A 223,759-nucleotide genomic window follows, 5' to 3' on the forward strand; every position below is an offset into this window, starting at 1 on the left:
GGACAGCTATCTGCGCGGTGCGGAAATTATCCGCGTGGCCAAGGCGACCGGCGCCCAGGCGATCCACCCCGGTTATGGCTTCCTGTCGGAAAATCCGGACTTTGTTGAGGCGGTGGAGGCCGCGGGCCTCACCTTCATCGGCCCGTCCGCAGACGCGATCCGCAAGATGGGCCTCAAGGACGCCGCCAAGGTGCTGATGGAAGAGGCCGGCGTGCCAGTGGTGCCGGGCTATCACGGTGCCAATCAGGATGCGGGCTTCCTGCAGGAAGAAGCGGGCAAGATCGGGTATCCGGTGCTGATCAAGGCCGTGGCCGGCGGCGGCGGCAAGGGCATGCGGCTGGTCGAGAACCCGGCGGAGTTTGCAGATGCCCTGAACAGCGCCCAGGGTGAGGCCACCACGGCCTTCGGCAATCCGGATGTGCTGATCGAGAAATACATTCAGCAGCCGCGTCATATTGAGGTGCAGGTCTTTGGCGACGGCACCCATGCGGTGCATCTGTTTGAACGCGACTGTTCGCTGCAGCGCCGCCACCAGAAAGTGATCGAGGAGGCCCCCGCACCGGGCATGACGGCTGAGATGCGCGAGGCAATGGGGCGGGCCGGCGTGCGCGCGGCTGAGGCGATCGGCTACAGGGGGGCAGGCACCGTCGAATTCATCGTCGATGGCTCGGACGGCCTGCGCACCGACGGCTTCTGGTTCATGGAAATGAACACCCGCCTGCAGGTGGAGCATCCGGTGACCGAACTGATCACCGGTGTCGATCTGGTGGAGTGGCAGTTGCGGGTCGCCTCAGGTGAGCGCCTGCCTGCCCGGCAGGAGGATCTGACGATCAGCGGCCACGCGTTTGAAGCGCGGCTTTATGCGGAAGATGTGCCAAAGGGCTTTCTGCCTGCAACCGGCACGCTGACGCATTTGTCTTTCCCGGCGGAGGCCCGTGCTGACAGCGGCGTGCGGGCAGGCGACGCCATCAGCCCCTGGTATGATCCGATGATTGCCAAGGTGATCGTGCATGGCTCCACCCGTAAGGTGGCGCTGTCCCGTTTGGCCCGTGCGTTGGAAGAAACCCAGGTGGGCGGCACCGTCACCAACCTTGCTTTTCTCGGCGCGCTGGCAGCGCACGAAGGGTTTGCGCAGGGCGACGTCGACACCGGCCTGATCGCCCGCGATCTGGAGGCATTGGTGGCTGCGCCGAAGACTGAGCTGCGCCACAAAGCGGCCGCTGGTATGGTGGCACTTGGTCTGGTGGAAGCCGTGCAGGAAACCGGTTTCACGCTTTGGGCGCCGCTGCACCGCGCCATCACGCTCAGCCATTTGGAGGAGGAGTTCACAGCTGACGTGCAGGTGGACGGGCCGGACCGGCAGCTGTGGACGGTGAATGGCGAAACCGTGCTGGCCGAGCGCAGCCAGGGCCATTGGCGCATTGAGGGGCGCCGGATGCCCGTAACCTCGCAGGCCGGCCCGCTGATCACGGTGTTTGACGCTTACGGCCTGGAATTTGCCGTTGTGGATCCGCTGGATCGTGATGCGGCTGCAGGCGGCGACAGCAACGTGGTTGAGGCGCCGATGCCGGGGCTGGTCAAAGCCGTATTTGCCAAAGCCGGCCAGCCGGTGGCGGAAGGTGACAGGCTTGCCATTCTGGAGGCGATGAAGATGGAGCATTCGCTGCTGGCCGCCCGCGACGGTGTGGTGGCTGAGGTGCTTGCCGACGCTGGCGACCAGGTCGAGGCCGGCGCGGCGCTGGTGCGGCTGGAAGAGGAAGGCGGCTGACCGTGCGCCTGCGGCGGCTGTCCGGAATTGGGTATTTGAGACCAGAAAGAAGCAGGAGGCCCGGCGATGGCTGAGCGTGTCGAAATTTTCGAAGTCGGTCCGCGCGACGGGCTGCAGAATGAAAAGCGTGAAATCCCCGTGGCGGAGAAGGTCGCGTTGACAAACTGCCTGAGCCGGGCCGGGTTTTCGCGGATTGAGGTGGCGAGCTTTGTGTCGCCCAAATGGGTGCCGCAAATGGCGGGCAGCGCCGAGGTGCTGGCTGGCATCACCCGCGCGCCTGGCGTGCGGTATGCGGCACTGACACCCAATATGCGCGGTTACGAGGATGCCGTAGCTGCCAAGGCGGATGAAATCGCGGTCTTTGCCTCCGCCTCCGAAGGGTTCTCCAAGGCCAATATCAACGCCACAATCGAGGAAAGCATCACACGCTTTCTGCCCGTTTTGGAGGCTGCCAAGGAGAACGGGCTGCCGGTGCGGGGCTATGTCTCCTGCGTGACCGACTGTCCTTTTGACGGAGCAACACCGCCGGAGAAAGTGGCGGAGGTGGCCGAACGGCTGTACGCCCTCGGTTGCTATGAGGTCTCGCTGGGCGACACCATCGGGCAGGGTACTCCGGAGGCGATCACCGCGATGCTGAGCGCCGTCACCGCACGGGTGCCTGCGGCCAGGCTTGCGGGGCATTACCACGACACCGCGGGCCGGGCGCTGGACAATATCGAGGTCTCGCTGGCGCAGGGCGTGCGGGTGTTTGATGCTGCCGTGGGCGGTCTGGGCGGCTGTCCTTACGCGCCGGGGGCTGCGGGCAACGTGGCGACGGAAGCGGTGCACAAGCGCCTGACTGAGTTGGGCTATGACACGGGGCTGGACGGTAACGTGCTGGAAAAGGCTGCGGCACTGGCCCGTTCGATGCGCGGCCTGCAATAGAATTCAGCGGAGAAGCAAGATGTTTGAGACAATCACCCTGGACACTGACGCCCGTGGCGTCTGCACCCTTACTCTGAACCGTCCGGACAAACACAACGCCATGTCCGGCCAGATGCTGCAGGAGTTGATTCTGGCGGCCCGGCGGCTGAACGAAGATGAGACCGTCCGTGTTGTGGTGCTGACCGGTGCAGGCAAGAGTTTTTGCGCCGGCGGCGATCTGGGCTGGATGCGGGATCAGATGGATGCGGACGCCGAAACCCGTGGCCGCGAGGCGCGGGTGCTGGCAGAGATGCTGATGGCGCTTAACACCCTGGCTAAGCCGGTGATCGGCGCGGTGCAAGGCAATGCCTTTGGCGGCGGTGTTGGTATGGCCTCGGTCTGTGACGTTGCCATCGGCGCGGACCATCTGAAGATGGGGCTGACCGAGACCAGACTGGGACTGATTCCCGCCACCATCGGCCCTTATGTCATTGCCCGCATGGGCGAAGCCAAAGCAAGGCGTGTCTTCATGTCGGCCCGTCTGTTCGGCGCGGCAGAGGCAGTGGAGCTGGGGCTGCTGGCCAAAACCGTGCCCGCAGATCAGCTGGCAGAGGCGATCGAGGCGGAGGTCGCACCTTATCTGAACTGTGCGCCGGGCGCCGTCGCTGCCGCCAAGAAGCTGGCCCGCGACTTGGGGCCGCAACTTGATGACGCTGTGATTGACCATACAATCAAGGCGCTGGTGGCGCGTTGGGAAGGCGACGAGGCGCAGGAGGGCATCAGCGCATTTTTTGAAAAGCGCAAACCTGCCTGGCAGGGCTGAAATACCGGTAAAAATGAGTCATGTTTTGATGGCGGCCGCGGTTTCCCCTGCGGCCGCTTTCCTTATGAAATAACTAAGGAATTACGCGCATGTTGCGGCTGTGCTTTTTCCTGTCACAAACCCTTGTAGATTAACCTTGCTTTAGTTGACGCTGTGGGGGCGGGGGGTATGCACAGGGCAAATCAACACGCCAATTGACGTCGCGCGGGAAACCGCCGGGAAAAGGAGCTGCTCTTGGAAGAGATGTTGAGGGAATACCTGCCGATCCTGGTTTTCCTGGCCGTTGCGGCAGGATTGGGCATTGTCCTTATCCTGGCAGCCGTTGTGCTGGCGGTCCGCAACCCGGACCCGGAAAAGGTCAGCGCTTATGAGTGCGGCTTCAATGCCTTTGATGATGCCCGTATGAAATTCGACGTCCGGTTCTATCTGGTGTCGATTCTCTTCATCATTTTTGACCTGGAAATCGCATTCCTGTTTCCCTGGGCCGTCGGTTTTAAGGACATCAGCGACACTGGGTTCTGGTCGATGATGGTGTTCCTGGGCGTGCTGACCATCGGCTTTGCCTATGAATGGAAGAAAGGGGCGCTGGAATGGCAGTGATGACCGGAGCCAACACCGCGGGTGTGGACAAGGAAGTTGTCACCCAGGCCCTGAATGCTGAATTGCAAGACAAGGGTTTCCTGCTGACGTCGGCAGAAGACATCATCAATTGGGCGCGCACCGGCTCGCTGCACTGGATGACCTTCGGTCTGGCCTGCTGTGCTGTGGAAATGATGCACACCTCGATGCCGCGCTATGATGCCGAGCGTTTTGGTATCGCACCGCGCGCCTCGCCGCGCCAGTCGGACGTGATGATCGTTGCGGGCACCCTCACCAACAAGATGGCGCCGGCCCTGCGCAAGGTCTATGACCAGATGCCTGAGCCGCGCTATGTGATTTCGATGGGATCCTGCGCCAATGGCGGCGGCTATTATCATTACAGCTATTCCGTCGTGCGCGGCTGCGACCGGGTTGTGCCGGTTGACGTTTATGTGCCCGGCTGCCCGCCGACGGCTGAAGCGCTGCTGTATGGGCTGATGCAGCTGCAGCGCAAAATCCGCCGCACCGGCACCCTTGTTCGCTAAGGCGGGAGAGAGCAGATGACTGAAGCACTGAATGAACTCGGCGCCCAGATCGAAGCCAAGCGCCCTGATTGCGTGGTGGCCTGGGACGTGTCCTTTGGCGAGCTGAACATTGACGTGACGCCCTCGAATATCGCCGGTCTGGTGGAGTTCCTGAAATCGGACCAGAACTGTAAGTTCTCCTCGCTGGTGGATATTACAGCGGTGGACTACCCGGAACGGGGCAAGAGGTTCGATGTCGTCTATCACTTCCTGTCGATGTACCGGAACCAGCGGATCCGCCTGCGCACTGCGGTGCGCGAAGATGAAATGGTGCCCTCGATCGTCGATGTGCACCCTTCGGCAAACTGGTTCGAGCGGGAAGTCTACGACATGTTCGGCATCCTGTTCTCCGGCCACCCGGACCTGCGCCGGATCCTGACCGACTATGGCTTCCGCGGCTATCCGCTGCGCAAGGATTTCCCGACCACCGGCTATACCGAAGTGCGCTATGACGAGGCGCAAAAACGCGTGGTCTACGAGCCGGTGAAGCTGGTGCAGGAATACCGCCAGTTTGATTTCATGTCGCCCTGGGAAGGTGCCGAATACATCCTGCCCGGCGACGAGAAGAAGGAGGGTGCAAACTGATGTGGTTTGAACCTCTGGCCGAAGTGGGAACCTTGCTGGCGGGCTGTGCGGCCATGCTGGGCGTGGCGATGCCCTTTTTTAAAAAATCCTCAGATTACTCAAATTGCGTAGTTTCGGTGCACAAGGCGGATAGGAGGCTGAAATGATGGACGGCTCCAAATTTGACGACGGCAGCGTTGATGCGCTGAGCGGCGAGCAGAAGATCCGCAACTTCAACATCAACTTCGGCCCGCAGCACCCTGCGGCGCATGGGGTTTTGCGCCTGGTGCTTGAACTCGACGGCGAAATTGTCGAGCGTTGCGATCCGCATATCGGCCTCTTGCACCGCGGTACTGAGAAGCTGATGGAAAGCCGCACCTACCTGCAGAACCTGCCGTATTTCGACCGCCTCGATTATGTGGCGCCGATGAACCAGGAACATGCCTGGTGCCTGGCCATCGAAAAACTGACCGGTGTCGAGGTTCCCCGCCGCGGCCAGCTGATCCGGGTGCTCTATTCGGAAATCGGCCGCGTTCTGAACCACCTTCTGAATGTCACCACACAGGCAATGGACGTTGGCGCGCTGACCCCGCCGCTGTGGGGCTTTGAAGAACGCGAAAAGCTGATGGTCTTCTACGAGCGCGCCTGCGGTGCGCGCCTGCACGCGGCCTATTTCCGCCCTGGCGGCGTGCATCAGGACATTCCGGACGATCTGCTGGACGATATCGACCTCTGGGCGCTGGAATTCCCTAAGGTGCTGGACGACATCGACGGTCTTCTGACCGAAAACCGCATCTTCAAGCAGCGCAACTGCGACATTGGTGTGGTGACCGAGGAAGAGATCCAGCAATACGGTTTCTCGGGTGTCATGGTGCGCGGTTCCGGCCTCGCCTGGGACCTGCGCCGCGCGCAGCCCTATGAGTGCTATGACGAGTTTGAGTTCCAGATCCCCGTTGGCAAGAACGGCGACTGCTACGACCGCTACCTCTGCCGGATGGAAGAGATGCGCCAATCGACCTCGATCATCCGCCAGGCAATTGTCAAACTGCGCGAAGCCACTGGCGACGTGATAGCCCGCGGCAAGCTGTCCCCGCCCAAGCGCGGCGACATGAAGACCTCGATGGAAAGCCTGATCCACCATTTCAAGCTCTACACCGAAGGCTTCCACGTCCCCGCAGGCGAGGTTTATGCCGCTGTCGAGGCACCCAAAGGCGAGTTCGGCGTCTATCTGGTGGCGGACGGGTCCAACAAACCCTACCGCTCCAAGATCCGCGCGCCGGGTTTCCTGCACCTGCAGGCGATGGACCACGTGGCCGGCGGCCACCAGCTGGCCGATGTCGCGGCCATCATCGGCACCATGGACGTCGTGTTCGGGGAGATCGACCGTTGAGCCTGCCCGCCCTGTTTCATCTTTCTAAAAATACTCCCGCCGGAGGCATCCGTGCGGGCAACACCCACCAAAAGGTGATCTGATGCTGCGCCGTCTCCACCACGAACAACCCGACAGCTTTGCCTTCACTCCGGCCAATCAGGCCTGGGCTGAAGCGCAGATCACCAAATATCCCGAAGGCCGCCAAGCCTCGGCGGTCATTCCGCTCTTGTGGCGTGCGCAAGAACAGGAAGGCTGGGTCACCAAACCCGCTATTGAGGCCATCGCCGATATGCTGGGCATGGCTTATATCCGGGTGCTGGAAGTCACCTCTTTCTACTTCATGTTCCAGATGCAACCCACAGGGTCTGTTGCCAATATTCAGATCTGCGGCACCACGTCCTGCATGATTTGCGGGGCTGAGGACCTGGTTGCGGTCTGCAAGGAAAAAATCGCCGCAAAGCCGCACACCCTGTCGGCGGACGGCAAGTTTTCCTGGGAAGAGGTTGAGTGCCTGGGCGCTTGCACCAACGCTCCGATGGCGCAGATCGGCAAGGACTATTACGAGGACCTGACGGTTGAGACCTTTACTATGCTGCTGGACAATCTGGCCGCAGGCAAAATGGTGACGCCGGGCCCTCAGAACGGGCGGTACGCAGCTGAACCTGAATCGGGCCTCACCTCGCTGACTGACTTTGACAGCGGCAAGACCCAGTACAATGCAAGCGCGCAGCTGGCGATGGACATCAAGGACGGCGTCAAGCGTATCCAGGGTGATGAAGTGCCGCTGCTGACCCCTTGGGTCGGCAAGGACGGCGTTGTTGCCGGCCGGGCCGCGGCAGATGCGCCGCCCAAAGCACCGGAAACGCCCAAACCTGCCGCGAAACAGGCGGAAGAGGCTGCCAAGGCGGCCCCAAAAAGTCGGACGCGGCTGAGCCTTCCTCTCCGGAAGGGGCGGCGGCAAAACCTGCGGCGGACAGCCAGCCCGAGGAAGCCCAGCCGGAAATCCTGAAGGAAGCCCGCGGCGGCCTGGCAGATGATCTGAAACTGCTCAAAGGGGTTGGCCCCAAGCTGGAGCAGACCCTGAACGAGCTGGGGTTCTTCCATTTCGACCAGATTGCCGACTGGACTGAGGCCGAGGTGTCTTGGGTCGATGCGCGGCTCAAATTCAAGGGCCGGATCGAGCGGGACGGCTGGATCGAACAGGCTAAGCGGCTGCAGGTGGGCGACGAGACCGAATTCGCCAGACGTGCCAAGGAAGAGCACATTTACGACGACGGCAAAGACGACTGATCGGGATGCGGCTCTGCAAGGCCGCGCTTGGGTGATAGGGAACAGATGAGCAAGGAACAGGACCAGGCTATCGCTGCAAAGGGCCGGCATATTGCGCTTGTGATTGCCGGGACCATTTTGCTGTGGATCGCCGTGTCGCTGTTCGTCGGCCCCATGCTGGAGCTGCCGGGGCGCTATGCCTTGCTGTTCGACTTCGCCGCGCTGGCAGGCATGATCTATGCCCTGGTCAACATATTTCAACTCTGGCGCATGCGCCGGGCCAACGAACAAGAAAACCAAAGGTAGGCACACATGCTGAAGGATCAGGACCGGATCTTTACCAACCTTTACGGGATGCACGAACGTAACCTGGCGGGCGCCAAGGCGCGCGGCCATTGGGATGGCACCGCCGGCATCGTTGAAAAGGGCCGTGACTGGATCATTCAGACCATGAAAGACAGCGGCCTGCGCGGCCGCGGCGGTGCGGGTTTCCCGACCGGTCTGAAGTGGTCCTTCATGCCCAAGGAAAGCGATGGCCGCCCGGCCTTTCTGGTGATCAACGCGGATGAGTCCGAGCCTGGTACCTGCAAAGACCGCGAAATCATGCGCCATGATCCGCATACGCTGATCGAGGGCGCACTGATCGCGTCCTTCGCGATGAACGCGCATACCTGCTACATCTACCTACGCGGCGAATACATTCGCGAGCGCGAGGCGCTGCAGGCCGCGATCGACGAATGCTATGATCAGGGCCTGCTGGGCAGGAACGCGGCCGGCTCTGGCTGGGACTTCGACGTCTTCCTGCACCACGGGGCAGGGGCCTACATCTGCGGCGAGGAAACTGCCCTGATTGAAAGCCTTGAGGGCAAGAAGGGCATGCCCCGGATGAAGCCGCCGTTCCCGGCGGGTGCGGGTCTTTATGGCTGTCCGACCACGGTGAACAACGTCGAATCCATTGCTGTTGTGCCGACTATCCTGCGCCGCGGTGCCGATTGGTTCGCAGGCTTCGGCCGCCAGAACAACGCAGGCACCAAGCTGTTTGCGATCTCCGGTCATGTGAAAAACCCCTGTGTGGTTGAAGAGGCGATGTCGATTGGATTCGAGGAACTGATCGAAAAGCACTGCGGCGGCATCCGCGGCGGCTGGGACAACCTCTTGGCAGTGATCCCCGGCGGCTCCTCGGTGCCTTGCGTGCGCGGCGAGAACATGCGCGACGCAATCATGGACTTCGACTACCTGCGCGGCGAGCTGGGCTCGGGCCTTGGCACCGCGGCGGTCATTGTGATGGACAAGCAGACCGACATCATCAAGGCGATCTGGCGCCTGGCCAAGTTCTACAAGCACGAGTCTTGCGGCCAATGCACCCCGTGCCGCGAAGGCACCGGCTGGATGATGCGCGTCATGGACCGCCTGGTAAAGGGCGAGGCCGAGCTGGAAGAGATCGACATGCTGTGGGACGTGACCAAACAGGTCGAAGGCCACACCATCTGCGCCCTTGGCGACGCGGCGGCCTGGCCGATCCAGGGCCTGATCAAGAACTTCCGCGAGGAAATCGAAGACCGCATCAAGGCCCAAAAGACCGGCCGTATGGGCGCGATGGCGGCGGAGTAACTTGATGGAAGCCTTTGACGCATATTCCCACGCTCTGGCCGCGCTGGTGGTCTTTACCCTGATCATCCTGGTGCTGTCGCCGTTTTCGGCGTTGGCCAAGCAGAAGGCAGGCCTTGCGCCCGGTGCCACGCCGCAAGAGGACTATGCCGAGAAGGCCTACCGTCTGAACCGGTGCTACCTCAATGGCTGCGAAACCCTGCCTGCCTTCCTGACAGTGACATTGGCGGCGATCCTGGCGGGCGCGGCGCCGTTCTGGGTGAACTTCCTGGCCTCGCTGGTGCTGGTGTCGCGGGTGATCATGATCCTTATCCACCTGCGCGGCAGCGGCAAACCGCATGGCGGGTTGCGCTCGATTTTCTACGTGATTGGCTGGTCCTGTATGGGCGGCCTGGCAATTTTGACTTTGGTGGCAGTATTTTGAGCATTCTAACGACATACCGGATGGCCCTGCCGGTGGCCTGTTTGGCAGTTGCGGCGCTGGTCACGGCCTGCGGTTCCTCAACCACCAACAAAAACCGAGAGCTGTATGACGGCATCCCGTTCAAGGCTAAGGCCAAGCCGGTGGACAAGAAGGTGAACCGCGCTGATTTCTCCATTGAAATCAAGGGCGCCGACCGCTCTGTCACCGGTGCGCGCGCGGCTGCGGCCCACGCCGGGACCACCTATTGCGTTGTGAACTATGGTTCTTCCAAAATCAATTGGGCGGTGGACCCTGCCGATCAGGATACGCAACTGACACTGACCGACGGCAAGGCCGTTTTCCAGGGAACCTGCACACCGTGAGCGGATTTCCGGCATATCAGGGCTGGCCGGTCCGGCTGCTATTGAATAGCAGCGCCGCGCGCTTGAGCAGTGGGAGCTTCAAACTGAAGGAGTTCTTTGCCATGCGTGCCCTGATTGCTGTTGCCCTGTCTGCCTTTGTTGCCCTGCCGGTTTCGGCACTGGCCAAACCGTCGCTGCGCGATGTTGCCGAAATCGAAGACCCCCTGTTTGCGGTGGCCATGGCCAAGGAGGTCTCGGACCACTGCGACCGCCTTGCGCCGCGCTACTTCAAGGGGCTGGGCGAGTTGCGCAGGCTCAAAGCGCGGGCGAATGAGCTGGGATACACGGACACGGAAATCCGGGCCTACATCGACTCGGATGCTGAAAAGGCCCGTATGCGTGCCAAGGGCGAGCGTCTGCTGGCGCAAAACGGCGTCTTTTACGAACAACCGGAAACCTTCTGCGCCTATGGCCGCGCGGAAATCGAAAAGAACAGCGCGATCGGCGTGTTACTGAGGGCGAAATAGACCATGTCTGACCTCCGCAAGATCAACATTGACGGAACCGAGATCGAGGTGGACGGGGCGATGACCCTGATCCAGGCTTGTGAGGAGGCCGGTGTCGAGATCCCGCGCTTCTGCTACCACGAGCGCCTGTCGATTGCGGGCAACTGCCGCATGTGCCTTGTTGAAGTTGTCGGCGGCCCGCCGAAGCCGGCCGCGTCCTGCGCGATGCAGGTGCGCGATCTGCGCCCCGGGCCGGAAGGACAGGCGCCGCAGGTGAAAACCAACTCGCCGATGGTCAAGAAGGCCCGCGAAGGCGTGATGGAATTCATGCTGATCAACCACCCGCTGGACTGCCCGATCTGCGATCAGGGCGGCGAATGCGACCTGCAGGACCAGGCGATGGCCTATGGCATCTCTGCCAGTCGCTTCAAGGAAGCCAAGCGCGCGGTGGATGATCTGGACCTTGGCCCGCTGGTCGGCACCGCTATGACCCGCTGCATCAGCTGCACCCGTTGCGTGCGTTTTACATCTGAAGTGGCCGGCATCACCCAGATGGGCCAGACCGGGCGCGGCGAGGATGCAGAGATAACCTCCTACCTTAACCAGACGCTGCAATCGAACCTGCAGGGCAATATCATCGACCTTTGCCCGGTCGGCGCGCTGACGTCGAAACCTTATGCCTTCACCGCTCGTCCGTGGGAGCTGACCAAGACCGAAACCGTCGACGTGATGGACGCGCTGGGATCGAACATCCGCGTGGACACCAAGGGCCGTGAAGTGATGCGTATCCTGCCGCGCAACCACGACGGTGTGAACGAGGAGTGGATCAGCGACAAGACGCGTTTTGTCTGGGACGGGTTGCGCCGCCAGCGCCTTGACCGCCCTTATGTGCGTGTGGACGGCAAGCTTAAACCTGCCTCCTGGCCGGAAGCGCTTGCTGCCGCAGCCAAAGCCATGAAGGGCAAGAATGTTGCAGGTCTGATCGGCGATTTGGCACCGGTTGAAGCCGCCTTTGCTCTGAAACAGCTGGTCGAAGGCCTGGGCGGCAAAGTGGAATGCCGCACGGACAACGCCCGCCTGCCCATAGGCAACCGGGCGGGTTATGCCGGCACCGCGGCCATCGAAGACATCGACAGCGCCGAATACATTCTGTTGGTCGGCACCAACCCGCGTGATGAGGCCCCGGTGCTGAATGCGCGCATCCGCAAGGCCTGGCTGAACGGCGCGAAGATCGGCAATATCGGCCAGCCGGCGGATCTGACCTATGACGTGTTCCAGATGGGGGCAGGGCGCGACGCGCTTGCCGGTCTGGAAAAGCACGAATTCACTGACATCCTGGAAAAGCCGTCGGTAATTGTCGTGGGCGCCGGCGCTTTGCGTGAAGCAGACGGGCTTGCCGTTCTGGCTCATGCCATGCATGCGGCCGAACGCACCAACGGCAAGCTGCTGATCCTGCACACCGCTGCGTCCCGTGTGGGGGCAATGGATGTGGGGGCCGTCACCGAAGGCGGCATGGAAGCAGCCATCGACGGCGCCGAGGTGATCTATAACCTGGGTGCGGATGAGGTCGAAATCGACAGGTCTGAAAGCGGGGGCGCCTTTGTGATCTACCAGGGCTCCCATGGCGACCGCGGCGCACATCGCGCTGACGTGATCCTGCCGGGCGCTGCCTATACCGAAGAAAACGGGTTGTTCGTAAACACTGAAGGCCGTCCGCAGCTTGCGATGCGGGCAGCATTCGCACCGGGTGAAGCCAAGGAAAACTGGGCCATCCTGCGCGCCCTCAGCGCCGAAGTTGATGCCACGCTGGGCTATGACTCTCTGGCGCAGCTGCGCCAAGCGCTGGTGGCCGAGGTGCCGCATCTGGCCAGGATCGACGAAGTGGCTGAGAAAACAGGCGACGCGCTGGAGCTGGACAAGCTTGGCAAGGCTGACTTTCTGCCTGCGGTCAAGGACTTCTACCTGACCAACCCGATTGCCCGCGCCTCGCAGCTGATGGCGGAACTGTCGGCGGGTGTGAAAGCCCGCGAAACCGGGAAACTGGCTGCCGAATGATCCGCTTTGCCCTCATAACGCCCTTTCTGCTGGCCGCCTGTGCAATGGCGCCCGGCAGCGAAGGCGGGCGGCCCGCCCCGATCTATGAAGGGGTGGAAACCAGTCTGCTGGAGGGCGATCTGGTGCAATTTCACGTCTCCATGCGCGGCGCAACCGTGCAGGAAGACCTCGACAACTATGCGGAATGTGCCGCCGCGCAATATGCGCTGATCCGGGACTACGGGTTTGCACGCCATGTGCGCACAACAATGAAACAGGCAGGGGGCAGCCGGACCGCTGATGCGGTCTATCTGATTTCGCCCTCTCTGCCGCGCGGGCTGCGCACCATCGACGCTGAAGTCGTGGTTGCGGATTGCGCGGCAAACGGAATACCGACGGTGTGAGGACCTATGGCTGATTTCTTTAACACTCCAGGCGGCATCGCTGTTCTGATCCTGGCGCAAGTGCTTGCAGTTGTTGCCTTTGTGATGATCTCGCTCCTGTTCCTTGTATACGGGGACCGCAAGATCTGGGCCGCGGTCCAGATGCGCCGGGGACCGAACGTGGTGGGCGTCTTCGGCCTGCTGCAATCGGTAGCCGACGCGCTGAAATATGTGGTCAAGGAAGTGGTGATCCCGGCCGGCGCCGACCGCCCGGTCTTTATCCTGGCACCGCTGACGTCTTTTGTGCTGGCGATGATCGCCTGGGCGGTGATCCCGTTCAACGACGGCTGGGTGCTCAGCGACATCAACGTCGCCATTCTTTATGTCTTTGCGGTCTCCAGCCTTGAGGTCTACGGCGTGATCATGGGCGGCTGGGCCTCGAACTCGAAATACCCGTTCCTAGGCAGCCTTCGCTCTGCCGCACAGATGATTTCTTACGAAGTATCGCTGGGGCTGATCATCATCGGCATCATCATCTCCACCGGTTCGATGAACTTTGGCGACATCGTGCGGGCGCAGGACGGCGATCTGGGCCTCTTGAACTGGTACTGGATCCCGCATTTCCCGATGGTCTTCCTGTTCTTCATCTCGGCGCTGGCAGAAACTAACCGCCCGCCGTTCGACCTGCCGGAAGCGGAATCGGAACTGGTTGCGGGTTACCAAGTGGAATACTCGGCAACGCCTTTCCTTCTGTTCATGGCCGGTGAATACATCGCCATCTTCCTGATGTGCGCACTGACGTCGCTCTTGTTCTTCGGCGGCTGGCTGTCGCCGATCCCCGGCTTGCCCGACGGCGTGCTGTGGATGGTTGCCAAGATGGCATTCTTCTTCTTCCTCTTCGCGATGGTCAAGGCGATCACCCCGCGCTACCGCTACGACCAGCTGATGCGCCTGGGCTGGAAAGTGTTCCTGCCGTTCTCGCTGGCCTGGGTGGTCTTCGTGTCCTTTGCCGCAAAATTCGACTGGTTCTGGGGCATCTTCGCCCGCTGGACCGTGGGGGGCTAAACAGCGATGGGCGTCGATATCGAGCTCTTCGAACGGCTGGCCGACTTGTCGGCCCGCTTCCAGCCGGAAGGCCGGACGCTCATGCTTGGGCGCCATTCCTTCCAGGTGGAGGATCATATCAAACACAAGTTTGACCGGATCCTGCGCAAGAAGGGGCTCGATCTGACCCATACGGAACTGCTGCAGGAGGACGGTTATTGCGAAACCCTGATGCGGAAGCTGGGGTTTGGCGACATGGAGACGATGGACTTTTCGGATTATGAGGGTGCGACGATCCTCCATGACCTGAACCGCCCGGTGGCTGCCGAGCTGGAAGGGCAGTTCGATCTGATCTTTGACGGCGGTACGATTGAGCATGTCTTTAATGTGCCGATGGCGCTGGAAACCGTATTCCGGATGCTGAAACCGGGCGGGCGGTTTATTTCCGCCAACGGGTTCAACGGCTGGCCCGCGCATGGCATCTACCAGTTCAATCCGGAACTGGTCTGGACGTTTTGGGGACGCAACTGCGGCTGCACGGTGCATGATTGCCGCGGCATCCACAAACGGCCGCGCGGCGGCGACTACCATATCGAATTCCAGGACCCCGCAGAGACCGGCAAACGGATGCGGCTTAAGGGCAAGATACCGGAGGGGCGCATGTACCTCTACTACGAGATCGAAAAGACCAAGGATTCAGTGATGAAAGACCTGGTTCTGCAAAGCGACTATGAAACCAAGTGGCACAGCCACGGAAACGCCGGCGCAACCCGGCTTGATGACGAAATGGCTCCGCAATGACCCAAATCGACTACACCCGCGCCGCCAAATACTTCCTGCTGCAGGATTTCTGGGTCGGCTTCAAACTGGGGATGAAGTATTTCTTCGCCCCCAAGGCCACCCTGAACTACCCGCATGAGAAGGGCCCGCTGTCACCCCGCTTCCGCGGCGAGCACGCGCTGCGCCGCTATCCGAACGGCGAAGAGCGCTGTATTGCCTGCAAGCTGTGCGAGGCGGTCTGCCCCGCGCAGGCGATCACCATCGACGCGGAACCGCGCGAGGATGGCAGCCGCCGCACCACGCGGTACGACATCGACATGACCAAATGCATCTACTGCGGCTTCTGCCAGGAAGCCTGCCCGGTGGATGCCATCGTCGAAGGCCCGAACTTTGAGTTCGCCACCGAAACCCGCGAGGAGCTGTTCTACGATAAGGACAAGCTGCTGGCCAACGGTGAACGCTGGGAAGCCGAGATTGCCCGCAACCTGGAAATCGACGCGCCGTACCGATGAGAGAGCAGCGCAAAAGTTTTCAAAAACTTTTGCCAAGAATTTTTGAAAATTCTTGGACGGAGGACAGGACATGACCAAACAGCCGCCCAATCCGTTTGAGGCCATGATGGCCCAGATGCAGACCCAGGCGCAGGAGATGGCCAAGGCCTTCAATCCGGCGCTGGAGAACTTCTCGCCCTCGGAGGCTTTCAAGGAGTTCGAAAGCTTATGGCCCACCATGCCCAAAGAGGTCATGGAAATGATGTTCGGCAACACCGTCAATAAAGACGGGCTGGATGCCAAAACCCGGCTGCTGCTGACACTGGCCGGGCTGACAATGCAAGGCGCGCAGGCTGATTCAGCGGTGCGCCAGACCGTGCGCCACGCCCTCGCGGCAGGCGCGAAGAAACAAGAGATCGTGGAAACGATCGGACAGATGTCGGTGTTCGCCGGCATTCCGGCCATGAACCGGGCGCTGGATCTGGCGCAGACGGTCCTGGACGACAACAAGGACGATGAGACATGAGCGTTTTTGCCTTCTACCTCTTCGCCGTCAGCGCCATCACCGGCGGGCTGTTCACCGTGATCAGCCGCCAGCCGGTGCATTCGGTGCTGTGGCTGATCCTGGCCTTTATTTCTTCGGCCGGGCTGTTTGTGCTCTTGGGGGCGGAGTTTGTCGCCATGCTGCTGATCATCGTCTATGTAGGCGCGGTCGCGGTGCTGTTCCTGTTTGTCGTGATGATGCTCGACGTGGATTTTGCCGCGCTGAAGGCCGAGATGGCGCGGTACCTGCCGCTGGCGCTGCTGATCGGCCTGGTAATCCTGATGCAGTTCGTGATGGCCTTTGGCGTCTGGGAAACCGCGCATAAGGCGCCGGAACTGCTGGCCAATCCAGTACCCGCCGACCGCCACAACACCGAGGCCCTGGGCCTCATCATTTATGACCAATATTTCCTTCTGTTCCAATTGTCAGGCCTGATCCTGCTGGTGGCGATGATCGGCGCGATTGTGCTGACCCTGCGCCACCGCACCGACGTCAAGCGCCAGGACGTGGTTGCCCAGATGATGCGCGACCCGGCCGTGGCAATGGAACTCAAGGACGTGAAACCGGGGCAGGGGCTGTGAGCACATGATCGGACTTGAACATTATCTGACCGTCGCGGCGACGCTGTTCGTCATCGGCATCTTCGGGCTCTTCCTGAACCGCAAGAACGTGATCATCCTGCTTATGAGCATCGAACTGATGCTGCTGGCGGTGAACATCAATCTGGTGGCCTTCTCGTCGTTCCTGGGCGATCTGGTGGGGCAGGTCTTTACCCTGTTCGTGCTGACCGTTGCCGCCGCCGAGGCGGCCATCGGCCTGGCGATCCTGGTCTGCTTCTTCCGCAACCGCGGCACCATTGCCGTCGAAGACGTCAACGTGATGAAGGGCTGAAGAAACATGGAAACCATCCTTCTCTTTGCCCCGCTGGCGGGCGCCCTGATCTGCGGCTTCGGCTGGAAATTCATCGGCGAGAAAGCCGCCACAGTCACGGCCACATCGCTGCTTTTCCTGGCGGCGCTGCTCAGCTGGATCACCTTCCTGTCGTTTGACGGGGTGACCGAAAACATCGAAATCTTCCGCTGGATCGAAAGCGGCTCGCTGTCGACCTCCTGGGCTATCCGGCTGGACCGGCTGACCGCGATCATGCTGATCGTAATCACCACGGTGTCGTCGCTCGTGCATCTGTACAGCTTCGGCTACATGTCGCATGACCCGCAGTGGAAAGACGGTGAAAGCTACAAGCCGCGCTTCTTTGCCTATCTGTCGTTTTTCACCTTTGCGATGCTGATGCTGGTGACCTCTGACAATCTGGTGCAGATGTTCTTTGGCTGGGAAGGCGTCGGCGTTGCCTCTTACCTTCTGATCGGCTTTTACTACCGCAAGCCCACCGCCAACGCGGCGGCGATGAAAGCCTTCATCGTGAACCGCGTCGGCGACTTTGGCTTTGCGCTGGGGATCTTCGGGCTGTTCTTCCTGACCGACAGCATCAACCTTGCGGACATCTTTGCCGCTGCCCCGGCGCTGGCGGAAACCCAAGTGTCGTTCCTGTGGAGCGAGTGGAATGCTGCCAACCTGATTGCTTTCCTGCTGTTTGTCGGCGCGATGGGCAAGTCGGCGCAGCTGATCCTGCACACTTGGCTGCCGGACGCGATGGAAGGCCCGACCCCGGTGTCGGCACTGATCCACGCGGCAACCATGGTGACCGCGGGCGTGTTCCTGGTCTGCCGGATGTCGCCGCTGATGGAGTTTGCGCCTGAAGCCACTGCATTCATCACCGTGATGGGCGCAGCCACGGCCTTCTTTGCGGCCACCGTCGGGCTGGTGCAGAACGACATCAAGCGGGTGATCGCCTATTCGACCTGCTCGCAGCTGGGCTATATGTTCGTGGCCGCTGGCGTCGGCATGTACTCCGCTGCCATGTTCCACCTGTTCACCCACGCCTTCTTCAAGGCGATGCTGTTCCTGGGCGCCGGTTCGGTGATCCACGCGATGCATCACGAGCAGGACATGCGCCACTATGGCAACCTGCGCAAAAAGATCCCGTGGACCTTCCGGGCGATGATGATCGGCACTCTGGCCATCACCGGTGTCGGCATCCCGCTTAGCGGCTGGATCGGCTTTGCCGGCTTTGTCTCCAAGGATGCGATTATCGAAAGCGCTTATGCGGGCGGATCGATGTTCGGTTTCTGGGCGCTGGTGATTGCGGCCTTCATGACCTCTTTCTACTCCTGGCGCCTGATGTTCATGACCTTCTACGGCGAGGCACGCGGCGACAAACACACCCACGATCACGCGCACGAAAGCCCCTGGACCATGCTGGTGCCGCTGGGCGTGCTGGCGGTGGGGTCGGTTACTGCAGGCATGATCTGGTACAGCAGCTTCTTCGGCCACGCTGATCAGGTCGGCAAATTCTACGGCATTCCGGTTGCGGAAGCCGCAGCCGCGGCACATGGCGAAGACGCCAGCCACGGCGCGGACACTGCACATGGTGTCTCTGACGGCCACGGTGAAGAAGCTGCGCAGGGTGAAACCACGGCTGAAGGCGCGCACCACTATGTGTTTGCAGGCAAGCCGGGCGAGGGCGGTATCTACATCGGCAAGGACAACCACATCCTGGAGGACGCCCACGCGGCCCCGAAATGGGTGAAGCTGTCCCCGTTCATGGCAATGGTTGCAGGTCTGGTCCTGGCGCTGTGGTTCTACATCTGGAACCCGTCGCTGCCGGCACGTCTGGCCGCACAGCAACGCCCGCTCTACCTGTTTCTGTTGAACAAGTGGTACTTTGACGAGATCTACAACGTGATCTTCGTCAAACCTGCCCTGGCCATTGGCCGCTTCCTGTGGAAACGCGGCGATGGGGGCACCATCGACGGCTTCCTCAATGGTCTGGCCATGGGCGTTGTGCCCTTCTTCACCCGTCTCGCCGGACGCGCACAGTCCGGGTACATCTTCACTTATGCCTTCTGGATGGTGCTGGGCATCGCAGCCCTGGTCACCTGGATGTCGATCGGCGGAGGAACGCACTGATGGACAATCTCCTTTCTATTGTCACCTTTATCCCGGCGCTGGCTGCAGGAATTCTGGCCTTGTTCCTGCGCGGCGAGGATAAGGCGGCGCAGCGCAACGCCAAGTATGTCGCGCTCTTTGCCACCACGATCACCTTCCTGGTGAGCCTTGGCATCTATTTCGAGTTCGACCCTGCCAACACCGGCTTTCAGTTTGTGGAAGACCGGGCCTGGATCCTGGGGCTGAAGTACAAGATGGGCGTCGACGGCATCTCGGTGTTGTTTGTGATGCTGACCACCTTCATCATGCCGCTGACCATTCTGGCCAGCTGGTCGGTCACGACCCGTGTGAAGGAATACATGATCGCCTTCCTGCTGCTGGAAACCCTGATGCTGGGTGTCTTCATGGCGCTGGACCTGGTGCTGTTCTACCTGTTCTTTGAGGCGGGCCTCATCCCGATGTTCCTGATCATCGGCATCTGGGGCGGCAAGGAGCGGATCTACGCCTCCTTCAAGTTCTTCCTCTACACCTTCTTCGGCTCGGTGCTGATGCTGGTGGCGATGGTCTTCATGTATGTGGATGCGGGCACCACTGATATCGAAACCCTGCTGACCCACAGCTTCTCGGCGGCGTCGTTTGATGTGCTGGGCATTCACGTCGTGGGCGGCGCCCAGACGCTGATGTTCCTGGCGTTTTTTGCCTCCTTTGCGGTGAAGATGCCGATGTGGCCGGTGCACACCTGGCTGCCGGACGCGCACGTGCAGGCACCGACTGCGGGCTCCGTGGTGCTGGCTGCGATCCTGCTGAAAATGGGTGGCTACGGCTTCCTCCGGTTCTCGCTGCCGATGTTCCCGGTGGGCGCGGATGTGATGACCGATATGGTCCTGTGGATGTCGGCCATCGCGGTGGTCTACACCTCGCTGGTGGCACTGGTGCAGGAGGACATGAAAAAGCTTATTGCCTATTCCTCGGTTGCACACATGGGCTTTGTCACCATGGGCATCTTTGCCGCCAACCAGCAGGGCATCGACGGCGCCATCTTCCAGATGCTGTCGCACGGCTTCATCTCTGCCGCGCTCTTTCTTTGTGTCGGGGTGATCTATGACCGGATGCACACCCGCGACATCGACGCCTATGGCGGACTGGTGATCCGGATGCCGGCATACGCTTTGGTGTTTATGTTCTTCACCATGGGCAACGTCGGCCTGCCGGGCACCTCCGGCTTTGTCGGTGAATTCCTGACCTTGATGGGCGCCTTCCAGAAAAACACCTGGGTGACGGCCGTGGCCGCAACCGGGGTGATCTTCTCGGCCGGATATGCGCTGTGGCTCTACCGCAGGGTGGTGTTCGGCGACATGATCAAGGGCAGCCTGGCCGGCATCCGTGACATGACCGCACGCGAGCGCTTTGTCTTTGCGCCGCTGGTGGTCATGACCCTGCTGCTGGGCGTCTATCCGTCTCTGGTCACCGACATCATCGCGCCCTCGACCGAGGCGCTGATTGCAAACTTCAACCAGTCTCTGGCGGCTGCCGACATCTCGGCAGCCACCCGGATTGCTTCGCATTAAGGGAGCATCAGGCAGATGATCCAAGCTGATCTTACTGTAATCCTGCCAGAGATCGTTCTGGCGCTTTACGCGATGGGCGCGCTGCTTGGCGCGGTCTACACCACCAAGGACAAGCTGGCAGTGCCGCTGGTCTGGGCAACCGCCGCGCTGTTGGCGGCGGTAGCCTTCTGGATCGCGGCCAGCCCGGCCACCACCCAGACGGCCTTCAACGGCATGTTCATCAACGACGGCTTTGCCCGCTTTGCCAAGGTGGCGCTGCTGCTGGGCGCGGCGGCGGTGCTGCTGATCGGCCAGGACTATATGGCGCGCCGCGGCATGCTGCGGTTTGAATACCCGATCCTGGTGGCGCTCAGCGCTGTGGGGATGATGATGATGGTCTCCGCAGGCGACCTGATGTCCCTTTACATGGGGCTGGAGCTGCAGTCGCTGTCGCTTTATGTCGTCGCTGCAATGCGCCGCGACAGTGTGAAGTCGACCGAGGCGGGCCTCAAGTACTTCGTGCTGGGCGCGCTTTCTTCCGGCCTGCTGCTGTACGGTGCCTCGCTTGTCTACGGCTTTGCCGGCACCACCCAGTTTGCGGGCATCATCCAGGTTGCCGAACAGGGCCATATGTCCATCGGAATGCTGTTCGGGCTTGTCTTCATGATCTCGGGTCTGGCGTTCAAGGTCTCGGCGGTGCCTTTCCACATGTGGACCCCCGACGTCTACGAGGGCGCGCCGACCCCGGTCACCGCTTTCTTTGCCACCGCGCCCAAGGTTGCGGCGATGGGCCTGTTTGCCCGCGTCCTGCATGATGCCTTTGGCGGTGCAATCTCCGACTGGCAGCAGATCATCGTGGTGCTGTCGGTGCTGTCGATGTTCCTCGGCGCCATTGCCGCCATCGGCCAGCGCGACATCAAACGCCTGATGGCCTTCTCGTCGATTGCCCATATGGGCTATGCGATGATCGGTCTGGCAGCAGGCACCGAACAGGGCGTCACTGCGATGCTGGTGTATCTGGCGATCTACGTCACCATGAACATCGGTACATTCTCCTTTATCATGATGCTGGAGAAAGACGGCAAGCCCGTGACCGATATCATGGCGCTGAACCAGTTCGCCGCGCGCGAGCCGGGCAAGGCGCTGGCGGTGCTGATCCTGATGTTCTCGCTGGCCGGCGTGCCGCCGATGCTGGGCTTCTTTGCCAAGCTGGGCGTCTGGCAGGCGGGTGTTGATGCTGGGCTGATCGGGCTGGTCATTGCCTCTGCCGTGGCTTCGGTGATCGGTGCGTTTTACTACATCCGCATCGTCTTCTACATGTACTTCGGCACGGGCGATGACGATGTAGAAGCAAAGGGCTCGCCGATCCTGGGCGTGGCACTGATGGCCTCTGCAGCGCTGATGCTGGTGGGCGTGGTCTACCAGTTTGGCATCGACGGCGCCGCAGCTGCTGCCGCAGCAACGCTTGTAAATTGATCTGCTTTTCAGGCAGGCTGACAAGGCCCGGTCTTGTGACCGGGCCTTTCCGCATTTAAGGAGCGCGTATGAGCTGGCCAGCAGGATATGGAAAACGGGTGCTTGCCGAGGTCGACAGCACCCTGAACGAGGCCGCCCGCATCGCAGGCGAGCTGGCAGGCCCGGAGTGGATCCTGGCGCTGCGGCAGACCATGGGGCGGGGCCGCCGCGGGCGCGACTGGAAGGACCCCAAGGGCAATTTCGCCGCCACGCTGGTGATGCGGCCCCAAGGCGCGCCGGATCAGGCAGCGCTGCGCAGCTTTGTCGCGGCACTTGCGGTCTATGACGCCTGTGTTGCGGTTACCGGGCGCACCGAAGGCCTGTCGCTGAAATGGCCCAACGACGTGCTGCTGAAAGGCGGCAAGCTGGCGGGAATCCTGCTGGAAAGTGCCGGCAACGGGCAGGGGGTCACCCATCTGTTTGTCGGCATCGGTGTCAATCTGGTGGAAACCCCGATGAAGGAATGGCTGGAACCCGGTGCGGTCTGGCCGGTTTCGCTGTTGTCGGAAACCGGCGTTCAGGTCTCGCCTGAGGAGTTTCTGGATGCCGTGGCAGAGGCCTTTGCGCGCTATGAGCAGCAATTCAGCACCTATGGTTTTGAACCGATTCGCACCGCATGGCTGGCGCGCGCCGCCAAGCTGGGCGAAGTGATCACCGCCCGCACCGCCAGTTCCGAGACCGAAGGCACTTTTGAAACAGTGGACGCCGGCGGCAACCTTGTCCTAAACACTGCCAAGGGCCGCGTCAGCATTCCCGCGGCCGACATCTATTTCTAGGAAGGGGCAGCAATGCTTCTGGCAGTTGACTGCGGCAATACCAATACCGTCTTCTCGATCTACGACGGCGAAAAATTCGTTGGCATGTGGCGCACCGCCACCGACTGGCAGCGCACTGCCGACCAGTATTATGTCTGGCTGAACACGCTGATGCGGCTGCAGGGGATCGAGGCGGATATCACCGACATGATCATCTCCTCCACCGTGCCGCGGGTGGTATTCAATCTGCGGGTTTTGGCGGACCGCTATTTCAGCACGCGCCCCCTGGTGGTGGGTAAGCCCGGCTGCCTGCTGCCCGTCGCGGTGCGCGTGGACGAAGGCACCGCCGTTGGCCCCGACCGGCTGGTCAATACGGTGTCCGGCTTTGACCTTTATGGCGGCAATCTGATTGTGGTGGATTTTGGAACCGCAACAACTTTTGATGTGGTGGCCGAAGATGGCGCCTATGTCGGCGGGGTGATTGCGCCCGGCGTGAACCTGAGCCTGGAGGCCCTGCACCAAGCTGCCGCCGCCCTGCCGCATGTGGACATCACCAAACCTGAAAATGTCATCGGCACCAACACCGTCGCCTGTATGCAGTCCGGCGTGTTCTGGGGCTATGTCGGCCTCGTCCGCGAGATTTGCACCCAAATCAAGGCGGAACGCGGCGTGGCGATGAAAGTAATCTCGACAGGCGGGCTGGCGCCTTTGTTCCAGCAATCCGCTGATCTGTTCGACGCATTTGAGGATGACCTCACCATGCATGGCCTGCAGATCATTCATAAATACAACAAGGATAATGGTACTGACGCATGAGCAGTGAAAGATTGATCTATCTGCCCCTCGGCGGGGCGGGTGAAATTGGCATGAATGCCTATGTCTACGGCTACGGGCCGAAGAACAAGGAACGCCTGATCCTGGTCGACCTGGGCGTGACCTTCCCCGATATGGACACCACCCCCGGCGTTGATCTGATCATGCCGGACATGACCTGGCTGAAAGAGCGGGTAGACCGGCTGGAGGGGATTTTCGTCACCCACGGGCACGAGGACCACATCGGCGCCATCGCGCATATGTATTCCAGCCTGAATGTGCCGGTCTACGCCCGTGCTTTCACCGCCAATCTGGCGCGGCGTAAGATGGAGGAGGCGGGTCACGATCCGGCCAATGTGCACACGGTCGAAGCCTGGCCGGAAGTGACCAAACTGGGTCCCTTCACCATTGGCGTCGCCCCGATGAGCCACTCAATCCCCGAAAGCGGCGCGCTGGTGATTGACAGCCCGGCAGGGCGGGTGGTGCACACCGGCGACTTCAAGCTGGATTCCAATCCGCTGGTCGGCGAACCGTTTGATCCGGAGATGTGGGCAGAGATCGCCAAGGACGGCATCCAGGCGCTGGTCTGTGATTCCACCAATGTGTTCTCCACCCATCCGGGCCGCTCGGAATCGGAGCTGCCGGATGAGATCACCCGGCTGATTTCCGAAGCCAAGGGCCTGGTTGCCGCCACCACATTTGCCTCCAACGTGGCCCGTGTGAAAACCCTGGCCGAAGCCGGGGTGCGGGCCGGGCGGTCCATTGTGCTGCTGGGCCGGGCGATGCGCCGGATGATCGAGGCGGCAACGGAAACCGGCGTTCTGACGGACTTCCCCAAGGTGATCAGCCCCGAAGACGCCAACAATGTGCCGCGCGACAATCTGATGCTGATCACAACCGGCAGCCAGGGCGAGCGCCGTGCGGCTTCCGCGCAGCTGGCGCGCGGCAAATACCGCGGGCTGGAGCTGAAGGAGGGCGACACCTTCCTGTTCTCCTCCAAGACCATCCCGGGCAATGAAAAGGGCGTGATCCGCATTATCAACCAGTTCTCTGAAATGGGTGTGGATGTGGTTGATGACAGTTCCGGTCTTTACCATGTGTCGGGGCACGCCAATGGGCCGGATCTGGAAACCATGCATACCCTGCTGAAGCCCAGAATGCTGGTGCCGATGCATGGCGAGCACCGCCATCTGCGCCAGCACGCCCGTCTGGGCGAGGCAAAGGGCATTGCCAGCGCTGTTGTGGTCAACGGAATGATGATGGACCTCAGCGGCGACGCGCCCAAGTCCGCCGGCTATGTCGATACCGGCCGCACCTATCTGGACGGATCTGTCAAATACGGTGCGATGGACGGTGTTGTCCGCGACCGTATCCGCATGGCGCTGAACGGCCATGTGGTGGTGACGGTGCTGCTGGACGAGCAGGACGAACCGCTGGGCGAGCCCTGGTGCGACGTCAAGGGCCTGCCTGAGACCGGCAGTTCCAACGCCGCTCTGGTCGAGGTGATGGAAGCGGATCTGAACCAGTTCCTGATGCGCGCCGGTGCCAAGACGCTGCGCGATGAGGAGAAGCTGGAACAGGAGCTGCGCCGTATTGCCCGCCAAAGCGCCCATAGCGAGATCGGCAAAAAACCCGAGGTGACGGTGGTCGTCAGCCGCATGCGCTGAGCCTGCGTGGGCCGGGCGGTTCTCCCGCCCGGCCCTAGCCGCATTAAAATGCAGCAGGCCCCGTTGGGCCAGGCGCCGCGCACCCTGACGGGTCCGCGGCGCTGCCGCAGAACAACAGTGCAAGAAACAACAACGCCGCGGCCTTCTTAGGCACGCGGCGTTGTCAATTCGGGTACTTGTCCGGTAGAGCCGCGAGACGTCTCAGCCGTGCAGCGGACGGGCGCAGCTGGGGCAGGAAACTACCTTGCGCGGGGCGCTGAACATAGCGCGGAACAGGCGGCGCATCACGTTGGCAAACGCCTCGGCGCGCAGCTCATGGGCGCGGGCTTCAATGGCCTGGAATTGTGCAATGGTCAGGGTGTTGGTGTCGGTGGTGTTCATGGCGAAGCCCATCTTCAATCGCGTTACAGTGTTGCCGAAGCAATACGCCTGTCTGCACGGATTGACGCCACCCAAGATCGAAGACCCGTTATGCTGCAAATGCAAAGGTCGTTATACTGCAGTTGCGTGGCGGGTCGCCCTTCTTCAGCCGCAATGAAAAAAGGCCGCCCCGAGGAGGAGCGGCCTGCAAAAAATGTCTGGCGGTGCCGGTCAGCCGGCCCGGCGCTCTGCAAAGCTGAGGGCGATGAAGCTGGGCAGATGGTCACCCATGCCGACCACGGATTTGTCGTCGCGTTTACCGTATTTACCGCGGCCCGAAGAGCGTTCGGGCTTTTGCGCAGGCGTTTCGTCCTTGCGGGGGCTGCGGGGTGCCTCCTTGCGGGGCTCGCGGGCTTCCGCCTCCGGCTTGGCCGTGCGGGTGTCCGCTGCCGGCTTGGCGGCGCGCGCGGGTTTTTCCGCCTTGGGTTCCGGCTTCACCGGGTTGTCCAGACGCGGGATCTCTTTCTGAAGCAGCTTTTCCACCGCATCCAACGCCTTGTCATCGCGCGGAATACAGATGGTGATGGCCTTGCCCTCGCGGCCGGCGCGCCCTGTGCGGCCGATCCGGTGGACGTAGTCCTCGGCATGGCCGGGCACATCGAAATTGAACACATGGCTGACGCTGGGCACATCAAGGCCGCGCGCGGCCACATCGGACGCCACCAGGATGCGCAAGGCCCCTTCGCGGAAACCGTCCAAAGTCTTGGTCCGCTGGCTTTGATCCAGATCGCCATGGATCGGCGCTGCGTCATAACCATATTTCTTGAGCGATTTGGCGACGATATCCACATCCGTTTTACGGTTGCAGAAGATGATGCCATTGGTGAGCTTGTCACCCTCGCCATCAATCAGCGCGCGCAGTACCCGGCGTTTTTCCGTTGCTTCGCGGTCGCGGCGGGACGCTTTGAACTGCACGACGGTCTGTTCGATGGTTTCCGACGCAGTGGCCTGGCGGGCCACTTCAATCCGGGCCGGGCCTGACAGGAATGTGTTAGTGATCCGCTCGATCTCCGGCGCCATGGTGGCCGAAAAGAACAGCGTCTGGCGGGTGAACGGCGTCAGCGAGAAGATCCGCTCGATATCCGGGATAAAGCCCATGTCGAGCATCCGGTCGGCCTCGTCCACCACCATGATCTGCACGCCGGTGAGCAGCAGCTTGCCGCGCTCAAAATGGTCCAGCAGGCGGCCGGGGGTAGCGATCAGGACATCGACGCCTTTGTCAATCAACGCGTCCTGTTCCTTGAACGAAACCCCGCCGATCAGCAGTGCCTTGGTGAGCTTTACATGCTTGGCATAGGTGTCGAAGTTCTCCGCTACCTGGGCCGCCAGCTCGCGGGTGGGGCAAAGGACCAGGCTGCGCGGCATCCGGGCGCGGGCGCGGCCGCGCGCCAGAAGGGTGATCATCGGCAGCGTGAAAGACGCAGTCTTGCCGGTGCCGGTCTGGGCGATTCCCAGAACGTCGCGTCCCTCCAGTGCGGATGGAATCGCCCCGGCCTGGATTGGAGTGGGGGTTTCATATCCAGCTTCCTCAACAGCTTTGAGGACCTTGGGATTAAGGTTCAGATCGGAGAATTTTGTCATATGTATCCGTCATTGCGGACACTGACCTGGCCCGCGCGTGTGTGTTGCAACCGGCTCCGCAAAGGTCATGCGGGATGGCAGCTACCGGCTCGTGTGGCGGCATAGCAAAATCCCGCGTGATCGTCAATTATTGCCGGGTTTTGCTGTTCTTTTGTCCCGCCCATTTGCATCAGAGAGACAATTCAGCCGAATTCGGGAAAGTGTTTCCGCCGTTTTGTGTCCAAATCCAGTTTTCGGATCTTTAGCAGCCCCTCAGCCTGCAGGCGGTTCCGCAGGTCAGGGCTATCGGCGCAAACTTCGTCAAAAAAGACGCGCAGGCCGGCCTCTCCGTGATCCGCTTCAATCGTGCTGAGCAGCTCGTGCGCAGTGATTCCCCCGGTGTCCCGTGACCGGGAGGGGGCAAGCCCGGCCCGGTAAGAGCCTTTTTGCAGCCGGTACCGGTAATGGCTGATCCAGCTTTGCCAGTCCGCGGCATGGAAATGGCACAGATCCATGCCGTCCAGTTCGGCCTGGCCGGGATTCATGCCGCCGTCCAGCAAAACATTGTGAATCCGAATCTCCAGGCCGTCGATGCCGGTGCGGGTAAACAGTTTGCCTTGGACATGGCTCAGAAAACCGCCTTTGAGATGCTTGCCGAATTGCGGGTACAGCCGCGCGGCACGGGCGTTCTGGTCAGCGACCGGGAGATATCCTTTGAAAGCCGTGCCACCGCCGCCCGCCAGGGCTTCAACCGGGCGCACCCGGGCACAGCGGATGTCAGGTGGCAGCGCCGCTAGCCGGGCGGCAACAGACCCTGCAGACCACAGGAATTCGTCCACGTCGCAGTGCAGCAGCCAGTCCACATCCCCGGCCTGACGCTGGTAGGCGCGGCTGGCATTTGCGGATTGCCGCACCTGGTGCTTGACCGGCCGTCGGCCCATCCGCCGCCAGTAGGTCTCGTTGCACTCGGTGACCCGGATCTTCGGATGTGCTTTCAGATGCGGAAATGCGTCCGGGCAGGGGGCATCCAGATACAGAAACAGTCTGTGCGCCCCGGCCTCAAGGTAATGGGCCGCAAAGGTCAGGATATCGCCTGCGTGTGCCTTGATGGTGCTGACGACACCCCATTTGATCTGCTCACCGCTCATCAGAGGCGGGCCTGTTCTTATAGCGTTGGATCCGGGCGAAGATGCTGCGCGGATCATTCATGACCATCTGCAGCATGCGTGTTCCCAAAGGCCGAAGAACCGCGTCATTCTCGGCATAGCGCCACAGCCGGGCCAGCATGTTCTTGTCCAAATCCCCGTTTGGCAGCGAATAGGGCTCCAAGCCAAAGCCCAGATCATCCGGCTTTGAGCCGCCGCGGGTCCGGGGAAAGCCAACGCTGTTTTTCTGTCCGCTCTGACGGCGCTCACTGTCGTGAAGCTTGATCAGGTCGAACAGCAGCATCAGCCCCTGTCCTCCCAAGCGCTGGTCCATGGTTTCCCCATGATCGGCAAATGTAGCTGCTGCCGATATCATCCAGCGCACTGGCAGTTCGCGGGCCAGCGCGCCGCCCTGTTCCGACCATATCCGCAGAAACAACTGCCGCGCTTGCGGCGGGGCGGCGCGCCTGCGCAGAATGGCAATGCAAACTGCATGAAGCGCCCAAAGTTCAGACTGGCCAACAAACTCTGCGCGTATAATCGCCTGCTTGCGCAACGCATGCCTGCGGTTTTCCGGCATGCTGGTCATGTCAGGTGCGCAGGAGACCAACGCTGCCTTAAGTGCATTCAGATCAACGTCCGGGGGCGGCAGCACCGACAGCGGATCGTCGAAAGGCGCCTCGCGTGTCTCCAGCCGCCGCATCAGCGCAAAAAAACCGCCAGGGTAGTTCTGTTGATCCAGGTCCATGACGGGTTTCAATGCGCTGTTTTTCTAAATGCGGCGTTTCTGTCAGACCATCATTTCCTTGGTCGCGGTCAGTTTCAAGTCCGGATAGTCGCGCACCACCCGGTCGATGTCCCATTGCAGCCGCGTCAGATACACAACATCGCCGTCGTGATCATGGGCGATGTGCTGCTTGTTGGCGTTGGTGAACTTGTCCACGGCTGCCCGCTCCCCGCTGACCCAGCGGGCCGAGGTGAACTGGCTGGCCTCAAACCGCACCGGCAGGCCGTATTCCATCTCGATTCTCGAGGCCAGAACCTCGAACTGCAACTGGCCGACAACGCCGACGATGAAGCCGGAGCCGATCGAGGGCTTGAACACTTTGGCAGCCCCTTCTTCGGCAAACTGCATCAGCGCCTTTTCCAGATGCTTGGCCTTCATCGGATCGCCCGCCCGCACACCTTGCAGCAGTTCCGGTGCAAACGACGGGATGCCGGTGACCCTGATTGCCTCGCCCTCGGTCAGCGTATCGCCAATACGCAGCTGGCCGTGGTTTGGTATGCCGATGATATCGCCGGCCCAGGCCTCTTCCGCCAGCTCGCGGTCCGAGGCCAGGAACAGCACAGGGTTGGAAATCGCCATCGGCTTTTTGGTGCGCACATGGGTCAGTTTCATGCCGCGTTTGAAATGCCCCGACGCCATGCGGACAAAAGCCACCCGGTCGCGGTGCTTGGGGTCCATATTGGCCTGCACCTTGAAAACGAAACCCGCGACCTTTTTTTCTTCCGGCGCCACCTGGCGGGGCTGGGCGGATTGCGGCTGCGGTTCGGGGCCATAGGCGCCGATACCGTCCATCAGCTCTTTCACACCGAACGAGTTGATCGCCGAGCCGAACCAGATCGGGGTCATATGCCCCTCCAGCACCGATTGAGGGTCCAGTGCGGGCAGCAGTTCGCGGGCCATCTCGACCTCTTCCAACAGCTGTTCCAGCAGGTGTTCCGGCACATGTTCAGCCAGCTTTGGGTCATCCAAGCCGTTGATTTCAATGCTTTCTGCAACCTTGTTGCGGTCGGCGCGGTCCATCAGCTCCAGCCGGTCTCGCAGCATGTCATAACAGCCGATGAATTCGCGGCCGACGCCGATCGGCCAGCTGGCAGGTGTCACGTCAATTGCCAGATTCTGCTGGATCTCATCGATGATCTCAAAGGTGTCCCGGCTTTCCCGGTCCATTTTGTTACAGAAGGTCAGGATCGGCAGGTCGCGCAGGCGGCAGACTTCAAACAGTTTCTGGGTCTGGCTTTCCACACCCTTGGCGCCGTCGATCACCATCACTGCCGCATCCACCGCCGTCAGCGTGCGGTAAGTATCCTCGGAGAAGTCCGAGTGGCCGGGCGTATCCACCAGGTTAAAGCGGAAGCCGCTGAAATCAAACGACATCGCCGAGGCAGAGACCGAGATTCCGCGGTCTTTTTCCATCTGCATGAAGTCCGAACGCGTGCGCCGCGCCTCACCCTTGGCGCGCACCTGGCCGGCCATCTGAATCGCACCGCCGTAAAGCAGGAACTTTTCAGTCAGCGTGGTCTTGCCGGCGTCAGGGTGCGAAATGATCGCAAAGGTCCGGCGCCGAGCAATTTCGGGCGGCAGTTCGGGGTGGTTTGAAGCGGTGTCCAACATGGGGGTGGCTGTATCCAGAATCCGCAAGCGTGGCAAGGAAAACAGGGGCCGCCGCCGGGCAAGCTGCCGGCCATCAAGCGGCAACAAACAGATCCAAATTCCGGTTTGCCTATGTTTCGCTAACGAATATCTTGTAAGTCTATTTGAATGAATGCGGGCAACCGGATTTGAAAACTATGCCACTGCAGGAATAACTCGTGCAACAAGATGAATTTTCCGATCATTTTGAAGTTTTGGACTCAGTCGAAATTGCAGTGATCGTCCTGAAAGTGGGGGGCGACGGCCTGCCGCGCTATGTGGCAATGAATACAAAGGCGCGGGAATTCACCAAGCTCGGATTTGACGATTTCGCCGGCAAAACCGCGCTTGAGCTTTATGGCGGGGCGACTGGCCGCCGCGCCTTGAACCACCACCTTGACGTCATTGCTGCAGGCAGGGAAGCCACCTACGACATCGTCCTTCCGGCTGTTCAGAAAACAAAATACCTCAGCACGACGCTGCGGCCTGTCTTCAATGATAACGGCAGGCTGGTTTACCTTGTCGGCTCCTCCACCGATATCACGTCTGAGCGTGAGCGGGACGAGGCGCTGGAACTCACCCGGCTGGCTCTGGACAAGGCGGAGGAGGCAAGCCAGGCAAAAGAGCGGTTTCTGGCCAACATGAGCCACGAAATCAGAACCCCGATGAACGGCATTCTCGGGATGTGTGAATTGCTGAAAGAAACAGAACTTGACGACCAGCAGGCTTTGTTTGCGGACACGATTTTCAATTCGGCCACCGCCTTGCTGAGCGTGATCAACGACGTCCTGGATTTTTCCAAAATTCAGGCGGACAAAATCTCATTGCGGGATGCTCCCTTTTCCCTGTTGGACCTTGTCCAGGATGTGGGGACCCTGCTGTGGGCAAAGGCGGCGTACAAGGGGCTCGATCTTCGCACCGATTATCCCGCTGACGCCCCGCGGGCTTTTATCGGGGACGCCAGCAAGATCCGGCAAATCCTGATGAACCTGCTGGGTAATGCGATCAAATTCACCGGCACCGGCCATGTCACTGCCAGTGTTTCCTATGACCCTGGCGCAGCGAAACTGCCGCTGCGCATCTCTGTAAGCGACACCGGCCCGGGGATCGACCAATCGCAGATTGAACAGATTTTTTCTGCGTTCGAACAGGTCAACCGCCAGACCACAAGGGTGGTAGAGGGCACCGGCCTGGGACTGGCGATCACCCGGGCGCTGGTTGAGCGGATGGGCGGCAGGATCGACGTGGCATCGGTGCCGGGGCAGGGGGCGGTCTTTACGGTCCATCTGGATTTAAGGCAGGCGGATGCAGAGGATGGTGCCGCCAGCCCGGAAGACGGCGTTTCCTGCGTTCAGGATCAAAGACTGGCGTTGAATATTCAGGCGGCAAACACCCCGTCAGAGCTGCCGGCAGAGGCGTTGAAGGGGATGAAGATCCTTGTCGCCGAAGACAACAGGACCAACCAGCTGGTGGTCAGGAAGATGTTGAAACCTACTGGCGCAGACCTGCAGTTTGCGGCCAACGGGCAGCTCGCCTTTGAGGCATATATCTCTGCCGGCTGCGACCTGATCCTGATGGATCTGTCGATGCCGGTTCTGGGCGGGCTCGAGGCCACTCGGAAAATCCGGCAGTATGAGCAGGACGCCGCGCTGCCGGAATGCCCGATCATTGCGCTGACAGCCAATGCGCAGCCTAGCGACGTGGAGGCTTGCATGGCCGTGGGGATGAACGATTTTCTGTCCAAACCCTTCCGCAAGGCTGAGCTTTTGGCGCGTATCCTGCGGTAGACGGGGGCAATTGCGCAAAGTACCTGCTGCAGGTTTCCCAGGCCGGGGCTTGCCGGCCTGGTCTGCTGCACCAACGCAATCCCGCGCATCTCAAGCGCGGCACACCTGTGTGTCCGCATCCAGGATCATTAAGGATATGCCGCGCGCCCGCAGCTCGCTGTTGCCGTGTCAACAGCCGCTGCAGGCAGCAACGGGAAGGATAGGCCCAGAGACCGGGTGCCCGCTTCAGATGTTCAGCCGTTTTGCCCTGCGGCCGGTGAGTGCGTATTATGCGCTGCAGTAGATAGGAGGTGTGCAGATATCCCACAAATCCTGCAACGCGCCCAATACCTTCCGCGTGCCGGCTGAAGAGATCGGCTTCACAATGTAGCCGCTCACGTTCCGGGCGTAGGCCCGGGATATGTCTTTCGGATTTTCGGATGTCGTAAACATGAAAACGATGTGGCTGGAAATATCTTCCTTTGCCCTCATGGCGTCCAGGAATTCATGCCCGTTCATGCGCGGCATGTTGATGTCCAGCAGAATGAAAAAGGGGTGCGGAACGTCCTGCAGCTTGTCGGTGGTCAGGATTTCCAGCGCTTCCAGCCCATCGCATGCCCGGACAATTTGTGCAGCAGGGGAGAGTTTCTTCAGAGTGCGCTCCAGAATAAGCGCATCCAGGTCATTGTCCTCGACCAAAAGGATATTCATTTCGTGCTCTCCACGTCAGGCGGCTTTCTCTTGGTTTGCAGAGGAGTGTGCAGCCCCTTTGTTCGGCCAGCTAAACCTGAAATCAGCGCCGTGTCCAACCTCGGATTTCAACTCAACCCCAAACCCATGCTGTTCGACCGTTTTTTTCACAATAGCCAAGCCAATGCCAGTGCTTTCAGGCTGGTTCGGGCGCCGCAGAGTTTGAAAGACTTCGAAAATTTTAGTATGGAATTCCGGCGCAATACCGTCGCCATCGTCCCTTACAGATATGTCATACCGGTCGCCTGCGTCCACAATGCTGACGGATATCTTCGCGGTGTCCGGCGCGGGATGGTACTTGACCGCATTGCCAACAAGGTTTTCCAGGACACGGCGGAAGTTGAAGGTATCCGTGGCAATGGTTTCCACGTCTCCCAGCCGCTCAAGCTGGCCATCGGAAAGGCTGAAATCCGATTTCAGTGTTTCAATCACCTCGCCAAGGTTGAGTATCTGTTCAGCTTCCTCATGTTTTCCAATACGCGAAAATTCCATCACACCTTGGGTCAGATCGTTCATCCGGCCCACTCGTTCAGTGATCCGCGCCAGGTTGGCAGCAACCTCGGGGTCTGCATTTGCGGATTGAAAATAGTCTTCCAGATCTTCCAGGATCATCTCGGTAAGCGTGCTTATGCCGCGAACGGGCGTCTTTAAGTCATGTGAGGTGATGTAGACAAACTGTTCCAGTTCCGCGTTGGCCTTGGCCAGCTTCGCGGTCTCCTGCTGCAGATCGGCCGTAACCCTTTCCGCATAAGCCTGGGCGCGCTGGTTTGACCGGCTCATGAAAAACAACAGCGAAATGACCAAGGCTTCGATCACCAGGCCGGCAATCAGTATTAAAGTCGGCTGAGAATAGGAGTTTGCCTGGCGGAACCCAAGATTGGTGCGGATATCAATGGTCCATTTTCTGCCGTATATTTCCAGCAGCACCTTCTCTGCAAACTTGGGAGCGGGATCAAACTGGGGATCTGCCGGGTCATGTTCATTATAGATCCGCTCTCCTTGGTCGCTGATACTGAACCGCACATTCCTCAGCTCCTTGGACAGCAGGCCGGCCATCAGTTTCCGGACCACGAACGGCGCGTAGACCATGCCGTCAAAGCGCTGCTCGCGCTCTGATTGGCTGTCAGCGTCTCCTCCGGAATAAAAGGGGGCGTAAAACAGGAAACCCGGTGTGCTGCTTTCGTCCTGAACAAGTACAATGGGGCCGGTAATCCTGGCTTCGCCACTTGAGCGGCTGTCCAATGCGGCATTCCGCCGGTTGAGTTCGTGGGCAACGTCCAGTCCCACGGCCGCTGCATTCAGATCCTCTGGCTCAATGAACGAGATCGGCAAGTGAATGCTGTTGCCATGCGCGGGATAGACTGAAAAATCCGGCCGTTCCGTCCGCCGGGTCCGCAGGTAGCTGTCAAATTGGGACGGGTCAACATGGTGAATGACGCCGATCCCGTTGATCCCCGGGTACCTTTCGTCAACCCGCAGGGAATGCGCGAAGATTTTCCACTGCTCATAGCTCATGTCGCCATCATTGGATTGGATGGCTGATACACCGGCCCATAGGGCTTCTTCGTATTTCTCCATGCGGGCTGCAATCAAGCCGACGGCCTGATCGCGGGCTGCATTAAAGGCATTTTCGACACGGTTTTGCGTCTGCGTTTCGGCGTAGAGCCAGGCGCCGATGGTCATCATCAGCGACAGGCCAATGACCAGTGCATGGATCAGCGAGAGGTGACTGTTCCTGAAGAATAAGCGCCATTTCTGAATAGGGGAAATCGTCTTCATCGGTGTGCTCACAGCCCGCTATGCGTCCAGCGCATTCTACCTTTGCAGTCCTTAATGAACGATAAATTCGCATCTGGGTTGTGGTTCGTTTGTACGCGCAGCCCAATCCGGGATTATGTTGCCCGGAGAACACGCGGAAGCAGAAAATTAGCGCAGCGAGGCCCGCTTCAGCAGACCCACTGCATCGGGGCGGTCCAGCAGTGACCGGCTCACGTCCAGGCCATGGGCGCCGCGCTTGTGCTGCGCTGGCAGGGTGCCGGGGCGCAAAGTCCAGAAATCGTCCGGCAAAGCCGGGCTGGTCACCGGGTCAAGGAAGGTGCTCTCAGCCGCAATCCCCTCGGCATAGATGATGTGGTGACGGTCGAACAGAATCTGGAAATAGTCGGCAAAGCCGCCGTCCAGCACCACCACGGTGCCGCCATTCACCAGGTCGCGGGCGCGGACCAGGACCTCCGGCGCGCCGGCGCCGATTTCGTCGCTGCGCTGATAGACCATCAGCCGGTGGGCGGGGCTGACTATCAGGTCGTTTGCGTTGTTCAAGGCGCCCTGGCGGATCAGGATCGGGGCCAGATCCCCAACCGCGCGCAGGGTGGACTGGCCAACCCAGCGCACCTCCTGAATACCGTCGTCCCGGGTCAGGACACGGTCGCCTGCGCGCATGTCTTCGATCAGGCGCTGCGCGCCGGTGGCCAGCGTGATGCGGGTGCCGCGGGTAAAGGAGACGCAGGCGGATTGCGCCAGCTTGCGCCGGGCCGATTTGCGCCCGGCCTTGACCAGCGTATAGGGCATATGCGCCTGCAAAGGGGCCAGCGGCACCAGAAAAATACCGGCAATCAGCCCGTCACCGTCCACTTCGACCATTACCAGGATCTCGGTATTGGGGCCGCTATCGGGCATCAGCGTCAGCAGGCAGTCCAGATGCAGCGCCGCACCCGGGGTGCCCAGGGCGGTGTCGCCGGCGATGCGGAAACTGCCATCGTGATGGGTGGCGATGCTCAGCCGCTGCGGCGGCACCGGGTTGTTCAGCAGGTAGATGTCGTCCAGCACCAGGTCCTCGAGCACGCCTAGGGGATCGCCCATGTTGGCGCCGTATTCGACGCGGAAACGCTCGGCCGGGTAGGCCTGGACGGAGGAGAGGCTGGCGGTCAAAATCTGTCCCATGTGCGGCCGGTATTCGATTCCATATGCGGGCCCGCAGGCCGGGCCGTCAATTAGATTTGCTGTGAGAATGTGGCGGAAAGGGGGTGGGAAGGGGCAAATTTTCCGGCAGTTTCACGCTGTCGGCTGATTGCGGTCCGGCCGGCCGCGGGGCTGGCCATCCGGGTGCAGGCGGTGCAAGCTCCGCGAAACGGACAAGATTCCCGAGGGAGAACGACGATGGATCTGGGTATTTCGGGCAAGCGCGCGCTGGTCTGTGCCAGCAGCAAAGGGCTGGGTCTGGGCTGCGCCGAGGCGCTGGCAGAGGCTGGTGTGAACCTGGTGATGAACGCCCGCGGTGCGGAGGCGCTGGAGGTGTCAGCGCAGGCGGTCCGCGATCAGTACGGCGTGGATGTGGTCACCGTCGCGGCGGATGTGACCACCGAAGACGGTCGGAAACAGGTGCTGGATGCGGCTGGCGGCGTGGATATTCTGGTGACTAACGCGGGCGGCCCGCCGCCGGGCATGTGGACCGACTGGGACCGCGAGGATTTTCTCAGCGCGCTGGATGCCAACATGCTGACCCCGATTGCGCTGATCAAGGCGCTGGTGCCCGGCATGATCGACCGCGGCTGGGGCCGGGTGGTCAACATCACCTCGGTTTCGGTCAAATCGCCGATCCCGGTGCTGGGGCTGTCGAACGCGGCGCGCGCGGGCCTGACCGGCTATGTCGCGGGCACCGCGCGGCAGGTGGCCGGCCAGGGCGTCATCATCAACAACCTGCAGCCCGGCATCCACGCCACTGACCGTGCCGTTTCGCTGGATGACGGTGCGGCCAAGGCGCAGGGGATCACGGCTGAAGAAGCCAAGACACAGCGCTGCGCCACCATACCGGCGGGCCGCTATGGCACCCGGGCCGAGTTCGGCGCCACCTGCGCCTTCATGTGTTCGCAGCACGCCGGTTTCATGGTTGGTCAGAACATCCTTCTGGATGGCGGCGCCACCAACACCACGATGTAAGGAACGCAGAAATGGCCAGCGGTTTTTCCCTGAAGGACCAGCTGTTCAACCGCGACAAGGTCCGCTATCTGGCGGGCCTTTTTTCAGCGGCTGAGGCTGGATTTGATGCTGAGGCGTTTGAAGCCCAGGTGATGGCAAAACTGCCGGAGCTGGAGCTGAAACAGCGGATCGTTTTGATTGCGCAAGTGCTGGCGGATCATCTGCCACAGGCTTTGCCCGAGGCTGCACCGATCCTGTTGAAAGCACTGCCGCCGCCATTGGACCCTGGTAAGACCGACGATGATTTCGGTGATTTTATCTTTGCGCCTCTGGGGGAGTATGTGGCGGCCAAAGGCGCCGGGGCGCATCCCGGCCTGTCGCTTGACCTGCTGGAGGAGATCACCCAGCGGTTCTCCATGGAGTGGGCGATCCGCCCCTTTCTGAACCGCTGGCCGGATGTGGTTCTGGCGCGCTTGGGGAATGGTCCACCCATTCCAGCTATCATGTACGGCGACTTGTCAGCGAGGGCACCCGGCCGCGCCTGCCCTGGGGCGAGGCAGTGGGGCTGACCCTGTCGGATCCGCTGCCGCTGCTGGACCAGCTGCACGGCGACGGCACCCGCTATGTCACGCGGTCGGTCGCCAACCATCTGAACGACATTGCCAAAAAGGACCCGGATCTGGTGATGGACCGGCTGCAGAGCTGGCACGGCGCAGGGGTTCAGGACCGCAAGGAATTGGACTGGATGACCTCCCATGCCTTGCGCGGGCTGGTCAAGGCGGGCCATCCGCGGGCGATGGCGATGCTGGGCTATGACCCGGAACTGGCATTGGAAGCGCTGATTGAGGTGCCGGACAAGGTGCGTATCGGTGCGGCCTTGGATTTCACCTGCCGGCTGGAAGGCGCGGCTGGCGCGCCGGTTCTGGTGGATTATATCCTGCATTTCCAGCGCCCTGGCGGCAAGGCCTCGGCCAAGGTGTTCAAGCTGAAACAGGCAAAGATCACCAATGGCAGGCTGGAGCTGGCCAAGAAACACAGGCTGAAAGGCGATGCCACAACGTTCAAGCTGGTGCCCGGGCCGCACCGGATTGAGCTGATGGTGAACGGCAAAATACGGGCCGGAGCCGCGTTTGAGCTGCTGCCGGAAAGCTGAATCTTCTCCTTCCGCCCGGTCGATAGGCCGGGCAGCGCCGATCCCGCCGCCCACGCTCCATCACAGTTGCGTCAGGCCGCCCGCTGCCCGGATTGCCGCCTATCTTGCACGCCGCTATCCCAGTGGTCCGGAACCACAGGAAAGGCGTCCCCATGAAACATGAAAACGTGCAGACCTATTACGGCGAGGTGCTGCAGGGCAGCGACGACCTCCAGACCAACGCTTGCTGTACTCCGGATGACATGCCGGACCATGTGAAGGCGGTTCTGTCGAAAATCCATGACGAGGTGCTGACCCGCTATTACGGCTGCGGGCTGATCGCGCCGGAAGCGCTGGCGGGTGCGCGGATCCTCGATCTGGGCTGCGGCGCGGGCCGCGATGTTTACGCGCTGTCTGCACTGGTGGGGGAGGATGGCAAGGTTGTCGGTGTCGATATGACCCCGGCGCAGCTGGACGTCGCCCGCCGCCATCAGGACTACCACGCCGAGGCCTTTGGCTATGCCAAGTCGAACGTCGAATTTCATCACGGCTACATTGAACAGCTGGAGGATCTGGACCTGGAGCCGGGCTCGTTTGACATCATCGTCTCCAACTGTGTGATCAACCTGGCCACCGACAAGGGCGCGGTGCTGCGCGGCGCGCATCACCTGCTGAAAGAGGGCGGCGAGATGTATTTCTCGGACGTCTATGCCGACCGCCGGGTGCCGCAGGCGATGGCGGAGGATGAGGTGCTCTATGGCGAATGCCTGTCCGGCGCGCTCTATTGGAACGACTTCCTGAGCATTGCAAAGGATTCCGGATTCAAAGACCCGCGCATGGTGGCCTCGCGGCTGCTGACGATCGAGAACCCGGCGCTGGAGACACGTGTTCAGCCGCTGAAGTTTCTCTCGGCCACCTACCGGTTGTTCAAACTGTCAGCACTTGAACCGGCCTGCGAGGATTACGGCCAGGCGGTGATCTATAAAGGCACCATCGAACACGCGCCGCATGTCTTTGCGCTGGATGATCATCATGTGATCGAGGCGGGCAAGGTGTTTCCTGTCTGCGGCAATACCTGGATGATGCTGCAGGGCGGCCGTCTGGCGGCGCATTTCGACTTCATCGGCTCGTTTGAAACTCACTACGGGATCTTTGCGGGCTGCGGTGGCAATTCGCCTTTCAACGGGCTGGAACAGGACGGTGCCGCGCAGGGCTGCTGCTAGAGCGGCTTGCGGCCTTGCGGCAGGGTTGCTATCCCGGCGTGACCCCAGCGTTTCGCGCGGAAAACAGCCCCGAGGCCCCATGAACACTGCCCCCGCCGACCTGATCAGCACGCAAACGCCGCCGCGTCTGGAGATCCGCAGCATCAAGCGCTTCTTTGAGGGGCGCGCGGTGGTGGATGACGTTTCGCTGCAGATCCAGGCGGGGCAGGTGACCTGCCTGCTGGGGCCTTCGGGCTGCGGCAAATCCACCACGCTGCGGATGATCGCCGGGGTGGAGATGCAGGACAGCGGCGAGATTTACGTGGATGGCAGGCTGATCTGCGACACCGTGTTCCGGGTGCCGCCGGAGCGGCGCGAAATCGGGCTGATGTTCCAGGATTTCGCCCTGTTTCCGCACCTGAGCGTCGCTGATAACGTCGGTTTCGGCCTGAAGGGCAGCAAGGATGAGAAACGCGCCCGGGTTGAGGAACTCTTGAACCGGGTGGCGCTGAAACGTTTCATTGACGGCTACCCGCACCAGCTGTCGGGCGGCGAGCAGCAGCGGGTGGCATTGGCCCGCGCGATTGCGCCGCGGCCACGGATCATGCTGATGGATGAGCCGTTCTCGGGGCTTGATAACCGTCTGCGCGACGGCATCCGGGATGAGACGCTGAGCCTGCTGAAGGAAGAAGACACCGCCGTTCTGCTGGTAACGCATGAGCCGGAAGAGGCGATGCGCATGGCCGACGAGATCGCGCTGATGCGCGGCGGGAAAATCGTGCAGCAAGGCGCGCCCTACAACGTCTATACCCATCCGGTGGACAAGGCCGCGGTTGCGTTCTTCAGCGATGTGAATGTGCTGAAGGCCGAAGTGCGCGGAGCATTGGCCGAGACCGCATTCGGCCAGTTTCTGGCCCCCGGCGTGCCGGATGGAACCGCGGTCGAGATCGTGTTCCGCCCGCAGCATCTGCGGATTGATTTCGACCGGGCGGGCAAGGGCCGCTGCCGACCCCAGCGACGGGGTGCCTGCGCGCGCGGTGGTGGAACGGGCGCGGTTCCTGGGCAGCGAGAGCCTGGTTGAATTCCGGATGGAGTTCGACGGCTCAATCCTGAGGGCCACGGTGCCCAATGTGTTCTTGCCGGAAAAAGGCCGGGTGATGTGGCTGACGGTGCGCCGCAACCGCTGTTTTGTCTTTCCTGCGTGATAGTTGAAGGGCATTTTTGTCTCCAAATAGCCAGGAGGTGCAGTTGCAGGATAGCTATCGGATCAGGGCATTGAGCGGCGCGGAAATCCAGATTGCCGTTGACTGGGCCGCGCGTGAAGGCTGGAACCCCGGCCATCGGGACGCGGCCTGTTTCAGCTCCGCCGATCCAAAAGGGTTCTGGGGCGGTTTTCTGGACGGGCAGATGATTGCTTGCATCTCGGTGGTGAATTACGGGCAGGCGTTTGCCTTCCTCGGTTTCTACATCGTTGCATCACAGCATCGCGGGCAGGGGTATGGCTATGCCCTGTGGCAAAAGGCGCTGGAACACGCCGGGAGCCGGGTTGTTGGCCTGGACGGTGTGGTGGACCAGCAAGGGAACTACCGCCGCTCCGGCTTTGAACTGGCCTACCGCAATATCCGCTTTGGCGGGGTGCTGTCCGGCGGCTTGGCGGTTTCGCAGGATTATGAGGTGACACCGCTGACAGAACCAGGGGCAGAGCTGGAGGCGCTGGATGCCCGCGTCTTCCCAGCGCCGCGCCGGGGTTCTGGCAGCATTGGCTGGGGGCTGAGGGGCATGTGTCCTGCGCCGCGCATCAGCATGGCGGCCTTGCCGCTTTCGGCACCCTGCGGCGCTGTGCCAGCGGCTGCAAGATCGGGCCGCTTGTTGCCACGTCGCGCCCGGCGGCAGAAGTTGTGCTGGCTCGGCTGCTGCAAGAACTTCCGGAAGGGCAGGCGGTGTTTCTGGATGTGCCGGAACCTCATGCTGCTGCGGTGGATCTGGCGCGCTCCCTGGGATTGGCGCCGGTTTTTGAAACCGCCCGGATGTACCGCGGTGCGGCGCCGCAGCTGGAAACGGATCTGATCTACGGTGTCACCAGTTTCGAGCTGGGATAGGGGGCGCTGCCCCCGGCCCTGCGGGCCTCCCCCGGAGTATTTTTGCAAAGGTGAATACCGGGACTCAGGAGCCGTATGGGTCGTAGTCCTGCAGGCGTTTGCCGGGTTCGTCGACGAAGAGTTCCGGCAGGGCGGAGGCGTCCTCGATCAGGTCGACGCGGAACACCCTGAAGGCGCCGCGGGTCTCGCACCAGGCGGTAAGGGTCCAGACCCGGCCCCAGTATTCCATGTGCAGAGGGCGGATCCTGCGGTCTGTCAGGGTGCCGTCGATGCGGCGGTAGCTGAGCTGCAGTTTCTGACGGGCTTTGATCGCGGCGCGCAGGGCCGGCATATGGGCAAGGGCGCGCGCTGCGTCAGAGAAGGGGTAGACCGCGAATTTCCAGGCGTCGGCTTCGGCGATGGTCTGTTCCGGCAGCACTGCGTCCACCTTGGCCGCCAATGACTGGGCTGCGGATTTGAGGTCCGGGTCGGCGGCCTCGGCCACGATTGCCATGCCGAGATTCAGCGCTTCCAGTTCTTCCGGCGTCAGCGTCAGCGGCGGCAGGCTGATCTGCTCGCGCACCATATAGCCGACACCGCGCTCTCCTTCGACCGGCACGCCGGAAGCCGCCAGCGTATCCATGTCGCGGTAGATGGTGCGGGTCGAGACCTCCAGCCGTTCGGCAATGTCCAGGGCGCGGTGCAGCTTCCCGTCGCGCAGGATCTGGATGATTTCAAAAAGGCGGTCGGTGCGGCGCATGGGAACAACCCTTGGCGCGGGACAGGGTGCAAGGTCAAGAGCAGCGCCCGGCAGGGCTGCCGGACGCCGCCGGGTTCAGGTCAGGACGCCATGCCCCACAGTACGGTTTCATGGCGCATATTGGCCGTATCCGGCGCAATTGCTGCCATCAGATCGCCGCAAAAATCCTGATTGTGGAATTCCGCCGCGACCTTGCGGGCCGTTTCCATGTCCTTCCAGATCACATAGTCGGTCCAGCTGCCGTCCTCTCCCTGGCTCAGCTGCCGGTGGACAAACCCTGCCTGGGCACGGACAAAAGCCTCGGTTGCCTGACTGAGAGAGACAAATTTCTCGGGACTCACGCCTGCGGCCAGTTTGAAAGTCACGATTTCGGCGACATGTTTGCTCATCACGTTTCTCCTTTGGTGTTTGTGATGGGGTGGATTTACCGGGCTGCAACTGACATATAGCTGTCAGTTGACTGCGGGCTGCCTGCAAAAAACGCGGAATCCGGGGTTTGCGGGTGCATTGCGCGCGCAGAGTTGCTTTCGCTCAACGCGCAGCCCGCGCTAAACCCGTAGCGAATAATTCCACTGGCGCCGCTGATCCGCGCTGGAACAAGAAGGAGAGACTCTCATGCTCAACAACATCGGCCTGCCTGGCATTCTGCTTATCGCTGTCGTGGTTCTGGTCCTGTTCGGCCGCGGCAAGATTTCCTCGCTGATGGGCGAAGTCGGCAAAGGCATCACCTCGTTCAAGAAGGGCATCAGCGAAGGCAGCAAGGAGCTGGAAGAAGATACCGCCGCCGAAGCGAAAGACGTCACGCCCGAGACCGAAAAAGACAAGGCATAACCGTCTATGTTTGATCTTGGGTGGACCGAACTGCTGGTCATTGGCGTGGTCGCGCTGATCGTCGTCGGCCCCAAGGACCTGCCGGTGCTGTTCCGAAATGTGGGACGGTTCGTGGGCAAGGCCAAGGGGATGGCGCGCGAATTCAGCCGGGCGATGCATGACGCGGCGGATGAGGCCGGGGTCAACGATATGGCCAAGGGCCTCAAGGCTGCATCGAACCCCATGGGCTCTGCCATGGACGGGGTGAAACAGGCAGCGCAGGAAATGGCCAAATCGATCGACCCGACCAAATTCGACCCCGAAAGCGAAACCGGCAAGCTGGCTGCTGAGCGGGCTGAGGACGCCAAGAAGATTCAGGCGTCTACTGCGCGTGCCGCAGCTGAACGCAAGGCGCGCGAGGCCGAAGCGGCGCTGGCCAAGGCCGAGGAGGCCGAGGCGGCGCTGAAGCCTGCGGCGCCGAAAACGGAAGAAGAGGCCAAATCATGAGCAACACGGATGAGATCGATGACTCAACCGCGCCGCTGATCGAGCATCTGGCCGAACTGCGCAACCGGCTGATTCATTCGGTTGCGGCCTTTATCGTCGGTATGGTGATCTGTTTCACCGTTGCGACGCCGGTGTTCAACTTTCTCACTGCGCCCTTGTGCCAGGTACTGGCCGAGGGCGGACAGGACTGTGCGCTGATCTTCATCAGCCCGCAGGAGGGTTTCTTTGTCGCGATCAAGATCTCCTTCCTGGGCGGCTTTATCCTGGCATTTCCCTATATCGGCTTCCAGATGTGGCGCTTTGTGGCGCCGGGGCTCTACAAGAATGAAAAGGGCGCGTTCCTGCCCTTCATGATTGCCTCGCCCTTTATGTTCATCCTGGGCGCCAGCTTTGCCTTCTACGTGGTGACACCGCTGGCCTATGACTTTTTCCTTGGGTTCCAGCAGTTCGGCAACAGTGGCGAAGCTGTCACCGGCGAGGAAGTGAACCAGGGCCTTAGCGTGGTCTTCCAGGGCTCGGCGCAGGAATATCTGAACCTGACCATCAAGTTCATCGTGGCCTTTGGCCTGTGCTTCCAGCTGCCGGTGCTGCTGACGCTGATGGGCAAGGCCGGGCTGGTCAGCGCCGACGGCCTGGGCGCCGTCCGCAAATATGCGGTGGTGGCGATTCTGGTGCTGGCAGCATTGGTGACGCCGCCGGATGTGATCACGCAAGTGATCCTGTTTGTGGTGGTCTACGGCCTCTACGAGATCTCGATCTTCCTGGTCCGCCGGGTTGAGGTCAAGCGTGAAGCCAAGCTGCGCGCCGAGGGGTATTATGACGATGAGGATGACGGCGCGGACGAGATGGACGCCCATCCCGACGATCCGATGATGGCTGAATTCGAAGCTGAAGACGGCAAAGACAAGTAGGCCGGCGATGGCATGAAACAGAAAGGCGCGCTGGCAACGGCGCGCCTTTTTCCTTTCTGCGAGAATTGATCAATGGCAGTGAAATCAGGTCTCCGGCCTTGACGTCCGCAGTCAGCCCTTGTTCGCAGCGCTGATTATCTTGCGCATCAGCCCCTTGAACTGTTCTCTCTCCTCCTTTGACAAAGGGGCAAGGGACTGCTCGTTCTGTGCGTTGGCGGCCTGATATGCGCTGTCCCGCGGAGCCTGTCCTGCTGCAGTCAGCCAGATTTGCTGTGACCGCGCGTCCGACGGGTGTTTCTTCCTGACGATCAGCCCGTCTCTTTCCATGCGGTTCAGCGTGTTTGCAAGGGTCGCCTGTTCCAACGCCAGTTTTTCAAGCAGCTCGCGCTGAGTCACCCCGTCTTTGACCCAGAGTTCCAGCAGGATCGGGAATTGCCCAATGGTAATCCCAAGCGGGGTGATACGTTCCTGCAAACCGGCGGCAAACAGGCGGGCGGTGTGATTCACCAGATAACCGGCAGAGGTTTGTTTTTCGAATTTCATGTGCCAGATCTGCACTTGAATAGCATGCTATGCAATGATACATAGCATGCTATGTTAATGTGAAAGGAGCCAGCATGCCTGGAATTGCAGAACTTGACGCCGCCGTCACACTTGCCGAACAGATGGATGCCGAAGAAGGCCCGGTTGTTCTGATGAACCTGTTCACCATCGACCCGGCTGACGAGCAAGCCCTGTTGGATGCCTGGGCGCATGACGCTGATTTCATGAAGGCGCAGCCCGGGTACATTTCGACACAGATGCACAAGGGTATCGCTGGCAGCGCGACCTATGTGAACTATGCTGTCTGGCAGGACGTGCAAAGCTTTCGTGCGGCATTCATGCACCCCGAATTCCAACGCCGCATTGCACAGTACCCGGAAAGCGCAACCGCCAAGCCGCATCTCTTCAAAAAATTGGCTGTCGCCAATCATTGTGTCGCTTGATTGATCCCGGATCAGATTGAAATGAAACAGAAAATCCATGCAGCCGCTGGTGTTGCCGCCTTCCTGATCATCCTGACGTTCTGGACGTCCACAGTGCTCAGCGAGATTTTGGGAACACCGGAAACCATTGCTCTGGTCAAATCCAGAATCCTAATGGGAATGTTTGCGCTGATTCCGGCGATGGTCCTTGCCGGGGGCTCTGGCATGGCGATCGGACGCCGGCGCAAGGATGCCCCGGCCCGTGCAAAAATGAAGCGCATGCCCCTTATTGCCGCAAATGGAGTGCTGGTTCTCCTGCCGGCAGCTTTCTTTCTTGAGGCACGGGCAAGCGCCGGAAATTTTGACATTGCCTTCATCGTCGTGCAGGGCATTGAGTTATTGGCCGGTGCGCTGAACCTTGCAATGATGGGCTTGAACATCCGGGATGGCCGCAGAATGGCCGCACGCAGAAAAAGCATGGCCTAGGCTTGCGGCCATGCTCCCTGTCTCTCCGCTCTTGCCGCCCCGCCTGGAACATGCTTTGAAATCCGGCAACTGACGGACGGAGGCACCCCATGGACCAGATCGCATTGACCCGTATCGCCGAGGCGCTGGAGCGGATGGCGCCGGCACCTTTGGATACACCTGATTTCGACGCAGCCCGCGCCTTTGTCTGGCATGTTGGGCCGGAGCGTCTGGAAGCGGTGGAACAGGTCAACCGGGTTGATCTGGATCTGCTGGTCGGCATCAACCGCTCCCGCGATACGCTGCTGGAAAACACCCGCCGGTTTGCCCAAGGGTTTGCGGCCAACAACGCGTTGTTGTGGGGCGCGCGGGGGATGGGGAAATCCAGCCTTGTCAAAGCCGTGCATGGCGCGCTGGCGGCCGATCACCCGAAGCTGAAACTGGTGGAGCTCCAGCGCGAGGATCTGCCCTCGGTGGCGCGTCTGTTGAACCACCTGCGCGGCTCGGAGAACCGGTTTATCCTGTTTTGCGACGACCTGTCGTTCAGCCATGACGACCAGCATTACAAAAGCCTCAAGGCGGTGCTGGACGGCGGTATCGAGGGGCGGCCGGAAAATGTGGTGTTCTACGCCACCTCGAACCGGCGCCACCTGATGCCGCGGGACATGATTGAGAACGAACGCTCCAGCGCCATCAACCCGTCGGAATCGGTGGAGGAGAAGGTTTCGCTGTCGGACCGGTTCGGCCTGTGGCTGGGTTTCCATCCGTGTGATCAGGACGAATACCTGGCGATGATTGCGGGCTATTGCGCAGCTTATGGCGTCGAGGCGGATGCAGAGGAGCTGCGGGCGGCGGCGATTGAATGGCAGGCGACCCGCGGCGCGCGGTCGGGCCGGGTGGCCTGGCAGTTTTTTACTGACCTGGCCGGGCGGCACGGGGTGGCGCTGCGATAGGCCGCAACGGGCCCCGCAAAACCCGAAACAAGAAAAGCCCGGCGGTTTTGCCGGGCTTTCGTTTGTTCGCAGATCCTTACCGCCGTCAGTTCAAGTAGCTCAGCGGGTCGATACTCTCAAATCCGTCGCGCACTTCGAAATGCACATAGGCATCGTCGCCGCCGCGCAGCGACGCGATGCGCTGGCCGCGGACCACGCTTTCGCCCTTCTTCACGGTGATGTTGCCAACGTTCTGATAGACCGTCAGCAGTTTCTGGCTGTGGCGGATCACCACAATCGGCACATTATTGGAATCCTTAGTGATCGCAGCCACAGTTCCGGCCTCGGCGGCATTCACCGGCGCACCGGCAGCGGCAGCGATGTCGATACCGTCATTACGCCCCTTGGAGTAGGTTTTGACGATCTTGCCCTGCACCGGATAGGCCATGGCAGCACTGCTGGCGCGGGTGGGTTTGGGCAGCTCCGGCTTGGGCAGGGTTTCCGCCGCAGGTTTGACAGCGGCGGGCTCGACCTTTTCTTCCGGCAACGGCTGGCTGGCGCTTGGCGGCACCGGCGTTTCGGAACCGGCCCCCGGTTCGGTGACTGCCACGGCAGCAGCGGCCGGGGCCGGCCGGGGTGCGGGCTCTTCTTTCAAGGGGATCAGCAGGAACTGGCCTTCGCGCACCGCAAAATCGCTGCCCAGGCCGTTCCATTCCGCCAGCGATTTCACCGGCACCTGGTAAAGCCTTGAGATAGTATAGGCGGTCTCGCCGCGTTTCACCTTGTGGCGCACCGGCTCGGGGCCGGCCTGCACCTTGGGCGGCTGCGGCTTGGGCACCGGCTGGATTGCAGTAGGGGTGACGGAACCGGGGTTGGGCGAGGTCAGCGGCGCGGTGTCAATGGCCTGGCCCGCCAGCGTTGCAATATCGACGGATCCCGCAGTGGCGCTGCCAGGCAGGCTGTCCGGCGCGCGGCGCGGCAGCGCCAGCACTTCGCCCTGGCGCATCTTGTCACCGGTTTCCATGCCGTTGAACCGGGCCACTTCCGCAGGCGGCAGGCCGATGCGGGCCGCGACGTCCGAAACCGTATCGCCGCGCTGCGCCACCGCCACCTGATAAGAGGGGTAGGAGATCAGGCCGCGGGCATCCGGCGAAGGCCGGTTCGCGGTTGCAGACTGCGCCGCGCCTGCCGTGTTAAAGGCGCCCAATTGGCCGCGCAGATCGTAGTCCAGCGGGCCCTGGCAGGCGGCCAGCACCCCGGTTAGCATCCCGGCCAGCGGCAATGCGGCCAGCAGCCTTGCACGGGGCAGGCCGCGGAATGCGGTCCGGTTGGGGGGGTCCGGGTCATTTTGCTCTCCTCAAAACACGCTTCCCCTTTTTCGCGGGGGTTCGCTCGCGTCAATCACTATAGCCCATGCCGTCCGGGGGGCGGCTGAAATCCGCCGGTAGTTTACGTGTCCTTGCCCAATCCCTCAAGCAGCGGCACAAAGCGCACCGGGCGCAGCTCGTCATAGTCCAGCCCGTCTTCGGTTTTGCGCACCCGGATCAGGGTCTGCACATGGTCTGATTGCCCCACCGGCAGAACCATGATGCCGCCGGTCTTGAGCTGCGCCAGCAGGGGGCTTGGCGGATCTTCGGCGGCGGCGGTCACGATGATCCGGTCAAACGGCGCCTGTTCGCTCAGGCCGTGGCTGCCGTCGCCGACCAGCGAGGTCACATTGGCAAGCTGCAGCTGCTCGAACACGGCCCGCGCCTCGCGCACCAGCCTTGCGTGGCGGTCGATGGTATAGACCCGGCGTGCCAGCTTTGACAGGATCGCCGCCTGGTAGCCGGAGCCGGTGCCGACCTCCAGCACCGTGTCGCGCGGAGAGATCTGCAGCGCCTGGGTCATCATGCCCACGATAGAAGGCTGCGAGATGGTCTGGCCGCAGGCAATCGGCAGCGGCACGTCCTCATAGGCGCGTTCTGCAAAGATGCCGCGCACAAACATGCCGCGGTCGATCGCTTCGATGGCTTCCAGCACCCGCTGCTCCGTCACCCCGCGCGAACGCACAGAGAACAGGAATTGCATCTTGGTTTCGGGATCGGGGCCGCTCATTCAATTGCCTTCAGCGCGTTCAATGCATCGCGCGCGGTCAGGTCGGCACGCATCGGAGTGACAGAGATATAACCGTCGAGGTTGACCGCGGCGTCCGAACCGGCGGCGGTCTCGACCTGCTGGTTGCCGCCGCGGATCCACAGGCAGCGGCGCCCGGTGGGCGACAGCTGTTCTTCTGCGGAAAAATGGCTGCCGCGACGGAACCCTTGGGTGGCCACGCGGGCCCCCTTCACCTCTGCGGCCAGGACCGGCGGGAAGTTGATATTGTAAAACAGCCGGTAATCCTGCTGGTCCTGCGGCTGGGCGGCCAGGATCTTTTTCACCAGCGCAGCCCCATGCGCGGCGGCGGCCTCAAACGGATTGTCCGTCTCGCGGTTGGCAGGGCCGTAATACTGCGACAGCGCCATCGCCGGGATGCCCTGCAGCGCGGCCTCCATCGCGCCGCCCAGGGTGCCGGAATAAAGCGCATTTTCAGCCGAGTTGTTGCCGCGGTTCACGCCCGACAGCACCAGGTCCGGTTTTGCGCCATGCATTGCCACGTGAATGCCCGCCAGCACGCAGTCGGCGGGAGAGCCTTCGGCGGCAAAGCGGCGCGCGCCAAGCTGGCTGAGCATGGTGGGGCGGGTGTAGCTGATGCAATGGCCGACGCCGGATTGTTCAAACGCCGGGGCCACGGTCCAGACTTCGCCGTCCGGGCCTGCGACCTCATGGGCGATGGCGTCCAGGACCTTCAGCCCTTCGGCGCTGATGCCGTCGTCATTGGTGATCAGTATGCGCATGGGGTGTCTGCCTGCCGTGTTCAACCGGGTTTTCGATTGAATAGGACCTGTGCCGGAACGGGGCAAGGTTTTCGCGGAGTGAAGCAGGATCAGCCGCAAAGCGGGGCAGGGAGGCAACAGACCGGACAGGGCGCTCCCGCCCCCTGGGCCTGCATCAAAGATGCCGTCCCGGGCGTTGGGCCGGGCGCCGCGCTGGCGCGCGGCGCGGGCTGACAGTCAGCGTCAGTCTGCCAGGATCTGCGGCAGCAGGCGCGCGGCCTCGACCTGGATCGGGGTCAGTGCATCGCGGTTCTCACCCGGGTGGAAACGGGCGCGCAGGGCTGTGGCCATCGGCTGCGGCTCCAGGATCCGCACCTGCGGGCCGGTGCGGCCGGTTTCCGCCTGCCAGCTGCGGGCCAGCGCCATCTGCGCCGCCTTGGTGGCGCCATAGGTGCCATAAAACTTCTCGCCCGCGCGTGCGTCATCAAAGAACACTGCGCGGCCCGATTGGCCCAAAAGCGGCGCGACATAGGGGATCAGCACCGAGGTCGCAGTGGCGTTGACAGCCACGGCCTTGGTCCAGTCCTTGGCTGCCACAGAAGGCGCCGGGCAAAGCGCGGTTGCGTGGATCGCGGTGTGCAGCCACAGGTCCAGCTTGCCCCAGCGGTCGTGGATGCCACGGCAGAGCGTTGCCATCGCCTCGGGCACGGTGATATCCATCGGCGCCAGGGTGGCAGAGCCGCCTGCGGCCTTGATGCGGTCATCCAGCTCTTCCAGCGCGCCGGTGGTGCGGGCCACGGCAACAATGTGATGGGTGGGCGCAAGCGCCTCGGCCAGGGCGTTGCCAAGGCCGCGCGACGCGCCGGTGATGAGAGCGATTTTATCTGTCATGGCACGTCTTGTGGGCTGCGCGCACGGGCAGGTCAAGGGGCGGCGGCCCAGGCCAGGAATTTTGGAAAAATCCTGGCAAATTTCTTCGAAGAAATTTGTGCTGCGGAACCGGGCTGCTTCAGCCGCCAGGCATGGAAAGGCGTTGGCTTTCACCTTTGGAATTCAGGATCAGCCCCTTGGCGTCTATTGCCACCACCTGGCCCGATGACAGGCGGCTGCCGCGCGACACCTTGCGGGTGCGGCCCGACGGCAGCCGGATCAGTGCAGTCATACTGTCCTCTGGACCGAACAGCCCCAGCAGGCTCAGGTTGCCGCGGTTCATTGCATTGGTCTGAGTCGCAAGCCCTGCCACTTTGGCAGAGGTGCCGGCCTCAGTCTCTGTGTTCGACATACCGTCCGTTCCTCATTAATCCGGACGTATCTGGGCTGCCGCAGGCTGCGTATCAAGCCGCAACCGACCCGGCGGCATCCGCATCGGCGGGAAGCCGCGGACGGCTGCAACGGGACCGCGAGACCCGGTGCCGCAGTGCCCGCTCAGGCGTCATAAACCAGCGACGGCAGGTCGTGCCCATAGGCATAGAGCAGCTCCAGAAGCTCCTCCAGGTCGGCGCCGTCCTTTTGCAGCGGATAGAGCGGATGGTTCTGCTCGGTGACCCTTAGTTCAGGATATTCACCGCCTGGACGCATCTCCAGCATGCAGCCCGCAGGCACCGGCATGTCGGGCGGGATCGCATTGGCCAGCCAGGCCGGGCGGTCGCCCAGCTTTTCCGTCTCGCGCATCTCAAACAAGTCGAGATAGGCATCGAAATCATCGCGGCTGAGACTGGCCCAGGTGCCCAGGATGAACTCCTCGCCGCGGCTGTTTGCCAATGGCACTGCCAGCACCGCGCGGATAAAACGCAATTCGCCAAGGCGGCAGAAATCATCCGTCAGAATATCGCCGCGGGTGGCCAGCACAGCAGAGTTGTCCTCCACCTCCATATCCTCGGAACAGATGTCGGGCCGGTCGCAGCTGAGGCTCAGCAGTTGCGCAAAGGTAGCGCCGCAGCAGCGGCACTGGCGCGGAGAGGTCAGCATGCGGGCAAGATGCGCGTCCAAAAGGCGGCCTTTCATCTGGAAGCATAGGAAAAGGCGCGGGCCGTCACGGCCAGCGCCTCCCCATGCACTGTTGGCGGCCCTCATACGCGGATGAGGGCGGAAGTTCAAACCCCCATGGACCGCGGGGACGCCAGCCTCAGCCGGTCGCCAGTTTCGAGGCGTTCCAGGAGGCGCCGGGGGCCGGCATGTCCTGGATCTTGGCGCTGACCCGGCTGCTGCCTTCCAGCGCATCCAGGTATTCAGCCGTCACCCCGGTGATGTAGTTGCCGTCAAAGCAGGAGCAGTCAAAGCCCTGGATGTCCGGGTTGCCTTCCTGCGCCGCCCAGATCAGGTCGTCGAGCTTTTGGTAGAACAGCGCATCGGCGCCCAGCTCTTCGCGGATTTCGTCGATGCTGAGGCCGTTTGCGATCAGCTCGTGCTTGGTCGGCATGTCGATGCCATAGACGTTCGGGTATTTCACCGGCGGTGAGGCAGAGGCGATATAGACCTTCTTGGCGCCCGCATCGCGGCACATTTGCACGATCTTTTTAATCGTGTTGCCGCGCACAATGGAATCGTCGATCAGCAGCACGTTGCGGCCCTTGAACTCCAGCGGGATGGCATTCAGTTTGCGGCGCACCGACTTCTGGCGTTCTGCCTGGCCCGGCATGATAAAGGTTCGGCCCACATAGCGGTTCTTCACCAGCCCTTCGCGGTAGCGGATACCGGTGGAGTTGGCGACTTCCAGCGCCACGGGGCGCGCCGAATCAGGTACCGGGATGATGCTGTCGATTTCCAGCCCCGCGTCCTGGATCTGCTTGGCCAGCGCTTGGCCCATGCGCAGCTGGGTTTTGTAGACCGACACACCGTCCATCATCGAATCAGGCCGTGCCAGATAGACATATTCGAAAATACAGGGGGTCAGCTTGCCCTCGACCGCCTGGAAGCTGTGCATGTTGCCGTCCAGATCAACCAGAATGGCCTCGCCCGGCTTTACGTCACGGATCTTTTCAAACCCGTTGATGCCGAACGCCACGTCTTCAGAGGCAAAGCAGAAATCCTCGCCGCCGCTTTGTGCCGGGCGTCTGCCCACGGACAGCGGGCGGATGCCATTGGGGTCGCGGAACGCCAGCATGCCGACACCGGCGATCATGCACAGCACCGAATAGGCGCCCTGGATCCGCTCCATGGTCATCTTCACACCGGCAAAGATGTTGCGGACGGGTTCCGCATTGCCATTGACCTTGATCGCGTCAGCCACCTTGTCGGCCAGCACGTTCAGCATGATTTCGGAATCGGACGTGGTGCGCAGATGGCGGCTGTACTTACCGGTCACCTTTTCGCGCTGCTCGGCGGTATTGGTGATATTGCCGTTGTGAACCAGATAGATGCCATAAGGCGCGTTCACAAAGAACGGCTGCGCTTCGGCTGCACTCAGCGAGCCCGCGGTGGGATAGCGGACATGGCCGATGCCGGTCTTGCCGGTCAGGGTGTCGGCATCCTGCGGGCCGAACACATCCTTGACCAGGCCGTTTTCCTTGCGCTCGCGAAAGAATTCGCCGGTGTAGGTCACAATCCCCGAGGCGTCCTGGCCGCGGTGCTGCAGCATCAACAGCCCGTCATATATCTCCGCAAAGACATCCGTGTCCCGGCTTGCGATCCCCAAAATCCCGCACATTGGCTGGCTCCAATCCCACTTAGGCTTTGCTGTTCGGTTGCTGAAGGAAGCGGCTCGGATGGCAGTCTAGCGCATTTTGCGTCGCTTGCGCCAATCCGGCTGACCAAGCCGCGCCAAGCGGCCATACCGGCAAACCGGCCGGAGCCAAGGCGCCGAATGCGTCTCCAAAGCCCGGCGCCATGCGCGTCAGGTCAGATCCACAAGGGCAGGCGGGCAGCGTCTGCAGCAGCGGCAAGGCGGTGTGGCTCCGAATCCGTTTCCTGTTCCGGCCCTCACATAGTGCCTTTCTCCGCGGCTGTCATCAAAGGATCACAAATCCGATGCCGCACCGCGGCAACGGGGACGGGGGGATGTTGCCGGCGGCGGCATCAATGCAGCGTCAGCAATGAAACAGCCCCCACCAGAATAAGGCTCAGCGCCCAGACCAGATCCAGGTTGAACCAGCCCTTGGACAGGAATTTCAGCCCCAGCCAGTGGTAAACGCCAAGCGCCAGCGCGCCGCCGGCTGCGGTCATGGCAAGGGTATGGGCCAGGGCCACGGTCACGGCGATACCGGCATTGCGGCCCATCAGCGTAAATGCGGCGGCGTGGCCTGCACTTTCGTCCGGGCCGCATAGACCCAGATAGACCGGCACCAGCATCAGCCCGGCGCCATGCGCCATCGCTGCCAGAAACGACCACAGCGCCAGCCGCGACGGCGGCACCCGCGCCAGAAAGCGGGGATGTCGTCGGTTGATCAGCAGATACCCCCCCAGCGCAATCACCAGACAGGCCGCACCGATGCGGATTTGCACATGCCATTCCGTCAGCCACAGCAGCGCCGAAAACGGCAGCAGGATCACAGTCATTGCCAGAAGATGGCCAAAGGCCAGCGCCAGCAACGCTTTGAACAGGCTGGCTTTGCGGCGCTCCATCAACGCAGAAGAGACCGACAGCGGCCATCCCATCCCCGGGTTCACCCCGTGATAAAGCCCCGAGGCAACGACGGCCCACCACAGGGCCGCCGCTGATGAGAGTTCCGTCACCCGTCAGACGGAGGGATAGCAGAAACTGTCGGTAGAGCAGTCGCCCCCTCCAGCCGGATCTGATGACTGCGGTAGCCTTTGGGGAAGTCGATATAGAAATCTTTATCCAATTCCAGCCCGCCGCCGTCACCCACGTTGGCCATCACCATCTGACCGCCTTCGTCATCAGGATAGAACTGGTCGTCCCAGGTGGAATAAAGCGAATTGGTCCAATAGACCCGCTTGCCGTCGCGGCTGATCTCAACCATCTGCGGGCCATAGGCAAAGCCCTTGCCATTCGGATGCTTGGCGCCGCGGGCAATACCGCCCAATTCTACCTTGCCGGCCAGCTTGGGGTTCATCGGGTCAGAAACATCATACTGATGCATTTCCCCCAGCCCCCAGCAGGCCACATACAGGTATTTGTCATCCAGGCTCAGGTCGATATCGGTGACCAATGGCGGCACCGCCTCAAACCCCTGCAGCAGCGGCGGCAGGTTTTCGGGTTTTTCGGGCCGCGGGTCGATGGTGATGGTCTTCTTGGCCTCGAATGTGCCGTCATCCTTCTGCCACCAGGTGAAAATCGCGCCCTGCAGGTTGGTGGTATCCACCACCACGCCGCAAAAGCCATAATCTTTGGACGGATCATGCGCGGGCCGGATTTCCAGCGCCATCTGGTGGTTTTCACCCAGGTCGATGGTCTGCACGTTCTTGCGCTCACGCAGGTTCCAGAAATGGATCGAATGGCCGTATTTGTTGCTCAGCAGATCCTCGGCCACGATGCCGTTTTCAAACTGCGGCGGCAGGCCCCATTCGGAGCTCACCATGTAATCGCGCGGCAGGTTCCACCAGAAATCATAATGCTTGTCCTGCGCACCCCGGTCCATTTCATAACGGCCCAGAATGTCGAAAGTCTCGCAATCCATGATAAAGATGCCCGGCGGCCCGTCAGTGCCGTCTTCGCCGCCGCCGCCCAGGGTTGAGACATAGATGCCCTCAGGCCCGCAATGAATGGTGTGCGGGCGGGAATAGCCGGTTTTCGCAAACAGCTCTTCGGGTTCGATGATCTTGTGGATCTTCGCCTCTCGCGGCTCCTTCACGTCAATCACGTAAATACGGCTGGAGCGGATGCCGGGAACGATCAGATAGCGCCGCTCCAGAAACGCGTGTCCGGTCAGCGGCGACAGCGCCGAAGAACAGGCGTTCCAGCCGAAATGATGAAATTCGTCGCCCTTGTTGGGCATGATCAGCTGATGCACGATGTCGCCGTAGCTGTCCGATTTCGGATCCACATCGACAACCGCCAGCCCGTCAGGCTGCGAACCATCGGGGCTGAGCATAAGGGTAAAAGCCAGCGTCTCGGCCGGGGCTTCCATGGCTAGCCTGGGGGTGGCATGGAATGTGGGGTCGGGCCGCAAATTCATCGTCAAATCCTCCCTGAAACGGGCGCCATTTGTTCTGCTATGCGTCTCGGCGCCTGCGCTGATGCTGGCACACAATCAAATTCCGGGCAATTTTTTTTGAAATGACGCTGCTGCGCGAAACATTTTCCCGGTTATGTGCGGTATGCGGCCGGTTGCCAACCAGTTGCGTGCTGCGGTCAGGATACTGTTCTTCCCGCCCGGTGGCCGCGTCCTGCAAAGAAAAGGCCCGCACAAAGACGGGCCCGAGGGGGGGAGGAAAAGTCTTGGGGGGCTTGGCCCCGGTGATCAGGCTGCCAGAATACGGTCCAGCAGGTTGTCCAGCGGGGACGGCAGGCGGGCGTCAGTTTCACCCATACCGGTTGCTGAAAGGGCGCGGCCTTCGTCGCTGGCCAGCACCTGGCGGGTCTCGGAAAGCGACAGCTGGTGAAAGGCCGAGTCTTCAGCAACATCGCCTGCGGGCAGCAGCATGCCGCTTTCGGCCCAGACCAGCTCTTCTTCTTCAAACTCGAAATGGATGCGGCCCAGACGCTCGGGCGCAACTGCGGTGATGCCTTTGTAGCCGGTCAGAGCAATCAGCTTGGTGACCACCACCGGCAGGCCGAACAGGCGTTCGGCAGTGTCCATTTCCAGCGCCACTTTCTGGTCCGAGGGCAGCATCAGGTCGGTATCGTTGCCCAGGGCGCCGGCCGGGACATGCATGCAAGTGGTCAGGCGCGGCACTGCGTGGCGGACCGCCTTCACTTCCTGGGCGCCGCCGTCAAAGGTGAACACCTTGTCGCCGGGCTTCACGTCGCGGGCCTGCTTAAAGCCTTCTTCGGTCTCCACCAGCGTTGCGGGCAGAAAGCCGCCGCTGCGGATACGGTTGCGTTTCGGGGCAGGGGCCGCAGACAGCGTGTGCGGCAGCGGATTGGTCAGCAGCAGTACATCAACCGGCTGGTAGTCAGCAAAATCTGTGGTGTGGTCCAGCTGCATTGTGTCGTCCCTTCTGAGCGTCTTAGCCCGGCGTTTTGCCGTTGAAGCCATCAGGCCCCGGAATTGGGACCAAATTGGGGCGGGCGTGCGTCCCATTTCGGGATGGCGCGATTTTTCCGGGACAAAAGCGGCCATTTCAGGGGGATTGTTAACTGTTTGACGGGGCAGGCTGAGGATTTGTTAAGATTTACCGCAAGTTTGATGATCCGGATTTTGCTCGCTCTGCACGTGATTCCTTTTGGTTAACAAGGCGTTAATCATCATTTATCTCGTTAACCATCCAGCCCGGCTGCTTGTGGATAACTGTGTGAACGCTTTGAATTCAAAGCAAAACGGGCGCCCAAGGGGCGCCCACGTGCCTGTCTTAAGGTGGTAATCCTTAGGTATTACTGACCGCAGGACCCGATCAGCGCTTCATACTGCTCGGTGACCCAGCCCAATGCCTGCTCCGGGTTGCGGTCCTCAATCTTGCCGATCAAACGCTCAAACACCTCGGCCGAGCGGCTTTCGTCAACGATTGTGAAGCTCTGCCCGGTCATCACCACATTGTAGAGGAAGAAGGCTATCGCCACCAAAAGAATGCCGCGCAAGACGCCGAAGAAGAAACCCGCGCCCTGATCCAGCCCGCCAAGCGCAGAGCGCTGCACCAGGGTGGAAAACAGCGGCGTAAAGAAGGAGACCACGATCAGCGCCAATGCAAACACCGCGGCAAATGCCGCGATGATCGACAATTCGCAGCTGTCGGCAATGAATTCGCCGATCACCGGGATCTCGGCCATCAGGGGTTCCACCTGCGGCGCAAAGATAAAGGCGAGCACGCCCGCGGCGATCCAGCCTGCAATGGCCATCGCTTCGCGCACGAAGCCGCGTGAATAGGCCAGCAGCGCCGATACGACGATGACCAGGGCCACGACCCCGTCGATGATTGTGAAACCTTCCATGTCCCTCGCCCGTTTGCCTGCGATAAATTTTTTGCGACCTTAGCCGGCCCCGAAGAATTCGCCAACAAAACCGGCCAGATCGCTGGACTTTCGCAAGTTCAGACCGTTCACGGACACAGTTTTACTGCCGCCAGGGGCAATCGCCGCCGTGAAACCAAGTTTTTGCGCCTCTTTCAACCGGTTTTCGGTCTGCGGGGCCGGGCGCAGGGCTCCGGATAGCGAAATTTCTCCGAAAACCACCGTATCGGCGGGCAAAGCCACGTCTTCCCGCGCGCTCAGCAGCGCTGCGGCCACCGCAAGGTCTGCCGCAGGCTCCGAAATCTTCATGCCGCCCGCCACGTTCAGATAGACATCCAGACCTGCAAACGGGATGCCGCAGCGCGCTTCCAGGACGGCCAGTATCATCGCCAGCCGCGATGAATCCCAGCCGACAACAGCGCGGCGCGGCTGCGAATGGGGCGAGGGCGCAATCAGTGCCTGCATCTCGACCAGAACGGGCCTGGTGCCCTCGATCCCTGCAAACACCACTGAGCCGGGCGACGGTTCGCCGCGTTCGGACAGAAACAGGGCCGAGGGGTTGATGACCTCAGCCAGCCCGCCGCCGGTCATTTCAAACACGCCGATCTCATCCGCCGGGCCAAAGCGGTTTTTGACCGCCCGCAAGATGCGGAACTGATGGCCGCGCTCACCCTCGAAATAGAGCACCGTGTCGACCATATGCTCAACAACGCGGGGGCCGGCGATCTGGCCGTCCTTGGTGACATGGCCGACCATGATGATCGACACCCCGTTGCGTTTGGCAAAGGTGGTCAGCTCATGCGCAGCAGCCCGCACCTGGCTGACCGACCCCGGCGCGCTGTCCACGTGGTCGGACCACATGGTCTGGATGGAGTCGATGATAGCCAGTTGCGGCTTTTCCGCTTCCAGCGTCGTCAGAATATCACGCAGGTTGGTCTCGGCAGCCAGCTGCACCGGCGCATCCGTCAGCCCCAGCCGCTGCGCCCGCATCCGCACCTGGGCGCTGGCTTCCTCGCCGCTGACATAGATGGTCTTGACACCGGCCTTGGCAAACCGCGCCGCCGCTTGCAGCAAAAGGGTGGATTTGCCGATCCCCGGATCGCCACCGACCAGAATGGCCGAGGCCGCCACCAGGCCGCCGCCCAGCACCCGGTCCAGTTCCCCCACGCCGCAGCAGGCGCGCGGCGGCGGGGTTTCGCGGGTTGCAAGATCACTCAGCGGGATGGTGCGCCCGCGTTTGACGCCCAGCGACTTCTTCGAGGGGCCGGAGCTGAGCCCCTTGTCCTCGGAAATCGTGTTCCATTCGCCGCAGCCTTCGCAGCGGCCCGACCATTTGGAGAAGCTCGCACCGCAGGCCGAGCAGGAGAAAGATGTTTTTGCCATGCCGGATCAGTGGCAGATGTTTCTGTTTTGTTCAAGGGCCGTGACCCTTGACGCGCGGTTGGTGCGGGCTGTCACGGCAAAAGCGAGGCTCTGCCTCGCGCTCCGGGATATCTGGGGCCAGAAGAAGCGGGCTTCTTTTTGGTTAAAAATACCCCGGGGGAGGCCCCCAAGGGCCGGGGGCAGCGCCCCTTTGACGCGTCCTCCGCAAGGAGCGCAGAGCGCGTCAGTCCGCGCGGCGGGGCGGCTGGATCGGCACGACGCTGCCGGGATGCGGATCAGACCCGTCCGGCGGGCTTTGCAGTTGCGCCGACAGTTCCGGCAGCAATTCGAACAGCTCGCCGCGCAGCCGCCCCAAATGCGACTTGGCGATGCTTTCCTCGATCTCCACATCGCGGGACCACTGGCGCAGCTCATGCATGACGATCTGGGCATCCTCCAGCCGTGCCTTGAAGGTCTCCAGCTCCTCCTGGCGCTGCTGCAGGAACAACCGGGCGCGGGACACTTTGGCGTCGGAATAGGTTTCTGCCAGCTCGTGGCTGACCTGGCTCATCTGCGACGCCACCTCCAGCACCTGCGGTTCCAGCCCGGCCAGATCGGGGTGCGACCGCAGAAAGGCGAGCCGCTCCTTCACCGCGTCGAATTCAGACGCCAGGGTAAAGATCCCGGCGCGGTCGGCGGCATGGGCCAGCTGATAGGCCTGCAGCACGTCCTCCATCTGCAGCGAAAACCGCCGGTGCGAGGTTTCCAGCGCCAGGATACGCCCGTTGGCAGGCAGGAAAAAAGCCAGCATAACCGCCAGCGCCGTCAGGGTGATCTGTGCGGCAATCCCGGCCTGCGGGTAAATTTCAGCGCCAACCCCGGCCTGCAGGCTGAGCCAGGGCCAGATGCCCGTGGCCGACAGTCCGGTGGCCGCAAGTGCCGCCAGCGCGCCAAAGCAGATCAGCAGGAACGTCAGCCGCATGAATACGGTCTGGGCAGTGAACAGAATTGATTGAACGCCGGACATAGGTCCCCCTCCAGCAGCAATGCAACAGATGCAGGGCCGACGGGCTGCGGGGGACGCCCGTCAACCGGGCGCAGCGTGCCGGACCCCTGCGATACAGGTGTTCGGCCCTACGAAATGGAGCGGTTCAGCGCCGGATCAAGCTTTCAGCCCGGTGTTTTGCCAATCTTTGCAGTGCGTTCAGTCAGCATCCCCAGCCCCAGCGAAGACAGGATGCACGCCGTGAACAGGTGCAGGCCCCAGGCCGTTTCAATGGTAGCAAGGCCGATCCCTTTGGCCAGCGTGATGTAAAGCGCAATCAGAAAGACATCGGCCATCGCCAGCTTGCCCAGCACATGCAGCACAGGCTGCACCCGCGAATCCAGCAAGTCCCACTGCACCAGCGCCAGGCCGATGGTTTTGAGGTAGGGAGCAAAGATCGCAAAAAATGTCACGATCAGTGCCAGTGCCGCGTCGCTGCCCCATAAAGATTGCAGCCCCGTAAGCACCGATATTTCGCTGAGGCCGAAGATCGGCAGCAGCCCGGCCCGCATCAAGGGCGCAAACCAGGCGACGGGGTAGAGGATCAGCAGCGACAGGGTGAGGAGGCGGAGGGGCATGGCGGCTCGTTTTCTGCGGGTTGGTCAAGACTTGTGCCTTCTGCGCCGTGATTGAAAGGGGGAAAACGGCGGCAGCTTACACCGGGCGGGTTACGCAGTGGCCCGGCCAGCGCCCGTCCGCCCCATGGGCGGGCGCTACGCTTCCGCCCGCGGACAGGCACCGGCCTGCCGGAAGCCTCCGGCGGGAGTATTTTGGCAAAGAAGAAGGTTTGTGCCTTGTGATTGGCAAACGTCAAAGAAGGATCGCAATAATGATGGTATACAACGCCACCCCGCATAGTGCCGCAGCGCTGGCCGCGTGCAGGCGAAAGGAGCCTTTTATAAAGGCGCGCAGAAGAAGAAATTCGACAGCAAGAAAAATGCTGAGTGTCACGGAATGAACATGCCACGACATATGCCTTCGCAGAACGGTGTTGCTGGTAACTATGAAGATCAGAAAAGTGAGCCATAAAAATGCCGTCGGCGGCAGAATAGCCAGCCAAAATCCTGCTTTTTGAGTATCAGGATTACGTTGCAGCTTCATTCCCAGCCGGGTTGTCACGGCAGCAGCTACAAAGGGGGAAGCCAATAGAAGGAGCGCGCCAATCTCTATGAATGGTCCTCTCACCGAACCGCCTCAATCGGCCCCTCCGCGCGGCCGTGGATGAATTGCTCCATATAGGGATCGCCTGACTGGTCCATCTCGCTGACCGGCCCGGTCCATTGGATCACCCCGCCGTGCAACATCGCTACATTGTCGGCAATGGCGCGGACCGAGGTCATGTCGTGGGTGATCGTCATCGCCGTGGCGCCCATCTCCACCACGATCTCGCGGATCAAATCGTTGATCACGCCGGACATGATCGGGTCCAGACCGGTGGTCGGCTCGTCGAAAAAGATGATCTCGGGTTCGGCTGCAATGGCGCGGGCCAGGCCGACGCGTTTCTGCATGCCCCCTGACAGCTCGGCGGGCAGGCGGTCGGCGACGTCTGATTTCAGCCCCACCCGGCGCAGTTTTTCAATTGCAATCCCGCGGGCTTCCTCAGCCGGGCGTTTCAGCGCGCCGCGCAGCAGGCGGAAGGCCACATTCTGCCAGACCGGCAGCGAGTCAAACAGCGCACCGCCCTGAAACAGCATCCCGAACCGCGCCAGGAACTTGTCGCGGTCGCCGGATCCGGACGGCCTGCCATCGACATAGATCTCGCCTGAGTCCGGGGTGATCAGCCCCAGCACGCTTTTCAGCGCCACCGATTTTCCGGTGCCGGAGCCGCCGATGATCACCATCGAGGTGCCCTTGGGGATCTCCAGGTTCATGCCGTTCAGCACAGCATTGTCGCCAAAGGATTTGCGGACGTTTTCCATGCGGATCATAGCGAGAAGAACACCCCTGTCAGAACAAAGTTGGCGGCCAGTATCAGCACTGCAGCGGATTCAACAGACCCTTTGGTGGCGCGGCCCACGCCCTGGGCGCCGCGGCCCGACTGCATGCCGTAATAGCAGCCCATCATCGCCGCGATGGTGCCAAAGGCGGCACCCTTGACCAGAGAGGAGATGATGTCCAGCGGCTCCAGGAAGTCGACGGTGTTTTTCAGGTAGGCCGCCGAATTGAAACCGAGGTTCTGCACCGCCACCGTATAGCCGCCCATGATGCCGATAATGTCGCCGACTCCCACCAGCACCGGCACGGTGATCAGCGCCGCCAGCACGCGGGGTGCGACCAGGTATTTCATCGGATGGGTCGAAAGTGTGACCAGCGCGTCGATCTGCTCGGTCACCTTCATGGTGGCGATCTCCGCCGCGATGGATGAGGTCACGCGCGCCGCGATCATCAGCCCGACCAGCACCGGGCCCAGCTCGCGCACCATGCCGATGGCGACGATCTGCGGCACCACCGCCTCGGCATTAAAGCGCGCGCCGCCGGCATAGATCTGCAGCGCCAGCGCGCCGCCGGTGAAGATCGCGGTCAGGCCGACAACCGGCAGCGACAGCCAGCCGATGTTCAAAAGCGCCTGCAGCAGTTCGCGCGGGTAATAGGGCGGGCGGACCATATGGCTGAAGGCGCGCAGCGCAAACAGTGCGGCGCGGCCAACAGCAGACAGCCCGGCCAATGCGGTGCGGCCCAGCCGGGCCAGAAGGGCAATAGGGTTCATCCCTGATAAGTCCGTGCATAGCGGTGACCGGTAGAGGTCAGGATCTCATAGCCGATGGTGCCGGCCGCGTCGGCCAGGGTGTCCACGGTCTGCTGCTCATTGAGGATCGACAGCGCCTCAGGCACCTCAGCCAGATCGGTCACGTCCACGGTTATCAGATCCATTGAGACCCTGCCTACGACCGGGCAGGGGGTGCGGCCCGCAAAAACCTGGATGCCGCCATTGCCCATCGCCCGGTGCAGCCCGTCGGCATAGCCCGCGGCGACGGTGGCGATGCGGCTGGGGCGCTTGGCTGTCCAGCTGTTGCCGTAACCGGCAGTCTCACCCGGTTCCAGATCGCGCAGCTGAATGACCGGCAGGTCCAGCTGCACCACCGGCAGCGCGTCCTTGAACGGCAGCCCGCCATAAAGCCCGATACCGGGGCGGCAAAGGTCGAAATGGTATTCCGCCCCCAGCAGCATGCCGCCGGTGGCGGCCAGCGAGCGGGGGATCTCCAGCCCTTCGGTCATATCGCGGAAGGTTTGCAATTGCTGCGCGTTCATCGCGTGGCCGGGCTCATCGGCGCAGGCCAGATGCGACATCAGCAGAACCGGATTCTGGCCCAGGGCGATCTCGGCCACCGCTGCCCATTCGCTATACTCCATCCCCAGCCGGTTCATGCCGCTGTCCAGCTGCACCCCGAAGGCATGGCCCGGCAGGGCCTCGAAATGGCGCAGCATCTGGTCCAATGAGTTCAGCATCGGCGTCAGCTGGAAATCCTTCAACAGCTTGGCGTCACCCGCCATATGGCCGGAAAACACCGAAATACCGGGGCCGGGGCCAAGCGCACGGCGCAACGCGCCGCCTTCTTCCGCCGCCGCCACAAAGAAATTGCGCGCGCCCGCCTTGGCCAGCGCCTTGCCAACGCGGCCCGCATCCAGGCCATAGCCGTTCGCCTTGACCACGGCTGCGGTTTCGCAGGTGGTCAGCGCATCCAGATTCCGCCAGTTGGTGGCCAGCGCATCCAGGTTGATTGTCAATCTTGCCGTGCTCATGCGGTGTTCATGACATGGGGAGACCGCAGGTCAAGTGGGAAAAACCGGAATGGCGGCAGAGCTCCGCCGCCATCAAACAAATAAGCCCGGTCCAGCGGGGGGAGGCGGACCGGGCTGGTGCCGGGGCACTGACAATCCTGTTACCTGCCAGGCCCTGGCACAGGTAGACCGGACTCCGGTCTAAACCGGCCGGGATCAGTAGTCTTCCTGCCCCTGCTGCCAGGCTTTGGCCAGGTTGCCGAAGCGGGTGAATTGCGCCTCGAATGTCAGGGTCACGGTGCCGATGGGGCCGTGGCGCTGTTTGCCGACAATGACATCCGCCTTGCCATGCAGGCTCTCCATCGCCTGCTTCCACTCTTCCATCCTGTCCAGCTCGTGGTCGCCCGGCTTTTCCCGTTCCTTGTAGTATTCCTCTCGGAACACAAACATCACCACGTCGGCGTCCTGCTCGATCGAGCCGGATTCCCGCAGGTCCGACAGCTGCGGGCGTTTGTCTTCGCGGTTTTCCACCTGACGCGACAGCTGCGACAGCGCGATCACCGGGATGTTCAATTCCTTGGCAATCGCCTTCATCCCCATCGAGATTTCGGCAATCTCGTTCACCCGGTTTTCGGCCATGCCGCGGCACAGCTGCAGATAGTCGATCACCAGAAGGTCCAGCCCATGCGTCCGCTTCAGGCGGCGCGCCCGTGCGGCCAGCTGCGAAATCGGAATTGCAGGCGTGTCGTCAATGAACAGCGGGCAGCTTTCCAGATCCTTGGCCGCCTGCACAAAGCGGCGGAATTCGCCTTCGGTCATGTCGCCCTGGCGGATCTTGTGCGATGAAATCTCAGACGCTTCCGCCAGAATACGCCCGGCCAGCTGCTCGGCGCTCATCTCGAGGCTGAAGAAGCCAACCACGCCGCCGTCCAGTGCGCCCTCCGAACCGTCGGGTTTTATCCCGCGTTTATAGGCCTTGGCGACATTAAAGGCGATGTTGGTCGCCAGCGACGTCTTGCCCATAGAGGGGCGGCCCGCGAGGATCAGAAGGTCCGAGGGATGCAGGCCGCCAAGTTGTTTGTCGAGGTCCATCAGGCCCGTCGAGATGCCGGCCATGCCGCCACCCCGCTGATACGCCTCGTTGGTCACATTAACCGCTTCTGTGACGGCTTTCAGGAACGACTTGAAACCGCTTTCGGTCTGGCCCTGTTCGGCCAGCTGATACAGCGATTGTTCTGCCTCAACGATCTGCTCTTTAGGTTCTGATGCCACGTCAACGCGGCGCGCCTTTTCTGCAATGCTGTGGCCCAGGGCGATCAGCTCGCGCCGGATCGCCAGGTCGTAGATCATCTGTGCGTAATCCCGCACCGCAAAGGCCGAGATCGACGCGCCGGCCAGTTTGGCCAGATAGGCCGGACCGCCCAGCTCCTTCAGCCCCTCGTGGTCTTCCAGGAACGCCTTAAGCGTCACTGGCGAGGCCAGCGCGTTCTTGGAAATCCGCGCCGCGGCCACTTCATAGATCCGGGCATGCACCGGATCATAGAAATGCGACGAGTCGATGATCAGCGCGATCTTGTCATAGACCTCGTTGTTGGTCAGGATCGCACCCAAGAGCTGCTGTTCCGCCTCCACCGAATGCGGCAGTTCATTGTCCGGCATCGCAGATTGCGGTGCGGCAGGTTCCGGCATCGGGGCCGGAGGCGGCATATCGCCGTCGAAAGGGGTAATTTCGTTCATCACTGCTCTCGTCACTAAGCCCGCCTTATAGGGCGCCAAGGGCGTTTCTCCTATCTGGGAATCTCTGTGGATCCCTTGTGGATATCCGCACGGGGCCTGTGGGCTGTTTACCGGAAAGGCCAGTATGCCTGCCCTATGCAGACTATATGATGCGGCGCGATCTGGGAAGAAGTCTATATCTGCATCTCAATTGGCGCAGAATATGATTCGAGGCGGCTTTGTCCACAGGCCGCCCCGTAACACTTTCCCTGGCGTTAAGCGGATTTATGCGCGTCCTGCCAGGCGCGCGGATCCTTCAGGAAGGTTTCCACCTCATCCAGCGTCTCGGTGCTGAACGCGCCTTGCGCGCGGGCTTCGGCCAGCACATCCCACCAGGTGCACAGATAGTGCAGTTCCACCCCGTGATCGCCGAGGGTCTTGGTGGTTTCCGGGAAGATGTCGTAATAGAAAATCACTGCGGTGTGGCCGCAGCTGGCGCCGGTCTCGCGGATCGCATCGACAAACGACAGCTTCGATCCGCCATCGGTGGTCAGATCCTCGACCAGCAGCACCCGTTCGCCTTCGCTCATCGCACCTTCGATGCGGGCGTTCTTGCCATAGCCCTTGGGCTTCTTGCGCACATAGGTCATCGGCAGTGCCATGCGTTCGGCGACCAGGGCAGCAAAGGGAATGCCCGCAGTCTCACCGCCGGCGATATTGTCAAACGCCTCAAAGCCCGCGTTGCGCATCACGGTGACGGTCATGAAATCCATCAGCGTCGAGCGGATCCGCGGAAAGGAAATCAGCTTGCGGCAGTCGATATAGCTGGGCGAGGGCAGGCCGGAGGCCAGCGTATAAGGTGTCTCGGTGTTAAAGTTCACCGCACCGATTTCCAGCAGCATCCGGGCCGACAGGCGGGCGATTTCTTCTTGAGACGGATAGGACGAGGGGATCATGGCGGCAGGCATCCTTTGCGGCAGCGGTTTTGCTGTCCTTAAACCGGAACGCCGCCGGTTTGAACCCCCGGAAGGGCAGCAGGCCAATGCTGCCCTCTGATGTTCAGATCAGACCAAGTTCCATTCCTGAGGGGCTGGGTAGTCTTCGCAGGCCCAGAGTGTTTCAACAACGGGGGCAGGGGTGTCGATGCCGGCAGGCTGCTTGGCTGAAACGAGTACAGGCTACCATTCGGGCAATTCGAAATTGAAATCCGTTTCGTCCAGATCCGCCAGCTGCACATTTTCCAGCGTGATGGTGCTGCCGTGTACGTCCTCGATCACGACGTTTTCGCCGTCTTCCCGGATGTGGTTGTCCAGCAGATCGGTCATATCCGTGATGCTGGACACCGTGCTCAGGTCAATCTTTTCACCGCTGCTGGAGGCATCAAAGTCGGTAATGGTGTCGTCGCCAAACACGTCAAAAAACACAAAAGTGTCGTCGCCTGATCCGCCGGTCAAAAGGTCATCGCCATAGCCGCCATCGAGCTTGTCCCGCCCTTGCCCGCCATCGAGGGTATCCTTGCCGGAGTCTCTCTGGATCATCTCGCCAGAAGGTGCGGCGGCAAGGTATGAATATGGCCGCAAGAGCCATTCCTGAGTAATGGCACCGCCGCGCAGCACGTCATTGCCGTTGCCCCCGGCAAGGTGGTCGTCCCCGTGGCCGCCGCGCAGGGTGTCATGTCCTGCATTGCCGCCTATCCGGTCGTCCCCCTGCCACCATCCAGACTGTCCCTGCCTCTGCCGCCGTTCAGCCTGTCTTCGCCCCTTTGGCCGGACAACGTGTCATGGCCTGAATTTCCGGCCAGCTTGTCGCTGCCGGACCCGCCTTTCACAACGTCGTCGCCCGCGCCGCCTTTGATGGTGTCAGCCCCGGCACCGCCCTTCAGCGTATCATCCCGGTCGGTTCCGATGAGCCTGTCGCGTTGCGATACGTCCACCGTGCCCAGGGCCCACTCCAGGACTTGACCGGGTTGCAGGGAGGTGGTGACAGGGGATCGCTGGGTGATCGAGCCTTCAAAGGCCGCGTAGTCGCTGTAACTGCCAATCTCCGGCAGCGGATCGCCGCTCAGCGCGTAGACAGCCTGGTAAACACTCATGCTGTGCATTGTCAGAACCACGGTCTTGCCGCCGTCCCACGAAATTTCTGACAGCGAGTATCCAGCGTCCAGCGTGCCATACTGCGTTCCGTCAGCGGCCTCGCCTTGGGTCCGCGTCAGGCCGGAAACGTGATCACCGGGTTCGATATCAACCTTGTCTTCGTGAGCCCGGGTTGGCGAAAACGTAAACCCTTCGCCATCCGGAACCGTCAGTCTGAGTTTCAGACCGGTCTGCACCCATCCCCCCCCGGCAGGATCGAACAAAGAATATTTACCTACGCCGAAGCCTGAAAGCGTATAGGTCGTCATAGGTGTTCACCCCAAAAAGAACTTATTTAAATCAAAGTTGAAAATACACCTGCCGGCTCGTCTTTCAAGTGTAAAGCGCCGACTGTTTGAAATAGCAAACAAAAGGCCCGTGCCGGAGCACAGGCCTTTTTTTACTGTCTTTCGCCGCCGGCTTTTCAGGGCGGCACCTGCGGTTCGGGATCAGAACAGAAAGTCGTTGCCGGACAGGTCTGCCACCGCGATGTCTTCCAGGGTGATTGTATTGCCCCGGTTGTCGCGGATCACCGCATCGCCGTCATCGTTTTCGGACAGATGGTTGTTCTTCAGATCGCGGAAGTGCTTGATGGTTGCGACATCAGACAGGTCGATCTTTTCTTTACGCCCCGCCGTCGAGAAGTCGGATACAGTGTCGTCACCAAAAGTGCCTTTGAAAATGAACCGGTCTGCACCGCCTTCACCGGACAACAGATCGTTGCCGCCGTCACCATTGATCCTGTCCTTGCCGCCGCCGCCAAAAATCGTGTCACTTCCGCCCTTGCCGGACAGGGTGTCGTTGCCGGCCAGCCCCATAATGCGGTTGCCGGTGCTGCTGCCGGTAATCTTGTCGCCGCTGTCAGAACCGCGCGCGTTTTCGATGCTTTTCAGCGTGTCGCGGTCGCCAAAGCCGTCAATGGCAAAGCCTTTGGACAGGTTGACAGTTGCGCCGTCCTCGCCGCCATAGCGTTCGTCGCGGTCATAGCGGACCTCATCGCGGCCTTTGCCGCCTTTGATGGTGTCGTTGCCTTCGACCCCGCGGAAGGTGTTGTTTTTGCCGCTGCCGCTAAGACTGTCGTCAAAAGCCGATCCCCGCAGCACTTCGATGCTTTTCAGGGTGTCGGTTCTGCCCCAGCCGTCAGTTGCTTTGCCGGTGCCAAGATGCGCAGTCACGCCATTGGGGTCCCCGGTAAAGGAGACCTGGTCAAAACTGCCAGCGCCGCCGTTATAAGTATCGCGTCCGTCGGAGCTGGAGAAATAGTCGTCTCCCTTGCCGCCGTTAAAGATGTTGCGGCCGGGAGTGCCCCAGAATTCATCGTCCTGGCTTCTGGTTGCGCCGTCGATTGACGACCATGGAATGTTCTGCCCGGGTCCAAAGGCGCCGGTGGGGTCCGACAGGTCCGAGATCGAGGCATTGAAAGCAGTCCAATCGGACAGAGTGCTGACATCCGGTATCTGCGGCCCGTCGATAACAAAGTAAAACTCGGTGTCGCTGTTTCCACCGGTTTCAAAGGCAAGGATCAGCACCGTGCTGGTGCCGCCGGACCAAGTCACGCGGGTGATCTGGGTTTCTTCCGATACCACCGGAAAATTCGGTGCGTCCAGGTTCGTTCCGTCCGCGATGATCTGCTGGATATCGTCGGCTACATTGATGATTGCGACGCCGTCCTCATCATGGCCGGTGATCGAATAGGAAAATGCCGACGACGCAGAGGAAACGATGATTGATGCGTCGATCTCTTTGGCAGCTACAGCATCGCCGTTTTCGTAATCAACCCGAAGCCCGCTGAACGTAAATGTTGTCATACCCTTGCCCTTCACCGGAAAACAGCCAGCTGCAGCCGCTGGCGGAAATTAATGGCCAGGAAACTGAATGAAGACGCTGATTCCCGGCAAGGGCAAGGTTAAATGAAACCAAGGGATAATAAACAGGTGTTGCTATTCCGCACGCCAGTGAACATCAAATCCCGGATCGAACACGGTGACAGGCCCATCGCCGGTCTCAATCTTCTCTGGGAAGACCACCGGTGCATCGCTCTTGGCTAAGCTCAGTATCTCGCTGCTCACCGGCAGGCCGTAAAACGCCGGACCGTTTTCCGAGGCAAAGCCCGCAAGCTTGTCCAGCGCGCTCTCTTCCTGGAACACATGCGCCAGCAGGGACATGGTGTTGGTGGCGGTGAAACAGCCGGCACAGCCGCAGCCGCTTTCCTTGTTCGGATCGGTATGGGGCGCGGAATCGGTACCCAGAAAAAACCGCGCATCGCCCGAGGTGGCGGCAGCGCGCAACGCCAGACGGTGATCTTCGCGTTTGGCGACCGGCAGGCAATAGTAATGCGGCTTGATGCCGCCCACCAGGATGTGGTTGCGATTGATGATCAGATGGTGCGTGGTGATCGTCGCCCCCAGATCTGCGGCATTGGATTTCACATAATCGACGCCGTTTTTGGTGGTGATATGCTCCATCACCACGCGCAGGCCGGGGGTGGATTTGCGGATCGGGTCCAGGACCCGGTCGATGAACACCGCCTCGCGGTCGAAAATATCAATATCGGGGTCAGTCACTTCGCCATGCACGCACAGCGGCAGGCCGATCTCAGCCATCTTTTCCAGCACGCCGCGCACCTTGCTGAAATCGCTGACGCCCGAGGCCGAATTGGTGGTGGCCCCCGCCGGGTACAGTTTCACGGCCTTGACCAGCCCGCTGGCGTGCGCCGCGGCGACGTCCGCGGGGTCGGTGTCCTCGGTCAGGTACAGTGTCATCAGCGGTTCAAACGCCATGTCCGCGGGCAGCGCCGCCAGAATGCGGTCGCGGTAGGCCGCGGCCTGCGCCCCGGTCACCACTGGCGGCACCAGGTTCGGCATGATGATTGCGCGGCCGAAATGGCGGGCGGTTTCGGGCAGCACGGCCTCCAGCATCGCGCCATCGCGCAGATGCAGGTGCCAATCGTCGGGGCGGGGGATGGTCAGCGTCTGGGTCATGCTGCCCGCCTAGCACAGAGGCGGGCAGAAAAGAAGCGGATGAATGCGCCCGGGACAGGCGCCGCTCAGGGCTTTGCAGGAAAGGTGAACTCGCCTTCTTCGGCGCGGGTTTCCAGTTCCTGCAGGCGGCGGCGGAACCGCGGGGCCCGCATCCGCTCGGTCACATTGCGGCACAACAGCGCCATCAGGAACGGGCGGTCCTGCCGTTCCAGGTTTTTCAGCAGATTGCGCAGGAAGAAAGAATTGTTGCGGCGGCTGCGCAGCAGCTTGTGAAAGGCGCCGCCGGTCAGCTTGCGGCTGCCTGCCAGCGACAGAATGTGATACAGCATCTCCATTTCGATCAGCCGGGTCTGCACCGCATCGCCCAGATGCGGCACCCGCAGCCGCGTCACGTTCTTGCGTGCAAACAGCGAGGCATGCATGGCGTCCAGCTGTTCCTGCGGGTCATAGATCACATAGGCCTGATCAGCGGCGTCCAGCATGTCAGGCGCATAGCCGTACCGGTCGGTGAAGGACAGGCGCCGCATATCGGCAAACCGGTCATCCCATTCGGTCATCCGCGGGTCCAGCGTCGCCTGCGGCTGCACTGCAACCACCACCGCACCCGGCGAGGCCACCGAATAGGCTGCCGCCGCATAACCGCAGGGGCCCGCGCCATAAAAGATCACTTTGTCGAACTCGTCGAAAAACCCGTCGTCGATCAGCTGGTCGAAAAAACCATAGATACGGCCTTCGCGGAACCAGGTGTCGCCGTCCGAGACCACGCACATATGCGACCAGCCCAGGTTCTTCACCAGGTCAAACCCCAGCGGCTGCGCCTGATCCGACAGGTTATGAATGCCCTGCATGGTCTCAAACGTCACCAAAAGCGTATTGCCCTGGTCGATAAAAGTGGCGAAATGCTTGTCGCCAAGCGGCTGGTACATGCCATGTTCTTCGGCCAGGGCCGCCATCCGGGCCTTCCACTGGGCAGGCTTCAGCCCGGAAAGGTCTTCATCCAGATTTTCAAGTCCGTCCTGCATGCCTGCTGTCCTCTTTGCCCCAAAGGGTTCCTGCCTGCTGTTTGGATTTACATTTAGGTGACAATTAAGGCCAAAATTGGAAAAACCCATGCCTGAATGAGGCAGCGCGCGGTTCTTTCGGCGGCCTTTTGCCAGTGTCGGCAGCAATGCCTCAGCTGTTGTCCTTCGTGGGCTGCGGAGCGGCTTGATCCGGAATGGCAAAGCTGCGCAGCAGATCGGCGGCTGCCGGGCTTATCGGGCGGGCAGGGGGCGTCATCAGCAGCCGCGCGAACAGCGCCCGATAGGGTTCCTGTGTCATCAGCCCGGCAAACCGGGCATGGCGCCAGGCCACTGCTCCGCGGTGCAGCCGGGCCAGGTCCGGATCCTCCATCAGCCCGGCCTGAAGACCCGCGCAGTCTGTGCCGTAACGGGCGATAGAGGTATCCTCGGCGCTGCAGTAATTGCGCTCAACCCAGTAATCCATGCCCAGCTCCGCCTGCCGGTTGACCCTTCCGCGGTCGGCCTTCAGCACATAGCTTTCCATCGCCCCCAGCGGGTAATGATTCAGCTGCGCCAGCCGCCCGTTGGGCTGGCCGTAATTGGAAAACAGCCGCTTGGTCTTAAACGCCTTGCCCAGTTCGCGGCCTTCGCAGTCATACCAGCGGAAGCTGTCCAGCTGCGCCGCGCTGCGGATATCGCGGGGCCGGTGAACCCCGCATTTCCTGTAGGTGCCGTCATTGCGGTATAGCGTCTTGAACATCACCGCCCGCCATGGCCAGTGAATGACCTCCGGCGCGCAGCGGGTGAATTGCGCGGTCACCGGCGCATCCTTATACCGCACGGCGCCTGCGTTGCCGAACAGCCGCCAGGTCAGCGTCACCGCATCGGCCTCAGGCAGCGCCGCCAGCAGATCCGCCACTTTGCCATCGCCGGTCTTGATGCAGGCGAATTCGTCGATATCCAGCACCAGCACCCAATCGGCCTGCTTCATCAGCGGATGCCGGTCGGCCTGCTTCAATGCGGTGAACTGAATGCCGCCCTTGTCATACGGGCCTTCATTGCGGGCATGGACGAGCTGACCCATGTCCTGCAACCGGTCCAGCATGTGATCGGTGCCGTCCTGGCAATCGTTTGAGAACACCAGGAAATCGGTAAACCCTGCAGCCCGGTGATGGGCCAGCCATTCCAGCAGGAACGCGCCCTCATTGCGCACGCACAGAATTGCCAGAACCCGCATCGGCTTCAGTCCTGCCCGCTGACCAAGACGCCGCGCTGCGCTGCCGGGTGATACCGCTTCAGGGGTTGGTTTTTCATGGCTCGGCTTTCTTTCCGCTTCGCCGCCAGTCTTATCCAAAGGCCGCTGCAATACAAACCCTTCCCGCGGCCGCCGCAGCGTCTTCGCAGCGCACGGCTTGACCGATGGCGCGCTGCATGGCCTTTTGACCTTGGCAAAGGGAGGCACAACATGCAGCAGGCGCAATCCATCGGTCAGGTTCAGCAGATGCTGGCAGAGCAGGGCTATGTCTGCGGCAGGTCTCTGGCCACTGTGGTGTTCCTGTCGCTGAAACTGGGCCGCCCGCTGTTTCTGGAGGGCGAGGCCGGCACCGGCAAAACCGAGATCGCCAAGGCCATTGCCGCCGCACTGGGCCGCCGCCTGATCCGGCTGCAATGCTACGAGGGGTTGGATGCCGCCAGCGCCGTCTATGAATGGAATTTCGCCGCCCAAATGGTCGCCATCCGCACCGCCGAGGCCGCAGGCAGCGCCGAACGCGCCGCCCTGCAGGCGGAACTCTTCTCCGCCGATTACCTGATCGAACGCCCGCTGTTGCAGGCGATGCGCCCCGATGAGCACGGCGCCCCCGTCCTGCTGATCGACGAAATCGACCGCACCGATGAACCGTTCGAGGCTTTCCTCCTGGAGGCGCTCAGCGATTTCCAGGTGACGATCCCCGAGCTTGGCACCATCCACGCCCCGGAGCCGCCAATCGTCATCCTCACCTCCAACCGGACGCGGGAAGTGCATGACGCGCTGAAACGCCGCTGTCTCTATCATTGGGTCGACTACCCGGATTTCCCCCGCGAGGTCGAAATCCTCAACGCCCGCGCGCCCAAGGCCAGCCAGAAGCTCAGCCGCGAAATCGTCGCCTTCGTGCAATCCTTGCGCACCGAAGACCTGTTCAAGAAACCGGGGGTCGCCGAAACAATCGACTGGGCCAATTGCCTGCTGGCCCTCGACGTGATCGCCCTCAGCCCCGAGGTCATCGCAGACACCCTGGGCGCCATCCTCAAATACCAGGACGACATCGCCCGCCTGCACGGCTCCGAGGCCAAACGCATCCTGGATCAGGCCCGGGCAAGCCTGGATGCGGCCTGATGGTTCATCTTTCCAGAAATACTCCGGGGGTTTGGGGGCAGCGCCCCCATGAGCTGCCCTAGTGCCTGACACTCCGCCGTTCACCCTGCCGGACCACCCCAAGCTGGTCCAGAACCTCACCCATTTCGCCCGCGCCCTGCGCAAGGCGGGTCTGCCGATCGGTCCGGGCCGGGTGCTGGATGCGGTACAGGCGGTGGCCGCCGCAGGATTCACCAGCCGGACGGATTTCTACTGGGCCTTGCACGCCTGTTTCGTGACCAAGCCCGAGCAGCGGGCGGTCTTCGCCCAGGTCTTCCGCCTGTTCTGGCGCGACCCGCGCTATCTGGAACACATGATGGCCGCCATGCTGCCCGCTATCCGCGGCGTACAGGAGGACCGCGCCGCCAAACCGGCGGAAAAACGCGCGGCCGAGGCGCTGCTGGACGGTATGCAGGACCAGCCGGAGACACCGGACAATGATGAGGACGGCACCGAAGTTGAGGTGGACACCACCCTCACCATGTCAGCCGAAGAACGCCTCAGAACCCTTGATTTCGAACAGATGAGCACGTCAGAGATTGCCGCCGCCAAACGCATCCTTGCGCAGCTCACCCTGCCGGTAACACCGATCCAGTCGCGCCGCCTGATGGCCTCAGTGCAAGGGACACGTCCCGACTGGCGCCGCACTTTGCGCAATACAGCCCGCCAGGGCGGCGAATTGCAGCAGATCGCCCGCGCCAAGCGCCGCATCCGCTGGCCAAATCTGGTGGTGCTTTGCGATATCTCCGGCTCGATGAGCCAGTACAGCCGCATCATCCTGCATTTCCTGCACGCCGCCGCCAATGCAAATGGACAAGGCTGGGCCAGGGTGCATGGCTTCACTTTCGGCACCCGGCTGACAAACATCACCCGCCATTTGGCGCAGCGCGACGTGGACGCGGCCCTGGCCGCAGCAGGATCAGAGGCGCAGGACTGGGAGGGCGGTACCCGGATCGGCGACTGCCTGCACGCCTTCAACCGGGACTGGTCGCGCCGGGTGATGGGGCAGGGCGCGGTGGTGCTTTTGATCACCGACGGGCTGGACCGCGGCGACCCGGAGGCTTTGGCCCGCGAGATGCAGCGGTTGCAGCTGTCGTCGCGCCGCCTGATCTGGTTGAACCCGCTGTTGCGCTGGGACGGTTTTGCCCCAAGGGCGCAGGGCATCCGCGCCATGCTGCCCTATACCGACAGTTTCCGCGCCGGCCATTCCATCGCCTCGCTGCAGGATCTGGCACAGGTGATCTCCAGCCCCTCCGATGCGGGCGAGAAAGCCAGGCTGATGGCAATGCTCGATTAACGAATTCCAGAAACGGAATGTCAATTGATCTGGATCAACCCGCTCCCCGCGTCCACGTTATATTCTGAAATCAGAATGTAACGTGCGAAAGGAGCTGACATGACTCTCAACTGGAAAGCCGGAGGCCTCATGCTGGGGCTGGTGTTCTTTCTGGCGGTGCTGCTGGTCAAACCCATCGGGGTTTCAACGCAATTTGTGATCCTGGACGGCATTATCGCGGATGCGGTGTTCCCCGGACTGGTGACAGAAACCGCCGAAGGCACCACCTCCACCAACGCCTATCTGGCAAAATCCGGCGGCAAATATGCCAGGGCCGTCTCCAGCCCGCTGAACTACAGCTTTGTTTTTGTGCTGGCGATGGCGCTGGGCGGGTTGCTGTCGGCCAGGCTGCGCGGCGGCATCCCGCAGGCTGAGCGGACAATCCCCGCGCTCTGGCATGCCAACTTCGGCGGCTGCCGGATGAAACGCTACGCCGCGGCTTTCCTGGGCGGATTCATCGTGCTGTACGGCGCGCGCCTCGCTGGCGGCTGCACCTCGGGGCACATGATGTCCGGCATGATGCAAACCGCGCTCTCCGGCTATATCTTCGCCGCCGGTGCCTTTGCCGCCGCCATCCCCGTCTCGCTGCTGCTGTTCAAAAAGGAGGCCTGAGCCATGACAACCATCTTATTGGCAATTGTGACCGGCGCCGCCTTTGGTGCGGTGCTGGACCGGATCGGGGCGTCGAACCCCGGCTTTATCGGCAAGATGCTGAACCTTACCAATCTGAACCTCGCCAAAGCCATCCTGCTGGCAATCGGCACCGGATCGGTGCTGATGTTCGGCGGCCAGATGGCGGGGCTTGTCGATGTCGGCCATATGTCTGTGAAGACCGCCTATGCCGGCGTTTTCATCGGCGGGCTGATGCTGGGTGCCGGCTGGGCGTTGTCGGGCTATTGCCCTGGCACCGGCGTTGTCGCCGCCGCTTCGGGCCGCAAGGACGCGCTGTTCTTCATCGCGGGCGGGCTCTTGGGCGCGGCTGCGTATATGGCAACCTACCCGTCGTGGAAGGCCAGCGGCCTTTTGGACAGCATCGCGGGCGGCAAGGTCACCCTCGGCACCGTTCCAGGCGCCAAATACGAGGGGCTGACTGCGCTGCCCGGCGATCTGCTGGGCATCATTCTGGGCCTTGGTTTCATCGCACTGGCCTTTGCCCTGCCGCAGCGGCTGGTGCCGCAAAAGGCTGAACTGCAGCCGGCGGAATAACCACCGCACCCAAGCAAACCCCAAGCGCCCGCCTGGTCCGGCGGGCGTTTTCTGTTTGGACGCCGCAACTTCCCGCTTGAATCCAAGCCAACGAACCCCGACCTTTGAGGTTCAAAGCCGGGCAAACCGGCGGGGAGGACGCCGCATGCACACCGCAAACCCGTTTGAGAACGCGCCTGAGACAGCCCTGGAATGGCACCGTTCCGGTTCAGGCGCGGCGCTGGCCACCGTGGTGCAGACCTGGGGATCCGCCCCGCGCCGCACCGGTTCGCAGCTGGCGGTCTCAGGGGATGGCAAGATCGAAGGCTCCGTCTCCGGCGGCTGCGTCGAGGGCGCCGTGGTGGCCGAAGCACTTGATGCACTGCAGGACGGCCGCCACCGCTTGCTGGAATTCGGCGTCAGCGACGCGGACGCCTTTGCCGTCGGCCTGGCCTGCGGCGGCACCATCAAGGTGCTGGTGGAGCCGGTCGGCTCGGCGCTGCCCGCGGACCTGCTGCAAGAACTGGCAGAGGCCCGCGCCAACCGCACGCCCGTGGCCTATGAGGTGAACCTTGCCACCGGCGCCCGCCGCCTGGTCCGCGAGGGATACCCCGACCGGATGCGCCTGGACCGCTCAGGCCTGGAAGACGACGGCGAAACCTTTGTGGCCGTTCACAACCCGCCGCTGCGTCTGGTCTGCGTCGGCGCGGTCCACATCACCCAGGCGCTGGTGCCGATGGCGCGGATCGCGGGGTATGACGTGGTGATCATCGACCCGCGCGCCGCCTTTGCCTCGCCGGAACGCTTCCCCGGCGAGATGCTGATGGACGACTGGCCGGACGAGGCGGTGGCAAAGCTCGGTCTCGACAGCCGCACCGCGCTGGTGCTGCTTACCCATGATCCGAAACTGGACGATCCGGCGCTGCAAGCGGCCCTGAAGGCAGATGTGTTCTACATCGGCGCGCTGGGATCGAAGAAAACACAAGCCGCCCGGGTGGCGAGGATGCAGGGCGCCGGCTTCAGCGAAACCCAAATCAAACGTATCCACGGCCCTATCGGCCTTGATATCGGCGCCGCAGGCCCTGCGGAAATCGCCGTGTCCATCCTGGCCGAAATGACTGCCGTGCTGCGCGGCAAGCAGCCATGAGGTTCGGGCCCGTCCCGCTGCAACAGGCCAAGGGCGCCATCCTCGCGCATTCCTTGCAGGGCGCCAGCCGCAAGGTCGCCAAGGGTACGGTGCTGAGGGCCGATGACCTCCAGGACCTCGCCGCAGCGGGTCATGAAACCCTGACCGTCGCCCGGCTCGACCCAGCCGATCTGCACGAAGACGCCGCCGCAGCTGCGCTTGGACATGCGCTGGTACCGGACCCGTCGGCGCAGGGCGTTCGCATTTCCGGTGCAGGTACGGGCCGGGTGAACCTCTATGCTGACCGCTCTGGTCTGGTGCGGCTGGACCGGGCCAAGCTGGAAGCCGTCAATGCGGCGGACCCGATGATCACCGTTGCCACCGTGCCGGATTATCACCGCGCCGATGCGGACGGGATGCTGGCCACAATCAAGATCATCTCCTATGGCGTCGCCGCCGACGCCATCCGCCGCGCCAGCGAAGGCGCAGGGGATGCGATCCGGGTGCTGCCGCCGGTGTTCTCCTCCGCCACGCTGATTGAAACGCAGGTGAGTGACGAGACGCCGCCGGACAAAGGCCGCGCTGCGATGGCCGGGCGCCTGCACCGGATGGGCATCCCCCTGTCGCCGCGCATTGTGGTGCCGCACCGAGAGGACGCGCTGGCAGAGGCCATCACCCGGGCACCGGGGCAGCTGGTGCTGGTGCTGACCGGCTCGGCGACTTCAGACACCCACGATGTCGCACCTGAGGCTTTGCGCAAAGCAGGCGGCAGCGTCACCCGGTTCGGGATGCCGGTCGATCCCGGCAACCTGTTGTTTCTGGGCATCTTTCAGGACAGGCCTGTCATTGGCCTGCCGGGCTGCGCGCGCTCTCCGGCGCTCAACGGCGCCGATTGGGTGCTGGAGCGGGTGATTTGCGGCCTTCCGGTCACCTCTGCCGATATTGCCGCGATGGGCGTCGGCGGCCTGCTGAAGGAAATCCCCACCCGCCCGATGCCGCGCCGCGATGCAGAAGGTTGAATGCGGCGCTGCGGCACGTGATTTGTGACGCAAGGTCACAACCCTAGGCAGGCCCCTCTGACGCGAATTTTACCGCCGGCACCGCCCTGAAAACACTTCGCGGATCGCTGCCGCCGTGGTTAACTCCCCCCAGCCAGACAAAAACAAGCTAAAGGGAGGGTACTATGGCCAAGGTCTCAATGACCGTGAACGGCAAGGCTGCCAGCGGCGATGTGGAAGGGCGTACGCTGCTGTCCGCATTCCTGCGCGAGGAGCTGGGCCTGACCGGCACCCATGTGGGCTGCGACACCAGCCAGTGCGGCGCCTGCGTTGTGCATGTGGACGGCCAGGCGGTGAAAGCCTGCACCATGCTGGCGCTGGAGGCCGAGGGCGCGCAGGTCGCCACCATCGAAGGGCAGGCCAATGCCGACGGCTCGCTGAATACAATCCAGCAGGCGTTCCAGGACCACCACGGGCTGCAATGCGGCTTTTGCACGCCGGGCATGGTGATGTCGGCAGCAGCGCTGCTGAAGGACAACCCCAAACCCACCGAGGCGGAAATCCGCGACTACCTTGAGGGCAACCTGTGCCGCTGCACTGGCTACCACAATATCGTCAAGGCGATCCTGGCGGCCTCGGGCCAGGATGTATCGGCCATCGCGGCAGAGTGACAGATGACGACCCCAGGCCGACAGGGAGCGGCCTGAGTTGAACAAGGAGTGATTACCAAGAGGTGCGCCACGGCAGCACCCTCCAGGGAGGAAGATCCAGACATGCCCAAGGACAATGACAGCGGCATCGGCGCCAGCCCCAAGCGGCGCGAGGACGTGCGGTTCCTGACAGGAGCCGGAAACTATACCGACGACATCAACGTGCACGGTCAGGCCCATGTGCATTTCCTGCGCGCCGATGTGGCCCATGCGGCCATCAATTCGATCGACACCAGCGCCGCCGAGGCGATGCCCGGCGTGGTGAAAATCTTCACCGGCGCCGATTTCACCGAGGTCGGCGGCATCCCCTGCGGCTGGGGCGTGACCGACCGCCACGGCAACCCGCAGCAGGAGCCGCGCCACCCGATCATCGCTGACGGCACCATCCGCCACGTGGGCGAGATTGTCGCCGCGGTCGTGGCCGACACGCCGGAACAGGCCCGCGATGCGGCGGAAGCGATTGAGCTGGACCTCAGCGACAAGCCCGCGGTTGTGAATATGGCCGGTGCTTTGGCGGACGGCAGCACCAAGGTGCATGAGGATCTGACCTCAAATCTCTGTTATGACTGGGTGTTTGGCAATCCGGATGACGACGCTGTGCAGGCAGCCTTTGACAGCGCCGCGCATGTGACCACGCTGGAGCTGATCAACAACCGCCTGGTCGCCAACCCGATGGAGCCGCGTGTGGCAATCGGAGAATACGCCCGCGGCACCGATGAATACACGCTGCACACCACCAGTCAGAACCCGCATGTGATCCGGCTTTTGATGTGCGCCTTTGTGCTGGGCCTGCCGGAGCACAAGGTCCGCGTGGTGGCCCCGGATGTGGGCGGCGGCTTCGGCTCCAAGATTTTTCACTATGCCGAAGAGGCCTTTTGCACCCATGCGGCCAAGGCCTGCGGGCGGGCGGTGAAATGGACCTCGACCCGGTCCGAAGCGTTCATCTCGGACGCCCATGGCCGCGACCATGTGACCAAGATCGAATTGGCGCTGGATGCGGATAATAATTTTACCGCGCTGCGCACCAATACGATGGCCAATATGGGCGCCTACCTGTCGACCTTCTCAACCTCGGTGCCCAGCTACCTGCACGGCACCCTGATGGCGGGCAACTACAAGACGCCGGTGGTGCAGGTGAACGTGAAATCCGTCTTCACCAACACAGTGCCGGTGGATGCCTACCGCGGTGCCGGCCGGCCCGAGGCGACCTATCAGCTGGAGCGTGTCATCGACAAGGCCGCGCGGGAGCTGGGCGCCGATCCGATTGCCCTGCGGCGTCAGAACTTCATCACTGAGTTCCCCTATGAAACCCCGGTGGCGCTGACCTATGACACCGGCGACTACGTTGCGACTATGGATAAGCTGGAACAGGTCGCCGATGTGGCAGGCTTTGCTGCCCGCCGTGCGGCAAGCGAAGCCAAGGGCAAGCTGCGCGGCTTTGGTGTGAACTGCTACATTGAGGCCTGCGGCATCGCACCCTCGAACATCGTTGGCATGCTGGGCGCGCGGGCGGGTCTGTATGACGCCGCCACCGTGCGGGTGAATGCGACCGGGACCATCAGCGTCTTTGTCGGCGCGCATTCGCACGGGCAGGGGCATGAGACGTCCTTTCCGCAGGTGGTGGCCGAGATGATCGGCATCGATGAAAGCATGATCGACATCGTGCATGGCGACACTGGCAGGGTGCCGTTCGGCATGGGCACCTATGGCTCGCGCTCGATTGCGGTCTGCGGTTCGGCGATGGTGCGGGCGACCGAGAAGATCATCAGCAAGGCCAAGAAGATCGCTGCCCATCTGATGGAGGCATCTGATGCCGATATCGAGCTGAAGGACGGCCAGTTCACTGTTGCGGGCACTGATAAATCAGTGGCCTGGGGCGACGTGACCCTGACCGCTTACGTGCCGCACAACTACCCGTTAGAGGAACTGGAGCCAGGGCTGGAGGAGACCGCATTTTACGACCCCGCGAACTTCACCTATCCGGCCGGCGCCTATGCCTGCGAGGTGGAAGTGGATCCCGACACCGGCAAGGTGACGATCCAAAGCTTTGCGGCGGCGGATGATTTCGGCAATATTATCAACCCGATGATCGTTGACGGCCAAGTCCACGGCGGGCTGGGGCAGGGTATTGGCCAGGCCTTGCTGGAAAACGCTGCCTATGACGAAGACGGGCAGTTGCTGTCGGCGTCCTTTATGGATTACGCGATGCCCAGGGCTGATGACGTGCCGTTCTACCAGGTGGACCATTCCTGCCAGACGCCCTGCACCCACAATCCATTGGGCGTGAAGGGCTGCGGTGAGGCCGGTGCCATCGGCTCGCCGCCAGCGGTTGTCAACGCGGTGGTCGATGCACTGCAGTCGGCAGGCAAGAATGTCACCCATATCGACATGCCGCTGTCGCCCTCGCGGGTCTGGGCGGCGATGAACGGGTAAGGGTTCATGGGGCGCTGCCCCCATACCCCCGGAGTATTTTTCGGAAAGATGAAAGCCGGCGGGCCGGTTTTCAGAAAGGATACGAAATGTATGAATTCGAGTTCGAGAAACCTGCGACAGTGGCCGAGGCGGTGGCGGCGCTGGCGGATGAGGACGCGCAGGCGCTGGGCGGCGGGCAGACGCTGATCCCGACGCTGAAACAGCGGCTGGCGATGCCGTCGAAACTGGTGAGCCTGGCGGGCATAGAGGGGATGAAGGGTGTCAGCGGCGGTGACGGGATGCTGAGCATCGGTGGCGCCACCACCCATGCGGAGGTGTCCGAAGCTGCGGCAGATGCCTATCCGGCATTGGCGGCATTGGCGGGGCAAATCGGCGATCCGGCAGTCCGGAACCGCGGCACCATCGGCGGCTCATTGGCCAACAACGACCCCGCAGCCTGTTATCCGGCGGCGGCGCTGGGCAGCGGTGCAACGATTATGACCAACCGGCGCGAGATCACCGCGGATGACTATTTTCGCGGGCTGTTTGAGACCGCTTTGGAAGACGATGAGATCATCACCGCGGTACGCTTTCCGGTGCCGCAGAAGGCCAGTTATCAGAAGTTCCTGCAGCCGGCCTCGCGCTTTGCCTTGGTCGGGGTGTTTGCGGCGAAATATGCGGCGGGCGTACGGGTGGCGGTGACCGGCGCCTCAGAGGAGGGCGTGTTCCGCTGGAGTGAGGCCGAAGCCGCGCTGGATGCGGATTTTGCGCCGGAGGCGCTTGCTGGCCTCAGCGTGGATGCCGGCGGCATGATGGCGGATCTGCATGGCTCCAAAGCCTATCGCGCCCATTTGGTCGGGGTGATGGCCAAACGCGCCGTGGCGGCGGCTGCTTGATGGTTTGAACAAAGCAGGCACCGGGATGCCGGTGCCTGCCGAATGCGTCGGCTAGTGCCGCAGGTAGCCGGAGATTTCCTCCAGCAATGTCTGGGTCTTGCCTGACAATTCGCGGATTTCGGTTGCGATCACCGCAAACCCCTTGCCCATATCGCCGATCCGCGCCGCCTCGATCGAGGCGTTGAAGGAGATGAACTTGATGTTGCGGCCGACCCCTTCGGCATTGGCGATGGTTGTGCGCATGTTCTGCTCGCGCTCTTCTTCGCGCATCTTCTGGGCGTCGCATAAGGTCTGGACCATCTGGCTGAGAAAGCCGGAGACAGCTGGTTCCAGCCGGTAAAGGCAGAGGCCCGCAAGGTCCGGGATCCGGCGCACATTTTCCAGCGGGCCGCCTTCGGGCCGGGAGGTGGCGCTGTGCAGGGGGCCGAGCACGTCCAGGCAGGCTTGGCGTTTGGCTTCCAGATCCTTGGGTAGGCTGTAGCTGCACTCCTGCAACAGGCTGTCCAGGCCGCTGCTGAGCATCGCATGGGCCGCCGCAATGCGCTGTACCGACAAGGTCAGAACGTCCGTGGCGCTGCCGGCATCCGTGCCTTTCGGATCCTGGGCCAGGGCTAGCAGCGACAGCGCGGCGATCCGGCTGGGGCCGACGGCCATGAAAGCGGTGTTCTGTACGTCGGATAAACTTTTCATGCCTGCACCTTAGTGACCATGCAGACCCTTCTACCGGGCAGGCGTTAAGGCAGCGCTAACTGCGATGGCTTTGGCAAAAGAAAAGCCCCGCAGCGGCACTGCGGGGCTGGATACCTGTCTTGAAGGCGGCCGGATTACTTGTTCGGCAGCGGGCCGATCATCATGATCATCTGACGGCCTTCCATCTTGGGCATGTTCTCGACCTTGCCCAATTCCTTGATGTCTTCCGCAACCCGTTCCAAAAGCTCGCGGCCCAGGTTCTGGTGCGCCATCTCGCGGCCCCGGAAACGCAGAGTGACTTTCACCTTGTCGCCGTTTTCCAGGAACTTGTAGACGTTGCGCATTTTCACATCATAGTCGTGAGTGTCCGTGTTGGGACGGAACTTGACCTCTTTGACCTCGATGATCTTTTGCTTCTTGCGGGCTTCGCTCTCGCGTTTCTGCTGTTCATACTTGAACTTGCCAAAGTCCATGATCTTGCACACGGGCGGGTTGGCATTGGGCGAGATTTCCACCAGATCCAATCCGGCCTCGGCGGCCATTTCCATGGCTCTGGCGGGGGTCACAACCCCTGCGTTATCGCCATCGGCGCCAATCAGGCGGATTTCGGAGGCACGGATTTTTTCGTTGACGCGCGGGCCGGTGTCGCGTTGCGGCGGCGCGTTATGAGGTCTGCGGGCTATGACTGCGATCCTTCTGTCATTGCAAAAAGTGCGGGAACGCTACTGCCCCCGCGCATGTGATTCAAGGCTTATAGGCGGTATGGCGGCAGGAAAGCCGCATTTCAAGGCCGCATATTGCAAATGGCCCCGAAAACAGGCGCGAACCCTGGCCGGACGGCAGCGTGGCGCTGCGGGACAGCATCCTGAAAAGACCGGAATGCGGCGGGGTTCCGCCAGTTGCAGGACCGGCCGGCGGCAGCTGGCCGCCCGTGATGCAGGCTTGGCAAACTTCCCCCTTGAGTGCTGCGCTGCCGCGCGCCATCTGGCAGGCAGATGCTGCGGATGGCGCGGCCAGGCCGGCCAAGCCGGTAAACGGAAGGAGTGTATTATGAAACAGTTATTGATCCTGATTGCGCTGGGAGCTGCTGCCGTGGGCGGATATGTGCTGCTGAACGGCCAGGACGCGCAGGACCCGGCACCTGCTGAGGTGCCGGCCGTGCAAGAAGAACAGAGCAGCACAGCGCCGGAAGCGGCAGACGAGGACAGCACGGCGCCGGCCGAGCAGGCGGTGGAAGATGCGGCGGACGCCGTTGAGGGCGCCATCGAATCCGGTGCCGAAGCTGCCGGCGCAGCTGTTGATGCGGTGCAGGACACCGTAAGCGAGGCCGCAGAAGCGGCGGCAGAAACTGCAGGGGATGCGGTTGATGCGGCCCAGGGCACGGCGGGTGCTGCATCGGATGCCGTCCAGGACACCACAGACGCTGCCACCGATGCCGCCGCCGGCGTTGCGGATGACGCTGCGGATGCCGCAGGCTCTGCTGTGGATCAGGCGGGCGAGGCTGCCACCGGCGCGGCAGAGACCGCTGCCGGCGCGGCTGAGGCTGCCCAGGACGCCGCATCCGAGGCGCTGGACAATGCAGCCGGCACCGCACAGGAACTGCTGAACCAACCCGGTTCGGCGGAAACCGAAAGCACTGCAGGCAGCGAGTGAGCCAGGCCGTAAGCTAAGCCAGGCCGTAAGCCAAGTGTGGCCGCAAGGCACAAAACGCATCCGGCGGCAGGCATCATGCCTGCCGCCGGACGTCTGCGGCCTGAATTGACTGCCGCGGATCAGTGGGGGCGGGCCTGCGCTTGCTGCGCAACACGGGCCATATGGTCCAGCGGCGCCTGGCCGCCGGGCTGCGGCTGCGGCGCCAGGAAGGCCAGGAAGGTCTCCCAGCCGGCACTGTTGCCGCCTTGTTTGCGGGCGCGCTGGATTTGCAGCTGGGCCACCCCGATCAGATCCAGCGGCTTGACGCCGTCATAGGCGCTGCCGGTGATGCTTGCCAGATGGCTGCGGAACCGCTTGCCCATCGAATTCAGCAGCAGCATCGGCGAGGTCACCGGATGGCCGGCCTGCACCAGCGCGTCAAACATTTCGTCAATGTCGCCGGGGGCAATGGCGCGCGCATCATAGCGGGCCTTGACGCTGGCAATCCGCTCCGCGGCTGTCGGCTGCACCTGGCCGGGACGGGCCTGGAACCCTGCAACAGCTGCCTTGACGCGGGCTTTGCCAGCCTCTGTTCTGACGGACTGGAAAACAGGCGGCTGCCCCGAGGTCAATTCGTTCTGCATTTCTTGCTGCTCCGTTCTGGATCTCAGTAACCGGAATACAGAATCATCCCCAACAAAAGATAAACGGGAGGCGGCAGCCTCCCGTCAAAACAGTGTCAAAATCGGGGCAGCCGCAGCCGCTCTCCGGCGCAGGATCAGTCGAGAAAGGCTTTTTCGACCACGAAATGCGCTGGTTTCGAATTGGCACCTTCTTCCAGCCCGTAAGTATTCTCGAACAGGTCCTTGAGTTCCAGATTGAAGGCCAGGTTGCCGCAGATCATTGCGCGGTCGCTTTCCGGGTTCAGCGGCGGCACGCCAAGCTCGGCAAACGCCTCGCCCGAGCGCATCAGGTCGGTGATCCGTCCCATCTTGGGGCTCTCTTCGCGGGTGGTGGTCGGGTAGTATTTGATCTTCTTCCAGAAGCCTTCGCCGATCACCTCGTTCAGCAGCTCGTCTTGCTTCAGGCTTTCGATCAGTTCGCGGCCATAGGTCAGCTCACCCGCCGTGCGGCAGGTGTGGGTGATGATCACCTCGTCGTAATCCTCGTAGGTCTGCGGCTCGCGCAGAAGGCTCGCAAAGGGCGCAAAACCGGTGCCGGTGGCAAAGAACCAGATCCGCTTGCCGGGCAGCAGCGCGTCATGCACCAGGGTGCCGACGGGTTTGGGGCGCAGGATGATCTCATCGCCCGGCTGGATGTGCTGCAAGCGCGAGGTCAGCGGGCCGTCTTCCACCTTGATCGAGTAGAACTCCATTTCCTCGTCCCAGCTGGGCGAGGCGATGGAATAGGCGCGCAGCAAGGGTTTCACCTTGCCGGTCTTGGGATCGGGATCGTTCATCAGGCCGATCATCACAAATTCGCCCGAGCGGAACCGCAGCGAGGCCGGGCGGGTCACCTTGAAGGAGAACAGCTTGTCGGTCCAGTGCTTCACCTCAGTGACGGTCTGGGCATCGGGCAGGGCGGGCTTTGCCTTTTCGGGCGCGGCGTTGGTTGCAATGTCGGTCACGGGTGTCATCTCATTCATCGGGTCCACTGCCGGAGGAGTAGCCGGCACCTCTGATTAGTCTTTGATACAGGTCAGGAAAACCCCCTGTTTTGCGAAACCGGCCCCGCGCTGGACGCAACGGAACCGGTCTGGCAAGGGTTTTCCCAGGCTCGGGAGGGCTGGCTTAGCGGGCAGCAGTGCTGCCGCGCAGGCGGGCCTGATAGCTGTGGTCTTTCCAGTTGGCACGGGCGAGCCACTGGTCTTCGGGCTGGCGGGCGGCCAGATCGTCGGACAGCTCAACCTCGTCAAAGCCGGAGCGGCGGGCCATGGCATACTGGTCGGCAATCACATGGCCAAAGGCGCGCAGGCGGCCCTGATAGCCCCGCAGCCGCAGCTGGCGGGCCAGGGTAAAGCCGCGCCCGTCGGCAAAGCTGGGGAAGGCAACCCGCACCAGCTCGACGCCGTCCAGCGACACGTCGTTCAGATTGGCGTCGGAGGCCAGTTCAAGCACATCAGCGCCTTCAAAGCCGGTGGTCCAGTCGTCGGGGGCAAAACCCGTGTCGGTCACGATAACAGTCATCTCACTCACGCTCCTGTGCGTACCATTTGGCCGTCCACAACATGGATGCCGCATTCTTCTTTGTTTTCCCCGCGCCACCGGCCGGCGCGCGGGTCTTCGCCTTCTTTGACCGGGCTGGTGCAGGGCGCGCAGCCGATCGACGGATAGCCCTTGGCCACCAGCGGATGGCGGGGCAGGCGGTTTTCATCCATGTAGGCGCGCACGTCCTCGGGCGCCCAATGGGCCAGCGGGTTGATCTTGAGCCGTCCGGTGCCCTCTTCGACCTCGAAGAACTCCAGCGCTGCGCGGGTGCCGGCCTGGAACCGTTTGCGGCCCGTAATCCAGCCGTCATAGCCCGCCAGCGCCTTTTGCAGCGGGATCGTCTTGCGCAGGGCGCAGCAGGCGTCCTTGTCGCTGAACTTGAGGGCCCCATAGGGGTCCTTTTCGGCGATATCATCGGCGCGGATGATGCGCAGATTGCGCAGGCCCAGCCGCTCGCTCACTTCCTGCTGATAGATCAGCGTCTCGGTGAACAGCAGTTCGGTGTCGACAAACACGACAGGGGTCATCGGGTCGATGACCGCAGCCATATGCAGCAGCACCACAGATTCCGCACCGAAAGACGAGACCAGAGCGATATGCCCCGCGTCCTGCAATGCGCCCTGCATCACCGAGGTGGCCGAATGGTGGCGGAAGCGCGCATTCAGCGCCTCCGCCTTGGCGGCCAGCTCCCGGTCCCGGGGCTGACAGGCTCCCCGGCGGGTTTGTTTCCGGCTGTGTGAAACATGGGTCAGGCGACCTTTTTCTGGGCCTCGGGATAAAGTGCTGCCTTGAACGGCTCCATGCCGATCCGGCGGTAGGTCTCAAGGAAGGTTTCCTCAGACCCCTCACGCTGGGCCATGTAGACCTCGACAATGCGCTCTACTGCGGGCACGATCTCGTCATAGGCAAAGCCAGGACCGGTGCGGGTGCCGATGGCCGCCGTCTCGGTGGCGTCGCCGCCCAGGGTGATCTGGTAGTTCTCCACCCCCGCACGGTCCAGGCCCAGGATGCCGATGTGGGCAACATGGTGATGGCCGCAGGCGTTGATGCAGCCCGAGATCTTGATCTGCAGATGGCCGATGTCGTGCTCCATCTTCAGTTCGTCAAAGCGGGTTGCGATTTCCTGTGCGACCGGGATCGAGCGGGCGGTTGCCAGCGCGCAATAATCCATGCCGGGGCAGGCGATGATATCCGAGATCAGGCCGATATTGGCAGTGGCCAGACCGTTTGCCTTCAGCGTGGCGTGGATTGCGGGCAGGTCGTTCTTGTGGACATGCGGCAGTATCACGTTCTGCTGGTGGCTGATGCGCAGCTCGTTATAGGCGTATTGCTCACCCAGATCAGCCATCACCCGCATCTGCTCGGCAGTCGCGTCGCCCGGGGTTTGCCCATGCGCCTTGATCGAGATGGTCACGATGGCGTGGTCGCCCTTGCGGTGTTCGGCCAGATTGGTGTCGGCCCAGGCGCGGAACACCGGGTCGTTTGCGTAAGCCGCATCAAAGGCTTCGGTGGAACCGGAGCGGAACTCCGGCGCCTGGAAATGCGTCTTGATCTCGGCCAGCTGCTGCTGGTCGGTGCCGTCGTACTGGCCGCGGATCGCCATAAATGCTTCTTCGGTCATCGCGCGGTAGGTGTCGATGCCGTTTTCGGAGACGGTGATCTTGATGCGTGCCTTGTACTTGTTGTCGCGCCGTCCAAGCACGTTGTAGACGGTCAGAACCGACTCCAGATAGGGCAGCAGATCCGCCTGCGGCAGAAATTCGCGCAGCACCTGGCCGATCATCGGGGTGCGGCCCAGGCCGCCGCCGACGACAACCTTAAAGCCCACCTTGCCGCCCTGTTCCACCACCTGCAGACCCACGTCATGCGCCTTGATCACGGCGCGGTCGTTGCCGCTGCCGGTGATGGCGATCTTGAACTTGCGGCCCAGGAACTGGAATTCCGGGTGGTCGGTGGACCACTGGCGGATCAGCTCGGCATAGGGGCGGGGGTCGGTCAGCTCATCCGCGGCGGCACCAGCGAAATGGTCGGCGGTGGTGTTGCGGATGGTATTGCCCGAGGTCTGGATGGCGTGCAGGCCAGCCTCACCCAGCGCGTCCAGCATATCCGGAATGTCGCGCAGTTTCGGCCAGTTGTACTGGATGTTCTGACGGGTGGTGAAATGGCCATAGCCCTTGTCCCACTTTTCCGCCAGCAGCGCCAGGGTGCGCATCTGGGCGGAATTCAGGGTGCCGTAAGGCACCGCAACCCGCAGCATATAGGCGTGCAGCTGCAGGTAAACGCCGTTCATCAGGCGCAGCGGCTTGAACTCATCCTCGGTGAGGGAGCCGTCAATGCGGCGCTCGACCTGGGCACGGAACTGGGCGTTGCGTTCCGCCAGGAAGGCTTCGTCGAACTCGTTGTACTTATACATTGGCTTCAGCCTCCTGCTTGCCATGGAAGTAGTTCGAGGGCCGGTGCGGCGGAAATCCTCGCGGAAGTGGGTCGGCTCGGGGCCGTTCGGGCCTGCCTTGGCGTCGGCCAGATAGGCACCGACGATGCGGATGTTCTGCTTCTCCGCTTCCAGCAGGCGCAGCTGGGCGTCTGCCTCATCGGTGATCAGCTCGGCTTGCGCCAGGTCGCGGGTCCAGCTGTCGTCAGCGGTGAAATAGATCACGTCGCCCTCGAGCAGGTCGTTGGCGGTGATGACTTTGGGGTAAAGGCGCGGGCCATTATGCAAGCTCCGTTTTCAGGTCGTTCAGGGCGGCGGCCGCTTTGCGCGGCGCAAGACCCAGGAAGGTGAGGGCAGGGCCGTCAAGGCCAGCCGCATCAAGGTCGGCAGGCAGGCGGTCCAGATTGGTTTCCAGCACCCGCTGTTCAGCGCGCGAGGCGTTCTCGATAATGGTCACCGGCGTGGCGCGGTCAGCACCATGCATGATCAGGCGGCCCTGCACGAAACGGGCGGATTTCTTGCCCATGTAAATCGCGGCAACCTCGCCGGGGCGCGCAAGCGCAGCCCAGTCGTGATCGGCAAAACCGCTCATCGCGTGGCCGGTCAGAAACCGGACCGAGGTGTTGCGCCCGCGCTGCGTCAGGCTCTGGCCGATGCCGGCCGCGGCAGCCGAAGCGGCAGTGATGCCGGGAATGATCTGGGTTGCAATGCCGGCCGCTTCGCAGGCGGTCAGCTCTTCATCCAGCCGGGCAAAGACAGTGGGATCTCCGGCCTTCAGCCGCAGCACCTTGCGGCCGGCCTTGGCATGGGCGACCAGCCGCGTGTTGATCTCGTCCTGGCTGACCTGCGCACCAAAGCCTTCCTTGCCGACATTTTCCAGCAGCGCTTGCGGACCGGCCAGCGCCATGATTTCACCGCTGACCAGACGGTCATAGAGGATGACATCGGCCTCCTGCAGCGCACGCAGGGTTTTGACGGTCAACAGATCCGCGTCGCCGGGGCCGGAGCCTGCAAAAACAACCTGGCCTGCAACCATACAAGCCATGCTGCCGCGGGTGTAAGCGGTGGCGTTGGCAGCGTGTATATTATGTGCAGGCATCTTGGCGGCCTCTCCAGTGTGTTTGACTTGAGGTTAGATATAGGAAATATTCCCGGTATTACGCTATATACCTGCGGAAATAAGAACACTGGTTTTACCGCAGCTGAACACGGGGCCGATTGGTCCTCACAATAGGAGAAAACAGGAATGACGGTGCGGATCGACGCCACTGACCGGAAAATTCTGGCTGAACTGCAGCGCGACGCGGGCCAGTCGCTGGACGAAATCGCCCGTCAGGTGGGCTCCTCCAAGACCCCGGTGTGGAATCGCATCCGCAAGCTGAAAGAGGGCGGGGTGATCGGCCAGCAGACGGTGCTGCTGGATGCCGAGGCGCTGGGGTTTGAGGCCTGTTTCTTTGTCCTTATCCGGACCTCCGAGCATGAGGCGGAATGGCAGGCCAAATTCCTGCAGGCGCTGCGCGACCGCCCCGAAGTGCAGGAAGCGCACAGGCTGGCAGGCGACATCGACTATATCCTGAAAGTCCGGGTGCAGAATGCGCGCGCCTATGACGTCTTTTATCAGGCGCTGATTGCCGAAGTGCGGGTGCATAATGTGACGGCGCTATTGTCGATGGAGGAGATCAAGTCCACAACGATGCTGCCGCTGCAACCCTAAGGGTTCAGGTATTTAAGACCAGAAAGAAGCAGCAGAGGATGGTCTGCTTCTTTCTGGTCCGGAAGTACCCCGGGGTTTGGGGCAGAGCCCCATGTTAAATATGCGTTTGGGGCAGAACCGCATATTAATCATGCGTTTGGGCAGAGCTCCAAGTCAGGCCGTAACCAGCAGCCGGGTCAACCCGTGGAAGTGATAGGTATTTGAGTACTCCGGCGCTGCCGCCAGTTTCAAATCCGGGCAGCGGCCGAACAGGATCGGCAGGGCAATCTGCATCTCCAGCCGCGCCAGAGGGGCGCCGACGCAGAAATGCAAGCCGCCGCCAAAGCTTTTGTTCACTTTGGGCGGGCGGGCCGGGTCGAAGCGGTCCGCGCCGCCCAGTGCCGCCGGGTCGCGGTTGGCGGCGGCCAGCAGCAAGGCCACCTGATCGCCGCGCTGGAAGGTGTGGCCGAAGACCTCGGCCTCCTCATAGGCGTAGCGGGTGAACATATGCAGCGGCGGGTCATAACGCAGAATCTCCTCCACCAGCCCTTCGATGCCTGCGGGCGCCAGCCAGCCCGGCTGCCAGCCCTGCTGCAGCAGGGTATTAATACCATTGCCAAGGGAGTGCACGGTGGCCTCGTGGCCTGCATTCAGCAACAGGATGCAGGTGCCGATCAGCTCATCCGTTGACAGCTTGTCGCCTTCTTCCTCGGCGGCGATCAGCCGGGTGATCAGGTCGTCGCGGGGTCGTTGCGGCGCTCATTGATGTAGCTGCGCAGGAACTCTGTGAACTGATGCGCGGCATTGGCGGCGGCGTGTCCGGTCTCTTCGGTGCGCGACGCCTGATACATCGCCACCATCCTGTGCGACCAATCCAGCAACTGCGGCGCCATGTCCTCGGGCACCCCTAGCAGGCGGCAGATGGTGATCACCGGCACCTGGGTGCAATAGGCCTCCAGCAGGTCAAACGGCTGGTCCGGGAAAGCGTCGATCAGCTGGTGGCACAGATCCTTGATGCCTGGCTCCAGCGCCGCGATCTCGCGCGAGGTGAAGGCGCGCAGCACCAGGCGGCGCAGGCGGGTGTGGCGGGGCGGCTCGGCATCCAGCAATGAGTGCGCCTCCACTGCCAGGAAAGGGGCAAGATGGGCTGGGCCGTCCTTGCGCAGCTCTTCCGGCACCTCGCGGCCGAAGCGGCGGTCGCGCAGCAGCATATGCACCGCGGAATGGCCGAAGGCGGCGACGATGCCGTAATCCTGCCAGTGGTGCATCTGGCCCTTTGCCTGGGCCGCCGCATAGAAGGGATAGGGGTCCTGCACAAAGGCCGGATCGGTGGGGGATTGGATTAAAGTCTTCATACACCGGTTTTTGCCGCTGCGTCTGGTCAATGCAAGGGGCGCTTTGATAACGTGCCGCAATGAAAACACAGCAAATACTTCGCTGGAGCCTGCCTGCCGGGTTCCTGTTGGCCGTTGCGGCATTGGCGCTGATGGTCTGGTCTTATGGCTACCGTCAAGCGCTGGACAGCCTGGCAGAGCGCAGCGCGGCGGATCTGGCCTTGGCGTCGGACCGGGTCAGCACCCAGCTGCAGGTCTATCAGGAGCTGGCGGTTTTGACCGCCGGACACCCGGCGCTGGCGGATTTGTCCACGCCTGGCGCGCGCGAGGCGGCGGCGGAGCTGCTGCGCGCGGTTGCCGATAAAACCGCGGCGCTGGACGTGTTCTTTGCCGCCGCAGACGGCCGGGTGCTGGCGGCAGCCGAAGGGGTGTCCGGGCCGGATGTTGCGGATCAGGCCTATTTTATACGTGCCATGCAAGGGGCCATGGGAACCGGTCACGCGGTTTTGCAGCCGGGCGGGCGGCGGTCGTATTTCTATGCCGCGCCAGTGTTTCAGCCCGGCGGTGTGCGCGGGGCGCTGGTGGTTGCAGCGGATGTGAATGACGTGGAGCAGACCTGGCGCGGCTCGCTGCCGGCGGTGTTCTTTACCGGCATGAGCGGCGAGGTGTTCATTTCCAACCGGTCCGAATTGCTGTTCTGGCAGCGAGGCGCGGCGGGGGAAACCCCGAGTGTTACCGGCAGGGACCGTTATGCTGACCATGAAATCTGGAGTCTTGAGGGCAGCCCGTATCTGCCCGGCCGCGCATTGCATCTTTCAGTGGATTTGCCGCTGATCGGGATGACAGGCGAAATTCTGGTGGATGTGGCGCCGGCCCAGCGGATCGCAGCCTTGCAGGCGGCGGCGCTGGCGGCGGTGTGCCTGGCTCTGGGCGCCATGCTGTTCATCGTGATGGAGCGCCGCCGCACACTGGCCGAGGCCAATGCTGTGCTGGAAAGCCGGGTGGAAAAACGGACCAAGGCCTTGTCTCTGGCCAATGATCAGCTGCGCCGCGAGGTGGGCGAGCGCGAGGAAGCCGAAGCCGCCCTGAAACGCGCCCAGGAGGATCTGGTGCAGGCGGGCAAGCTGTCCGCTTTGGGGCAGATGTCGGCGGGCATCAGCCATGAATTGAACCAGCCCCTGATGGCGATCCAGCAATTTGCCGAAAACGGCGCCGCCTTTCTGGAGCGGGGCAAGGCAGGGCGCACGGCTGAGAACCTGGACCGGATTGCAGACATGGCGGTGCGGATGGCGCGGATCATCAAGAACCTGCGCGCCTTTGCCCGCAATGAAAGCGAGCCGATGGGGCAGGTCGATCTGGTGCAGGTGATCAAAGCGGCAGTGGAGCTGACCGCGCCGCGGCTGAAGGCGGATCAAATAGATCTGCGCTGGGACGAGGCGGCCTATGCAGCGCCGGTGCCTGCCTGGGGCGGCGAGGTGCGGCTGACGCAGGTGTTTGTGAACCTGATCAACAACGCGGCGGATGCGATGCAAGGGCAATCGGAGAAGGTGATCTCAATCTCTGTCGAAAGCGGCCCGCGGCTGCAGGTGCGGGTGCAGGACAGCGGCCCTGGCATCAAGGAGCCGGAAAAGATGTTCGACCCGTTTTACTCCACCAAGGCGGTGGGCAGTTCCGAAGGCATGGGGCTGGGGCTGTCGATCTCTTACGGATTGGTGCAAAGCTTTGGCGGCAACATCCGCGGTGCCAATACCGGCGGCGGTGCGGTGTTCACAGTGGAACTGGAACCATGGCGCGAAGGTGCCAGGAAGGGGAATGCCGCATGACCCGCAAAGTGCTGCTGGTGGATGACGACGCGGCGGTGCGCGAGGCGCTGGCGCAGACGCTGGAGCTGAATGATCTGGAGGTGGTCGCCTGCGGCTCGTTTGTGGCGGCAAAGGATCATATCACGCCGGCGTTCGGCGGCATCATCGTGTCGGACATCCGGATGCCGGGGCGGGACGGGTTTCACCTGCTCGAGTATGCCCGTGGCGCCGACGAGGAGCTGCCGGTGGTGCTGCTGACCGGCGAGGGCGACATTCCGATGGCGGTCAAAGCGATGTCGCAGGGGGCGTTTGATTTTCTGGAAAAACCCTGCGCCGCAGCAGATTTCCTGCCGGTGCTGGAGCGCGCCTTGAAGACTCGGGCGCTGGTGCTGGAGAACCGGCGGCTGAAGCATCAGCTGGAGACCGGCGATCCGGCGGCGCGGCTGTTGTTCGGCACCTCGCCCCAGGCCATGGAAATGCGCCAGCGGGTGCGCGCAGTGGCGCCGACGGGGGCGGAGGTGCTGGTTACCGGCGCGCCGGGCAGCGGTATTTCCAAAGTGGCGGAGGTCATTCACCTGATGTCGCCTGCGGGGCAGGGGCCGTTTGTGAAGCGCCCCGCCGCAGGGCTGGCCGCAGAGACGGTGGCGGAGCTGTGCCAGGAGGCGGCGGGCGGCTCGCTGTTTCTGGACGAGCTGCAGGCGCTGCCGGAAGCGGCGCAATTTGCGCTGCTGGCGCAATTGGAACAGGGCAGCGGGGTGCGGATCATTGCGGGCTCCAGTGCGGGTCTGGCGGATAAGGTACAGGCGGGCGGGTTCAGTCCGGACCTGTTTTACCGGCTGGATGTGATGCGGGTGCGGATCCCCTCGCTGGCCGAACGCCCCGGCGATATTCCGGTATTGTTCCGTCATTACGTGGCGCAGGCGGCAGAGCAGGCGGGGATCGAGGTGCCGGAGATTTCGCAGGACCATCTGGCAGCCCTGATGGCGCAGGACTGGCCGGGCAATGCGCGATCCTTGATGTCGGCGGCAATGCGGTTTGTGCTGGGCATGCCGGAAGAGGCCGCCGCAGCGGCAGGGCTGGGTCTGGCGGAGCAGATGGCGCAGGTCGAACGCTCGCTGCTGATTGCGGCGCTGGGCCGGGCCAACGGGCGCGCGGCTGCGGCCGCGGAAGCGTTGAGGCTGCCGCGCAAGACGTTTTATGACAAGCTGGCCCGCTATGGCATCCGGCCCGAAGACTACCGCCGCTGAGTGCGCTGGCAGCCGGGGCCTTACGATTGGTCAGGTCCGGCACTGCTGCCGGAGTATTAGGGAGGCGGCGCCGCCGGAAACCCCGGAATGGGGCATGGGGCGGAGGGAGGACGGGGGTAAGCCCATGTCCGCATGAAGCCTTCGTTCGGGACGCCCCTGCACCCGTTGAAGAGGTGGTCTTGGGGACCCTGTGATCTCCTGATGGTGCGGGGTGTCAGACCGCTCCGGTGTCGCGACAGGTCAGAGTATCGCAGGGCCGGGTTAAGGCCGGGCAAGCGGGGCGTACGCAGGGGGGGCAACATCCCGGCGGGCGGCGCACGGCGGATAGTGAGGATGCCTCCGGCGGGAGTATTTTTGAAAAGATGAAGGGGCGGCGATTCTCCCGGCAGAATTGTCTTGCGCTAACATTTGTGCGAAATTCCGCACAAAGCCGGAAGCACCCTGTGCGGGATTCCGCACAGCCTTTGACGGTCTCCACCTGGATGCGCTTGGAATTGCCGGTAAGTCATTGCCGGAATGCGGAAAAAACTGACGGCTGATGAGTCCCGAATCAATTCTTGAGCGGATTCTTGCAACTTGGGATGCTCTGGGCGGGCTTCAGCCATGCGCTGAATGCAACATCGGATTTAGAGATGATTTTTCTGGGAGGAAAAGACCATGAAATTCCTGACCACTGCCGCCACCGCACTGGCACTGACCGTCACCGCAGGCGCTGCAAGTGCTGCTTGCGACGACGGCGAGATCGTGGTGAAGTTCAGCCATGTCACCAACACCGACAAGCACCCCAAGGGGATTGCCGCGTCGCTGCTGGAGAGCCGCGTGAACGAAGAGATGAACGGCACCATGTGCATCGAGGTCTATCCGAACTCGACACTGTACAATGACAACAAGGTGCTGGAAGCGATGCTGCAGGGCGACGTGCAGCTGGCCGCGCCAAGCCTGTCGAAGTTTGAAAAGTTCACCAAGCAGTTCCGCCTGTTCGACCTGCCGTTCATGTTCAAGAACATCGACGCGGTGGATGCGTTCCAGGGGTCCGAAACCGGCCAGGAGATGCTGGATTCGATGCAGCGCCGCGGTCTGCAGGGGCTGGCCTACTGGCACAACGGCATGAAGCAGATGTCGGCCAACAAGCCGCTGGTCGAGCCCACGGATGCCAATGGGCTGAAGTTCCGGGTGCAGTCCTCGGACGTGCTGGTGGCGCAGATGGAAGCGATCGGCGGCTCGCCACAGAAGATGGCATTCTCGGAAGTATACGGCGCTCTGCAACAAGGTGTTGTGGACGGGCAGGAGAACACCTGGTCGAACATCTATGGCAAGAAGTTCTTTGAGGTGCAGGACGGTGTGACCGAGACCAACCACGGCGCGCTGGACTATCTGGTGGTGACCTCGGTGGACTGGCTGGACAGCCTGGACCCGGCGGTGCGCGACCAGTTCCTGACCATCCTGAACGAAGTGACCGCCACGCGGAACGCCGAGTCGACCAAGGTGAACGGCGAAGCCCGCCAGGCGATCATCGATGCCGGCGGCGTTGTGCGTGAGCTGAGCCCTGAGCAGCGCGCGGCCTGGGTCGAAGCAATGAAGCCCGTGTGGGAGAAATTTGCAGGCGACGTCGGCCAGGAGAAGATCGACGCCGCGCAAGCCATTAACGCAGGCCTGTAACTCAGGCCGCATCCGGGAGGCCCGTATCGGGGCCTCCTGACCGCAGGCGGCGCGGAAATCAGCTGCCTGCACCCCTTTTCCGCAAAATTTGGGAGGCAGCCATGGCGGGGTCCAGAACCGGCCCGAGCGGGCTTATCAACTCACTCGAAGAAACCCTGATCGCGCTCCTGCTGGGGCTGATGACGGCAATAACATTTGCCAATGTTATTGCGCGGTTTGTGTTCAATTCCAACATTTTATGGGCGCTGGAGCTGACCGTGTTCCTGTTTGCCTGGCTGGTGCTTTTGGGCGCCTCTTATGCGGTGAAGGCCCATGCGCATCTGGGCGTCGATGCCATTTTGAATATGCTGGCACCGGGCGCGCGCCGCGCGGTGGGGCTGTTTGCTGCCGCCTGCTGCATCGTGTTCTCGTTGCTGCTGCTGAAAGGCGCCTATGACTACTGGGCGGTGTTTGCCGATCTGCCGCCGACCTCGGGGCGCTGGTTCCCGACCGGGTTTGACATGAAGGCACGCAGCCAGAGCTTTTACGAGGTGCAGGATGTGCCGATGGTGGCGGTCTTCAAGTTTCTTGAGGACCTGATCAACTACGGCGATCCTTATGAGAAACTGCCGAAAGTGGTGCCCTATGTGGTGCTGCCGGTGTCGATGCTGCTTTTGGTGTTCCGCTTTATCCAGGCGGCGTTCCAGATCGCGCGCGGTGATGTGGACCGGCTGGTGGCCAGCCATGAAGTGGAAGATGAGCTGGACGCCGTGCGGGCGCAGCGCGGGGAGCATGACTGATGGAAGTGGTAATTCTCTTTGCGATGGTGATCGGCCTGTTGCTGATCGGGGTGCCGATTGCGGTGTCGCTGGGTCTCAGCTCGACGATTTTCCTGCTGATTTACTCTGACAGTTCGCTGGCGAGCGTCGCGGGCACGCTGTTTGAGGCCTTTGAGGGGCATTTCACCCTGCTGGCGATCCCGTTTTTCATTCTGGCGTCGTCGTTCATGACCACGGGCGGCGTGGCGCGGCGGATCATCCGGTTTTCGATTGCCTGTGTCGGCCATCTGCCGGGCGGACTGGCGATTGCAGGCGTCTTTGCATGCATGCTGTTTGCAGCGCTTTCTGGGTCGTCGCCCGCAACTGTGGTGGCCATTGGTTCCATTGTGATCGCCGGCATGCGCGAGGTGGGCTACTCCAAGGAGTTTGCGGCAGGCGTGATCTGTAACGCAGGGACGCTTGGCATCCTGATCCCGCCGTCGATTGTGATGGTGGTCTATGCAGCAGCGGTTGAGGTTTCCGTCGGCCGGATGTTCCTGGCCGGCGTCATTCCGGGGCTGATGGCCGGGCTGATGCTGATGGTGACCATCTATGTGATGGCCAAGGTCAAGAACCTGCCCAAGGGCGAGTGGAAAGGCTGGGGCGAGATCTTTGAGTCGGCGCGGGACGCGGGCTGGGGGTTGTTCCTGATCGTGATCATTCTGGGCGGCATCTATGGCGGCATCTTTACTCCGACCGAGGCGGCGGCGGTGGCGGCGGTCTATGCTTTCTTCATCGCCAGCTTTGTCTACAAGGACATGGGACCGCTGTCGAATGGTGAGGGCGAGGCAAAGACGCCGCTGTTGCGGAAGCCTTATGCACTGCTGACGGCGTTCCTGCACAGCGATACCAAGCACACGCTGTTCGAGGCGGGCAAATTGACCGTGACGCTGCTGTTCGTGATTGCCAATGCGCTGATCCTGAAACACGTGCTGACCGATGAGCAGGTACCGCAGCAGATTGCCACGGCAATGCTGTCGGCAGGCTTTGGCCCGGTGATGTTCCTGATCGTGGTCAATGTGATCCTGCTGATCGGCGGTCAGTTCATGGAACCGTCGGGGCTGCTGGTCATCGTTGCACCGCTGGTGTTCCCGATTGCGATTGAGCTGGGCATTGATCCCATCCATCTGGGCATCATCATGGTGGTGAACATGGAGATCGGCATGATTACTCCGCCGGTTGGCCTGAACCTGTTTGTGACGTCGGGCGTGGCGGGGATGCCGATGATGGGGGTGGTGCGGGCAGCCTTGCCGTTCCTGGCGGTGCTCTTTGTTTTCCTGATCATGATCACCTATATCCCCTGGCTTTCCACTGTATTGCCAAACGCGGTGATGGGGCCGGAGATCATAACCAAGTAAGGCTTTGCAGTAACGAAAACGGCGCCCGGATGTTCGGGCGCCGTTTTGCGTTCTGCGGCAAAATTCTTGGAAGAATTTTGCCAAGAAAATTCAAATTTTCTTGGCTTAAGCGGTTTCCAGCGCGGTGATGATCGGGGAGAAATCCGCGGCCTTCAGACTGGCACCGCCCACAAGCGCGCCATCGACATTGGAGACGGCAAAGATCTCACCTGCGTTCGACGGTTTGACCGAGCCGCCGTAGAGCAGGCGGATGGACTCTGCGGTCCCGGCCCCGAAGCGGGCGGTGAGTTCGGCGCGCAGGAAGTTGTGCACTTCGGCAATTTGCTCCAGCGTCGGCACTTTGCCGGTGCCGATGGCCCAGACCGGTTCGTATGCCACAACAGTGTTTTCGCCTGTGGCAGAGTCCGGGACGGAACCTGCAAGCTGAGTGCCAGCCACCTTCAGCGTGTCGCCGCCTTCGCGCTCGGACAGGGTTTCACCGATGCAGATCACCGCAATGAGGCCTTCTGCTAGGGCGGCTTCGGCTTTGGCGCAGATCTGGGCGTCAGTTTCGCCGTGGTCGGCGCGGCGCTCGGAATGGCCGAGGATCACCGCGGAGGCGCCGGCGTCTTTCAGCATGGCCGCTGAAAGATCGCCGGTGTGGGCGCCGGAGGCGTTTGCGTGGCAGTCCTGGCCGCCGATAGCGACGGCGCTGCCTTTGGCAATGTCGGCTGCGCGCGACAGCAGGGTTGCCGGCGGGCAGATCAGGATGTCCGCAGCCGGGCCGGCATGGCTTTCGGCCAGGGCTGCCAATTCACCCAGGCTGTCGCCGGTGCCGTTCATTTTCCAGTTGCCTGCTGCCAGTTTCCGCCGCATGGGGGATGCCTCCGATCCTCGTTATGTGGGCGTGACAGGTAACACCAGCGGCGGAGTGGCGCAATTCGCTTGACCGGGGACCGGCCACAAAAAGGGCGGGGAAAACCCCGCCCGCTGATTGCGTCCCGTCTGGACCGGATCAGGCGCCGGGCAGTTCTTTGAAGCTGATCGATTCGCCGCAGCCGCAGGCATCCGCGACATTGGGGTTGTTGAACTTGAAACCGCTTTCCAACAGCGTCACCTCATAGTCGATTTCGGTGCCGAACAGGAACATCTGCGCCATCGGCGCGATCAGGATGCGGGCGCCGTCCTGTTCCACCACTTCATCGTTGGCAGAGGGCTCGTTGACGTATTCCATGGTGTATTCCATGCCCGCACAGCCGCCTTTCTTGACGCCGATGCGCAGGCCGGCATGGCCGTCTTTGGCCATCAGCCTGGCGATCTGCGCTGCTGCCTTGGGCGTCATGGTCACAGCTTGTTTGCCGGGAATGCCGAACATGGGTTTCTCCTTACACTTAGTCCCTATCTAGGGCTGGTGCTGCCGCGGCTCAACCCCGCAAACGTCCAGGCAGGCAGGTAACATGTATTCTGTATGCGGATTTACAAGGGGGAGCGGCCTGAAACCTGCGCTGCCGCCGATCACAGGCCAATGGTGTCAAAGCCCCATGCAGTTTGCATAGTAGGTGACGGTGGCAGGCCAGTCGGAAAAAACGCCTTCGACACCTGCGTCCTGTGCCAGAACGTCCAGCAGCTGGTAATACATGCCGTCGCCGTCGCCGTCGCCGTCGCCGCCGCCGCGGCTGAGGCTTGCGAGCGACTGGAAGTACCAATCGCCGCCCTGCAGCGGGCCTGAGCGTTCCAGCGTCCAGGTGATCAGCCGCAGCCCGGCGGATTTTGCGGCAATGGCATAGGCGGAGGGAACAATGCGGCCGTCCTGCACGGTCACCAGCATCCAAAGGGGCGGTGCCAGATAATTGACGCCCTGGGCCTTCAGCGCGGCGAAGTCATACGGGAATGTTGCCGGATCGGTGTGATCAAACCCCTCGTGCCGGTAGCTGCCGTCGAGCAGCACCGCCTGGCGGCCGAACGCCGGTTCGTGTTCGATCCAATAGAGGATATCGTCCAGGCTGAAGCTTTGCACCCAGACGTCGGCGGGGGCGATGCCGGCGGATTTATAGTCATCGATTAGTTTCTGCGCGAAATCCTGTTGCGTGAAGCCGTTAAAGGGCATCGGGACTGCGGGGGCCTTCAGCTCGGGCATGAATTTGGTGCCGAGGCTTTGCAGCAGGGCGATCGACTCGGCATGGGTCAGAGTTTGGGCGCTGCCGCCGTAAAGCGTGGTGCGCCACGAGGGAAGGCCGCCCTGATAGTCCCGCGGCGTGGCGGCAAAGGGGTTGGCGCTGTCCATTTTCGGACGCAGGCGGCGGAATTCGTCCAGGGTCAGATCGGAGCTGCGGCATTCGGCGCTGGCGGGGGAAGAGAATGCATGCGGAGAGAAGGGCTGGATGCAGCGGTCCGCCAGGGGGGAGGTCAGGATGTCCGTGGTCCGGTGCAGGTCGTTTTGCGCGTGGCGGCAGACCAGTTCCAGGTCGCGGGTGAAGGTGACGTCGCATTCCAAAATGCCCGCGCCCATGGCGGCGGCGGCCCGGTGGCCTTCGGCGGTGTGTTCGGGGAACATCAGCGGCGCGCCGCGGTGGCCGATGGAAAAATCCGTGCGCGCCGGGGTCTGGCCTGCGCAGGCCTGCAGCCTGTCCTTAAGCGCACCTTCGGGCAGCTGGCTGATCAGATAGGCCGGGCGCGGGCCGTAGCTGAGGGCCGGAGGGTCCGCTGTGCCGGGAGCAGGAAGCAGCACGAGGGCCGCGGACAGCAAAGCAACGGACAGCAGGGCTTGGCGCATGGGGCGGCTCCGGGTCTAGGGCTGCCGCACATTAGACACTTGGGCCGGAAAATGAAAAGGCCCCCGCAGATGCAGGGGCCGGATCCGGGCGCAGGCTGTGCGGGCTTACATGAAGCCCAGTTCCAGGCGGGCCTCGTCGGACATCATCTCCATGCCCCAGGGCGGCTCCCAGGTGAGTTCGACGTCAACCGTTTTCACACCGGGCACCGGTGAGATGGCATCGACGAGCCAGCCCGGCATCTCGCCCGCAACCGGGCAGCCCGGCGCGGTCAGGGTCATGATGATCCTGACGTCGTTCTCGTCATTGATGTCGATCGTGTAGATCAGGCCCAGCTCGTAGATGTTCACCGGGATTTCCGGGTCATAGACGGAGCGGCAGGCGTCGGTCACGGCCTCGTACAGCGGATGGCTGACGGAGGAGGGCGCGATCAGCGGTGCGCCTTCAAGCGGTTCGGAAGGGTTGGTCATGGGGATCCCGGTCTGATATTCCGACGATTTATATAGGGAATGTACAGCCCGGCGTCCAGAGGCGGCACACACCGCAGCGGGAATGTTCTGTTAATCACCTGTTCGTGAAAATTTGATTTGATGGGGTGAACGCGCTAAATTGTGGTTCCCCCACGATGATTTAGTAAACGCTGCCCGAAGGATGCGGGCCGTGCGCCGCTGTCCGGCCACGGAGCTGCTGCGTGCGGGCAGGAGCGGAGAGAGGCCATGCCAGGGAAAACTGCGACCCGCAGATGCGCGAATTCCGTTGCCCTTGTGCTGGCGGGCAGCTGCCTGGCCTTGGGCGGGACTGCAGGCGATGCCCGGGCACAGGGGGCATGGCGCTGGCAGCTGACGCCCTTTGTGCTGGCACCATCGGTGGAGGGGACAACCGAGCTGGGGCAGGCAGGCGGCGGTGTATCAATTGATGCGGGCGATGTTTTTGATCAGCTGCAGGCCGGCGGGATGCTGGCATTTGAGGGGCAGCACAGCAGCCGTTTCGGTTTCCGGCTGCGCTATGCGGTGATGGATTCGGACCGGACAGCGGATAGCTTTGCCGGTGCGGTGGCTGCTGCCTATGACCAGAACATGGCTGAGGCAGTGGTGACCTATCGTTTCGGGCAGGGGCGGGACCGGTTTGAGGTCTTTGGCGGACTGCGCCACTGGGATGTGGATGTGACGGCCGATCTGCCGGGCGGTGCGGTGCGGCGGGGCGGCACATGGACCGATCCGGTTGCCGGGCTGCGCTGGGAGCGGCGGCTGTCGCCGCGGTTCAGAGTTTCCCTGGAGGGCGATATCGGCGGCTTTGGCGCCGGGTCGGATCAAAGCTGGTCGGCCATGGGCGGGCTGATTTACGACCGCTGGGAGCGGGCCTCGATCTATGTGATGTACCGCGGGCTGGGGGTGGAGTATCAGGACGGCATCCGCGGCACGGACAGCTTTTTCCGCCATGATGCGGTGACTCACGGGCTGCTGGCGGGGGTGGGTTTCAGGTTCTGACGCCGGCCGTACCGCATGGGACATGCCGTATGGCCCGTACCATATGGCCCGTACCATAAGGCCTGACCGAATAGCCGAGCTGCGGTGATGTGCAGCCCGGCCTGCTGTCAGTCGGTGTTGTCAGTCAGTCGTTGATGTCGTGGTTGAAGGTCTTCACCTGGCCCTTGGGCAGGGCAAAAAAGCGGCGCATCACCAGCCAGGCCGCCAGCGACAGCACCGCAAAGATCAGCAACAGCGGCGGCAGGCTGAGACCGGCGCCCGCCAGCAGCAGCAGGCTGACCGCAGCGGCGCCGATGGCAAAGCCGAGAAAGACAAAGCCGGGCACCAGAACCTCCAGTATGGCCAGCACCAGCGCCGCGGCGCCCCACACCCACCACAAGGCCCAGAACGGCATGACCATCACTTGCCCCCTTTCAGCAGGTTGAAGGCGTTGCCAAAGGCCTCCAGCGCGTGGGCGGGGACCAGGATGGTCTGATTGCCCTCGCCCTTGCCGAGCGCGTTCAGCGATTCCACCTGTTTCAGAGCGACCTGGTATTGCGCGGCCTCGATACCGTTTTCGCGGATCGCCTTGGCGACGACTTCGGTGGCATAGGCCTCGGCCTCGGCCTGGATGCGGCGGGCCTTGGCGGTCTGTTCGGCGGCATAAAGCTCGGCATCGGCGTTCAGCTCAACCGCGCGTTTTGCGCCCTCGGCCTCGGTCACCTGGGCGCGGCGGGCGCGCTCGGCATTCAGCTGCTGCAGCATCGCGTCGCGGGTGGCCTGATCAAGGTTCACGTCCAGGATTTCGGCGCGAGTGACTTCGATGCCCCAGTCGTCTACCGCGCTTTCGACCGAATGCTGGATCTGCCCGATCAGCTGCGAGCGGTTGGATTGCACCTCGTCCAGGTCCATTTTGCCGATCTCGGCCCGCACGATGCCGGCCACGGTGGTGGCAATGGCGCCGTCCACGTCGCGGATCCGGTAGACGGTCTTTTCCGGCTCCAGGATGCGGTAGAAAACCGAAGTGTCGATCTGCACCAGCACGTTGTCCTTGGTGATCGCGTCCTGGGTGGCGTTGGGCAGCTGGCGCTCCAGGATTGACACCTTGTGGCGGGCCACATCCAGGAACGGCACGATGAAGTTAATGCCCGGCCCCAGCACCGAATGCAGGCGGCCGAACCGTTCAATCACGTATTTTTCGGACTGCGGCACGATGCGCACGCCCTTCAGTACTACGATGATCAGCAGGACCGCGCCCAGCAAGTACAGCAGGTTGCTGGAGAGAAGGTCCAGAATCAGGTCTTCGTTCATGAATATGCTTTCTGTTTCAAACGCCTGCGGGCAGGATCCTGCGCCCGTTCCGGCAGGTCAAGATAAACTGCGCCTCAAGAGGCAGAGGGTTTGAGCCGCCGCATCGGGGCCGGTCGGACCCGGTCTTCGATCTCGGCATAGATCAGCGCGGCGATGTTTTTGGAGGAGGTCTTCTCGATCCCTTCCAGCCCGGGGGAGGAATTCACCTCCAGCACCTTGGGGCCGGTTTCCGACCGCAACAGATCGACGCCGGCCACGTTGAGGCCAAAGGCACGGGCGGCGCGGACCGCAGTAGAGCGTTCCTCCTTACTGATACGCACGATTTCGGCGCTGCCGCCCAGATGCAGGTTGGAGCGGAAGTCACCCTCCGCCCCGGAGCGTTTCATCGAAGCAACCACCTTGGAGCCGACCACCAGACAGCGGATATCCACACCTGCGGCTTCCTTGACAAACTGCTGCACCAGGAAGTTGGCCTTGAGCCCGCGAAAGGCGGTGATCACGCTTTCGGCGGCCTTTGTGGTTTCCGCCAGCACCACGCCCTTGCCCTGGGTGCTTTCGAGCAGTTTCACGATCAGCGGCGCGCCGCCCACGATCTGGATCAGGCTGCCGGTGTCCTTGGGGGAGGCTGCAAAGGCGGTGGCGGGCATGCCGATCTTGTGGCGGGCCAGGATCTGATGCGCGTGCAGCTTGTCGCGGCTGGCGGTGATGCCTTCGGCGCCGTTGACGCAATAGGTGCCCACGGTTTCGAACTGGCGCAGCAGCGCGGTGCCGTATTGGGTGACGGAGGCGCCGATGCGCGGGATCACCGCATCATAGCGGGGCAGCCGCTTGCCGTCATAATGGACCTCGGGCGCCAGCGCGTTCAGCGCCATGTAGCAGCGGGTGGTATTGATCACCTCGACTGTGTGGCCGCGGTTCTCGCCCTCTTCCACCAGGCGGCGGGTGGAGTAATTGTCCTCCCGGCTGAGCACAGCAATGCGCAGCGAGCGTTTCGGGGCGGATTTGCGGATGCTGGAAGAGGAATAGACCGAATAATCCAGTTCCGGCTGGCAAAGACGTTCGCCCGGCACCACTGTCACGTTCTCGGTCAGCGCCTGGCGGCCCAGCAGCATGTGTTTCGCCATGCCGCGCCGGTCGGTCAGCGTCAGCTCCACCGGCCAGGACTGGCCTGCGATTTCCATCGGGGTTTCGATCACAAAGCGCATTTCGCTTTCGCCGTTTGACGACGTCACCTCGCGCCGGTCCTTGATCAGGGCAGAGCAAGGGATTTCCAGATCGTACTGACCGGGGATGGGATGCACCATGAAGCGCACCTTGGGGGCGCTTGCCGGGCCAAATGTTTCAATGCCGGTGGCGTGCAGCGAGGAGGTGCGGGCGCCGGTGTCGACCTTGACGCGCAATGCAGGCAGACCAAGGTTGGGCAGGCTGACCCATTCTTCCCAGCCGAGTTTCAATTGCGGTGCGGCGTCGGCTGTGGACATGGAGTTGGCTCCTTGGCATTAGGGGGGAATCACCGGTGTGCCGGTTTGAGTTTAACGGCAGGAATGGAAGATGGCAGAGCTTTTCAACTTTGAACTGAAGGCAACCGACGGCACGGCGCGCACAGGTGTCATCAATACGCCGCGCGGTGAAATCCGCACGCCTGCTTTCATGCCGGTCGGCACCGCTGCAACCGTCAAGGCGATGATGCCGGAAAGCGTGCGCGCGACCGGGGCCGATATCCTGCTGGGCAACACATACCACCTGATGCTGCGCCCGACGGCCGAACGCATCGACCGGCTGGGGGGCTTGCACAAGTTCATGAACTGGGAGCGGCCCATTCTGACGGACTCGGGCGGGTTTCAGGTGATGTCGCTGGCGGGTTTGCGCAAGCTGACCGAGAAGGGCGTGACATTCAAAAGCCATATCGACGGCTCCAAACATGAGCTGACACCGGAACGATCGATGGAGATCCAGCGGCTGCTGGGGTCCGATATCGTGATGTGTTTTGACGAATGCCCGGCGCTGCCTGCCGACCGTGACCGGATTGCGGAATCAATGCGCCTGTCGATGCGCTGGGCCGAGCGGTCGCGCGAGGCATTCGGCGACCGGCCCGGCCATGCGCTGTTCGGGATCATGCAGGGCGGGCTGGAACAGGACCTGCGCGAAGAAAGCGCCGAGGCGCTGAAGAAAATCGGGTTCGAGGGCTATGCCGTTGGCGGCCTTGCGGTGGGCGAGGGGCAGGAGGCGATGTTTGATTGCCTTGATTACGCTCCCGGTTTCCTGCCTGAAGACAAGCCGCGCTATCTGATGGGCGTGGGCAAGCCCGATGATATCGTCGGCGCTGTGGCGCGCGGCATTGACATGATGGACTGCGTGCTGCCGTCGCGGTCGGGCCGCACCGGGCAGGCCTTTACCCGCTATGGCGTGGTGAACATCAAGAACGCCCGCCATCAGGACGACCCGCGGCCCTTGGATGAGCAGTGCAGCTGCCCGGCCTGTTCAAGTTACTCGCGGGCTTACCTGCACCATGTGTTCCGCTCGAACGAGATGATTTCGGGGATGCTGCTGACCTGGCACAACCTGCATTATTTCCAGGAGATCATGCAAGGTATGCGAGAGGCGATTGCCGCCGGCAGTTTTGAGGCCTGGCAGAAGGATTTTCACGATACCCGCGCGCAGGGCGATATCGAGCCGCTGTAAACGGCGCCCCGATACCCCCGGCGCTGCTGCGCCAGGGGCGGGTTCGGATCTTGGGGCTTACTTTTTGCGCTTGATGCGTTTGGCCTGTTTGATCACCTTGCCAAGCGCTTTGCCGGCGGCGCGGCGTTCAGACGGAGACTGCGCGTTAAAGGCGTCCTCGGATCTTAGCTTTTGCCAGCGCGCAATGCGGGCGGTGTCAAGCTGACCGGCTTTGGCGGCTGCTTGGATGGCGCAGCCCGGTTCGCTTTCATGCTGGCAGTCCCTGAAACGGCAGTGTGCCGCGATATCGGTAAGATCCTGAAACACCATATCAATACCGTCCTGCGCGTCTGATATCTGCAGCTCGCGCATGCCGGGGGTGTCGATCAGCCAGCCGGCGCCGGGCAGCCGCAGCATTTGCCGGTGCGAAGTCGTATGCCGGCCTTTGCTGTCGTCTTCGCGGATGGCGCCGGTTTGCATCAGCCCGCCGCCGGCCAGGGTGTTGGCAAGCGTGGACTTGCCGACACCTGAGGAGCCGGCCAATGCCACGGTTTCTCCCAGCCCGCACCAGGCGCGCAGGCGGTTCACCTCTGCAGGGTCGGTGGCGTCGATGGTTTCGGCAACAAGGCCGGGCTGCAAGGATTGGGCCTGCGTTCGGTAGCTGTCGGGATCATCTGTGAGGTCGGCCTTGGTCAGAATGATCACCGGGGTGGTATTTGCTTCGTTTGTCAGCGCCAGAAAGCGTTCCAGCCGGGCGATGTTGAAGTCGTGATTGCAGGAGGTGACGATAAACAGCGTGTCGATGTTGGCGGCGATCAACTGTGTTTCGCGGCCGGTGCCGGGTGCGCGCCGTCTAAACAGCGAGGCCCGATCCAGCAGGACGGTTCCGTGCCCGGTTTCTGGGTCAAGCAGCAGCCAGTCCCCGACAGCGGCGCCGTCAATGGCCGGGCAGGTGAGGGGGCCGTCAGCGCTGATGAGGTCGAACTGGCTGCGGTGAATGGCGGTGATGCGGGCCGGGGCGGTGCCTTCGGCGGCATCTGCCATCTGCTGTTGAAAAAAGGGTTTGAAACCCAGTTCGCTCAGGCCGGAAGAGACCTGGGGACGCACGGGGGTGTTCAGAAAGCCGGGAAGTTTTCTGCGGTTCATGTCTTAAAACTCTCGGAGAGCCCGTTTGGCGGGCGTGGTATATTCAAATGCGGCCAAACAAAACCGGCCCGCTGGCTGCAGGTCTGAAGGTTTTTGTGTTTGGTGTGGGCCGGCATGCCGCGGGCCCGGATGACTCAGGTCATACAATCTCCGGTATTCGCCGGGCAGTTTAGGCGCTGGCGCGCAGTTGTTCAAGGTGCTGGATGCGAACCCTGTGCCCAGCAGTTGGAACCCGCCCGTATGGCTGCTGGATGATGGCTGGCCGGGCGCAACTATGTGCTGTTAAACGGCCTGTCACCTGCGGCTCTTACAGCTGCGGCGGGCCCGTTAGGCCTTTGGTCACCCTTTCACCATTTGCGCCCTTGTGGTCCGGCTGCGGTGCGGGCAAGGTGGCTGCAAACCTTGGGGCAGGGCGGTTGAAAAGTGTTAACCATCCCCCCAGATAAAGACATCAATTGAGGAGACGGGCCAAAGCTGCCGGGATCGGGGCCGGACCGTCTTGCCAAATCAAAGGACCGAGTATGCAAGAGCCACTCAATTCCTCCTACCCAGTCCTGCCGCTGCGCGACATCGTGGTTTTTCCCCACATGATCGTGCCGCTGTTTGTGGGCCGGGAAAAATCGGTGCGCGCCCTGGAAGAGGTGATGGCGGATGACAAGCAGATCCTGCTGTCCAGCCAGATCGACCCCTCCGAGGACGATCCCGAAACCGATAGCATCTATTCCGTGGGCGTGCTGGCCAATGTGCTGCAGCTGCTGAAACTGCCCGATGGCACCGTCAAGGTGCTGGTCGAGGGGCAGGCGCGCGTGAAGATCACCGAATTCCTGGAAAACGACAATTTCTTTGAGGCCAAGGCCGAAGAACTGCCGGAAATGCCCGGCGACGTCACCACCACCGAGGCGCTGGTGCGCACTGTGGGCGACGAGTTCGAGCGCTACGCCAAGGTCCGCAAGAACATCCCCGAGGAGGCCCTGTCCGCCGTGGGTGAAACCACCGAGCCGGCCAAGCTGGCAGATCTGGTTGCGGGTCATCTGGGCATCGAGGTGGACCGCAAGCAGGAACTGCTGGAAACACTGTCCATCAGCGAACGGCTGGAGAAGGTCTATGGCCTGATGCAGGGCGAAATGTCGGTTCTGCAGGTCGAGAAAAAGATCAAGACCCGCGTCAAATCCCAGATGGAGAAGACCCAGCGCGAATATTATCTGAATGAGCAGATGAAGGCCATTCAGAAGGAGCTGGGCGACGGTGAGGAAGGCGCTGGCGAAATCGCCGAGCTGGAAGAGAAAATCACCGCCACTAAACTGTCGAAAGAGGCGCGCGAAAAGGCAGACGCCGAGCTGAAGAAGCTTAAGAACATGTCGCCGATGTCGGCCGAAGCCACGGTGGTGCGCAACTATCTGGACTGGATGCTGTCGATCCCGTGGGGCACCAAGTCCCGCGTCAAGAAAGACCTGAACAAGGCGCAGGAGATCCTCGATGAGGATCACTATGGCCTGGAGAAGGTCAAGGAGCGGATCGTTGAATATCTGGCGGTGCAGCAGCGTTCAGTCAAGCTGAAGGGGCCGATCCTGTGCCTCGTCGGCCCGCCGGGCGTGGGTAAAACCTCGTTGGGTAAATCGGTTGCCAAGGCGACCGGGCGCGAATTCATCCGCATTTCGCTGGGCGGCGTGCGCGACGAGTCCGAGATCCGCGGCCACCGCCGGACCTATATCGGCTCGATGCCGGGTAAGATCATCCAGGCGCTGAAGAAGGCGAAAACCACCAACCCGCTGATCCTGCTCGATGAGATCGACAAGATGGGCCAGGATTTCCGCGGCGACCCTGCGAGCGCCATGCTGGAGGTGCTGGATCCGGAACAGAACAACACCTTCATGGATCACTATCTGGAGGTCGAGTATGACCTTTCGAACGTGATGTTCCTGACCACCTCGAACAGCTACAACATGCCCGGACCGCTGCTGGACCGGATGGAGATTATTCCGCTGTCGGGCTACACCGAGGACGAAAAGCGCGAGATCGCCAAGCAGCACCTGATTTCCAAGCAGGTTAAGAACCACGGGTTGAAAGCCAAGGAGTTCGAGCTGACCGAGGACGCGGTGACGGAGATGATCCGCACCTACACCCGCGAGGCCGGCGTGCGGAACCTGGAGCGCGAGATCGCCAAGGTGGCGCGCAAATCGCTGACCAAGATCATCAAGAAAGAGGCCGGCAGCGTGACTGTCACGGCGGACAATCTGGATGATTTCCTGGGCGTCAAGAAGTTCCGCTACGGGTTGGCCGAGATGGAAGATCAGGTTGGTGTCGTTACCGGCCTCGCCTATACATCGGTTGGCGGTGAGTTGCTGTCGATCGAGGCGCTGCGGCTGCCGGGCAAGGGCCGGATGAAGACCACCGGCAAGCTGGGCGATGTGATGAAGGAGTCAATCGAGGCGGCATCCAGTTATGTGCGCTCGATCAGCCCACAGATCGGGGTCAAGCCGCCGCAGTTCGACAAGCTGGACATCCATGTGCATGTGCCCGACGGCGCGACGCCCAAGGACGGCCCAAGCGCAGGCCTGGCGATGGTTACAGCGATTGTGTCGGTGCTGACCGGCATCCCGGTGCGCAAGGACATTGCGATGACGGGCGAGGTCACGCTGCGCGGCAATGCAAGTGCCATTGGCGGGCTCAAGGAAAAGCTGCTGGCGGCCCTGCGCGGCGGCATCAAGACCGTGCTGATCCCGCAGGAAAATGAAAAGGATCTGCCGGAAATTCCGGACAATGTGAAAGAAGGGTTGAAAATCATCCCTGTGTCCCATGTGTCCGAGGTTCTGAAACACGCGCTGGTGTCCCAGCCGGACCCCATCGAATGGGACCAGGAGGCCGAGGAAGCCGCAGCAGCCAAGGCGGCCTTGAAAGGCTCAGAGGACGGGGCGGGCGCCACTGCCCACTGATCTAGGCCTGCAGTGAATGGAAAATAGAAAGGGCGGTCCCGCAGGGCCGCCCTTTTTCAGTTTTATCTTCCGTTCCGGCCCTTCTTGCCGGGGCATGGCTCCAGGTTTCTGTGTGTCTTTCCCGACTGGCCTCAGGCGTGGGAGGAGGGCTCCCGCCCGCTGCGCGATGCGCTGATGCGCCTCAGCAGCAGTTGGGCAGGGCGCCGCACCTGGGGTGCGGCGCGCGGCCTGCCCCAACGGGGCAGCCCGCCGGGCCCAAAACCCGTATGGAGACCTGCCGCAGGCCGGGGTCCGTGCGGGTGCGGGAGCGCCCCGCGGAATCGCTTGGGACGTCGGTCAGGCCGCCTTGCTGGAACCGGCCATTCTGGTCTGTACCGTGGCAATGGCCATTTCGGCCGGGCTGACATCTGCTGCCTCAGCCTGGATCAGGATCGAAGCCATCGTTTCGTCCAGCGCTTTGAGTTTCTCGGCAACAAATCCTTTACGGTCCTTGATCCGCTGGATTTCGGTGGCGACGTTGATGATACCGCCGCCATTGGCCACAAAGTCGGGCGCATAAAGGATGCCGCGCGCGTGCAGGGCTGCGGCGTCAGCAGCGGTTGCCAGCTGGTTGTTGGCGCCGCCTGCGACGATATCCGCCTTCAGTTGCGGGATCGTCCCGGCATTCAAGATGCCGCCGATGGCACAGGGAGCAAAGATGTCTGCGTCAACACCGTAGATTCCGTCCAGCGGCACTGCTTTGGCGCCGAATTCGGCAATTGCCTGTTCTACACGGGCCTCGTCGATGTCTGTCACAATCAGCTTGGCGCCGGCCTCGGTCAGAAACTGGCAAAGATACCAGCCGACATGGCCGAGGCCCTGCACCGCAACGGTGACGCCGCCCAGATCCCGGCTGCCGTGTTTGTGGGCACGCGTGGTGCAAATCGCGTTGAAAATACCGCGGGCGGTGATGGGTGAGGGATCGCCGCTGGCATACTCGCCATCGGCAAGACCTGCCACAAACCGGGTTTCCTCTGCCAGAACCCCCATGTCGGAAGGACACATCCCCATGTCTTCGGCAGTGATGTAACGGCCGTCCAGGCTTTCGATGGCACGGGCAAAGGCACGCAGCAGCTCCGGCGATTTGTCCCGGGCAGGGTCGCCGATGATCACCGCCTTGCCGCCGCCCAGCGTCAGTCCCGCTGCGGCGTTCTTGTAGGTCATGCCTTCGCTGAGCCGCTGAACGTCGGTCAGTGCTTCCTCTTCGCTGGCATAGGGGCGCATCCGCAAACCGCCGGCAGCGGGACCCAGCCGGGTGGAGTGGATGGCGATGAAGCCAAGCGGCCCTGCGGAGGCCTCCTCGATGCGGTAGATCTCTTCATGGGTGGTCGATGCGACGGCAGTCACTGTCATCTGGATTGCTCCTCCAAAACTTTTCCCGATAATACTAGAGCGCGGGCGCCGGTTTTCACTAAATAGACCTGCCAGGGCAGTAGTGTTTGGTGGTATGCTCTGTGAGAGAAGCTTTTCTTAGAGGAAAACTCCATGGACTCAATTGATCGCAAGATTGTGGCCGCGCTTCAGCGCAATGGGCGGCTGAAGATTTCCGAATTGTCTGAGAAGGTCGGGCTATCGCCAACACCCTGTGCGCGCCGGGTGGCCAATCTGGAGGAAAGCGGCGTGATCAGCGGCTATTCCGCGCGGGTGGATCAGGCCAAGATGGGGCTGCCGGTCACGATCTTTGTGGCGGTGGAGCTGGAGCGCCAATCGACCGGCGCCCTGCAGGCTTTTGAAAAAGCGGTGCGCCAGTTCGATCAGGTGATGGAGTGCTACCTAATGACCGGCACGCGCGATATCCTGCTGCGGGTGGTGGCCGAGGATCTGCCGGATTTCGACCGGTTTCTGGAGGACCGTCTGATGCGGGTGCCGGGCATTCGCAACACCCGATCCAGTTTTACCTTGCGCACCATGATTCAGCGCGATGCCCTGCCGGCCTGCTAACCGGTTCACGCCGGAGGGGGCCTGTGTTAGGCTGACTGCACAGAGCAGGCCCGCACGCCTGGCTGCCAATCGCAACAGCGCGGCGCAGCTGAGAAACTGATGCAGGGCAAATAACAGGATCACGGGGCACAAATGGCAAGAGCAACCAGTAAAAGCAGTACATCCGGGCGCAAGTCCGGCGAAGGCAAGCCACCTGTCCGCAAGGCAGGCACGCTGAAGGCGTCCACCGCCAGGACGGCTGCTGTGAAACCTGCGGCAAGCACGTCGGAAGATGTGAACGCACCGATGCAGCGGGACGTGCCAGAGGCCAACCCGTCATCCGAAGGGTCTGCCGCACCGGAACCCGTGGTTGTAACAGCCGCTTCACCGGTTGTTGCCGCACCGGAACTGAACAAGAAGGAACTGGTGGAGCTGGCGGTCGAACGCTCCGGTGTCAAAAAGAGAGACGCAAAGCCGGTGGTGGAGGCGGTTCTGGCGCTGCTGGGCGAGGCTGTGGCCGAAGGCCGTGAACTGAACCTCAAGCCGTTCGGGAAACTGCGCATCAACCGCAGCCAGGAGCGCAGCAATGGCAAAGTGTTCGTATGCAAACTGCGCCAGCCGGCCCTCGCAAAAAGCGCGGCGGCAGAAAATTCCGGGGAAGCCGGAAATTCTTCCAATGACCCTCTTGCAGAGGCCGCGTCGGAGGGGTAGAAGCCTGCCTCACGGGTGATTAGCTCAGTGGTAGAGCGCTTCGTTCACATCGAAGATGTCAGGAGTTCAAATCTCTTATCACCCACCATTCTTTCCAAAAGGCGCTCCCTGAATAGGTTGAGCGCCTTTTCTTGTTTGCGGGGTTCCGTTGCCCCCGGCTTGCCGCTACCACTTTGGCGAAAGAACCGGGCAGGGGGCATGTGATGCAATTTCCGAAAATCTGGCTGCTGAGACACGGGCAGACCGAGTGGAATGCAGAGCACCGCATTCAGGGCCAGCTGGAATCGCCGCTGACACCGCTTGGCATTGAACATGCCCGTCGGCAGGCCGGTCTGATGGCGCCGGTGCTGGAGCAGAATCCGGCCTGCTATGCGTCCCCGCTGGGCCGTGCCCAGCAGACGGCGGATATCGCGTTGAGAGGGGCGCCGTTTGTGACCGACCCGCGCCTGGCGGAAGCCTTTGCCGGAGTGTTTCAGGGGATGACGCTGCAGGATGTCGCGCAGCGTTACCCGCAGATCCATGGCGCCAATCCGCGGAATCTGGATCTGTTCTGCGAGGCCCCCGGCGGCGAAGGCTATGCCAGCTTTCATGGCCGCATTCTGGAATTCATGCTGTCGCTGACCGGGCCGTCTGTGGTGGTGGCGCATGGGCTTTTGGGGCAAGTGATGCGCGGTATCATCTGCGGCCTGCCCCGCGACAGCATGGCGGCGCTGCCGAACGGGCAGGGGTGCGTTTATGTGCTGGAGAACGGGGTGGAAACCGTTTTGGAGTGAACCGGCGGGCAGGGTGGAAAAATCTTCGTTTTCCTCTTGCGCTGCCCGGCGGCATTGTCTAAATCCCCGCTTACCGGGTCGTTAGCTCAGTTGGTAGAGCGCTTCGTTTACACCGAAGATGTCGGGAGTTCGAGCCTCTCACGACCCACCATCCCTACCTCGCAGATTGACCGTTCTGAGATGCCGATTGGCACGTAGTCTTTGGGCTTTTTTCATCTGTTTCAAGGGATTACCGGGAGGGAGAATTTTTTTTGAGGGAAAGTCCCGAAAAAGGCAAAACACTTCTTGACGGTTCTAAGAGGTGGGAATATTACAGCCCAACATTCAGCAGCGATGCTGAACGTGCAGCGGGCGGTTGTAGCTCAGTTGGTTAGAGTACCGGCCTGTCACGCCGGGGGTCGCGGGTTCGAGCCCCGTCAACCGCGCCACTGCTGCACCTCATCCTGGGGTAAAACAGGATCCGCCCCGGAGGGGAATTGGATTGGAAACAATCCGCCGAAAGGCGAAAATGCGGTTGTAGCTCAGTTGGTTAGAGTACCGGCCTGTCACGCCGGGGGTCGCGGGTTCGAGCCCCGTCAACCGCGCCATTTTCGCCTGCCGCCCTGGCATTACAGGGTCCGCCCCGGAGGGGAACACTGGCCGGAAACGGCCGCTGAAAGGCAAATGCGCGGTTGTAGCTCAGCTGGTTAGAGTACCGGCCTGTCACGCCGGGGGTCGCGGGTTCGAGCCCCGTCAACCGCGCCACTTTCTCTCTTCTTTTAGGTATGAGCGCAGCTGTAGCATGCTTATTCGGCTGTTTCCGGAGTGTCCTGGCTGAAAGTGTTGAGCCAGCCTGGCGCGCTCTTTTCCCAAAGCGAAGAGATCAGCATGACCTGCCAGCACGAGCTGCCTGAGGGACGGTACCGCGCCCGGTAGGACAGCAGTACAGCTTTTTCTGTTATGACGCGCAGCTGCGCATCACTCAGCCGGAATTGCGCCATTACCGGCCCGTCCTTCAGTTGATCGCAATGGCCTGCCTTGCCCGAAAAGCCGCTGGGATAGACACCTAGAAAGTCCTCCGACAGCATCCGGCCATCTGCCTCGGGGTCGCCGGAAACAAGTGCCTCCCAGACCTTGGTTTCCAGGCTAAGGATTTCGGCCAGCTGCGGGCCTTTGGTCATATTCTTTTCCGTCATGGCGCCACATTGGCGAACAGGCGCATCAGGTGCAAGCAGTCAGGGCCGGGGGATCAAAGGGCTGGAGGGTTCGGGTCCGCGCCGGTGTCGTGGCGCCAGCCAGTGAGTTCGAAATCGACCCATTTCTTGAGGCGTTCCAGGTCTGCCTTGGGGATGGTTTCCAGATACCGCAGCATCACGCGGGTGCCGTGCTGATAGCCGGCGCGGTAGCTTTCTTCCGGGTCGGTCTGGTTGCCTTCGAAACCGGGCGGGCGGTTGAATCTGCTTTGTGCCATCTGCTGTCTCCATCGTAGTCCGCTGTCGCGGCAGAAATCACATACAGTATCGGATGGTTCGGATAACCAACTCTTAATCCGGGAGGGGGACCGGGATAAACGTTGGAAAAAATGCGCTGCAAGATCCTGGAGAATCCCGTGTGCGGCGGGTTTGCAGGCGATGCCACCTGTTCTTCGGGCAGCGGGCAGAGCCGGAACGCTCCCGCGCCAAAGGCGCCAGGCCCAACGGGAAGAAAGCCTCACAAGAGGCTTGATGACGGGCGGGAGTGCGCCGCTGCTGGCTAATGCATCCGGTGGCATTGGGCGGCACCGGGCGGAGCGGGGAGAAGCGGTGCCATCACTGCCGCAAGTCTTGCGCACGTCTTGAAGAGAGAGTTCATGCCTGCTTCCCGTTGTCCGGCTTGCTTCGCGGTGACCGGATTGGAGTATCCGGGCGGGGCTTCGAAGTGCACCGCCCGAAACTGGGATTACTTGCGCGACAGGGCGTCCAGGACACGGGCCCAGGACCGGATGCCCTTGTGGAAGCTCTTCAGGTCGTATTTCTCATTCGGCGAGTGGATGGCGTCGTCGTCATTGGCAAAGCCGATCAGCATCGCGTCCATGTCCAGGATCGACTTGAAGAAGCCGGCAATCGGGATCGAGCCGCCCATGCCGCAGAACACCGCTTCGCGCTCCCATTCATCCGACAGGGCGCCGCGTGCGGCCTCGAACTCGGGGCGCGACGTATTCATTACCGCGGCAGGGGAGCCTTCGAGGTCGTTGTTCCAGGCTACCGAGGCGTCAACGGGCAGGCGGTCCTCGACGTGTTTGCGGATCTTGGCACGCAGCGCATCCGGGTCCATGTCGCCGACCAGGCGGCAGGTGATCTTGCAATGCGCCTCGGACGGGATCACGGTTTTGGAGCCGGCCCCGTTGTAGCCGCCCCAAAGCCCGTTCACCTCCAGCGTCGGGCGGGCCCATTGCTGTTCCAGGGTGGAATAGGCCTTCTCGCCGTGCGGCTGCGAGTAGCCGACCGAACTCAGGTATTCGGATTCGTCAAAACCGCAGGTCTGCCACTGGCGCAGCTGGTCCTCGGGCACCTCATGCACGCCTTCATAGAAACCCTCGACGGCCACGCGCCCGGTGTCACTGTCATAAAAGGAGGCAACAATTTCCGAGAGCGTGCGCAGCGGGTTCAGGCCGGGGCCGCCGTAGTGGCCCGAATGCAAGTCGATGCGCGGGCCGGTGATGGTGAATTCGTCCTTCAGCATGCCGCGCAGCTGCGAGGAGATCGACGGCACCCCGCGCGACACCATCGACGTGTCGCAGATCAGCGCGAGGTCGGCCTTCAGCTCCCCGGCATTGGCTTCCATGAAGGGGATCAGCGAGGGGGAGCCGCTTTCCTCTTCCCCCTCAAAGAAAAAGGTTATGCGGCAGGGCAGGGAGCCGTTCACGGCCTTCCAGGCACGGCAGGCCTCGACAAAGGTCATCAGCTGGCCCTTGTCGTCCGAGGATCCGCGGCCGCGGATCACGGTGCCGTTCGGGGTTTCCTCCAGCTGCGGTTCAAACGGCGGCGTGTTCCACAGGGCAAGCGGGTCGACCGGCTGCACGTCATAGTGGCCGTAGAACAGCACATGCGGGGCCTGCGCGTTTTCCTCGCCCACATGGCCGACCACCATCGGATGGCCCGGCGTTTCGCGTTTCTCTGCCTTGATACCGATGGCGTTGAGGTCAGCCACCAGCCAGTCGGCGGCTTTGTCACAGTCGGCCTTAAAGGCGGGATCAGTGGAAATCGACTGGATCCGCAGCAGGTCCATCAGCCGTTCGGTGGCGGCGTCCAGCTCTGTGTCGATCCGGTCCAGAACATCATTCAGTGCCATCTTTCATTCTCCTGCGTGTCCGGTTGCGGGCAATTTGCCGCGGACCCTAGCAGCGGTCCTGAACAGGGGCCAGTGGGGGAAGGGCGGGGTTTCGCTTGTTTTTCCAGGGCGGCAGGTTTCCGATCCTGCGCATAGCGACGCGTGAACACGCGGCATATACGACGCAAACGGCCACAGGTTGGCCGCAGCTGTCCTTGCCCAGCCCCTGTTTAAGTTTTATTTGACCTGCATCAATGTTGCGCACCTAGGGCCGCGCGTATGCAGTTGATCAAAGGGGGTGCCTGCGGTAATCATTCCGGACCGTGAATGTGGCCGCATCGCCGACAGGCCGTGCCCTTTACACAGCCCGCGTGCCCCTGGGGCCGCATGAAGCCATGGAGATGCCGGTGGACTATACCGCGAAACTGGATGCAGCGATTGCCAGCCTTCACGACGAGGGCCGCTACCGGACCTTTATCGACATCGAGCGCAAAAAGGGCCATTTCCCGCATGCGGTCTGGACCCGTCCGGACGGCGGCGAACAGAACATCACCGTCTGGTGCGGCAATGACTATCTGGGCATGGGCCAGCATCCGGTTGTGCTGGAGGCGATGCATGATGCCATCGATTCGACCGGTGCAGGCTCCGGCGGCACCCGCAACATCTCGGGCACTACGGTTTATCACAAGCAGCTGGAGACCGAACTGGCTGATCTGCATGGCAAGGAAGCCTCGCTGCTGTTCACCTCGGCTTACATCGCCAATGACGCCACGCTAAGCACGCTGCCCAAGCTGTTCCCGGGGCTGATTATCTATTCGGATGCGCTGAACCATGCCTCGATGATCGAGGGCGTGCGCCGCAATGGCGGTGCTAAGCGAATCTTCCGCCACAACGATGTGGCCCACCTGCGCGAGCTGCTGGCAGCCGACGACCCCGCAGCACCCAAGCTGATTGCCTTCGAATCGGTCTATTCGATGGACGGCGACTTCGGCCCGATCGCGGAAATCTGCGACCTGGCGGATGAATTCGGCGCGCTGACCTATATCGACGAAGTTCACGCAGTTGGCATGTACGGCCCCCGCGGCGGCGGCGTGACTGAGCGTGACCGCCTGTCGCATCGTATCGACATCATCAACGGCACGCTGGCCAAGGCTTATGGCGTCATGGGCGGCTATATTGCGGCCTCGGCCAAGATGTGCGACGCGATCCGCTCTTATGCGCCGGGCTTCATCTTCACCACCTCGCTGGCCCCCTCTGTGGCAGCAGGGGCGGCGGCTTCGGTTGCCTATCTGAAGGGCGCGCAGGATCTGCGCGACAAGCATCAGGACCAGGCCAAGGTGCTGAAATTGCGGCTTAAGGGTCTTGGCCTGCCGATCATTGATCATGGCAGCCACATCGTGCCGGTGATTGTCGGCAACCCGGTCCACACAAAAGTGCTGTCCGACCATCTGCTGGAGGACTATGGCATCTACGTGCAGCCTATCAACTATCCGACTGTGCCGCGCGGCACCGAGCGTTTGCGCTTTACCCCGTCGCCGGTGCACGGCCCCAAGGAAATCGACGCGCTGGTTCAGGCGATGGACGCATTGTGGTCGCATTGTGCGCTGAATCGTGCCGAACTTGCCGGGTAACATACTGATCAGTGTAAATTTACCTTCAGTGTGTTACGCTGTTGCTAATCAATGAGCGGATCTGAGTCGCAATTGTGATTCTTTCACCGCCCTGAACAGATTGCGGCAGGCAAAAATGGGACAGCAGGCATGATCGGGCGCTTCACCCAGCGCAAGCAAGAAGAGCATGGCGGAACGGCAGAGCCGAAGGGTTTTGACGATTTCGAATTGAAGCTCGGCGACATTATGCGCGGTGAGCGGGCAACGATGGGTAAGTCGTTGCTTGATGTGCAGCGTGAGCTGCGGATCAAGGCGTCCTACATCGCCGCAATCGAGAATTCCGACCCTTCCGCCTTTGACACGCCCGGCTTCATCGCCGGGTATGTGCGTTCTTATGCTCGCTATCTGAATATGGACGCAGAAGAAGCTTTTCAGGATTTCTGCACCGAAAGCGGATTTACTGTTGCCCATGGCATGTCTGCCGAGGCTTCCAGCCGGACCAAAGACGGCGCCGGCCCGGCAGTCACATCCACCGGGCTGGGCGGCGATGCTTTTGCCTCGCCCAACACACCGTTTATTCCCGCCCCCAGCAGTTTCCTCAGCCAGATCGAACCGCGGGCTGTCGGCTCGCTGATGGTGCTGGCAGCGCTGATCGGCGGCATCGGCTATGGCGGCTGGGCTGTCTTGAAAGAGGTGCAGCAGGTGCAGTTCGCACCAGTGGATCAAACACCTGCGGTGCTGGCTGACCTTGATCCGCTGAACAGCGCGGTTCTGAATGCAGCCGGGGACGCGCAGGATCCGGCAGCTGAGGCGCTGGACCGGCTTTACCGCCCGCAGGCTCTGGATGTGCCTGTGCTGGTGGCGCGCGATGCACCGATTTCGACCCTGGATCCGTCCGCTCTGGGCAATTTTGCTGCGCCCGAAGTGCCCTCGCTGGCCTTTGCCGAAGCCAGCCTGCCCTATGAGGGCGGGGGGCCGCTGCAATTGGTGCCGCAGGTTGTGGCCGAGGTCGAACCCGGCGTTGAAATGGTTGCGGTGCGCCCGTCCTGGGTGCAGGTCACCGCGGCAGATGGCAGCGTGATCCTGGAAACCATCATGGACGCAGGCCAGCGGTTTGAGGTGCCTTTGACCGAAGACGCCCCGCGCCTGCGCACCGGCGAAAGCAGCGCAATTTATTTCGCGGTGAACGGCGAACATTTCGGCCCGGTCGGCGAACGCGGCCAGGTATCCAAGAATATCGACCTGTCGATGGATGCGATCACCAACCGGTTTGCACTGGCTGATCTGGCCGATGGCAGCAATGAAGCATTGGCAACACTGGTCGCCGAGCTGCAGGCGGACCAGCCGGACGAGTAACTGTTACCGCGATTGTGCCCGGCGAATCCCGCCGCAAGAGGCGGGCTGCCATTGCAGCGCCGCCTCTCAGCACGTATCTAGCTGCTAACAGGATCCAGCCGGGACGCATTCCTCATGTCGATCAACCACATCCGCCCCTGGCGCCATATCGAGCGCCGCAAAAGCCGCCAGATCCATGTCGGCAATGTGCCCGTCGGCGGCGACGCCCCGATTGCGGTGCAAACGATGACCAACACGCTGACCACCGATGTGGCCGGCACCGTGGCCCAGATCCAGGCAGCGGCTGAGGCAGGCGCGGATTTGGTCCGGGTCTCGGTCCCGGATGAGGCGTCCTCCAAGGCGCTGAAGGAGATTGTGCGCGAAAGCCCGGTTCCGATCGTGGCCGATATCCATTTCCACTACAAACGCGGCATAGAGGCCGCCGAGGCGGGTGCCGCCTGCCTGCGCATCAACCCGGGTAACATCGGCGACGAAAAACGCGTGGCCGAGGTGATCAATGCCGCAAAAGATCACAATTGCTCAATCCGCATCGGGGTGAATGCCGGGTCGCTGGAAAAGCACCTCCTGGATAAATACGGCGAGCCCTGCCCGGAAGCGATGGTAGAGTCCGGCCTCGACCATATCCGCATCCTGCAAGACCATGATTTCCACGAATTCAAAATCTCGGTGAAAGCATCGGATGTTTTCATGTCCGCCGCCGCATACCAGCAGCTGGCAGAGGCGACCGACGCGCCGATCCACCTCGGCATCACCGAGGCGGGCGGCTTTGTTTCCGGCACCATCAAGTCGGCAATCGGCCTGGGTCAATTGCTGTGGATGGGCATTGGCGACACCCTGCGCGTCAGCCTTTCTGCCGATCCGGTGGAGGAGGTGAAAGTCGGCTTTGAGATCCTCAAATCCCTCGGCCTGCGCCACCGCGGCGTCAATATCATCTCCTGCCCCAGTTGCGCGCGCCAAGGGTTCAACGTGATCAAGACGGTGGAAACGCTGGAAGAACGGCTTGCCCATATCCACACTCCGATGAGCCTCAGCATCATCGGCTGCGTGGTGAACGGGCCGGGTGAGGCGCTGATGACCGACGTCGGCTTCACTGGCGGCGGCGCGGGTGCGGGCATGGTTTATCTGGCGGGCAAGGCCAGCCACAAGATGTCCAACGAACAGATGGTCGACCACATCGTTGAAGAGGTCGAGAAAAAGGCCTCGGAAATTGAAGCGGAAATGGCCGCTCAAGCTGCGGAATAACCCCGCAGGCCTGCTTCAGCCTGCCCGCTTTTTCACCTTTGCAAAAATACTCCGGGGTCCGGGCAGAGCCCCGGTCCCGCGGCTTCGTCGTCAGGCGTCAGCTTTGCTGGTCGCGGATTTCAGCCACTATGATCTCCATCTGGTCGGCGGGCAGGTAGCCGCGCAGCAACTCATTGCCCAGCACAAAAGTCGGGGTGCCGGAGATTGCCATCTTCTGTGCCAGCGCGCGGGTCTGGCGCAGCTCGGCCGTCACCTCTTCGCTGTCCATCTTGGCAAAGATCGCATCGCTATCCAATGACAGCCCGTCCGCGATCCGGCGCAAAGCCACCTCGTTCGGCTCGCTGCCGAATTCAATCAGCGCATCATGCACATGCTTATAGGCGTCATTCCCCGCAACCAGTTTGGTTGCCACGGCAAAGCGCGACGACAGCACCGAGGCTTCGCCCAGGATCGGGAACTCCTTGATCACCAGGCGGATATTACCGTCGCCTTTCACCAGCTTTTCCACCTCGGGGGCTGCCCGGCGGCAGTAACCGCAGCGGTAGTCCATGAACTCAACCAGGGTGATGTCGCCATCCGGGTTGCCGCCGACCCAGGAATAACCATCGTTCTGCAGCTCTGCCAGATTGTCTGTGACCAGCGTGTCATCGCGGACAGCCTCGGCCTGCTGCTGGCGCTGTTCCAGCAGATCAACCGCTTCCAGGATCAGCTCGGGGTTCTCCAGCAGATAGGCACGGATCTGTTCGCCAAAAGCCTCACGTTCGGCTTCTGACATATTGCTGAGGTCCAGCGCCTGCGCCGGGGTGCTCAGCAGGGCGAGGGCAGTGGCTGCCGCCGTGGCAGCGCGGGTAAAGGGTTTCATTTTCGTCTTTTCCTTTTCTGAGCTTGTTCATAGGCCGCCAGCACATCCTGTGCCCGCCGCGCGGCGGCGGATCCTGCAGGCAGCTGGGCGACGGCCCGTTTGGCATGAATTCCGGCGTCATCCAGACGCCCTTGCAAGGCATAGCGTTCGGCGGTGACCAGCGCCGCCAGGCCGCGCTGGCCGGTCTTGGCATAGGCCAGCGACATGTCGCGCAGCAGCACCTGATTGCGGAAATCGATGGCGCGGGCGCGTTCCATGGATTGCAGCGCCGCTTTCGGCTGGCCCGCGGCTAGCTGCGCACGCCCGTAACCGGAAAGGATCAGCGGGTCCTTGGGGGCCAGTTTCACCGCCTTGCCATAGGCCGCCAATGCGGCGCCCCATTGCCGGTTCTCTATCAGGATCTGTCCCTTCAGCTCATGATAGAAGGGATCGGAGGGCCGGATCGCCAGCGCGCCATTCACCGCCTTCAGGGCCTTCTTTAAATTCCTCTGCCGGTGATAGGCGGCGGCCTCGCGCATCAGGCGCACGTCTTTGTACTGTTCCTCGCGCACCCGGCGCAGGGTCCATTTCGGGGCACGGGTAAACCCCGACAGCTTGCCGCGCACCCGGGCGAACCAGTATTGCGCCTCGGCACTGGCCTCACCCTTGTCGCCATGCGCCGCGAGATAGGCCTGCGCGGCGCGGATACGGTCGCGGCTAAGCGGGTGAGAGCGGGTATAGGGGTCCTGGCTGCCGGCACTCAGCACTTCCTGACCGGCAAAGGCGCGGTGCAGATCAACCAGCCCCTGCGGGCTGATGCCGGCACGGTTGAGGTAATCCGCGGCAGAACGGTCGGCCGAGCTTTCTTCGGCGCGGGTATGGGACAGAAACCTGCGCAGCGCGGAATTCTGCGTGCCGATGGCAATGCCGCCCGCGGCGTCGCCCGCACCCGCCGCCGCAGCCAGAACCGCAAGCGCCACGCCCAAACCGGCAGCGCTGCTGGCCGAGCGCAGGTTCTGCATCCGCCGCGCCAGGTGGCCATTGGTGATATGGGCGGCCTCATGGGCGATCACTGCCTGCAGCATCTCGGGGAGGTCACCTTGAGGATCAGCCCGTAATTCACGAATATCGTTCGCGAATCCAAGACAAAGGCATTGAAGGCGGAATCGTTGACCAGCAGGATCCGGACCCGGTTCGCATTCAACCCCGCGGCCCGCAGCACTGGTGCGGCCAGCTTGTTCAGACCGTGTTCCACGTCAGGGTCACGCAACAGCGAGATCGACGCCGCCTGCGCCGCCGCTGCAAATTGAAACAACGCGCAAAGCACAAGAGCCGGGATTGACGCCAGCCGGAAGAAACGGTCAAAACTCATGCGCGCACCATGGGAGATCAGAATGCGAAACTCAAGCCGATCCAGCGTTGATCCGTTTATTGTGATGGACGTGATGGAGGCCGCCCGCAAGGCCGAGGAAGCCGGCCGCCATATCATCCATATGGAGGTGGGCCAGCCATCGACGGGGGCGCCCTCCGGTGCGCTGAAGGCGCTGGGGAATGCGCTGGAAAACAATGCTTTGGGCTATACTGTTGCACTGGGTCTGCCGGAGCTGCGCCAGCGCATCGCGCGGCTGTACGGCGACTGGTATAATGTTGATCTCAATCCGGATCGGGTGATCGTGACGCCGGGCTCCTCCGGCGCCTTTCTGCTGAGTTTCACCGCGCTGTTCGACAGCGGCGACCGGGTGGGGATCGGCGCGCCGGGCTACCCGTCCTACCGGCAGATTCTGAAGGCGCTGGGGCTGACGCCGGTGGACATTCAGACCGCACCGGAAAACCGGCTGCAGCCAGTGGCCGCGGATTTGAAGGGGCAGGATCTGGCAGGCCTCATGGTGGCCTCGCCCGCCAATCCATCCGGCACCATGCTGGACCGTACCGCGATGGGCGATCTGATCGACGCGGCGCGGGGTGAGGGCGCCAGTTTCATCTCCGACGAGATCTATCACGGGCTGGAGTATGAGGCGAAGGCGGTCACCGCGCTGGAGCTGACGGATGAGGCTTATGTTATCAATTCCTTCTCCAAGTTCTTCTCGATGACCGGCTGGCGGGTGGGCTGGATGGTGGTGCCCGAGGATCACGTGCGGGTGGTGGAACGCATAGCCCAGAACATGTTTATCTGCGCCCCGCACGCCAGTCAGGTGGCGGCACTGGCGGCGCTTGATTGCGAGGATGAGATGCGCGAAAACCTGGCCGTCTACGCAAAGAACCGCCAGCTGATGCTGGACGGGCTGCCTAAGGCCGGTTTCACCAAAATCGCGCCGCCGGACGGGGCGTTTTATGTCTATGCCGATGTGTCGGACCTGACCGCGGACAGCCGCAGCTTTGCCGCGGAAATCCTTGATAGTGCGGGTGTTGCAGTGACGCCGGGGCTGGATTTTGACCTTGTTCGTGGCGCCACCACACTGCGGTTCTCTTATGCGCGATCGACGGCGGATATTGAAGAAGGGCTGGCGCGGCTGGAAAAATTCATGGCCGCGCGCGGCTGACCACAGAAGGCGGATTTTCAATCCGGGCGGAATTGCCTAGTCTGCGCCGAAAACCAAGAACCGGGGTTCAGGCATGGGCAGACTGCTTTCCTTCATAACGCTGATCTGGCTGCTGGCAGCGGGGACTGAGACCGGGGCCTGGGCGCAAGGCTTCAGCGGGCTGGCGCGCGTTGATGCGGAGGCCAGCCACACCCGCGATGCCGGACGGGGCGCCGAGATCACGCTGGGCCTTAGCCAGGGGGTTCCGTACCGGCTGTTCACCCTGGCTGAGCCGCCACGGCTGGTGCTGGATTTCCAGGAGGTCGATTGGACCGGGCTGACGGCGGAGACATTGCTGCAGAGCGAGCAGATCACCGCGGCGCAATTCGGCACCTATGTGCCAGGCTGGTCGCGTTTGGTTTTGCAGCTGGCAGAGCCGATGAAGGTTTCCACGGCAGCTATGACTGTGGACCAGGTGACCGCCGCCGCCCGGTTGGCAGTATCGCTTGCGCCTGCCACGGCGGAAGAGTTTGCCGCCAGCGCCGGCGCCCCGCAGGATCCGCGCTGGGATCTGCCTGCGCCGCAATCCATGCCGGGCAAGGGCTCGCGCGATGAAAATGCACCGCTCCTGGTGATGCTTGATCCCGGACATGGCGGCATTGACCCAGGGGCGGAGACCGAGGTGGTCATTGAGAAACATCTGATGCTGCAATTCGCGCGGGAGCTGGGCGAAGCGCTGCTTCGGTCCGGCCAATTCACTGTGCTGCTGACCCGGGATGACGACTATTTTGTCTCTCTGGAGCGGCGTATTGCCATGGCGCATCAGGCCGGGGCGGATGTGTTCATCTCGCTGCATGCCGACACAATTTCCGAAGGCCGGGCGCATGGTTCTACCGTTTACACCCTTTCCAAGGAAGCCTCCGACGTGGCCTCGGCCAAGCTGGCAGAGCGGCACCTGCGCGGCGACCTGCTGTCGGGCACCGACCTTAGCCAAGCGGATGATGGGGTGACGGCTGTGATGCTGGATCTGGCCCGGCAGGAGACCCAGCCGCGCAGCGATGCCTTGGCGGTGGCGCTGATTGACGGGCTGCGGGGGCAGGGGCGGCCGATCAACAACCGGCCGCTGCGCTCGGCCGGGTTTTCGGTGCTGAAATCGGCTGATATTCCTTCGGTTCTGGTCGAGATCGGTTTTCTGTCCAGCAAGCGGGACCTTGAGAACCTGGTGGATCCGGATTGGCGGGCCCAGGCCGCGCGCGGCATTCTGAACGGGCTGATCACCTGGCGCGCGCAGGACGACGCCCGCCGCACGCTGGTGAGGCAATAGGGGGCAGCGATGAAACTCATCTGGATGTCGGATCTGCATTTCGAGGCTGAGGGACTGGTTTTGGGGCATGACCCGCGTTTGCGGCTGCAGGCTGCGGTTGATTTTATCGCCAAGCACCATTCTGATGCCTCTGCCTGTCTGATCACCGGCGACCTGGTGGAAACCGGAACGATGCAGAATTACAAGGCGTTGAAGGTGTTTCTTGACAGCTTGCCAATGCCGGTTCTGCCATTGACCGGCAATCATGATGACCGCGCTGCGCTGCGTGCGGTGCTGCCGTTGCCGGAAAACGCAATGCCCGGATTTATCCAATACCGGTGCGATTTCGGGGATCTTTCTGTGCTGTGTCTGGATACGCTGATTCCGGGCGCGGCTGCGGGTGTTCTCTGCGCAGAGCGGATGCGCTGGCTGAAGACAGAGCTGGACGCGCTGAACGGACGGCCCGCCATCGTGGCCTTGCATCACCCGCCGATGATGCTGGGACTGCCGATGCTGGATCCGGACAATCTGCGAAACGGGGACGCGCTGCTGACGTTGCTTGCCGGTTACTCCAACGTGCTGCATCTGCTGGCGGGGCATGTGCACCGGCCCTGCTCCGGCACAGCGCGGGGCATTTCATTTACCACTTCAAAATCAGTACTTTACCAGGCTCCGCCACCGTGCCCTGATTGGGACTGGAGCAGCTTCAGACCCGCCACCGAGGCCCCGGCGCTGACGGTACTGGAGCACAGCCCAGGCGGGCTGACCCTGCAGCAACTCCAGTTCTGTGACTACGGCTTGGGTGCTCCCGTCACGTAAGACACCGCATAGGGCGGGGAATTGTGCTAGAATTCTCCCATCTCTCTGGCATATATCCGCTGTTTCCTGTTTTGACCCGGGGACTGCCGCACCTATATAGGCGGCACCTCGCGAGAAAGGCCAAACCCGTGCTTAGGTTCATACTCTCCTTCTTTGGTTCCATCTTCAGCACCCTCACGCTTGGGGTGGCGATGGTGGCGCTGACCATTGGCGCGGTGTTCTGGATCTACGGTCGCGATCTGCCGAGCCACGACTCGCTGTCGCAGTATCAGCCGCCGACGATCAGCCGGATCTATTCCGGCGAAGGCCACATGATCGACGAATTCGCCAAGGAGCGGCGCCTGTTCACACCGTCGGCGGACATTCCGGATCTGGTGAAACAGGCCTTTATCTCGGCGGAGGATAAGAATTTTTACAGCCACGGCGGCTATGATGCCCGCGGTATTGCTGCGGCAGCGATTGAGGCGGTGCGCTCGCGCGGGGCGAATGTGCGCGGCGCCTCAACCATCACCCAGCAGGTGATGAAGAACTTCCTGCTGTCCGGCGACCGCCGCGCCGAGCGCAAGATCAAGGAGATCATCCTCGCCACCCGGCTGGAGGAGACGCTTAACAAGGAGCGGATCCTGGAGCTGTATCTGAACGAGATTTTCCTAGGCCAAAACTCTTATGGCGTGACGGCGGCGGCGCAGACCTATTTCAACAAGACCCTTGGCGAGCTGGCCCCGCATGAGGCGGCAACGCTGGCTGCAATGCCCAAGGCGCCGTCGGATTACCACCCGGTGCGCCAAAAGGAACGGCTGCTGGCGCGGCGCAACTATGTGCTGCGGGAGATGCGCGAGAACGGTTATATCTCGCGGGATGTCTACGGCGTCGAGGTGGCGCAGCCGCTGCGTTCGGTGCAGAATGGTGATTTCGAGGGCTTCCGCACTGCGCTGCCGCCGCGCGACTACTTTACCGATGAAATCCGCCGCCAGCTGACCCAGGACTTTGGCGAGGGCGAGTTTTTTACCGGCGGCTTTACCGTGCGGGCCACCATCGACCACGAAATGCAGGCCGAGGCGGCGCTGGCGATGCGCGGCGGTTTGCAGAAGTACGACCGCTCGCGCGGGAAATGGCGCGGTACCGGCGTGACGCTGGAGGAGGCGCAGCTGGCTGATGAAGCCAGCTGGCGTGCCGCACTGGCCAGTGCCGACGTGTCCCGGGACATTGAACTGGGCGGCAAATGGTATCCGGCCGTGGTGCTGGACGTTGGTGATAAATCTCTGACCGTCGGTGTCGAAGACAATGAGGGCACGGGCACGGTGCCGCGCTCTGACATCAAATGGATGCAGGGCAGCTTTGCCGCGAATTTCACCCGCGGCGATGTGGTGCTGGTCCGGGCTGAGGAAAAAGATGGCACGTTCAGCCATTGGTCGCTGCGTCAGGTGCCGGAAGTGCAGGGCGGCTTTGTCGCGATGGATGTGAACACCGGCCGGGTTCTGGCGATGCAGGGCGGTTTCTCCTACCAGCATTCTGTGTTCAACCGCGCGACCCAGGCGCTGCGCCAGCCCGGCTCCAGCTTTAAGCCGTTTGTTTATGCGGCGGCGCTGGACAGCGGTTACAGCCCGGCGACCATCGTGGTGGACGCCCCGATTGAGATCAACACGCCGCAGGGTCTGTGGCGGCCCAAGAACTCGTCGAACAAATTCTATGGCCCGACGCCGCTGCGGACGGGCATTGAGATGAGCCGGAACCTGATGACCATCCGCCTGGCACAGGAGGTCGGTATGCCGGTTGTCGCGGGATACGCGGAACGCTTTGGCGTTTATGACAACATGGGCGCCTTCCTGGCCAACTCGCTGGGGTCCGAGGAAACCACGCTTTACAAGATGGTCGCGGCCTATGCGATGTTCGCCAACGGCGGTGAGCGGGTGCAGCCCACATTGGTGGATCGGGTGCAGGACCGTTTCGGGCGCACCATCTACCGGCATGACGACCGTGACTGTGTCGAATGCGCAGACCCGGATCTGGCCCCCGGCCAGGCGCCGCGGATTGTCACCGACCGCGAACAGGTGATGGATCCGATCACTGCCTATCAGCTGACCTCGATGATGCGGGGCGTGGTGGACCGGGGCACCGCGTCGAGCGTGATCAACCTGCCGGTGCCCACTGCGGGCAAGACCGGCACCACCAATGATTCCCGCGATGTCTGGTTTGTCGGCTTCACTTCCAACATCGTGGCCGGCTGCTACATGGGTTTTGACCAGCCCCGTCCGATGGGCCGCGGCGCCTATGGCGGCACCATGTGCGGCCCGGTGTTCCAGCAGTTCATGAAAAAGGCCACCGAGAAGTTTGGCGGCGGCCCGTTCGACGTGCCGGAAGGCGGCCATTTCATCAAGATCGACCGCTATACCGGCGCACGGCTGCCCGACAATGCGTCAGGCGCCTATGTGGTGGCCGAGTATTTCCGCGACGGCGCCGAGCCGATCTTCGGCCTGACCTATGATGGCGGCTTTGCGATGGGATCGAACCTGCCGCTGATCGAAGAGGTGCAGGAATCGGGGCGCAAAGTGACCACCTCCAGCGGCGGCACCGCCGTGCTGGGGCCCAAGGCGACCTTTGGCACCATCAGTTCCGGCGGGCTTTACTGAAACAAAAGCGCTGCCTCGTGACGCGCTGCAACCTGGCGCGCGGTGGCGCCATAACTTCCCGTGTTCCAGCGCAGATCGGGCATGATCCGGAACAGTTCCTCGCGCACCGGATCGTCCAGGGTTGAGACGGCCTGGGCGCCGGGATGGAAGCTTTCCGAGGGCGCGCCTTCGGCATAGATGATTTCGTGCTGGTCGAACAACAGGTGCACATAGGTGACAGTGCCGCCGGTTTCCTGGCGGACAGTGCTGCCGTTGACCAGATGCAGCGCCGGGACCAGAACCTCGTTTTCGTCAAACAGCAAAGTTGAAGCAGCGCCGCAAAACAGCATCCGGTGCTGCGGTGACACCAGCAGGTCGCGTTCAGCGCCAAAACACCCGGCCGGGATCCGCACCGGGGCCAGGTTGCCCGTTGCAGGCACCGTCGACTGACTGATCCAGCGCACCGGTTGCAAACCATTGTCGCGGGTGATCACCTGATCGCCCGGATGCAGCGTTTCGATGGCGCGCAGGCCTGCGGTGGTGGCAATTCTGGTTCCGGCTGCGAAGCAGATTATGTTCTCGATACCCGAGAAGCTGACCACACTGCCATCCAGAAGTGTTGCCGTGCCGGTCAGGCTGCCGCCGGTATTGTCGGTTATGTTCAGCGTGCCCTTGTCAAGCTGGCCGTTGAAATCCAGCGTGTCGCCGGTGGTTTGCCCGGTGTTGCCACCGGTGACGGCCATGTTGTTGCTGCCGCTGTCGCCGGTGTCGACTATGGTGAAATAATCGTCGCCGTCACCGCCCGAGGCTGTGTCGCCCTCACCGATGATCAGGCTGTCATCACCGGAACCACCGTCGATGGAGTCGGCTCCGGCGTTGCCTTCCAGTGTATCACCGCCGCCTTCACCCAGAAGGGTGTCGCTGCCGCTGCCGCCGGTCAGACTGTTGTCGCCTGCGGCCCCTTTGACCCAGATATCCGAGGTTCCGATGGACGCATTGAGCGTATCGTCACCGGAATGCAGGTAGTAGCGTTCGAACTCCGAGAAAGTGACGCTATCCCCGCCGACGGAGAAAGAGCCTGCTTCATCACCCGTGAAGGTGATGTTTATACCGGTGCCGTCGCCATAGAGTTCCAGCATGTCGCCGGAGGTTTCATCGGTTTCGCCGCCCACCAGGGTTTCGCCATCAGGATTTGCCCAAACTGCAACCCAGTCGTCCCCGCCTTCGCCATAGAAGGTATCGTTACCCTCGTCCGTGTCATAGAGGTCGTTGCCATCCCCGCCATAGACAAGGTCATCTCCGGTTCCCGCCCAAAGCGTGTCGTTGCCGCTGCCGCCATAAAGCGTATCATTTCCCGCGCCGCCGGAGATTGTGTCGCTTCCCCCCTGGCCATAGATCAGATCATCGCCGCCGCCGCCGCTGATACTGTCGTCGCCATCAGCGGGGTCCTCCGGCGGCACCGTGAAGGTGATGTCGGTCACCATGTAGTCAGAGCCGTCGGTGCCATCAGTCTGAAGGTTCGCCGACAGAACCAGCTGGTCGAAATCGCCATAGCCATTGATATCGACGGTGCCGGTGCCAGTGCCAGCGACACCCTCGGTGAAGTCGCCCTGGGCGACCAGCGCGCCATCTTTATAAATGGCCCAATGCCCCTCTTCTCCGAAACTGTCGGTATAGAGGTGCTTGAAAGAGAAGCTGAGGTCGTCGGTGTGCGGGTCGAAATCGACGATGATTTCTTCGGAAATGCCGGAGACCTTGTCATATCCAATCTGCGCATCAACACCGCTGTCAGAATCCGATATCGCACCCGCAACCCCGAAACCGCCGTCGTAATAGTCGATATTGGCCGTATTGGCGGTACCCGACAGATCCCTGGCCGTGACCGTGAAGCCGCTGCTGGTGTCGGTAACGTTGGAAACATCAATGCTTTCCTGGGAGTCCGCCAAGCCGGCCTCGGTGCTGCTGTCGCCATAGATCGTGTCGTCGCCGGCGCCGCCTTCCAGGCTGTCATCCCCTTCGCCGCCCAGGATCAGGTCGTCATCGGCGCCGGCATCCACAGTATCGTCGCCGGCCCCGGCCTCCACCGTGTCCTGGTTGCCCGAGGCGCCGCCGCCGCTGCCATTATCGATCTGGTCGCCGCCGCCGTCAGTGTAGCCGTCGTCAATCACCTCGCCGGCGGCGGTGCCCTCGACCGGGCCGTCATATTCGCTGTAGGCCGGCGCCGAGGTGGCTGTCGCACTACCGTTGTAGATGGTCCAGTTGTCGGGCACGAAATAGACGTTGCCGTCATTGCCAAGATAATAGTTGCCGGTGTCGGTGACATTTGAATAGTAGTTGTTGTCGCCGGTATAGTAACCGGACCAGGTCCATTCGCCCGTGCCAAGCGCGGAATCAGTGGTAAAGCTGCTGGAGTTGCCACTGATCGTATCGCCTGCATCCAGCGATCCGTCTCCAAGCTGGACAAGATACCCGCTGGGCATGATCCAATTCCTTAAATCCAAGGCGGCAGGCTGCCGGTGAACATTCTGAAACTCAGGATCTGACAGGCATATTAATTCCACGTATTTTCCGGCCTTGAAAACACCCGGTATTTTAGGTGGATTTTAGGCAGCACCTGTGGAGGCTGGGCGAGGCCTGGCCGCTTGCCCGCGGCGCACAGGTGGTTTATCACGCAGGCCTGACCTGAGATTGCCCGGATATTGCAAGGACACCCCATGCGCGCGGAAACCCAGAACATCGTGGCGGATATCGAGAAATCGCTGGAGCTGCTGGCCCAGCGGTTGAATTGGGAAACCGCCGAATTCCGGCTGGAGGAATTTAACGCGCGGGTTGAGGACCCTAACCTGTGGGACGATCCGGACGCGGCCCAGAAGCTGATGCGCGAACGCCAGGCGCTGGTGGATGCGATCAATACCTACAAGGGCATCAAACAGGACCTCTCCGACAATATCGAGCTGATCGAGCTGGGCGAGATGGAAGAGGACGAAGAGGTCATCAAGGATGCCGAGGCCGCGCTGAGCGCGCTGAAGGACAAGGCTGCCGAGAAGGAACTGGAAGCGCTGCTGGACGGCGAGGCCGATGCCAATGACACCTTCCTGGAAATCAATGCAGGCGCGGGCGGCACCGAAAGCTGCGACTGGGCCTCGATGCTGGCGCGGATGTATGTCCGCTGGGCCGAGAAGAAGGGTTACAAGGTCGAGCTGCAATCCGAAAGCGCAGGCGACGAGGCGGGCATCAAATCCGCCGCCTACAAGATTTCCGGCCACAATGCCTATGGCTGGCTGAAATCCGAGAGCGGCGTGCACCGGCTGGTGCGGATCTCGCCATATGACTCGGCGGCCAAGCGGCACACCTCGTTCAGCTCAGTCTGGGTCTACCCGGTGGTGGACGACAATATCGAGATCGACGTGAACCCTTCTGATATCCGGGTCGATACCTACCGCTCCTCGGGGGCGGGCGGCCAGCACGTGAACACCACCGACTCGGCGGTGCGGATTACCCACATCCCGACCGGCATTGTCGTGACCTCCTCCGAGAAATCGCAGCACCAAAACCGCGACATTGCCATGAAGGCGCTGAAATCGCGTCTGTATCAGCAGGAGCTGGACCGCCGCAATGCCGAGATCAACGCCGCCCACGAGGCCAAAGGCGATGCGGGCTGGGGCAACCAGATCCGCTCTTACGTGCTGCAGCCCTACCAGATGGTGAAGGATCTGCGCACCAGCCACGAGACCTCGGATACCAAGGGTGTTCTGGATGGCGATCTGGACGGGTTTATGGGCGCAACGCTGGCGATGAATGTCGCCGGTAAAAGCCGCTCGGAGGCGCAGGGCGAGGACTGACCCGGCGTCGCGCTGCAAACGGCGCGCCAGCCGCAGAATGAAAGAGCCTCAGGGTGCCTGCCCCGAGGCTCTTTTTCCGTGCGCGTTCATTTTACTGTCAACTTATGATACACTAAACCTTGGGGGTTCCGGGCATTGTTTCCGGTAGTGAAACCCCGTTTTAACAATTTCAGCTATTTAACGAGGAGGACTTTGCCATGGCCACGGTAGAGTTGAATCTGACCTTTGACGGTGAAACAATGATCCCCCGGCTTGAAGGTCAAAGTGAGGTCGAATGGTTCGACCGGTTCATGAACACCTACAATGTCTTTGAGAGCGACCCTGATAACCGCCTTGTCGCGAACCTTGATCTTACCGGCGAGGACTGGACGGCCAAGATCGTCCGGTTTGGTAATGCAGCCGAGGACAACCTGACGACGATCACTGATATGGACAGCGGCGCAGGCCGCCGGATTGATTATCTGGAAGTCGGGTACAATTCCGTGGTGGAACTGGACTCCACCCGCATACGCCAGATCAACGGCTGGGACGGAGAGAAGCACGAGGTCAAACTGGGCAACAACCAGGACGGCAGCACGTTCTCCATCATTCTGTTTGCCGAGGAAAACATCGTAAAAACCGGAAATGCCTTTGTGTTCAACATCGAAACCGGCCTGGGCAGCAGTGATGCGGACCGCGCCAAGGGGGATGTGATCACCATTGGCGCCGGCGGGGCGGGCACCGTGCGCACGGGAGCCGGCGATGACAAGGTGGTGGTCCGCAAGGGGTTTGCCGAATATGTCAGCACCTCTGGCGGCGATGATACGGTGGTGATCGGTGCCAGCGGCGCCGGCATCGTCCGTACCGGGGATGGCAAGGACAGTGTCCGCACCGGCAAGGAGTGGGTTGAGCTGATCTCAACCGGCGACGGCAAGGATACGGTCGAAATCGGCTCTGGCGGCGCTGGCATGGTTCGGCTGGGCGGAGGAAGGGACGTCGTGAAAGTCTCGGAGACGGATCCCGGTTTCGGACTGAACATTCAGGGGGCGGCGGCAGAGACACTGTTGATTTCTCGAATTTCGCAACCGGTGTGCAGTTTACGCTCGACTCCGGTGGCGCCTGGCAGAACCCGGGAGCGCCGGGCGGCGATTTGGATGCGGAGGGCGCCGGGTTCTTTCAGGAAACCAGCATCGAAAACCTGACCGGCACCTCGAAGGGAGACAGGCTGACGGGGGATGGCGGGGCCAATCTGCTTGCCGGCAAGGGCGGCAATGACCGGCTGTTTGGTTTGGCTGGCGGTGATACGCTGAACGGCGGCGGCGGTACGGACAGGCTGATCGGCGGCGGCGGCGCGGATACGTTGAACGGCGGCGGCGGCAATGACACGCTGAAGGGCGGCGGCGGCGCCGACACTTTTGTATTTGCGCCAGGCAGCGGCGATGATCTGGTCAGGGACTTCATGGATGGCACCGATATCCTGCAAATCAGGGGGCACAGCGGCGGCCTTGGCAGCCTTGTTATCGAGGATGACGGCGGCGACCGTCTGATCACCCATGATGGCGGAACTATCCGGCTGGACGGCGAGGCCGGGCTTGGCCTGACCGCTGATGATTTCATGTTTGTCTGACTGCAAACTGAATTTTCCGGGACAGAAGGCGGACCGGAAGGCCCGTCTTTGCTCTGCACGGGATCCGGTCAGGACCTGACAGGCCAGGCCGCAGCGCTGATCCCGCAGGGTAATTGATAATATACATCCGGAAGGCATTTTTTAACACCGGGATCGCGACTAGGCTGGCAAAAACACCAAATGGGAGGACAGACCGCGATGACCACCGAAAAGCCCTTTGGGGTGCCGCCGCTGCGGCCGATTTCGACGCAGATGCTGTTTGAGGCACTGCGCCGGGGCTGGGCGGACTTCCGGGCGAAACCTGTTTACGGGCTGTTTTTTGCGGGCTTTTATGTGCTGGCAGGCTGGGCCATGGCCTGGACCACGGTTCAGACCGGCACCACTTTTTGGCTGGTTCTTGCGGCGATCGGCTTTCCGCTGATCGGTCCCTTTGCAGCGGTGGGGCTATATGAGGTCTCGCACCGCCTGGAGCAGGGCAGAGGGATAGCGGTTGGCAGGATCCTTGGCGTGGTTCTGCAGCAAAGCCGCCGTCAGCTGCCGTCTATCTGCGCCATCATCATTGTGGTGTTCCTGTTCTGGTTTTTCCTTGGCCATATGATTTTCGCCCTGTTCATGGGCCATGCCACCATGACCAATATCTCCAGTTCAGCCGAGGTTTTCCTGACCGCCAACGGGCTGGCCATGCTGGCCGTCGGCACCGCAGTCGGCGCGCTGTTTGCGTTGCTGCTTTACATGATCACGGTGATTTCACTGCCGTTGCTGTTGGACCGCGAGGTGGATTTTGTCACCGCGATGATCACAAGTTTCCAATATGTGCAGCAGAATTTTCTGGTGATGATGATCTGGGCCGGTCTGATTGCGGCCGCGACCTTTGCCGCGCTGCTGCCGTGGTTCCTGGGGCTGTTTCTGGTGCTGCCGCTGCTTGGTCACGCCACCTGGCACATCTACCGCCAGGCTGCTGCTGAATAGGGTCAGCAGAAAGGCTGGCCGGTGTGCAGCAGCCGCTGGTGAAAGGGCAGCAGCTCTGCCTCATTGGCGAACCCTGCGCTGCGGGCGGCAGCCAGCACCTGATTGGTGTCCCGGCCAAGATGTTCATAGACCATCCGCGTCACCCGTTCGCCGGTTTCGTTTTCCCGGACGGTGCGGGCGACGTAACCGGACCAGAAGTTGTTCTCCAGCGAGGCCACCCGGGCCAGATAGTTGAAGGAATAGGTCATGGCATTGCGGCGGGCGATGACAAAGGCGACACCGTCCTCGTGGCCGCTGATGTAGCCGCGGAATTCGCGGACACCGGGACTGTCGGGCAGGCCTTGGCTGCGCATCGCCTCCTTGGCTTCAAAGCCCTTTATGTATGTCACGCCTGCGTCGCGGAAGACATAGACCAGGCCAATGACGAATTTTTCATCATTTATGAAACTGCGGCGGGTGAAGCGGTAGAACCCGGACGGGAAAAATTCTTCCCTCAGCTGCAGCACACCGCGGCCCAGGAAATCGGCGAGAAAGGCACCGTTGATGACCTGGCCGGTTTTTGACAGTTTTTCCACCGGGTCGAGCAGAATGCGGGCATCCACTTCGAAAAACTGGCAGATGCGGTCCAGCACATCCGGGCGCGGAAAGCTCTCGCCGGACAGGTACCGGTTGAATTGGGTCCGGTTGATACCCAGCTGCCGCGACAGTTCCGAAATCGAAGGATATTGCCGTGACAATTGACGCAAATTGGCGCCAAACATGTTTCTCAGGTCGGCGGGGGATCGTGTGTGGCTGGTCATCATTGCCCCTGATGGCGTGGCTGATTTTGGTATTTAGCACTATCTGGCAGCGCTTTACTCAAGAAATTGCCGGAGAAGTACGCGCCGCTGAACCCAATCAGCGTCACGCCTGTTGCTAATTCACGTCACCAGGCTAGTCAAGCCGACACAAAATGCAATAGGGCAGCGCGTATTTTAGCATGTTGGCGTCACCTCAATTGTTCCAGAATTGGAATGCGGCAATGCGAGGACTGGTATGATTGGAGTCATCTTATGGAGTGATGAATCCCTGAACAAAGCCGTTATTTGGTGCGATGATCAGGGTGACCTGGCTTTTTACACTAAAAAGCCAGGGGAAGACTTCCAGGAACTGAATCCGGGCGATTGGGTTGAGTTTGAACTAACTTTGAGCGGCAATTGCAGGATTGCGGAAAATCTCGCGGTATTGCTGGAACAGGGCAGCCCGGGCCTGGCAGATCGGCTGTGTGCGGCAGCGGAACGCGGCGCCGAAACGGCGGCGGCAGGGCAGGATATAGGAATCGTGGTGCCCTTTCCGCAGCATTCCGTAAAAAAGCGGCGCGTTGCGGCGCCGCTTCATGTAAGCCGGGGCTGAGACTGCCGGCCCGTGCGCGGGCCGGCTGCAGGGTCAAATTCCACGCAGCAGCGCAGCGACACCGGTGCGGGCAATCTCGGACAGGCCAAGCGGACGCATCAGATCGGCAAAGGCGTCGATCTTTTCCGGCGCGCCGGTGATCTCGAAAACAAAGCTGTTCAGCGTGCTGTCAACCACATTGGCACGGAAGATATCCGCCAGCCGCAGCGCCTCGACGCGTTTTTCGCCTTCACCGGCGACCTTGAGGATCGCCAGTTCGCGCTCTACGGCCACGCCTTCGACGGTCAGGTCATGCACGTCGCGCACCGAAACGATCCGGCCCAGCTGGGCCTTGATCTGTTCAATCACCTGCGGGGTGCCGGTGGTGACGATGGTGATGCGCGATAGATGGCCGGTATGATCAACTTCGGCCACGGTCAGGCTTTCAATGTTGTAACCGCGGCCCGAGAACAGCCCGATGACACGGGCGAGAACACCGGGTTCGTTTTCCACCAGAACCGCAATTGTGTGCCGCTCCTGCACATCCGAAAACGTCGGGCGCAGGTTATAGGCGGAATGGCGGGTGGAGCCTTTTTTAATATGCAGGGCAGACATGTCGTGCCTTTCTCTCGTATGTCGCTGCCAGGAAAATTCGAATTTTCCTGGCAAATTTCTTCGAAGAAATTTGCGGCGCTGCCGCGTTACACCAGCACTGCGCCGCCGGCCTGGATAACGCCTTGCGTATCGGCCTCGCCCAGCAGCATCTCATTATGCGCCTTGCCTGACGGGATCATCGGGAAGCAGTTCTCGTGCTTTTCCACCAGGCAATCAAAGATCACCGGCCCGTCGAATTCGATCATTTCCATGATCGCATCATCCAGGTCCTTGGGATCGCTGACACAGATGCCCTTGGCGCCGAAAGCCTCGGCGAGTTTCACAAAATCGGGCAGCGATTCCGACCAGCTGTGCGAGTAGCGCTCGCCGTGCAGCAGTTCCTGCCACTGGCGCACCATGCCCAGGCGCTCGTTGTTGAGGATGAACTGTTTCACCGGCAGGCGGAACTGCATCGCGGTGCCCATCTCCTGCATGTTCATCAGCCAGGAGGCTTCGCCCGCGACGTTGATCACCAGCGCGTCCGGATGCGCCATCTGGGCGCCGATCGAGGCCGGAAAACCATAACCCATGGTGCCAAGCCCGCCCGAGGTCATCCAGCGGTTCGGATCCTCGAAATTCAGGTATTGCGCCGCCCACATCTGGTGCTGACCGACCTCGGTGGTGATGTAGCGGTCATGGCCCTTGGTCAGCTCTTCCAGGCGCTGCAGCGCATATTGCGGTTTGATGGTCTTTTCCGAATTCCTGAAGTCCAGGCAGTTCACCGCGCGCCATTCGTCGATCTGTTTGTGCCATTTGGCCAGCGCCTCGCGGTTCACCTTGCGGCCGCGCGACTTCCAGACCTTCAGGATGTCTTCCAGAACATGCGCGACATCGCCAACGATCGGGATATCGACCCGGATCACCTTGTTGATCGAGGAGGGGTCGATATCGATATGCGCCTTCTTCGAGTTCGGGCTGAAGGCGTCGATCTTGCCGGTAATGCGGTCGTCAAAGCGGGCGCCGATATTGATCATCAGATCACAGCCGTGCATCGCCATGTTGGCCTCATACAGCCCGTGCATCCCCAGCATTCCCAGCCAGTTTTTGCCCGAGGCCGGATAGGCGCCCAGCCCCATCAGGGTTGAGGTCACCGGGATGCCGGTGCCGTCCACCAGTTCGCGCAGCAATTGGCTGGCGGCATTGCCGGAGTTGATCACGCCGCCGCCGGTATAGAACACCGGGCGTTCAGCTGTCTCAAGGGCTGCGACCAGTTCAGTGATCTCTTCCATGTCGCCTTTGACTTGCGGCTGATAATGGGAGGCGGCGGGTTTCGGCCCGTTATAAGTGCCGTTTGCAAACTGCACGTCTTTGGGAATGTCGACCAGAACCGGACCGGGACGGCCCGAGGTGGCGACATGAAAGGCCTCGTGCAGGGTGCCGGCCAGCGCATCGGTGTCCTTGACCAGCCAGTTGTGCTTGGTGCAAGGGCGGGTGATGCCGACGGTATCGGCTTCCTGAAAGGCGTCCGAGCCGATCATGAAGGTCGGCACCTGGCCGGTCAGAACCACCAGCGGGATGGAATCAAGCAAGGCGTCCGTCAAGCCGGTCACCGCATTGGTGGCACCGGGGCCCGAGGTCACCAGCACAACGCCGGGTTTGCCGGTGGAGCGGGCATAGCCCTCGGCGGCGTGCACCGCGCCCTGTTCGTGGCGCACCAGCACGTGGCGGATGTCGTTTTGCAGAAAGATCTCGTCATAGATCGGCAGCACGGCGCCGCCTGGGTATCCGAAGACTACATCCACACCCTGATCCTTCAGGGCTTGGACAACCATCTTTGCGCCGGTCATTTCACGTGTCATCTGCTTTTTGCTCCAATTGGCGGCATCGTCCGTTACGCATAAAAAAAGCCCCCGATTTCAAGTCGGAGGCGCATGGGTTCGATTATGGTTTACCGTTACCGGCCCATGCGCTTGGTTCCTACGATTACGACTAGGGTGGTCACGGCCACAGGCTCCTTCTTGCGTTGCGGGCGACATTATGGGCGCTGGACAGGGGCGTCAACCGCCAAAGGTATCAAAAAAGCGCTGTGCGGGGACATTTTCTTGCTTGAGGCCCGGGTGCAGCGACATTTCCGCGAAGGCAGAGGGGCGCAGTGATGCGGAATCGTTCAAAACCGGCACGCCGGTGTCCCGTTTTTGCAAGATCAGCAGATTTTCCGCGGGCAGGCTCAACTCAAAAGAGCACACAGGGAAGGATGCAAAAATGGTTCAACTTTCTGATCTGGTCGATTTGGGGCGTTATCCGATCGACCGGCCCGGCTCCGAAGCTTATGCGCGGCTGATTGCGGATCTGCAGCGCGACCTGGGGCGGATGGCTGTGCGGTGCTGCCGGGATTTGTGCATCAGGACGGTATCGCCATGCTGGCTGCTGAAGCCGATGCGGTGGCGGAGAACGGCCACAAATCTTTCAGCCGCACCAATGCCTATTTCTCCAAAGACGACCCGGCGCTGCCGGAAACCCACCCGGTGCGCCAATTTTATGACCGCTCCAACGCCTTTATTCCGGCGGATAACTTCGGTGCGGACAGCCCGCTGCGGGCCATTTATGAGTTTTCCGGTTTCATGCCCTTCATCCGCACCGCTCTGGGGAGCCAGAGGACCGGTTTTTCCGCTATGACGATCCGCTGGCCGATGTGATCATCAACATGGTCGAGGAGGGGCAGGGCTTTCCTTGGCATTTCGACACCAACAATTACACGGTGACACTGGCGATCCAGAACGGCGAGGCGGGCGGCGATTTCGAATATGCCCCGATGCTGCGCACCCCATCGGATGAGAATTATGACGGCGTGGCGCGGGTGCTGGCGGGCGGTTCGCCGCTGGTGCGCAAACTGGTGCTGCAGCCCGGAGACTTGCAGATTTTCCGCGGCCGCTATTCGCTGCACCGGGTCGCCCCTGTCGAGGGTCCGCGCAGGCGCTATGTCGGTATCTTCTCCTTTGTCGAAAAGGAAGGCATGTGCGGCGGGGTTGAGCGCACCAAGCAGCTTTATGGCCGGGTACTGCCGCGGCATTACGAACGTGAAGGCCTGCGCGCTGACGCGTTGCGGGATTGATTGCTGCTTGACCCTTTGGCGGCAAGGGCAGCTTGAACCCATGGGGATCCGCAGTTTGAGCGCGATTGTCAGCCGCCCGTTCCGCACAGACATGGTTCCGCTCCAATACGCCAAGCGTTTCTATGGGCGGCTGCAGCAGAATTTCAAGGATCAGCGGCGGTTCCGCCATCGGCAGGAGCGGGAACGGGCAAGCCTTCCGGCAGGTGCGGTCTCGGTCTTTTCCAGGGCAGCTACCCGCATGAGACCGGCACCACGCGGTTCAGCGGCATCGCCATCCTGCAAGACGTTCAGGAGGGTGCCGGAGACCGCACGCGGGGCATTCTATACGGCGCTTCGGATCTTCACCACATGGCGGAGACCGTCACCCGGCCGGGGCAGTTTGATGCCGCGCTGGAACGCGCATTGGGCCGCACCGGCGGATATGCGCAAGTTACGACCTGGAACTTCCGGGACAATTGCCTGCAGGTCGGCGCGCCGGATCTTGAACAGAAGATCTGGGAAATCTATGCCCAGACAGGTTTCCCGCAGCGGCGGTTTTTATCCAGGTGATCCGGCAATGGGCCGATGCCGGGCGCCCTGGGGGAGGGCACCCGGCCAGCCGGGCACAACATTGTTGCAGCAATGCCGAGGATTACTCCGTCAGCGCGTTGTGCCCGAAATAGAGGAACTCCTTATCCATCCCCTGAACATCCGCGGCGGCCAGCGACAGTGATGCATTGTCCAGCATTTTAAAGCTTTTCTGATCCTTCACCCAGGCATCCGCCGGTTGCAGGGTCGACAGCGTATAGGTCGTGGTCTCCGACAAGTAGTGGGTGGGGATCACCACCTTGGGCTGGATCCGCTCAACCAGTGCATTGGCTTGGGCATAGGACAGGATATGTTCGGAGCCATCCACTGGCAGGGTCAGAACATCAATCCGGCCAATGGCATCCCAGAACCCGTCTGCCGGGTCAGGCCGGTTGTCGCCCCAGATCAGCGTGCGGATGCCGCCGGTTTCCACCACGTAGGTCACCATATCCATATGGCCCGGGTTATTGGGCGGACAGGCCTCAACCCCGAATTCGGCCAGCGCATCGGTCCACGGATACCAGCCCGGCGCCACGCAGGCGTGTTTGTCGGCGTAGCCGGTGATCTTCATGTCGGCGAACTCGAATGTGCCTACCATCCGGTCCAGCACCATGGTTGATTGCGGGCGGTCGATGGCGTCATGGTCGAAATGAGTATGGGTGGACATGGTGATGTCAACCAGAGTCTCCGGGAATTTCTGCTTGAACCACAGCCCCCACGCGCCCGACGGATCATCCCGCCACGGGTCGAACAGGATCGAGGTGCCGCCGGGTGAGATGATCTTAAAGGCGCAATGGCCGTAGAAATCGATTTTGACCTCGCCATCGGTGAATGACCCTGTGTTCTGCAGGTCGATCACATGGTTGTTGTTGCCGGGCTGCAGCCAGTCGGTGGATTGCGCCTGGGCGCTGGTACTGCCCAGAAGGCTGGCAGCAGTGCCCACACCTGCGGCACCTGCCGCAGCAAAGAAACTGCGCCGCGACAGCCCCGGTGCCAGATCATCTTTGCGCCCGTCCAGCCTCACCGGATCGAGGTTTTTCCTTTGCTCATCCATTGGTTCTGTCTCCCTGGTGTTTTCTGGCCGCCGCATTGGTGCAGCGATGCAATCAGGCTAGACAGGGTTGGACGTCAGGGGTGCCCCGGAAGAATATGGGGTAAATATGGGGGGCGGCCCCATAACAAGCGGCCGGAGGCCTGTGGCGGGTCTTTGCTGCGGGGGAAATCCGGGCCTTGGCGCCATCTCCGGATTCTGGCAGCTTGTCAGGAAACAAGTCCGGCGCAACCGGGCTGTAAAACAAACATCGGAACGGGCAGCAGCATGGATATCACACGGCGTCATTTTGGATTTGGTCTTGCGGCTTTCGGACTGACCGCCTGCAGCAGTACGGTGCCGTCTGGCAGCGGCCCCAGCGGCGCAACCGGCCTGCCCGCAGACCTGCGCCCGGCGCCCAATGCGGGCTATGATGCCTGGGTTGCTGCCTTTCGCATCCGGGCAGAAGCGCGCGGCATTTCCCAATCTACCCTGCGCGCAGCGTTCCGCGGTGCGGGCTACCTGCCCGGTGTTGTCAAACGCGACCGCAACCAGACCGAATTCAAGCGCACGCTGGAGGATTACCTTTCTATCGCCGTTTCGGACGAGCGCCTGTCCAAAGGCCGCGCCGCCTTTGCCCGGCATCAGTCCACCTTGCGGGCGCTGGAGCGCGCTTACGGCGTTGATGCGGAAATCATCTGCGCAATCTGGGGGCTGGAGAGTTTTTACGGTGAGCGCCGCGGCAATGTGCCGGTGATCTCGGCCACGTCAACGCTGGCCTATGACGGACGCCGCGGAGCGTTCTTTGAAAAACAGCTGATTGCAGCACTGAAGATCCTGCAAAACGGCGATACCACGCCTGCGCGGATGAGCGGCAGCTGGGCTGGCGCGATGGGGCATACCCAGTTCATCCCGACATCTTATCAGGCCTTTGCGGTTGATTTCACTGGTGACGGACGCCGCGACATCTGGTCCGAGGATCCCAGCGACGCGCTGGCCTCCACCGCGGCCTATCTGCAGCGCAATGGCTGGACCCGCGGGCAGAAATGGGGCGGCGAGGCCGGGGCGCCGGGAACCCCCGCAGGCCGTACCCTGCAGCCGCAGGCGGGCGGACCGAAGTTCCTGGTCACTGGAAACTTCAATGCGATCAAGCGCTACAACAATTCGGATTCCTATGCGATCGGGGTGGGCCATCTGGCTGACCGTATCGCAGGCGGGGGCCCGCTGCGGGCCAGTTTCCCGCCGGACCGATACGGGCTGACCAAGGATGACCGCATCCTGCTGCAAAAACGCCTGACGGCCAAAGGGTTCGATACCGGCGGCGCCGACGGTGTGCTGGGACCGAAAAGCCGTGCTGCCATCAGCGGCTTTCAGTCCAGCCGCGGATTGCCCGCAACAGGTGATCCGTCGCAGGTGCTGCTCAGCAGCCTCAGATAACCGGGCTACCCGGCCGAATTCAGCGCGATCAGATGCTGGCGCAGGTTCTCGCGCCGGCTGAGGCCCAGCTTCTGGCGGATGTTGTTGCGGTGAAAGTCGATGGTGCTGGTCTCCCGCCCCAAGGTGGCCGCGATCTCCTTGGTGGTGCGGCCCATCATGATCAGCTGCATGATCTCAGTCTCCGCAGGCGTCAGCTGCTCCAGTGTCTCGGCCAGCTTGGAGGACAGGCTTGAGGTGATGTTCTTGAGATTATCCTCAACCATCTGCAAATAGGCGCTTTGCAACTCCCGGTCCGCATCCAGATGCCGCAGCTTGGCCACATAGGGCAGCACCATGCCCTTAATCTGCTGCTCGATCTGCTGCTCACTCTCGTGGCGCGAGGCCTCCACATTGTCAATCAGCACCCGCAATGCGGTATTGGCATCTTCCAAAGCTTTGGTGCGGCGTTTGATGGTGTCTTCGCGCGCCCGCACAGTCTCGCGCAGCTCCGCCTGGGCCTGTTTGCGCTGGGCGACCTCCAGCAGCAGCGCCAGATCGCCCTCGACCACCCGGCAGAATTCCTGCAGGCCTTTGCGGAACATCAGGGCGCGTTTGTTGCGGCGGGTGTCGAGCACGCAGATGGTGCCGTAAACCTCGCCGTCCGGCCATTTGATCGGGTAGCCGATGTAGAAGGACATGGCGTGCTCCATGTCCTCGTTGTCCTGCCAGCGGGGATCGCATCGGGCGTCCTCAACCACCAGTTCGCCGTCTGCCTCAAACACGCCGAAGCAATAGAGCTTTTCATTCAGGTGGTACTTGCGGCCGGGGTAATAGGGATTGTTTTCCGCCGCGTTCGATACTTTGACCCGGTGATCCAGATCCACTGTTGCCATGATCAATGCGGCGGGCACATCGGTCAGCTCGGCCACCAGATCCACCACCCGCTGCCATTTGGCCTGGGTTTCAGGTGTGATCGGGGGTTTGTCCGTCGTCATAGCGCGTCTCCTTGGTCCGGGAGGCTAGGGCAGGGGCGGCACATCACAAAGGCAAAACTGCGGGAGAGGATCAGAACCCGGCGCCGGTCCCCTGCAGCACGCCATGCTCCAGCGCGTATCGCGTCAGGCCGGCGGTGGAGGAAATGCCCAGTTTGCGTTTGATGTTCTTGCGGTGCGTCTCAACGGTTCTGACCGAGATATCAAGCGCTTGGGCGACTTCCTTGTTGGACTTCCCCTGTGCCAGCTCCAGCAGGATGGTCTGTTCCCGGCCCGTGAGCGCCTCGCGGCTGTCGCCGCCCTTGGGCTTCAGCGAACCCGCGGCCCCGGTGCAAAGATAGGTCTGCCCCTTCATCACCGCATCAACGGCCTGTTTGATCTCTTCTGTGGGTACATCCTTGAGCACATACCCCATGGCGCCATGGCTGAGCGCGGTGGAGATATATTCGGCGCTGTCATGCATCGACAGGATCAGGATGCGGGTGCCGGGGTGTTGTTCCAGAATGATCTCGGTCGCGCTCAGCCCGCCAAGATTGGGCATGTTCAGATCCATCAGCACCACATCCGGCGCCAAGGTGCCCATCTGTTCCACCGCGTCGCGCCCGTCAGTCAATGAGCCGACGACCTCGATATCATCATAGCTTTCCAGGATCGACTGGATGCCCTCGGCGACCATCGGGTGGTCATCCACGATCAGAACTTTCACAGGATCAGCCATCATCCCCCACAAGGCAGCTTTCCATCAGTTGAGAGGCCCGCAAGACGCCGTATCCTCCCCCGGTTACGGCAATTGCACAGGCGTTCCCTCTTCACCCGGCGGCAGCAGATGGCTCAGAGGCAGGCTTGCCTCGATCACCGTGCCGCTTTGGGTGCCTCGTGATGACAGAATGCGCAAGGCCCCGTCAAGCTGCTCAATCCGTTCCTGCATATTGCGCAGGCCAATGCCCGGCCCGCTGCGCGCATCGCGCGGCGGCAATCCGCGGCCATTGTCGGTGATCCGCATGGTGGCGCCTTTGGTGTGGCCGCGCAGGTCGATGCTGACCTTGCTGGCCTCGGCATGGCGTTCGATATTGGTCAGCGCTTCCTGCGCAATCCGGTACAGCGCGATCTTGGCATCCTGATCCAGCCGGTTGCGGAACACCACAGTGGAAAATTCTGTCTCAATGCCGGTGCGGGCGGCAAAATCATCCGTCAGCGCCTTCAGCGCCGGGCCAAGGCCCAGATCGTCCAGCACACCGGGACGCAGGTCGCGGCTGATACGGCGCACTTCGGTGATTGCAGTCAGCAGGTTATCGGCGCCTTTCTCCAGTGGTGCCGCAGCACCGTCGCTGTCACCGCGGGACAGCCGCCGGCGGGTGTTGTCCAGCGCATAGCGCACCCCGACCAAAAGCTGGCTGATGCCGTCATGAAGCTCTCGCGCCACCCGGCCGCGCTCTTCTTCCTGGGCATCGAACACCCGCTGGGTCAGCTCCTTCAGCTTGGCATCCGCCAGCCGCCTCTCACGCAGGTTCAGGAACATGCCGGAGGCAAAGACCAGCACCAGAGAGACCAGAGTGATACCGCCGATATAGAAGAATGTACGCTGCACCCGGGCCTCAACCTCGGCCCGCGAGGCGGCAACCGAAGCCAGCACATCGTCAATGAACACGCCGGTGCCGATCGCCCACTGCCAATCCTGCAGCCCCAGCACATAGGCGATCATCTGCGCCTCTTCCCCGGTTGAGGGCTTCTCCCAGGTGAAGCTGTGCCAGCCCGCACCGATCCGGGCCAGGCGGATGAATTCATCCACCACCGGCACCCCGGTGCTGTCGGTCAGCCCAGCCCAATTGCGGTTGATAAATTCTGTCTGCCGCGGGCTGACCAGATTGGTGCCGTCGTAGTCATAGACAAAAAAGAACCCGTCCTTGCCGTAGATCATCGCGCTGAGGATCTGGGTGACCCGCTCTTTGGCTTCGGCATCATCGGGGGCGGCCAGCCCGTAGATATGGGCGAAGCCATTGCGCGCCTGGGTCACGTAATTGCGCAGCTCGGCCTTCTTGGCCTCCAGCAGCTGCAGTTCCAGCGCTTGGATTTCACGTTCGGCGAGGCTGCGCGACTGATAGCCCACCAGCACAGCAATCGCGGTGCCCGCCACGATCAGCGGCAGGGTCATCAGCAGCGACAGCTTCTGCGCATAGGTGGGGCGCAGAATGGATTGGAACAGGCGCATCAGCAGGTCCCCGGAATTGGTCAGATTCTTGTACCGAATCATTTTGCAGCCGCCCAGAGGAATCACATGGGCAGGAGGTATTTGCTCTTAAGGCGGGAGTGGTCCCCTGGGGATTCGCGCCGGGAATGCAGGAACTTTCCGGCGAATGCCCTCAAAAACGTGCCGTTCTACGCAGTACTAGGTATTCACATAAAATTCATCGCCGCTAGGCTGGCCGCACTCGAACCGATCCGCCCGGGGGACCTTCCGGGCAATCCGAAGAATAAATGGGAGGAATAATTAATGGATCGCCGTTCTTTTTTGAGAACTTCCGCGCTGGGCGGGACTGCCGCCGCAGCCGGCACGCTGGCTGCACCGGCCTATGCCCAGGGCAAGCGCACCCTGACCATGGTCACCACCTGGGGCCGCGGCCTGGCGGGTGTGCATGATTCCGCACAGTATGTTGCCGACGCCATCACCGCCATGTCCGGTGGCGACCTGACCGTTGAGGTGAAAGCCGCAGGCGAGCTGGTCGGCGCGTTCGAAGTGTTCGACGCCGTGACCGCAGGCCAGGCCGACATGTACCATGGTGCCGACTATTATTTCACCGGCCAGCACCCGGGCTACGCTTATTTCACCGCCGTGCCTTTTGGCATGACCCCGCAGGAACTGACCAACTGGTACTACCACGGCGAAGGCCATGCGCTGCATGACGAGCTGGGCCAGATTTTCGGCCTCAAGTCCTTCATCGGCGGCAACACCGGCCCGCAGGCCGGCGGCTGGTACAACAAGGAAATCAAAGGCCCCGAAGATTTCAACGGCCTGAAATTCCGGATGCCGGGCCTGGGCGGCAAGGCGCTGGGCAAACTGGGCGCCTCGGTGCAGAACATCCCCGGTTCCGAAGTCTATCAGGCGCTGTCCTCCGGCGCGATCGACGGCACCGAGTGGATCGGCCCCTGGGCGGACGAGAAGGCCGGCTTCCAGGAAATCACCAAGACCTACTACACCGCAGGTTTCCACGAGCCGGGCGCGGCGCTGTCGGTTGCCACCAACCGCGATGTGTTCGAGGGCCTGTCGCCTGCGCACCAGAAGGTCATTGAAATGGCGTCCGCCGCCGGCCACCAGTGGAGCCTGGCGCAGTTCATGAACAACAACGGTGCGGCGCTGCAGCGCCTGCAGTCCGGCGGCGTGAAAACCCTGGAATTCCCGGACAGCGTCTGGGATGCCTTCGGATCCGCCACCAAGGACACCCTGGACGAGTTCATGGGCGACGAATTGTTTGCAAAAATCCGCAGCAGCGTCGAAGCCTCGATGAAGGCCTCCTCGGGCTGGATCACCAAATCCGAAGGCGCCTACCGCGTTCAGCGCGACCGCGTCCTGGGCTAATCTGCCTGAAAGGCATCAATCGGATCCTCCGCCGCCGCGCGGGGATCCACATGCAGTTGCTGAAACTACGGGACGGCCGGCAGACGCCGCGCGCCCAACCCGCTAGCGGCAGCTTCGCAGCAATCTTCCCGGGGGAAACATGCAGGAAGAGAGTGGCATCACCTTCTTTGGCGCAATCTGGGGCGGGCTTGTCTGGCTGATCCAGAACATCGCCGGCGCCTTTTACAATTTCGGCTACGCCGTCACCCATCCGCAGCTGTGGCTTGACTGGTCCGACAAGGCCTCGGTCATGCGCTTTGTCTACTACGGCGGCTCGGTCGAGTTTTTCTTTGTCGTATTCACCGCCTTCCTGGTGCTGACCGCTATCGGCCTGTACTTTCGCAATGTCATGTGGGGCATGGTGCGCGGGCTGGAAGGGCTGGCCAACACCGTGGGCCGCTTCTTTGCCTGGGCCGGCCTTTTGATGGTCTTGCAACAGATCATCATTGTCTTCATGCAGCGCGTGTTTGCCCGGCCTGATATCAGTTTCGGCTTTGGCATCCCGTTTTCGCAGGACATCAGCTGGTTTGCTGAAGAACTGAAGCTTTACAATGCCTTGGTTGTCTGTCTTTGCGTGACTTACACATTTGTGCAGGGCGGCCATGTGCGGGTGGACCTGATCTATTCCGGCATTAGTTTCCGCGCCAAGCGGGTGGTCGACATGCTCGGCTCGCTTTTGTTCATGATGCCCACGGCAGTGCTGACCTGGATGTACGGCTGGTTCTTCCTGTGGCGCCACCTGATCGTGCCGAAACCCTCGGCCTCGGACAGCCTGGACCGGCTGGTGATGAAATCCCGCGCCCTGCGCTGGAATGTGGAGACCATCGGGTTCAGCCCCAACGGGTTCAATGCCTACTTCCTGTTCAAGATCCTGCTGGTGCTGTTTGCGGGCCTCGTGTTCCTGCACGCCATTGCCTTCTTCTACCGCTCTTATCTTGAGTTCGTCGAAGGCCAAGGCAGCGAAAACAAATACCTCGACAAGGACAGCCTTGGAGAGGGTGAAGAAGCCTACGAAGGCACGCACTAAAGGGACGTCAGAAACATGTTATTTGGACTTGATGGCGTCGAAATCGGCCTGCTCATCGTATTCATGTGCCTCTTCGGGGCATCCTCTCCGGCTTTCCGGTGGCCTTTGCCATCGGCGGTGCCGGGATCATCTCCTTCGGGATTATTGCGGCGCTGGACAGCTCCGGTATCCTGATCCACCAGGCCATCGACACCTCGTCGCAGGCCTACCGCGATCTGGTGAATTCCGGCATCCGGCCGGATAAGGTTTCGGTCTTCCGATACCCGGACCTGCCAACACTGGCGGAACCTGTGTTCACACAAGGCTGGGAAGTGGCGCTCGACCGCAATGTCTCCTTCATCGTCAACCGGATGAATGAGCGGGTTCTGGCCGGTGCCTCGATTGAAACCCTGCTGGCGGTTTTGATGTTTGTTCTGATGGGCATCACCCTGGAACGTTCCAAGATCGCCAACGATCTCTTGACCACCATGGCGCGCGTCTTTGGCCCGCTGCCCGGCGGTCTGGCGGTGTCGATTGTGGTTGTGGGGGCCTTCCTTGCCGCCTCCACCGGTATTGTCGGCGCCACCGTGGTGACCATGGGTCTCTTGGCGCTGCCCACCATGCTGCGCAACAACTATTCACCGGAACTGGCAACCGGCGTGATTGCGGCGTCCGGTACCCTGGGCCAGATCATCCCGCCGTCCATCGTGATTGTTCTACTGGGCACGCTCGCGGGCGACCTGTATTCCACCGCGCAGGAAACCCGCGCGATGGAGGCGGGCTGTTCCGACGCGCTGACTTATCTGGGTGAGCCTGCGGTGGTGTCGGTCGGCACCTTGTTCCAGGCGGCGCTGCTGCCGGGAATCCTGCTGGCGCTGCTTTATGCAACTTACGCCTTTGGCTATGCACTGCTGAACCCGCACAAGGCACCTGCCGTGGCGATGGAGCCCGGCACTGGCGAGGTGATCACCCGCGGTGAAGGCCTGACCTGGTTCCTGGCGGTTCCGGCGGCCTTGGTTGGCGGTGCCATCCTGCTGGGCAGCTTCAACGTGATCGGCAGCCAGAACATCACCGTTTCGACATTCTCGGACGCGGGCGAGACAGCCTCCCTGCGCACCAATGTCGGTGCCGAGTGCAAGGCCGCGATGATCGACCTGCACGGGCAGGAGGATTGGGACGCCGCTGTTGCCGAACAGGAGGCCATCGAGGCTGCTGGCGGTGTGACCCTGTCAGAACGGCTGAGCGAGGATGAAATCATCGCCGCCCGTGATGCCAAGATCGCCGCCGCCGCGCCGATCGGCACCGGCATTTCGGTGATCATGATCCTGCTGGGGCTGGTGCTGGCCTTTGGCCGCGGTGTGGCGCCGTCGCGCGATGCCAAGCCGCTGATCCTGGGCGCCATCGGCGTGCTGCTGGTTGCGCTGGTGGATCTGGTGGCAATTGCACCCACAACCTCGGCCGGTGCGACTGTGCTGTGGATTGCACTGCCGCTGCTGCTGGCGCTTTGGGGCTGCCGCGAGGCCGCTGCGCGCTGCGCCGGAAACGATCTGATCCGGGTGGTGTTTCCGCCACTGGTGCTGATTGTTGCGGTGCTTGGGTCGATCCTGGGCGGCATCACCAACCCGACGCCCGCTGCGGCGCTGGGGGCAGGCGGTGCCATCATGCTGGCGGCCTACCGCAAGCTGCAGGATCAGGGCCGGTCCGGCAAGATTATCATCTGGTCCACCTTTGCCGTCATGCTGTGCATCCTGGTTGGCATGAATTTTGATCTGCGGGTGAACCAGGGCGGCGTTTCCCTGGAAAGCTGGATTGCATTCTTTGTGGCCTACGGCGCCTATCTGTTTGCGCTGTTCGGGCTGCTTTACGGCTGCTGGGTGCTGTTCAAATCAGGCGTGCTGTCACCGATTGTGCGGGAGACCGCCAAGGTGACCTCAATGGTGTTCACCATCCTGATCGGCTCGCAGCTGTTGAATCTGGTGGTGATCTCCTTTGGCGGCGAACACTATATCCAGCAGTTCCTGAAGAGCTTTGACAACGAGATGACGGTCTTTTTGATCGTGATGCTGGTGCTGTTCTTCCTGGGTTTTGTGCTGGACTTCCTGGAGATCATCTACATCGTGATCCCCATCGTCGGACCGGTGATCTATGGCGGTTCGTTTGATCCGAAATGGGTCACCATTATGGTGGCGGTGAACCTGCAGACCTCGTTCCTGACACCGCCCTTCGGCTTTGCGCTGTTTTATTTGCGCGGGGTTGCGCCCAAGGAGGTGACAACGGCCCATATCTACCGCGGGGTTGCGCCGTTTGTGCTGATCCAGGTGGTGGGCATCGGCATCTTGTGGGCCTTCCCGGCGATTGTGACCATCGTGCCGGCGCTGATTCCGAACTGACCAGGGCAACAGGAATAGTTAAACGGAAAAGGGGCCCCATGCGGGCCCCTTTGCTTTTACGGGGGGAGGGGCGCTGCCCCTCTGCGCCTGCGGCGCATTCACCCCGGAGTATTTGCAGAAAGATGAAACGAGGCGGCGCCGGTTTCAGGCGAACTGGATCAGGTCCCAGCGGTTGCCGAAAGGATCGCGCCAGACCGCAACGGTGCCATAGGGTTCATGGCGCGGCTGTTCCTCGAATATGACGCCCTGAGCCTGCATCGCCGCGTGGTCGCGGGCAAAGTCATCTGAAGCCAGGAACAACCCGACACGGCCGCCGAACTGGCTGCCGATGGCAGCCTCCTGTTCCGGTCCTTTGGCACGGGCCAGGATCAAGCTGCCCTGGCTGGCGCCCGGCGGCAGGATACGGACCCAGCGTTTGCTGCCCTGATCAATATCCTCGGCCAGCTGCCAGCCAAGCCGGCCGCAGTAAAATGCAATTGCGGCGTCGTAATCCGGCACCAGCAGTGAAACGGCGTGAATATGCTGCATCAGCGGCTTCGATGGATAGGCTGTTCAGGCAACTGGATATTGGCGACCTGTTCGGCAATCGGATCGGTGGACAGCGGATGGCCGGCGGCTTCGAACTCAGACGGGTCGGACATCTTTTTCCATTCGCTGCGGTGATAAATTTCCAGGCCTGCGAACTTGGCCTTGTAGCTCATCTTCTGGCTGCCGGGCACCCAGTAGCCGAGGTAGACATAAGGCAGCCCGGCCTCGCGGGCGATGGCGATATGGTCGAGGATCATAAACGTGCCCAGCGAATTCTGCGGCTGGTCCGGGGCGTAGAAGGAATAGACCATGCTGAGCCCATCCTCCAGCACGTCGGTCAGTGATACCGCCGTCAGCTTGTTGGATCCGGCCTCGCCATATTCCACAACCCGGCTGCGCACCGGGGTTTCCTCGATCATAGCGGCGTACTCGAAGACATCCATATCCGCCATGCCGCCATCGGCATGGCGGCTGTCGAGATAGCTGCGGAACAGCGAAAACTGGTCTTCGGTTGCCCAGGGCGAGGTTGCACGCCGTTCCAGATGCGCATTGCGTTTAAGCGTGCGTTTCTGGCTGCGGGTAGCAGTAAAGGCCGCCACATCGATCCGCGCCGACAGGCAGGCGGAACATTCCGAACAGGACGGCCGGTAAAGCACGTTCTGCGAGCGTCTGAAACCCTGTTGGCTAAGGCTGTTGTTCAGTTGCTCCACCCCGTCGCCCTGCAGCGCGGTGAACAGCTTGCGCTCCATCCGGCCCTCCAGATACGGGCAGGGCTGCGGCGCCGTCACATAAAACTGCGGTGCAATAGGAAGGGTATGGCGCATCAGAACTCTTCAGCAGTTTCACAGGACAGACGGAACGGTTCGCAACGTGGTCCCATGATGATAGCAACGCGGTTCCAGTGCGCCAAGTGGACTTGTGGAAAATGGTTTAACAGGCTCTTGCGTTGGAAGGCGGGCAGACAGCGCCGATTGTTCAATATCTGTCAGGAGTTGCGCCGCTGAAAACTTCGGCAAGAGCACTTGCACAGACCGCCGCGCCTTTGCGCGCTTATGTTCGCATCCGGGCTTTCCTGATCTGTCTGCGTCATCTGGCGCTCCGTTTCTGCCCTTTTTGCATGCCTTGCAGCGATTCCAGAAGTTTGGTTTGCGGGTTATGTCTTACGGTCAGGTTTTCAAGATGCGTTTGTTCAAACTGCCCATCTAACGCGGCTTGGATGCTTGTGCATGAGATCGCCTGGGACATTGAAGATTTGGGTACGGGGTTAGGCAGATCCTCAGGCGTATGTGTCCTGAAAACTGGTACTCCCGGTTGGACGCAAGGCAGCTTAGCATAGCCTTGCCCCTGTGTGTTCCGGAGCAGGCCGGGGTCCGTTATACCCGACGGTTCAGCATTGCGGTGCCGAGGAAGTGGTCAGTCAAGCCTTGGCCGCGCGAGGAGGTCAGCATCAGGATGACCGAGATCACCTGCAGAACCGGCAGCGCCAGCGACAGCGAGTAGCCTGCGGTGTGCAATGCGGCCAAACCGCTGTCGAGCCGCTGGCCGGAGCCGTCGCGCAGTTCAATCCCGGCAAAGCGCATACCCCAGGTGGCAGAGCCATTGGCAATGGTCACGGTCCGGTAGGCAAATCCTGCAGCCAGATACAAAAGCGGCCAGATCAGCAGCCCGGTAAAGGCCGTCAGCACCACTGCGGCGGCGCTGATGGCAAAGATCAGAATGCTGTCGATGATCCAGGCGATCAGCCGTTTGGCGGGCACGGATGTATAAAATTCTGCCTGGTAATCGGGGTCGGGCAGGGCGGTCATATGCGGAAGTCCTTTGCGCTGCAGGGGCTAAGCGGGGGGGCGGAGATGGGCCGAACCGTTTCCCCGCCCGGTCAGGGGCGGGGCAGCCGGAGCCTTTGCGTGCCGGGCAGATCAGTGGCCCTTGGGGCCGCCGTTGCCGACTTCATCTTCCGGATCATCACTGCGGGCGGCGGCTTGCGCGCGCTCATCCATGAACTCGTCAAATTCGGCTTTGTCCTTGGCTTCGCGCAGGCGCTGCAGGAAGGCGTCAAAGTCGTGCTGCTCCTGCTCCAAGCGGTTCAACGTGTCTGCCTTGTAGGCATCAAAGGCACTGTTGCCCGAGGGCCGCATAGCGGAATATCCGTGGCGCGCCCATGACTTGCGGTGGCGGCAGGAGGATTTGCTGAACATGCGTTTGCTCCAGATCATGTAAAAGAGAAGGGCCAGGCCCACTGGCCAGAAGAACACGAAGCCCAAGACCATGGAGGCAATCCAGGCGCCTTTGCCCTTGCTGTCCAGCCAGGCTTCGCTGCGGGAAAACCAGCCCTGCACGGGTGCATGGGGGGCGGTAGGGGTGAAACTCGTCATCAGGGTCCTCCTGGTTGCGGTGAATGTAAATCCTCTTCACATCATTGCATATCGGAACCCGGCGGTCTGAGTTCAAGGGGGATGTGAAAACATTTTACATTCACGCATTCACGCATTCGGGCGGCGGTGTAGCGGGTGTAGCGGGACTGTAGCGGGTGTAGCGGTTGTAGCGGTGTAGCGGGACACTTCGCGTTGCAGTGCGGGACACTTCCCGTTGCAGCAACTCATTTTTGCGAATTCCCTGATTTTTAGGCGCAAAACCGGGGTTTAGCCAGCCCGGATCTGCGCCGGTCCCGCGATTTGACGCCGGTTTTTTGGGACACTTCCCGTTGCAGTACGGGACACTTCCCATTGCAAACTCGGCAATCCGCCGCCCAAAACGTAAAAAAACGCCGGACGGCAGAGGGTTTTTAATGCCCCTTAAAGGGGGGCTTTACGGTTTTTGAAGGTTTTGGAGCGTGGGAACCTAAGCACAGTCCTGGACCTGGCTCTGGCCGAGACAGGCAGTCAGCCGCGCTTCCGCAACTTTGTAGATCTCCGGCACCAGCTCGCAGCCGAAGAACGGGCGGCCGGAAGCGAGGGCGGCGGCGCCGGTGGTGCCGCTGCCCATGAACGGGTCCAGGACCGGGGCGCCGTCTTCGGTGATCGACAAAAGCCAATCCATCACCTCAACCGGCTTCTGCGTTTGATGCAGCTTATTGCGGGTCACATTGGATTTGCGGAAGCAGCCCGGCAGGATGCGATTGGCGCCAGGCTTCTTTTGCCCGTTGGTGCCCCAGACGATGTATTCGCACTGGTGGCGGAAGGCGCCTTTCTGCGGCCGCACACCTTCGGTCTTGTCCCAGACGCTGATGCCCTTCCAGTGCAGACCCGCAATCTGCACCGCATCGGTAAAGACGGGAAGCTGGCGCCAGTCGCAGAAGATCCCGAAATAGCCGCCGGGTTCAATCACCCGCCGCGCAGCGCTCAGCCAAGAAACGGTGAAGCGCAGATTTGAGCGCTGGTCCATAGTCTCCCCGGCGAAGTCAGGCAGAGTATTGCGGCTGAGGGTGCCGCAATACTTCCGGCCGGTCTGGGTCGTGATAGTCCGCTGGCTGCCTCCGGACGAATACGGTGGATCGGCAAACAGCCCGCCGACGCTGGCAGGACTGAGGCTGTCCAGGAAGGTCAGGGCGTCGGTCTGAGCGATGGTGAGGCCGGGAGCGGCCTCAGATTTGATCTTCGAAGCGGGGTTCATGGCTTTGAGCCTTTCCGTCACGCTCACTGGATTGATCCGGGCGCTTTGGTGAAGGGCTCTGCGGCCTCAGGGAATTATGTGCCTTGCATCTTGGGCACTTGATGGCGAGCGTGCCGCTAAGGGCGCCAGGCTCAATTTTGAATAACAATCTGCGGCATTCACCGCAACGCTGGTCTTGCAGCTTCAAGTGGAATCACTCCAAAGAGGCCGGGTCCTCGAGGACAGGGAGCGGCCAAGAGTGTTGCATGGTCGGCGGGGTCTGGTGTGAGAGCTTTGGCCCCGAGTTTGGAGGGTGATGGTACACCCCCCGGCCTCCCGTTTCCGGGAGGCGGTTTGTTTCAGGTTTCAGCCGCAGGGGAGGCCATGGCGGCATCAAATGCAGCCCGCACATCAAACGCGGCCAGATCCGCATTGCTGAGTGCGGCGATCTGCGTCTCCACAGTTTCTTCCGCATCAAAGCAGCTCTGCACATGGGCCGCGACGGCAGCGGTGATCTGCTCCAGGTCCGCGCGCGTCAGCTTGATCCAGCCGTCGGGGGCCTTCCAGGAGAACGGCTCGCTTTTGATGCCCAGTTGCAGAGCGCTCAAGGCTTCGGTGAGGTCGGCGCGGGTTGTGCGGTCTGTGCGGGCGTGGAAGCCGCTGGGCAGTGTGATGCCGCCGTTTTGGATCTGCCACCGGGTAGCGGCCAGATCGACCAGGAGTGCCGCGCGGGCCGCCGCTGCGGCTTGCTCAGCCGTGGTGATTTTCAGGGAGAACGTCATGCTTTGGCCTCGCTGGTCTGGGGATTGCGGACAATCGGGTCAGGCACCGGCCCGTTGCTGACGGAGAGGGCGGGCAATTCTGCGGGCTGGACCGGCTCAGCCGCGGCAGCGGCATAGCGCCACCGCAGCCGCACATGCAGTTCGCCGTCGATCCGGGTTATGCGCCCAATAAACGGGTGATCACCCTCTGGCGTGGCAAAGCCCCCTTCAGGAACACCGGAAAGGTCAAAGGGCACACCGTCAACGGTGATCACATCGCCACCGACAAGGGCACTTGTCTCAGGAGCACCGGGCAGTGCTGCTTTAGTTTGTATCGTGATTTTCATGAATTCTGCTCCCTTCAGTACCAGCGGCCTTCGGCGCGCACATGGATGTTTTCAACCCGCGCATCCGTCGTGGAAACGCCGCCGGTGAAGAACACACTGAGATACGTCAAGCTGGAGGATGTTGAGGCGGTGTTTGTCCCCCAGTTCTTCACATCATCCCGCGAGCATCCCGTGAAGTTCCCGGAGTTATCAACGCCGGGGTTCATCTGACAGTTCGGCGGCGCCACGAAGTCCGCAGGGAAGTCCCAAGACCCATAGAGCCGCGAGGAGCTGGAAAACGTGCCCGTATGATCAAGAGTTACCTTACCCCAGCAGATCTGGGTGCCATCGGCAAACCGCACATACTCGCCATTAGGGTTGCTGCCGCGCTCGATCACAGCGCCGGTCGGCACCCCGCCGAACTGGGAGACAGTGCCGAGAATGTTTGCGCTGGTGAAGAACTCAGCCCAATCCGTAGGCGCCCCACTGGCAAACCGCCGATACAGGAGGTTGCCCACACCACGTTGCCAAATTTGGAACGCACCAGGGCTGCCTGTGCCGCCCCCGCGCTGCACATGCAGCAGCGGGCCGTTAACAGGCGTCTCTGATCCTGTTCCGGTTGTATTGGCATCGGTGGTGTAAAACCCGCTCGGAATACCATCGGAAATGTCATTTGATGGTGGGGGAGAGGTGCTATAGGCCCCAAGCCCAAATGCCCCGACTGTCATCAGCTTGCCTGCTGTGGCATCCGTCGCGCTGGACTGCACCGCCGCGCCGCTGGCAGCGCCGCCCTTGAGGCGCAGTTGCCAATCGCCCCCGGCTTTCAGCGCCACCTCATTGCTGGACGGCCAGCCGAGGCCGGTGTCTTCATCGCCCAGCTTGACCACATCGGTTGAAAACTTGCCCTGGCCGGGTCCGTCCGCAACGGCTTGAAACGTGCCGGTCAGCGCCTGCACGCTGGCCGCCAGGTCATGCGCCAGCGACATAGTGGGGAACAGCGCATAGATCTGCCCAGCCGCCGTTGCGCCCTGGTAGGCGGGGGTGATTGTCAAAACCGTGCCGCTGCTGACCGCCAGCACCTCATAGACCCGCCCGTCCGGGCCGACAAAGCCCCAGCCCGCCTGCGCGCTGCCAAAGAAGCTGGTGCCGGTGCCGGTGACGATTGCGCTGCCGTTCACAACGCTGACTGTTCCTGTCTTTGGCCACGCCATAGGGCTGCCCTCCTTATGTTACCTGGAACACTGTCCATTCGATTTTCGGGTTGTTGAAATAGACGCCGCCCTGGGCCTCCAGATCGATTGCCAGGAACACCCGCTGATCGCTGCCGCTGGCCCAATGCGGATCCACCAGGGCGGAAGGGTCCTTGCTCCAAGACGCTGCCGGAGCGGGGTTGGCGCCGCCAAATCCATTCCAGCGCGCCCCTGGCTGGATCGATGTATTGAGGGTCCAGAATGTGTTGTTGGGGTCCATGCCGACCGGTGCGGTGCCGGTGGTGGTGACCGATGCGGCAGCGGCCAGGGCAAACCGCTGTGCCTGCCAGACGTCCAGTTTACCGACCCGGATGCCGGTATTCACAAAGGCCCAGCGGGCGCCATTGCCAACGGCCCCCGAAACCGTGAATGATCCCTGCGCCAGGACCATGGGCCGGGAAAACACTGCGCCGGCCACTTTCAGCGCGTTGTTCTTGAAGTCGATTTTCACGCCTTCGGTTGGGATCCCGTTTTCGTCTTCGGCGTAGTCGAAAGACTTTAGGCTTCCGGCGATCTCAGCATTGCCGATTGAGCCGTCGCGGATCGCTGCCTTGCGTATGTAAACACCTTCGGGAACCAAAATTCCGCCGACCATGGTGTCCTCAGTATAGACCACAAAGGGGCTGCGTTTCTGCGCGCCATCCGGCGAGACAATTGCGAATTTGTCCGCCTGAAACGCGACCTCGGATGCGGGTTCGCCCTGGTCATCCAGATCAGACCGGACCACCATACCCGCCACATGGCCGTTATTGTCGATGCGCAGGGTGTATTCGCCCATCACCCCGTCCACAGTCTGCATGGTCTGCTGAATGCTGGTGCTGTTGTCGCCAACATCGGATTGCAATTGCGTGATCGCCGTGGCCTGGCTGGACACATTCCCTTCGGCACCAGTCACACGGGTGTCCAACTGGCTGAGGGCGGTGGCCTGTCCGGCAGCATTGCCCTCGGCATCATCCAGACGGCTGTCCAGGCTGATGAGGCTCTGGCCGTGACTGGTGATCACGCCTTCCGCACTTGTGACCCGCGCATCCAGTTGCGATTGCGCCGTGGCCTGGCCGGAAATACCCCCTTCCGCACTATCCAGGCGGGCTTCAAGGCTGATCAGGCTTTGACTGTGGCTGGTGATCGCACCTTCTGCGGTGCTGACACGGGTTGTCAGCGCGCTGGAAGCGGACGCCTGGGCGGCGATGTCGCCATCCAGACGGACTTCCAAAGCATCAATGCTGCTGGCCAGTGCCGCATCGCCGCTGGCACGCACCAGCTTTTCCGATTCAATCAGCGACACGCTGTTTTCAATCGCCACGCCCAGCGATGCCGTGATGGCTGCTGTTGCGCTGCGGTCATCATCCACCCGCGCCCGGATATCCTGAGTGGCATAGGCAATCTGGGTTTTCAGGGCTTCGCGCTGTTCATAGGCCAGCAGCAATTGCTCCAGGGTGGCAACATCCTGAGTGCCAAGCTGATCATGCAGGGTCCGCACGTCGCTCACCGACTGGGTGATTGCCGGGCCGTCCAGGGTGCTGATCTGCACCTCTGCCGAGGACAGGCGGCTTTCGGCGGCGTCAAAATCCGCCTGATCCACCTTCAGGGTGATGGCCTCCTGCGCGGCGTCGATATCCACTTCCGCCGAACTCAGCCGGGCGTCCATCCCGTCCACTTCGGTTTGCGTGGCCTTGAGGGCGATTGCCGCCTCCGCCGCGTCCAGATCCGCCTCAACCTGATTGACCCGCACCTGCAGGTCGCCCACGACGGGGATCTGGCTCGGGTCCAGCACCGCATTGGAAATCTGCTGATTAACCCAGGCTTGCGTGGCCGACAGTGTGATAGAGGCTTCGGCAGCGGACAGCCGGATTTCCGCCTCGCTGATCCGTTCCGCTTCCGCAACCACGCCATAGATCCGCACCGTGCCGGTGTCCGGGTCCTGATAGATCCCGGCGTCTGCCATGCGGGCGTCGATTTCAGACAGCCTGGTCAGCGCCCAAAGCACTTTATCCCCGATGACCCCCAGCGCTTCGGCAGCATGGAAGCTCTGCACATCGCGGATTTCCAGATCCCGCTGCACCGCGCCTTCCAGCGGCGCGATCTTGTCCAGGACAAGCTGGTCGTCCAGCGCGGCGGCGGCGGCAGTGGCATCATCGGAAATTGCCTGCCAGGTCTCATCTGCCAGCATGTCCGGCTGCAGCTTGAACGCGGGCGTGGTGACCGGCAGCCAGGCGGTCCACTTGGTGTCCCTGGTCTTTGAGATGGCCCTGCCGCGGGCCTCGTATTCGGTGCTGCCCTGCATCGGCTCCAGGCGGAAGGTGCCCAGCTCCAGATCGGCGGTGCTGGCGCTGAAGCGCTCGTCGTCGCCGTCCTTGACCCGGACCTGGAAAGAAACGCCATCGGCTGTGGCTGCAAGGGAAGGGGTCCAGACGGCCCGGATACCAACGCCGCGGACAATGCCGTTTGCGTCCTTGATCCCGATGCCGGAGACGCCAAAGCCCGGCACCCCGGCGTCCTGGGTGACGATGGGCGCGGTGACCTGCGGCAGGTCCGGGGTTTCCAGCGCCAGGTCCGGATCAAAATCGCTGTGGTCCCATTCCCGCAGGCTGACAGAGACATTCAGCTTCAGCAGGTCATAGGCCATCTCGGTGATGGTGAAGGTCTTGCCGTTGTAGCCGTACCAGCCAGAAGTGAAACGGGTCTTCAGCAGAGGCCGCAGGTTTGAATACTCCGGCGGCAGCGGCAGCCGGTGTGTCCTGAAACGGCGGTTTTCCTTCAGCAGCGCATTGCCGATCTGGCGCGCTTGCGGGGTGTTGAACACCATCGGCAGCTTCAGATCGAACACACGCTCGCCGCCGTCTTCCGCTTCCCATTCCGGCCGGGTCAGCGTGACCGGCGCGGACGGGTTCCACAGCGCATTGGGGGACGGATGGGTGATTGTGACGGCGTTGAACGCCTTTTCCAGACCGGGGAAGGGATCGTGCTTCCAGCCTTCAGAGACCAGCAGGTCGTCTTCGGTCAGATCGGCCGCATAGGTGTCAACTGATCCCACCAGCGGATACCAATAGCCGCCCAGCTCGACAATCTCGGCATTTGCGGCGGCAAAGATCTCCTCAAGGAAATCAGCCGGCGGCTCTTCAAAGCGGATCTCCATGCCGCCGCGGAACTGAGGCCGGTTGTTGCTGCCCACGCCCAGATCGCAGGCGTCCAGTGCGGCCGCCCATTCGGTGTAAGGCATGTCCCCGGCCGGAAAGCCGCCGCCCCAGACAGAACCGCAGGGCAGGGTGATGCCGCGCATGACGGTATAGGCCATGACCATCAGGTTTTCGGTGGGCTGCCAGGTGGATTGATCCTCCCAGCGCTGAGGCCCGCTGCCCCCGGCGGTGCTGTCCTGGCGCACGTCATAAAAGCCCGGCCCGTTCAGCTCAAAGCGGACCTGCGGCCTGCCGTTCGGATACTGCTTGTCGCTGCGGTAGAAGGTCAGAACCGCATAGTTGAGGCCGGTCAGGATGTGGTCTTCGGTCCAGGGCCGGTCCGGGTCCGCGCCGTACAGCGCCACCAGGCGCGGATCCGCCGCCAGTTGGCTGCCGTCATAAAACCGGATCCAGCCGTATCCCCAGCCGTCATCCGCGACTTTGTTCAGGATCTGGTAGCCGACGTTCGGGTCCCAGTCGGTGCCGATCTCCGAATATTCGCCGTCGATGATCAGGCGGCGCAGGCTGGCGCCGGGGAGGTCGCCCAGCTCAATCACATGGGTCAGATAAACCCGGTTTTCGCCATGGCTGTTCTGATAGACCAGATGGCCTGCCGTGGCGAACCGGCCAACAACCGAGCCTTGCGGATCTGTCCCGCCGGTCGTGGTCGCCGACGTCTGAATGCCGGGGCGGCGCTGTTTGCGCTGCTGGAACTTCTTCAGCAGCAGCGAAATGCCGGTGGAAACCAGCGTCCGCAGCGCAAAGGCCGCGATTGCATTGGCGGCAACATAGGCCTTGAAGGCGGTGCCAAGTGCCACCAGGACAGCCCCGACCGAGGCGGCCTCGGCGGGCTGGCTCAGCGCCAGCAGGAACAGCAGGGCATAAGACAGCAGCTTCATGGCCGGAACACCCGTTGCGCCCGGTCAAGGTGCAGGTAGTCCAGCCCTTTGAGGCCCAGAACATGGATCTGCGGACCGCCAATAATTCCCAGCGCCGTGTGGCCGCCTTCGCTGATTGCGGCAATGTCGCCCGGCCGGGAACCGCCCCAGCCGTCGATTTCCGCCAAATGGGCCGCGGCCAGGTCGTCCAGATCCCGGTAGCCGGCGCCCTTCAGCATGGCCCGGCCTTCATCAAGGCTGCGGTATTTGCCGCGCCAGGCGCTGGCCAGGTCAACGCCCGTGCAGGCCTTCACCCAGCCTGCCGCAAAGAACGCGCAGTCGAATTGCGACGGCTTCAGCACGCGCTTGGCAGCCCGGATGCCGCTCAGATAATCCAGCAGGAGTTCCGCCCGGTTTTGCATCAGGTCCCCACGGCACCGGCCATTCACCGGCAACGTCGCTGTATTCGCGGCCCCGGTCGTCGGCGTTGCGGCGCTGCAGTTCGGCGTTTGAACGCTTCAGGGGCAGGCCCTGGGTCAGCTTGCGGGCGGGGGAAACCAGGACAAGCTGGGTAAAACTGGGTTTGCCCTTGCCGCCCAGCTCCTCCGGCGCCTCGTTTAAAACACCCTTAAACATGCGTTTAACGGGGGGCATCAGAGTGCCAGTGTCCAGGTCGAAGACAGCGGAATGGATCTGCACTTCAGCGTGGCGGGGATCATATTGCTGCAGGAGCTGTTTCACCTCGTCCAGCATCGGCGGCAGCTTGACCCGGTACTGCCGCACCTGGAACCCCGGCGCGGCAATGATCGGGGGCACATCGATCACGGCACCCGCGCCGTAGTAGGTGCGGATCCCGCCGTCGATCAGGAATTCCTGATGATCATCGCCGGTCCAGAACCCCAGGGTTTCCGGGGCGCCGGTGGTGCGGTTCTTGGCCTGAAACCACAGAAGGACGCGGGCGTCGGTGCCGCGGCGTTCTGCGAGCTGCTGCTGTGCTTGTGCGGAATAGCTCATGGTTACCTCAGCGTCTGCAGCCAGTTGAACGAGCCGCCTTCGGTCACAGCCGAACGGCCCTCGCCGTACTGGGCGGTGGTGAGGGTGGCCTTCAGAACCGGGTTGCCCAGCGTGATCGCGGCACCAAGGGCAGCGCCCGGCCGGATGAACGGGGTGACCTCGATGTCTGCGGCAACACCGGCACCAGAGGCCACCGCGCCGGTCGCAATGCGGTGGTAGGCGTAGCGGGTTGGATTGGCGCCATAGGTGAAGCCCAGCAGGTCGCCGCGGCTGAGGATGTAGCCCGCAGGCAGGCCGGAAATATCCAGCTCGCGGTTGTTCGGGTTCAGCGCCTCGATGACAGGCGCGGAGCTGCCAAGGATGAATTTTTCCGGGTCGGCTGCCGGGTGCGGTTGCCGTGTGTCCCACAGCAGAAAGGACGCGCCGGGTTCGTCCAGCAGCGACAGGCGCGCCTCGATGGCGGCAATGGCGCTGTGGTGGTCCTTGTCCAGGACAATGCGCCCGCCCCACAGGCGGCTGCCGAGCCGGTGCTTGATCACGTCGCCGCCGTGGGTTTCCGACGTGGTATTGGCAGCACCCGGCCGGGAGGTGATCCGGGCGATGGGCAATGTGTCAAAAAACTCGCTGAGGGGGAGGGGCCAGGCCAGTGCCATCATCAAACCTTGTATGGATCTTCAAGAGTGTCTTTCACGGTCGAGCGGGCGGGGCCTTGGTCATAGTCCCGGACCACTTCCACGCTGATTTCCGAGGCGCGTTCTTCCACCACCGCCTCGAACATCGGTGAAGGCAGAAGGCGGACTGTCACTGAGGGGCGGGTTTGCCCGGCCGCCGCCGACGGGGGCGCACTGGCGGCGGCGCCGGGAACAATTCCGCTTGCAAAGCCGGGGATTTCCACGCCGTCATTCATCGCCTGCAGGATCGGGCGGTAGCGGCGGGTGGCCTTGGCGGTGATGACGCTTTCACCGGCAGACAGCCAGGCCGGGACCTTGTCATCGCGGTTGCCGCCATCGCCGTGGACCATGCCAACAGTGCCGTCTGCGAAACCCAAGGCATTCAGGATGATATTCCCGCCGTCGCTGCCGGAGCTTTCACCGCCGCCAAACAGGCCGCTGCCGATGTTGAAAAGCTCGGCAAGAGGTCCCTTGCCAAAGAACACGGCTTCAGCGGCGGCGCGGATGATTGCTTCCTTCACGCGGTCCCAGGCGTCTGCGGCCGCGTCGCCGCTGGACGTCAGCGCGTCGCCCAGATCCTGGCCGGTTGCCTTCAGCCATTCACCGGCCTCTTTGGTTTGCTCCAGCGCCTTTTCTTCTTCCAGCCGCTTGCGGATGATGGCTTCAACTGCCTTGCGTTCTGCATCGGTGGCGTCCTTCAGAACATCCCGGTGCCGGATCATTTCCTGCATAACCGGGTCGGTTTCCTTCAGGACGTCCAGGCGCTCCCGCTCCCGCGCGATCAGCCGTTCAATGGCCTTTCGCTCAGAGTCATGCTGGCTGGCACCACCGCCGCCCCGCTTTTTCCGCGGGTTCGAAGGCAGATCCACGTCCGGCAGGCCCTGGTCGCGATAGATGTAATCCGGGTTTCCGGCGCCTGCGCCTTCGCCGCGCGGGTCGTTGAAATCCGGGTTCGCGCGGATGCGGCCCATGATCTCGTTGCCCTGGGCTTCCAGCAGGTTGGTTTTCAGGCGGTGGGCTTCATCCGCGGCCAGGGTGATATTGCCCGCCATATCGGCATCGGCCACACCGTTGGCAGCATCCCAGGCCGCCATCAGCTCGTCCTTCAGCTCCTCGGAAATCTCCTGGGCATCAACCTGCTGCTGATAGGCGCGCCGCTCTGCCTGAAGGCGCAGTTCTGCGGCCTGCAAACTGCCATCGCCGTGCGTTGCAATGGCTTCCTGCAAGGCCTCTTCGGTCTGAAGCTGGGCAATTGTGTTGCGGGCGGCGGTCTCGATCTTCAGACGTTCGTCCAGATAACCCTTGGCCGAATTCTGCAGGTTCTGCCACAGCTCGCTGCCGGTGGACTGAAGCTCCTGCCAGGGCGCCTGGACGCGACCGGCGAAGACTTCCAGATCGCGGATGACAGCCGCCAGGCCTTCATAGAATTCCCGCTGGCTGGCGTTCAGCCCGTCCAGGCCGCCAGCAGCCTCCAGCAGCATTTCCCGCACATCCAGCGCGGCGGCCAGCCGCTTTGCAGGATCTTCGCTGCTGTCCAGCAGTTCCAGATTACGGGCAAAAACATCGCTCAATTCCCGATGCGTGGACAGCATCGAACTCAGGCCAAGGAAATCACGGGCCAGTCCACGGGAATTGCGTTCATCAAAAAACGAGGTTTCAAGAACCAGGTTACGGACGCTTTCGGCGGTCGCATCAATTGCCTTTTGCGCGTCGAGCTTAGCCAGGGCTGCCATATCGGCCAGCACCAGGCGCAGTTCGGGGGAGGCTGAGCCGAATTCCTCGACCATTTCAGCAACGCTGAGGCGGGTCTTTTGCGACTTGTCGCTGAACGCCTCGATGGCATCCCCGGCCGCTTCGATCCGGTCTTCCAGAGTTTCGGCGGCCTCGGCAGAACCGGTCATCCACTGGATCATCGCTGCGCCCGCAGCAATGCCGCCGATGGTGATCAGGTTCAGTGGGCTGATCATGCGCACCAATGCCTGGCGCATCATGTTTGCCGCATTCGCCGCCCCGGAGTTGCCGAACACCTGGGTGATTTGGGTGCCTTGCTGAATGGCGAGCTGAAGCGGGTTCTGACCCGCAGCCAGCATGACACCAATATCGTTGAACTGGGCGGTGAGGTTGCCGACCTGACCCGCTGCAAGCTGGTGGCTGGCGCCGACAGTGACAGCGTCTCTGGCAACGGCTGTCTCGGCAGCGCTGAGGGCTTGCGTCCGGCTTGCGGCCGCGCCGGATGCGGTGCCGAGCTGTTTGATTTCCCGCGCGGCCTTGGCTTCCTCAAAACTGAGGACTTTGGCGGATTTCCCGGCAGCGTCTTTTGCCCCCTTCAGCTCCTGCAGCTCCTGGATGCCCTGGGAGGCATCCATCAAGACTTTTCCGGAGAGGACGAAGGGCATGATCAGTTTCCGCTGCTTTCGGCCAGAACGCCGCTTTCAATCATCTGGACCTTGGCAAACAGGTCCGGGGTCATTTCGGTGCCGCTGAATGCCCAGGCGGCCTGGGCGCCGGGGTAGTTCAATCCGGTGATGCGGCTGCGGCCGTCTGCCAGGGCGATCCGGTTCAACTGGGTTGCGGCGTCCAGAAAGGCTTCCACCGCTTCCGCGTTTTGCCGCCAGACGCCCTCCGGATCTGTCCGGCCCGGCCGCCCTGCAGCCATCAGCTCTTTCGGGATGCCCAGGGTTTCGGCGTCTTCGTCTTCCTCGCACCGGGCGGGCGAGGTGCTGAACAATTTGCCCTGCACCCACGCCCGCCCGGCCCAGATCAGTTTCCCGGCAGAAGACCGTTCATGCCGTTGTGATAGGCCGCCATCAGCGCGATCCGGGCGTAGGGCAGTTTGAAGACGGTCTCGCGGATCTCATCATTGTAGGGAATGGGCTTGCCATCCGCTCCAGCCAGGTCATCCAGGGAAGCCACAGCCTGGCGCAGGAACTCTTTGGTGCCTTCAACATCCGCCATGCCGAGACCGTTGAGTGCGTCGTCGTCCATGGCGTTGAAAGTGGCCTTGAAGTCCTGCTCGTCTACGCCGTCATCTTTGGGCACACGGACTTTCACGGTGCGGGTAAAGGTGGGCCGTTCGATGATATTGAACACTGGGAATTGCTCCTTTGGGATCAGGTGAGGGTCAGCGACCACTGGCTGTTCAGGGCGGCAGCGCGGGGCACCAGGCGCAGGGGCCATTCCTTGATGCCCTGGGACTGCGACAGGCCCGGCCGTTGCATCTGGGCAGTCGGCAGGTTGAGGGTGGCGATCTTCCCGGCCTCGGTGCCGTGGGTCAGAACCACGGCGGGCCGGTCCAAGTTCATGGCCATTTGGAACGGATTGAAATCCGCCAGCGGCATGGCGTTCACGGTGGTTTCAAACAGTTCTGATTTGTCGGTGATCAGAATATCTTCAGAGCCGACCAGGAACCGCGGTTCAACCTTGTTGCCCAGGGCCAGCTTGGCGGTCTTCATGACAAGGCTGGTGCCGCCGATGGTGAACACCGGGGTGTTGTTGTGGCTGACAATTGTCGGCTCGGTCCAGGACGCCAGGTCAACAGTTGGCGGCGCTGTGTCGGCGGGCAGCGTGAACAGCCCGGTGAGGTCGAACTTGATCTTGGGCGTAGCTTGGGCATCAAGCATGAACTCCGCAGTGCCGCGGGTGCCGAGCATGGCATAGCGGGTGCCGCCGATGCTGATATGCACGGTTCCTGATTCCTGGCCATCCACGATAGGGGTGTATTCAACGGAGGTGCCGGGGGTGATGGTTTCGGCAACGGCGCAGGCGCGCAGCAGCGGCCCCCAGGCCGGGGCGTGCCCGCCACGCCGGACGCGCTGAGGTCCACGGTCAATGTCAGCTTGGCGTGAATATCTGTCGGGATGGTGCCGTTGGCACTCATGCCGGGCTGTTCCAGGTCGCGGTCCTGATCCTGGCCCTCCATCGGCTTGAAGGTCACATCATAACCCAGGATGGCATTGGCCGCCCCGGTCGGGGTGGCGTCGTCGCCGTAGGTGCTTTCCAGCTTGAACAGGATGCGCTTGTCGCGCCAATATTCCGGGGCGGCCATTTATGCCTCCTTTTCCGTGCGGGCGGGTTTGGCCGGGGCCTTCGGCTTCGGATCTGCAGCGGGCTTTTCAACCTGCTTCAGCTTGCCGTCAGGCTGGCGGGTAAAGCTGCCGCCGGATTGGGGCAGGGGTGGCTTGCTCATGATGTGACCCTCAGTTCGGTGTTGATGGAAAAGACCAGCTCATAGAGGAGGCGGCCCCGGTGATGGACAGCAGGCGTCCGCGGTCCACCTGAAACACGCCGGGGCCAGCCTCCGGCGCCCAGCCCGCCAGGGCAGAGGCAACGCTGGTAATGAGCGGGTCCACCTCTTCCAGCGCTTTGGCGCCGGTCTTGGATTGGCTGGGGGCGATCAGCAGCACGGAATAGGCACGGGCCAGCGGCTGGGTGAAAACCCCGGTGCCCGCCTCGGCTTTGCCGCCTTTCAGGCCCGCGGGGGAAACCGTCGCGGTGGCATTCTGCGGCAGGCGGTTGCTCCGGATCATTTCGACCAGGTCGGCCACCGGCTTAGCCCGGTTGGACAGCTCCGGCACCTGGGCGTTCAAGCGGCTGACAATCGCATCCAGCATCAGATGAACCCTTTCAGGTTCAAGGCGGTCAGCGGGCGTTCCCGGTCGGTGACCCGCACGCCGTTGCCGGGCTGGGTCGCGGGTTCGACACCAGCGACGGGCAGGCGCACGGTGCCCTTGGCAATCTTTTCCAGAGTGGCAAGCGCCGCCTTCTGTTCATCCTTGATCAATTCGGACGGTGTGTAGCGGTGCAGTTTGTAGATGGTGATTTGCTCGGCCAGCTCGCGGATCAGCGGCGGGGTCTCAGCCATCGGCAGCACATAGCGGCCCTGCAAATGACCGTCGATCAGGGCATCGGTGCCGCTGATCGCCTTTGCCACCACGTCCGCATCGATCTCGCCGGTGGGTTCTTCACCCCGGTCTGTCAGCTCAACCAGCAGGTCCTGCCCGTAACGGGTGACCAGGTCATCTTGTGCGGCATAGGCCATAGTGCCCTCGGGTGGTCAGAGAAATGGGAAAGGGGAGGCAGCGCCGGTGGGGCGCTGCCGGGTGGCTTAGCGGAAGGAAACGATCAGCTCCGGATCTGCTTCCAGCGCCGCCAGATCGTCGTCGCTCAGGTCGGAGCGGAGGATTTCAACCGCTTCGCGGGTGAATTTCTTGCCGATGCGCCAGCGGCCTTGTTCCGGGCCTTTGACGACAACCAGGCTTTCCTTCTGCGCATCCTGGATCACTGGGGGACCGCCTTTGCGGAAAGGGTCTGAAGACTGGCGGCCAAAGCACTACTGGTTTCACTGGCCGGGGCGGCATTGGCCTCCGCTTCTGCCTTCGCCTTGGCTTTCGCCTCCGCTTCGGCCCTTGCCTTGACCTCTGCTTCAGCCTTGGCTTTTGCCTGCGCCTCGGCTTCAGCTTCGGCAATCTTGGCCTTCAGCTTGTCATCGCCGGTGTTCGGCGCGGGGAGAGGCCCAGTTCTTTCGCACGGGCAAACAGTTGTTCACGTTCATTCATGGGATTTGCTCCTTAGGCCAGCCGGGAGACCATCAGCACCTCAGCGGTGCCTTTCCACTCGTTGTCCGAGCCGTCGATCTGGTCATTTTTCATCAGGCGGTTGGCGGCGCCTTCCAGCGCGGGCGGAACCATCAGCACGTCCGGGGAGAGGTTCAGCGGCTCGCCGTAGTCCGCCTTCATGGACTGCACCGCGACCCGTGCGGCCTCATAGTTGGCAGCCGTCAGGGGTTGCCGGGAGACAAAGGCGGTCTGCCAGAAGCCAAAGCCCACATTGCAGCGCCCGTCCGTCCCGTAGAGGAATTCCTTGTTCTTGAAGACATTCGCGTCGGTGGGGTTGTCCAGCGCCACGAAGTCAAAGGCTTCGCGTTCCTGGTAGATGATCGGCTTGATGACTTCGCTGGTGCAAAGCAGATACCAGGGGGTGCCAGCGCCGCCGCCGTCATTGGAAACCGTATAGGTGTTGCCTTCAGCGTCCAGAACCGGGTGATCGGTGTCGAAGAAGCTTTGCCCGTCGTAGCATTTCTGATTGGCGCCATCTTTCAGCAGGCCAAACACCAGCTTGTCAGGATGCGCAGCGACCTTGCGGCCAAAGCCTTCAAAGACAGGTTTGTACACGCCGATGGTGTCGTCTTTGATCTTGTTCCGCTGGACGCCGATCGTCAGTTCGAAGTCTTTGTTCTTGATGGCGTAGTCGTGTTCTTTCAGGCCATGGACGTGGCGGTCGCCAATCCATTCGCGCACCTCGGGCATTTCGCCGAGCCAGCCATAGGTTTCTTCGCCAGCGGTGGACAGAACGGTGGTTGCGATACGCTCATAGAGCGTTTTCTCCTGGCCGACGCCGCCCTGAAAATGAGCTTTAAAGCCCTTGCGAAGCGCGTTCAGCGTTGCGGTGGTAATAAGCATGATGGGTTCCTTAACCTGCGTTGGTCAGCGCTTCGTCGAAGCGGACCCAGACGCCCTGGGCGTCCACGTTGTCGATAAAGCCCGCACGGGACCGGGTGCCGCCGCCGTCTGTTTTCGCGACGGTCTGGTCATCCGCCACAAAGGCGAGGCTGCCGATATCGGCGGCGGTGATTTCATCAGCACCGGCTGAATTGGCGTAGCGGAACAGGCCCGCATTGAACGGCACATCCAGATCGCCATCAGCGCCAAGGCGGTTGTCCACCTGGTCATCCGCCCGGCCGACAGCGACCAGGCCGTTTGCGGTCTGGCCCTTGGTCAGCAGACCGGCGGCATTGCGCATGACAATGGCCCCGGCAAAGATCAGCACGCCTGCAACGGCTTTGCCGACCCGGTTTCCGCCGAGGGATTGCGGAGTGTTGCGGTTGTCGGTCAAAGCGGTCATTTGCCTGTCTCCTCTTCACCTGCAAATTCTTCCGGAGACAAGCCCAGCAGAGTGGCCACGTTGGCTTCTTCGGCTTGCAAAGAAACTGCGCCGTCTTTCGGTTCCGGCGGCAGGATATTGGTTGCGGTGGCGTCCAGTTTCGGAAGGCCGGCAATCACCTTTTCAGTGCGTTCCGGGTTTTCCTGATGCATGGCGATGTAGTGGTCCCGGCTGGGCAGCACCCCGACCCGCTTTTCGCGGATCGCTTGATCGATGAATGCTTCCGATGCGGTTTTTTGCGTCGCGGCCTGGGCAGTTGTGACCGTTTCGGACAAGACGGCCACTGTCCCTTCCAACGCTGAAATGCTGGATTGCAGAGCAACGATCTGCGCATCCTTGCCTTCATCCGCGCCCGCGCCCTTGGCGGCGGCAAGAATGTCAGTCGCGGCGGCCCCGGGAACACAGCCCAGAGCAACGCCGATTTCGCCCATCTGGGACTGAAGCGCGGTGCTTTCGCCGGGCTTCATCGCTTTCAGCGCCTTGGTGATATCATCCTCGCTAGCACCGGCCGCAAGGCCCAGAATCTTGGCGAGGGTTTCCTGAAACGTCATGGTTTCATTCTCCTGTTGATTAAGAGCGGTCAGCCCAAGCAGGTTCGGCTGGTTGACCAGGGACGCGCGGCGGATCGCCACGATTTCGCGGCTGCCGGGCGCAGGCAGGCCCACAACCGGGGACAGGCCTGCAAAGGCCCGGTCCTCAAGAAGCGCGCGGCCAGTGCCGGTCCATTCAACCCGGCCCCAGATACCGTCTTCGCGGGCTTGCATTTCGGTGATCCAGCCGCGGGCCGGGGCAGGCAGCCCCTTCGGCGCGGCCAGGTCAGTGGCATGATTTTCATCAATCACCAGCTTGTCCGTCCCAGCAAAGCTGGCGGCGATGATCTTCTCTGCGTCGGTTACATTGTACGGCCCCCGGCGGTCATTGGTTTGCACCAGGCCGGACGTGGTAGGCAGTAAATGCACCCACTCTGGTGCCCCGGCAGCCGCTGTGCTGGGGAGTTCAGATTGAAGTGCTAAAATGGTGGTCTGATGCGTGTTTCCCATGCCAGCGAATGTCGCAGGCGGGCGCGCGCCGAAATACCCGCACCTATGTGCGGGTCAATGGGACGGATGTGTTCGGGGGGCGGTTCGGGACAGGTTGGCGGGGCAGGTGTGCCAGGTCAACCCCGGCTGTTTGCCGCCGTTTGCAGCCACTCTTCCAGCTCAAGCACCATATTGTCCTGGTCCTCATCGGAAATGCCGATGAACTCGCGGGCAGGGATACCGCCCCAGGGTATTGAAGACCCGTTTGAAGCGGTGCCAAAGGCGCCTTTGGCAGCCCCAAACTGCATGACAGCGGCCTGGATGGCATTGGAGCCGTATTCCAGCCCGTCCTTGCTGGCCTCATAAAAGAGGCTGTTCCGCATGTCGCCTGATTGATTCAACGGCGCGCCATAGGAAAGGCCCAGTTTGGCGTATCGGTCGATTGTCGTTTGGGAGCGGGGGCAAAAGGGCTGCCGTCGGGGTTTTCGCCCTTCAGCATCCGGTCCTGGGTGGAGTTGATCAGGTATTCGCCCAGGTCCGCCATTGCCTCGGATGGGTCATCCAGCGCATCCCGAAGCGCTTCCAGCATCGGGTCCAGGGTGTCCGTGTTGTAAACAAGTCCGGTCATGGCTATATTCTACCTGCTTTCGTTGGGGGCATCAGGCCGCCAGGCTCATAACCTGGAACCGTGTTCGGGCGTTCAGGCCGGGGACCCTTCGGAAGCTCTTCTTCCCCACATGGATTGAACTGCCAGCATCCGGCGCTTCTTGCCGCGGATCTCCATGGCCACTGTGTATGTGACGCCGCCAATCCGGCGGGAAAACCGGACCACGGGCAAACCGGCCCGTGTCTCGCCCGCCGCCTCGATGATGTCAGGCTGGTTCAGAATGCGGGCAGAAGCGCGTAAGTTTCCGCACTGATCGGGATCTGGCCGCGCAGGGCTTCAGAGGCGGCGCCGTGCCCCGAAAGGATGTGCCGCACTGCAGGCGCGTCCAGCGTGAAGTGATAGTTCTCCAGATCGCTGCCCAGCAGGTCATTCACCCGCTGCCGGTGCGCCTGGGTAAGGCGGCCCATGGTCCGGACCGGTTGAACCGCGCGGCCCTCCTGCACAGCTTTGGCATAGCGGCGCAGGTCGGTCATCAGCGACGGCAGATTGCGGTAGGCGCTGGACAGTGCATCCTGCTGGACTGCCGGGAAATCATCCAGATACGCACGGGCAATAGAGTAGGGCCAGTTTACCGTCTTCTTGGCCATGGCCTGCACCAGGTCGGCAACAGACGCGCCGGGTGCCTGGCCCCAGCCTTCATCTATGCCGGCAGGCGCCCCTGTTTCTGCCATGGGGGCATCCCAGCCGTCCCGGAGCTTTACACCCGGCTTGCCGCCGCGCCGGATCGCCCCGGCAATTGAGCGGGCGCCGAACACATTGCAACTGCAGCCAAAGCCATTGGGCGGGAAAGCAAGCGGCCAGAACGGATGATCAGCGGGAAGGATCAGCCCGTCCCAGGACAAGTGCTGCAGACGCGGTTCAGCAGATCCGCCGTGCCGGTAGACCAGAAACGGAAAGTTGCCGTTGCGGAGCTGCGCCAGGCGTCCGGCCATATAGCTGGTGCGCATATTGGTGCGGTAGATGGTCCGCATCCGCCAATTGCGGCCTTTTTCGCTGTCTTCGCCAGCCCAGCCGGTCCAGCCGCGACGGAGTACAATGGCCCTGAAATCGTCTTTGAACGCCTCAAAGCCGGTGCCTTCTACAATCGCCTTGTCCACCGCGGCGGCCAGGTCTGTCAGTAAGTCGGCCTTGGTGGCTCCCGCGACGGCAAAAGACCTGTCATGGGCCGCGCCGTCCAAGTCATCCCATGCCGCTGTGGGGACCAGGTTGCCGAGCCGCAGCCGGAAGGCTGCGGCCTGTTCCTTGAACGGGCGGCGGAAGGTGGCGGCCAGCGCATCAGTCACCGGCTTCATCCTCTGCAGCGGCACGCCCGCCAGCCGCCGCCGCCGTGATGGCATCGGTCAGGGTGGCGGACAGGCCGGACGTGTCCAGATCGGAATAGGCGTTCAGCAGGATTTCCCGGAATTCCTCAAAGCTGGACGCCGCCTCAAACATGGCTTCAATCTGATCCAGCATCCCGTCCACCGCCGGGCCTGCTTCCAGCTCCAGGCGGGCGGTCAGATCCGCAATTGGCGACACCCCCGAAAAATCGCCCGTAGAGGGCTGTTCGGACTGCAGGGCGGCAACGCCCCTGAATTCCCGTTCCGGGTATAAAACCCCCTTTAAAAATGCTCTCAGGGGTATTCCCGTTGCCTGCGCCCGGTTGCATTCCCGGCTGAGGCGGGGTTTCGGGCGGTTTTCCCAGAATGCGCTCTCCGCTCTTGGGGGCGGAAAGCCCGAGCTTGGCCAGGACTTCTTTTTCGGAAACCTGAAGGCCCACCTCGACCCAGGGCTTGGCGGCCTCGGTCCAAGCTTTCAGATCTTCCGCCTCCGGGCGGGCAAGCTTCAATTGGGGATAGCGCTTTTGCGGTCCGAAATTCAGATCAACAAACGGGCGTACCAGCATCTGGTTGAGAACACCGGCCAGCAGACCGGCGTCGGCGGTTTCAATATCCTCCTGAACCTGCCGGTGCTCTTTGCCGGAGCCAAGCCCGCCGGTAACTGCATCGGTGGTTGAGGTCTGCCCCAGGACCGCCTTTGAGGTCTGTTTGTCCAGCCAGTCGGCGCGCCGCTCGTAAAGGTCCACAGAGCCGCTGATATTCTGCGCTTCTATGAATTCCATCATCATGCTGTCCGGCATGATGGCGGCGCAATCCCCGGCGATATTGACCACCGCGTGATAAAGCGTGTCCTTTTCCTCTTCAGAGGTGCCGGGGCCGTATTTCCCGACCCGGATAGGCTGACCATAGGTTTGCGTGAAAATCGCCCAGTCCCGCTGGGTGAAGGCCTTGAACATCCAGGCCCAGGCAGCGGGCCGGGCCAGGCCGCCGCGCACCGGGAGGCCGGACTTGGCCTTGATCGGGGCAAAGATGAACTTATAGGCGGGCAGGGGTTCTTCCTGGCCGCCTTCATTCAGCATCACCGGGGTACGCAGGTCCTTGCGCTGGAACCGGAACCAGCGCGGATCCCGCCATTCCAGCCGCTGGGGCACAGTCATTCCGTCCGCATGTTCCCAGATGATTTCGGTGAACGAATAACCCTTGCCGACAGCATCCAGAATATCAAACAGCTCGCCCTGCAACTCGTCACGGGTCAGCCAGTCACGGAAGGCATCAGCGTGTTTCTTCTCTGCTGCTGTTGTCCCGCGCGTTGTCACGGTGGCAGGCAACTGGCTGACGGCCCGCTTGCGGGTGCCGACCACACCCAAATAATGCAGATCCCGCTCTTCAATGGTTTCGGCCAGTTCCAGGTACTGAACCGGGTCGCCCTGGTCGGCAGCCCGCAGGATATTGGCAAGCCGCACCGGGTCCAGCCCGTCGCCGGGATATCCGGACACAGGGGACCGCACACTGCCGAATGAAGCGGCAGCGATTTCCTCGGTCAGAGCCTTGCGGTCAACCGGACGGCCATAGGGATCAAGCACAGGAGATTTTGCCATCAGCCGCGCCCCCGGAGTTTGCTCCACAGCCAATGGAAGAAACCCGGCCGCGGGGTCGAAAGATCCTGACCGGCGAAGGCTGCGGCCTGCACCGCGGCCATTTTCACCCGTTCCTTCCGCAACTCCTTTATCTGCTGCTGCGCACGATGCGCTTTAAGCCGCTTGCGCTCTTTCTTTGTCCGGGCCATCAAAACCCCCTTTGATCCGGGCGCCCAGCGGGCCGCTCCACGTGTTTTTCGGATTATCCGCCGCTCTGTTCCGTGCCAGGCGCTCGGCGCCGGTTCTGGATGGTGCGGTGGTGTTCTGCGGGGCCGCCGCGGACCGGTAGCCGAACTCAACGAACCGCATCCGGGACGCGAAATGTGCCAGTGCCAGGCCGATGGCATAGTCGCCGTGGCGCCGCTTGACGCCCTTTTTCCCTTTGGCCAGCTCTTTGTCGCGGACATCGGGCACCTTGGGGATGCCGCGGATCTCCTTCACGGCGCGCAGGTCGGTCAGGTGGTCCGCATCCGCACCGATTGAAATCATGTCGTCTTCAAAGGCGGTTTTAAGGGGCGGCATATTCACCCGGTACCATTCCAGGCTGAACTTGATTGCCCAGATCAGGCCGGGCGTATCTTCGCTTTCCCGGAGGCCGAACCGGCGGCCCATGTCTTCGGCGACAGTCCAGCCCATGCCGGTGGCATCAAAGGCAGCCCCCAGGAGGCGGGATAGGACAGCGTCCAGAACGTCCCCGACAATCGCCTTTTGCTCATTGCCTGGCACATTGCGCATTTCCAGCGACATAGCTTCACGGCGGCGCAGGTTCTGCTCGAGCATCAAAAGAGGCAGGACCGAAAGATCCGCCACCCTGGCAAAGTCAAACCCGGCCGCATAGTGCGGCGTCATGTCAAGCCCGCTCAGAACCCGGTCCAACTCTCGCATGAACGGCCGCATGTGTTCGGACTGGTGCTGCGGCGTCAGGTGCAGATAGTTGTCCGGCAGTTCCAGGCGCAGCACCGGCGCGTCAGCCGTCATGCGGGCTTCAATCAGCGGTGCGGCCAGCCAGGCACCGGAACCGGATTTCGGGATGCAGTGCAGCTCCTCGTCGGCATCATCGCCGTAAACAGCGTGGATGCTGTCTATCCACTTCTGCTTTTCTTCCGGCGTGTCAGGCTTGCCCGTGACCAGGGCAATCCGTTCATATAGCCCGGCGTCCACCGCCTCGTTGAAGGTGACGCGCACCACCTTGGCAATGTCGCCGCGCTCGCCGGAATTGACCTGACGCACCAAAACATTGAACGGGTTGCTGTCCCCGTCGTGGGTGGAAATGACCAGGACCTTGCCGCCCCACATCAGGAGGGCGTTTGCCGCCTTCAGCATTTCGTCCAGCTCGTCGTGGAAAGCCGCCTCGTCAAAGATCACATAGCCCTGGCGTCCGCGCAGCGAACGCGGCTTGCTGGTCAGCGCGACGATTTCAAAGCCGCTGGCAAAGCGGATGCGGAAGGCGCTGATGTGCCGGTCTTCTTCGCCCTCTTTCTGATCCTTGAACAGGAAATCCTGCACGGCAGTAGCAGCGGGCATAAAGGCCTTGGCCCACATCGCGCAGGTATCGATAAACTCGCGCGCCATATCCAGATTGAAGCCGATGTAGAGCGTGTCCATGCCGCCCGCCGGCTTAGACGCGCCAGAGGTCAGAACGGCGTCCGCGCCCACGCCCCAGGTCATCCCGATACGGCGGGATTTCTCGCAGACCGTGAACTGATAAGTGGCCGTCGTTTGCAGGAGCTTGGTCTGGTACGACAGCAGCACAGCCGGAAGGCCCTGGCTGGTGTCGATGATATCAGGAAAGGACTGCGCACTGTCAGCGCGCAGCTTTTCCCATTCTTCATCGGTGATTTGTCCGGTTCCGGTGCTCACGGGCAGGCACCGCCAAGCGCAATCATCGCTTGCCCCGAACAAGATTTGTTCCCGGATCGCCTCGACGGTTTCAGCCGTCATGCCGAGCTGGGTTGCGGCTTTCGCCATGTCTCCAGCAGCCTCTTCCTTGGCCTTCAGGGCAATGCGCTGGCGTTCCTCTTCCAGCATCTTTTCCCGCAGCCCGGCCGAGTGCATCAGATCCTTCAGCGTACGCGCCAGGTTGGACAGGCTTTTTGCGTCTATGCTTTCGCCTTTTTCAGTGACCGCCTGCATGAGCTGGAACATGGCCGTGGCAATCATCTGCATCAGCACGCGGTGCATGTCGCTTTCCGCTTCAATGTCCATATCGGACAGAAGCGTCTCTGCCATGGCAAAGGCGTCCCGCTGGTTTTTCAGCAGCTTGGAGAATTCACCAACCGCGGATTTCCCGACGCGGATTTCCAGACCCTTTTCGTCCAGCCAGAAGTTCAGGTCTTCTGTGACGCCGATAATGTCGCCAAAGCCGCGCTCTTGCAGGGCGAGGGCAAGCCGCTGGCGGATTTCCAGCGGAACAAGGTCAAGCTTTTTGGGGCGGGGCACTGGTCAGCTCCCTGGACGCGGACGCTGGATCTTCGGATGGCGGGCGATGCCTTGGGCAATTTCAACACCGCGTGTGGTGGCGGTGACCACTACAAAACTGCCGTTCCGCTCGATTTGAGCCAGGCCTTGCTCCTGCAGCCATTCGAGTTCGGTTTCGGTTTGGTCGCGGGTGTAGGCGATACCGACGCGCGGCAGTTGGCTGGCCAGCATCGACACATTCGATGTGTAGCCGGGTGCATCCTCAATGAAGCGCAGAATTGCGATGCGGGCATGTTCCCGCAGAGTTTCGTTGTAGTTCATCAGTTGCTCCCGTTCAGCAAATGGTCTTCATGCCTGGTCACAACGTTTTCCAAGCGGCCCATGATTTGCTGATTTCCTTCCAGGACCGCTTCCATCCGGCCCATGGTTCCGTTGATGCGCTCCATGGCGAGTTCTATCTTGTGAACGTCTTCGCGGGTGGGCATCGACTTGATGGATTGCTCGACAGAAATCAGCCGGTTTTCGTGCCGGTCCATCCTGTCTGAACCCTGCTTGAAACGCTCGTCAACGTTCGTCCGGCGCCCACTGATCCAGACGTAAACAGCGGTCCCCAAGGAACCTGCAAATGTCACAAGGGCCAGAGCATTAGACCACGTGAATGTGGGGTCGAACTCCATCAGTGCAGCTCCCCCGCCGGTTCCGGTGCAGCCGCGCCAATCGCCTGAAACGCATTGCTGTGCCCAAGGACGCAGGCCGCGCCGCCTGGCGCGGTGGCCGATATCGTCCAGGCGCCGGTGTCCGGAGAAACGAACAGATGGATGGCGTTGCCGTTCTTGGCGAGCATTTCAGCCGCCGGGGCTTCGCCGTGATGCTCGAACAGAACGGCGGCCAGTTCATCGAAACGGGCATAGCACTGTGCAGCCGCAGCAGCAGGCTGGACGAACAGCCCCAGCGCTATGGCGGCGGTAAGCGCGAGAACCCGGATCATGCGGCACCGCCTTTCATACCGGCAATAACCGCGTCCTTGTTCTTGGAGCCGACCGATGAGCCGAAATAGAAGTTCAGCACCTGGCTAAGCCCGGTGGCCAGAGAGCCGATCAGCAGCGCCAGAACGGGGCCGCTGTCCACGGGCAAACCGTTCAGGGTCACATAGGCCAGAACGGCAAAGAACCCGACAATCACCACCGCGGCCAGAATGCCGGGTGTGCGGTCCTTGGTCTGGACCTGGCGGGCGCGGGCGCTGGCGCGGTCATCGGCGGCGATGCGTTCCAGCTCGATGCCGGCGGCCTGAAGCTGGGCAGCAAACTCGGCGTCCACCTGTTTCAGTTTGGCCAGGTCGGCGGCAGACGCGCCTAAGATGGCCTGTTCCACCTCGTCAGAGGAGGCGCCCTGGCGGCCCATGAATTGGGTGGCCAGGGCATCAACAGCCACCCCGGCCATCGGCCCGCCCAGGGCCGCCGCGACGGTCGGCGCAACAGCGCCCAGAAACCGGATGATCTTGTCCTTGTTCTTCATGTTTCAGCCCCTTTGAAGCCGGGTTTGGAAAAGGTGATGGGGTCCGCGTAGCTCTTCACAACCCAGCCAGAGGCGCCGCCATATAGGACCTTCAGCCAGGTCCGCCCGGCAAACACTCCGGACGCCAGAACCGGCACCACGGTGCCGTCTGGGATCTGCGCAATCACATTGGGATTGAAGCTGGGCCAGCGGCGCACATTCAAACTGCCGCCGGGCACGTCGATAGCCACTAACTCCTCGGGCCGGGCCGGGATTTCCTGTGCGGCCAGCTCCGTTTCCACCGGATCATCCCGGCCAAGTACGCGGGCGCGTATATGTTCCAGCGGGAACAGGGGGTTCGTATCAACTTTGCGGCCCGGCGAAACATACCAATGAGTGGTAATATCGCGCAGGCTGCAGACGCTGGAAAACAGCTTTTGAAGCAGCACGTCCAGGGCGACCAGTTGTTCTGTGGTGTGAGGCATCCAAAGCCCGGCGCCGTGTTCCGGGGTTTCCAGCTCTTGAATGCCGTAGGTGGCGATATCAAACGTTTCACCGTACCAGGCGCGCGCCAGCTTCAATGTATGGCGCTGCATTTTGCCGGGGTTGACCAGCTCAATTCCGATGGAAAAGCCGTTACAGCCCTGGCGGCCATGGTATTGAGACGTGCCTGCGTGATTGGCGCGATTGTAAACGGGGACCTGCTGCTGAACATGACCGTCACGTTCAATTACGAAATGAACGGAAGTCTTGGCGTTGTTGTATTGCAGGTACCGGGCAGAGTTGCCTTTATCGAGGCGGCTGGCAGTGTCATGCAGGATGACGATTTCGGGAGTGATGGCGCCGCCGGTCCAGCGTGCTGTCTCGAAATCCACCCCTTCGAGAATACCGTCTTTGAACCCCATTTCAGGCCCCTTAAAACCCTATTTCAATGGGGTTCAAATTGACGGGTCGGGGAGGGGCAATACACCCGCACCTATGTGCGGGGCAGTTGGCGTTATACGCCGGGAAACAGGGAAGGCTGGTTCGGGTCGGACTTGCGCCGCGCGCCGGGTTTCCGCAACCAGCGGCGGACGCTGACGTCGGTCACACCAAGCTTGAGAGCAATTTGCACGGTTGGCAAGCCCTGAGAATGATAGACTGCCGCACGCCATTCCTTGACCAGGGGAACACGGCGCTGCAAGCGGTTTTCAATTGCCGCCAGCATACGGGCTTTCGGATAGCCAATCAGTTCGACGACTTTGGAACGGGCGGTCGGATGGGTGGCGATGTAGGTTTCAACGCCGCCAAAGGCTTCAAGGAAACGCAAGGTGTCCTCAAGCCCCAGGGCCTCCATATAAGGTTCCACCTGGGCAGGCGGCTTAGGAAAGTTCAGCTCATCCTTTGCCATTGATCCGGGCCTTTGGCGCTTTGCGCTTGCTCTTATTGCGGCGGCCGGGGGCAGGCAGGACGGTTGTTACAACGCCGTCCTGGATCTTGTACGAAAACCCGCCGGAAAGAACGCCTGTTGCAAAAGGGTGATCGGCCTGAAGATCCGCGATGCGGGCAATCTTGCGGCGCACTGCACTTATGTTCACGCCTTCCACACGTTCCAGATGGCGCAAGACGGCATTGTCGGACACAGAGTGGCGGAACTTCTTCATCGCTGATGATCCTCCCAGGCGAAGTCGATATCCGCCCGCTGGCCCCAGCTTTTCAGGGCCTGAATAACCTGGTCGATCTGATCATGCTGACGCAGCATATCCACGTCGGCAGGAACCGATTGCCAGGTCTTTTCAAACCGGGAGCGGATGAACTTGTTCAGGCCTTTGCGGCTGGGGTCGCGCAGTGCGCCGGCGGCGCCCAGCTCCCGCCACAAAACGTGCACCAGGCGCAGGTCGGCGCGGGGCGCCAGCTTGTGCTTTTTGCCGCCGCTGCTGGTCTTGAAACCATCCGATTTAAGGCGCTTTAAAACGCTGTTCAACTCCGCCTCATTCATGTCTTTCATGGAGGCTTTGCCGGTGACGGCAAGCTGCAGATCGCGGCGTCCGTCACTGTCCAGGCCAAGTTCGCGGCAGCCGACGTGGATCTTCTGCTGAAGCGCACGGGTCATCCCATCACCTCTTCAACGGTCTGCACAGGGGCAACGGGGTGAAGGGCCTGTTGCTGGGCCTCCATGCGCTGCATGGCGCGCTCCATTTCCTCTCTGGACAGCTCCGCGAATTCCTCCCCTGAAATCTTGGCCAGAGCAGCGTTTTGCTTCAGGATGGCCAGACGGCCGCCAAGCATACGGTAAGCGCGTCCCTGCCTGGTTGCGTAGGCGCTGAAGCTGCGCCGCAGGCCGTCGCGGATATCATCTTTGGTTGTTGCCATGTATCGGGTCCAATTTACTGGGGTTAGGTGGATTGTGAAAAGTCAGGGATGCGAGGCCCCCAGATGAAGGCGTCAATCAGCTGGCCCGGCTCGATGCCAGGGACGTAGACGCGCCATTTGTCGTCGCCGGTCCCGTTGTTGTCATTGACCTGCACGACTTCCCAATCAGGCGACTTCCAGTCTTCGCCATCAGGTTCCCGGTGAGGGTGGACCAGTTTTGCCCAAAAGTGTCCTTCTCGGTCTGGCGTAGGGTATTGGGTCATAGGTGCTTCCGGGCGGTTTCTGGATTAAGGGGTTTCGTCTTTGATGGGGGCCGTCTTGCCGCAGTTTGGGCACTTGAAGGTTTCACCTTGGTCGCTGGCCTGGCTGGCCTCGATGTAATCGAAGTCGAACAGGTCGTAATCCACTTGGCAGAACACGCATTCGAACTCGGCGTATCCGCCTCCGCCGTTGCTGTATCGGGTCATGGTGTGGCTTGGCATATCGGCCTCCGGGACTTTGTTGGGCGGTTCAGTTTGCGGTGTCGCGCATATTCTCGATGCGGCGTGCCAACTCCTCAGAGCCCAACCGCTTGTATTCGTACATCCACCACGAGGCCTCGCCTTTTGGACGGTCATCTCGGTTCTTGGCGAGTTCCGAGCTGTGGGCTTTAGCAGCGGAAAGCATGTCATCCAGCGTGGCGTTGCGGATCTGTTCGGGGTTTGGTCGTCAGTCATGTGGTTCTCCGGTGGTTGAATTATTGATGCTGCGAGGCCAGCCTTCTGCGGCCTCAGCGCCGTGATAGAGGCCTGCCAGATAGACTTGGAATGGGGTTCCGGGCATTCCAGGCGTCACACTCGCTCTGCAGCTTTGCTAGTTGAATGCGACGGGCCTTATGGGTGATATCCATCAGGCTGTCCCCGCGTTCTGGCCGTTGACGAACGCTGGTTGGAGCCAATGAATTTCGAAGCCGCCATTTTCCATTGCACGGGCTTGGTCCATGGGCATTTCAACGCTCCAGATGCGCCTGCCTTTCTTCAGGTGAATGGCTGCACCGACCGGGAGGATGGTAAGGTTGGCGTATTTTGCAGGCGCCTGCGGGCCGAATTCGGACATGACTTTCTCCTGATCTGCACTTGGGGGATTTTAAGGGGAGGGTCGGCCTTAGGCTTTGGCCAGGTCGATAGCGATATGTTCCCAAGGGGCATCGACGCTGGGACGTTGGTAGCAGCGGATGTAGGAGGCGGTGCCAACTACGCGCATGGCGTTGCGAATAGCGCGCATGGCCTCTTTCCAGCGCTCGTCCTCGATTTCCTGGCGCAGCAACATGAAGATTTCAGAACGGTTGATCTGCCCCGATTTGTCCGTGTTGAACGCGCGGGTGACGATAGACCGGAGTTCCGGGCCAGCGCTTGCCGCCCATTCGTTCAGGCATTCGTCCAGTAGCTGCTTGGCAATCTGCAGCTCAGGCCCAAAGTCGATCCTGTCCGCAACTGAAACTGTGACCTTGAACAAGCCGTCAACGCTGGGCAGGGTCATGTTTCCTTTTTTGCCGCCCAGCTTGGCACCGAATTCTTGGGCCAGAAGAGTTTCAACGGACAGAATGTCCTTTTCGGTATGGGTTTTAAACCTGGCAACCTGACCCTGCAGGGGCACAGCATAGCTGACGATCTTGCGGACAGTTTCGTCTATCAGTTTGTCCATGGGGTTGACCAATTCCAAAGGAACCAGAGACCCCTTTGCATCGGCCATGTATTTATTGCCGTTCATTTCCGTGATGCCATCCGGGATCGGGGACGGAGTGATGGCGCTAGGCTGGGTTTCGTTTGGGGTAGGATCGGTCATGAGTGGATTTTTCCCTTGGCTGCTCATCAGATCAGGGCCGCCGCGCCCTGATGACCGCGCCCGGATGAACCGGGCGGGTTTCGCATCGGGTCAGGCGTTCAAAAGGTCTTTCACTGCTTTGTGGGCCTTGAAACTCAGCCCGGACGATGCCGCGATTTGCAGGCTTTCACCGGTCTTGGGGTTGCGGCCAGGCCGTGCGGGGCGGTCCTTGCGGGTGAAGCTGCCGAACCCGTGCAGCGACACTTCCTGTCCGTTCTTTGCCGCTTGGGTGATCTGTTCCAGGATGGCTTCAAGCGTGGCGCTTACCTCTTCCTGGGTGCGGTTTTGGTTTTCTGCAATGACGCGGATCAGGTCTTTCTTGGTCAGTTTAGTCGCCATGGTCTTGTCTCCTCTGGCTGGGTGGTGCGCGGGATTGCGCGGGGTTCAAGCGCCTGTCGGGTCCAGGTGGTCAGCAAGGGCACGCAGGAAAGTTCCGGTTTTCTGCCGGTCTTTGATCATGTGGTCGAATTCAAGGATGTCTTCGGTGCGGGTGCGCTCCGCGATGACGCCAAGGACGTATGCAAGCTGCTCGGTGTCTTCGGTCAATTCGAAAGCAACAGCGTCGCGGTGAACGCCGACGTGGAAGTGAAAATCGCTCATTCTTCAGGTTCCTTGTTGAATTTCGGGCAGGCGCGGCAGGCGCGTATCATCCGGACCCGGAACGGGCTGGAATGGGTCCATTTTTTCGCACGGCGGCGGTGGGCCAGGCAGGCGGCGCTGGGGATCTCGGTTTTCAGGGCAGGGCAAAGGACCGGGGCACTCATGAAGACGTCGCGCACGGCGGCTTCAATGCGGACAAGCGAGCCGCCATAGCGGTTGCGCATGGCCTGGCTGACAACTGTGGCGCTGAGGCCAAGCTTACCGGCAACAGAGTTCTGCGAAGACTGGTCGCATTCCCGCACCAGGACTTCCACCCAATCGGGCAGAACGTCGCCCCAGCCGTCCTTAGCTACTATCAAACGGTCGCTCATCACAGGCGCCCTCCCGGTGCATAGACAATCTTGTCGTCGTTGCTGTCGATGATGACGGTCATGCTGCGTTTCTGGGGCGGCAGCGGGCCGGTGTTTTTGATCAGGGACAGCGGCGTGTCTTCTTTCAGGTTCCGGGTGCGGGCGGCGGTGCGCAGATAGCCGGCGCGGCGCAAAATCCGGCAGTATTCCACTATGAACCGCTGGGGGATATCCGGGCGGGCCGGTGCCAGCGCGGCAAAGATATCAACCGGCCTGAACCGTTTCTGGTGGCGGATTGCGGTCCAGACGGCGCCCTCTTTGGTGCTGCGCTTGTCTTTGGCCTCTTCGCGGGCCTCTTCCGGCGACTTCACCGAGAAAAACACTTTGCCCTTGCTGCGGCCCCAGACCCGCATGACGCCGGTCTGCTTCAGGCGGCTGAGAAACCGCGTCCGGATGGTTTCCGACGCACAGATGGTTTCAACATCCGCGTTGGTGAAGTAAGGCCGCTCGGAAATGTATTTCCAGATCTGCTGTTCTTCCAGACTGCGCGGTTCAGCCGACGGAAGCTCAATATCCGCACCTGTCTCGCGCATCTTGCCCAGCAGCTGGTCCAGACGGTTGCGGGACCAGGCTGTGTCCAGTTCATGTCCGGTTGCTGCTGCCATGATCTCCTTGGCTTCATCAACGCCCCAAACGGTGAAGAACTTGGTGGTGCCTTCATTGCCGCATTCGGTGACAACGCCCTGGCGCTGCAAGGCGCGCAGATAATTCTGCCGTGTCCAGTCTCCGGCTTCGCAGTAGGTGGCAACTTCATGGTGGGTAAACCGCAGCCGGGTCTGGATGAATTCCAGGATCTCTTTTTCGGCGGCGTTGCGGGTGTCGGTTTGGCTCATTTCAGCAGCCCTGCGCGCGGGCGAGGAGCGTCCTTGCGCTGAAAGTCCGTACCGCCCCAGTCCTGTCTGGACATACTCTTCAAGCCGAGTTTGGCTGCCTCTTTTCTTACTTGGCGAATGTCGGCGACCATCCGGCGTACATTGCCGGTGTTACGCTCCAGGATGAATTCCACCATATCGTCTTCAATCGTGATTTCCCGGGAATAACTGTCTGCGATCAAGCGGGCGTCCTTGAAGGTTGCAGGCAGAGCCGGCACCCTTCGAAGGACGCGGCTGTCAATCAGATCGTACTTTTTGAGCTTATGGGGGAACTCTTCCATGCCAATCAGTAGGATCGGGGTGTCAGACCCGTCATGAATGTCCCGGATCAACTCAATCATGCCTTTTTTGAAGGCGTAGTCCGCCTCGTCAACAATCAGCAGCCGCCCCTCGTGCGCCAGCCCTTCACAAGCCTGCGAAACCATCTGAGGGACCTTGCGCTGGGGCGAGATGCCCAGCTCCCCAAGCAGTTGCTCGAGAAAATACGACTTGGTCCAATCGCCCTGCATGGACAGGTGAATGACGTCAAACTTTGACGCGCAAAAGATTGCGCCGAAGGTTTTTCCGTATCCTGGGTAGCCGTAAAAAACACCCAAACCGGGATCGCCGAATTCGCGGTCCTTCAGGTCAACCACCAACTCTGCCATTGTCGCCACATTGGTTAACGGCTGCACGCTGTTGCCGATTTCCAAAGTCTGTGTCATGCTCGCTCCTAGTCAATCAATGCCGTCGCCATGGGGTCTATCCAGGCGGCGGTTTTTTTGTGATCTACCCGGCGTTATTGCCGCCGAATGCCTGTTTCAGCGCTGCCAGCGCCTCGTATTCCGAATGCTGCTGGTAGCCCTTCAGCCAGCCCGCCTCGCGCTCCCCGACCGGGTCGCCGTTTTGCTGCCTGCGCTCGATTTCCTGCGCCTGGGCAAACCGTTCGTCTGCTGTAGTGGCCACTTTAAAGGTCTCCTGTTTGGGGAAGGTTCGGGTTTCTTCCGCTTGTCGCCGATCTGCAGAATGAGGGCGTTCTGTGCCGCCTCGGCGCTGGGGTCCGAATGCTGCCGGAAGGTTGAAACCCTGGGGGTCTTGGGAAACACCGGTTTCACCACCTTGGCTTCCATCAGTGCGGTTGTTTCCTTGCGGATTTCGTTCAGATCAGCCCCGAGCTGTTCCGGTGTGTGCGGCCGGTGCAGCTCTGCGAGTTTCTTTTCAGCCTTTTTGATCTGACGGTTCCGCTTCGCCGTCGAGCGCGCGCCCTCAAGATCGAAGAAGCCGATTTTCTCCAGGCATTCGGCAAAGCCAAGATGCGCGCCTTCCGGGCTGTAGATATGAACGCCGCTGTGCAGGTCTTCAGGATCGAAGCGCACAACAATGTTGCGGCCTGCCTCCTGGCTCATCCAGGCGCAGTGATAGACGTTGCCGTGGAAGTTCAGGCTGCCATTGTGCTTGTGCAGCTTGGCAGTGTCCTGGCCCATAAGCCAAAGGTTGCGCTGTTCTTCGGTCGCCTTCAGAAGCGTGGTTGTGGCGTAACTGTCTGCAAACGTCTCGTCAAAGGACCTTCCGTTGGCGTTGGCAGAGCGGCGGCCGGGGCGGGCATTGTGTTCTTCAATGCCTTCGGCCAGGACTTCCAGGAACTCAGCCAGTTTCACAGCGCGGCTGCCGTAGTTTTCAGGCTTTGCCGTGGGGCGGTTGCCGACATAGGCGCCTGCAAAGCGGGGGTCTTTTGCAATGTCGCTGGCAATATCCCGGAAGGCCCGTTCAATCGGCTTGGCCTGGCCATGCGCTGGGGTTGCCCAGTGCATTTGAATGCCCAGCAGCGGCAGGACGCCAACCGGATCTGTCTCCCGGATCTTGAACCGGAACCGGGTCGGCGCCCCCGCCGTCATCCACTTGTTTGCGAACTCATGGCCGTTGTCGAACAGGCACCGCTTGGGAATGCGCCAGGTATCGATCATCTCGCCAAAGGCCGCCATCACCATGACCTTGTTGGGGTCATGGTCCACCCGCCAGGACAGGATCTTGTTGGAGTAAAGGTCCTGAAACGCGATGATTTGGGGACGGTTTACGGTGCCGTCCGGCCATTCCACAAAGACGTCGATCTTATGGCAGTCGGCGTTGACGGCTTCCATTGCTGTCAGAGACGAGCGGTCGCGGATCTGCGCCGGATAACAGCGCATCAGCCCGCGCGGGCCTTCACGGGTATAAATCTGGGTGGTGCGCTGCACCTCAGCATCCACCCACCGCTTGGCGGTTTTCTGGATGGGGAAGGGCCAGCCTTCTTTTTCGGCCTTTAACTTCGCCTTCCTGTAGCATTGGGAAAACGTTGGTCCTTCAAACTGCAGGAAGGCGCTTTTCAGCCAGTCCATAAACGGCTTGAATTTGGACCTGTCTTCTTTCCGAATACGTTTTTTAGGCGGCTGAGGCGCAAGATAGGCAAGCTGATCCGCAGCCGGAATACCTTCGATCAGGGTGATCCAGTTGTAGATCGTGCGCGAACTGACCTTCATTTCCGAGGCGATCACCGCGACGGAAACGACGTGGGTCGTGCCGCTGCTGTGCAGCAGTTCCACCTTGTGCAGCGCTTCCAGCCGCCGCCGGGCTTCCGCCTTGGATTTCTCTGGCAGCTGCTCATAGGCCAGCCAGGCCTCCGTTCTGTCGGGGCGCTCAACAGGGGCTTCAATACCCATTTTAAGCACCTTTAAACGCGCTGCTTCAGGCAGCAGGGACCAGTGAAAGAACAGCCCGCCGCCGCGGCCGGGTTTACGCTTCATAGCTGCGAAAACGCGTTTCCAGCCTTCGCGTTCCGCATAGGCGTTAACACCGCGCACGCTGCCAGGCAGCCCTGGAAGGCGCGCCGCTGCGATGTCAGCCGCGGACCACCATTCCTGTGTTGGCTTCAGATCCCTGGTCACTGTCAGGCCTCCCTCTGGCTGGAGAAGGGAACGACCTCGCCGGTAGCGTCTTGTTTCTGCACCTCGGCCAGCAGCGCTGCCAGTTCTTCCCCGTTCCGCCGGACAAATTCCAGCCGAGCAGCCTTGGCGGCCCTGGCAAAGGCATCGGACAGCTTGGAAGCTTGCATCTCAGGCGTGGACTGAACCGGCTCGCCGGGTGTTTTCATCCGGTCCAGGGCTTCTTTTGCGGACTTCGCTTTACCCTGGCCCAGTGCGGTGCAGATCGCGCTGCGGTCTGCCTGCGCGCCGCACTTGGCGATATGCTCCAGATCCTTGAACTGCACCCGGTTCGGCGCGCTCCGCAGCTGGGCGATTTCGTCTTTGGACAGCTTTTCGCCGACGCTGATCAAGCGCTGCATTGTCTTCTGAGATTTTCCGAATGTTTCAGCGGCGTTAGCGCTGAATGATGCAAGCGACATTTTGTCGTTTGCATCCCAGCGGCCATGCGCGCCAGCTTTGCCTTGCGCTGTCTCGGGGTTTTCCCGCTCATAAAGTGCTTTGTGCGCAGCCAGGAAAACGGCCATGTCCAGCGGGGTCAGCGGGGCGCCGGCCACATTGGCGTCTACCTCGATCCGAATAGCCTGGTCGTTGGTGCATTCGCTCACCTTGACCGGCACTTCTTCCAGACCGGCTTCCTTGGCAGCGGTCAGGCGGTGCAACCCGTCCATCAGCCGGTAGCCGTCTTTGACTTTGCGCACCAACAGCGGCTGCAGGATTCCGCCCACTTCATTGATGGAGGACACGATGCTGGCAACCGCCGTGGGTGAGGCAATGCGCAAGCGTTCTTCCACTTGGATATCGGCAACCGGAAGGGTTTGAATTTTCTGCCAATTTGGAGGGGTCATTGGGGATGCTCCACTTTGATTGAATTCAGGGGTTTCAAGGGACGGCGTGCCGTTCTGTGCGGCATGGCCGGCGGGGTTGCGCCCCAGATTTGCGGCAGTACAGTCGCCCTGCAGGTCCTCAGGATGGAGAAACCATTGGGCAACAGCAGTCTCGACCGCTATTTCCGGGAAGCATGCGACCATGCTAATGAGCTTCTGGATTTATTTGATCTGCAGACGCGGCAGCAGATGCTGCCGAAGATTGAGCAGCAGTGGCCGGTGATCCACTTGGATCTCCTGAAGAACGATCAGCCTGCGCTAACATTCCTTTCCGAAGGTCCGACAGATCGCGAGCGACGTCTTGCAAAGCTGGACTTGGGAAAGGGATTTCTGCTGTGGGTTCAGGCGCGGTTTCTGGCGCTTCAAGCAGCCACTGCATTAGACATAGCTGCGTCTCTTTCCACCAAGCTCGATAGCCCTGCGGAAACTCCGTTCCGGCAAGCCGTTCCTGTCGTTGCTCGAGAAGCTTTACTATTTTTGGACCAGCCAACACCCGAGGAGGTGTTACTGCTCGAATTACCCGATTGAACAGATAGCCCGGGATTAGGATCCGTTCGATGTTCCGCCAGGTCTGTTTAGGGGCCTGTAAGCGCTCCTCCCGGCACCTGTCACGCAGCGCTTTACGGTGTTTCGCAAGCTCTCTTGCAGAATCAATATCATAGAAGCCGATCTGCTGGGCGGACCGCTGCCGCCCCAGCAGCGCACTGACCGATGCCAATGAGCCGTCTTTGGTCAGGTCAGCAACCAGGTCGGCTACCCGTTCTTGGTGTTCGGCCATGCGTTCGAAAGCCTCGTCGAAACGATCTCCAATCCGGTCTATTTCTGATGGCGCTAGGCCATCCGCATTCCATAGATCTTGATTTGCGGCCTCATACTTCTCTCGTGCAGCCGCGTAATTTTTTGCGGCTTCGATCAGGGCCTTTGCACGTTCATGCGGGGAGTGGGGGAACTTCAAGGTTTCAATGCTCATTTCAAAAAGGCTCCAAACAAGAACAGGAAGGGCAGGGCGAACGCGCAGGCTGCGCCGATTACTTCACCGGCCAGATCGGCCGGGCGGGGCCACAACTCGCGCGCTCTTTGGTCCCAACCCGCCAGAAATGAGGCAAGGCTGGGACCCGTTCCGGCGAGTGGCAGGCGGGAATAAAAAGGCCCCGGCAGCGCATCCCCATGGCTGCCGGGAAGTTGAGCCAGGCCGCTGCTAGCAGGCGTGCGGGACTGGCTGATAACACGCGCATCGCCTTCGATGACGCTAAGCTCATTGCGGGAAAGGGTCATTTCCGCCCCCGATCCTGCATAGATTGCTCAACTTCTTCGGCGTGTCGCCTTACGCGTTCGGCATAGGCCATCTCAACCATCTCGCGGCCAGCTGCGTCGATGATCCGGTCCAGCAGTTTTTGGCCTTCCGGGCCGCCTGCCTGCCCATAGGTGGCAGTGCGCGCCTTGCTGGGGTTGACCTCGTTCTCCGTACACCAGGCACCCAGTGTGGTGCCCGATGAGCGGAATACCCCCACAATTACCGTGTGCAGGATTACTCCTGGCTGGAAGGTTTTTTCATCGTTTGGCATACTGGTTCCCAATGCAGGCTTGTAGTCTGAGGTAGTAATCCCAATTTATCCAATGGTGATAATTAGTCAATCACTATTGGATAGATTATAGGAAGTATTTGATAAATGACTGATTTCAAAGAGAAAATCAGGCACGTCAGGGACGTGTTGCAGTTGTCTCGGCGCGCAATGGGAGAACTTTTGGATATCCCGGAAGGGAAGGTGCAGAAAATAGAGATAGGCGGCCAGCGAGCCGACCATGAATTTCTGTCGAGGTTGTTAGAAGAGACCGAGGTGGATTTGAACTGGCTGCTGGACAATAGGCAGCCTGCCTTAGAGGGCGTGGTGCCAACCGGTACGTCTGAAGTAAAGTTCTCAGACGCAGATCGGCTACGGTTGGCAATCGAAGCCGTGGAAGAAGGTTTGGACGCTTTCGACCGCCAAGCTTCACCAAAAATTAAAGCGAGTCTGATCGCCGCCGCTTACGAGCTCCTGGAGCAGGAAGGCGAAGGAGCGACGGCACAAATTATTCGTCTAGTAAGAATGGCATAAGAATCATGGAAAGAGACGACCCAAAGAGCAGGATCAAGGAACTCTTCGGCGAAACCAGGAGCGCCAAACCGGCATCGGATCAAAGCAGCGGCCCCATCATTCTGGGGTCCAACAACACCGTCGTTTATGGCAACTTCACGCAGAAAACGACAACGCCCTGCACGCTGCGTGTTGTGGTTCAAGTGAACCCTGATGAAGACCATATTTCGCCCGCCCAGAAGGCAGCTCTGAAGCAGCGGGTGAACGAAATCGTGGAGACAGAAACCAAGCTGAAGCAAAAGCCCACGCGTCATGCCACAGTCTGGCGAGCACTGAACTTGCATTGCAACGTCATCACCTACGCCGAAATCGCCTCGGAGGACTATGTGAGGGCCAGAATCTACCTGGATCAATGGCTAGGCAGGCTGAATTCCGCGCGCAGCGCCCCTGTGAAGAACGGCGATGCCTGGCGCCTGCGCAAATACCGCTACATCCACGTCAACGCTAGGGACAGCGATGACCGCCAGGCACTGGATCGATACCTGGATAATAAGTTCGGCGTCACCAGTCTGAGTGAGCTGGACAGCAACCAGTTGGAGACCGCTTACAGATATGTGGTTGGCCGCAAGAGCAGGCGGAGGAGCTAGTCTGATCGGTGTTCGTCAGGACCGGCGTTTTCCGCGTACTGGCGACATTTCATGGCGGCAGGGCGTCGGAAGGATGAGAGAACTGCGCCCTGTTCAAATGGAGCAAATGGCTGCAAAATGGCTGTCAGAGCGGCAATCACATGCTCCGTTTAGCCTTGTATACCAGTCACTGGTAGACGGGTTTCCTTGAAAACAAAGGGAATTTGCAGATGTCAGACACTGATGAATACCAGTCATTGGTAGACAGGGGATGGCGGGAATTTGCAAATGATGAGGAAAAACAAAGGCTTGCGGTTCTGGACGCCCGCATTGATCTAAAACGCCAAATACTGGCCGAAACAGTGAAACAGCGCGCTGACATTCGGCGCCTTCTTCTCACCCGCAGGACACGGTCGATTAAGAGCGCCAAGGGGCCGCAGAATGCCTAAAGTGGTTCCCGGTCGTGAACGCGCCGCCAAAGCACTCTGCGAGCTGGACGGGCACCCACCAAACGCCAAGATGGACGGCGCCGCCTTGTGGGTTTCCTACTTGCCAGAGGTCGACGCGGTGTTACGCGCAGTCCTAGGTGACGAAGCCTGGGCGGCGATCAAAGAGGCAGAGGCCGACGGGGCGCCGCCGTCAGTCCAATGACGCATCAGACGGTGCCGGGTGCTTGAAAATCCGTTCCAAGTTCGAAACGCCGCTTTCGGCCACTGAATTTCCCTAAGTCAATGTTTTTGCGCCGGATATCCCATTCTGGGAAGTGTCCGCAAATTTTTTGGGCTAGTTCCAAGTTCGGTAACGCGATTTCAGGAGGCTGCCTGCCGTCGCTCCTGTGTTAAAACCCTGTTTTAAAGGCCTTTCAGGGGTGTTTGAGAGTTTGCAACGGGAAGTGTCCCAAAATCAGCCAATCACGCTGTATGGGCCATTTTTCCGGGTATTGAAGGACAAACGCTCCGGGCCTCATTCCAGGTTCAAACCTGCCTGTAAGCCCTTCTTTATATGGCTCCAACCGGATAAGTCCTGATACTTCGAGCCTCTTCCGGTTACTGCAATATCAAGTGTCCCCTAACAAGCGGGACACTTCGCGTTGCAGTGCGGGACACTTCCCGTTGCAGCAACTCATTTTTACGAATTCCCTGATTTTTAGGCGCAAAACCGGGGTTTGGCCAGTCCGGATATCCGCCGGTTCCGGGTTTTGACGCTGTGGTTTTGGGACACTTCCCGCTGCAGTACGGGACACTTCCTGTTGCAATACTCGGAATTCGGCCGCCCAAACTGTTAAAAACGGCGGGCGGTGCAAGGCTTTAATGGGTGTTTAAAGAGGGGGTGCGGGTTCGGGACGAAGCCGCCGTTCGCCGCAAATGCAGCCTGGTCCGTGCCTGATGGTCGCAATGCGCAGGAAGCCGACATTGGTGCCACATGCAGCGGACGGCATGAGCGTGCCTAAGCCGCCGTCGTACAGGGCTTGGGCCTTCGCTTGTGAAGCACGTTGTGATGTGTTGCGTACGCGAAGAGCTGCTAGGCGACCGATGACTAAACTGGGTTAAACAGCGGGACCGACGCCCCGCTGTCAATCAAAGCTAATTGGTTTTGGCCGACACGGGCGGCCCTAAACTGCCATCTTGCTTCATGATGGCACCGCAGCGCAGTTTGCCTACAGTGAAATAACGGATGTCAGTAACCACATGAAAACCAGTCTCACATTAGTTTCCTTGGGGTTGTGCCATTAGCGTGCGTTGCTTTTGGGCCTCCTGTAGGCGTTCCGGCCAAGTTGACTTTATGAAAGATAGAATGTCCCAAACATCTTGATCGGAAAGCCTGTCCTCAAATCCCGGCATTCCACTGATGACTCCCGTTACCCCCATGTTTAAGAGCGCGGCTTTCCCCCCAAATTTGGTATAGGTGAACAGCACGGCATCATCGTGGTGCCAAGTATGACCTGTGCGGTCATGCGGTGGCGCCCGAAGCACGCCATCTCCATCAGGAGACTGCCAATCCTCTTGCCCTTCAAGATTCACGCCGTGGCAACTGGCGCAGTGTTCAGCATAAAGCTCTTCACCTCTTGAAGGGTCAGTGTTGGCCGGTTGCGTCTGCGCGTGAGTTGAACCAACCCCAACCAAGATAGCAAAAGCTCCAGCTTGGGCGGTCTTCTTTATGGCGGAAATTGTTTTCATGTAATGTCCAACCAAGTCTTCATACCTGCGGCCTACCGACGATTGAGGTTCATGCCATCCTTCTTTTCTGTGCCGGGCTTGCTTTTCCGCAAAATCTTCAACCACCGGAATGATCATCCAGAAGATAGGTCGCCATTGCCTTACGGTCGTACTCGGTCAGAAAGGCAGTTCCATAGAGAACGACTTCTCCCATCGTTCCGCCGAATGCATCGCCATCCGGCATGACGCCACTGCGTAGTGCGTATGCCAGACTGTCGACAGTCCAGCCGCGTTTCCGAAGAGACAAGTAATCGATGGCCGGAGCTTTCCCGCCCCCTGGCAGTGTATTGCTGCCCTTGAAGTGCTCTGTGTCTGATTTCCGGGCTCCGGCTAAATTTCGCCCCGTGTGACAGGCGGCACAATGTGCGGCACCCTCCACCAGAAGCCGCCCGCGATTCCAAATTTCACCGTTCCCAGGAACAGCTTCAGTTCTTGGAGGCTCAAGAAACGCCGCTCGCCAAAGTTTCAGCCCCCATCTTTGGTTGAACGGAAATACCATCTCTTGCCGCCTCGACGGCTCGGCCACCGCCGGAACTGTCTGAAAAGCAGCCCAGAGATCGGCAATCTCCTGATCCGTGAAGTTGCTATAAAATGGGTAGGTGAAGGCCGGATAGTAGGGCTGGCCATCAGGGGAAACACCCTGGCGGACAGCCTGTGCAAACTCTTCAACTGTCCAACTGCCTATTCCGTGTTCACTATCCGATGTGAGGTTGGGCGAGTACAGAGTACCGAATGGAGTTTCTAGCTTTACTCCACCTGCCAAAGGTGCTCCGCCGTTAGAAAAGTCGGTGTGGCAAGCGATACAGCCAGACACTCTGGCCAGATAGGCTCCGCGGTTCACATCCCCCTCTAGGTTAAGCTCGCTCAGCGGCACGCCAATAGGCCAAGCCACCACTGCGGTCAGCCCTGCCGACGCTGTAACTGCAGCGGCAAAGGCATAACGAAGCATGCGTTTCATAATCCGAATTCACTCTTCACGGAAACGAGTATGGCACGCTGAACAGGTTTGGCTCAGCATCATGAACACACCGTCGGCAGGCATCTGGGACAGGGCCTCAGCGCTTGGACTGCCGTCCATCATTGCGCCGCTCCCCATCATACTTCCGGAACCCATATGGGATGATCCCATCATGGCGCTGTTGGACATCATGCCTGTCCCCTGGGCTTCTGGCATCATCAACCCGTTCTCCGCTGCCGTGGCCAAGCCATCAGAATAGGTCTGCAATCTTTCCGCGAGGTCGACGAAACCTTCCCAGTCGGCCCATATCTCAGCTTTGGCTTCAGATGGATGCCCATTTGAACCCTCTGGAAAGAGCGTCGTCAGGACATCACCCGCATGGGCTCCGATTTTTTTTGCTTCTCTGCGAACTGCGGCTGCATCATAGGCCGTTTTTCCCTGCATCATCGGAGCCAGCACTTTCATGCTGTCTTTCATAACTCCCATGCCATCCATCCGTTCCTTTACGATGCCAGTTGCACCGCTATGAGCATGAGCAGCTACAGCAATGAGCGACGCCAATGCGGCGCCGGAAACCAGTTTGGAAAGTGTCATCTTGTTTCCCTGAAATAGTTTGAGATTGCGCTTTGAAGGCGCAGGATCAGTATTCAGGAAAGGTAACGGGGAGGCGGCGGATCAAAGCCAGTGATCATATACGGCCTCAATAGAGCTAGCGGCATATCAGGACGAGAGATCTGCATGCTTGGCCGCATTGAAAGGCAATTGCCTATGAGAACAGCAAAACCACCACAGAGCGAACTGCCATGGCAATGTTCAATATGGCTACTGCCCGCCTGTTCTTGATCAATGTCCTGAACAGTGACAGCGATATGCGTTCCGCCGCCAGCCCCGTGTGCATTTGCCTGACTTGCAGACAGGAAGATAACTGCGACGAGCAGACCCGCAGCCAGCAGCAAATACCCAATTTCTAGTCTGGCAAAGAGGCGCACTGCTCAGTTTTTCCCGTTTTCGTGGCTAAGTTCACGGACACAGACAACGATGCCTTTCCTACCCATCCTGGTCAAGCGGCCGGCCGTCGCAATTCACTCTACCGGACCACGCGGCTCGTTCATGTGGCAGCTTAAATTAATGCACTCGAAGATAAGCAGGAAAGCTCTTCTGCAAGGTAGATAACCTCCCACTGCTCGCTCGCAGCTGAGCGTTTTCATTACTACGCAAGCAGAGAAGCAAGCGAAGCCGACTCTGATACACTTCGCGACAAATCTCTCTCGAACCTTGCCGCAGTGTTCGTATATTTCAAACAAGTATGAGCAACACCCCCCATATTCTGGTGGTCGACGATCACCGTGAAATCCGGTCTGCGGTCACACGTTACCTGGAGAAAAACGGCCTGCGGTCCTCCGCCGCCAAGGACGCCGAAGAAATGGATGCGATGCTCACCTCCGGAAGCTTCGATCTGGTTGTTCTGGATGTGATGATGCCAGGTGAGAACGGGCTGTCCGTTTGCAAACGCTTGTCTCAAGAAGGGCAATTGCCTGTGCTGCTGTTGACCGCCTTGGGCGAGGAGCACGACCGGATCACCGGGCTGGAAACCGGTGCAGACGATTATTTGGCTAAACCCTTTAACCCGCGCGAGCTGCTGGCCCGCATCCGGGCCATCCTGCGCCGTACAGCCAAGGAAGAACCGCTCGCAGGCCGCTTGGCAGGTAAACGTGTGAAGTTCGGGCAATGGGTTTTGGATAGTGACAGGCGGGTGATCCTCGACAGCGCAGGACAAGAGACGGCGTTGACCGGCTCCGAATTCAAGCTGCTAGTCGTGCTGCTAGAGCGTAACCGCCTGGTACTGAACCGCGATAAGTTGATGGATCTGACCGCTGGCCGGGCAGCGGCGCCAATGGATCGGACAATTGACAATCAGATCAGCCGCCTCCGCCGCAAGATAGAGAGTGATCCCTTGCGCCCGCGCCTGATTACCACGGTTCGCAATGGCGGATACTGCCTGTCCGTGGATATTGAGGTTTTGGATCAATGAGTTTTGTTCCGCGCAGATTGCGGTCGCAGTTAGTGCTTTTGGTCGTGCTGGCGCTGGCCGCCGCACAGGGCGTAAGCTTGTTTTTCTTGTCTGGGGAACGCAGCCTAGCGATCCGGGCTGCGATGAGCACCGAAGCAGCCGGCAGGGCAGCCAATGTCGCAAGGCTGATTGAAGAAGCTCCTCCGTCCCTCCATCCCTCGATTATCCGGGCTGCCAATTCTCCTCTGGTGCGTTTCGAACTTAGCGGCAGCCCGGTCGTAACGCACACTTCACATGACACTGATGGTGCTGCCGAGGCACGGGTTCGCGCACTTCTGGGCGGAGACACCAACCGGGAGATCCGGGCTGAACTGCACGAGACTGATAGTGCTGGACTGCCACTTCCCTATCTGGAACCGGAGATGGCTGAGATTCATCGGGAAATGATGCGCGGCCAGATGCTGGCCATTGAATTGAACCTGTCAATTGCGCTGAGCGATGGCCAATGGCTGAACGCAGCGACATTGTTCGAGCGGCCACCGCTGCAATGGTCCTTGCAGCCGACGATCACCTTTGCCCTCAGCGCAGGCTTCATCCTGGCTGCAATTTTTCTGTTTGCGCTGACCCGTGTCACGGCTCCACTGAGCATGCTTTCCTCAGCGGCTGAAAACCTGGGGGGTGAGGAAGCTACTGAACCGCTTCCCGCAGACGGGCCTCTGGAGGTACAAGAGCTCATCCATGCGTTCAACAGGATGCAGCATCGAATAACCAGCCTGGTTGCCGAGCGCACTCGGATGCTTGCCGCCTTAGGCCACGACCTGCGCTCGCCGCTGACAGCAATGCGGGTGCGAGCAGAGTTTGTGGAAGACAATGAAACCCGAAGCAGCATGATATCCCTTATCGGGGAGATGCAGAGCATGGTCGAAACAACACTCTCCTTTGCCCGTGGTTTGGCGGACGCAGAAAAGCCTGAAGACTGCGAGCTGGGCAGTTTTCTCCAGGCTTTACGAAACGACATGCTGAACGGTTTTGAACTGCTGCCTGGGGATCCCGTCCAGATCTGCCTGCGGCAGAACGCCATGCGGAGGGCTCTGCGCAATGTGATTGAAAACGCCCTGCGCTACGGAGGTGAGGCACAGATTGGATATGGGCTAGAAGACGGATTTGCGCTGATCACCGTTTCCGACCCTGGACCCGGCATCCCGGAGGCCGACCTGGAGCGGGTCTTTGAACCCTACACTCGCCTGGAGGTTTCGCGCTCGCTGGAAACGGGCGGGCACGGGTTGGGGCTGTCGATTGCCGGCACCATCCTGCGCGCGCATGGCGGCAGCCTCACATTGCGCAACCAGCCAGAGGGCGGTCTCTGCGCCGTTCTGAAGCTGCCGCTTGGACAGTGAGTCCGGCTATTTTCGGATACATACCGATACAAATCACGGGCCGTACAGGCGTTGACCTTCCTGCGCTGGAAGGCCGCAAATCTAATGGCCGCCAGGACGGCTCCCGCAACGGTGGCGACTTTGACAATTGGATGGGGAAGACATGAACAGAACGGGCCTGATACTTGCAACAGCAGTGATTGCCGTCGGCGGATTTGCCATGTGGGGCGTTTCCCGGCCAACAGAGCAGAAGCCGGGAGCAGCGGAAGCAATATTGGAGGGCGTAGCTATTGTCGAGGTGAAGCTGCCCGAGACCCTTTCTGAAAACGCGCAGATAGGAAAACACATCTTTGAAGCCAAATGCGCATCCTGCCATGGCGAAAATGCCGCTGGTCACGAAGGGGTTGCCCCACCGCTGGTTCACAAGATCTATGAGCCAAGCCACCACTCCGATACCGCATTCCTGCTGGCTGCCAAAAACGGCGTACGAGCACATCACTGGCGGTTCGGAAACATGCCGCCAGTGCCCGGGGTGACTGATGGCGAAGTCAACCTGGTGACAGGCTACGTACGAGAGCTGCAGCGCGCAAACGGAATCCACTGAGATCGGACAGACTTGTCTGCATAGCTTTTTCCGCCAGAAGGCTGGGCAGCAGCGCTGCTGGATGTTAGCTTTTCACTGACGGCTTTAATCCGTTTGCTGCGGTTCCAACAGAAACCCAAGAATCTCCTTGTAGCGTATCCGGGTATCTTCGAACTGCTGGTAAAAGCGGAACAGCTCTTTGAGCGGAGCTGAGAAATCCTTATGCGCCGCCAGTACCGCGATCAGAGCGCCCAGAGTGATGCGTTCCTCAAGCACAAAGTACCCGCCTAGCGAATAGAAGAGGAACGGCGTCAGCGCGGTCAGGAAATTGTTCAACGCCTTGGCAAAGAACTTCACCCGGTGGATCCGCCTGCGGATCGCCTCCAACTGCCGCAACGAGGCCATTGTAAGCAGCACATCTCTGGGGCGGTCCTGCGCCGGGTTCAGCTGTTCCGTTAGACTGCGGGTAAGTCTCCGCATCTCCTGAATACGTTCCCGGCTCAGCCGGTTCACAATCCGCTGCAGATAGGGCAGCAGAAACAGTTGCAGCGGCAGAATAGTCAGCGCTGCAGCACCCAGGATCGGATCCTGAATGAACATGAACAGCAGGATTGTAAGCAACGTTCCGCCCTGGGTTGCCGGAAGCGCAACCAGATCCGCTGCAAAGCCGCCAATCGGCTCTGCTTCCTGCCCTAAAATTTGCGGAAGCTCGCTTTTTCGCGGGTGGCCGACTTGTTTACGCCAACGACGATAGATGAGCAGCCGGAGAAGTCTGAGACAGCGTTCGGCGAGCCGCCCTTTCAGCACGTTTAGCAGGTACTTCCCGACACCGTTCAGCGTGATTGCCAACAGAAAAACACCGCATAGAACTGCCAGATGCTGTGTAGCAGTCAGGTCATATCCCAACAGGCTCAGCGGCGCGTGCGATTTGCTCAATACGTTATTCACGATCTGCTTGGGCAGTTCCAACGATAGATACAGCACAGGCAACAAAGACAGGCTCAGAAGCAGCAGGAAAAACTGCTGCCGCCGCGTGGTCCGGACAATGTGGGTAATTAGGTTCCGGTCGAGACCGGCGATGGACGCGGTCGTTGGTGTCACTAGGCCAGCGGAGGAACGCGCAAGCCGCAGATGGAGCGCCCGGCCGAGCAGCGTAGCCGCGGAGATTGCCAGCAGAGCCGGGGCCAGCAGTAATACCAGATGCATCGCGGGATGCACCCATTCCGGAGAGGTTTCATCGTAGCTGAAACCCAGCCAATTCGCGGTCTCATGGGCGAAAGAATGGTAGTGCGGGAACCTGTGCTCGGGTGGCATTGAAATAAGTCTGTTGAGATAGAGGGAAATGCGGCAGCCCCATTGGAACTGCCGCGCTGCGGTGCTGCCGCCTGAGGGGCGAGGCAGCGGCACTCAGCAGATCATTGAACCGCAACCTGGCCGTACATGCCGGATTCATAGTGGCCCGGGATCAGGCAAGCGAATTCGAATGTGCCGCCATTGCTGAAGTTCCAGATGACTTCGCCGCGCTTGCCAGGCTCCAAAGTGACCGCGTTCGGCGTGTTGTGCTGCTCCATACCGCCGGCCATGGCCTCCTTGTGCAGGGCGTTGCGTTCGGACGTGTCCAGGACGAATTCGTGGTCCAGCTCTCCCTTGTTCACCACCATGAAGCGAATGGTTTCGCCCTGCTTGAACTCCATGGCAGAAGGAGTGAAGATCATTTCTCCGTCTTCGGTTTCCTTCATAATCACTTTCACTGTGCGGCTAACCTTGCTGCGGTTTCCGGGCATGCCGGCCGCCATCTGTTCGCCGTGGCTGCCATGGGCGCTATGGCCTTCGCCGTGGCCCGAAACACCGGCCAGAACAGGTGCGCCGGTCAGAGCGGCCAGCGCCGCGGAAAGGAAAAGCTTCTTCATTGGTATCTCCTTGATTTAGAGAGGGGAAATTGCCCTTCCGCCGAGGGATCCATGGCAGGAAGGGGATGCAGCAGGCCGGGCTGTCCCGGCCTGACGCGACGGTTCAGAACATCAGCCGGGTTCCGAAGACGACTGAGAGCACGCCGTTCTCTTCACCGCTGGCGCGCAGCAGATCCGCTGTGCCGCCAAAGGCTTCCTCATAGTTGACGCCGATGTAGGGAGAGACCGCCCGGTCGATCAGATCATAGCTGAGCCGCAGCCCAGCCTCGACCGAGGCACCTCCAGCTGCCTGATCGTAGGCCGGATCATCCTGCAGCGGCACCGTCAGTTCCAGGTTCGGGGTCAGGACCAGGCGGTTGGTCAGCATGGCCTCGTACTCGCCCTCGAAACGGAAGAACGAGTGGTCCGACAGGTACAGATCGGCGTCGATCTCGAACCATTGCGGCGCCAGCCCTTTTAAGCCCAGCACCGCGTTATAGCGGTCCGGCAGGCCGTCCGGCGTGCTGGCCTGCACCCCGGCCACCGCATCAAAGAAGGTAGACACCGGGAACTGAAGCCGCAGTTGGTTTTCCAGAGCTTCAAACTCGCCCGATCCCTGAACCCTTTCCCCTTCGCTGCGCCAGACAAGTTTCAGCTCATCGGTGCCGATCAGGGCGTCGAAATCCCAGACAAAGGCATCTTCACCGTCACTTTGCCGATACTCCAGCTGCTCAACCTGAAAGCCGTAGATCAGCTGCTCTGCTCCGGCAGGGGTGGACCAAAGTGCCACTGCGCCGGCCGCGGCAAACGCCGCGTTGCGTGTCTTGCTCATGTTTGAGTCTCTTTCTGATCTTGCCGGGTCAAGCCGGGCCGCCTTCGACGATCACTTTGCGGAACATGCCCGCGTCGGCGTGGTAGGAGAGGTGGCAGTGGAAGGCCCACTGGCCAGTCGCATCGACTTCGGTTTCGGTGTAGACGGTGGTGCCCGGCGCAATGCTGACGGTGTGCTTGATGGGATCCCTGCGGCCTTTGCCGGTATCCAGGATCGTCCACATGCCATGCAGGTGCATCGGGTGAGCCATCATGGTTTCATTGACGAATTTGAACCGGACTCGTTCGCCGTACTTCAGCCTCAGCGGCTCGGCCTCGGACAGCTTCTTACCGTTGATCGACCAGATGTAGCGCTCCATGTTGCCAGTGAGGCGCAGCTCGATCTCGCGTGTCGCGGGACGGTCCCTATAGAGCGGTCGGCGGGCGCTGAGATCATCATAGGACAGAAATTTTCCGCCGTTTGCCGCGCTGGGAGTCAGCCCGCTGCCCGCAGCGTAAAAGCCCTCCTGTTCGCCAGTCATTGCCATCTGATGCCCGTTGTGGTTCATCCCGGCTATTGCGCCGCCTTCGGATGCCTTGGGCCCGGCCATATTGTGCTGGCTATGGTCCATACCAGCCATCGGCTCAGCTTTGGCAGGCGCAGCCATGTTGTGCTGGCTGTGATCCATTTTCGTCATTGACGAACTGCCAGAGGCGGCCGGCATCTGGTGCTGGCTGTGATCCATGCCCGGCATCATCATGACACTGTCCGACATGCCGGTGTCGCTGCGCATCACATGGCCTTCCATGCCCATGTCACCCATCATGCCGGCCATGTCGGCCATTGTCAGCCGCGGCTTGGGGCGCATTGCGGGGACCGGCCCGGCCAGCCCCTCGCGCGGCGCCAGGGTGCCGCGCACCATCGCGGTGCGGCCCATGGATTCCGCGACAATGCTGTAGGGCCGGTTTTCCCTGGGCTGGACGATCACGTCATAGGTCTCCGCCACGGCGATGCGCAGCTCATCCACGGTGACCGGTTTCACGTCATTGCCATCGGCCTGCACGACGGTCATCTTCAGCCCTGGAATCCGCACGTCGAAATAGGCCATTGCGGAAGAGTTGATCAGCCGCAGCCGGACTTTCTCGCCTGGCTTGAAGAGGCCAGTCCAGTTCTGCGCGGTGCTCTGACCATTGATCATCGGAGCAAAGCCCTGAACATCCTCGATGTCAGTCGGCATCATTCGCATCCGGCCCCACATCTTGCGGTCTTCCAGCGCGGCCTTCAGCCCCATGCTGCCGGAATCCTGGATCAGATCCTGCAGCGCGCGCTGCGAGCGGTTGTAGTAGTCCGCCGACATCTTGAGGTTCCGCATGATCCGCTTGCCCCGGTGCGGGTGGGTGTCCGTTAGCTGCACCACATAGTCGCGGTTCGCCCGTGCTATCTCGCCGCCTTTCGGCTCGATTACGATGGCACCATAGGCCCCGTCCGGCTCTTGGAATCCGGAATGGCTGTGGAACCAGTAAGTACCGGCCTGCACAATCGGGAATTTGTAGGTGAAAGTTTTACCCGGCTTGATGCCTTCAAAGCTGATCTTCGGCACCCCGTCCTGGTCAAACGGCAGGATAAGGCCGTGCCAGTGAATGGAGGTGTCCTCGCGCAGATTGTTGGTCACATTGAGCGTGACCTCCTCGCCTTCCTTGAAGCGCAGGATGGTCGGGGTCTGGCTGCTGTTGTAGCCGACACCGGACTTGCGGAAATCCCCGGCGTTGATGCGGATCTTGTCCACGGTGATGTCATAGGTCCCGGCCTGGACCGCGGCGGCCGCGGACAGGGCAAGGACGGCGCCGGCAATGGCCGTGCGCCAAGGTGCGATGGGTGGCATCGTCAATCCTTTGGTCAGTTGAGATGTTGGTCAGGTCATCCCCTGCAAGCATCCGCAAACGCAGCTTTTGTGCGCCGGGATCAGACGATGCAGCGTTCACTCATAGAGCGGTGCAATTGCACGCTGCTTCAGTCCTCAAGCTAAAAGGAATGGCAAGCAGAGGGTTCAGGTGCTTGGGGTCACGCTTTGGGAGGCGGAAGGTGCGCTTCGGGCGCCACGGAAGCCAGGCCGAAATCATTCAGGACGACCGCCAGCTTTCCTGCTTTTTCGGTGATGGTAACTTGCTGCCAGGGCTGCAGAGCAACCGGCACTTCACAGGCCGCAGCCTTGTGGCATAGGCCGGTTCTGTAATGACTGTGCCCGTCTGCCGTTTCATGCTGGGCAACAGGAGCAGCCTCAACCTGACTTTCTACTTCTGCAGTCAAGGGCGCGAAAAGCGCGGACAGCACCAGCAACAACGCCAGCGTCAACGATGTCCACAATTTTCCCGCTTTTGAGCGCATCAAATCAGCTCCGTTTGCTTTCGCTCTATCTAGCTAGCCAGTGCGCGTTTCCAACTCAAGGATACGTTTTGATACATTTGCGAACCGGGTGCGCCTTTGTCAGCTCGTCCCAAAACCGTTCAGTACACTTGCGGCCTTTCTGAGCAGTGAGCGATCATCAGTGCTTCTAAGAAATGAAAGGCTGAGGAGAGCCCAAATGATGCGCAGGGAAGCTGTTGCACAGGCTTGGTAGACAACGCCATTGCTCCAGTATCACCAGCTCAGGAGCAGAGAACCTGGTGGCCTTTATTTCGCACTGGAAGGGGTTGCGCTAAAGAAAATTTTGATTATGTGCCACGCTATGGCAGTTACTGGGTTCAGGAGTGACTTTGGTCGGTTGATACGCACTGTTGCGTCAACCGTTTTTGTTGCTGTGGTTTTCCTGAACACATTTGCGGCAATTTCCGCTCATGCATCGCCTCCCGCAAATGCCGTCGCCGCTGTTTCTGACGTACAGCACGAGACATGCACTTTGCACAAATCGGCAAAAAGACCGCCGCACAGGCATCATCAAAAGGGCACCTGCAAAATCCCTGATGAAGAACGGCATGCCACTTGTTCGGTGGCCGTTTGCTGTTTTCACGAATTCAACGCAGCACCAATTCTGTCTGTTGAGCGCCGCCTGGTATCTGTTCAACTCGTGATAGCGAGCTCGGCTGGAGTAATTTCCAGGTCAGAACTCCCGCATGATCGTCCTCCCCGTTCAATCTGATTGAATCCGTTTGGCGCTCAACCGAGTACGCCATCTCTTTCTGATCAGACAAGGTTTGCATGCCGCAAGCCAAAACGAGGTTTTCCATGCGTGGACGCTATTTTGCTCTCGGTATTCTTGCGCTTGCTGCAGGGGTTGCGGGAGGCATCTCTCTCGAAAGACTTTTCCTCAACCCGTCATCAATGACTGGGGCAAACGAGGCCGAGATCTTGTATTGGGTTGCACCGATGGATCCGAACTTCCGGCAACCAGGGCCGGGTAAATCCCCATGGGCATGGATCTTGTCCCTGTATATGCAGGCCAAGAGCCTTCCGGGGATCCTGCAGAAGTGCAGCTATCTGCGGCAGAGATTAACGCCATTGGCGTCCGTACCGCGATTTCACGCATGTCCGAGGTTTCCGGCAAGATCGAAACCGTTGGCTTTGTTGGCTATGACGAGCACCGGACAAGCCATGTTCACACTCGTGTGGACGGTTGGATCGAAAAGCTGAATGTGCGCGCTGTCGGAGATCCCGTTCAAAAGGGCGATGTCTTGTTTGAGATGTTCTCTCCTCAGATCGGCTCGTCAGCCGGTGACCTGGTTCGCGCCATTGAGGCGGGAAAGTCGCAGATCATTGATGCCGCCCGTAACAAACTGCGCAGTCACGGCATGTCTGACAGGCAAATCGAGCGTATTGAAACCAGCGGCATTCCCGAGCGCAACATTGAAGTCGAAGCTCCGCAGGACGGCGTTCTGATTTCACTTGAGGCTGCGGACGGAATGTTTCTGCAGCCCGGTACACGTGCTGCATCGCTGACAGAACTTTCAACCGTTTGGCTAATTGTCGATGTTTTTGAGCGCGACATTGCTAAGCTGACTGACAATATGCTTGCCGAAGCGCGGTTTGAACATTTGCCAAGCCGGGTTTTCAAGGGGGCCGTTGACTACATCTATCCCGAACTCGACGCTGTGACCCGAACGCTTCCCGTTCGCTTGCAATTTGACAATTCCGACATGCTGCTACGCCCGAACATGTTCGGTACTGTCAGTCTGATCCCATCTGAAAACCGAATGGCTCTGACTGTTCCAACCGAGGCTATCATTCGTACCGGGACTGCAGAACGGGTGATACTGAAAACCGGCGATGGCACTTTCAAACCTCGCCTCATTACTGCGGGTCTGCGCGATAATTTCGGTGACGGCGGGCGTACGGAAGTTGCACAGGGATTGGAGCCAGGAGAAGAGGTTGTAGCCTCAGCTCAATTCCTGATCGACAGCGAAAGCGCACTGAACGCCGGACTTATGCGCATGGCGCCGACAGATGAAGCTCCTGCACGCGGATCGGGGGAGTTGATTGCGCTGGATTTCGAGTCCCGTACGGCAAAGATCCGGCACGGTGCTCTAGACAGCCTCGACTGGCCGGAAATGACGTCTAGTTTCCCGATCCGGGCTGATGTTTCTCTTTCGCGTTTGGTTGAAGGTCAACAGGTGTCGTTTCGGCTGTCTCGTGGAGCAGATGGCCTGGTCGGACTCATTGAGCTTGGTCCAGACGACGGTGTGGCCGCCACAGGCACAGGCATTGTGAATGGCGTCACAACGGACGGAAAGCTGTCGCTCTCACATGAACCTATTCCTGAACTCGGCTGGCCTGCAATGCATATGGATATGCCAGTCGCCGGCCTAGACACCGCCGAAGTCCCCATGGATGTGCCGGTTGAGTTCGATCTCTCAAAAAGTGATGACGGGATGTTCACCGTTATCGCGGTCCGGGCTGCAGGTTCCCAAACCGTCGCAGACACATCCCCACAGACGAATGAACCAAATGCCTCCAAGGCTGCTTCAGACATTTTCGTTTCTGGAACCATTGATCAGTTCGACGCAGAAACCCGCATGGCCACGATAACCCACGGCCCTATCATGGAAATTGGCATGCCAGGCATGACCATGAACTTCGAAGTGGGTGAAGAGCTGGAAATTACCAGCCTTCCGGTAGGCAATGAAGTGGCTCTGACATTTGCGCGTCCAGACGGCATGACCATGGTGCTCACCGGGGTAGAAATTGCCTCACCACCAATGGAGGTGTTGGGCAAGATCAATAGCGTCGACTCCGAAACGCGGACGGCGAACATCACGCACGGCCCGGTGACGCAGATTGGCATGCCGGGTATGACCATGGACTTCTCGATTGATCCAACCCTCGACTTAGCTGGATTGCCGGATGGAAAAGAAGTGACTCTGCTTTTCACCCAGAACGCAGACTTCTCAATGACCCTGGCAGGCACAAAGCCAGTTGAGGTGACGCAATGATCGCTGCAGTTATCCGGGCGTCTGTTGCAAATCGCTTCGTCGTTCTTGCACTTGCGGTCATGATGGGCGTGATTGGTGTCTGGGCGATCCGCGAAACCCCCGTAGATGCTATTCCCGACTTGTCGGATGTTCAGGTCATTGTCCGCACGCCTTATGCCGGGCAAGCTCCGCAGGTTGTCGAAGATCAAGTCACTTACCCAATAGCCACGGCCATGCTCGCTGTGCCCGGGGCCAGTGACGTGAGGGGTTTTTCCTTTTTCGGCGACAGTTACGTTTACGTCGTTTTCGAAGATGGCACTGACCTTTACTGGGCGCGCACCCGTGTGCTCGAGTATCTGGGACAGATAACCGCAAACCTTCCCGAAGGGGTTTCCCCGCAGCTCGGGCCGGATGCAACCGGTGTCGGCTGGATCTACCAGTATACGCTTATTGACCGGACTGGGGGGCACGACCTGGCCCAGCTGCGGACACTCCAGGACTGGTTTCTGAAGTATGAGCTGCAAACCGTCGACGGTGTGTCCGAGGTCGCAACCATAGGCGGGATGGTCAAGCAGTATCAAGTCGTTGTGGACCCGAACAAACTGCGCGCCTTTGACGTCACCCTGCCGCAAATCCGCAGTGCCATTCAAAACGCCAACCGCGAGACCGGCGGTTCCGTGATCGAAATGGGCGAGGCGGAATTCATGATCCGCTCTACTGGCTATGTTGATGAACTGGCGGACCTGGCCAAAGCACCGCTTATGGTCAACGAACGCGGTGCAGCACTGACAGTTGGCGACGTGGCAGACATCCGCCTTGGGCCGGAAATGCGGCGCGGCGTCGGGGAGTTCAATGGCGAAGGCGATGCCGTTGGCGGTGTCGTCATCCTGCGCTGGGGCGGGAACGCCCTGGCCACGATCAAGGCTATAGAGGCGCGTATCGAAGAGTTGCGGACAAACCTGCCTGAAGGCGTTGAGCTTGTCACAACCTACAACCGCGCGGGTGTTATCGAGCGTGCAATCGAGAATCTCGAAACAAAGCTGACCGAAGAATTTATCGTTGTCGTTTTGGTCTGTGCAGCCTTCCTGCTGCACATCCGCTCGTCCCTGGTGATCCTTCTGTCACTGCCTCTCGGCATCTTTGCAGCCTTCATCATCATGAAGCTGCAGGGGGTGAATGCCAACATCATGAGTTTGGGCGGGATTGCCATCGCCATCGGCGCGATGGTGGACGCGGCCATCGTCATGATCGAAGCCATGCACCGAAGGCTAGAGAAGGAAAAGCTGACCAATCAGAATCGCTGGCGCCTCGTCACCGAATGCGCAACCGAAGTGGGGCCGGCACTTTTCTTTTCCCTGGCAATCATCACCGTGAGCTTTTTGCCGGTCTTTGTTCTGGAAAGCCAGGAAGGGCGGCTTTTCAAGCCGCTGGCCTTCACAAAGACCTACGCAATGGCAGCGGCGGCGATCCTTTCCATCACGCTGGTGCCAGTTCTGATGGGATACTTTGTGCGCGGCCGGATTCTTTCGGAGCACAAGAACCCTCTGAACCGTATCGTGATCTGGATCTACCGGCCCTTTCTGGATGCTGCTGTCGCGTGGCCCTGGGCCACGACGTTGCTCGCCGGTGTGCTTGTCGCGTCAATGTGGTGGCCGCTGCAGCGTATCGGGACCGAGTTCATGCCAGAGCTGAACGAGGGCGATTTCCTCTACATGCCAACACTGTACCCCGGTGTCTCCATCGGCAAGGCACGCGAAGTGCTGCAGCAATCCGACCGGCTGATTGCGACGGTCCCTGAGGTCGCAACAGTGCATGGCAAGCTTGGACGCGCCGATACCGCCACGGATCCCGCCCCGCTCACAATGATCGAAACGACAATTCAGCTGAAACCTGAATCCGAATGGCGCGAGGGCATGACGATGGAAGGCATACGCGACGAGCTTGACCGCGCTGTACAAATTCCTGGTGTGACCAATGTCTGGATCCAGCCGATTAAGAATCGCATCGACATGCTTGCAACAGGGATCAAGACACCCGTCGGTGTCAAAATTTCAGGTGCTGATTTGAGCGTCATCGAGCAGATTGGTGTCGAAATCGAACGCGTGGTTGCAGGTATCGACGGCACTGCATCAGCCTATGCAGAGCGGCCTGTTGGAGGGCGGTTTGTGGAGATCGACGTCAACCGCGATGCTGCTGCGCGCTATATGATGAGCGTACGTGAAGTGCAGGATGTCGTTCAGACCGCCATCGGCGGGATGCAGGTGTCGGAATCCGTCGAAGGTCTGGAGCGGTTTCCTATAAACCTTCGCTACCCCCAGGAATGGCGGAACAGCCCCGAACGCCTGCGTGACCTCCCGGTGGTCACACCGTCGGGGGCGCATATCCCTTTAGGCAACCTGGCAGAGATCAACGTGGTGGATGGGCCCGGTATGATCCGGTCTGAAAACGCACGCCGCACAGGTTTTGTATTCATCGATATCGCGGGCCGGGATCTAGGAGGTTACGTAACCGAAGCGCGCCAACTGGTCACCGAAGAGGTTGAATTGCCGCCTGGATACTCGATCACATGGTCGGGTCAGTACGAATACATTGAGCGTATGCAGGAGCGGCTGAAGCTGGTAGCGCCGGCAACGCTTCTTATCATCACTCTGATGCTCTTTCTGGCGTTCAATCGAGTAATTGAGGTTGGGATCATCCTTGCCGCCTTGCCGGTAGCCCTCGCAGGAGGTGTCTGGTTCCTGTGGTACTTGAGCTTTGACATCTCTGTCGCGGTTCTGGTGGGATTCATTGCGCTTGCCGGTGTCGCGGTTGAAACCGCGATTGTTATGCTGCTGTATCTCAATCTAGCCTGGGAAAAGCGGAAAAACCTCGCGGTTGAGGTGCCGCGCAAATTGACAACCGATGATGTCGAAGAGGTGGTATTTGAAGGCGCACTTCTACGTGTTCGCCCCAAGGTTATGACGGTGGCGACAATCTTCGCTGGCTTAATTCCGATCATGTATGGCCAAGGCACCGGTTCGGAAATCATGCAGCGTATTGCAGCCCCGATGGTAGGCGGGATGGCGACTGCCACGCTTCTAACCCTTTTCGTCATTCCTTCAATCTTTGTGATCTGGAAGCGGTTGGCTCTTACACGGGTCAACCGAACCCTGCTGCAGGAACCCGGCCGGGAGGCATCACCAATACCGGCAGAATAGCCTGAAATGTAAAACCACCCTAAGAGGACAATCCAATGAAAAGACTTGCTGTAACCCTAGTTGCCTCTCTTTTGGCCGCACCAATCGCTTCCGCTCAGACGAACCATAGCATAATGGACCATTCCAACATGGGGATGAGCGATGCTCAAATGGAAGGTGCTGTTCATACAAAGGCGACCATCAATTCGATTGACGAAAACTCTGCAAACGTCAGCCACGAACCGATCCCCGAAATCGGTTGGCCTGCAATGACTATGGATCTCACTCTGGCCCAAATGTTCAATTGATGGATGAAATATCAGAGGGTGCTTCGGTAACTCTGATGCTGGTCAAGAACGACAACGGAATGTACGAGATCGGCGCTATGATGCCTGAATAGGCAGATAGGTGAGTGGCAGATCACATTGTCTCTGCCACTCACGAAGACTGCAAATGCAAGGCGGCAACTTTTCCCCTTCTCTCTACAAACCGACGCATTTGCCGTGATTATCTAGCCAACGAAGCAATTCTAGCGAACATGGTATTGAGAGCTCTCCGCGCTCAGAAGACTGGTTTCTACTTAAAGCTGGTAACGTAGAGCGCGCTGTAGAAAGTCCGCTTCCCGCCCGTCGGGCCTGAAACAGCCGTTCTTTGTCACGCTTATCGCACTTGCGGCGAGTGATCGGAAAGCCCCGTCAGCCGCCTTTCCTAGACAGGCCTTGCAATGGCCGCTTAGCGCCGTTCGCGCCGTGCTGCACATGCGAGGGGGGCCAGGCGGCCGACGGCAGCTGTGGGCTCAAAATGACAGCCCGCGCCCTTATGTCCGCCGAAACACCCACTTCCAGAACCGCCGCGCCCGCATCCCGGAATAGGCGAGCCAGGTCCGCAGCCCCGGCGCATGGACACTTAAGGCAGCCTCAAACCATTGGCTGTCTGCAAAAGCCCGGCGGAACCCTTCCTCCAGCAGCGTGTCGTGGATCACTGCCGACAGAAGGAAGTAGGGGTCATCAGGCGAAAACACCCAGCGCAGAGGACGGGGAACGGAGCTTTCGAATTCACGCCCGGCCGGGATGGTCAGCACCCAGCCGCTTTCCTTCTTTCCGATGTCCCAAAACAGTGGCCGGGTGGTGATGTAATCGCGGCTGCCGCCTTTCCTGGCCCAGCTTGTGTCTGGCAGTTTGCTCATGAATTGGCCTTTTCATTATCGCGTTCGGCTTGGAAACTTGTCGTCAATGTGCCCGCCAGGGTGTGGGTGACGCTAGTAATCAGCCATTCGCCTTCCAGCTCGGGTTTGATGCCGGTCAGGTTGACCTTGGCTTCGGCCATCAAGTCACCCCAGAACCCTCCCAGGCGGATGCTGATGGTGCCGCTGGCCCGGCCGCTGCGTTCCAGGGCGGCGTCGGCCGCGCGCTGTGCTTCGTCCTGGGACGGGTAGCGGTGGCGCAGCTTCAGCTTCGGGTCTTTGTCTCCGGCCTTGCAGGTCTGCACCTTGGCGGCGCCCAGGTCGGTCCACTCAACAATGACGCAGCCGTATTTGCCGCGTCCGTTGATCTGCCAGTCACCGGAGGCAATCTGGCTGCGGTGAACGTCAAAGACGGGCAAGTCGGCACCATCAGCGCCTTTGTTCTCGCCGCGCTTGGCGAAGACCAGGGCACCGCCAGCGGGTTTTGCGACGGCGTCCAGGTCCTGGGCCAGGCGGGTGAGGAAGTTCAAATCGCTTTCGCTGGTCTGGGCAAGGTAAGCGTAATGGTGGGCCTTCAGGCTGTCGCTGATGACGGCTTTCAACCCGTGTTCCTTGGCGATTTTTTCCACCAGATCCGCCACGGTCACCTTGTGCCAGGAGCGGGTTTTCTTTGCGCGGATGCCGCCGAGCATGTCGGCGGCCTTGGCCCCGATCGTCATGGTGTCCGGGGCCAGCTCGCCGCTGATTTCATCGACGGTGAATTGCCCGATCTCAACCAGATCGCCGGTGAAGCCCAGGGCAATTTCCAGCTTGGCGCCGGTCGCGGGCAGGGCGACCGCATAGTCGCGGTCGTCCACCTGGATTTCAGCGCGGTCGGACTTGCTGCCCGCCTCATCCACCACGGTCAGGCCAATAAGCCGGTCGGCAAAATTGCCGGTGACGTCGGCGCCGTCAGCGATGATCCGGAAGGCAACTTTCATGGCTCAGCCCCAAAGCCGCACAGGCTTGCGGACGGTTGCGGGCTGCGCTGCGGGCAGGGTGATTTCCAGCCCCTTGGGGAGAATGGGGCCGTGCGCGGCCAGGCCGGGATTGGCCTCATAGACGGCCACGGCCATGTCTTCGCGGCCGTAGTGGTCCTTGCTGATCTCATCGACCATATCGCCTTCGCTGGTGCGGTAGGTGGCCATCACAGCCCCCGAAGAAGGAGGACAGAACACCATTGTCCTGGCCGTAGGATTTCAAGTTCATGGTGAACTCAATCTTGCGGGGGGCGCCGTCGGCCAGAAAGAGGCTTTTGCGCTCTTCCACGCGGGTGATCGTCCAGCGGTCCCAGACCCAGCCCAGCCCGTCCACCATCATCATCGGCAAGCCGGTTTTGGCCTGCAGCCGCATCAGTTCAACCTGCCTTAAACCGCCCTTGAAATGGGGGTAAATCACCCCTTCAAGGGTGAGGTCTTCAGCATCCGGACCGGTGTACTGCAGGGCCGGGGCGCGGCCGATCCGGTCCACCCTCTGCCAGCGGTAGCCGGCGGTGCGGGAAAACTGCTGATAGGAGCCGCCCGCCATGCCAAAGCGGAACACCCCCAGCGCCATCATGACCAATCCTAGCTGCATCAGTAATCCACTCCGTCATGCAGATCCGCGCGCCGGTCGCTGTCTCTGCGTTTGAGCTGCCGCATGACTTCCCGTGCGATTGCCTCGCTGTCCTGGCCCGGCTGCGGGTAGACATTGATAGTGAACACATCGCCTTCGCGGGTCACCTGCGGGGCCGGGGCCTGGGCGGTCAGAGCCGGGCGCGGGTCAACACGCTGCTGAATTTCCGCCTTGCCGGGCAGGGCGGCTGCGGGCGCCGCCAGGGCGGTGGCCGCAGCGGCTGCCTTCATTGCCTGCCGGGGCAGGATGCCGGCCAGTTTGCCCGGTGTTCTGAGTAGTTGAGCCTGTCCAGGCAATCGGGGTGCAGCGGCTGCCTTCAGAGCCTGGCTGATCCGGGTGATGTTCCGGGTGCTGATTGCCGTGTTCTGAACGCTGGCGGCTTGGCGGATGGTGCGCGCGACAGGTTTGGCAGCGGCGGTGGCAGTTCTTGCTGCTCTAAGGGCACGCGCTGGCAGAATATTGCCCGGCACTTTCGGGACAAACACCTCCGGTTCCCGCCGCTCCCCGATCAGATAGGACAGACCGGGCAGCACCGGCCCGCCGCTGTCCCGGTTGCCCTGCACGCGCGGGGCGACTGAGCCGGAAAGCGGGTGCGCCCGAGCGGCGGGGCCCGGTGCGGCGGGGTCATCGCCGCCGCTGGCCCAGTTCTGCAGGTCAGTCAACCATTGCGGTTTCAAGTCCTTCAGCTTGTTGGTGATAAAGGTGACCAGCTGGTCCACAATGGAAGCCATGCCGTCCCAGAGCGATTTCATGAAGGTGACGCCGGTTGCAAACAGGCTGAACTCTTTGAACTTGGCGATGATCTGGTCGGGCACGCCCAGCAGTTCCATCACATAGGCCACCAGGCCGATGGCGCCCTCGACATCTGAGGATGGTGCGCCAACTCTGACCCTTTCGCCTGTTTCCAGCGGCCGCCAGGAATGGTTTTCTGCGACCCGCTGGGTCATCCAGGGCATGTGCCGGTTTTCCAGGCCGCCGCCGAAATCAACGCGGGCACTGGATTGCCGTGCCGGTTGTTTTATGCAAGATGTTTCGTTAAATATGAAAGATCTTACGCATATGGCGCTTATTCACAAAAAAATCTCCGCGCTTTTGACGGATATGAACCTGTCCAACCGGCAGGCGGCGCTGAAATGTGGGATCCCCTATGGCACTTTCAATAGCGCGCTGAAGAACGAGCGTGAGATCGGCTGGAGCATGCTGGATGCGCTGGCGCGCGGGCTGGGGGTGTCGTTTCACTATTTCTCGTCGGACACTGCTGGTCTCGAGCTGCTGCCGGACCGCCGGGCGGAGGAGGCTGGACGCAAGGCATTTGAAATTCTCAATGCTCAGTTGCAATCGGCTGCCCGCTCCCGCCAGTACCGCGGCTGCGACGTGTCGCTGCAGGACTTCCTGGACTGGTGGTTTGCCAACAGCGGCCGCCTGGAAGGCTTTGACCAGCTGCAGCATCAGGTGGATTTGTTCAACCCGCCGGATGCGGAGAAGAACCGCATTCAGCCGATCAAGTCAGGTCCGGCCAGTCTGGCCTCGATTTGCTTTGAGGTGGCAAGCAGCGAGCAGCTGCGGAACACCCTGAACGGGTTCAGCGACAGGCTCAATTCTGATCTTGTACTGGCGCACAGCGAGGCGATCAGCCGCGGCGAGCCGGTGATCACCCATCCGTCGATCGACGTGAACCTGCTGAACGGGCGCCGCTTTACCCGGCAGTACCGGCGGGTTCTGGCACCGGTATATTTACCGGACGGCAAGCTGATGGTGGCCAACTTCTCACAGGATATCAAATTTGGCTAAATCGCTTTGCAGCATGTGTTCCATTTCCAGCCGGGATGCGCCGACAAACCACTCGGTGCTGCTGCGCACTTCCGGTTCCGGATCGCGCCATTTCTGCGCCCGCGGAATTGCCCGGCTGAAGCCGTAGACCAGGTCCAGCCGGGCCTGCATGTGGCGGTCGGGGATGAAGGCGTAGATCCAGTCCACATCCCATTTCTGGATCGCCAGGATTTGAAAGATCCGCATAAAAGGCTCTAGCCGTTCCGCCCGTTTGCCGCGATGGCCGGGCAGAAAGTTCAGCTCTCCGATATAGGCCAGGCGGCCGCTGACCTCTCGCGCCAGCGGTTCTGCGACGCTTTCAACGCCGCCGCCTGCATCGTTGGGAAACTGATGCCGCGAGGTGCGCAGCAGAAACTCAGCCAGGGTTTCGCGGCCCAGATCCTGCAGCATGGAGGCCGCACCGCCGACATAGGTGTCGCCCTCCTTCAGGAACAGCCAAAAGGCCGAGTTCCGGGTGTGGTCGGCCCGTTCGATGGCAAAACCCGGCATCTGGAACCGGCGGCCGGTTTCGGCGGCGGCCTCGGGCACTTTCTCAAAATCCGTGAACATTTCGACCTGAAGGCCGGCCTGCGAAAGCGCGTTCAAATATCCCGAAAGCGTTTTGCCCAAATCCAGAAAGTTCATAAAGGTCCCCCGTCACAAAAATTATGTATCCGGATAGCCCGGATCGTCTCCTGACGCCGCCTCAGAGTGCAGGTTCACTAAAATCTTAACTACTTTTGCGGTAAATTGTTTGAAATTCAAACCGAACTCTCCGCCACGTGCATTCCGGTGGCCGCGAATGGGTATCGCTTGTTTTGAATAACAAAAAGCCCGGCAACTGCGCTGCCGGGCTGAACTGTGTCAAAGGTGCTTTGGGTTGTGTCAGCCGCGGCCGCGGTAGGGGGGCACGCCTTGGTCGGGGATCCAGACGCCCTCAGGCTTCGGGCCGGTTTGCCAGAACACATCAATCGGAATGCCGCCGCGCGGATACCAGTAGCCGCCGATGCGCAGCCATTGCGGCTGCAGGAAGTCCGCCAGCCGGCGGGCAATGGAGACCGTGCAATCCTCGTGAAAGGCGCCGTGATTGCGGAAGGAGGTCAGGAAAAGCTTCAGCGATTTGCTTTCCACCAGCCACTCACCGGGTACGTAGTCGATCACCAGATGGGCAAAATCCGGCTGGCCGGTCATCGGGCAAAGGGAGGTGAACTCCGGTGCGGTGAAGCGCACGTTATAGGCCGTGTCGGACTGCGGGTTCTGCACCCGCTCCAGTTCTGCCTGTTCCGGGCTGGCCGGCACCACGGTATCGCCGCCCAGCTGTTTCAGATTGCTGTAGATGCTGTCAGACATGTCAGGGTTCCTATGTTCAGACGCCGCGTTTGTTGCCCCAGACCAGCACATGCAGCTGGGGCAGGACGCGGGGGTGAACCAGCGGTCGCCGGTCACTTTTTCAATCAGCCACAACAGCCGGTCTGTGGCTTGGTTCAGATCGACCGGCAGCGAGGGGTCAACTTCCGGATTGCCGGGCTGCAGATACAATGGCAGTCCGGGATGGCGCTCCGCGGCGGCCTTGGCCCAGGCGTAATCCTTGTCGTCAAAGATCACGATCTTCATTACCGTCTGGCCGCAGCCCTTGGCGGCTTCAAGACATTGGTCAAAGGCTTTCCAATCCACCCTTTCACCGCTGGACGGCGGCTTGGGGCTGAGCACCAAAGTGTCAAGATCACCAAACCAAGGCTTGCTGACGGACCCTTGGGTTTCGCAGGCAAAGCGGTAGCCTTCGGTCTTGCCGTATGCGATCACCGGGGCGAAGTCCTGGATCGCCGGATTGCCGCCAGAGATCGACACCGTCAATGGCTTGCCGCCGGACAGGCGGCGCACTTCGCCCATGACTTCCTCTGGCGTCATCACCGCCCAGTCGTGGCGGTTGGCGCTGTCCACCGCATGCATGCTGTCGCACCAGGAACAGCGGTAATCACAGCCGCCGGCGCGCACAAACACTGTGGGCTCCCCGATCAAAGCGCCTTCGCCTTGGATGGTGGGGCCGAAGATTTCGGCAATGCGCAGGGATGTCATGGCCGGTACTCCGCCCAGGTCTTGGGGGTCTCCGAGACTTTCACCGCAGCAACCTCAGGCCAGCGCGCATGGCACCAGTCATAGAAATGCTTGGCCATGTTTTCAGCCGTTGAATGCCCCTCCAGCACGTCGTTCAGATGCCGGTGGTCAAAGGTCCCGTCGATGTATTCTTTCAGCGGTTTCAGCTCATGATAGTCGCGCACAAAGCCATCCGCGTTCAGCTCCTTGGCCGCCAGTTCCACCACCACCACGTAGTTGTGCCCATGCAGCCGGGCGCATTGGTGGTCAGTCGGCAGATGGGTCAGCTGATGCGAGGCGGAGAAATGGAACTCCTTGGTGATCCGGAACATCAGGCACCGTCCTTGGCGGCAATCGCCTGCTGCCAGAAATCGGGGTCGGCGTAATCCGTCGGATCCTCGGCACCGGCCAGATGAAATGCCTCGCGCCGTTCCACGCAGGTACCGCAGCGCCCGCAGTGCTTATCGCCGCCCTTGTAGCAGGACCATGTATCGGCAAACGGTGTGTTGTGCTTGGCGCCGGCGGTGACAATGTCGGCCTTGGAGCGGTGCACAAACGGGGTGTAAAGCCGCACGTCGGCATAGCCATCCAACGCCGCCCGCTGCATCGCGTCAAAGGCCTCGGTGAAAGCCGGGCGGCAGTCCGGATAGATGAAGTGATCGCCGCCATGCACCGCCGTGGCCACGGCCTCATCGCCATTGGCGGCAGCGATGCCATAGGCGATGGTCAGCATGATGGCGTTGCGGTTCGGCACCACGGTAACCTTCATGGAGTCTTCTTCGTAATGGCCGTCCGGCACGTCGATATCATCGGTCAGGGCCGAGCCGGAAAGGGCTGCGCCGATACTGCGCATGTCGATGATGTCATGCGGCACGCCAAGCCGCACAGCGGCGGCGGCGGCATAGTCGAGCTCCTTCTTGTGGCGCTGGCCGTAATCAAAGGAGACAAGACGGGTCAGCTGATGTTCATCAGCAACCATATGGGCAAGCGAAACGGAATCCAGCCCGCCCGAGCAGATAACGATAGTCTTCATTTTTGTACCCTTGTTTTGGTGACCGGGTAGGCTGCGACCGGTGCGGCGCATATAGCTGTGCATGGCTTAACGCGCAAGAGGCGGGCGGATAGCGCACTTTTTGCAGGTGATGTTGGAGATTTTTGAAAATGTCTTTCGCGCCCTCCCAAGGTCAGGCGCGGGCCTCATGTTGGCGCTATACAGGAGGCAGTTCACCCTCCAGCCACTCCAGAAACGCCCGCGTCGCCGGAGTGCTGGCATGGCTGGGGGGCGGCATCAGGAAATAGTTCTCCAGCAATTCCGCTGAATGCCCGCTGGGTTTGACCAATTGGCCGCTTTCCAGCAGCCCGCCGGCCAGCGTGTCGTGCGACATGGAGATACCGGCGCCATTCACCGCCGCTGTCATGGCGATCACGTAGGTGGAGGCCAGATTGATCTCGTGATTGCGTTCAAACATGCGCCCTTGCGACTTGAACCACGCCCCCCAAGAGCCTGTCACACCGCCGCAATCCAGCAGGGTCCCGGTTTCGAAATCAACTTTTCCGTCCTGATAACCCGGCGCGCAGACAGGGTAGAACCGGTCCCGCGTCAGCCGGACGGCGGCGGCGGACATGTCGGCAGGACGGCCAAAACGGATCTCGGTGCCTGCATTGGCGGCATGACGTTCGGGATCCCAGATCGGGGTCACGATGTTCAGTACCAGCCAGGGGAACTTTTCGTACAGACGGGGCAGGCGGGGGACAGCCAGAACACCGAAAAGGCCATATTGCACTGCAAAACCAGATGCCGCCCCTGGTCGCCGCCGGTAAAGGCCTGGGTGCCCGCGGCAATCAGATCAAAGGCCTCGCGCACGATGGGCGTGTAATTGGCGCCGGCTTCGGATAGTTCCAGCGCGCGGGTTTTGCGGATGAACAGCTCGCGGCCCAGAAAGGTCTCCAGGCTGCGCACATGCTGGCTGATCGCCGATTGCGTCAGGTTCAGCTCGCCTGCGGCGCGGGTGAAGGACAGATGCCGCGCGCTGGCCTCGAATGCGCGCAGCCAAGTGAGCGGGGGCAGCGAAGAAGAGGGTGAGACAGGAGAAGACACGGACGCACGACCTATGCATTAATTAAATTAATGCATTAGCGCTGAATCAATCATTTGTCAGCCGGCAATTCTGCTGGCACCACTTGTGCATCAACACTATCGGAGGCGTCAGAATGAACAAGCAAGCGGATCTCAGCCCGAACCTCACCCATTGGCAGGAGCGCGTCGATATGGCTGCTGCGTTCCGCTGGACGGCCAAGCTGGACATGCATGAGGCGGTGGCCAACCACTTCAGCCTGGCGGTGAGCGAGGACGGCAGCCAGTTCCTGATGAACCCCAATCAGGTGCATTTTGCCCGGGTCAAAGCCTCGGATCTGTTGCTGCTGGATGCCAATGACCCCAAGACGATGGACCGCCCCGATGCGCCGGACCCGACCGCCTGGGGGCTGCACGGCTCGATCCACCGCCTGTGTCCCCATGCGCGCTGCGTGATGCATGTGCATTCGATCCACGCCACTGTGCTGGCTTGCCTGGCCGACAGCACCCTGCCGCCGATCGACCAGAACACAGCGACCTTCTACAACCGCTATGTGATAGACAACGGCTTTGGCGGCTTGGCGTTTGACGACGAGGGCGCGCGCTGCGCGTCGATGCTGACCGACCCCAAGGTCAAGACCATGATCATGGGCAACCACGGGGTGCTGATCATTGGGGACAGTGCCGCGGACACTTTCAACCGGCTCTATTATTTCGAGCGTGCCGCCGAGACCTATATCCGGGCGCTGCAGACCGGCCAGAAACTGCGGGTGCTGAGCGATGAAGTCGCCGAAAAGACCGCGCAGGAGCTGGAGGATTACCCCGATCAGGCCGAACGCCACCTGGCCGAGCTGAAAGCGATCCTCGACGACGAAGGCGCCAATTACGCGAGCTGAGCAGGCACTCCGGGAAGGGTGCGGATGCCACGGGCAGTTTAGCGGACTGCCCGGAGGGTTACTGCACCCGTCAGACACATCACTTCAGCCGTCCAGAAGGTTACAGATGCCTGATTATATCCCCACAAATGCCGCGTCTTCCGGGGTGAAGCTTGACAAGAAAACGCTGAAATCCATCGCTGCCCGTAGCGATAAGCCCGGCCTGATCTATATCGCTCAATGGGTTGCTTTTCTGGCGGCCACCGGCGCGCTGGTCTGGGCCGCGCTCGGCACGCTCTGGGTCTGGCCCGCGATGCTGCTGCACGGCATCTTCCTGACCGTGCCGGCCTATTCCTTCAGCCATGAAACCGCGCACGGCACCGCCTTCCGCAGCCGCTGGCTGAACGAGGCAGTGCTGTGGGTCACCTCGTTCCTCTACATGGAGGAGCCGCTGCACCGCCGCTACACCCACACCAACCACCACACCCATACCTGGTGGGTGGGCAAAGACAGCCAGATGCCGTTCGACACGCCGATGGGCTTTGGCGGCTGGCTGGCCGAGATCAGCGGCTTTGCCCTGCTGCGCTTCCACATACAGGTGTTCGTGTATCTGGCAGCGGGCCGCTACACCGACACGATGAAGATGGTCACGCCCGAAGGCGGGTTTGCCAAGATGACCCGCAACGCGCGCATTATGCTGATGATCTATGCGCTGATCGCCGCAGCGCCGTTTTTTGGCATCTGGTGGGTGGTCTGGTTCCTGGTGATCCCGCGCATCCTGGGGGCTCCCGTCATGCTGCTGTTCACCCTGATCCAGCACGTGGAGCTGCAGGAGAATTCGCCATCGATACTGGAGAGCACCCGGTCGTTCCGCAGCAACCGGTTGGCTGAATTCCTCTATATGAAGATGAACAACCACGTCGAACATCATCTGTATCCGCAGGTGCCGTTCCACGCGCTGCCCAAACTGGCCGAGGCGTTGCAGGATCAGCTGCCGCAGCCGGATCCGGGCTTCTGCAAGACCAACCTTGAGGTGATGTCGGTGGTGCTGCGCCGCTCACTGGGCCGCCAGACCAAGGCCGCCAGCATCCGCCAGGCGCCGCATATGATCACCGGGGCGGCCCGGTGGAACGTGTCGCGCAGCGGACAATGTGAGTTAGGCCGGAAAATACCAATCAGGAGCCACAGCATGAGCCAATGGATAGACGCCTGCGCCACCGATGACATCGACGAGGAAGACCTGATCTCCTGGCAGCACGGCGGCAAATCATACGCGATCTACAACACCAAAAAGGGGTTCTTCGCCTCGGATCTGATCTGCACCCATGAAGAGCAGAGCCTGGAGGACGGGCTGGTGATTGATTGCGTCATCGAATGCCCGCTGCATGGCGGACGGTTTGATATCTGCACCGGCAAGGCGCTGTCGGCGCCGGTGCATAAAGATCTTAATACCTATCCTGTCAGGGTCGAGGGCGGCCGGGTGTTTGTGGAAACCGGCTGACAGCTTCCTCCCCGGAGTGTCAGCTGCTGGCGGCCCTTCGGGCCGCTTTTCCCCTCTTCTTTCACTGGCTTGCCATCTGATCCTGATCAAGGCGGGAGCACTCGCGAATCCCTATGCCTGATCTCAAAGAGACACGACAGGCTTAGGAGAGACCTCATGTTGCGCCTTGCATCCGTTCTATATTCGCTGATTGGTTCCAGCCTGGCAGGCGTCGGCGTCATCGCGGTTCTGGTCGCAGGGCTGGTGTCGACCCAGGCCATT

Annotated in this window: 229 protein-coding genes, 5 tRNA genes, 1 other RNA gene and 10 pseudogenes (2 of these 245 only partly in view); 101 read left to right on the plus strand and 144 right to left on the minus strand. The window is 61.2% G+C overall.

Annotated elements, in window-relative coordinates; genetic code table 11:
- From ETW23_RS06795 to ETW23_RS06925, 28 genes and pseudogenes are all read left to right on the plus strand, one after another.
- On the plus strand, window positions 1-1,768 hold the 3' portion of the coding sequence (locus ETW23_RS06795; RefSeq protein WP_134829534.1) for an acetyl/propionyl/methylcrotonyl-CoA carboxylase subunit alpha. 170 nt of this gene lie to the left of the window's left edge; only the last 1,768 of its 1,938 coding nucleotides appear in the window; its start codon lies beyond the left edge, outside the window; it ends in the stop codon at window positions 1,766-1,768.
- Between the two features lie 66 nt (window positions 1,769-1,834).
- Window positions 1,835-2,692, plus strand: coding sequence for a hydroxymethylglutaryl-CoA lyase (locus ETW23_RS06800; protein ID WP_134829535.1), 858 nt, complete (start codon window positions 1,835-1,837; stop codon window positions 2,690-2,692).
- Window positions 2,693-2,711: 19 nt separating this feature from the next.
- Window positions 2,712-3,494 carry a crotonase/enoyl-CoA hydratase family protein gene (locus ETW23_RS06805; protein WP_134829536.1) on the plus strand — a complete coding sequence of 261 codons (783 nt, stop codon included), beginning with the start codon at window positions 2,712-2,714 and terminating at the stop codon, window positions 3,492-3,494.
- 234 nt (window positions 3,495-3,728) lie between these two features.
- A complete protein-coding gene (locus ETW23_RS06810) occupies window positions 3,729-4,094 on the plus strand; it encodes an NADH-quinone oxidoreductase subunit A (protein WP_024090668.1) in 366 nt (121 codons plus the stop codon).
- A complete protein-coding gene (locus ETW23_RS06815; protein ID WP_027258414.1) occupies window positions 4,085-4,618 on the plus strand; it encodes an NADH-quinone oxidoreductase subunit B family protein in 534 nt (177 codons plus the stop codon). Before ETW23_RS06810 ends, ETW23_RS06815 begins: the two co-directional genes overlap by 10 nt.
- Before the next feature lie 15 nt (window positions 4,619-4,633).
- On the plus strand, window positions 4,634-5,242 hold the full coding sequence (locus ETW23_RS06820; RefSeq protein ID WP_129371401.1) for an NADH-quinone oxidoreductase subunit C: 609 nt from the start codon (window positions 4,634-4,636) through the stop codon (window positions 5,240-5,242).
- Complete coding sequence (locus ETW23_RS25080; RefSeq protein WP_164982742.1) at window positions 5,242-5,388, plus strand: hypothetical protein; 147 nt, start codon at window positions 5,242-5,244, stop codon at window positions 5,386-5,388. The genes ETW23_RS06820 and ETW23_RS25080 overlap by 1 nt, the downstream gene beginning before the upstream one ends.
- Complete coding sequence (locus tag ETW23_RS06825) at window positions 5,388-6,611, plus strand: NADH-quinone oxidoreductase subunit D (RefSeq protein WP_205879963.1); 1,224 nt, start codon at window positions 5,388-5,390, stop codon at window positions 6,609-6,611. Before ETW23_RS25080 ends, ETW23_RS06825 begins: the two co-directional genes overlap by 1 nt.
- A gap of 82 nt (window positions 6,612-6,693) precedes the next feature.
- Window positions 6,694-7,883: pseudogene (locus ETW23_RS06830) on the plus strand (NADH-quinone oxidoreductase subunit E).
- A gap of 45 nt (window positions 7,884-7,928) precedes the next feature.
- On the plus strand, window positions 7,929-8,168 hold the full coding sequence (locus ETW23_RS06835; protein WP_134829538.1) for a DUF5337 domain-containing protein: 240 nt from the start codon (window positions 7,929-7,931) through the stop codon (window positions 8,166-8,168).
- Between the two features lie 6 nt (window positions 8,169-8,174).
- Window positions 8,175-9,473, plus strand: a complete 1,299-nt coding sequence (gene nuoF / locus ETW23_RS06840) for an NADH-quinone oxidoreductase subunit NuoF (RefSeq protein WP_129371397.1) — start codon at window positions 8,175-8,177, stop codon at window positions 9,471-9,473.
- Between the two features lie 4 nt (window positions 9,474-9,477).
- A complete protein-coding gene (locus ETW23_RS06845; RefSeq protein ID WP_134829539.1) occupies window positions 9,478-9,894 on the plus strand; it encodes an MAPEG family protein in 417 nt (138 codons plus the stop codon).
- Window positions 9,891-10,256 (plus strand): hypothetical protein, encoded by a 366-nt coding sequence (locus ETW23_RS06850; RefSeq protein WP_247676726.1) that lies wholly within the window; start codon window positions 9,891-9,893, stop codon window positions 10,254-10,256. The genes ETW23_RS06845 and ETW23_RS06850 overlap by 4 nt, the downstream gene beginning before the upstream one ends.
- 101 nt (window positions 10,257-10,357) lie before the next feature.
- Window positions 10,358-10,762 (plus strand): DUF5333 domain-containing protein, encoded by a 405-nt coding sequence (locus ETW23_RS06855; protein ID WP_134829540.1) that lies wholly within the window; start codon window positions 10,358-10,360, stop codon window positions 10,760-10,762.
- Window positions 10,763-10,765: 3 nt separating this feature from the next.
- Window positions 10,766-12,796, plus strand: a complete 2,031-nt coding sequence (gene nuoG, locus ETW23_RS06860; protein WP_134829541.1) for an NADH-quinone oxidoreductase subunit NuoG — start codon at window positions 10,766-10,768, stop codon at window positions 12,794-12,796.
- On the plus strand, window positions 12,793-13,179 hold the full coding sequence (locus tag ETW23_RS06865; protein ID WP_129371393.1) for a hypothetical protein: 387 nt from the start codon (window positions 12,793-12,795) through the stop codon (window positions 13,177-13,179). The genes nuoG and ETW23_RS06865 overlap by 4 nt, the downstream gene beginning before the upstream one ends.
- 6 nt (window positions 13,180-13,185) lie before the next feature.
- Window positions 13,186-14,223, plus strand: coding sequence for an NADH-quinone oxidoreductase subunit NuoH (gene nuoH, locus ETW23_RS06870; RefSeq protein WP_129371392.1), 1,038 nt, complete (start codon window positions 13,186-13,188; stop codon window positions 14,221-14,223).
- A 6-nt stretch (window positions 14,224-14,229) separates the two neighbouring features.
- Window positions 14,230-15,003, plus strand: coding sequence for a methyltransferase domain-containing protein (locus ETW23_RS06875; RefSeq protein WP_129371391.1), 774 nt, complete (start codon window positions 14,230-14,232; stop codon window positions 15,001-15,003).
- Window positions 15,000-15,494, plus strand: a complete 495-nt coding sequence (nuoI, locus tag ETW23_RS06880; RefSeq protein WP_129371390.1) for an NADH-quinone oxidoreductase subunit NuoI — start codon at window positions 15,000-15,002, stop codon at window positions 15,492-15,494. The genes ETW23_RS06875 and nuoI overlap by 4 nt, the downstream gene beginning before the upstream one ends.
- A gap of 70 nt (window positions 15,495-15,564) precedes the next feature.
- The gene (locus ETW23_RS06885) at window positions 15,565-15,999 is read left to right on the plus strand and encodes a carboxymuconolactone decarboxylase family protein (protein ID WP_129371389.1); all 435 of its coding nucleotides are present in this window, start codon (window positions 15,565-15,567) and stop codon (window positions 15,997-15,999) included.
- A complete protein-coding gene (locus tag ETW23_RS06890) occupies window positions 15,996-16,598 on the plus strand; it encodes an NADH-quinone oxidoreductase subunit J (RefSeq protein WP_129371388.1) in 603 nt (200 codons plus the stop codon). The genes ETW23_RS06885 and ETW23_RS06890 overlap by 4 nt, the downstream gene beginning before the upstream one ends.
- Before the next feature lie 4 nt (window positions 16,599-16,602).
- Window positions 16,603-16,908, plus strand: a complete 306-nt coding sequence (nuoK, locus tag ETW23_RS06895; protein ID WP_008553673.1) for an NADH-quinone oxidoreductase subunit NuoK — start codon at window positions 16,603-16,605, stop codon at window positions 16,906-16,908.
- Window positions 16,909-16,914: 6 nt separating this feature from the next.
- Window positions 16,915-19,044, plus strand: coding sequence for an NADH-quinone oxidoreductase subunit L (gene nuoL, locus ETW23_RS06900; RefSeq protein WP_134829542.1), 2,130 nt, complete (start codon window positions 16,915-16,917; stop codon window positions 19,042-19,044).
- Entirely contained in the window at window positions 19,044-20,591 is a 1,548-nt protein-coding gene (locus ETW23_RS06905; protein ID WP_134829543.1) for an NADH-quinone oxidoreductase subunit M, read from the plus strand. The genes nuoL and ETW23_RS06905 overlap by 1 nt, the downstream gene beginning before the upstream one ends.
- Before the next feature lie 15 nt (window positions 20,592-20,606).
- Window positions 20,607-22,046: an NADH-quinone oxidoreductase subunit NuoN gene (gene nuoN / locus ETW23_RS06910; protein WP_129371385.1), complete on the plus strand. Its 1,440-nt coding sequence runs from the start codon at window positions 20,607-20,609 to the stop codon at window positions 22,044-22,046.
- A gap of 68 nt (window positions 22,047-22,114) precedes the next feature.
- Window positions 22,115-22,861, plus strand: a complete 747-nt coding sequence (locus ETW23_RS06915) for a biotin--[acetyl-CoA-carboxylase] ligase (protein WP_134829544.1) — start codon at window positions 22,115-22,117, stop codon at window positions 22,859-22,861.
- A 12-nt stretch (window positions 22,862-22,873) separates the two neighbouring features.
- Window positions 22,874-23,656: a type III pantothenate kinase gene (locus ETW23_RS06920; RefSeq protein ID WP_129371383.1), complete on the plus strand. Its 783-nt coding sequence runs from the start codon at window positions 22,874-22,876 to the stop codon at window positions 23,654-23,656.
- Window positions 23,653-25,320: a ribonuclease J gene (locus ETW23_RS06925; RefSeq protein WP_134829545.1), complete on the plus strand. Its 1,668-nt coding sequence runs from the start codon at window positions 23,653-23,655 to the stop codon at window positions 25,318-25,320. Before ETW23_RS06920 ends, ETW23_RS06925 begins: the two co-directional genes overlap by 4 nt.
- Before the next feature lie 201 nt (window positions 25,321-25,521).
- Here ETW23_RS06925 and ETW23_RS06930 read toward each other — a convergent pair whose 3' ends face one another.
- The 5 genes from ETW23_RS06930 to ETW23_RS06950 all read right to left on the minus strand — a co-directional run bounded on the left by ETW23_RS06930 (window position 25,522) and on the right by ETW23_RS06950 (window position 30,843).
- On the minus strand, window positions 25,522-25,701 hold the full coding sequence (locus ETW23_RS06930) for an RSP_7527 family protein (RefSeq protein ID WP_129371381.1): 180 nt from the start codon (window positions 25,699-25,701) through the stop codon (window positions 25,522-25,524).
- Window positions 25,702-25,911: 210 nt separating this feature from the next.
- On the minus strand, window positions 25,912-27,321 hold the full coding sequence (locus ETW23_RS06935; RefSeq protein ID WP_134829546.1) for a DEAD/DEAH box helicase: 1,410 nt from the start codon (window positions 27,319-27,321) through the stop codon (window positions 25,912-25,914).
- Between the two features lie 182 nt (window positions 27,322-27,503).
- Window positions 27,504-28,448 carry a glycosyltransferase family 2 protein gene (locus tag ETW23_RS06940; protein ID WP_134829547.1) on the minus strand — a complete coding sequence of 315 codons (945 nt, stop codon included), beginning with the start codon at window positions 28,446-28,448 and terminating at the stop codon, window positions 27,504-27,506.
- Entirely contained in the window at window positions 28,438-29,193 is a 756-nt protein-coding gene (locus tag ETW23_RS06945) for a hypothetical protein (protein ID WP_129371378.1), read from the minus strand. Before ETW23_RS06945 ends, ETW23_RS06940 begins: the two co-directional genes overlap by 11 nt.
- A gap of 42 nt (window positions 29,194-29,235) precedes the next feature.
- Window positions 29,236-30,843: a peptide chain release factor 3 gene (locus ETW23_RS06950; protein WP_129371377.1), complete on the minus strand. Its 1,608-nt coding sequence runs from the start codon at window positions 30,841-30,843 to the stop codon at window positions 29,236-29,238.
- Between the two features lie 197 nt (window positions 30,844-31,040).
- Between ETW23_RS06950 and ETW23_RS06955 the strand changes: the two genes are divergently transcribed.
- A complete protein-coding gene (locus ETW23_RS06955; RefSeq protein ID WP_134829548.1) occupies window positions 31,041-32,648 on the plus strand; it encodes an ATP-binding protein in 1,608 nt (535 codons plus the stop codon).
- Window positions 32,649-32,915: 267 nt separating this feature from the next.
- Here the strand turns inward: ETW23_RS06955 and ETW23_RS06960 are convergent, their stop codons facing one another.
- The 3 genes from ETW23_RS06960 to ETW23_RS06970 all read right to left on the minus strand — a co-directional run bounded on the left by ETW23_RS06960 (window position 32,916) and on the right by ETW23_RS06970 (window position 36,317).
- Entirely contained in the window at window positions 32,916-33,326 is a 411-nt protein-coding gene (locus tag ETW23_RS06960) for a response regulator (protein ID WP_247676725.1), read from the minus strand.
- 27 nt (window positions 33,327-33,353) lie between these two features.
- Complete coding sequence (locus ETW23_RS06965; RefSeq protein WP_134829550.1) at window positions 33,354-35,156, minus strand: CHASE domain-containing protein; 1,803 nt, start codon at window positions 35,154-35,156, stop codon at window positions 33,354-33,356.
- A gap of 147 nt (window positions 35,157-35,303) precedes the next feature.
- Complete coding sequence (locus ETW23_RS06970; protein WP_129371374.1) at window positions 35,304-36,317, minus strand: Hint domain-containing protein; 1,014 nt, start codon at window positions 36,315-36,317, stop codon at window positions 35,304-35,306.
- Between the two features lie 216 nt (window positions 36,318-36,533).
- Here ETW23_RS06970 and ETW23_RS06975 point away from each other — a divergent pair, with 216 nt between their 5' ends.
- The 6 genes and pseudogenes from ETW23_RS06975 (at window position 36,534) to ETW23_RS25795 (ending at window position 41,725) form a co-directional block, all read left to right on the plus strand.
- On the plus strand, window positions 36,534-37,313 hold the full coding sequence (locus ETW23_RS06975) for an SDR family oxidoreductase (protein WP_134829551.1): 780 nt from the start codon (window positions 36,534-36,536) through the stop codon (window positions 37,311-37,313).
- Window positions 37,314-37,324: 11 nt separating this feature from the next.
- Window positions 37,325-38,445, plus strand: a pseudogene (locus ETW23_RS06980) (hypothetical protein).
- Between the two features lie 152 nt (window positions 38,446-38,597).
- Window positions 38,598-39,647 (plus strand): methyltransferase domain-containing protein, encoded by a 1,050-nt coding sequence (locus ETW23_RS06985; RefSeq protein WP_134829552.1) that lies wholly within the window; start codon window positions 38,598-38,600, stop codon window positions 39,645-39,647.
- Between the two features lie 79 nt (window positions 39,648-39,726).
- Window positions 39,727-40,831 (plus strand): annotated as a pseudogene (locus ETW23_RS06990) (ABC transporter ATP-binding protein).
- A gap of 37 nt (window positions 40,832-40,868) precedes the next feature.
- Window positions 40,869-41,171: pseudogene (locus ETW23_RS25790) on the plus strand (GNAT family N-acetyltransferase); the annotation flags it as partial.
- A 236-nt stretch (window positions 41,172-41,407) separates the two neighbouring features.
- Window positions 41,408-41,725 (plus strand): hypothetical protein, encoded by a 318-nt coding sequence (locus tag ETW23_RS25795; protein WP_254695200.1) that lies wholly within the window; start codon window positions 41,408-41,410, stop codon window positions 41,723-41,725.
- 64 nt (window positions 41,726-41,789) lie between these two features.
- On the opposite strand, the gene ETW23_RS07000 is transcribed toward ETW23_RS25795, so the two are convergent.
- Both ETW23_RS07000 and ETW23_RS07005 read right to left on the minus strand, forming a co-directional pair.
- On the minus strand, window positions 41,790-42,464 hold the full coding sequence (locus tag ETW23_RS07000) for a YafY family protein (protein WP_129371368.1): 675 nt from the start codon (window positions 42,462-42,464) through the stop codon (window positions 41,790-41,792).
- An 80-nt stretch (window positions 42,465-42,544) separates the two neighbouring features.
- Window positions 42,545-42,853: a hypothetical protein gene (locus ETW23_RS07005; RefSeq protein WP_134829553.1), complete on the minus strand. Its 309-nt coding sequence runs from the start codon at window positions 42,851-42,853 to the stop codon at window positions 42,545-42,547.
- 226 nt (window positions 42,854-43,079) lie between these two features.
- On the opposite strand from ETW23_RS07005, the gene ETW23_RS07010 reads away from it, so the two are divergent.
- From ETW23_RS07010 to tatC, 3 genes are read left to right on the plus strand one after another with little or no spacing between them, the layout of a single operon-like run.
- Window positions 43,080-43,295 (plus strand): twin-arginine translocase TatA/TatE family subunit, encoded by a 216-nt coding sequence (locus ETW23_RS07010; protein ID WP_129371366.1) that lies wholly within the window; start codon window positions 43,080-43,082, stop codon window positions 43,293-43,295.
- Window positions 43,296-43,301: 6 nt separating this feature from the next.
- Window positions 43,302-43,781, plus strand: a complete 480-nt coding sequence (tatB, locus tag ETW23_RS07015; RefSeq protein WP_134829554.1) for a Sec-independent protein translocase protein TatB — start codon at window positions 43,302-43,304, stop codon at window positions 43,779-43,781.
- A complete protein-coding gene (gene tatC, locus ETW23_RS07020) occupies window positions 43,778-44,692 on the plus strand; it encodes a twin-arginine translocase subunit TatC (protein ID WP_129371364.1) in 915 nt (304 codons plus the stop codon). The genes tatB and tatC overlap by 4 nt, the downstream gene beginning before the upstream one ends.
- Window positions 44,693-44,803: 111 nt before the next feature.
- On the opposite strand, the gene ETW23_RS07025 is transcribed toward tatC, so the two are convergent.
- Window positions 44,804-45,235 carry a MarR family winged helix-turn-helix transcriptional regulator gene (locus tag ETW23_RS07025; RefSeq protein ID WP_134829555.1) on the minus strand — a complete coding sequence of 144 codons (432 nt, stop codon included), beginning with the start codon at window positions 45,233-45,235 and terminating at the stop codon, window positions 44,804-44,806.
- A gap of 74 nt (window positions 45,236-45,309) precedes the next feature.
- Here ETW23_RS07025 and ETW23_RS07030 point away from each other — a divergent pair, with 74 nt between their 5' ends.
- The 3 genes from ETW23_RS07030 (at window position 45,310) to ETW23_RS07040 (ending at window position 47,075) form a co-directional block, all read left to right on the plus strand.
- Window positions 45,310-45,678 (plus strand): antibiotic biosynthesis monooxygenase, encoded by a 369-nt coding sequence (locus ETW23_RS07030; protein ID WP_129371362.1) that lies wholly within the window; start codon window positions 45,310-45,312, stop codon window positions 45,676-45,678.
- A 21-nt stretch (window positions 45,679-45,699) separates the two neighbouring features.
- Window positions 45,700-46,143, plus strand: coding sequence for a hypothetical protein (locus tag ETW23_RS07035; RefSeq protein WP_134829556.1), 444 nt, complete (start codon window positions 45,700-45,702; stop codon window positions 46,141-46,143).
- A gap of 89 nt (window positions 46,144-46,232) precedes the next feature.
- The gene (locus ETW23_RS07040) at window positions 46,233-47,075 is read left to right on the plus strand and encodes an ATP-binding protein (RefSeq protein ID WP_134829557.1); all 843 of its coding nucleotides are present in this window, start codon (window positions 46,233-46,235) and stop codon (window positions 47,073-47,075) included.
- Between the two features lie 85 nt (window positions 47,076-47,160).
- Here ETW23_RS07040 and ETW23_RS07045 read toward each other — a convergent pair whose 3' ends face one another.
- The 26 genes and pseudogenes from ETW23_RS07045 to ETW23_RS07175 all read right to left on the minus strand — a co-directional run bounded on the left by ETW23_RS07045 (window position 47,161) and on the right by ETW23_RS07175 (window position 73,108).
- The gene (locus ETW23_RS07045; protein WP_254695201.1) at window positions 47,161-48,321 is read right to left on the minus strand and encodes a peptidoglycan DD-metalloendopeptidase family protein; all 1,161 of its coding nucleotides are present in this window, start codon (window positions 48,319-48,321) and stop codon (window positions 47,161-47,163) included.
- Between the two features lie 182 nt (window positions 48,322-48,503).
- Window positions 48,504-49,151, minus strand: a complete 648-nt coding sequence (locus ETW23_RS07050) for a protein-L-isoaspartate(D-aspartate) O-methyltransferase (protein WP_129371358.1) — start codon at window positions 49,149-49,151, stop codon at window positions 48,504-48,506.
- Window positions 49,148-49,930, minus strand: a complete 783-nt coding sequence (surE, locus tag ETW23_RS07055; protein WP_134829559.1) for a 5'/3'-nucleotidase SurE — start codon at window positions 49,928-49,930, stop codon at window positions 49,148-49,150. The genes ETW23_RS07050 and surE overlap by 4 nt, the downstream gene beginning before the upstream one ends.
- 222 nt (window positions 49,931-50,152) lie before the next feature.
- Entirely contained in the window at window positions 50,153-50,800 is a 648-nt protein-coding gene (locus ETW23_RS07060) for an SDR family oxidoreductase (RefSeq protein ID WP_129371356.1), read from the minus strand.
- A gap of 118 nt (window positions 50,801-50,918) precedes the next feature.
- Entirely contained in the window at window positions 50,919-51,191 is a 273-nt protein-coding gene (locus ETW23_RS07065) for a hypothetical protein (RefSeq protein WP_129371355.1), read from the minus strand.
- 143 nt (window positions 51,192-51,334) lie between these two features.
- A complete protein-coding gene (locus ETW23_RS07070; protein WP_129372927.1) occupies window positions 51,335-51,877 on the minus strand; it encodes a DUF2199 domain-containing protein in 543 nt (180 codons plus the stop codon).
- A gap of 157 nt (window positions 51,878-52,034) precedes the next feature.
- Window positions 52,035-53,555: an amidophosphoribosyltransferase gene (gene purF, locus ETW23_RS07075; RefSeq protein WP_129371354.1), complete on the minus strand. Its 1,521-nt coding sequence runs from the start codon at window positions 53,553-53,555 to the stop codon at window positions 52,035-52,037.
- A gap of 368 nt (window positions 53,556-53,923) precedes the next feature.
- Window positions 53,924-54,580: a hypothetical protein gene (locus ETW23_RS07080; RefSeq protein WP_134829560.1), complete on the minus strand. Its 657-nt coding sequence runs from the start codon at window positions 54,578-54,580 to the stop codon at window positions 53,924-53,926.
- A 3-nt stretch (window positions 54,581-54,583) separates the two neighbouring features.
- Window positions 54,584-55,983 (minus strand): annotated as a pseudogene (locus ETW23_RS07085) (selenium-binding protein SBP56-related protein).
- A gap of 285 nt (window positions 55,984-56,268) precedes the next feature.
- Window positions 56,269-56,955 (minus strand): Hint domain-containing protein, encoded by a 687-nt coding sequence (locus ETW23_RS07090; RefSeq protein ID WP_129371351.1) that lies wholly within the window; start codon window positions 56,953-56,955, stop codon window positions 56,269-56,271.
- 386 nt (window positions 56,956-57,341) lie between these two features.
- The gene (locus ETW23_RS07095; protein WP_134829561.1) at window positions 57,342-57,896 is read right to left on the minus strand and encodes a CvpA family protein; all 555 of its coding nucleotides are present in this window, start codon (window positions 57,894-57,896) and stop codon (window positions 57,342-57,344) included.
- A 39-nt stretch (window positions 57,897-57,935) separates the two neighbouring features.
- Window positions 57,936-59,297, minus strand: a complete 1,362-nt coding sequence (radA, locus tag ETW23_RS07100; protein ID WP_129371349.1) for a DNA repair protein RadA — start codon at window positions 59,295-59,297, stop codon at window positions 57,936-57,938.
- Window positions 59,298-59,520: 223 nt separating this feature from the next.
- A complete protein-coding gene (locus ETW23_RS07105; protein WP_134829562.1) occupies window positions 59,521-60,303 on the minus strand; it encodes a DNA repair protein in 783 nt (260 codons plus the stop codon).
- Window positions 60,304-60,446: 143 nt separating this feature from the next.
- Complete coding sequence (locus tag ETW23_RS07110) at window positions 60,447-60,899, minus strand: paraquat-inducible protein A (RefSeq protein ID WP_134829563.1); 453 nt, start codon at window positions 60,897-60,899, stop codon at window positions 60,447-60,449.
- A gap of 232 nt (window positions 60,900-61,131) precedes the next feature.
- Window positions 61,132-61,506 carry a hypothetical protein gene (locus ETW23_RS07115; protein WP_134829564.1) on the minus strand — a complete coding sequence of 125 codons (375 nt, stop codon included), beginning with the start codon at window positions 61,504-61,506 and terminating at the stop codon, window positions 61,132-61,134.
- Entirely contained in the window at window positions 61,503-62,249 is a 747-nt protein-coding gene (locus ETW23_RS07120) for an ABC transporter ATP-binding protein (protein ID WP_134829565.1), read from the minus strand. Before ETW23_RS07120 ends, ETW23_RS07115 begins: the two co-directional genes overlap by 4 nt.
- On the minus strand, window positions 62,246-63,028 hold the full coding sequence (locus ETW23_RS07125) for an ABC transporter permease (RefSeq protein WP_134829566.1): 783 nt from the start codon (window positions 63,026-63,028) through the stop codon (window positions 62,246-62,248). The genes ETW23_RS07120 and ETW23_RS07125 overlap by 4 nt, the downstream gene beginning before the upstream one ends.
- Window positions 63,025-64,062 carry an alanine racemase gene (gene alr / locus ETW23_RS07130; protein ID WP_134829567.1) on the minus strand — a complete coding sequence of 346 codons (1,038 nt, stop codon included), beginning with the start codon at window positions 64,060-64,062 and terminating at the stop codon, window positions 63,025-63,027. The genes ETW23_RS07125 and alr overlap by 4 nt, the downstream gene beginning before the upstream one ends.
- A gap of 195 nt (window positions 64,063-64,257) precedes the next feature.
- Entirely contained in the window at window positions 64,258-65,778 is a 1,521-nt protein-coding gene (locus tag ETW23_RS07135; protein WP_205877261.1) for a replicative DNA helicase, read from the minus strand.
- Between the two features lie 254 nt (window positions 65,779-66,032).
- Window positions 66,033-66,713, minus strand: coding sequence for an orotate phosphoribosyltransferase (locus ETW23_RS07140; protein WP_129371342.1), 681 nt, complete (start codon window positions 66,711-66,713; stop codon window positions 66,033-66,035).
- A 222-nt stretch (window positions 66,714-66,935) separates the two neighbouring features.
- On the minus strand, window positions 66,936-67,337 hold the full coding sequence (locus ETW23_RS25800) for a type I secretion C-terminal target domain-containing protein (protein ID WP_134829568.1): 402 nt from the start codon (window positions 67,335-67,337) through the stop codon (window positions 66,936-66,938).
- Window positions 67,338-67,447: 110 nt separating this feature from the next.
- Complete coding sequence (locus ETW23_RS07155) at window positions 67,448-68,086, minus strand: calcium-binding protein (protein WP_254695164.1); 639 nt, start codon at window positions 68,084-68,086, stop codon at window positions 67,448-67,450.
- 252 nt (window positions 68,087-68,338) lie between these two features.
- Window positions 68,339-69,697, minus strand: coding sequence for a calcium-binding protein (locus ETW23_RS07160; RefSeq protein WP_134829570.1), 1,359 nt, complete (start codon window positions 69,695-69,697; stop codon window positions 68,339-68,341).
- Window positions 69,698-69,829: 132 nt separating this feature from the next.
- The gene (pyrC, locus tag ETW23_RS07165) at window positions 69,830-70,870 is read right to left on the minus strand and encodes a dihydroorotase (protein WP_134829571.1); all 1,041 of its coding nucleotides are present in this window, start codon (window positions 70,868-70,870) and stop codon (window positions 69,830-69,832) included.
- 65 nt (window positions 70,871-70,935) lie between these two features.
- The gene (locus tag ETW23_RS07170; RefSeq protein ID WP_134829572.1) at window positions 70,936-71,892 is read right to left on the minus strand and encodes a phosphoadenosine phosphosulfate reductase; all 957 of its coding nucleotides are present in this window, start codon (window positions 71,890-71,892) and stop codon (window positions 70,936-70,938) included.
- Between the two features lie 151 nt (window positions 71,893-72,043).
- Window positions 72,044-73,108 (minus strand): glycosyltransferase family 2 protein, encoded by a 1,065-nt coding sequence (locus tag ETW23_RS07175; protein WP_134829573.1) that lies wholly within the window; start codon window positions 73,106-73,108, stop codon window positions 72,044-72,046.
- Window positions 73,109-73,336: 228 nt separating this feature from the next.
- Between ETW23_RS07175 and ETW23_RS07180 the strand changes: the two genes are divergently transcribed.
- The 9 genes from ETW23_RS07180 to ETW23_RS07220 all read left to right on the plus strand — a co-directional run bounded on the left by ETW23_RS07180 (window position 73,337) and on the right by ETW23_RS07220 (window position 82,926).
- Entirely contained in the window at window positions 73,337-74,245 is a 909-nt protein-coding gene (locus tag ETW23_RS07180; protein WP_134829574.1) for a MoxR family ATPase, read from the plus strand.
- Between the two features lie 61 nt (window positions 74,246-74,306).
- Window positions 74,307-75,560, plus strand: a complete 1,254-nt coding sequence (locus tag ETW23_RS07185) for a VWA domain-containing protein (protein ID WP_134829575.1) — start codon at window positions 74,307-74,309, stop codon at window positions 75,558-75,560.
- Window positions 75,561-75,659: 99 nt separating this feature from the next.
- Entirely contained in the window at window positions 75,660-76,211 is a 552-nt protein-coding gene (locus ETW23_RS07190) for a YeeE/YedE thiosulfate transporter family protein (RefSeq protein WP_134829576.1), read from the plus strand.
- Window positions 76,212-76,214: 3 nt separating this feature from the next.
- Window positions 76,215-76,805 (plus strand): YeeE/YedE thiosulfate transporter family protein, encoded by a 591-nt coding sequence (locus ETW23_RS07195; RefSeq protein WP_134829577.1) that lies wholly within the window; start codon window positions 76,215-76,217, stop codon window positions 76,803-76,805.
- Window positions 76,806-76,950: 145 nt separating this feature from the next.
- Window positions 76,951-77,931, plus strand: coding sequence for an XdhC family protein (locus tag ETW23_RS07200; RefSeq protein WP_134829578.1), 981 nt, complete (start codon window positions 76,951-76,953; stop codon window positions 77,929-77,931).
- Window positions 77,928-78,929, plus strand: coding sequence for a molybdopterin-binding protein (locus tag ETW23_RS07205; protein ID WP_134829579.1), 1,002 nt, complete (start codon window positions 77,928-77,930; stop codon window positions 78,927-78,929). Before ETW23_RS07200 ends, ETW23_RS07205 begins: the two co-directional genes overlap by 4 nt.
- 164 nt (window positions 78,930-79,093) lie before the next feature.
- Complete coding sequence (locus ETW23_RS07210) at window positions 79,094-79,579, plus strand: (2Fe-2S)-binding protein (RefSeq protein WP_129371331.1); 486 nt, start codon at window positions 79,094-79,096, stop codon at window positions 79,577-79,579.
- A 102-nt stretch (window positions 79,580-79,681) separates the two neighbouring features.
- The gene (locus ETW23_RS07215) at window positions 79,682-82,051 is read left to right on the plus strand and encodes a xanthine dehydrogenase family protein molybdopterin-binding subunit (RefSeq protein ID WP_134829580.1); all 2,370 of its coding nucleotides are present in this window, start codon (window positions 79,682-79,684) and stop codon (window positions 82,049-82,051) included.
- Between the two features lie 86 nt (window positions 82,052-82,137).
- Window positions 82,138-82,926: a xanthine dehydrogenase family protein subunit M gene (locus tag ETW23_RS07220; RefSeq protein WP_134829581.1), complete on the plus strand. Its 789-nt coding sequence runs from the start codon at window positions 82,138-82,140 to the stop codon at window positions 82,924-82,926.
- 51 nt (window positions 82,927-82,977) lie between these two features.
- On the opposite strand, the gene ETW23_RS26550 is transcribed toward ETW23_RS07220, so the two are convergent.
- Both ETW23_RS26550 and infC read right to left on the minus strand, forming a co-directional pair.
- Complete coding sequence (locus tag ETW23_RS26550; RefSeq protein ID WP_129371328.1) at window positions 82,978-83,616, minus strand: methyl-accepting chemotaxis protein; 639 nt, start codon at window positions 83,614-83,616, stop codon at window positions 82,978-82,980.
- Window positions 83,617-83,750: 134 nt separating this feature from the next.
- Window positions 83,751-84,299: a translation initiation factor IF-3 gene (gene infC / locus ETW23_RS07230; protein WP_027258497.1), complete on the minus strand. Its 549-nt coding sequence runs from the start codon at window positions 84,297-84,299 to the stop codon at window positions 83,751-83,753.
- Window positions 84,300-84,666: 367 nt separating this feature from the next.
- On the opposite strand from infC, the gene ETW23_RS07235 reads away from it, so the two are divergent.
- Entirely contained in the window at window positions 84,667-85,269 is a 603-nt protein-coding gene (locus ETW23_RS07235) for a translation initiation factor 3 (protein ID WP_134829582.1), read from the plus strand.
- Between the two features lie 119 nt (window positions 85,270-85,388).
- Here the strand turns inward: ETW23_RS07235 and ETW23_RS07240 are convergent, their stop codons facing one another.
- From ETW23_RS07240 to cobA, 6 genes are all read right to left on the minus strand, one after another.
- On the minus strand, window positions 85,389-85,892 hold the full coding sequence (locus ETW23_RS07240; RefSeq protein WP_134829583.1) for a hypothetical protein: 504 nt from the start codon (window positions 85,890-85,892) through the stop codon (window positions 85,389-85,391).
- Between the two features lie 134 nt (window positions 85,893-86,026).
- Window positions 86,027-86,893: a ferredoxin--NADP reductase gene (locus ETW23_RS07245; RefSeq protein WP_129371325.1), complete on the minus strand. Its 867-nt coding sequence runs from the start codon at window positions 86,891-86,893 to the stop codon at window positions 86,027-86,029.
- A gap of 145 nt (window positions 86,894-87,038) precedes the next feature.
- Complete coding sequence (locus ETW23_RS07250; protein ID WP_134829584.1) at window positions 87,039-87,434, minus strand: DUF934 domain-containing protein; 396 nt, start codon at window positions 87,432-87,434, stop codon at window positions 87,039-87,041.
- A 5-nt stretch (window positions 87,435-87,439) separates the two neighbouring features.
- Window positions 87,440-88,141, minus strand: a complete 702-nt coding sequence (locus ETW23_RS07255; RefSeq protein ID WP_254695202.1) for a phosphoadenylyl-sulfate reductase — start codon at window positions 88,139-88,141, stop codon at window positions 87,440-87,442.
- 62 nt (window positions 88,142-88,203) lie between these two features.
- Window positions 88,204-90,174 (minus strand): DUF2849 domain-containing protein, encoded by a 1,971-nt coding sequence (locus ETW23_RS07260; RefSeq protein ID WP_167738093.1) that lies wholly within the window; start codon window positions 90,172-90,174, stop codon window positions 88,204-88,206.
- Window positions 90,167-90,922 (minus strand): uroporphyrinogen-III C-methyltransferase, encoded by a 756-nt coding sequence (cobA, locus tag ETW23_RS07270; RefSeq protein WP_134831276.1) that lies wholly within the window; start codon window positions 90,920-90,922, stop codon window positions 90,167-90,169. Before cobA ends, ETW23_RS07260 begins: the two co-directional genes overlap by 8 nt.
- A 210-nt stretch (window positions 90,923-91,132) precedes the next feature.
- On the opposite strand from cobA, the gene ETW23_RS07275 reads away from it, so the two are divergent.
- Window positions 91,133-91,600, plus strand: a complete 468-nt coding sequence (locus ETW23_RS07275; protein WP_129371321.1) for an Lrp/AsnC family transcriptional regulator — start codon at window positions 91,133-91,135, stop codon at window positions 91,598-91,600.
- Between the two features lie 153 nt (window positions 91,601-91,753).
- On the opposite strand, the pseudogene ETW23_RS07280 reads toward ETW23_RS07275, so the two are convergent.
- Window positions 91,754-92,934 (minus strand): annotated as a pseudogene (locus tag ETW23_RS07280) (cytochrome P450).
- A gap of 59 nt (window positions 92,935-92,993) precedes the next feature.
- Between ETW23_RS07280 and ETW23_RS07285 the strand changes: the two are divergent.
- The 5 genes from ETW23_RS07285 (at window position 92,994) to ETW23_RS07305 (ending at window position 99,776) form a co-directional block, all read left to right on the plus strand.
- Window positions 92,994-94,736, plus strand: coding sequence for an ATP-binding protein (locus tag ETW23_RS07285; protein ID WP_134829587.1), 1,743 nt, complete (start codon window positions 92,994-92,996; stop codon window positions 94,734-94,736).
- Entirely contained in the window at window positions 94,733-95,962 is a 1,230-nt protein-coding gene (locus ETW23_RS07290) for a sigma-54 dependent transcriptional regulator (protein ID WP_129371318.1), read from the plus strand. The genes ETW23_RS07285 and ETW23_RS07290 overlap by 4 nt, the downstream gene beginning before the upstream one ends.
- A 657-nt stretch (window positions 95,963-96,619) precedes the next feature.
- The gene (locus tag ETW23_RS07295) at window positions 96,620-97,621 is read left to right on the plus strand and encodes a DctP family TRAP transporter solute-binding subunit (protein WP_134829588.1); all 1,002 of its coding nucleotides are present in this window, start codon (window positions 96,620-96,622) and stop codon (window positions 97,619-97,621) included.
- A gap of 101 nt (window positions 97,622-97,722) precedes the next feature.
- Window positions 97,723-98,400: a TRAP transporter small permease gene (locus ETW23_RS07300; protein ID WP_134829589.1), complete on the plus strand. Its 678-nt coding sequence runs from the start codon at window positions 97,723-97,725 to the stop codon at window positions 98,398-98,400.
- Window positions 98,400-99,776, plus strand: a complete 1,377-nt coding sequence (locus ETW23_RS07305; RefSeq protein ID WP_129371315.1) for a TRAP transporter large permease — start codon at window positions 98,400-98,402, stop codon at window positions 99,774-99,776. The genes ETW23_RS07300 and ETW23_RS07305 overlap by 1 nt, the downstream gene beginning before the upstream one ends.
- A 105-nt stretch (window positions 99,777-99,881) precedes the next feature.
- On the opposite strand, the gene tpiA is transcribed toward ETW23_RS07305, so the two are convergent.
- From tpiA to ETW23_RS07325, 4 genes are all read right to left on the minus strand, one after another.
- Window positions 99,882-100,631: a triose-phosphate isomerase gene (tpiA, locus tag ETW23_RS07310; RefSeq protein WP_134829590.1), complete on the minus strand. Its 750-nt coding sequence runs from the start codon at window positions 100,629-100,631 to the stop codon at window positions 99,882-99,884.
- Between the two features lie 139 nt (window positions 100,632-100,770).
- Window positions 100,771-101,130, minus strand: coding sequence for an iron-sulfur cluster assembly accessory protein (locus ETW23_RS07315; RefSeq protein WP_129371313.1), 360 nt, complete (start codon window positions 101,128-101,130; stop codon window positions 100,771-100,773).
- A 156-nt stretch (window positions 101,131-101,286) separates the two neighbouring features.
- Window positions 101,287-102,528, minus strand: a complete 1,242-nt coding sequence (locus ETW23_RS07320; RefSeq protein WP_134829591.1) for a glycerophosphodiester phosphodiesterase family protein — start codon at window positions 102,526-102,528, stop codon at window positions 101,287-101,289.
- A gap of 105 nt (window positions 102,529-102,633) precedes the next feature.
- Window positions 102,634-102,996, minus strand: coding sequence for an SUF system Fe-S cluster assembly protein (locus ETW23_RS07325; RefSeq protein WP_129371311.1), 363 nt, complete (start codon window positions 102,994-102,996; stop codon window positions 102,634-102,636).
- Window positions 102,997-103,242: 246 nt separating this feature from the next.
- On the opposite strand from ETW23_RS07325, the gene ETW23_RS07330 reads away from it, so the two are divergent.
- The gene (locus ETW23_RS07330; RefSeq protein ID WP_134829592.1) at window positions 103,243-104,013 is read left to right on the plus strand and encodes a hypothetical protein; all 771 of its coding nucleotides are present in this window, start codon (window positions 103,243-103,245) and stop codon (window positions 104,011-104,013) included.
- A gap of 124 nt (window positions 104,014-104,137) precedes the next feature.
- Here ETW23_RS07330 and ETW23_RS07335 read toward each other — a convergent pair whose 3' ends face one another.
- The 3 genes from ETW23_RS07335 to rimK all read right to left on the minus strand — a co-directional run bounded on the left by ETW23_RS07335 (window position 104,138) and on the right by rimK (window position 106,784).
- Entirely contained in the window at window positions 104,138-104,413 is a 276-nt protein-coding gene (locus ETW23_RS07335) for an NfeD family protein (protein ID WP_134829593.1), read from the minus strand.
- On the minus strand, window positions 104,413-105,303 hold the full coding sequence (locus tag ETW23_RS07340) for an SPFH domain-containing protein (protein ID WP_129371308.1): 891 nt from the start codon (window positions 105,301-105,303) through the stop codon (window positions 104,413-104,415). Before ETW23_RS07340 ends, ETW23_RS07335 begins: the two co-directional genes overlap by 1 nt.
- Before the next feature lie 74 nt (window positions 105,304-105,377).
- Window positions 105,378-106,784: a 30S ribosomal protein S6--L-glutamate ligase gene (gene rimK, locus ETW23_RS07345; protein ID WP_129371307.1), complete on the minus strand. Its 1,407-nt coding sequence runs from the start codon at window positions 106,782-106,784 to the stop codon at window positions 105,378-105,380.
- A gap of 70 nt (window positions 106,785-106,854) precedes the next feature.
- Between rimK and tgt the strand changes: the two genes are divergently transcribed.
- A complete protein-coding gene (tgt, locus tag ETW23_RS07350; RefSeq protein WP_129371306.1) occupies window positions 106,855-107,985 on the plus strand; it encodes a tRNA guanosine(34) transglycosylase Tgt in 1,131 nt (376 codons plus the stop codon).
- A gap of 57 nt (window positions 107,986-108,042) precedes the next feature.
- Here tgt and rsgA read toward each other — a convergent pair whose 3' ends face one another.
- Window positions 108,043-109,110 carry a ribosome small subunit-dependent GTPase A gene (rsgA, locus tag ETW23_RS07355; RefSeq protein ID WP_134829594.1) on the minus strand — a complete coding sequence of 356 codons (1,068 nt, stop codon included), beginning with the start codon at window positions 109,108-109,110 and terminating at the stop codon, window positions 108,043-108,045.
- A gap of 521 nt (window positions 109,111-109,631) precedes the next feature.
- Here rsgA and lon point away from each other — a divergent pair.
- Window positions 109,632-112,043: an endopeptidase La gene (gene lon, locus ETW23_RS07360; protein ID WP_134829595.1), complete on the plus strand. Its 2,412-nt coding sequence runs from the start codon at window positions 109,632-109,634 to the stop codon at window positions 112,041-112,043.
- Window positions 112,044-112,379: 336 nt separating this feature from the next.
- Here the strand turns inward: lon and ETW23_RS07365 are convergent, their stop codons facing one another.
- Entirely contained in the window at window positions 112,380-113,435 is a 1,056-nt protein-coding gene (locus tag ETW23_RS07365) for a Glu/Leu/Phe/Val dehydrogenase (RefSeq protein WP_205879945.1), read from the minus strand.
- 132 nt (window positions 113,436-113,567) lie between these two features.
- Between ETW23_RS07365 and ETW23_RS07370 the strand changes: the two genes are divergently transcribed.
- The 8 genes from ETW23_RS07370 (at window position 113,568) to ETW23_RS07405 (ending at window position 116,230) form a co-directional block, all read left to right on the plus strand.
- Complete coding sequence (locus ETW23_RS07370; RefSeq protein WP_129371302.1) at window positions 113,568-114,023, plus strand: Lrp/AsnC family transcriptional regulator; 456 nt, start codon at window positions 113,568-113,570, stop codon at window positions 114,021-114,023.
- A gap of 132 nt (window positions 114,024-114,155) precedes the next feature.
- Entirely contained in the window at window positions 114,156-114,713 is a 558-nt protein-coding gene (locus ETW23_RS07375) for an HU family DNA-binding protein (protein WP_247676829.1), read from the plus strand.
- A 13-nt stretch (window positions 114,714-114,726) separates the two neighbouring features.
- Window positions 114,727-114,801 (plus strand) — tRNA-Val (locus ETW23_RS07380).
- A gap of 115 nt (window positions 114,802-114,916) precedes the next feature.
- Window positions 114,917-115,486: a histidine phosphatase family protein gene (locus ETW23_RS07385; RefSeq protein WP_134829597.1), complete on the plus strand. Its 570-nt coding sequence runs from the start codon at window positions 114,917-114,919 to the stop codon at window positions 115,484-115,486.
- Window positions 115,487-115,561: 75 nt separating this feature from the next.
- Window positions 115,562-115,637 (plus strand) — tRNA-Val (locus ETW23_RS07390).
- A 200-nt stretch (window positions 115,638-115,837) separates the two neighbouring features.
- A tRNA-Asp gene (locus ETW23_RS07395) sits at window positions 115,838-115,914 on the plus strand.
- Between the two features lie 82 nt (window positions 115,915-115,996).
- Window positions 115,997-116,073 (plus strand) — tRNA-Asp (locus ETW23_RS07400).
- An 80-nt stretch (window positions 116,074-116,153) separates the two neighbouring features.
- A tRNA-Asp gene (locus ETW23_RS07405) sits at window positions 116,154-116,230 on the plus strand.
- 41 nt (window positions 116,231-116,271) lie between these two features.
- Here the strand turns inward: ETW23_RS07405 and ETW23_RS07410 are convergent.
- The 3 genes from ETW23_RS07410 to ETW23_RS07420 all read right to left on the minus strand — a co-directional run bounded on the left by ETW23_RS07410 (window position 116,272) and on the right by ETW23_RS07420 (window position 118,795).
- Window positions 116,272-116,646, minus strand: coding sequence for a nuclear transport factor 2 family protein (locus tag ETW23_RS07410; protein WP_254695165.1), 375 nt, complete (start codon window positions 116,644-116,646; stop codon window positions 116,272-116,274).
- A 68-nt stretch (window positions 116,647-116,714) separates the two neighbouring features.
- Window positions 116,715-116,936 carry a hypothetical protein gene (locus tag ETW23_RS07415; RefSeq protein ID WP_129371299.1) on the minus strand — a complete coding sequence of 74 codons (222 nt, stop codon included), beginning with the start codon at window positions 116,934-116,936 and terminating at the stop codon, window positions 116,715-116,717.
- 467 nt (window positions 116,937-117,403) lie between these two features.
- A complete protein-coding gene (locus tag ETW23_RS07420) occupies window positions 117,404-118,795 on the minus strand; it encodes a M20/M25/M40 family metallo-hydrolase (RefSeq protein ID WP_134829599.1) in 1,392 nt (463 codons plus the stop codon).
- Window positions 118,796-119,169: 374 nt separating this feature from the next.
- Here ETW23_RS07420 and hemA point away from each other — a divergent pair, with 374 nt between their 5' ends.
- From hemA to ispG, 3 genes are all read left to right on the plus strand, one after another.
- Window positions 119,170-120,405, plus strand: a complete 1,236-nt coding sequence (hemA, locus tag ETW23_RS07425) for a 5-aminolevulinate synthase (protein WP_134831278.1) — start codon at window positions 119,170-119,172, stop codon at window positions 120,403-120,405.
- Window positions 120,406-120,534: 129 nt separating this feature from the next.
- Window positions 120,535-121,740 (plus strand): helix-turn-helix domain-containing protein, encoded by a 1,206-nt coding sequence (locus ETW23_RS07430; RefSeq protein WP_134829600.1) that lies wholly within the window; start codon window positions 120,535-120,537, stop codon window positions 121,738-121,740.
- A gap of 114 nt (window positions 121,741-121,854) precedes the next feature.
- Window positions 121,855-122,982, plus strand: coding sequence for a flavodoxin-dependent (E)-4-hydroxy-3-methylbut-2-enyl-diphosphate synthase (gene ispG / locus ETW23_RS07435; protein ID WP_134829601.1), 1,128 nt, complete (start codon window positions 121,855-121,857; stop codon window positions 122,980-122,982).
- A gap of 97 nt (window positions 122,983-123,079) precedes the next feature.
- On the opposite strand, the gene ETW23_RS07440 is transcribed toward ispG, so the two are convergent.
- Both ETW23_RS07440 and ETW23_RS07445 read right to left on the minus strand, forming a co-directional pair.
- Window positions 123,080-123,844 (minus strand): DsbA family protein, encoded by a 765-nt coding sequence (locus tag ETW23_RS07440; RefSeq protein WP_134829602.1) that lies wholly within the window; start codon window positions 123,842-123,844, stop codon window positions 123,080-123,082.
- Window positions 123,841-125,195 (minus strand): annotated as a pseudogene (locus tag ETW23_RS07445) (M48 family metalloprotease). Before ETW23_RS07445 ends, ETW23_RS07440 begins: the two are co-directional and overlap by 4 nt.
- A gap of 22 nt (window positions 125,196-125,217) precedes the next feature.
- Here ETW23_RS07445 and ETW23_RS07450 point away from each other — a divergent pair.
- From ETW23_RS07450 to ETW23_RS07465, 4 genes are all read left to right on the plus strand, one after another.
- Window positions 125,218-126,363 carry a pyridoxal phosphate-dependent aminotransferase gene (locus ETW23_RS07450; RefSeq protein WP_134829603.1) on the plus strand — a complete coding sequence of 382 codons (1,146 nt, stop codon included), beginning with the start codon at window positions 125,218-125,220 and terminating at the stop codon, window positions 126,361-126,363.
- Between the two features lie 73 nt (window positions 126,364-126,436).
- The gene (locus tag ETW23_RS07455) at window positions 126,437-127,666 is read left to right on the plus strand and encodes an N-acetylmuramoyl-L-alanine amidase (RefSeq protein WP_134829604.1); all 1,230 of its coding nucleotides are present in this window, start codon (window positions 126,437-126,439) and stop codon (window positions 127,664-127,666) included.
- A 9-nt stretch (window positions 127,667-127,675) separates the two neighbouring features.
- Complete coding sequence (locus tag ETW23_RS07460) at window positions 127,676-128,464, plus strand: phosphodiesterase (protein ID WP_134829605.1); 789 nt, start codon at window positions 127,676-127,678, stop codon at window positions 128,462-128,464.
- Window positions 128,465-128,592: 128 nt separating this feature from the next.
- Entirely contained in the window at window positions 128,593-131,094 is a 2,502-nt protein-coding gene (locus ETW23_RS07465) for a penicillin-binding protein 1A (RefSeq protein ID WP_129370473.1), read from the plus strand.
- Here the strand turns inward: ETW23_RS07465 and ETW23_RS26555 are convergent.
- Window positions 131,088-133,553: a Hint domain-containing protein gene (locus ETW23_RS26555; protein ID WP_134829606.1), complete on the minus strand. Its 2,466-nt coding sequence runs from the start codon at window positions 133,551-133,553 to the stop codon at window positions 131,088-131,090. The two genes, ETW23_RS07465 and ETW23_RS26555, sit on opposite strands and share 7 nt — an antisense overlap.
- 234 nt (window positions 133,554-133,787) lie before the next feature.
- Between ETW23_RS26555 and prfB the strand changes: the two genes are divergently transcribed.
- The 4 genes from prfB to ETW23_RS07490 all read left to right on the plus strand — a co-directional run bounded on the left by prfB (window position 133,788) and on the right by ETW23_RS07490 (window position 137,490).
- Window positions 133,788-134,915, plus strand: a complete 1,128-nt coding sequence (gene prfB / locus ETW23_RS07475) for a peptide chain release factor 2 (protein ID WP_134829607.1) — start codon at window positions 133,788-133,790, stop codon at window positions 134,913-134,915.
- Window positions 134,916-135,112: 197 nt separating this feature from the next.
- Window positions 135,113-136,096 carry a hypothetical protein gene (locus ETW23_RS07480; protein WP_134829608.1) on the plus strand — a complete coding sequence of 328 codons (984 nt, stop codon included), beginning with the start codon at window positions 135,113-135,115 and terminating at the stop codon, window positions 136,094-136,096.
- On the plus strand, window positions 136,045-136,521 hold the full coding sequence (locus ETW23_RS07485) for a calcium-binding protein (protein ID WP_134829609.1): 477 nt from the start codon (window positions 136,045-136,047) through the stop codon (window positions 136,519-136,521). The genes ETW23_RS07480 and ETW23_RS07485 overlap by 52 nt, the downstream gene beginning before the upstream one ends.
- 198 nt (window positions 136,522-136,719) lie before the next feature.
- A complete protein-coding gene (locus ETW23_RS07490) occupies window positions 136,720-137,490 on the plus strand; it encodes a DUF2189 domain-containing protein (RefSeq protein ID WP_129372874.1) in 771 nt (256 codons plus the stop codon).
- A gap of 2 nt (window positions 137,491-137,492) precedes the next feature.
- Here the strand turns inward: ETW23_RS07490 and ETW23_RS07495 are convergent, their stop codons facing one another.
- On the minus strand, window positions 137,493-138,290 hold the full coding sequence (locus ETW23_RS07495) for a helix-turn-helix domain-containing protein (protein WP_205877381.1): 798 nt from the start codon (window positions 138,288-138,290) through the stop codon (window positions 137,493-137,495).
- Window positions 138,291-138,525: 235 nt separating this feature from the next.
- Between ETW23_RS07495 and ETW23_RS07500 the strand changes: the two genes are divergently transcribed.
- Entirely contained in the window at window positions 138,526-138,882 is a 357-nt protein-coding gene (locus ETW23_RS07500) for a hypothetical protein (RefSeq protein ID WP_134829610.1), read from the plus strand.
- A 33-nt stretch (window positions 138,883-138,915) separates the two neighbouring features.
- Here the strand turns inward: ETW23_RS07500 and ilvN are convergent, their stop codons facing one another.
- The 3 genes from ilvN to ETW23_RS25085 form a co-directional block, all read right to left on the minus strand.
- Window positions 138,916-139,476: an acetolactate synthase small subunit gene (gene ilvN, locus ETW23_RS07505; protein ID WP_129370479.1), complete on the minus strand. Its 561-nt coding sequence runs from the start codon at window positions 139,474-139,476 to the stop codon at window positions 138,916-138,918.
- Between the two features lie 86 nt (window positions 139,477-139,562).
- Window positions 139,563-141,314 (minus strand): acetolactate synthase 3 large subunit, encoded by a 1,752-nt coding sequence (locus ETW23_RS07510; RefSeq protein WP_129370480.1) that lies wholly within the window; start codon window positions 141,312-141,314, stop codon window positions 139,563-139,565.
- Window positions 141,315-141,512: 198 nt separating this feature from the next.
- Entirely contained in the window at window positions 141,513-141,686 is a 174-nt protein-coding gene (locus ETW23_RS25085; protein ID WP_167738094.1) for a hypothetical protein, read from the minus strand.
- A 150-nt stretch (window positions 141,687-141,836) separates the two neighbouring features.
- Between ETW23_RS25085 and ETW23_RS26725 the strand changes: the two genes are divergently transcribed.
- The 3 genes from ETW23_RS26725 to ETW23_RS07520 all read left to right on the plus strand — a co-directional run bounded on the left by ETW23_RS26725 (window position 141,837) and on the right by ETW23_RS07520 (window position 143,116).
- A complete protein-coding gene (locus ETW23_RS26725; RefSeq protein ID WP_368075879.1) occupies window positions 141,837-142,151 on the plus strand; it encodes a hypothetical protein in 315 nt (104 codons plus the stop codon).
- Window positions 142,148-142,567, plus strand: coding sequence for a hypothetical protein (locus ETW23_RS26730; protein ID WP_368075880.1), 420 nt, complete (start codon window positions 142,148-142,150; stop codon window positions 142,565-142,567). The genes ETW23_RS26725 and ETW23_RS26730 overlap by 4 nt, the downstream gene beginning before the upstream one ends.
- Before the next feature lie 348 nt (window positions 142,568-142,915).
- Window positions 142,916-143,116, plus strand: coding sequence for a hypothetical protein (locus ETW23_RS07520; RefSeq protein ID WP_134829611.1), 201 nt, complete (start codon window positions 142,916-142,918; stop codon window positions 143,114-143,116).
- An 82-nt stretch (window positions 143,117-143,198) separates the two neighbouring features.
- On the opposite strand, the gene ETW23_RS07525 is transcribed toward ETW23_RS07520, so the two are convergent.
- Entirely contained in the window at window positions 143,199-144,188 is a 990-nt protein-coding gene (locus tag ETW23_RS07525; RefSeq protein ID WP_134829612.1) for an MBL fold metallo-hydrolase, read from the minus strand.
- 264 nt (window positions 144,189-144,452) lie between these two features.
- On the opposite strand from ETW23_RS07525, the gene ETW23_RS07530 reads away from it, so the two are divergent.
- Complete coding sequence (locus ETW23_RS07530) at window positions 144,453-145,601, plus strand: lytic murein transglycosylase (RefSeq protein WP_134829613.1); 1,149 nt, start codon at window positions 144,453-144,455, stop codon at window positions 145,599-145,601.
- 5 nt (window positions 145,602-145,606) lie between these two features.
- On the opposite strand, the gene ETW23_RS07535 is transcribed toward ETW23_RS07530, so the two are convergent.
- The 3 genes from ETW23_RS07535 to ETW23_RS07545 form a co-directional block, all read right to left on the minus strand.
- On the minus strand, window positions 145,607-146,575 hold the full coding sequence (locus ETW23_RS07535) for a LuxR C-terminal-related transcriptional regulator (protein WP_134829614.1): 969 nt from the start codon (window positions 146,573-146,575) through the stop codon (window positions 145,607-145,609).
- A 70-nt stretch (window positions 146,576-146,645) separates the two neighbouring features.
- Entirely contained in the window at window positions 146,646-147,290 is a 645-nt protein-coding gene (locus ETW23_RS07540) for a response regulator transcription factor (RefSeq protein WP_129370486.1), read from the minus strand.
- Window positions 147,291-147,353: 63 nt separating this feature from the next.
- On the minus strand, window positions 147,354-148,781 hold the full coding sequence (locus ETW23_RS07545) for a cache domain-containing protein (RefSeq protein WP_134831279.1): 1,428 nt from the start codon (window positions 148,779-148,781) through the stop codon (window positions 147,354-147,356).
- 282 nt (window positions 148,782-149,063) lie between these two features.
- On the opposite strand from ETW23_RS07545, the gene ETW23_RS07550 reads away from it, so the two are divergent.
- From ETW23_RS07550 to ETW23_RS07560, 3 genes and pseudogenes are all read left to right on the plus strand, one after another.
- Complete coding sequence (locus ETW23_RS07550) at window positions 149,064-150,146, plus strand: TRAP transporter substrate-binding protein (protein WP_129370488.1); 1,083 nt, start codon at window positions 149,064-149,066, stop codon at window positions 150,144-150,146.
- A gap of 139 nt (window positions 150,147-150,285) precedes the next feature.
- A complete protein-coding gene (locus ETW23_RS07555; RefSeq protein WP_134829615.1) occupies window positions 150,286-151,212 on the plus strand; it encodes a TRAP transporter small permease subunit in 927 nt (308 codons plus the stop codon).
- 15 nt (window positions 151,213-151,227) lie between these two features.
- Window positions 151,228-153,581, plus strand: a pseudogene (locus ETW23_RS07560) (TRAP transporter large permease subunit).
- Window positions 153,582-153,725: 144 nt separating this feature from the next.
- On the opposite strand, the gene ETW23_RS07565 reads toward ETW23_RS07560, so the two are convergent.
- The 54 genes and pseudogenes from ETW23_RS07565 to ETW23_RS07820 all read right to left on the minus strand — a co-directional run bounded on the left by ETW23_RS07565 (window position 153,726) and on the right by ETW23_RS07820 (window position 192,751).
- Window positions 153,726-154,109 carry a VOC family protein gene (locus ETW23_RS07565; protein WP_134829616.1) on the minus strand — a complete coding sequence of 128 codons (384 nt, stop codon included), beginning with the start codon at window positions 154,107-154,109 and terminating at the stop codon, window positions 153,726-153,728.
- A complete protein-coding gene (locus ETW23_RS07570; protein ID WP_129370492.1) occupies window positions 154,109-154,933 on the minus strand; it encodes an arginyltransferase in 825 nt (274 codons plus the stop codon). The genes ETW23_RS07565 and ETW23_RS07570 overlap by 1 nt, the downstream gene beginning before the upstream one ends.
- A gap of 549 nt (window positions 154,934-155,482) precedes the next feature.
- Complete coding sequence (locus ETW23_RS07575) at window positions 155,483-155,914, minus strand: RDD family protein (RefSeq protein WP_134829617.1); 432 nt, start codon at window positions 155,912-155,914, stop codon at window positions 155,483-155,485.
- 111 nt (window positions 155,915-156,025) lie between these two features.
- Complete coding sequence (locus ETW23_RS07580) at window positions 156,026-156,481, minus strand: DUF2852 domain-containing protein (protein WP_134829618.1); 456 nt, start codon at window positions 156,479-156,481, stop codon at window positions 156,026-156,028.
- Between the two features lie 466 nt (window positions 156,482-156,947).
- A complete protein-coding gene (locus ETW23_RS07585) occupies window positions 156,948-157,718 on the minus strand; it encodes a site-specific DNA-methyltransferase (protein ID WP_134829619.1) in 771 nt (256 codons plus the stop codon).
- The gene (locus ETW23_RS26735) at window positions 157,690-157,905 is read right to left on the minus strand and encodes a Com family DNA-binding transcriptional regulator (protein ID WP_205879947.1); all 216 of its coding nucleotides are present in this window, start codon (window positions 157,903-157,905) and stop codon (window positions 157,690-157,692) included. The genes ETW23_RS07585 and ETW23_RS26735 overlap by 29 nt, the downstream gene beginning before the upstream one ends.
- 151 nt (window positions 157,906-158,056) lie before the next feature.
- Complete coding sequence (locus tag ETW23_RS07595; protein WP_134829620.1) at window positions 158,057-158,479, minus strand: DUF4376 domain-containing protein; 423 nt, start codon at window positions 158,477-158,479, stop codon at window positions 158,057-158,059.
- Window positions 158,476-158,805 carry a hypothetical protein gene (locus ETW23_RS07600; RefSeq protein ID WP_134829621.1) on the minus strand — a complete coding sequence of 110 codons (330 nt, stop codon included), beginning with the start codon at window positions 158,803-158,805 and terminating at the stop codon, window positions 158,476-158,478. Before ETW23_RS07600 ends, ETW23_RS07595 begins: the two co-directional genes overlap by 4 nt.
- A 14-nt stretch (window positions 158,806-158,819) precedes the next feature.
- Complete coding sequence (locus ETW23_RS25820) at window positions 158,820-159,995, minus strand: hypothetical protein (RefSeq protein ID WP_134829622.1); 1,176 nt, start codon at window positions 159,993-159,995, stop codon at window positions 158,820-158,822.
- A 13-nt stretch (window positions 159,996-160,008) separates the two neighbouring features.
- On the minus strand, window positions 160,009-164,109 hold the full coding sequence (locus ETW23_RS07610; RefSeq protein WP_134829623.1) for a DUF1983 domain-containing protein: 4,101 nt from the start codon (window positions 164,107-164,109) through the stop codon (window positions 160,009-160,011).
- Window positions 164,106-164,402 carry a hypothetical protein gene (locus ETW23_RS07615; RefSeq protein ID WP_167738095.1) on the minus strand — a complete coding sequence of 99 codons (297 nt, stop codon included), beginning with the start codon at window positions 164,400-164,402 and terminating at the stop codon, window positions 164,106-164,108. The genes ETW23_RS07610 and ETW23_RS07615 overlap by 4 nt, the downstream gene beginning before the upstream one ends.
- Window positions 164,380-165,102: a hypothetical protein gene (locus ETW23_RS07620; RefSeq protein WP_205879948.1), complete on the minus strand. Its 723-nt coding sequence runs from the start codon at window positions 165,100-165,102 to the stop codon at window positions 164,380-164,382. Before ETW23_RS07620 ends, ETW23_RS07615 begins: the two co-directional genes overlap by 23 nt.
- 2 nt (window positions 165,103-165,104) lie before the next feature.
- Complete coding sequence (locus tag ETW23_RS07625) at window positions 165,105-165,758, minus strand: hypothetical protein (protein WP_167738096.1); 654 nt, start codon at window positions 165,756-165,758, stop codon at window positions 165,105-165,107.
- A complete protein-coding gene (locus tag ETW23_RS07630; protein WP_167738097.1) occupies window positions 165,758-168,139 on the minus strand; it encodes a phage tail length tape measure family protein in 2,382 nt (793 codons plus the stop codon). The genes ETW23_RS07625 and ETW23_RS07630 overlap by 1 nt, the downstream gene beginning before the upstream one ends.
- 32 nt (window positions 168,140-168,171) lie before the next feature.
- Entirely contained in the window at window positions 168,172-168,513 is a 342-nt protein-coding gene (locus ETW23_RS07635; RefSeq protein ID WP_134829627.1) for a DUF1799 domain-containing protein, read from the minus strand.
- Window positions 168,514-168,533: 20 nt separating this feature from the next.
- Window positions 168,534-168,863 (minus strand): hypothetical protein, encoded by a 330-nt coding sequence (locus ETW23_RS07640; RefSeq protein ID WP_134829628.1) that lies wholly within the window; start codon window positions 168,861-168,863, stop codon window positions 168,534-168,536.
- Window positions 168,864-168,883: 20 nt separating this feature from the next.
- A complete protein-coding gene (locus ETW23_RS25825) occupies window positions 168,884-169,456 on the minus strand; it encodes a hypothetical protein (protein WP_254695166.1) in 573 nt (190 codons plus the stop codon).
- Between the two features lie 362 nt (window positions 169,457-169,818).
- Window positions 169,819-169,959 (minus strand): hypothetical protein, encoded by a 141-nt coding sequence (locus tag ETW23_RS25090; protein WP_167738098.1) that lies wholly within the window; start codon window positions 169,957-169,959, stop codon window positions 169,819-169,821.
- Window positions 169,960-169,969: 10 nt separating this feature from the next.
- Window positions 169,970-170,383, minus strand: coding sequence for a hypothetical protein (locus ETW23_RS07650; protein ID WP_134829629.1), 414 nt, complete (start codon window positions 170,381-170,383; stop codon window positions 169,970-169,972).
- Window positions 170,383-170,811 carry a gp436 family protein gene (locus tag ETW23_RS07655; protein WP_134829630.1) on the minus strand — a complete coding sequence of 143 codons (429 nt, stop codon included), beginning with the start codon at window positions 170,809-170,811 and terminating at the stop codon, window positions 170,383-170,385. The genes ETW23_RS07650 and ETW23_RS07655 overlap by 1 nt, the downstream gene beginning before the upstream one ends.
- Window positions 170,812-170,877: 66 nt before the next feature.
- Window positions 170,878-171,054, minus strand: coding sequence for a hypothetical protein (locus tag ETW23_RS25095; RefSeq protein ID WP_167738099.1), 177 nt, complete (start codon window positions 171,052-171,054; stop codon window positions 170,878-170,880).
- Between the two features lie 286 nt (window positions 171,055-171,340).
- A complete protein-coding gene (locus tag ETW23_RS07665) occupies window positions 171,341-172,231 on the minus strand; it encodes a Mu-like prophage major head subunit gpT family protein (RefSeq protein WP_134829631.1) in 891 nt (296 codons plus the stop codon).
- A 10-nt stretch (window positions 172,232-172,241) separates the two neighbouring features.
- Window positions 172,242-172,673 (minus strand): hypothetical protein, encoded by a 432-nt coding sequence (locus ETW23_RS07670; RefSeq protein WP_134829632.1) that lies wholly within the window; start codon window positions 172,671-172,673, stop codon window positions 172,242-172,244.
- Window positions 172,670-173,671, minus strand: a complete 1,002-nt coding sequence (locus tag ETW23_RS07675) for a phage protease (RefSeq protein WP_205879949.1) — start codon at window positions 173,669-173,671, stop codon at window positions 172,670-172,672. Before ETW23_RS07675 ends, ETW23_RS07670 begins: the two co-directional genes overlap by 4 nt.
- A gap of 197 nt (window positions 173,672-173,868) precedes the next feature.
- Window positions 173,869-174,359, minus strand: a pseudogene (locus tag ETW23_RS26740) (phage virion morphogenesis protein).
- Window positions 174,360-174,613: 254 nt separating this feature from the next.
- Window positions 174,614-175,681, minus strand: coding sequence for a phage minor head protein (locus tag ETW23_RS07685; RefSeq protein ID WP_134829634.1), 1,068 nt, complete (start codon window positions 175,679-175,681; stop codon window positions 174,614-174,616).
- Window positions 175,674-175,853, minus strand: coding sequence for a DUF935 domain-containing protein (locus ETW23_RS25840; RefSeq protein ID WP_254695168.1), 180 nt, complete (start codon window positions 175,851-175,853; stop codon window positions 175,674-175,676). The genes ETW23_RS07685 and ETW23_RS25840 overlap by 8 nt, the downstream gene beginning before the upstream one ends.
- Window positions 175,837-177,315 (minus strand): DUF935 domain-containing protein, encoded by a 1,479-nt coding sequence (locus ETW23_RS07690; protein WP_254695169.1) that lies wholly within the window; start codon window positions 177,313-177,315, stop codon window positions 175,837-175,839. The genes ETW23_RS25840 and ETW23_RS07690 overlap by 17 nt, the downstream gene beginning before the upstream one ends.
- Complete coding sequence (locus tag ETW23_RS07695) at window positions 177,315-177,503, minus strand: hypothetical protein (RefSeq protein ID WP_134829635.1); 189 nt, start codon at window positions 177,501-177,503, stop codon at window positions 177,315-177,317. The genes ETW23_RS07690 and ETW23_RS07695 overlap by 1 nt, the downstream gene beginning before the upstream one ends.
- Window positions 177,469-179,793, minus strand: a complete 2,325-nt coding sequence (locus ETW23_RS07700) for a phage protein Gp27 family protein (protein WP_134829636.1) — start codon at window positions 179,791-179,793, stop codon at window positions 177,469-177,471. The genes ETW23_RS07695 and ETW23_RS07700 overlap by 35 nt, the downstream gene beginning before the upstream one ends.
- Window positions 179,794-179,796: 3 nt before the next feature.
- Window positions 179,797-180,093 carry a hypothetical protein gene (locus tag ETW23_RS07705; protein ID WP_134829637.1) on the minus strand — a complete coding sequence of 99 codons (297 nt, stop codon included), beginning with the start codon at window positions 180,091-180,093 and terminating at the stop codon, window positions 179,797-179,799.
- On the minus strand, window positions 180,093-180,449 hold the full coding sequence (locus ETW23_RS07710; protein WP_134829638.1) for a DUF2730 family protein: 357 nt from the start codon (window positions 180,447-180,449) through the stop codon (window positions 180,093-180,095). Before ETW23_RS07710 ends, ETW23_RS07705 begins: the two co-directional genes overlap by 1 nt.
- Complete coding sequence (locus tag ETW23_RS07715) at window positions 180,449-180,760, minus strand: hypothetical protein (protein ID WP_134829639.1); 312 nt, start codon at window positions 180,758-180,760, stop codon at window positions 180,449-180,451. The genes ETW23_RS07710 and ETW23_RS07715 overlap by 1 nt, the downstream gene beginning before the upstream one ends.
- The gene (locus ETW23_RS07720) at window positions 180,757-181,287 is read right to left on the minus strand and encodes a hypothetical protein (RefSeq protein WP_134829640.1); all 531 of its coding nucleotides are present in this window, start codon (window positions 181,285-181,287) and stop codon (window positions 180,757-180,759) included. The genes ETW23_RS07715 and ETW23_RS07720 overlap by 4 nt, the downstream gene beginning before the upstream one ends.
- Window positions 181,284-182,171, minus strand: coding sequence for an N-acetylmuramoyl-L-alanine amidase (locus ETW23_RS07725; RefSeq protein ID WP_134829641.1), 888 nt, complete (start codon window positions 182,169-182,171; stop codon window positions 181,284-181,286). The genes ETW23_RS07720 and ETW23_RS07725 overlap by 4 nt, the downstream gene beginning before the upstream one ends.
- Before the next feature lie 92 nt (window positions 182,172-182,263).
- Entirely contained in the window at window positions 182,264-182,602 is a 339-nt protein-coding gene (locus ETW23_RS07730; protein WP_254695170.1) for a helix-turn-helix domain-containing protein, read from the minus strand.
- 40 nt (window positions 182,603-182,642) lie between these two features.
- Window positions 182,643-182,909, minus strand: a complete 267-nt coding sequence (locus ETW23_RS07735; RefSeq protein WP_134829643.1) for a hypothetical protein — start codon at window positions 182,907-182,909, stop codon at window positions 182,643-182,645.
- Window positions 182,906-183,358, minus strand: a complete 453-nt coding sequence (locus ETW23_RS07740; RefSeq protein WP_134829644.1) for a gp16 family protein — start codon at window positions 183,356-183,358, stop codon at window positions 182,906-182,908. Before ETW23_RS07740 ends, ETW23_RS07735 begins: the two co-directional genes overlap by 4 nt.
- Entirely contained in the window at window positions 183,355-183,618 is a 264-nt protein-coding gene (locus tag ETW23_RS07745; protein ID WP_134829645.1) for a hypothetical protein, read from the minus strand. Before ETW23_RS07745 ends, ETW23_RS07740 begins: the two co-directional genes overlap by 4 nt.
- A 23-nt stretch (window positions 183,619-183,641) precedes the next feature.
- The gene (locus tag ETW23_RS07750) at window positions 183,642-183,881 is read right to left on the minus strand and encodes a hypothetical protein (RefSeq protein ID WP_134829646.1); all 240 of its coding nucleotides are present in this window, start codon (window positions 183,879-183,881) and stop codon (window positions 183,642-183,644) included.
- Between the two features lie 24 nt (window positions 183,882-183,905).
- A complete protein-coding gene (locus tag ETW23_RS07755) occupies window positions 183,906-184,085 on the minus strand; it encodes a hypothetical protein (RefSeq protein WP_134829647.1) in 180 nt (59 codons plus the stop codon).
- 421 nt (window positions 184,086-184,506) lie between these two features.
- Window positions 184,507-184,713, minus strand: a complete 207-nt coding sequence (locus ETW23_RS07760; RefSeq protein ID WP_134829648.1) for a hypothetical protein — start codon at window positions 184,711-184,713, stop codon at window positions 184,507-184,509.
- Between the two features lie 48 nt (window positions 184,714-184,761).
- On the minus strand, window positions 184,762-185,469 hold the full coding sequence (locus ETW23_RS07765) for a DUF3164 family protein (RefSeq protein ID WP_368075882.1): 708 nt from the start codon (window positions 185,467-185,469) through the stop codon (window positions 184,762-184,764).
- Window positions 185,456-185,528, minus strand: an RNA gene (locus tag ETW23_RS07770) — hammerhead ribozyme type II. Before ETW23_RS07770 ends, ETW23_RS07765 begins: the two co-directional genes overlap by 14 nt.
- 4 nt (window positions 185,529-185,532) lie before the next feature.
- A complete protein-coding gene (locus ETW23_RS07775; RefSeq protein WP_205879951.1) occupies window positions 185,533-185,820 on the minus strand; it encodes an HU family DNA-binding protein in 288 nt (95 codons plus the stop codon).
- 45 nt (window positions 185,821-185,865) lie between these two features.
- Window positions 185,866-186,081: a hypothetical protein gene (locus ETW23_RS07780; protein ID WP_134829649.1), complete on the minus strand. Its 216-nt coding sequence runs from the start codon at window positions 186,079-186,081 to the stop codon at window positions 185,866-185,868.
- A complete protein-coding gene (locus ETW23_RS07785; RefSeq protein ID WP_134829650.1) occupies window positions 186,078-186,452 on the minus strand; it encodes a hypothetical protein in 375 nt (124 codons plus the stop codon). The genes ETW23_RS07780 and ETW23_RS07785 overlap by 4 nt, the downstream gene beginning before the upstream one ends.
- Entirely contained in the window at window positions 186,452-187,324 is an 873-nt protein-coding gene (locus ETW23_RS07790) for a hypothetical protein (RefSeq protein WP_134829651.1), read from the minus strand. The genes ETW23_RS07785 and ETW23_RS07790 overlap by 1 nt, the downstream gene beginning before the upstream one ends.
- The gene (locus tag ETW23_RS07795; protein WP_134829652.1) at window positions 187,321-188,067 is read right to left on the minus strand and encodes an AAA family ATPase; all 747 of its coding nucleotides are present in this window, start codon (window positions 188,065-188,067) and stop codon (window positions 187,321-187,323) included. The genes ETW23_RS07790 and ETW23_RS07795 overlap by 4 nt, the downstream gene beginning before the upstream one ends.
- A gap of 141 nt (window positions 188,068-188,208) precedes the next feature.
- Window positions 188,209-190,263: a transposase domain-containing protein gene (locus ETW23_RS07800; protein ID WP_134829653.1), complete on the minus strand. Its 2,055-nt coding sequence runs from the start codon at window positions 190,261-190,263 to the stop codon at window positions 188,209-188,211.
- Window positions 190,264-190,265: 2 nt separating this feature from the next.
- The gene (locus ETW23_RS07805; protein ID WP_205879952.1) at window positions 190,266-191,147 is read right to left on the minus strand and encodes a ParB/RepB/Spo0J family partition protein; all 882 of its coding nucleotides are present in this window, start codon (window positions 191,145-191,147) and stop codon (window positions 190,266-190,268) included.
- A 184-nt stretch (window positions 191,148-191,331) separates the two neighbouring features.
- Window positions 191,332-192,156, minus strand: a complete 825-nt coding sequence (locus tag ETW23_RS07810) for a hypothetical protein (RefSeq protein ID WP_134829655.1) — start codon at window positions 192,154-192,156, stop codon at window positions 191,332-191,334.
- A complete protein-coding gene (locus ETW23_RS07815; RefSeq protein ID WP_134829656.1) occupies window positions 192,153-192,461 on the minus strand; it encodes a hypothetical protein in 309 nt (102 codons plus the stop codon). Before ETW23_RS07815 ends, ETW23_RS07810 begins: the two co-directional genes overlap by 4 nt.
- Window positions 192,458-192,751 (minus strand): hypothetical protein, encoded by a 294-nt coding sequence (locus tag ETW23_RS07820; protein WP_134829657.1) that lies wholly within the window; start codon window positions 192,749-192,751, stop codon window positions 192,458-192,460. The genes ETW23_RS07815 and ETW23_RS07820 overlap by 4 nt, the downstream gene beginning before the upstream one ends.
- Window positions 192,752-192,856: 105 nt before the next feature.
- Between ETW23_RS07820 and ETW23_RS07825 the strand changes: the two genes are divergently transcribed.
- From ETW23_RS07825 to ETW23_RS07840, 4 genes are all read left to right on the plus strand, one after another.
- The gene (locus ETW23_RS07825) at window positions 192,857-193,282 is read left to right on the plus strand and encodes a helix-turn-helix domain-containing protein (protein WP_134829658.1); all 426 of its coding nucleotides are present in this window, start codon (window positions 192,857-192,859) and stop codon (window positions 193,280-193,282) included.
- 5 nt (window positions 193,283-193,287) lie between these two features.
- A complete protein-coding gene (locus tag ETW23_RS07830; RefSeq protein ID WP_134829659.1) occupies window positions 193,288-193,908 on the plus strand; it encodes a hypothetical protein in 621 nt (206 codons plus the stop codon).
- A 209-nt stretch (window positions 193,909-194,117) separates the two neighbouring features.
- Entirely contained in the window at window positions 194,118-194,336 is a 219-nt protein-coding gene (locus tag ETW23_RS07835) for a hypothetical protein (RefSeq protein WP_134829660.1), read from the plus strand.
- On the plus strand, window positions 194,329-194,538 hold the full coding sequence (locus tag ETW23_RS07840) for a hypothetical protein (protein ID WP_134829661.1): 210 nt from the start codon (window positions 194,329-194,331) through the stop codon (window positions 194,536-194,538). The genes ETW23_RS07835 and ETW23_RS07840 overlap by 8 nt, the downstream gene beginning before the upstream one ends.
- 1,055 nt (window positions 194,539-195,593) lie before the next feature.
- Here ETW23_RS07840 and ETW23_RS07845 read toward each other — a convergent pair.
- The 4 genes from ETW23_RS07845 to ETW23_RS07860 form a co-directional block, all read right to left on the minus strand.
- Window positions 195,594-196,010 carry a c-type cytochrome gene (locus tag ETW23_RS07845; RefSeq protein WP_254695204.1) on the minus strand — a complete coding sequence of 139 codons (417 nt, stop codon included), beginning with the start codon at window positions 196,008-196,010 and terminating at the stop codon, window positions 195,594-195,596.
- A gap of 151 nt (window positions 196,011-196,161) precedes the next feature.
- The gene (locus ETW23_RS07850; RefSeq protein ID WP_134829662.1) at window positions 196,162-197,061 is read right to left on the minus strand and encodes a cytochrome c; all 900 of its coding nucleotides are present in this window, start codon (window positions 197,059-197,061) and stop codon (window positions 196,162-196,164) included.
- Between the two features lie 9 nt (window positions 197,062-197,070).
- Window positions 197,071-197,655, minus strand: a complete 585-nt coding sequence (locus tag ETW23_RS07855) for a cytochrome c (RefSeq protein WP_134829663.1) — start codon at window positions 197,653-197,655, stop codon at window positions 197,071-197,073.
- A gap of 53 nt (window positions 197,656-197,708) precedes the next feature.
- The gene (locus tag ETW23_RS07860; protein WP_134829664.1) at window positions 197,709-198,050 is read right to left on the minus strand and encodes a hypothetical protein; all 342 of its coding nucleotides are present in this window, start codon (window positions 198,048-198,050) and stop codon (window positions 197,709-197,711) included.
- 317 nt (window positions 198,051-198,367) lie between these two features.
- On the opposite strand from ETW23_RS07860, the gene ETW23_RS07865 reads away from it, so the two are divergent.
- The 3 genes from ETW23_RS07865 to ETW23_RS07875 all read left to right on the plus strand — a co-directional run bounded on the left by ETW23_RS07865 (window position 198,368) and on the right by ETW23_RS07875 (window position 201,052).
- The gene (locus ETW23_RS07865; protein ID WP_134829665.1) at window positions 198,368-199,093 is read left to right on the plus strand and encodes a response regulator; all 726 of its coding nucleotides are present in this window, start codon (window positions 198,368-198,370) and stop codon (window positions 199,091-199,093) included.
- Window positions 199,094-199,494: 401 nt separating this feature from the next.
- Window positions 199,495-200,469, plus strand: a complete 975-nt coding sequence (locus tag ETW23_RS07870; protein ID WP_254695171.1) for an ATP-binding protein — start codon at window positions 199,495-199,497, stop codon at window positions 200,467-200,469.
- Between the two features lie 199 nt (window positions 200,470-200,668).
- Window positions 200,669-201,052, plus strand: coding sequence for a cytochrome c (locus ETW23_RS07875; protein ID WP_254695205.1), 384 nt, complete (start codon window positions 200,669-200,671; stop codon window positions 201,050-201,052).
- An 84-nt stretch (window positions 201,053-201,136) separates the two neighbouring features.
- On the opposite strand, the gene ETW23_RS07880 is transcribed toward ETW23_RS07875, so the two are convergent.
- From ETW23_RS07880 to ETW23_RS07900, 5 genes are all read right to left on the minus strand, one after another.
- Complete coding sequence (locus ETW23_RS07880) at window positions 201,137-202,345, minus strand: ABC transporter transmembrane domain-containing protein (RefSeq protein ID WP_254695172.1); 1,209 nt, start codon at window positions 202,343-202,345, stop codon at window positions 201,137-201,139.
- A 101-nt stretch (window positions 202,346-202,446) separates the two neighbouring features.
- The gene (locus ETW23_RS07885; RefSeq protein ID WP_134829668.1) at window positions 202,447-202,941 is read right to left on the minus strand and encodes a plastocyanin/azurin family copper-binding protein; all 495 of its coding nucleotides are present in this window, start codon (window positions 202,939-202,941) and stop codon (window positions 202,447-202,449) included.
- 103 nt (window positions 202,942-203,044) lie between these two features.
- Entirely contained in the window at window positions 203,045-203,752 is a 708-nt protein-coding gene (locus tag ETW23_RS07890) for a copper resistance protein B (RefSeq protein ID WP_134829669.1), read from the minus strand.
- A 28-nt stretch (window positions 203,753-203,780) separates the two neighbouring features.
- A complete protein-coding gene (locus ETW23_RS07895) occupies window positions 203,781-205,613 on the minus strand; it encodes a copper resistance system multicopper oxidase (protein WP_134829670.1) in 1,833 nt (610 codons plus the stop codon).
- A gap of 179 nt (window positions 205,614-205,792) precedes the next feature.
- Entirely contained in the window at window positions 205,793-206,116 is a 324-nt protein-coding gene (locus tag ETW23_RS07900; RefSeq protein ID WP_134829671.1) for a hypothetical protein, read from the minus strand.
- Window positions 206,117-207,135: 1,019 nt separating this feature from the next.
- Between ETW23_RS07900 and ETW23_RS07905 the strand changes: the two genes are divergently transcribed.
- Genes ETW23_RS07905 through ETW23_RS07915 form a run of 3 tightly spaced genes read left to right on the plus strand, consistent with a single transcriptional unit; the run spans window position 207,136 to window position 212,617 of the window.
- Window positions 207,136-209,154 carry an efflux RND transporter periplasmic adaptor subunit gene (locus ETW23_RS07905; RefSeq protein WP_134829672.1) on the plus strand — a complete coding sequence of 673 codons (2,019 nt, stop codon included), beginning with the start codon at window positions 207,136-207,138 and terminating at the stop codon, window positions 209,152-209,154.
- The gene (locus tag ETW23_RS07910) at window positions 209,151-212,330 is read left to right on the plus strand and encodes an efflux RND transporter permease subunit (protein ID WP_134829673.1); all 3,180 of its coding nucleotides are present in this window, start codon (window positions 209,151-209,153) and stop codon (window positions 212,328-212,330) included. The genes ETW23_RS07905 and ETW23_RS07910 overlap by 4 nt, the downstream gene beginning before the upstream one ends.
- Window positions 212,331-212,365: 35 nt before the next feature.
- Complete coding sequence (locus ETW23_RS07915) at window positions 212,366-212,617, plus strand: copper-binding protein (protein ID WP_254695173.1); 252 nt, start codon at window positions 212,366-212,368, stop codon at window positions 212,615-212,617.
- A gap of 509 nt (window positions 212,618-213,126) precedes the next feature.
- Here the strand turns inward: ETW23_RS07915 and ETW23_RS07920 are convergent.
- Genes ETW23_RS07920 through ETW23_RS07940 form a run of 5 tightly spaced genes read right to left on the minus strand, consistent with a single transcriptional unit; the run spans window position 213,127 to window position 216,101 of the window.
- Window positions 213,127-213,495, minus strand: a complete 369-nt coding sequence (locus tag ETW23_RS07920; RefSeq protein WP_134829674.1) for a DUF1353 domain-containing protein — start codon at window positions 213,493-213,495, stop codon at window positions 213,127-213,129.
- Window positions 213,492-214,472, minus strand: a complete 981-nt coding sequence (locus ETW23_RS07925; RefSeq protein WP_134829675.1) for a phage late control D family protein — start codon at window positions 214,470-214,472, stop codon at window positions 213,492-213,494. The genes ETW23_RS07920 and ETW23_RS07925 overlap by 4 nt, the downstream gene beginning before the upstream one ends.
- A gap of 3 nt (window positions 214,473-214,475) precedes the next feature.
- Window positions 214,476-214,679: a tail protein X gene (locus tag ETW23_RS07930; protein WP_134829676.1), complete on the minus strand. Its 204-nt coding sequence runs from the start codon at window positions 214,677-214,679 to the stop codon at window positions 214,476-214,478.
- Window positions 214,639-215,106 (minus strand): phage tail protein, encoded by a 468-nt coding sequence (locus ETW23_RS07935; protein ID WP_254695174.1) that lies wholly within the window; start codon window positions 215,104-215,106, stop codon window positions 214,639-214,641. Before ETW23_RS07935 ends, ETW23_RS07930 begins: the two co-directional genes overlap by 41 nt.
- Complete coding sequence (locus tag ETW23_RS07940; RefSeq protein ID WP_134829678.1) at window positions 215,106-216,101, minus strand: hypothetical protein; 996 nt, start codon at window positions 216,099-216,101, stop codon at window positions 215,106-215,108. Before ETW23_RS07940 ends, ETW23_RS07935 begins: the two co-directional genes overlap by 1 nt.
- Window positions 216,102-216,186: 85 nt before the next feature.
- Here ETW23_RS07940 and ETW23_RS07945 point away from each other — a divergent pair, with 85 nt between their 5' ends.
- Entirely contained in the window at window positions 216,187-216,936 is a 750-nt protein-coding gene (locus tag ETW23_RS07945) for a helix-turn-helix transcriptional regulator (RefSeq protein WP_237457126.1), read from the plus strand.
- Here the strand turns inward: ETW23_RS07945 and ETW23_RS07950 are convergent.
- The 7 genes and pseudogenes from ETW23_RS07950 to ETW23_RS26565 form a co-directional block, all read right to left on the minus strand.
- Window positions 216,913-217,599, minus strand: a complete 687-nt coding sequence (locus ETW23_RS07950) for a hypothetical protein (protein ID WP_134829679.1) — start codon at window positions 217,597-217,599, stop codon at window positions 216,913-216,915. The genes ETW23_RS07945 and ETW23_RS07950 overlap by 24 nt on opposite strands.
- Window positions 217,600-217,839: 240 nt before the next feature.
- Complete coding sequence (queF, locus tag ETW23_RS07955) at window positions 217,840-218,304, minus strand: preQ(1) synthase (RefSeq protein ID WP_134829680.1); 465 nt, start codon at window positions 218,302-218,304, stop codon at window positions 217,840-217,842.
- 16 nt (window positions 218,305-218,320) lie between these two features.
- Window positions 218,321-219,030: pseudogene (gene queE / locus ETW23_RS07960) on the minus strand (7-carboxy-7-deazaguanine synthase QueE).
- On the minus strand, window positions 219,027-219,380 hold the full coding sequence (gene queD / locus ETW23_RS07965; RefSeq protein WP_134829681.1) for a 6-carboxytetrahydropterin synthase QueD: 354 nt from the start codon (window positions 219,378-219,380) through the stop codon (window positions 219,027-219,029). Before queD ends, queE begins: the two are co-directional and overlap by 4 nt.
- Window positions 219,380-220,081: a 7-cyano-7-deazaguanine synthase QueC gene (gene queC / locus ETW23_RS07970; protein ID WP_134829682.1), complete on the minus strand. Its 702-nt coding sequence runs from the start codon at window positions 220,079-220,081 to the stop codon at window positions 219,380-219,382. Before queC ends, queD begins: the two co-directional genes overlap by 1 nt.
- A gap of 175 nt (window positions 220,082-220,256) precedes the next feature.
- Complete coding sequence (locus ETW23_RS26560; RefSeq protein ID WP_302658186.1) at window positions 220,257-220,748, minus strand: LysR substrate-binding domain-containing protein; 492 nt, start codon at window positions 220,746-220,748, stop codon at window positions 220,257-220,259.
- Window positions 220,749-220,753: 5 nt separating this feature from the next.
- On the minus strand, window positions 220,754-221,146 hold the full coding sequence (locus ETW23_RS26565; RefSeq protein ID WP_302658188.1) for a LysR family transcriptional regulator: 393 nt from the start codon (window positions 221,144-221,146) through the stop codon (window positions 220,754-220,756).
- Between the two features lie 113 nt (window positions 221,147-221,259).
- On the opposite strand from ETW23_RS26565, the gene ETW23_RS07980 reads away from it, so the two are divergent.
- The 3 genes from ETW23_RS07980 to ETW23_RS07990 form a co-directional block, all read left to right on the plus strand.
- On the plus strand, window positions 221,260-222,018 hold the full coding sequence (locus ETW23_RS07980) for a class II aldolase and adducin N-terminal domain-containing protein (protein ID WP_134829683.1): 759 nt from the start codon (window positions 221,260-221,262) through the stop codon (window positions 222,016-222,018).
- A 106-nt stretch (window positions 222,019-222,124) separates the two neighbouring features.
- On the plus strand, window positions 222,125-223,498 hold the full coding sequence (locus ETW23_RS07985; protein WP_134829684.1) for a fatty acid desaturase: 1,374 nt from the start codon (window positions 222,125-222,127) through the stop codon (window positions 223,496-223,498).
- A gap of 156 nt (window positions 223,499-223,654) precedes the next feature.
- Window positions 223,655-223,759: the 5' portion of a hypothetical protein gene (locus ETW23_RS07990; RefSeq protein ID WP_134829685.1), read on the plus strand. 84 nt of this gene lie beyond the right edge of the window; only the first 105 of its 189 coding nucleotides appear in the window; the start codon lies at window positions 223,655-223,657; its stop codon lies off the right edge, out of view.

The sequence above is a fragment of the Leisingera sp. NJS201 genome (assembly GCF_004535885.1).
GTDB lineage: Bacteria > Pseudomonadota > Alphaproteobacteria > Rhodobacterales > Rhodobacteraceae > Leisingera.

Bases quoted from the DNA above. Each gene is read 5' to 3' on its own strand.
- ETW23_RS06805 (WP_134829536.1), top strand. From the start codon at position 2,712: ATGTTTGAGACAATCACCCTGGACACTGACGCCCGTGGCGTCTGCACC.
- ETW23_RS07325 (WP_129371311.1), bottom strand. From the start codon at position 102,996: ATGACCAACCCTTCCGAACCGCTTGAAGGCGCACCGCTGATCGCGCCC.
- ETW23_RS06965 (WP_134829550.1), bottom strand. From the start codon at position 35,156: ATGAAGACGATTTCCCCTATTCAGAAATGGCGCTTATTCTTCAGGAAC.
- ETW23_RS07630 (WP_167738097.1), bottom strand. From the start codon at position 168,139: ATGGATGCCTCCCAGGGCATCCAGGAGCTGCAGGAGCTGAAGGGGGCA.
- ETW23_RS07300 (WP_134829589.1), top strand. From the start codon at position 97,723: ATGGCGGGGTCCAGAACCGGCCCGAGCGGGCTTATCAACTCACTCGAA.
- ETW23_RS07840 (WP_134829661.1), top strand. From the start codon at position 194,329: ATGCCTAAAGTGGTTCCCGGTCGTGAACGCGCCGCCAAAGCACTCTGC.
- alr (WP_134829567.1), bottom strand. From the start codon at position 64,062: ATGAGCACGGCAAGATTGACAATCAACCTGGATGCGCTGGCCACCAAC.
- ETW23_RS07210 (WP_129371331.1), top strand. From the start codon at position 79,094: ATGGCCAAGGTCTCAATGACCGTGAACGGCAAGGCTGCCAGCGGCGAT.
- ETW23_RS07205 (WP_134829579.1), top strand. From the start codon at position 77,928: ATGAGGTTCGGGCCCGTCCCGCTGCAACAGGCCAAGGGCGCCATCCTC.
- ETW23_RS07935 (WP_254695174.1), bottom strand. From the start codon at position 215,106: ATGCAGCTAGGATTGGTCATGATGGCGCTGGGGGTGTTCCGCTTTGGC.
- ETW23_RS06825 (WP_205879963.1), top strand. From the start codon at position 5,388: ATGGACGGCTCCAAATTTGACGACGGCAGCGTTGATGCGCTGAGCGGC.
- ETW23_RS07025 (WP_134829555.1), bottom strand. From the start codon at position 45,235: ATGAAATTCGAAAAACAAACCTCTGCCGGTTATCTGGTGAATCACACC.
- ETW23_RS06875 (WP_129371391.1), top strand. From the start codon at position 14,230: ATGGGCGTCGATATCGAGCTCTTCGAACGGCTGGCCGACTTGTCGGCC.
- ETW23_RS07005 (WP_134829553.1), bottom strand. From the start codon at position 42,853: ATGAGCAAACATGTCGCCGAAATCGTGACTTTCAAACTGGCCGCAGGC.
- ETW23_RS07285 (WP_134829587.1), top strand. From the start codon at position 92,994: ATGAAAACACAGCAAATACTTCGCTGGAGCCTGCCTGCCGGGTTCCTG.
- queC (WP_134829682.1), bottom strand. From the start codon at position 220,081: ATGAAGACTATCGTTATCTGCTCGGGCGGGCTGGATTCCGTTTCGCTT.
- ETW23_RS06820 (WP_129371401.1), top strand. From the start codon at position 4,634: ATGACTGAAGCACTGAATGAACTCGGCGCCCAGATCGAAGCCAAGCGC.
- ETW23_RS07765 (WP_368075882.1), bottom strand. From the start codon at position 185,469: ATGAGCAGCCAAGGGAAAAATCCACTCATGACCGATCCTACCCCAAAC.
- ETW23_RS07065 (WP_129371355.1), bottom strand. From the start codon at position 51,191: ATGTCGAACACAGAGACTGAGGCCGGCACCTCTGCCAAAGTGGCAGGG.
- ETW23_RS07570 (WP_129370492.1), bottom strand. From the start codon at position 154,933: ATGCGCCATACCCTTCCTATTGCACCGCAGTTTTATGTGACGGCGCCG.
- ETW23_RS07050 (WP_129371358.1), bottom strand. From the start codon at position 49,151: ATGAGCGGCCCCGATCCCGAAACCAAGATGCAATTCCTGTTCTCTGTG.
- ETW23_RS06890 (WP_129371388.1), top strand. From the start codon at position 15,996: ATGAGCGTTTTTGCCTTCTACCTCTTCGCCGTCAGCGCCATCACCGGC.
- ETW23_RS07480 (WP_134829608.1), top strand. From the start codon at position 135,113: ATGGCCACGGTAGAGTTGAATCTGACCTTTGACGGTGAAACAATGATC.
- ETW23_RS07000 (WP_129371368.1), bottom strand. From the start codon at position 42,464: ATGCGCCGCACCGACCGCCTTTTTGAAATCATCCAGATCCTGCGCGAC.
- ETW23_RS07890 (WP_134829669.1), bottom strand. From the start codon at position 203,752: ATGAGCAAGACACGCAACGCGGCGTTTGCCGCGGCCGGCGCAGTGGCA.
- ETW23_RS07430 (WP_134829600.1), top strand. From the start codon at position 120,535: ATGATCGGGCGCTTCACCCAGCGCAAGCAAGAAGAGCATGGCGGAACG.
- ETW23_RS07950 (WP_134829679.1), bottom strand. From the start codon at position 217,599: ATGAACTTTCTGGATTTGGGCAAAACGCTTTCGGGATATTTGAACGCG.
- ETW23_RS07760 (WP_134829648.1), bottom strand. From the start codon at position 184,713: ATGTCCGAATTCGGCCCGCAGGCGCCTGCAAAATACGCCAACCTTACC.
- ETW23_RS07940 (WP_134829678.1), bottom strand. From the start codon at position 216,101: ATGCCCTGGATGACCCAGCGGGTCGCAGAAAACCATTCCTGGCGGCCG.
- ETW23_RS07415 (WP_129371299.1), bottom strand. From the start codon at position 116,936: ATGGCACAAAGCAGATTCAACCGCCCGCCCGGTTTCGAAGGCAACCAG.
- ETW23_RS07740 (WP_134829644.1), bottom strand. From the start codon at position 183,358: ATGACCCGTGCGCTTCAGCAGAAGATCCACGTCGGCTGCCGCGAACTT.
- ETW23_RS07575 (WP_134829617.1), bottom strand. From the start codon at position 155,914: ATGACCGCCCTGCCCGACCCCGATTACCAGGCAGAATTTTATACATCC.
- ETW23_RS06970 (WP_129371374.1), bottom strand. From the start codon at position 36,317: ATGGGACAGATTTTGACCGCCAGCCTCTCCTCCGTCCAGGCCTACCCG.
- ETW23_RS07755 (WP_134829647.1), bottom strand. From the start codon at position 184,085: ATGACCCGATACAGCAACGGCGGAGGCGGATACGCCGAGTTCGAATGC.
- ETW23_RS07295 (WP_134829588.1), top strand. From the start codon at position 96,620: ATGAAATTCCTGACCACTGCCGCCACCGCACTGGCACTGACCGTCACC.
- ETW23_RS06885 (WP_129371389.1), top strand. From the start codon at position 15,565: ATGACCAAACAGCCGCCCAATCCGTTTGAGGCCATGATGGCCCAGATG.
- ETW23_RS07135 (WP_205877261.1), bottom strand. From the start codon at position 65,778: ATGAACGAAATTACCCCTTTCGACGGCGATATGCCGCCTCCGGCCCCG.
- ETW23_RS07725 (WP_134829641.1), bottom strand. From the start codon at position 182,171: ATGGGGTTCAAAGACGGTATTCTCGAAGGGGTGGATTTCGAGACAGCA.
- nuoG (WP_134829541.1), top strand. From the start codon at position 10,766: ATGTCTGACCTCCGCAAGATCAACATTGACGGAACCGAGATCGAGGTG.
- ETW23_RS06930 (WP_129371381.1), bottom strand. From the start codon at position 25,701: ATGAACACCACCGACACCAACACCCTGACCATTGCACAATTCCAGGCC.
- ETW23_RS06800 (WP_134829535.1), top strand. From the start codon at position 1,835: ATGGCTGAGCGTGTCGAAATTTTCGAAGTCGGTCCGCGCGACGGGCTG.
- ETW23_RS07490 (WP_129372874.1), top strand. From the start codon at position 136,720: ATGACCACCGAAAAGCCCTTTGGGGTGCCGCCGCTGCGGCCGATTTCG.
- ETW23_RS07215 (WP_134829580.1), top strand. From the start codon at position 79,682: ATGCCCAAGGACAATGACAGCGGCATCGGCGCCAGCCCCAAGCGGCGC.
- ETW23_RS26550 (WP_129371328.1), bottom strand. From the start codon at position 83,616: ATGAAAAGTTTATCCGACGTACAGAACACCGCTTTCATGGCCGTCGGC.
- ETW23_RS07330 (WP_134829592.1), top strand. From the start codon at position 103,243: ATGCCAGGGAAAACTGCGACCCGCAGATGCGCGAATTCCGTTGCCCTT.
- radA (WP_129371349.1), bottom strand. From the start codon at position 59,297: ATGGCAAAAACATCTTTCTCCTGCTCGGCCTGCGGTGCGAGCTTCTCC.
- ETW23_RS06950 (WP_129371377.1), bottom strand. From the start codon at position 30,843: ATGTTGGACACCGCTTCAAACCACCCCGAACTGCCGCCCGAAATTGCT.
- ETW23_RS06925 (WP_134829545.1), top strand. From the start codon at position 23,653: ATGAGCAGTGAAAGATTGATCTATCTGCCCCTCGGCGGGGCGGGTGAA.
- ETW23_RS07715 (WP_134829639.1), bottom strand. From the start codon at position 180,760: ATGATCCGGGTTCTCGCGCTTACCGCCGCCATAGCGCTGGGGCTGTTC.
- ETW23_RS07070 (WP_129372927.1), bottom strand. From the start codon at position 51,877: ATGCTGACCTCTCCGCGCCAGTGCCGCTGCTGCGGCGCTACCTTTGCG.
- ETW23_RS06835 (WP_134829538.1), top strand. From the start codon at position 7,929: ATGAGCAAGGAACAGGACCAGGCTATCGCTGCAAAGGGCCGGCATATT.
- ETW23_RS07835 (WP_134829660.1), top strand. From the start codon at position 194,118: ATGTCAGACACTGATGAATACCAGTCATTGGTAGACAGGGGATGGCGG.
- ETW23_RS07175 (WP_134829573.1), bottom strand. From the start codon at position 73,108: ATGCGGGTTCTGGCAATTCTGTGCGTGCGCAATGAGGGCGCGTTCCTG.
- surE (WP_134829559.1), bottom strand. From the start codon at position 49,930: ATGCGCATACTGATCACCAATGACGACGGCATCAGCGCCGAAGGGCTG.
- ETW23_RS07040 (WP_134829557.1), top strand. From the start codon at position 46,233: ATGGACCAGATCGCATTGACCCGTATCGCCGAGGCGCTGGAGCGGATG.
- ETW23_RS07750 (WP_134829646.1), bottom strand. From the start codon at position 183,881: ATGACCCAATACCCTACGCCAGACCGAGAAGGACACTTTTGGGCAAAA.
- ETW23_RS07095 (WP_134829561.1), bottom strand. From the start codon at position 57,896: ATGGAAGGTTTCACAATCATCGACGGGGTCGTGGCCCTGGTCATCGTC.
- ETW23_RS25090 (WP_167738098.1), bottom strand. From the start codon at position 169,959: ATGAGCAAGCCACCCCTGCCCCAATCCGGCGGCAGCTTTACCCGCCAG.
- ETW23_RS07235 (WP_134829582.1), top strand. From the start codon at position 84,667: ATGAAACAGTTATTGATCCTGATTGCGCTGGGAGCTGCTGCCGTGGGC.
- ETW23_RS07785 (WP_134829650.1), bottom strand. From the start codon at position 186,452: ATGAGCGACCGTTTGATAGTAGCTAAGGACGGCTGGGGCGACGTTCTG.
- ETW23_RS07895 (WP_134829670.1), bottom strand. From the start codon at position 205,613: ATGCCACCCATCGCACCTTGGCGCACGGCCATTGCCGGCGCCGTCCTT.
- ETW23_RS07670 (WP_134829632.1), bottom strand. From the start codon at position 172,673: ATGACCGCTTTGACCGACAACCGCAACACTCCGCAATCCCTCGGCGGA.
- ETW23_RS07340 (WP_129371308.1), bottom strand. From the start codon at position 105,303: ATGAACGAAGACCTGATTCTGGACCTTCTCTCCAGCAACCTGCTGTAC.
- ETW23_RS07875 (WP_254695205.1), top strand. From the start codon at position 200,669: ATGTGGGGCGTTTCCCGGCCAACAGAGCAGAAGCCGGGAGCAGCGGAA.
- lon (WP_134829595.1), top strand. From the start codon at position 109,632: ATGCAAGAGCCACTCAATTCCTCCTACCCAGTCCTGCCGCTGCGCGAC.
- ETW23_RS07060 (WP_129371356.1), bottom strand. From the start codon at position 50,800: ATGACAGATAAAATCGCTCTCATCACCGGCGCGTCGCGCGGCCTTGGC.
- ETW23_RS07375 (WP_247676829.1), top strand. From the start codon at position 114,156: ATGGCAAGAGCAACCAGTAAAAGCAGTACATCCGGGCGCAAGTCCGGC.
- ETW23_RS07705 (WP_134829637.1), bottom strand. From the start codon at position 180,093: ATGAACTACAACGAAACTCTGCGGGAACATGCCCGCATCGCAATTCTG.
- ETW23_RS07620 (WP_205879948.1), bottom strand. From the start codon at position 165,102: ATGAGCTATTCCGCACAAGCACAGCAGCAGCTCGCAGAACGCCGCGGC.
- ETW23_RS07120 (WP_134829565.1), bottom strand. From the start codon at position 62,249: ATGATCCGCATGGAAAACGTCCGCAAATCCTTTGGCGACAATGCTGTG.
- ETW23_RS06945 (WP_129371378.1), bottom strand. From the start codon at position 29,193: ATGGACCTGGATCAACAGAACTACCCTGGCGGTTTTTTTGCGCTGATG.
- ETW23_RS25820 (WP_134829622.1), bottom strand. From the start codon at position 159,995: ATGGCGTGGCCAAAGACAGGAACAGTCAGCGTTGTGAACGGCAGCGCA.
- queD (WP_134829681.1), bottom strand. From the start codon at position 219,380: ATGTTCCGGATCACCAAGGAGTTCCATTTCTCCGCCTCGCATCAGCTG.
- queF (WP_134829680.1), bottom strand. From the start codon at position 218,304: ATGTCTGACAGCATCTACAGCAATCTGAAACAGCTGGGCGGCGATACC.
- ETW23_RS07240 (WP_134829583.1), bottom strand. From the start codon at position 85,892: ATGCAGAACGAATTGACCTCGGGGCAGCCGCCTGTTTTCCAGTCCGTC.
- ETW23_RS07320 (WP_134829591.1), bottom strand. From the start codon at position 102,528: ATGCGCCAAGCCCTGCTGTCCGTTGCTTTGCTGTCCGCGGCCCTCGTG.
- ETW23_RS06865 (WP_129371393.1), top strand. From the start codon at position 12,793: ATGATCCGCTTTGCCCTCATAACGCCCTTTCTGCTGGCCGCCTGTGCA.
- ETW23_RS07815 (WP_134829656.1), bottom strand. From the start codon at position 192,461: ATGACCCTTTCCCGCAATGAGCTTAGCGTCATCGAAGGCGATGCGCGT.
- nuoI (WP_129371390.1), top strand. From the start codon at position 15,000: ATGACCCAAATCGACTACACCCGCGCCGCCAAATACTTCCTGCTGCAG.
- ETW23_RS25080 (WP_164982742.1), top strand. From the start codon at position 5,242: ATGTGGTTTGAACCTCTGGCCGAAGTGGGAACCTTGCTGGCGGGCTGT.
- ETW23_RS07880 (WP_254695172.1), bottom strand. From the start codon at position 202,345: ATGCCACCCGAGCACAGGTTCCCGCACTACCATTCTTTCGCCCATGAG.
- ETW23_RS07385 (WP_134829597.1), top strand. From the start codon at position 114,917: ATGCAATTTCCGAAAATCTGGCTGCTGAGACACGGGCAGACCGAGTGG.
- ETW23_RS07190 (WP_134829576.1), top strand. From the start codon at position 75,660: ATGACTCTCAACTGGAAAGCCGGAGGCCTCATGCTGGGGCTGGTGTTC.
- rimK (WP_129371307.1), bottom strand. From the start codon at position 106,784: ATGTCCACAGCCGACGCCGCACCGCAATTGAAACTCGGCTGGGAAGAA.
- prfB (WP_134829607.1), top strand. From the start codon at position 133,788: ATGCGCGCGGAAACCCAGAACATCGTGGCGGATATCGAGAAATCGCTG.
- ETW23_RS06935 (WP_134829546.1), bottom strand. From the start codon at position 27,321: ATGACAAAATTCTCCGATCTGAACCTTAATCCCAAGGTCCTCAAAGCT.
- ETW23_RS07830 (WP_134829659.1), top strand. From the start codon at position 193,288: ATGGAAAGAGACGACCCAAAGAGCAGGATCAAGGAACTCTTCGGCGAA.
- ETW23_RS07195 (WP_134829577.1), top strand. From the start codon at position 76,215: ATGACAACCATCTTATTGGCAATTGTGACCGGCGCCGCCTTTGGTGCG.
- ETW23_RS07440 (WP_134829602.1), bottom strand. From the start codon at position 123,844: ATGAAACCCTTTACCCGCGCTGCCACGGCGGCAGCCACTGCCCTCGCC.
- ETW23_RS07610 (WP_134829623.1), bottom strand. From the start codon at position 164,109: ATGAAGCTGCTGTCTTATGCCCTGCTGTTCCTGCTGGCGCTGAGCCAG.
- ETW23_RS07305 (WP_129371315.1), top strand. From the start codon at position 98,400: ATGGAAGTGGTAATTCTCTTTGCGATGGTGATCGGCCTGTTGCTGATC.
- ETW23_RS07500 (WP_134829610.1), top strand. From the start codon at position 138,526: ATGATTGGAGTCATCTTATGGAGTGATGAATCCCTGAACAAAGCCGTT.
- ETW23_RS07920 (WP_134829674.1), bottom strand. From the start codon at position 213,495: ATGAGCAAACTGCCAGACACAAGCTGGGCCAGGAAAGGCGGCAGCCGC.
- ETW23_RS07915 (WP_254695173.1), top strand. From the start codon at position 212,366: ATGAAAAGACTTGCTGTAACCCTAGTTGCCTCTCTTTTGGCCGCACCA.
- ETW23_RS07690 (WP_254695169.1), bottom strand. From the start codon at position 177,315: ATGGCAAAATCTCCTGTGCTTGATCCCTATGGCCGTCCGGTTGACCGC.
- ETW23_RS07010 (WP_129371366.1), top strand. From the start codon at position 43,080: ATGCTCAACAACATCGGCCTGCCTGGCATTCTGCTTATCGCTGTCGTG.
- ETW23_RS07110 (WP_134829563.1), bottom strand. From the start codon at position 60,899: ATGCCCCTCCGCCTCCTCACCCTGTCGCTGCTGATCCTCTACCCCGTC.
- ETW23_RS07925 (WP_134829675.1), bottom strand. From the start codon at position 214,472: ATGAAAGTTGCCTTCCGGATCATCGCTGACGGCGCCGACGTCACCGGC.
- ETW23_RS07910 (WP_134829673.1), top strand. From the start codon at position 209,151: ATGATCGCTGCAGTTATCCGGGCGTCTGTTGCAAATCGCTTCGTCGTT.
- ETW23_RS07275 (WP_129371321.1), top strand. From the start codon at position 91,133: ATGACGGTGCGGATCGACGCCACTGACCGGAAAATTCTGGCTGAACTG.
- tgt (WP_129371306.1), top strand. From the start codon at position 106,855: ATGGCAGAGCTTTTCAACTTTGAACTGAAGGCAACCGACGGCACGGCG.
- ETW23_RS07885 (WP_134829668.1), bottom strand. From the start codon at position 202,941: ATGAAGAAGCTTTTCCTTTCCGCGGCGCTGGCCGCTCTGACCGGCGCA.
- ETW23_RS07510 (WP_129370480.1), bottom strand. From the start codon at position 141,314: ATGACACGTGAAATGACCGGCGCAAAGATGGTTGTCCAAGCCCTGAAG.
- ETW23_RS07775 (WP_205879951.1), bottom strand. From the start codon at position 185,820: ATGGCGACTAAACTGACCAAGAAAGACCTGATCCGCGTCATTGCAGAA.
- ETW23_RS07365 (WP_205879945.1), bottom strand. From the start codon at position 113,435: ATGACAGTGACTGCCGTCGCATCGACCACCCATGAAGAGATCTACCGC.
- ETW23_RS07730 (WP_254695170.1), bottom strand. From the start codon at position 182,602: ATGGAGGCCCTGGGGCTTGAGGACACCTTGCGTTTCCTTGAAGCCTTT.
- ETW23_RS07720 (WP_134829640.1), bottom strand. From the start codon at position 181,287: ATGAAGAACAAGGACAAGATCATCCGGTTTCTGGGCGCTGTTGCGCCG.
- tatC (WP_129371364.1), top strand. From the start codon at position 43,778: ATGAGCAACACGGATGAGATCGATGACTCAACCGCGCCGCTGATCGAG.
- ETW23_RS07655 (WP_134829630.1), bottom strand. From the start codon at position 170,811: ATGGCCTATGCCGCACAAGATGACCTGGTCACCCGTTACGGGCAGGAC.
- ETW23_RS07535 (WP_134829614.1), bottom strand. From the start codon at position 146,575: ATGACGACGGACAAACCCCCGATCACACCTGAAACCCAGGCCAAATGG.
- ETW23_RS07600 (WP_134829621.1), bottom strand. From the start codon at position 158,805: ATGAAAATCACGATACAAACTAAAGCAGCACTGCCCGGTGCTCCTGAG.
- ETW23_RS07870 (WP_254695171.1), top strand. From the start codon at position 199,495: ATGGCTGAGATTCATCGGGAAATGATGCGCGGCCAGATGCTGGCCATT.
- ETW23_RS07200 (WP_134829578.1), top strand. From the start codon at position 76,951: ATGCACACCGCAAACCCGTTTGAGAACGCGCCTGAGACAGCCCTGGAA.
- rsgA (WP_134829594.1), bottom strand. From the start codon at position 109,110: ATGAACCGCAGAAAACTTCCCGGCTTTCTGAACACCCCCGTGCGTCCC.
- ETW23_RS07850 (WP_134829662.1), bottom strand. From the start codon at position 197,061: ATGAAACGCATGCTTCGTTATGCCTTTGCCGCTGCAGTTACAGCGTCG.
- ETW23_RS07090 (WP_129371351.1), bottom strand. From the start codon at position 56,955: ATGCAGCTGGACCACACCACAGATTTTGCTGACTACCAGCCGGTTGAT.
- ETW23_RS07855 (WP_134829663.1), bottom strand. From the start codon at position 197,655: ATGACACTTTCCAAACTGGTTTCCGGCGCCGCATTGGCGTCGCTCATT.
- ispG (WP_134829601.1), top strand. From the start codon at position 121,855: ATGTCGATCAACCACATCCGCCCCTGGCGCCATATCGAGCGCCGCAAA.
- ETW23_RS07530 (WP_134829613.1), top strand. From the start codon at position 144,453: ATGGATATCACACGGCGTCATTTTGGATTTGGTCTTGCGGCTTTCGGA.
- tpiA (WP_134829590.1), bottom strand. From the start codon at position 100,631: ATGCGGCGGAAACTGGCAGCAGGCAACTGGAAAATGAACGGCACCGGC.
- cobA (WP_134831276.1), bottom strand. From the start codon at position 90,922: ATGGTTGCAGGCCAGGTTGTTTTTGCAGGCTCCGGCCCCGGCGACGCG.
- ETW23_RS07745 (WP_134829645.1), bottom strand. From the start codon at position 183,618: ATGGCAACAACCAAAGATGATATCCGCGACGGCCTGCGGCGCAGCTTC.
- ETW23_RS06920 (WP_129371383.1), top strand. From the start codon at position 22,874: ATGCTTCTGGCAGTTGACTGCGGCAATACCAATACCGTCTTCTCGATC.
- ETW23_RS07865 (WP_134829665.1), top strand. From the start codon at position 198,368: ATGAGCAACACCCCCCATATTCTGGTGGTCGACGATCACCGTGAAATC.
- ETW23_RS06905 (WP_134829543.1), top strand. From the start codon at position 19,044: ATGGACAATCTCCTTTCTATTGTCACCTTTATCCCGGCGCTGGCTGCA.
- nuoN (WP_129371385.1), top strand. From the start codon at position 20,607: ATGATCCAAGCTGATCTTACTGTAATCCTGCCAGAGATCGTTCTGGCG.
- ETW23_RS07780 (WP_134829649.1), bottom strand. From the start codon at position 186,081: ATGAGCGATTTTCACTTCCACGTCGGCGTTCACCGCGACGCTGTTGCT.
- ETW23_RS07795 (WP_134829652.1), bottom strand. From the start codon at position 188,067: ATGACACAGACTTTGGAAATCGGCAACAGCGTGCAGCCGTTAACCAAT.
- ETW23_RS07525 (WP_134829612.1), bottom strand. From the start codon at position 144,188: ATGGATGAGCAAAGGAAAAACCTCGATCCGGTGAGGCTGGACGGGCGC.
- ETW23_RS07420 (WP_134829599.1), bottom strand. From the start codon at position 118,795: ATGGCACTGAATGATGTTCTGGACCGGATCGACACAGAGCTGGACGCC.
- ETW23_RS06845 (WP_134829539.1), top strand. From the start codon at position 9,478: ATGGAAGCCTTTGACGCATATTCCCACGCTCTGGCCGCGCTGGTGGTC.
- nuoL (WP_134829542.1), top strand. From the start codon at position 16,915: ATGGAAACCATCCTTCTCTTTGCCCCGCTGGCGGGCGCCCTGATCTGC.
- ETW23_RS07585 (WP_134829619.1), bottom strand. From the start codon at position 157,718: ATGAACCCCGCTTCGAAGATCAAATCTGAGGCCGCTCCCGGCCTCACC.
- ETW23_RS07125 (WP_134829566.1), bottom strand. From the start codon at position 63,028: ATGAACCCTATTGCCCTTCTGGCCCGGCTGGGCCGCACCGCATTGGCC.
- ETW23_RS07160 (WP_134829570.1), bottom strand. From the start codon at position 69,697: ATGACAACATTTACGTTCAGCGGGCTTCGGGTTGATTACGAAAACGGC.
- ETW23_RS07035 (WP_134829556.1), top strand. From the start codon at position 45,700: ATGAAACAGAAAATCCATGCAGCCGCTGGTGTTGCCGCCTTCCTGATC.
- ETW23_RS07790 (WP_134829651.1), bottom strand. From the start codon at position 187,324: ATGAGCCAAACCGACACCCGCAACGCCGCCGAAAAAGAGATCCTGGAA.
- ETW23_RS07555 (WP_134829615.1), top strand. From the start codon at position 150,286: ATGCAGGAAGAGAGTGGCATCACCTTCTTTGGCGCAATCTGGGGCGGG.
- ETW23_RS06915 (WP_134829544.1), top strand. From the start codon at position 22,115: ATGAGCTGGCCAGCAGGATATGGAAAACGGGTGCTTGCCGAGGTCGAC.
- nuoK (WP_008553673.1), top strand. From the start codon at position 16,603: ATGATCGGACTTGAACATTATCTGACCGTCGCGGCGACGCTGTTCGTC.
- purF (WP_129371354.1), bottom strand. From the start codon at position 53,555: ATGTGCGGGATTTTGGGGATCGCAAGCCGGGACACGGATGTCTTTGCG.
- ETW23_RS07030 (WP_129371362.1), top strand. From the start codon at position 45,310: ATGCCTGGAATTGCAGAACTTGACGCCGCCGTCACACTTGCCGAACAG.
- hemA (WP_134831278.1), top strand. From the start codon at position 119,170: ATGGAGATGCCGGTGGACTATACCGCGAAACTGGATGCAGCGATTGCC.
- ETW23_RS07825 (WP_134829658.1), top strand. From the start codon at position 192,857: ATGACTGATTTCAAAGAGAAAATCAGGCACGTCAGGGACGTGTTGCAG.
- ETW23_RS07905 (WP_134829672.1), top strand. From the start codon at position 207,136: ATGGGCATGGATCTTGTCCCTGTATATGCAGGCCAAGAGCCTTCCGGG.
- ETW23_RS07665 (WP_134829631.1), bottom strand. From the start codon at position 172,231: ATGCTTATTACCACCGCAACGCTGAACGCGCTTCGCAAGGGCTTTAAA.
- ETW23_RS07810 (WP_134829655.1), bottom strand. From the start codon at position 192,156: ATGAGCATTGAAACCTTGAAGTTCCCCCACTCCCCGCATGAACGTGCA.
- ETW23_RS07460 (WP_134829605.1), top strand. From the start codon at position 127,676: ATGAAACTCATCTGGATGTCGGATCTGCATTTCGAGGCTGAGGGACTG.
- ilvN (WP_129370479.1), bottom strand. From the start codon at position 139,476: ATGTCTGCCCTGCATATTAAAAAAGGCTCCACCCGCCATTCCGCCTAT.
- ETW23_RS06815 (WP_027258414.1), top strand. From the start codon at position 4,085: ATGGCAGTGATGACCGGAGCCAACACCGCGGGTGTGGACAAGGAAGTT.
- ETW23_RS06855 (WP_134829540.1), top strand. From the start codon at position 10,358: ATGCGTGCCCTGATTGCTGTTGCCCTGTCTGCCTTTGTTGCCCTGCCG.
- ETW23_RS07980 (WP_134829683.1), top strand. From the start codon at position 221,260: ATGAACAAGCAAGCGGATCTCAGCCCGAACCTCACCCATTGGCAGGAG.
- nuoH (WP_129371392.1), top strand. From the start codon at position 13,186: ATGGCTGATTTCTTTAACACTCCAGGCGGCATCGCTGTTCTGATCCTG.
- ETW23_RS07710 (WP_134829638.1), bottom strand. From the start codon at position 180,449: ATGGAGTTCGACCCCACATTCACGTGGTCTAATGCTCTGGCCCTTGTG.
- ETW23_RS07545 (WP_134831279.1), bottom strand. From the start codon at position 148,781: ATGCGCCTGTTCCAATCCATTCTGCGCCCCACCTATGCGCAGAAGCTG.
- ETW23_RS26555 (WP_134829606.1), bottom strand. From the start codon at position 133,553: ATGCCCAGCGGGTATCTTGTCCAGCTTGGAGACGGATCGCTGGATGCA.
- ETW23_RS07045 (WP_254695201.1), bottom strand. From the start codon at position 48,321: ATGCTAACCGGGGTGCTGGCCGCCTGCCAGGGCCCGCTGGACTACGAT.
- pyrC (WP_134829571.1), bottom strand. From the start codon at position 70,870: ATGACCCAGACGCTGACCATCCCCCGCCCCGACGATTGGCACCTGCAT.
- ETW23_RS07455 (WP_134829604.1), top strand. From the start codon at position 126,437: ATGGGCAGACTGCTTTCCTTCATAACGCTGATCTGGCTGCTGGCAGCG.
- ETW23_RS07625 (WP_167738096.1), bottom strand. From the start codon at position 165,758: ATGATGGCACTGGCCTGGCCCCTCCCCCTCAGCGAGTTTTTTGACACA.
- ETW23_RS07900 (WP_134829671.1), bottom strand. From the start codon at position 206,116: ATGCGCTCAAAAGCGGGAAAATTGTGGACATCGTTGACGCTGGCGTTG.
- ETW23_RS07595 (WP_134829620.1), bottom strand. From the start codon at position 158,479: ATGACGTTCTCCCTGAAAATCACCACGGCTGAGCAAGCCGCAGCGGCG.
- ETW23_RS07140 (WP_129371342.1), bottom strand. From the start codon at position 66,713: ATGATCCCCTCGTCCTATCCGTCTCAAGAAGAAATCGCCCGCCTGTCG.
- ETW23_RS07245 (WP_129371325.1), bottom strand. From the start codon at position 86,893: ATGAATGAGATGACACCCGTGACCGACATTGCAACCAACGCCGCGCCC.
- ETW23_RS07695 (WP_134829635.1), bottom strand. From the start codon at position 177,503: ATGGCCCGGACAAAGAAAGAGCGCAAGCGGCTTAAAGCGCATCGTGCG.
- ETW23_RS07540 (WP_129370486.1), bottom strand. From the start codon at position 147,290: ATGGCTGATCCTGTGAAAGTTCTGATCGTGGATGACCACCCGATGGTC.
- ETW23_RS07170 (WP_134829572.1), bottom strand. From the start codon at position 71,892: ATGCAGGACGGACTTGAAAATCTGGATGAAGACCTTTCCGGGCTGAAG.
- ETW23_RS07315 (WP_129371313.1), bottom strand. From the start codon at position 101,130: ATGTTCGGCATTCCCGGCAAACAAGCTGTGACCATGACGCCCAAGGCA.
- ETW23_RS07410 (WP_254695165.1), bottom strand. From the start codon at position 116,646: ATGACCAAAGGCCCGCAGCTGGCCGAAATCCTTAGCCTGGAAACCAAG.
- ETW23_RS07370 (WP_129371302.1), top strand. From the start codon at position 113,568: ATGGACTCAATTGATCGCAAGATTGTGGCCGCGCTTCAGCGCAATGGG.
- tatB (WP_134829554.1), top strand. From the start codon at position 43,302: ATGTTTGATCTTGGGTGGACCGAACTGCTGGTCATTGGCGTGGTCGCG.
- ETW23_RS07335 (WP_134829593.1), bottom strand. From the start codon at position 104,413: ATGGTCATGCCGTTCTGGGCCTTGTGGTGGGTGTGGGGCGCCGCGGCG.
- ETW23_RS07220 (WP_134829581.1), top strand. From the start codon at position 82,138: ATGTATGAATTCGAGTTCGAGAAACCTGCGACAGTGGCCGAGGCGGTG.
- ETW23_RS07650 (WP_134829629.1), bottom strand. From the start codon at position 170,383: ATGCTGGATGCGATTGTCAGCCGCTTGAACGCCCAGGTGCCGGAGCTG.
- nuoF (WP_129371397.1), top strand. From the start codon at position 8,175: ATGCTGAAGGATCAGGACCGGATCTTTACCAACCTTTACGGGATGCAC.
- ETW23_RS07550 (WP_129370488.1), top strand. From the start codon at position 149,064: ATGGATCGCCGTTCTTTTTTGAGAACTTCCGCGCTGGGCGGGACTGCC.
- ETW23_RS07985 (WP_134829684.1), top strand. From the start codon at position 222,125: ATGCCTGATTATATCCCCACAAATGCCGCGTCTTCCGGGGTGAAGCTT.
- ETW23_RS07930 (WP_134829676.1), bottom strand. From the start codon at position 214,679: ATGGCCACCTACCGCACCAGCGAAGGCGATATGGTCGATGAGATCAGC.
- ETW23_RS07820 (WP_134829657.1), bottom strand. From the start codon at position 192,751: ATGCCAAACGATGAAAAAACCTTCCAGCCAGGAGTAATCCTGCACACG.
- ETW23_RS07735 (WP_134829643.1), bottom strand. From the start codon at position 182,909: ATGAAGAAGTTCCGCCACTCTGTGTCCGACAATGCCGTCTTGCGCCAT.
- ETW23_RS07250 (WP_134829584.1), bottom strand. From the start codon at position 87,434: ATGACTGTTATCGTGACCGACACGGGTTTTGCCCCCGACGACTGGACC.
- ETW23_RS06985 (WP_134829552.1), top strand. From the start codon at position 38,598: ATGAAACATGAAAACGTGCAGACCTATTACGGCGAGGTGCTGCAGGGC.
- ETW23_RS25840 (WP_254695168.1), bottom strand. From the start codon at position 175,853: ATGCTGGATCAGATTGAAGCCATGTTTGAGGCGGCGTCCAGCTTTGAG.
- ETW23_RS06975 (WP_134829551.1), top strand. From the start codon at position 36,534: ATGGATCTGGGTATTTCGGGCAAGCGCGCGCTGGTCTGTGCCAGCAGC.
- ETW23_RS07290 (WP_129371318.1), top strand. From the start codon at position 94,733: ATGACCCGCAAAGTGCTGCTGGTGGATGACGACGCGGCGGTGCGCGAG.
- ETW23_RS07565 (WP_134829616.1), bottom strand. From the start codon at position 154,109: ATGCAGCATATTCACGCCGTTTCACTGCTGGTGCCGGATTACGACGCC.
- ETW23_RS07580 (WP_134829618.1), bottom strand. From the start codon at position 156,481: ATGACGAGTTTCACCCCTACCGCCCCCCATGCACCCGTGCAGGGCTGG.
- ETW23_RS07450 (WP_134829603.1), top strand. From the start codon at position 125,218: ATGCGAAACTCAAGCCGATCCAGCGTTGATCCGTTTATTGTGATGGAC.
- ETW23_RS07805 (WP_205879952.1), bottom strand. From the start codon at position 191,147: ATGACCCCTCCAAATTGGCAGAAAATTCAAACCCTTCCGGTTGCCGAT.
- ETW23_RS07495 (WP_205877381.1), bottom strand. From the start codon at position 138,290: ATGACCAGCCACACACGATCCCCCGCCGACCTGAGAAACATGTTTGGC.
- ETW23_RS07520 (WP_134829611.1), top strand. From the start codon at position 142,916: ATGGCGGAGACCGTCACCCGGCCGGGGCAGTTTGATGCCGCGCTGGAA.
- ETW23_RS07945 (WP_237457126.1), top strand. From the start codon at position 216,187: ATGAAAGATCTTACGCATATGGCGCTTATTCACAAAAAAATCTCCGCG.
- ETW23_RS06940 (WP_134829547.1), bottom strand. From the start codon at position 28,448: ATGAGCGGTGAGCAGATCAAATGGGGTGTCGTCAGCACCATCAAGGCA.
- ETW23_RS07180 (WP_134829574.1), top strand. From the start codon at position 73,337: ATGCAGCAGGCGCAATCCATCGGTCAGGTTCAGCAGATGCTGGCAGAG.
- ETW23_RS07105 (WP_134829562.1), bottom strand. From the start codon at position 60,303: ATGTCCGGCGTTCAATCAATTCTGTTCACTGCCCAGACCGTATTCATG.